Annotated in this window: 214 protein-coding genes, 2 tRNA genes, 3 rRNA genes and 1 pseudogene (2 of these 220 cut by a window edge); 100 read left to right on the top strand and 120 right to left on the bottom strand. The window is 53.2% G+C overall.

Annotated features, from left to right (window positions below; all coding sequences use genetic code 11):
• The 4 genes from carA to ACWAU4_RS05690 form a co-directional block, all read right to left on the bottom strand.
• Nucleotides 1-99, bottom strand: the beginning of a protein-coding gene (gene carA, locus ACWAU4_RS05705; RefSeq protein ID WP_101059006.1) for a glutamine-hydrolyzing carbamoyl-phosphate synthase small subunit. 1050 nt of this gene lie to the left of the window's left edge; the window shows 99 of its 1149 coding nt (coding positions 1-99); its start codon is at nt 97-99; its stop codon lies off the left edge, out of view.
• Nucleotides 100-287: 188 nt separating this feature from the next.
• A complete protein-coding gene (dapB, locus tag ACWAU4_RS05700) occupies nt 288-1106 on the bottom strand; it encodes a 4-hydroxy-tetrahydrodipicolinate reductase (protein ID WP_101059004.1) in 819 nt (272 codons plus the stop codon).
• Between the two features lie 59 nt (nt 1107-1165).
• Entirely contained in the window at nt 1166-1783 is a 618-nt protein-coding gene (locus ACWAU4_RS05695; protein ID WP_107353252.1) for an FKBP-type peptidyl-prolyl cis-trans isomerase, read from the bottom strand.
• A 158-nt stretch (nt 1784-1941) separates the two neighbouring features.
• The gene (locus ACWAU4_RS05690; protein WP_045283645.1) at nt 1942-2736 is read right to left on the bottom strand and encodes a M48 family metallopeptidase; all 795 of its coding nucleotides are present in this window, start codon (nt 2734-2736) and stop codon (nt 1942-1944) included.
• Between the two features lie 248 nt (nt 2737-2984).
• On the opposite strand from ACWAU4_RS05690, the gene ACWAU4_RS05685 reads away from it, so the two are divergent.
• From ACWAU4_RS05685 to ACWAU4_RS05670, 4 genes are all read left to right on the top strand, one after another.
• Nucleotides 2985-3185, top strand: coding sequence for a DUF1656 domain-containing protein (locus tag ACWAU4_RS05685; RefSeq protein ID WP_025009920.1), 201 nt, complete (start codon nt 2985-2987; stop codon nt 3183-3185).
• A gap of 8 nt (nt 3186-3193) precedes the next feature.
• A complete protein-coding gene (locus ACWAU4_RS05680) occupies nt 3194-4057 on the top strand; it encodes an efflux RND transporter periplasmic adaptor subunit (protein ID WP_054744779.1) in 864 nt (287 codons plus the stop codon).
• A 7-nt stretch (nt 4058-4064) separates the two neighbouring features.
• Complete coding sequence (locus ACWAU4_RS05675) at nt 4065-6182, top strand: FUSC family protein (protein WP_420908006.1); 2118 nt, start codon at nt 4065-4067, stop codon at nt 6180-6182.
• 149 nt (nt 6183-6331) lie between these two features.
• A complete protein-coding gene (locus ACWAU4_RS05670; RefSeq protein ID WP_028780668.1) occupies nt 6332-6754 on the top strand; it encodes a MarR family winged helix-turn-helix transcriptional regulator in 423 nt (140 codons plus the stop codon).
• 196 nt (nt 6755-6950) lie between these two features.
• On the opposite strand, the gene dnaJ is transcribed toward ACWAU4_RS05670, so the two are convergent.
• Together dnaJ and dnaK are read right to left on the bottom strand one after the other, a co-directional pair.
• Nucleotides 6951-8081, bottom strand: coding sequence for a molecular chaperone DnaJ (gene dnaJ / locus ACWAU4_RS05665; RefSeq protein WP_025009916.1), 1131 nt, complete (start codon nt 8079-8081; stop codon nt 6951-6953).
• A 90-nt stretch (nt 8082-8171) separates the two neighbouring features.
• Entirely contained in the window at nt 8172-10085 is a 1914-nt protein-coding gene (dnaK, locus tag ACWAU4_RS05660) for a molecular chaperone DnaK (RefSeq protein WP_025009915.1), read from the bottom strand.
• Nucleotides 10086-10385: 300 nt separating this feature from the next.
• Between dnaK and ACWAU4_RS05655 the strand changes: the two genes are divergently transcribed.
• A complete protein-coding gene (locus tag ACWAU4_RS05655; protein WP_045283647.1) occupies nt 10386-11288 on the top strand; it encodes a DMT family transporter in 903 nt (300 codons plus the stop codon).
• A gap of 258 nt (nt 11289-11546) precedes the next feature.
• Here ACWAU4_RS05655 and ACWAU4_RS05650 read toward each other — a convergent pair whose 3' ends face one another.
• Both ACWAU4_RS05650 and ACWAU4_RS05645 read right to left on the bottom strand, forming a co-directional pair.
• Entirely contained in the window at nt 11547-12059 is a 513-nt protein-coding gene (locus tag ACWAU4_RS05650) for a lipocalin family protein (RefSeq protein ID WP_025887891.1), read from the bottom strand.
• Nucleotides 12060-12092: 33 nt separating this feature from the next.
• The gene (locus ACWAU4_RS05645; RefSeq protein WP_054744758.1) at nt 12093-13001 is read right to left on the bottom strand and encodes a hypothetical protein; all 909 of its coding nucleotides are present in this window, start codon (nt 12999-13001) and stop codon (nt 12093-12095) included.
• Nucleotides 13002-13114: 113 nt separating this feature from the next.
• Here ACWAU4_RS05645 and ACWAU4_RS05640 point away from each other — a divergent pair, with 113 nt between their 5' ends.
• On the top strand, nt 13115-14065 hold the full coding sequence (locus tag ACWAU4_RS05640; protein WP_115389073.1) for an IS30 family transposase: 951 nt from the start codon (nt 13115-13117) through the stop codon (nt 14063-14065).
• A 195-nt stretch (nt 14066-14260) separates the two neighbouring features.
• Here the strand turns inward: ACWAU4_RS05640 and ACWAU4_RS05635 are convergent, their stop codons facing one another.
• The 4 genes from ACWAU4_RS05635 to ACWAU4_RS05620 all read right to left on the bottom strand — a co-directional run bounded on the left by ACWAU4_RS05635 (nt 14261) and on the right by ACWAU4_RS05620 (nt 19589).
• Complete coding sequence (locus ACWAU4_RS05635; protein WP_208125617.1) at nt 14261-15292, bottom strand: DUF4272 domain-containing protein; 1032 nt, start codon at nt 15290-15292, stop codon at nt 14261-14263.
• Nucleotides 15293-16504: 1212 nt separating this feature from the next.
• The gene (locus tag ACWAU4_RS05630; RefSeq protein WP_028780673.1) at nt 16505-16879 is read right to left on the bottom strand and encodes a hypothetical protein; all 375 of its coding nucleotides are present in this window, start codon (nt 16877-16879) and stop codon (nt 16505-16507) included.
• Nucleotides 16880-17018: 139 nt separating this feature from the next.
• Nucleotides 17019-17417, bottom strand: a complete 399-nt coding sequence (locus ACWAU4_RS05625; RefSeq protein WP_208125616.1) for an SMI1/KNR4 family protein — start codon at nt 17415-17417, stop codon at nt 17019-17021.
• A gap of 1377 nt (nt 17418-18794) precedes the next feature.
• A complete protein-coding gene (locus tag ACWAU4_RS05620) occupies nt 18795-19589 on the bottom strand; it encodes a hypothetical protein (RefSeq protein ID WP_025009907.1) in 795 nt (264 codons plus the stop codon).
• Nucleotides 19590-20458: 869 nt separating this feature from the next.
• On the opposite strand from ACWAU4_RS05620, the gene ACWAU4_RS05615 reads away from it, so the two are divergent.
• A complete protein-coding gene (locus ACWAU4_RS05615; protein WP_025009906.1) occupies nt 20459-20752 on the top strand; it encodes a DUF3144 domain-containing protein in 294 nt (97 codons plus the stop codon).
• A gap of 397 nt (nt 20753-21149) precedes the next feature.
• Nucleotides 21150-21623 (top strand): Cys-tRNA(Pro) deacylase, encoded by a 474-nt coding sequence (gene ybaK, locus ACWAU4_RS05610; protein ID WP_071238071.1) that lies wholly within the window; start codon nt 21150-21152, stop codon nt 21621-21623.
• Nucleotides 21624-21707: 84 nt separating this feature from the next.
• Here ybaK and ACWAU4_RS05605 read toward each other — a convergent pair whose 3' ends face one another.
• The 4 genes from ACWAU4_RS05605 to ACWAU4_RS05590 form a co-directional block, all read right to left on the bottom strand.
• Nucleotides 21708-22967, bottom strand: a complete 1260-nt coding sequence (locus tag ACWAU4_RS05605) for a glutamate-5-semialdehyde dehydrogenase (protein WP_208125615.1) — start codon at nt 22965-22967, stop codon at nt 21708-21710.
• Nucleotides 22964-24082, bottom strand: coding sequence for a glutamate 5-kinase (gene proB, locus ACWAU4_RS05600; protein WP_208126106.1), 1119 nt, complete (start codon nt 24080-24082; stop codon nt 22964-22966). Before proB ends, ACWAU4_RS05605 begins: the two co-directional genes overlap by 4 nt.
• Before the next feature lie 187 nt (nt 24083-24269).
• On the bottom strand, nt 24270-25562 hold the full coding sequence (locus ACWAU4_RS05595; protein WP_109248177.1) for an NCS2 family permease: 1293 nt from the start codon (nt 25560-25562) through the stop codon (nt 24270-24272).
• Between the two features lie 1198 nt (nt 25563-26760).
• Nucleotides 26761-28287, bottom strand: coding sequence for a M17 family metallopeptidase (locus ACWAU4_RS05590; protein WP_025009903.1), 1527 nt, complete (start codon nt 28285-28287; stop codon nt 26761-26763).
• A 211-nt stretch (nt 28288-28498) separates the two neighbouring features.
• Here ACWAU4_RS05590 and ACWAU4_RS05585 point away from each other — a divergent pair, with 211 nt between their 5' ends.
• Nucleotides 28499-29959 carry an aminoacyl-histidine dipeptidase gene (locus ACWAU4_RS05585; RefSeq protein WP_208125614.1) on the top strand — a complete coding sequence of 487 codons (1461 nt, stop codon included), beginning with the start codon at nt 28499-28501 and terminating at the stop codon, nt 29957-29959.
• A 228-nt stretch (nt 29960-30187) separates the two neighbouring features.
• On the opposite strand, the gene ACWAU4_RS05580 is transcribed toward ACWAU4_RS05585, so the two are convergent.
• A complete protein-coding gene (locus ACWAU4_RS05580) occupies nt 30188-30682 on the bottom strand; it encodes a Dps family protein (protein ID WP_025009901.1) in 495 nt (164 codons plus the stop codon).
• A 594-nt stretch (nt 30683-31276) separates the two neighbouring features.
• Between ACWAU4_RS05580 and ACWAU4_RS05575 the strand changes: the two genes are divergently transcribed.
• The gene (locus ACWAU4_RS05575) at nt 31277-32590 is read left to right on the top strand and encodes a methyl-accepting chemotaxis protein (RefSeq protein WP_096141572.1); all 1314 of its coding nucleotides are present in this window, start codon (nt 31277-31279) and stop codon (nt 32588-32590) included.
• 206 nt (nt 32591-32796) lie between these two features.
• Here ACWAU4_RS05575 and ACWAU4_RS05570 read toward each other — a convergent pair whose 3' ends face one another.
• Nucleotides 32797-34917: a methyl-accepting chemotaxis protein gene (locus tag ACWAU4_RS05570; RefSeq protein WP_208125613.1), complete on the bottom strand. Its 2121-nt coding sequence runs from the start codon at nt 34915-34917 to the stop codon at nt 32797-32799.
• Between the two features lie 370 nt (nt 34918-35287).
• Here ACWAU4_RS05570 and ACWAU4_RS05565 point away from each other — a divergent pair, with 370 nt between their 5' ends.
• Nucleotides 35288-36238 (top strand): IS30 family transposase, encoded by a 951-nt coding sequence (locus tag ACWAU4_RS05565; RefSeq protein ID WP_115389073.1) that lies wholly within the window; start codon nt 35288-35290, stop codon nt 36236-36238.
• A 144-nt stretch (nt 36239-36382) separates the two neighbouring features.
• On the opposite strand, the gene gabT is transcribed toward ACWAU4_RS05565, so the two are convergent.
• The 11 genes from gabT to ACWAU4_RS05510 all read right to left on the bottom strand — a co-directional run bounded on the left by gabT (nt 36383) and on the right by ACWAU4_RS05510 (nt 49276).
• Complete coding sequence (gene gabT, locus ACWAU4_RS05560) at nt 36383-37654, bottom strand: 4-aminobutyrate--2-oxoglutarate transaminase (protein ID WP_025887874.1); 1272 nt, start codon at nt 37652-37654, stop codon at nt 36383-36385.
• 47 nt (nt 37655-37701) lie between these two features.
• Nucleotides 37702-39144: an NADP-dependent succinate-semialdehyde dehydrogenase gene (gabD, locus tag ACWAU4_RS05555; RefSeq protein ID WP_208125612.1), complete on the bottom strand. Its 1443-nt coding sequence runs from the start codon at nt 39142-39144 to the stop codon at nt 37702-37704.
• A gap of 46 nt (nt 39145-39190) precedes the next feature.
• The gene (locus ACWAU4_RS05550) at nt 39191-40477 is read right to left on the bottom strand and encodes an NAD(P)/FAD-dependent oxidoreductase (RefSeq protein WP_025009897.1); all 1287 of its coding nucleotides are present in this window, start codon (nt 40475-40477) and stop codon (nt 39191-39193) included.
• 165 nt (nt 40478-40642) lie between these two features.
• Entirely contained in the window at nt 40643-41458 is an 816-nt protein-coding gene (locus ACWAU4_RS05545; RefSeq protein ID WP_025009896.1) for an ABC transporter permease subunit, read from the bottom strand.
• Complete coding sequence (locus tag ACWAU4_RS05540; protein WP_454290480.1) at nt 41455-42354, bottom strand: ABC transporter permease subunit; 900 nt, start codon at nt 42352-42354, stop codon at nt 41455-41457. Before ACWAU4_RS05540 ends, ACWAU4_RS05545 begins: the two co-directional genes overlap by 4 nt.
• Nucleotides 42351-43487 carry a polyamine ABC transporter ATP-binding protein gene (gene potA / locus ACWAU4_RS05535; protein WP_025009894.1) on the bottom strand — a complete coding sequence of 379 codons (1137 nt, stop codon included), beginning with the start codon at nt 43485-43487 and terminating at the stop codon, nt 42351-42353. Before potA ends, ACWAU4_RS05540 begins: the two co-directional genes overlap by 4 nt.
• 118 nt (nt 43488-43605) lie before the next feature.
• The gene (locus ACWAU4_RS05530; RefSeq protein ID WP_025009893.1) at nt 43606-44703 is read right to left on the bottom strand and encodes a polyamine ABC transporter substrate-binding protein; all 1098 of its coding nucleotides are present in this window, start codon (nt 44701-44703) and stop codon (nt 43606-43608) included.
• A gap of 155 nt (nt 44704-44858) precedes the next feature.
• Nucleotides 44859-46232, bottom strand: a complete 1374-nt coding sequence (locus ACWAU4_RS05525) for an aspartate aminotransferase family protein (RefSeq protein ID WP_208125611.1) — start codon at nt 46230-46232, stop codon at nt 44859-44861.
• Nucleotides 46233-46242: 10 nt separating this feature from the next.
• Nucleotides 46243-47592: a glutamine synthetase family protein gene (locus ACWAU4_RS05520; protein WP_028780689.1), complete on the bottom strand. Its 1350-nt coding sequence runs from the start codon at nt 47590-47592 to the stop codon at nt 46243-46245.
• A 1-nt stretch (nt 47593) separates the two neighbouring features.
• Nucleotides 47594-48358 (bottom strand): gamma-glutamyl-gamma-aminobutyrate hydrolase family protein, encoded by a 765-nt coding sequence (locus tag ACWAU4_RS05515; RefSeq protein WP_028780690.1) that lies wholly within the window; start codon nt 48356-48358, stop codon nt 47594-47596.
• Between the two features lie 369 nt (nt 48359-48727).
• Nucleotides 48728-49276: a cupin domain-containing protein gene (locus tag ACWAU4_RS05510; RefSeq protein ID WP_028780691.1), complete on the bottom strand. Its 549-nt coding sequence runs from the start codon at nt 49274-49276 to the stop codon at nt 48728-48730.
• Nucleotides 49277-49485: 209 nt separating this feature from the next.
• On the opposite strand from ACWAU4_RS05510, the gene ACWAU4_RS05505 reads away from it, so the two are divergent.
• Nucleotides 49486-50793, top strand: coding sequence for an NAD(P)/FAD-dependent oxidoreductase (locus ACWAU4_RS05505; RefSeq protein ID WP_208126104.1), 1308 nt, complete (start codon nt 49486-49488; stop codon nt 50791-50793).
• Between the two features lie 87 nt (nt 50794-50880).
• The gene (locus ACWAU4_RS05500) at nt 50881-51111 is read left to right on the top strand and encodes a hypothetical protein (RefSeq protein ID WP_208125610.1); all 231 of its coding nucleotides are present in this window, start codon (nt 50881-50883) and stop codon (nt 51109-51111) included.
• 47 nt (nt 51112-51158) lie between these two features.
• Here the strand turns inward: ACWAU4_RS05500 and ACWAU4_RS05495 are convergent, their stop codons facing one another.
• Nucleotides 51159-52655 carry an aldehyde dehydrogenase gene (locus ACWAU4_RS05495; protein ID WP_208125609.1) on the bottom strand — a complete coding sequence of 499 codons (1497 nt, stop codon included), beginning with the start codon at nt 52653-52655 and terminating at the stop codon, nt 51159-51161.
• Between the two features lie 255 nt (nt 52656-52910).
• On the opposite strand from ACWAU4_RS05495, the gene aptA reads away from it, so the two are divergent.
• From aptA to ACWAU4_RS05475, 4 genes are all read left to right on the top strand, one after another.
• Nucleotides 52911-54248 carry an omega-aminotransferase AptA gene (aptA, locus tag ACWAU4_RS05490; RefSeq protein WP_096141581.1) on the top strand — a complete coding sequence of 446 codons (1338 nt, stop codon included), beginning with the start codon at nt 52911-52913 and terminating at the stop codon, nt 54246-54248.
• Between the two features lie 16 nt (nt 54249-54264).
• A complete protein-coding gene (locus ACWAU4_RS05485; protein ID WP_025009888.1) occupies nt 54265-55749 on the top strand; it encodes a CoA-acylating methylmalonate-semialdehyde dehydrogenase in 1485 nt (494 codons plus the stop codon).
• Nucleotides 55750-55767: 18 nt separating this feature from the next.
• Nucleotides 55768-56130, top strand: a complete 363-nt coding sequence (locus ACWAU4_RS05480) for a cupin domain-containing protein (RefSeq protein ID WP_025009887.1) — start codon at nt 55768-55770, stop codon at nt 56128-56130.
• 119 nt (nt 56131-56249) lie between these two features.
• Nucleotides 56250-56972: a TorF family putative porin gene (locus ACWAU4_RS05475; protein WP_371873733.1), complete on the top strand. Its 723-nt coding sequence runs from the start codon at nt 56250-56252 to the stop codon at nt 56970-56972.
• Nucleotides 56973-57101: 129 nt separating this feature from the next.
• Here the strand turns inward: ACWAU4_RS05475 and ACWAU4_RS05470 are convergent, their stop codons facing one another.
• Nucleotides 57102-57284, bottom strand: a complete 183-nt coding sequence (locus ACWAU4_RS05470) for a hypothetical protein (RefSeq protein WP_025890124.1) — start codon at nt 57282-57284, stop codon at nt 57102-57104.
• A gap of 208 nt (nt 57285-57492) precedes the next feature.
• Between ACWAU4_RS05470 and ACWAU4_RS05465 the strand changes: the two genes are divergently transcribed.
• Complete coding sequence (locus ACWAU4_RS05465) at nt 57493-57834, top strand: DUF3634 family protein (RefSeq protein ID WP_025009884.1); 342 nt, start codon at nt 57493-57495, stop codon at nt 57832-57834.
• On the opposite strand, the gene ACWAU4_RS05460 is transcribed toward ACWAU4_RS05465, so the two are convergent.
• The 13 genes from ACWAU4_RS05460 to ACWAU4_RS05400 all read right to left on the bottom strand — a co-directional run bounded on the left by ACWAU4_RS05460 (nt 57835) and on the right by ACWAU4_RS05400 (nt 69319).
• Nucleotides 57835-58065, bottom strand: a complete 231-nt coding sequence (locus ACWAU4_RS05460) for a hypothetical protein (RefSeq protein WP_093982478.1) — start codon at nt 58063-58065, stop codon at nt 57835-57837.
• 106 nt (nt 58066-58171) lie between these two features.
• Nucleotides 58172-58732: a DUF3833 domain-containing protein gene (locus ACWAU4_RS05455; RefSeq protein ID WP_208125608.1), complete on the bottom strand. Its 561-nt coding sequence runs from the start codon at nt 58730-58732 to the stop codon at nt 58172-58174.
• Nucleotides 58720-59403 (bottom strand): chalcone isomerase family protein, encoded by a 684-nt coding sequence (locus ACWAU4_RS05450; RefSeq protein ID WP_208125607.1) that lies wholly within the window; start codon nt 59401-59403, stop codon nt 58720-58722. Before ACWAU4_RS05450 ends, ACWAU4_RS05455 begins: the two co-directional genes overlap by 13 nt.
• 12 nt (nt 59404-59415) lie before the next feature.
• Complete coding sequence (locus ACWAU4_RS05445; protein ID WP_107111510.1) at nt 59416-60039, bottom strand: DUF2878 domain-containing protein; 624 nt, start codon at nt 60037-60039, stop codon at nt 59416-59418.
• Nucleotides 60040-60042: 3 nt separating this feature from the next.
• The gene (locus ACWAU4_RS05440) at nt 60043-61302 is read right to left on the bottom strand and encodes an SAM-dependent methyltransferase (protein WP_096141586.1); all 1260 of its coding nucleotides are present in this window, start codon (nt 61300-61302) and stop codon (nt 60043-60045) included.
• Between the two features lie 53 nt (nt 61303-61355).
• Entirely contained in the window at nt 61356-62147 is a 792-nt protein-coding gene (locus tag ACWAU4_RS05435) for a DUF1365 domain-containing protein (protein WP_101060106.1), read from the bottom strand.
• Entirely contained in the window at nt 62144-63415 is a 1272-nt protein-coding gene (locus ACWAU4_RS05430) for an NAD(P)/FAD-dependent oxidoreductase (RefSeq protein WP_144134537.1), read from the bottom strand. The genes ACWAU4_RS05435 and ACWAU4_RS05430 overlap by 4 nt, the downstream gene beginning before the upstream one ends.
• Nucleotides 63412-64161, bottom strand: a complete 750-nt coding sequence (locus ACWAU4_RS05425; RefSeq protein WP_208125606.1) for an SDR family NAD(P)-dependent oxidoreductase — start codon at nt 64159-64161, stop codon at nt 63412-63414. Before ACWAU4_RS05425 ends, ACWAU4_RS05430 begins: the two co-directional genes overlap by 4 nt.
• Complete coding sequence (locus ACWAU4_RS05420) at nt 64158-64652, bottom strand: nuclear transport factor 2 family protein (RefSeq protein ID WP_208125605.1); 495 nt, start codon at nt 64650-64652, stop codon at nt 64158-64160. The genes ACWAU4_RS05425 and ACWAU4_RS05420 overlap by 4 nt, the downstream gene beginning before the upstream one ends.
• A 27-nt stretch (nt 64653-64679) precedes the next feature.
• On the bottom strand, nt 64680-66179 hold the full coding sequence (gene phrB / locus ACWAU4_RS05415) for a deoxyribodipyrimidine photo-lyase (protein WP_208125604.1): 1500 nt from the start codon (nt 66177-66179) through the stop codon (nt 64680-64682).
• A 1-nt stretch (nt 66180) separates the two neighbouring features.
• Nucleotides 66181-67152 (bottom strand): MerR family transcriptional regulator, encoded by a 972-nt coding sequence (locus ACWAU4_RS05410; RefSeq protein ID WP_208125603.1) that lies wholly within the window; start codon nt 67150-67152, stop codon nt 66181-66183.
• Nucleotides 67142-68098, bottom strand: a complete 957-nt coding sequence (locus ACWAU4_RS05405) for a YbgA family protein (protein WP_146508990.1) — start codon at nt 68096-68098, stop codon at nt 67142-67144. The genes ACWAU4_RS05410 and ACWAU4_RS05405 overlap by 11 nt, the downstream gene beginning before the upstream one ends.
• A gap of 300 nt (nt 68099-68398) precedes the next feature.
• Nucleotides 68399-69319 (bottom strand): polyprenyl-phosphate transporter, encoded by a 921-nt coding sequence (locus ACWAU4_RS05400; RefSeq protein ID WP_146508988.1) that lies wholly within the window; start codon nt 69317-69319, stop codon nt 68399-68401.
• Nucleotides 69320-69734: 415 nt separating this feature from the next.
• Between ACWAU4_RS05400 and ACWAU4_RS05395 the strand changes: the two genes are divergently transcribed.
• The 3 genes from ACWAU4_RS05395 (at nt 69735) to ACWAU4_RS05385 (ending at nt 72120) form a co-directional block, all read left to right on the top strand.
• Nucleotides 69735-70229: a hotdog fold domain-containing protein gene (locus tag ACWAU4_RS05395; protein WP_208125602.1), complete on the top strand. Its 495-nt coding sequence runs from the start codon at nt 69735-69737 to the stop codon at nt 70227-70229.
• A gap of 98 nt (nt 70230-70327) precedes the next feature.
• Nucleotides 70328-71494 carry a DUF418 domain-containing protein gene (locus ACWAU4_RS05390; protein WP_243756829.1) on the top strand — a complete coding sequence of 389 codons (1167 nt, stop codon included), beginning with the start codon at nt 70328-70330 and terminating at the stop codon, nt 71492-71494.
• Entirely contained in the window at nt 71491-72120 is a 630-nt protein-coding gene (locus tag ACWAU4_RS05385) for a DUF1294 domain-containing protein (protein ID WP_208125601.1), read from the top strand. Before ACWAU4_RS05390 ends, ACWAU4_RS05385 begins: the two co-directional genes overlap by 4 nt.
• Nucleotides 72121-72164: 44 nt before the next feature.
• On the opposite strand, the gene ACWAU4_RS05380 is transcribed toward ACWAU4_RS05385, so the two are convergent.
• A complete protein-coding gene (locus ACWAU4_RS05380) occupies nt 72165-72725 on the bottom strand; it encodes a TetR/AcrR family transcriptional regulator (RefSeq protein WP_208125600.1) in 561 nt (186 codons plus the stop codon).
• Between the two features lie 117 nt (nt 72726-72842).
• Between ACWAU4_RS05380 and ACWAU4_RS05375 the strand changes: the two genes are divergently transcribed.
• Nucleotides 72843-73388, top strand: coding sequence for an HPP family protein (locus ACWAU4_RS05375; protein WP_208125599.1), 546 nt, complete (start codon nt 72843-72845; stop codon nt 73386-73388).
• Here ACWAU4_RS05375 and ACWAU4_RS05370 read toward each other — a convergent pair.
• Complete coding sequence (locus tag ACWAU4_RS05370; protein ID WP_208125598.1) at nt 73375-74685, bottom strand: short-chain fatty acid transporter; 1311 nt, start codon at nt 74683-74685, stop codon at nt 73375-73377. The two genes, ACWAU4_RS05375 and ACWAU4_RS05370, sit on opposite strands and share 14 nt — an antisense overlap.
• Nucleotides 74686-74872: 187 nt before the next feature.
• On the opposite strand from ACWAU4_RS05370, the gene ACWAU4_RS05365 reads away from it, so the two are divergent.
• Nucleotides 74873-75343 carry an FKBP-type peptidyl-prolyl cis-trans isomerase gene (locus ACWAU4_RS05365; RefSeq protein ID WP_044733888.1) on the top strand — a complete coding sequence of 157 codons (471 nt, stop codon included), beginning with the start codon at nt 74873-74875 and terminating at the stop codon, nt 75341-75343.
• 55 nt (nt 75344-75398) lie between these two features.
• Here the strand turns inward: ACWAU4_RS05365 and ACWAU4_RS05360 are convergent, their stop codons facing one another.
• The gene (locus tag ACWAU4_RS05360) at nt 75399-76616 is read right to left on the bottom strand and encodes a M24 family metallopeptidase (RefSeq protein ID WP_208125597.1); all 1218 of its coding nucleotides are present in this window, start codon (nt 76614-76616) and stop codon (nt 75399-75401) included.
• A gap of 158 nt (nt 76617-76774) precedes the next feature.
• Here ACWAU4_RS05360 and ACWAU4_RS05355 point away from each other — a divergent pair, with 158 nt between their 5' ends.
• On the top strand, nt 76775-77095 hold the full coding sequence (locus ACWAU4_RS05355) for a hypothetical protein (protein WP_025889889.1): 321 nt from the start codon (nt 76775-76777) through the stop codon (nt 77093-77095).
• Between the two features lie 30 nt (nt 77096-77125).
• On the opposite strand, the gene ACWAU4_RS05350 is transcribed toward ACWAU4_RS05355, so the two are convergent.
• Both ACWAU4_RS05350 and ACWAU4_RS05345 read right to left on the bottom strand, forming a co-directional pair.
• Nucleotides 77126-77902, bottom strand: a complete 777-nt coding sequence (locus ACWAU4_RS05350; RefSeq protein ID WP_025009865.1) for an ROK family protein — start codon at nt 77900-77902, stop codon at nt 77126-77128.
• Nucleotides 77903-77986: 84 nt separating this feature from the next.
• The gene (locus tag ACWAU4_RS05345) at nt 77987-79177 is read right to left on the bottom strand and encodes an MFS transporter (protein ID WP_208125596.1); all 1191 of its coding nucleotides are present in this window, start codon (nt 79175-79177) and stop codon (nt 77987-77989) included.
• Between the two features lie 115 nt (nt 79178-79292).
• On the opposite strand from ACWAU4_RS05345, the gene ACWAU4_RS05340 reads away from it, so the two are divergent.
• The 5 genes from ACWAU4_RS05340 (at nt 79293) to lipA (ending at nt 83662) form a co-directional block, all read left to right on the top strand.
• Nucleotides 79293-79556: a hypothetical protein gene (locus tag ACWAU4_RS05340; protein ID WP_071238103.1), complete on the top strand. Its 264-nt coding sequence runs from the start codon at nt 79293-79295 to the stop codon at nt 79554-79556.
• Nucleotides 79557-79696: 140 nt separating this feature from the next.
• Entirely contained in the window at nt 79697-81505 is a 1809-nt protein-coding gene (locus ACWAU4_RS05335; protein ID WP_208125595.1) for an aminopeptidase P family protein, read from the top strand.
• Nucleotides 81506-81640: 135 nt separating this feature from the next.
• Nucleotides 81641-81907 (top strand): DUF493 family protein YbeD, encoded by a 267-nt coding sequence (gene ybeD / locus ACWAU4_RS05330; protein WP_028781166.1) that lies wholly within the window; start codon nt 81641-81643, stop codon nt 81905-81907.
• 137 nt (nt 81908-82044) lie between these two features.
• A complete protein-coding gene (lipB, locus tag ACWAU4_RS05325; protein ID WP_025009862.1) occupies nt 82045-82704 on the top strand; it encodes a lipoyl(octanoyl) transferase LipB in 660 nt (219 codons plus the stop codon).
• Nucleotides 82697-83662 (top strand): lipoyl synthase, encoded by a 966-nt coding sequence (gene lipA, locus ACWAU4_RS05320; protein ID WP_028781164.1) that lies wholly within the window; start codon nt 82697-82699, stop codon nt 83660-83662. Before lipB ends, lipA begins: the two co-directional genes overlap by 8 nt.
• Before the next feature lie 149 nt (nt 83663-83811).
• Here the strand turns inward: lipA and rimI are convergent, their stop codons facing one another.
• On the bottom strand, nt 83812-84270 hold the full coding sequence (rimI, locus tag ACWAU4_RS05315) for a ribosomal protein S18-alanine N-acetyltransferase (protein WP_223828913.1): 459 nt from the start codon (nt 84268-84270) through the stop codon (nt 83812-83814).
• On the bottom strand, nt 84267-84602 hold the full coding sequence (locus ACWAU4_RS05310) for a DNA polymerase III subunit psi (RefSeq protein ID WP_025889892.1): 336 nt from the start codon (nt 84600-84602) through the stop codon (nt 84267-84269). Before ACWAU4_RS05310 ends, rimI begins: the two co-directional genes overlap by 4 nt.
• A 280-nt stretch (nt 84603-84882) precedes the next feature.
• Between ACWAU4_RS05310 and dpsA the strand changes: the two genes are divergently transcribed.
• On the top strand, nt 84883-85353 hold the full coding sequence (gene dpsA / locus ACWAU4_RS05305) for a DNA starvation/stationary phase protection protein DpsA (RefSeq protein WP_025009858.1): 471 nt from the start codon (nt 84883-84885) through the stop codon (nt 85351-85353).
• On the opposite strand, the gene ACWAU4_RS05300 is transcribed toward dpsA, so the two are convergent.
• Both ACWAU4_RS05300 and ACWAU4_RS05295 read right to left on the bottom strand, forming a co-directional pair.
• The gene (locus ACWAU4_RS05300) at nt 85354-85824 is read right to left on the bottom strand and encodes a hypothetical protein (protein WP_107005590.1); all 471 of its coding nucleotides are present in this window, start codon (nt 85822-85824) and stop codon (nt 85354-85356) included. It abuts the gene before it with no gap.
• Nucleotides 85824-86978, bottom strand: a complete 1155-nt coding sequence (locus ACWAU4_RS05295; protein WP_025889895.1) for a PepSY-associated TM helix domain-containing protein — start codon at nt 86976-86978, stop codon at nt 85824-85826. The genes ACWAU4_RS05300 and ACWAU4_RS05295 overlap by 1 nt, the downstream gene beginning before the upstream one ends.
• Before the next feature lie 127 nt (nt 86979-87105).
• Between ACWAU4_RS05295 and ACWAU4_RS05290 the strand changes: the two genes are divergently transcribed.
• Nucleotides 87106-89208 (top strand): TonB-dependent siderophore receptor, encoded by a 2103-nt coding sequence (locus ACWAU4_RS05290; RefSeq protein ID WP_144168232.1) that lies wholly within the window; start codon nt 87106-87108, stop codon nt 89206-89208.
• Nucleotides 89209-89355: 147 nt separating this feature from the next.
• On the opposite strand, the gene ACWAU4_RS05285 is transcribed toward ACWAU4_RS05290, so the two are convergent.
• The 7 genes from ACWAU4_RS05285 to pssA all read right to left on the bottom strand — a co-directional run bounded on the left by ACWAU4_RS05285 (nt 89356) and on the right by pssA (nt 98916).
• A tRNA-Trp gene (locus ACWAU4_RS05285) sits at nt 89356-89432 on the bottom strand.
• 177 nt (nt 89433-89609) lie between these two features.
• Nucleotides 89610-91214 carry a DKNYY domain-containing protein gene (locus tag ACWAU4_RS05280; RefSeq protein ID WP_208125592.1) on the bottom strand — a complete coding sequence of 535 codons (1605 nt, stop codon included), beginning with the start codon at nt 91212-91214 and terminating at the stop codon, nt 89610-89612.
• A gap of 868 nt (nt 91215-92082) precedes the next feature.
• Nucleotides 92083-92198, bottom strand: a 5S ribosomal RNA gene (gene rrf / locus ACWAU4_RS05275).
• A 166-nt stretch (nt 92199-92364) separates the two neighbouring features.
• Nucleotides 92365-92440: transfer RNA gene (locus ACWAU4_RS05270), tRNA-Val, on the bottom strand.
• Nucleotides 92441-92530: 90 nt separating this feature from the next.
• Nucleotides 92531-95423: ribosomal RNA gene (locus tag ACWAU4_RS05265) — 23S ribosomal RNA — on the bottom strand.
• A 288-nt stretch (nt 95424-95711) separates the two neighbouring features.
• Nucleotides 95712-97256 (bottom strand): 16S ribosomal RNA (locus tag ACWAU4_RS05260).
• The 16S, 23S and 5S rRNA genes sit together here with 1 tRNA gene alongside, the layout of an rRNA operon.
• Nucleotides 97257-98013: 757 nt before the next feature.
• Entirely contained in the window at nt 98014-98916 is a 903-nt protein-coding gene (gene pssA / locus ACWAU4_RS05255; protein WP_025012094.1) for a CDP-diacylglycerol--serine O-phosphatidyltransferase, read from the bottom strand.
• Between the two features lie 91 nt (nt 98917-99007).
• Here pssA and ACWAU4_RS05250 point away from each other — a divergent pair, with 91 nt between their 5' ends.
• Entirely contained in the window at nt 99008-99451 is a 444-nt protein-coding gene (locus ACWAU4_RS05250) for a DUF4124 domain-containing protein (protein ID WP_025890175.1), read from the top strand.
• A 78-nt stretch (nt 99452-99529) separates the two neighbouring features.
• Here the strand turns inward: ACWAU4_RS05250 and mdh are convergent, their stop codons facing one another.
• Nucleotides 99530-100465, bottom strand: coding sequence for a malate dehydrogenase (mdh, locus tag ACWAU4_RS05245; RefSeq protein WP_025012092.1), 936 nt, complete (start codon nt 100463-100465; stop codon nt 99530-99532).
• 285 nt (nt 100466-100750) lie between these two features.
• Between mdh and argR the strand changes: the two genes are divergently transcribed.
• Nucleotides 100751-101221, top strand: a complete 471-nt coding sequence (gene argR, locus ACWAU4_RS05240; protein ID WP_025012091.1) for a transcriptional regulator ArgR — start codon at nt 100751-100753, stop codon at nt 101219-101221.
• A 60-nt stretch (nt 101222-101281) separates the two neighbouring features.
• Here argR and ACWAU4_RS05235 read toward each other — a convergent pair whose 3' ends face one another.
• The 5 genes from ACWAU4_RS05235 to ACWAU4_RS05215 all read right to left on the bottom strand — a co-directional run bounded on the left by ACWAU4_RS05235 (nt 101282) and on the right by ACWAU4_RS05215 (nt 107959).
• Entirely contained in the window at nt 101282-102217 is a 936-nt protein-coding gene (locus tag ACWAU4_RS05235; RefSeq protein WP_025886988.1) for a Dyp-type peroxidase, read from the bottom strand.
• Between the two features lie 98 nt (nt 102218-102315).
• Entirely contained in the window at nt 102316-103959 is a 1644-nt protein-coding gene (gene ggt, locus ACWAU4_RS05230; RefSeq protein WP_243756828.1) for a gamma-glutamyltransferase, read from the bottom strand.
• A gap of 272 nt (nt 103960-104231) precedes the next feature.
• A complete protein-coding gene (locus ACWAU4_RS05225; RefSeq protein WP_208126098.1) occupies nt 104232-105275 on the bottom strand; it encodes an ABC transporter ATP-binding protein in 1044 nt (347 codons plus the stop codon).
• A complete protein-coding gene (locus tag ACWAU4_RS05220) occupies nt 105272-106903 on the bottom strand; it encodes an ABC transporter permease (protein ID WP_101059765.1) in 1632 nt (543 codons plus the stop codon). The genes ACWAU4_RS05225 and ACWAU4_RS05220 overlap by 4 nt, the downstream gene beginning before the upstream one ends.
• Nucleotides 106904-106942: 39 nt before the next feature.
• A complete protein-coding gene (locus ACWAU4_RS05215; protein WP_107006043.1) occupies nt 106943-107959 on the bottom strand; it encodes a Fe(3+) ABC transporter substrate-binding protein in 1017 nt (338 codons plus the stop codon).
• Between the two features lie 215 nt (nt 107960-108174).
• On the opposite strand from ACWAU4_RS05215, the gene ACWAU4_RS05210 reads away from it, so the two are divergent.
• Entirely contained in the window at nt 108175-108630 is a 456-nt protein-coding gene (locus tag ACWAU4_RS05210; RefSeq protein ID WP_345856897.1) for a hypothetical protein, read from the top strand.
• Here the strand turns inward: ACWAU4_RS05210 and ACWAU4_RS05205 are convergent.
• The 3 genes from ACWAU4_RS05205 to ACWAU4_RS05195 form a co-directional block, all read right to left on the bottom strand.
• Complete coding sequence (locus tag ACWAU4_RS05205; protein WP_454290479.1) at nt 108592-109182, bottom strand: glutathione S-transferase N-terminal domain-containing protein; 591 nt, start codon at nt 109180-109182, stop codon at nt 108592-108594. The genes ACWAU4_RS05210 and ACWAU4_RS05205 overlap by 39 nt on opposite strands.
• Before the next feature lie 13 nt (nt 109183-109195).
• Complete coding sequence (locus ACWAU4_RS05200) at nt 109196-109945, bottom strand: ferredoxin--NADP reductase (RefSeq protein ID WP_044733870.1); 750 nt, start codon at nt 109943-109945, stop codon at nt 109196-109198.
• 114 nt (nt 109946-110059) lie between these two features.
• Nucleotides 110060-110638 carry a DUF5610 domain-containing protein gene (locus tag ACWAU4_RS05195; RefSeq protein WP_044733869.1) on the bottom strand — a complete coding sequence of 193 codons (579 nt, stop codon included), beginning with the start codon at nt 110636-110638 and terminating at the stop codon, nt 110060-110062.
• Between the two features lie 137 nt (nt 110639-110775).
• Here ACWAU4_RS05195 and ACWAU4_RS05190 point away from each other — a divergent pair, with 137 nt between their 5' ends.
• The 3 genes from ACWAU4_RS05190 to ACWAU4_RS05180 all read left to right on the top strand — a co-directional run bounded on the left by ACWAU4_RS05190 (nt 110776) and on the right by ACWAU4_RS05180 (nt 113112).
• Nucleotides 110776-111282: a phosphoglycerate mutase family protein gene (locus ACWAU4_RS05190; RefSeq protein WP_037466670.1), complete on the top strand. Its 507-nt coding sequence runs from the start codon at nt 110776-110778 to the stop codon at nt 111280-111282.
• Nucleotides 111283-111291: 9 nt separating this feature from the next.
• Nucleotides 111292-112782 (top strand): FMN-binding glutamate synthase family protein, encoded by a 1491-nt coding sequence (locus ACWAU4_RS05185; protein ID WP_144221055.1) that lies wholly within the window; start codon nt 111292-111294, stop codon nt 112780-112782.
• A 117-nt stretch (nt 112783-112899) separates the two neighbouring features.
• A complete protein-coding gene (locus ACWAU4_RS05180) occupies nt 112900-113112 on the top strand; it encodes a hypothetical protein (protein ID WP_243889803.1) in 213 nt (70 codons plus the stop codon).
• Nucleotides 113113-113125: 13 nt separating this feature from the next.
• Here the strand turns inward: ACWAU4_RS05180 and ACWAU4_RS05175 are convergent, their stop codons facing one another.
• Complete coding sequence (locus tag ACWAU4_RS05175; RefSeq protein ID WP_025011513.1) at nt 113126-113395, bottom strand: hypothetical protein; 270 nt, start codon at nt 113393-113395, stop codon at nt 113126-113128.
• A 60-nt stretch (nt 113396-113455) separates the two neighbouring features.
• On the bottom strand, nt 113456-114811 hold the full coding sequence (locus ACWAU4_RS05170; RefSeq protein WP_454290566.1) for an ABCB family ABC transporter ATP-binding protein/permease: 1356 nt from the start codon (nt 114809-114811) through the stop codon (nt 113456-113458).
• Between the two features lie 83 nt (nt 114812-114894).
• On the opposite strand from ACWAU4_RS05170, the gene ACWAU4_RS05165 reads away from it, so the two are divergent.
• A complete protein-coding gene (locus tag ACWAU4_RS05165) occupies nt 114895-116562 on the top strand; it encodes a recombinase family protein (RefSeq protein ID WP_454290478.1) in 1668 nt (555 codons plus the stop codon).
• A 96-nt stretch (nt 116563-116658) separates the two neighbouring features.
• Here the strand turns inward: ACWAU4_RS05165 and ACWAU4_RS05160 are convergent, their stop codons facing one another.
• On the bottom strand, nt 116659-117219 hold the full coding sequence (locus tag ACWAU4_RS05160) for a recombinase family protein (protein ID WP_454290477.1): 561 nt from the start codon (nt 117217-117219) through the stop codon (nt 116659-116661).
• A 240-nt stretch (nt 117220-117459) separates the two neighbouring features.
• Between ACWAU4_RS05160 and ACWAU4_RS05155 the strand changes: the two genes are divergently transcribed.
• The 5 genes from ACWAU4_RS05155 (at nt 117460) to ACWAU4_RS05135 (ending at nt 123862) form a co-directional block, all read left to right on the top strand.
• Nucleotides 117460-118257: a hypothetical protein gene (locus ACWAU4_RS05155; RefSeq protein WP_454290476.1), complete on the top strand. Its 798-nt coding sequence runs from the start codon at nt 117460-117462 to the stop codon at nt 118255-118257.
• 38 nt (nt 118258-118295) lie between these two features.
• Nucleotides 118296-118733 carry a hypothetical protein gene (locus ACWAU4_RS05150; RefSeq protein WP_454290475.1) on the top strand — a complete coding sequence of 146 codons (438 nt, stop codon included), beginning with the start codon at nt 118296-118298 and terminating at the stop codon, nt 118731-118733.
• Nucleotides 118734-119101: 368 nt separating this feature from the next.
• On the top strand, nt 119102-119311 hold the full coding sequence (locus ACWAU4_RS05145; RefSeq protein ID WP_109248472.1) for a hypothetical protein: 210 nt from the start codon (nt 119102-119104) through the stop codon (nt 119309-119311).
• Complete coding sequence (locus ACWAU4_RS05140) at nt 119292-122261, top strand: hypothetical protein (RefSeq protein WP_454290474.1); 2970 nt, start codon at nt 119292-119294, stop codon at nt 122259-122261. The genes ACWAU4_RS05145 and ACWAU4_RS05140 overlap by 20 nt, the downstream gene beginning before the upstream one ends.
• A 365-nt stretch (nt 122262-122626) precedes the next feature.
• On the top strand, nt 122627-123862 hold the full coding sequence (locus ACWAU4_RS05135; RefSeq protein ID WP_454290473.1) for a hypothetical protein: 1236 nt from the start codon (nt 122627-122629) through the stop codon (nt 123860-123862).
• Between the two features lie 119 nt (nt 123863-123981).
• Here ACWAU4_RS05135 and ACWAU4_RS05130 read toward each other — a convergent pair whose 3' ends face one another.
• From ACWAU4_RS05130 to ACWAU4_RS05110, 5 genes are all read right to left on the bottom strand, one after another.
• On the bottom strand, nt 123982-124539 hold the full coding sequence (locus ACWAU4_RS05130) for a hypothetical protein (protein ID WP_454290472.1): 558 nt from the start codon (nt 124537-124539) through the stop codon (nt 123982-123984).
• Nucleotides 124540-124718: 179 nt separating this feature from the next.
• Nucleotides 124719-125255: a hypothetical protein gene (locus ACWAU4_RS05125; RefSeq protein ID WP_454290471.1), complete on the bottom strand. Its 537-nt coding sequence runs from the start codon at nt 125253-125255 to the stop codon at nt 124719-124721.
• Nucleotides 125252-125749, bottom strand: a complete 498-nt coding sequence (locus ACWAU4_RS05120) for a hypothetical protein (RefSeq protein WP_454290470.1) — start codon at nt 125747-125749, stop codon at nt 125252-125254. Before ACWAU4_RS05120 ends, ACWAU4_RS05125 begins: the two co-directional genes overlap by 4 nt.
• A 14-nt stretch (nt 125750-125763) precedes the next feature.
• On the bottom strand, nt 125764-126309 hold the full coding sequence (locus ACWAU4_RS05115; protein ID WP_454290469.1) for a hypothetical protein: 546 nt from the start codon (nt 126307-126309) through the stop codon (nt 125764-125766).
• Entirely contained in the window at nt 126306-126545 is a 240-nt protein-coding gene (locus ACWAU4_RS05110; RefSeq protein WP_044733857.1) for a hypothetical protein, read from the bottom strand. The genes ACWAU4_RS05115 and ACWAU4_RS05110 overlap by 4 nt, the downstream gene beginning before the upstream one ends.
• Nucleotides 126546-126877: 332 nt before the next feature.
• Between ACWAU4_RS05110 and ACWAU4_RS05105 the strand changes: the two genes are divergently transcribed.
• From ACWAU4_RS05105 to ACWAU4_RS05080, 6 genes are all read left to right on the top strand, one after another.
• On the top strand, nt 126878-127243 hold the full coding sequence (locus ACWAU4_RS05105) for a hypothetical protein (protein ID WP_345886186.1): 366 nt from the start codon (nt 126878-126880) through the stop codon (nt 127241-127243).
• 585 nt (nt 127244-127828) lie between these two features.
• The gene (locus ACWAU4_RS05100) at nt 127829-128482 is read left to right on the top strand and encodes a hypothetical protein (protein WP_454290468.1); all 654 of its coding nucleotides are present in this window, start codon (nt 127829-127831) and stop codon (nt 128480-128482) included.
• A gap of 5 nt (nt 128483-128487) precedes the next feature.
• Nucleotides 128488-128886: a hypothetical protein gene (locus tag ACWAU4_RS05095; RefSeq protein WP_454290467.1), complete on the top strand. Its 399-nt coding sequence runs from the start codon at nt 128488-128490 to the stop codon at nt 128884-128886.
• 16 nt (nt 128887-128902) lie between these two features.
• Nucleotides 128903-130105 (top strand): hypothetical protein, encoded by a 1203-nt coding sequence (locus ACWAU4_RS05090; protein WP_432480341.1) that lies wholly within the window; start codon nt 128903-128905, stop codon nt 130103-130105.
• Nucleotides 130106-130639: 534 nt separating this feature from the next.
• The gene (locus ACWAU4_RS05085) at nt 130640-131038 is read left to right on the top strand and encodes a hypothetical protein (protein ID WP_187575680.1); all 399 of its coding nucleotides are present in this window, start codon (nt 130640-130642) and stop codon (nt 131036-131038) included.
• The gene (locus tag ACWAU4_RS05080) at nt 131035-131331 is read left to right on the top strand and encodes a hypothetical protein (protein WP_251101343.1); all 297 of its coding nucleotides are present in this window, start codon (nt 131035-131037) and stop codon (nt 131329-131331) included. Before ACWAU4_RS05085 ends, ACWAU4_RS05080 begins: the two co-directional genes overlap by 4 nt.
• A 207-nt stretch (nt 131332-131538) precedes the next feature.
• Here ACWAU4_RS05080 and ACWAU4_RS05075 read toward each other — a convergent pair.
• Nucleotides 131539-131994, bottom strand: a pseudogene (locus ACWAU4_RS05075) (ABC transporter transmembrane domain-containing protein); the annotation flags it as partial.
• Between the two features lie 319 nt (nt 131995-132313).
• On the opposite strand from ACWAU4_RS05075, the gene ACWAU4_RS05070 reads away from it, so the two are divergent.
• Entirely contained in the window at nt 132314-132487 is a 174-nt protein-coding gene (locus tag ACWAU4_RS05070) for a hypothetical protein (RefSeq protein ID WP_096142315.1), read from the top strand.
• A gap of 38 nt (nt 132488-132525) precedes the next feature.
• Here the strand turns inward: ACWAU4_RS05070 and aroG are convergent, their stop codons facing one another.
• A complete protein-coding gene (aroG, locus tag ACWAU4_RS05065) occupies nt 132526-133581 on the bottom strand; it encodes a 3-deoxy-7-phosphoheptulonate synthase AroG (protein WP_044733847.1) in 1056 nt (351 codons plus the stop codon).
• Nucleotides 133582-133872: 291 nt separating this feature from the next.
• On the opposite strand from aroG, the gene ACWAU4_RS05060 reads away from it, so the two are divergent.
• The 3 genes from ACWAU4_RS05060 (at nt 133873) to ACWAU4_RS05050 (ending at nt 137004) form a co-directional block, all read left to right on the top strand.
• Complete coding sequence (locus tag ACWAU4_RS05060) at nt 133873-134616, top strand: type 2 periplasmic-binding domain-containing protein (protein ID WP_144132784.1); 744 nt, start codon at nt 133873-133875, stop codon at nt 134614-134616.
• Between the two features lie 230 nt (nt 134617-134846).
• Nucleotides 134847-135704: a lipase family protein gene (locus tag ACWAU4_RS05055; protein ID WP_454290466.1), complete on the top strand. Its 858-nt coding sequence runs from the start codon at nt 134847-134849 to the stop codon at nt 135702-135704.
• 10 nt (nt 135705-135714) lie between these two features.
• Nucleotides 135715-137004, top strand: coding sequence for a DUF4785 family protein (locus ACWAU4_RS05050; RefSeq protein ID WP_219002392.1), 1290 nt, complete (start codon nt 135715-135717; stop codon nt 137002-137004).
• Nucleotides 137005-137163: 159 nt separating this feature from the next.
• Here ACWAU4_RS05050 and ACWAU4_RS05045 read toward each other — a convergent pair whose 3' ends face one another.
• The 4 genes from ACWAU4_RS05045 to glnK all read right to left on the bottom strand — a co-directional run bounded on the left by ACWAU4_RS05045 (nt 137164) and on the right by glnK (nt 140704).
• A complete protein-coding gene (locus tag ACWAU4_RS05045) occupies nt 137164-138318 on the bottom strand; it encodes a tetratricopeptide repeat protein (protein ID WP_071238608.1) in 1155 nt (384 codons plus the stop codon).
• Between the two features lie 166 nt (nt 138319-138484).
• Nucleotides 138485-138856, bottom strand: coding sequence for a hypothetical protein (locus tag ACWAU4_RS05040; RefSeq protein WP_236574467.1), 372 nt, complete (start codon nt 138854-138856; stop codon nt 138485-138487).
• A 248-nt stretch (nt 138857-139104) separates the two neighbouring features.
• A complete protein-coding gene (locus ACWAU4_RS05035) occupies nt 139105-140355 on the bottom strand; it encodes an ammonium transporter (protein WP_156020107.1) in 1251 nt (416 codons plus the stop codon).
• Between the two features lie 10 nt (nt 140356-140365).
• Complete coding sequence (gene glnK / locus ACWAU4_RS05030) at nt 140366-140704, bottom strand: P-II family nitrogen regulator (RefSeq protein ID WP_025011521.1); 339 nt, start codon at nt 140702-140704, stop codon at nt 140366-140368.
• A gap of 301 nt (nt 140705-141005) precedes the next feature.
• On the opposite strand from glnK, the gene ACWAU4_RS05025 reads away from it, so the two are divergent.
• Nucleotides 141006-141548, top strand: coding sequence for a hydrolase (locus ACWAU4_RS05025; RefSeq protein WP_144221059.1), 543 nt, complete (start codon nt 141006-141008; stop codon nt 141546-141548).
• A gap of 79 nt (nt 141549-141627) precedes the next feature.
• Here ACWAU4_RS05025 and nrfA read toward each other — a convergent pair whose 3' ends face one another.
• Nucleotides 141628-143031 (bottom strand): ammonia-forming nitrite reductase cytochrome c552 subunit, encoded by a 1404-nt coding sequence (gene nrfA / locus ACWAU4_RS05020; RefSeq protein WP_044733844.1) that lies wholly within the window; start codon nt 143029-143031, stop codon nt 141628-141630.
• Between the two features lie 315 nt (nt 143032-143346).
• On the opposite strand from nrfA, the gene narQ reads away from it, so the two are divergent.
• Nucleotides 143347-145056 (top strand): nitrate/nitrite two-component system sensor histidine kinase NarQ, encoded by a 1710-nt coding sequence (gene narQ, locus ACWAU4_RS05015; RefSeq protein WP_123115811.1) that lies wholly within the window; start codon nt 143347-143349, stop codon nt 145054-145056.
• Nucleotides 145049-145678, top strand: coding sequence for a response regulator (locus ACWAU4_RS05010; protein WP_025011524.1), 630 nt, complete (start codon nt 145049-145051; stop codon nt 145676-145678). Before narQ ends, ACWAU4_RS05010 begins: the two co-directional genes overlap by 8 nt.
• A 55-nt stretch (nt 145679-145733) precedes the next feature.
• Here the strand turns inward: ACWAU4_RS05010 and ACWAU4_RS05005 are convergent, their stop codons facing one another.
• Nucleotides 145734-146108, bottom strand: coding sequence for a YacL family protein (locus ACWAU4_RS05005; protein WP_025011525.1), 375 nt, complete (start codon nt 146106-146108; stop codon nt 145734-145736).
• 425 nt (nt 146109-146533) lie between these two features.
• Here ACWAU4_RS05005 and zntB point away from each other — a divergent pair, with 425 nt between their 5' ends.
• Nucleotides 146534-147502 carry a zinc transporter ZntB gene (gene zntB / locus ACWAU4_RS05000; protein WP_144221060.1) on the top strand — a complete coding sequence of 323 codons (969 nt, stop codon included), beginning with the start codon at nt 146534-146536 and terminating at the stop codon, nt 147500-147502.
• A 90-nt stretch (nt 147503-147592) separates the two neighbouring features.
• Here the strand turns inward: zntB and fkpA are convergent, their stop codons facing one another.
• The gene (gene fkpA, locus ACWAU4_RS04995; RefSeq protein WP_025011527.1) at nt 147593-148369 is read right to left on the bottom strand and encodes an FKBP-type peptidyl-prolyl cis-trans isomerase; all 777 of its coding nucleotides are present in this window, start codon (nt 148367-148369) and stop codon (nt 147593-147595) included.
• Nucleotides 148370-148574: 205 nt separating this feature from the next.
• On the opposite strand from fkpA, the gene ACWAU4_RS04990 reads away from it, so the two are divergent.
• From ACWAU4_RS04990 to ACWAU4_RS04955, 8 genes are all read left to right on the top strand, one after another.
• A complete protein-coding gene (locus tag ACWAU4_RS04990; RefSeq protein WP_144221061.1) occupies nt 148575-149549 on the top strand; it encodes a WD40 repeat domain-containing protein in 975 nt (324 codons plus the stop codon).
• A 3-nt stretch (nt 149550-149552) separates the two neighbouring features.
• The gene (locus ACWAU4_RS04985; protein WP_107006056.1) at nt 149553-149765 is read left to right on the top strand and encodes a SlyX family protein; all 213 of its coding nucleotides are present in this window, start codon (nt 149553-149555) and stop codon (nt 149763-149765) included.
• 21 nt (nt 149766-149786) lie between these two features.
• Nucleotides 149787-150275: a peptide deformylase gene (gene def, locus ACWAU4_RS04980; RefSeq protein WP_107006057.1), complete on the top strand. Its 489-nt coding sequence runs from the start codon at nt 149787-149789 to the stop codon at nt 150273-150275.
• A complete protein-coding gene (locus ACWAU4_RS04975) occupies nt 150272-151627 on the top strand; it encodes a COG3014 family protein (protein ID WP_208162009.1) in 1356 nt (451 codons plus the stop codon). The genes def and ACWAU4_RS04975 overlap by 4 nt, the downstream gene beginning before the upstream one ends.
• Before the next feature lie 22 nt (nt 151628-151649).
• A complete protein-coding gene (gene lpoB, locus ACWAU4_RS04970) occupies nt 151650-152243 on the top strand; it encodes a penicillin-binding protein activator LpoB (protein ID WP_186295249.1) in 594 nt (197 codons plus the stop codon).
• 213 nt (nt 152244-152456) lie between these two features.
• Nucleotides 152457-155102, top strand: coding sequence for an aminopeptidase N (gene pepN, locus ACWAU4_RS04965; RefSeq protein WP_412522403.1), 2646 nt, complete (start codon nt 152457-152459; stop codon nt 155100-155102).
• Between the two features lie 97 nt (nt 155103-155199).
• Entirely contained in the window at nt 155200-155412 is a 213-nt protein-coding gene (locus ACWAU4_RS04960) for a coiled-coil domain-containing protein (RefSeq protein ID WP_025886971.1), read from the top strand.
• Between the two features lie 185 nt (nt 155413-155597).
• The gene (locus ACWAU4_RS04955; RefSeq protein ID WP_454290465.1) at nt 155598-156887 is read left to right on the top strand and encodes a glycerophosphodiester phosphodiesterase family protein; all 1290 of its coding nucleotides are present in this window, start codon (nt 155598-155600) and stop codon (nt 156885-156887) included.
• A 67-nt stretch (nt 156888-156954) separates the two neighbouring features.
• Here the strand turns inward: ACWAU4_RS04955 and ACWAU4_RS04950 are convergent, their stop codons facing one another.
• The gene (locus ACWAU4_RS04950; protein WP_025011535.1) at nt 156955-157521 is read right to left on the bottom strand and encodes a phosphoribosyltransferase; all 567 of its coding nucleotides are present in this window, start codon (nt 157519-157521) and stop codon (nt 156955-156957) included.
• Nucleotides 157522-157932: 411 nt separating this feature from the next.
• Between ACWAU4_RS04950 and ACWAU4_RS04945 the strand changes: the two genes are divergently transcribed.
• From ACWAU4_RS04945 to ACWAU4_RS04930, 4 genes are all read left to right on the top strand, one after another.
• Nucleotides 157933-158658 carry a basic amino acid ABC transporter substrate-binding protein gene (locus tag ACWAU4_RS04945; protein ID WP_208126095.1) on the top strand — a complete coding sequence of 242 codons (726 nt, stop codon included), beginning with the start codon at nt 157933-157935 and terminating at the stop codon, nt 158656-158658.
• A 6-nt stretch (nt 158659-158664) separates the two neighbouring features.
• On the top strand, nt 158665-159342 hold the full coding sequence (locus ACWAU4_RS04940; protein WP_208125589.1) for an amino acid ABC transporter permease: 678 nt from the start codon (nt 158665-158667) through the stop codon (nt 159340-159342).
• Nucleotides 159335-160060 carry an amino acid ABC transporter ATP-binding protein gene (locus tag ACWAU4_RS04935; RefSeq protein ID WP_025886969.1) on the top strand — a complete coding sequence of 242 codons (726 nt, stop codon included), beginning with the start codon at nt 159335-159337 and terminating at the stop codon, nt 160058-160060. The genes ACWAU4_RS04940 and ACWAU4_RS04935 overlap by 8 nt, the downstream gene beginning before the upstream one ends.
• Nucleotides 160061-160158: 98 nt before the next feature.
• Nucleotides 160159-161724 carry a CehA/McbA family metallohydrolase domain-containing protein gene (locus ACWAU4_RS04930; RefSeq protein ID WP_208125588.1) on the top strand — a complete coding sequence of 522 codons (1566 nt, stop codon included), beginning with the start codon at nt 160159-160161 and terminating at the stop codon, nt 161722-161724.
• A 13-nt stretch (nt 161725-161737) separates the two neighbouring features.
• On the opposite strand, the gene ACWAU4_RS04925 is transcribed toward ACWAU4_RS04930, so the two are convergent.
• Together ACWAU4_RS04925 and ACWAU4_RS04920 are read right to left on the bottom strand one after the other, a co-directional pair.
• A complete protein-coding gene (locus tag ACWAU4_RS04925; protein ID WP_045283715.1) occupies nt 161738-162484 on the bottom strand; it encodes an RES family NAD+ phosphorylase in 747 nt (248 codons plus the stop codon).
• Between the two features lie 36 nt (nt 162485-162520).
• Nucleotides 162521-162883 carry an MbcA/ParS/Xre antitoxin family protein gene (locus ACWAU4_RS04920; protein WP_025011540.1) on the bottom strand — a complete coding sequence of 121 codons (363 nt, stop codon included), beginning with the start codon at nt 162881-162883 and terminating at the stop codon, nt 162521-162523.
• A 232-nt stretch (nt 162884-163115) separates the two neighbouring features.
• Between ACWAU4_RS04920 and ACWAU4_RS04915 the strand changes: the two genes are divergently transcribed.
• From ACWAU4_RS04915 to ACWAU4_RS04905, 3 genes are all read left to right on the top strand, one after another.
• Nucleotides 163116-163769, top strand: coding sequence for an oxygen-insensitive NAD(P)H nitroreductase (locus ACWAU4_RS04915; protein ID WP_025886967.1), 654 nt, complete (start codon nt 163116-163118; stop codon nt 163767-163769).
• Nucleotides 163770-163899: 130 nt separating this feature from the next.
• Nucleotides 163900-164541, top strand: coding sequence for a DNA-J related domain-containing protein (locus tag ACWAU4_RS04910; protein ID WP_025886966.1), 642 nt, complete (start codon nt 163900-163902; stop codon nt 164539-164541).
• A gap of 140 nt (nt 164542-164681) precedes the next feature.
• Complete coding sequence (locus ACWAU4_RS04905) at nt 164682-165419, top strand: DsbA family protein (RefSeq protein ID WP_123115805.1); 738 nt, start codon at nt 164682-164684, stop codon at nt 165417-165419.
• Between the two features lie 368 nt (nt 165420-165787).
• On the opposite strand, the gene mrcB is transcribed toward ACWAU4_RS04905, so the two are convergent.
• The 3 genes from mrcB to ACWAU4_RS04890 form a co-directional block, all read right to left on the bottom strand.
• Complete coding sequence (gene mrcB / locus ACWAU4_RS04900; protein WP_109248964.1) at nt 165788-168115, bottom strand: penicillin-binding protein 1B; 2328 nt, start codon at nt 168113-168115, stop codon at nt 165788-165790.
• Between the two features lie 17 nt (nt 168116-168132).
• A complete protein-coding gene (hrpB, locus tag ACWAU4_RS04895) occupies nt 168133-170685 on the bottom strand; it encodes an ATP-dependent helicase HrpB (RefSeq protein ID WP_208193994.1) in 2553 nt (850 codons plus the stop codon).
• A 135-nt stretch (nt 170686-170820) separates the two neighbouring features.
• Nucleotides 170821-173010 carry a putative bifunctional diguanylate cyclase/phosphodiesterase gene (locus ACWAU4_RS04890; RefSeq protein WP_208125586.1) on the bottom strand — a complete coding sequence of 730 codons (2190 nt, stop codon included), beginning with the start codon at nt 173008-173010 and terminating at the stop codon, nt 170821-170823.
• 142 nt (nt 173011-173152) lie between these two features.
• Here ACWAU4_RS04890 and thpR point away from each other — a divergent pair, with 142 nt between their 5' ends.
• Nucleotides 173153-173701, top strand: a complete 549-nt coding sequence (gene thpR, locus ACWAU4_RS04885) for an RNA 2',3'-cyclic phosphodiesterase (RefSeq protein ID WP_208125585.1) — start codon at nt 173153-173155, stop codon at nt 173699-173701.
• 1 nt (nt 173702) lies between these two features.
• Here thpR and ACWAU4_RS04880 read toward each other — a convergent pair whose 3' ends face one another.
• Both ACWAU4_RS04880 and pepB read right to left on the bottom strand, forming a co-directional pair.
• Nucleotides 173703-174161 (bottom strand): GNAT family N-acetyltransferase, encoded by a 459-nt coding sequence (locus ACWAU4_RS04880; RefSeq protein ID WP_208125584.1) that lies wholly within the window; start codon nt 174159-174161, stop codon nt 173703-173705.
• A gap of 92 nt (nt 174162-174253) precedes the next feature.
• Nucleotides 174254-175531, bottom strand: coding sequence for an aminopeptidase PepB (gene pepB / locus ACWAU4_RS04875; RefSeq protein ID WP_208125583.1), 1278 nt, complete (start codon nt 175529-175531; stop codon nt 174254-174256).
• 162 nt (nt 175532-175693) lie between these two features.
• Between pepB and sfsA the strand changes: the two genes are divergently transcribed.
• The 8 genes from sfsA (at nt 175694) to ACWAU4_RS04835 (ending at nt 182344) form a co-directional block, all read left to right on the top strand.
• Complete coding sequence (gene sfsA, locus ACWAU4_RS04870) at nt 175694-176416, top strand: DNA/RNA nuclease SfsA (RefSeq protein WP_025010052.1); 723 nt, start codon at nt 175694-175696, stop codon at nt 176414-176416.
• A gap of 150 nt (nt 176417-176566) precedes the next feature.
• Entirely contained in the window at nt 176567-177010 is a 444-nt protein-coding gene (gene dksA, locus ACWAU4_RS04865) for an RNA polymerase-binding protein DksA (protein ID WP_025010051.1), read from the top strand.
• 67 nt (nt 177011-177077) lie between these two features.
• Nucleotides 177078-177947: a tRNA glutamyl-Q(34) synthetase GluQRS gene (gene gluQRS / locus ACWAU4_RS04860; protein ID WP_208125582.1), complete on the top strand. Its 870-nt coding sequence runs from the start codon at nt 177078-177080 to the stop codon at nt 177945-177947.
• A gap of 113 nt (nt 177948-178060) precedes the next feature.
• Nucleotides 178061-179446 carry a polynucleotide adenylyltransferase PcnB gene (gene pcnB, locus ACWAU4_RS04855; RefSeq protein WP_222943283.1) on the top strand — a complete coding sequence of 462 codons (1386 nt, stop codon included), beginning with the start codon at nt 178061-178063 and terminating at the stop codon, nt 179444-179446.
• Nucleotide 179447: 1 nt separating this feature from the next.
• Entirely contained in the window at nt 179448-179936 is a 489-nt protein-coding gene (gene folK, locus ACWAU4_RS04850) for a 2-amino-4-hydroxy-6-hydroxymethyldihydropteridine diphosphokinase (protein ID WP_144217912.1), read from the top strand.
• A gap of 77 nt (nt 179937-180013) precedes the next feature.
• Nucleotides 180014-180808, top strand: coding sequence for a 3-methyl-2-oxobutanoate hydroxymethyltransferase (gene panB, locus ACWAU4_RS04845; RefSeq protein WP_028780165.1), 795 nt, complete (start codon nt 180014-180016; stop codon nt 180806-180808).
• Between the two features lie 19 nt (nt 180809-180827).
• Nucleotides 180828-181673 (top strand): pantoate--beta-alanine ligase, encoded by an 846-nt coding sequence (gene panC / locus ACWAU4_RS04840; RefSeq protein WP_025010047.1) that lies wholly within the window; start codon nt 180828-180830, stop codon nt 181671-181673.
• Nucleotides 181674-181837: 164 nt separating this feature from the next.
• A complete protein-coding gene (locus ACWAU4_RS04835) occupies nt 181838-182344 on the top strand; it encodes a DUF4124 domain-containing protein (RefSeq protein WP_454290464.1) in 507 nt (168 codons plus the stop codon).
• A gap of 1 nt (nt 182345) precedes the next feature.
• Here the strand turns inward: ACWAU4_RS04835 and ACWAU4_RS04830 are convergent, their stop codons facing one another.
• From ACWAU4_RS04830 to mpl, 5 genes are all read right to left on the bottom strand, one after another.
• Nucleotides 182346-183116: an ABC transporter permease gene (locus ACWAU4_RS04830; RefSeq protein ID WP_025010045.1), complete on the bottom strand. Its 771-nt coding sequence runs from the start codon at nt 183114-183116 to the stop codon at nt 182346-182348.
• Nucleotides 183113-184051, bottom strand: coding sequence for an ABC transporter ATP-binding protein (locus tag ACWAU4_RS04825; RefSeq protein WP_208125581.1), 939 nt, complete (start codon nt 184049-184051; stop codon nt 183113-183115). The genes ACWAU4_RS04830 and ACWAU4_RS04825 overlap by 4 nt, the downstream gene beginning before the upstream one ends.
• 126 nt (nt 184052-184177) lie before the next feature.
• A complete protein-coding gene (gene hpt / locus ACWAU4_RS04820; RefSeq protein ID WP_025010043.1) occupies nt 184178-184708 on the bottom strand; it encodes a hypoxanthine phosphoribosyltransferase in 531 nt (176 codons plus the stop codon).
• 7 nt (nt 184709-184715) lie between these two features.
• Complete coding sequence (locus ACWAU4_RS04815; protein ID WP_025010042.1) at nt 184716-185357, bottom strand: flavin prenyltransferase UbiX; 642 nt, start codon at nt 185355-185357, stop codon at nt 184716-184718.
• Nucleotides 185354-186736 carry a UDP-N-acetylmuramate:L-alanyl-gamma-D-glutamyl-meso-diaminopimelate ligase gene (gene mpl / locus ACWAU4_RS04810; RefSeq protein ID WP_208125580.1) on the bottom strand — a complete coding sequence of 461 codons (1383 nt, stop codon included), beginning with the start codon at nt 186734-186736 and terminating at the stop codon, nt 185354-185356. The genes ACWAU4_RS04815 and mpl overlap by 4 nt, the downstream gene beginning before the upstream one ends.
• A 254-nt stretch (nt 186737-186990) precedes the next feature.
• Here mpl and ACWAU4_RS04805 point away from each other — a divergent pair, with 254 nt between their 5' ends.
• Together ACWAU4_RS04805 and ACWAU4_RS04800 are read left to right on the top strand one after the other, a co-directional pair.
• Complete coding sequence (locus ACWAU4_RS04805) at nt 186991-190134, top strand: DUF2339 domain-containing protein (protein ID WP_208125579.1); 3144 nt, start codon at nt 186991-186993, stop codon at nt 190132-190134.
• Nucleotides 190135-190236: 102 nt separating this feature from the next.
• On the top strand, nt 190237-190698 hold the full coding sequence (locus ACWAU4_RS04800; RefSeq protein WP_025010040.1) for a DUF1090 domain-containing protein: 462 nt from the start codon (nt 190237-190239) through the stop codon (nt 190696-190698).
• A 38-nt stretch (nt 190699-190736) separates the two neighbouring features.
• On the opposite strand, the gene ACWAU4_RS04795 is transcribed toward ACWAU4_RS04800, so the two are convergent.
• Nucleotides 190737-192014, bottom strand: a complete 1278-nt coding sequence (locus ACWAU4_RS04795; protein WP_028780172.1) for an O-acetylhomoserine aminocarboxypropyltransferase/cysteine synthase family protein — start codon at nt 192012-192014, stop codon at nt 190737-190739.
• 289 nt (nt 192015-192303) lie between these two features.
• Between ACWAU4_RS04795 and ACWAU4_RS04790 the strand changes: the two genes are divergently transcribed.
• The 4 genes from ACWAU4_RS04790 (at nt 192304) to ACWAU4_RS04775 (ending at nt 195936) form a co-directional block, all read left to right on the top strand.
• Nucleotides 192304-193641: a Na+/H+ antiporter NhaC family protein gene (locus ACWAU4_RS04790; protein WP_028780176.1), complete on the top strand. Its 1338-nt coding sequence runs from the start codon at nt 192304-192306 to the stop codon at nt 193639-193641.
• Between the two features lie 100 nt (nt 193642-193741).
• A complete protein-coding gene (locus ACWAU4_RS04785) occupies nt 193742-194416 on the top strand; it encodes a hypothetical protein (RefSeq protein ID WP_208125578.1) in 675 nt (224 codons plus the stop codon).
• Nucleotides 194417-194475: 59 nt separating this feature from the next.
• Nucleotides 194476-195189 (top strand): RNA pseudouridine synthase, encoded by a 714-nt coding sequence (locus tag ACWAU4_RS04780; protein WP_454290463.1) that lies wholly within the window; start codon nt 194476-194478, stop codon nt 195187-195189.
• Between the two features lie 126 nt (nt 195190-195315).
• Nucleotides 195316-195936 carry a LysE family translocator gene (locus tag ACWAU4_RS04775; protein ID WP_044733813.1) on the top strand — a complete coding sequence of 207 codons (621 nt, stop codon included), beginning with the start codon at nt 195316-195318 and terminating at the stop codon, nt 195934-195936.
• A gap of 21 nt (nt 195937-195957) precedes the next feature.
• Here the strand turns inward: ACWAU4_RS04775 and ACWAU4_RS04770 are convergent, their stop codons facing one another.
• The 3 genes from ACWAU4_RS04770 to ACWAU4_RS04760 all read right to left on the bottom strand — a co-directional run bounded on the left by ACWAU4_RS04770 (nt 195958) and on the right by ACWAU4_RS04760 (nt 198939).
• Complete coding sequence (locus ACWAU4_RS04770; RefSeq protein ID WP_234503566.1) at nt 195958-197565, bottom strand: hypothetical protein; 1608 nt, start codon at nt 197563-197565, stop codon at nt 195958-195960.
• 125 nt (nt 197566-197690) lie between these two features.
• Nucleotides 197691-198200, bottom strand: a complete 510-nt coding sequence (locus ACWAU4_RS04765) for a hypothetical protein (RefSeq protein ID WP_025010031.1) — start codon at nt 198198-198200, stop codon at nt 197691-197693.
• Nucleotides 198193-198939, bottom strand: a complete 747-nt coding sequence (locus ACWAU4_RS04760) for a winged helix-turn-helix domain-containing protein (protein ID WP_028780179.1) — start codon at nt 198937-198939, stop codon at nt 198193-198195. Before ACWAU4_RS04760 ends, ACWAU4_RS04765 begins: the two co-directional genes overlap by 8 nt.
• A gap of 427 nt (nt 198940-199366) precedes the next feature.
• Between ACWAU4_RS04760 and ACWAU4_RS04755 the strand changes: the two genes are divergently transcribed.
• Nucleotides 199367-200188: a cytochrome c3 family protein gene (locus tag ACWAU4_RS04755; protein ID WP_025886951.1), complete on the top strand. Its 822-nt coding sequence runs from the start codon at nt 199367-199369 to the stop codon at nt 200186-200188.
• Between the two features lie 10 nt (nt 200189-200198).
• The gene (locus ACWAU4_RS04750; protein ID WP_144380053.1) at nt 200199-200744 is read left to right on the top strand and encodes a hypothetical protein; all 546 of its coding nucleotides are present in this window, start codon (nt 200199-200201) and stop codon (nt 200742-200744) included.
• Here the strand turns inward: ACWAU4_RS04750 and ACWAU4_RS04745 are convergent.
• The 7 genes from ACWAU4_RS04745 to ACWAU4_RS04715 all read right to left on the bottom strand — a co-directional run bounded on the left by ACWAU4_RS04745 (nt 200741) and on the right by ACWAU4_RS04715 (nt 207391).
• Complete coding sequence (locus ACWAU4_RS04745) at nt 200741-201361, bottom strand: hypothetical protein (RefSeq protein WP_208125576.1); 621 nt, start codon at nt 201359-201361, stop codon at nt 200741-200743. The genes ACWAU4_RS04750 and ACWAU4_RS04745 overlap by 4 nt on opposite strands.
• Nucleotides 201354-202142, bottom strand: coding sequence for a winged helix-turn-helix domain-containing protein (locus ACWAU4_RS04740; protein WP_144135312.1), 789 nt, complete (start codon nt 202140-202142; stop codon nt 201354-201356). Before ACWAU4_RS04740 ends, ACWAU4_RS04745 begins: the two co-directional genes overlap by 8 nt.
• A gap of 111 nt (nt 202143-202253) precedes the next feature.
• Nucleotides 202254-203708 (bottom strand): sodium:proton antiporter NhaD, encoded by a 1455-nt coding sequence (gene nhaD / locus ACWAU4_RS04735; protein WP_025010025.1) that lies wholly within the window; start codon nt 203706-203708, stop codon nt 202254-202256.
• A gap of 221 nt (nt 203709-203929) precedes the next feature.
• Entirely contained in the window at nt 203930-204667 is a 738-nt protein-coding gene (locus ACWAU4_RS04730; RefSeq protein WP_044733810.1) for a DUF481 domain-containing protein, read from the bottom strand.
• Nucleotides 204668-204817: 150 nt separating this feature from the next.
• Nucleotides 204818-204910 (bottom strand): DUF2474 family protein, encoded by a 93-nt coding sequence (locus ACWAU4_RS04725; protein WP_223828965.1) that lies wholly within the window; start codon nt 204908-204910, stop codon nt 204818-204820.
• Nucleotides 204911-204983: 73 nt separating this feature from the next.
• A complete protein-coding gene (gene cydB / locus ACWAU4_RS04720; RefSeq protein WP_054744598.1) occupies nt 204984-205991 on the bottom strand; it encodes a cytochrome d ubiquinol oxidase subunit II in 1008 nt (335 codons plus the stop codon).
• A gap of 2 nt (nt 205992-205993) precedes the next feature.
• Nucleotides 205994-207391: a cytochrome ubiquinol oxidase subunit I gene (locus ACWAU4_RS04715; protein ID WP_025010022.1), complete on the bottom strand. Its 1398-nt coding sequence runs from the start codon at nt 207389-207391 to the stop codon at nt 205994-205996.
• A gap of 141 nt (nt 207392-207532) precedes the next feature.
• Between ACWAU4_RS04715 and ACWAU4_RS04710 the strand changes: the two genes are divergently transcribed.
• Nucleotides 207533-208948, top strand: a complete 1416-nt coding sequence (locus ACWAU4_RS04710) for an aminotransferase-like domain-containing protein (RefSeq protein ID WP_107353189.1) — start codon at nt 207533-207535, stop codon at nt 208946-208948.
• A gap of 18 nt (nt 208949-208966) precedes the next feature.
• Here the strand turns inward: ACWAU4_RS04710 and ACWAU4_RS04705 are convergent, their stop codons facing one another.
• Entirely contained in the window at nt 208967-209647 is a 681-nt protein-coding gene (locus tag ACWAU4_RS04705; protein WP_208125575.1) for an ArsR/SmtB family transcription factor, read from the bottom strand.
• Nucleotides 209648-209762: 115 nt separating this feature from the next.
• On the opposite strand from ACWAU4_RS04705, the gene ACWAU4_RS04700 reads away from it, so the two are divergent.
• Nucleotides 209763-210254: a DUF2938 domain-containing protein gene (locus tag ACWAU4_RS04700; protein ID WP_025010020.1), complete on the top strand. Its 492-nt coding sequence runs from the start codon at nt 209763-209765 to the stop codon at nt 210252-210254.
• A gap of 60 nt (nt 210255-210314) precedes the next feature.
• Here the strand turns inward: ACWAU4_RS04700 and fba are convergent, their stop codons facing one another.
• The 4 genes from fba to tkt all read right to left on the bottom strand — a co-directional run bounded on the left by fba (nt 210315) and on the right by tkt (nt 215903).
• Nucleotides 210315-211382, bottom strand: coding sequence for a class II fructose-bisphosphate aldolase (gene fba / locus ACWAU4_RS04695; protein ID WP_025886945.1), 1068 nt, complete (start codon nt 211380-211382; stop codon nt 210315-210317).
• A 114-nt stretch (nt 211383-211496) separates the two neighbouring features.
• On the bottom strand, nt 211497-212672 hold the full coding sequence (locus ACWAU4_RS04690) for a phosphoglycerate kinase (RefSeq protein ID WP_025886944.1): 1176 nt from the start codon (nt 212670-212672) through the stop codon (nt 211497-211499).
• 88 nt (nt 212673-212760) lie between these two features.
• Nucleotides 212761-213777 carry an erythrose-4-phosphate dehydrogenase gene (epd, locus tag ACWAU4_RS04685; RefSeq protein WP_025010017.1) on the bottom strand — a complete coding sequence of 339 codons (1017 nt, stop codon included), beginning with the start codon at nt 213775-213777 and terminating at the stop codon, nt 212761-212763.
• Between the two features lie 131 nt (nt 213778-213908).
• Entirely contained in the window at nt 213909-215903 is a 1995-nt protein-coding gene (tkt, locus tag ACWAU4_RS04680; RefSeq protein ID WP_107006085.1) for a transketolase, read from the bottom strand.
• Between the two features lie 445 nt (nt 215904-216348).
• Here tkt and metK point away from each other — a divergent pair, with 445 nt between their 5' ends.
• Nucleotides 216349-217500, top strand: a complete 1152-nt coding sequence (gene metK, locus ACWAU4_RS04675) for a methionine adenosyltransferase (protein WP_025010015.1) — start codon at nt 216349-216351, stop codon at nt 217498-217500.
• A gap of 61 nt (nt 217501-217561) precedes the next feature.
• Here metK and ACWAU4_RS04670 read toward each other — a convergent pair whose 3' ends face one another.
• Nucleotides 217562-217891, bottom strand: a complete 330-nt coding sequence (locus tag ACWAU4_RS04670; protein WP_107110003.1) for a hypothetical protein — start codon at nt 217889-217891, stop codon at nt 217562-217564.
• A 25-nt stretch (nt 217892-217916) separates the two neighbouring features.
• Nucleotides 217917-218453, bottom strand: coding sequence for a GNAT family N-acetyltransferase (locus ACWAU4_RS04665; RefSeq protein ID WP_208125574.1), 537 nt, complete (start codon nt 218451-218453; stop codon nt 217917-217919).
• Nucleotides 218454-218582: 129 nt separating this feature from the next.
• On the opposite strand from ACWAU4_RS04665, the gene ACWAU4_RS04660 reads away from it, so the two are divergent.
• Nucleotides 218583-219530 carry a deoxycytidine triphosphate deaminase gene (locus tag ACWAU4_RS04660; protein WP_028780191.1) on the top strand — a complete coding sequence of 316 codons (948 nt, stop codon included), beginning with the start codon at nt 218583-218585 and terminating at the stop codon, nt 219528-219530.
• A gap of 129 nt (nt 219531-219659) precedes the next feature.
• Nucleotides 219660-220520, top strand: a complete 861-nt coding sequence (locus ACWAU4_RS04655) for a GGDEF domain-containing protein (protein WP_052657944.1) — start codon at nt 219660-219662, stop codon at nt 220518-220520.
• Between the two features lie 56 nt (nt 220521-220576).
• On the opposite strand, the gene ACWAU4_RS04650 is transcribed toward ACWAU4_RS04655, so the two are convergent.
• Complete coding sequence (locus ACWAU4_RS04650) at nt 220577-220786, bottom strand: hypothetical protein (protein ID WP_234520348.1); 210 nt, start codon at nt 220784-220786, stop codon at nt 220577-220579.
• Between the two features lie 94 nt (nt 220787-220880).
• Here ACWAU4_RS04650 and ACWAU4_RS04645 point away from each other — a divergent pair, with 94 nt between their 5' ends.
• A complete protein-coding gene (locus tag ACWAU4_RS04645) occupies nt 220881-221294 on the top strand; it encodes an META domain-containing protein (protein ID WP_025886935.1) in 414 nt (137 codons plus the stop codon).
• Nucleotides 221295-221380: 86 nt separating this feature from the next.
• Here the strand turns inward: ACWAU4_RS04645 and ACWAU4_RS04640 are convergent, their stop codons facing one another.
• Entirely contained in the window at nt 221381-222703 is a 1323-nt protein-coding gene (locus ACWAU4_RS04640; protein ID WP_028780193.1) for a dicarboxylate/amino acid:cation symporter, read from the bottom strand.
• A 302-nt stretch (nt 222704-223005) separates the two neighbouring features.
• Here ACWAU4_RS04640 and ACWAU4_RS04635 point away from each other — a divergent pair, with 302 nt between their 5' ends.
• The gene (locus ACWAU4_RS04635; protein WP_208125573.1) at nt 223006-223455 is read left to right on the top strand and encodes a GNAT family N-acetyltransferase; all 450 of its coding nucleotides are present in this window, start codon (nt 223006-223008) and stop codon (nt 223453-223455) included.
• Between the two features lie 116 nt (nt 223456-223571).
• Here ACWAU4_RS04635 and ACWAU4_RS04630 read toward each other — a convergent pair whose 3' ends face one another.
• The gene (locus ACWAU4_RS04630) at nt 223572-226133 is read right to left on the bottom strand and encodes an acylase (RefSeq protein WP_454290462.1); all 2562 of its coding nucleotides are present in this window, start codon (nt 226131-226133) and stop codon (nt 223572-223574) included.
• A gap of 233 nt (nt 226134-226366) precedes the next feature.
• Here ACWAU4_RS04630 and yjjX point away from each other — a divergent pair, with 233 nt between their 5' ends.
• From yjjX to ACWAU4_RS04610, 4 genes are all read left to right on the top strand, one after another.
• The gene (gene yjjX, locus ACWAU4_RS04625) at nt 226367-226909 is read left to right on the top strand and encodes an inosine/xanthosine triphosphatase (protein WP_208125572.1); all 543 of its coding nucleotides are present in this window, start codon (nt 226367-226369) and stop codon (nt 226907-226909) included.
• 192 nt (nt 226910-227101) lie between these two features.
• Entirely contained in the window at nt 227102-228103 is a 1002-nt protein-coding gene (locus ACWAU4_RS04620; protein WP_208125571.1) for a bifunctional helix-turn-helix transcriptional regulator/GNAT family N-acetyltransferase, read from the top strand.
• 378 nt (nt 228104-228481) lie between these two features.
• Nucleotides 228482-229522 (top strand): NADP(H)-dependent aldo-keto reductase, encoded by a 1041-nt coding sequence (locus tag ACWAU4_RS04615; RefSeq protein WP_117200359.1) that lies wholly within the window; start codon nt 228482-228484, stop codon nt 229520-229522.
• Between the two features lie 78 nt (nt 229523-229600).
• Nucleotides 229601-230686, top strand: the 5' portion of a protein-coding gene (locus ACWAU4_RS04610) for an aminotransferase class V-fold PLP-dependent enzyme (RefSeq protein WP_117200358.1). Its footprint extends 129 nt past the window's final position; the window shows 1086 of its 1215 coding nt (coding positions 1-1086); the start codon lies at nt 229601-229603; its stop codon lies off the right edge, out of view.

The following is a 230686-nucleotide window of genomic DNA, read 5'->3' as shown; positions in this document are numbered from 1 at the left end:
GTTAAAAACAACTTCTCCAACTGCAATACCATCGGCACCTATTGCTGTGCCGGAAAATACGCTTCCATCTTCGAGTACGAGTAAGGCAGACTTTGTCAACGCGACCTCCGAGAAAAGAGCCAAGCCACTGAAATATAATATTTTTATCTTTGTTTAAAGTACCAATTTCCGCTAAAATACGAAATTTTGACAAATTCCGAGCATCCTACACGAGAAATGGCAATCCGTCTATAGCTTGGCGGACGAATTCGAAAAAAAACCGCCGATTGGCGGTTTTTTAAATAATGTCACAGGGATTTCAACCCCAATACCTGTTGCATGTCGTAGAGCCCGGCATCCTGTTCCTGTAGCCAAAGTGCCGCACGCATGGCACCGTTGGCAAAGGTCATTCGGCTGGAAGCCTTGTGAGTGATCTCCAAACGCTCGCCCATATCGGCAAACATGGCGGTATGCTCGCCCACCAAATCGCCCGCCCTGATAGTGGCAAAACCTATGGTGTCGCGCTCACGCTCGCCGGTGATCCCTTCGCGGCCATAAACGGCCACTTTTTCCAGATCCCGCCCCAGCGTGTTGGCAATCACTTCCCCCATCTTCAAGGCGGTACCTGAAGGAGCATCCTTCTTGTGTCTGTGATGACCTTCGATGATCTCTATGTCGGTATAATCACCCATGACTTCCGCCGCCAGTTCCAGCAGCTTCCACATTAGGTTAACCCCAACCGACATATTGGGTGCCAAGACCACAGGCATCTGCTCGGCAAAGGCCTCAATCTGCGCCTTTTGCGCCGAGTTGAAACCTGTAGTGCCTATCACTATCGCCTTATGATGGCGGGCACACCAATCCAGATTGCTGAGGGTGCCTTCCGGGCTGGTGAAATCCACCAACACATCGAAGTCATCGGCAACCTGATCCAGGCTATCGCTGACCCGGACATGGAGACAACCGACTCCGGCCAACTCTCCGGCATCGACTCCCACCAGAGTCGAGCCTGCGCGCTCGATGGCCGCGCCCAGAATGATCCGGCTGGAATGCGCGGCCGCTTCTATCAGGGTACGCCCCATACGGCCGCTGCTTCCGGCAACCGCAACTCTGACATGTCCACTCATAACTTTCTCCACATACAGGCTAAAAAAATCGCCTGAGTCAGACTCAAGCGATTTTGGTATTACAGAATGTCCAGCAATTCCACTTCAAAAACCAGAGTGGAATAAGGCGGGATAGCCGCCCCGGCACCGCGCTCGCCGTAGGCCAGGTGATGCGGTACATACAGCTTGTACTTGGCGCCAACCGGCATCAATTGCAGCGCTTCGGTCCAACCGGCAATCACGCCGGAAACCGGAAATTCGGCAGGCTGACCACGGGTCACTGAACTGTCGAATACTTTACCGTCGATAAAGGTACCGTGATAGTGAGTACGAACATTGGAATCATAGCTTGGCTTCTCGCCTGAGCCTTCGCTGATGATTTCGTACTGCAGACCTGATTCGGTAGTCACCACACCTTCACGCTTGGCGTTTTCAGCCAGGAAAGCATTGCCTTCGGCAGAAGCGGCTTCGGCAGCCTCTTCCTGAGCCTTCTGCAGACGCTGGCTGATTTCAGAGAAAGCAACCTGCAAATCTTCCAGGGAAACAACACTCTCTTTGCCGTCAAATGCATCGGCCAGACCGGCTTGAACGGCTGGAATATCCAGACCTTCAAAAGAGTTGGCGGCCAGTTGCTCACCCAACTGGCGACCTACGCCGTAGCTGGCTTGTTGTTCAACACTGGTGAACTTATCAGACATAATCAGTTTACTCTCAGTTTATCTGTGAATTTTTCGCGGCACAGTGTAACACTTATCCGGGTCCAAGTGTTGCGCTTATTCGTATCCTTACGGTTTGTTCATTCGCCTGGCCTCAGCCGAAATAAACTGAGGGTCAAGCAAGCCGATTTTCATACACCTCATCTTTGGCAAGAGCGAAACTTACCCTTGCTCGCCTGATAGAGCGGCATCATCTGCGCTTGTAAATCACGCAACTGGGCAATGCGGTTCTCATTGGATGGATGAGTCGATAAGAGCTCCGGCCCCTGACTGCCACCCGCCTTGGCCATGTTTTGCCACAAGGTCACCCCGGCTCTGGGATCGAAGCCGGCCCTGGCCATCAGCTCCAGCCCCATCACATCGGCCTCGGATTCCTGCGCCCGGCCATAGGGTAAGATATAACCCACCTGCACCCCGAGCCCCAAGGCCGCCATGTAGAGATCGGCGTTGGCTATCTGGCCCATCCCCAATGCTGCTCCGGCCAACTGCATACCGGTATTGCTGAGTTGGGCCCGCGAGGCCTGCTCATTGCCGTGCTGCGCCAACACATGGGCTATCTCATGACCAATAACAGTCGCCAGTTGATCTTCATTGTTGGCCACCTTGAGCAGCCCGGTATAGACACCTATATGGCCACCGGGCAGGGCAAAGGCGTTGACCTGATCCGAGTCAAACAGCACCCATTGCCAATGTTGCTGCGGCAACAAAGAGGTAATACGCTGCGCCACACAGGCAACATAGGCACTGGCCGCTTTGTCCTGGCTCTGCTTCTCCTTTGCTTTTATCTGCTCGAAAGAGGCGGTGCCCATCTGGTTTATCTGCTCGGGCGAAAACAGTAGCATCTGCGAGCGCCCGGTGGGCGACTGGGTAGTGGAGCAGCCCGAGAGCAAGCCCACAAAGAGTATGGCCAGCAGGCCGAGAATTCGGTTATTCATCTTTTATCTTCCGGTGATAAAGTTTCCCGGGATTTTACCTCAGTGTCACAAGCAAGCACAGCTTGCCGTATCGCCAAAGGATTGACCGACTCAAAAGTCATTTCCGCTCACAGCGAAGACATGAAAAAAGTTGACCTTAAGCCTGTCTGGCACGAAACTGGTTAGCAGACAGGGATACGGAAAAACGCCGTTATCCGCTTATAAGTCACTCATTATCATTGGCCTTTTTATAGGATCCAACTCATACAATGCTTGAAGAATTAGCCTTGGGAGGATTGCTGTTCAGTCCTTTGGTTCTCTTCGCACCTCTTGCGCTCGTACTCTGGTTTCTGACCAGACTGGTCCTTCACTGGACCGGGCTGTATGCAAAAATCTGGCGAGTGGCCTGGTTCGAAGTCGCCCTATTCGTGTGCTATCTGGCACTGATTATCTACCTGTTTGAGAATTGACACTTACCATGGCAAAAGTACTGCGCATCTCCATTACCCTGCTTCTCGTGCTGGCCGCCATAGTGGCCGGATACTGGATTTGGAATCACTACCTCTATTCACCCTGGACCCGTGACGGCCGGGTGCGGGCCGAAGTGATAACCCTCTCGGCCGATGTCTCCGGCTGGGTAACCCAACTGAATGTTAGGGATAACCAGCAAGTCAAAGCCGGCGATCTGCTGTTTCAGGTGGATGATACCCGTTATCAGGCCACCAGTACCGAATTGGCCGCCGAACTGGAAAACAAACTCTATGCCTGGGAACTGGCCAAACACAAATATGAGCGGCGCAAGAATCTCACCGGCCGCGAGGTGATCAGCGAAGAAGATTTGGAAACGGCACGGATCAACACTGAGTTGGCCAAAGCCAGCTACAACTTGGCAAAGGCCAGACTCGACAGCAGCAAAATAGATCTGCAGCGCACCCAGGTCCACTCCCCCGCCGATGGCACCATAATCAACCTCAGCCTGCGTCAGGGCAACTATGTCAACCAGGGCAAGGCGGTATTGTCTCTGGTTAAACAAGGCTCTTTCTATGTCACAGGTTACTTTGAAGAAACCAAGCTGCCGCTGATAAAGATAGGCCAAAAGGCCAAAATCAGCCTGATGAGTGGTGGCGAGCCGCTCAGTGGCGAAGTAGTCAGCATAGGCAAGGCGATTGCCGACACCAATACCAATGCCAATGGCCAACTGCTGCCACAAATTCAACAAAGCTTCAACTGGGTCAGGCTGGCACAGAGGATCCCTGTAGATATCAAGCTGGACCCGGCTTCAGAAGAACGTGAACTCAGCGCCGGAATGACGGTTTCCATCCAACTGCAAGCCGAAGAATAACATGGCCCTGTCTCCCACGCTGGCCGTATTCCTGACCCCGGACAAGCGCACGCTGATCTTCGCCACCAAAGGGGTGATTGCCATGGCGCTGGCGCTGACGGCGGCGCTCTACCTGGACTTGGAGCGCCCCTACTGGGCGCTGGTGTCGGCGGTATTCCTGCAGATGCGCCCCGAAAGTGGCCTGGTGCTTGAAAAAGGCCTTTGTCAGATAATAGGCACATTGGTAGGCGGGGTTGTCGGCATAGCGATTCTCAGCGGCTTTTACAACGCTCCCGAACTGGCCATCCTCACCCTGACGCTGTGGCTGGGTCTGAACTCGGCGCTGTCGGCCATGGTGCGCCATATCAACTTTGTCTACGCCTTCGCTATGGCGGGGATCACCCCCTGTCTTATTGTGCTCTTGGTAATGGTCAACCCTGCCACCGCCAACAGTGAAACCATCTTCGCCGTCGCCCATTCCAGGGTCAGTGAAATCATAGTCGGCGCCATCTGTGCCACTCTGGTGAGCCAGTTGCTGTGGCCTGTCAGAGTCACCGAAGGGCTGCAGAAACAAACCCGAAAAATAGTCAACCAGACGTTGGAATACCTCACGCTGGAGCTGGATCTCAACGGCTCCCATGAAAACCGCCATCAACAGATAGATGCGATTCTCGAATCACTGGCAGAAGCCAGTGACGATGCCAACGCCCTCAGCTACGAGGGGCCGGAAGGCCCTGGACGCAGTCGTGCGGCCAATTTGTTATTCAACAAGGTGTTGTCATTGCTGGCCGTGATCCAGATATTCGGCCGTTTGCAGCGTAACCATGAAGAGTTGATGACAGGCACCCTCTCAGGGCTAATCCGTACCCTGAAAAGCAACTTCAAGGCGATGTCCGAATCGGACGATTTCCATTTCTGTTATGAACTGGCACACAGGCAGAGGCGCGAAATCATTCACTATCGCAACACTCATGCCTGTATCAGCCCACTGGAGTCGCGGCTGCTGAAAACCGCCTCAGAGCTGGCCAGCGATTTGGTGCTGGTGCTGCGGGCTTTCAAGGCGTTGGAGTCACCGGACAAAACGCTGCTCAATGCTCCCGCGATGCAGACCCACAGAGATCCCCTGCTCGGGCTGATCACGGGTGTCAGAACCATGCTGATTTTCCTGATCGGCGCCAGTATCTGGATTGGCACCGCCTCCAGCGCAGCACTGATGATAATGACCATGCCGGTGATATTCTCCATCATGATGGCCAGGCTACCCTTACCCCTTTTGAGTATGATCCTGCGGCGGCTGCTGATAGGGGTGATGATTGCGATTCCGGTCGCGATATTTTACGCCCTCGAACTACTGGCCCAGAGCAGCGGTGATATTGAGATCATGTTGTTGGTATTGGCAGGTCCCTTCTTTATTGGCCTGATGGCACTGGCCAATCGTGCCACCCTGCCCTACGGCCTGGGATTTTGCATCCCATTTGCCATTTTGGTCAGCCCCAGCAAAGACATGACCCAGGCCTTTGCCATAGACAGCACCCTGAGCAAGGCGATGGCCATCTTTGTCGGCGTCAGCATCCTCTATTGGCTGTTTAAGCTGGTGACAGAGCCAGGAGTCAAAATGATGCAGCAACGCCTGCTCAACGCCACTCGCAAAGATCTGATTGATATGGTCAAACAGGACAAGCCAGAGGACTGGTTCAATGCCCGCATGGCAGATCGCCTGCTGCGCTTGGCCAATTATGAACGCAGCAGCCAGAGCAGCAACAGAACCCTGACCGACTTAGGCCTTACCGGCCTTAACCTGGGCCATGTTTCGGTGCGCCTGCGCCGCCTGCTGGCCAGCATCAGCGACAGCCAACTCGACGAACTGCTGCAAGACTGGCAGTTGGCACTCGCCAACGCTTTTATCCTCTGTTCCCGCGGTGAAAACCCACCCGAGTTCCGTGCCAGCTGCGAACGCCTCTTGGCCCGGCTGCAAACCGATGGTTTGGCACAGGAGCAATTGGAGATGGTTCAGGGGATGTTTGAGCGCCTGATAATGACCTTTGAGCGCAGCGCTGCCATGATAAGCAATGCCAATGCACCCGCGACCCAAGCTGAGTCTGCGCCACCGCAAGAGCAAGAGTCTACCTCCGAACAAAAGCCTTAGGTAAAGACCAGAAGCTCAGCGCCAAGAGTCATCAAACCAAATAAAAAACTTGCAAACTACTTGACCACTCAAGCAAACACGCAGATACTTGCGCAATCAAGTATTAGTAAAGCATTGGTCAAGTTAGTTTCGTTCTAAAGAGGTTTCAGATGACACAACCCATTACGGCAAGTATTGCGCTTGCCATAACCGAGATACACAGCCAACTGCAACGCAGTCTGGCAGGCAGGCTGTCGCTGCACGGCATCAGCTTCAGCGAGTTTTTGGTACTGAGGCAATTGGCAAAGGCCGAGGGCAATAAGCTCAGAAGGATTGACCTGGCCCAGGGCGCCGGACTTAGCGCTTCGGGGATCACCCGCCTGCTTAACCCAATGGAAAAAATTGGTCTGGTAGAAAAGGAAGCCGCCAGCCGGGATGCCAGAGTCAGCTTGGTGGCCCTGACACCGGCGGGTACTAAGATTTTTGCAGAGGCCGAGGTATCGTTTCAGCAAGTCGCCGATGAGTTTATGTCACGCTTGAGTGAGCAAGAGCAACAACTGTGGCTAAGCCTGCTCCATAAGCTGGGTGCCTGAATACCAGGGCTCTGATTACAAGACAGGAGCCCCGAGCACTGCAATTCTAAAAGTGCAAAATAAGCCGCCGGAAAGCCCAAACAGAAGAAACTGAAGAAGCGCATAAGTATCGAACCTACCGTTAACGCTTCTCCGGGAATAGCCTAAAAAAAACCGATGCCTTGAGCATCGGTTTTTTGTTTCGGCCGAGAGCAAGTTAGCTATTCAGATCCTGAAAGAACTTTTTCACCCCGTCGAAGAAACCTTCGGCCTTGGGGCTATGCTTCTTGGATTCGCCGGTGACTGAGGCTTCGAATTCCCGCAGCAACTCTTTCTGGCGCTCGGACAAATTCACCGGCGTTTCCATTACCACTTTGCAAAGCAGATCGCCAACCGCGTGACTGCGTACCGACTTAACCCCTTTGCCGCGCATGCGGAACATGCGTCCGGTCTGGGTTTCCGCCGGGATCTTCAGGCTTACCTTGCCATCCAATGTCGGTACTTCCACTTCACCGCCGAGGGCGGCCTTGGCAAAGGAGATAGGCACTTCGCAATAGAGGTTATTGCCGTCACGGACAAATATCGGATGCTCACGCACAGTAACCTGAACATAAAGATCACCCGCCGGAGCGCCAAATTCACCGGCTTCACCTTCACCGGCCAGACGGATACGGTCACCGGTATCGACACCGGCCGGAATTTTCACCGACAGTGTCTTGCTCTTCTCTATGCGGCCATCGCCATGACACTTGCTGCAAGGCTCTTTGATGATCTTGCCGCGGCCATGACAGGTAGGACAAGGCTGCTGCACGGCGAAAAAGCCCTGACGCATCTGTACCTGACCGGCACCATGACAGGTACCACAAGTCGTAGCCGAGGTCCCCTTCTTGGCCCCTGAGCCATCACACACATCACAGCTTGCCAGGGTTGGGATACGCAGCTCTTTGGTCAAGCCACGAACCGCTTCTTCCAGCGACAGTTCCAGGTTGTAACGTAGATCTGAACCTCGGGCAGCTTGACGATGCCCGCCACGACGACCACCACCGAAGATATCCCCGAACACATCGCCAAAGATATCACCGAAATCGGCGCCGCCGCCAAAGCCACCGCCGCCACGGTTGGGGTCAACCCCGGCATGACCAAACTGGTCATAGGCAGCTTTTTTGTCTTCGTCGGTCAGGATCTCATAGGCTTCTTTGACTTCTTTAAAGCTGGCCTCGGCCGCCTTATCGCCCGGGTTGCGGTCAGGGTGATACTTCATCGCCAGGCGCTTATAGGCCTTCTTGATCTCCCGCTCGCTGGCGTCGCGACCGACGCCCAATACTTCGTAATAATCTCGCTTTGACATAATCTCACGCTTTCCAAGCTGGATTCACACAAGCGGGCGTTAGGGTTGCCCCGTAACGCCCGCCGGAATTAATCGAGTGTTACCACCCAATTACTTCTTGTCGTCTTTAACCTCTTCGAACTCGGCATCAACAACGTCATCGGCCTGGGCATTGCTGCTCTGGGCTTCGCCTTGACCTTGGGCTTGTTGTGCCTTGGCCTGAGCGATTTCCATCAGCTTGGCAGAAGCTTCGATCAGCTCTTGAGTCGCCTTGTCGATGGCTTCTTTGTCGTTACCCTTGGCGGCAGTTTCTACAGCGGCCATAGCGGTTTCGATCTTGGCCTTGTCGTCTGCTGCCAGAGCGTCACCGGCTTCTTCCACCTGTTTCTTGGTGGCGTGTACCAGACCATCAGCCTGGTTGCGAGCGCTGACCAGCTCTTCAAACTTCTTGTCTTCCTCGGCGTGAGCCTCGGCGTCGCGAACCATTTTCTCGACTTCATCATCAGACAGACCGGAAGAGGCCTTGATGGTGATGTTCTGCTCTTTGCCTGTCTTCTTGTCTTTGGCAGACACGTGCAGAATACCGTCGGCGTCGATGTCGAAAGTCACTTCAATCTGTGGCATGCCGCGTGGAGCAGGCTCAATACCTTCCAAGTTGAACTGACCCAGTGACTTGTTGGCGCTGGCTTGCTTACGCTCACCCTGCAGCACGTGAATGGTCACTGCGCTCTGGTTGTCGTCTGCTGTAGAGAAGGTCTGCTGTGCCTTGGTAGGAATAGTGGTGTTCTTCTCAATCAGCTTGGTCATTACGCTGCCCATGGTTTCAATACCCAGAGACAGAGGCGTTACGTCCAGCAGCAGTACGTCTTTCACGTCACCGGCCAGTACACCACCTTGAATCGCAGCACCTACGGCTACCGCTTCATCAGGGTTCACGTCTTTACGTGGTTCCTTGCCGAAGAAGTTGGTTACCGCTTCCTGAACCTTAGGCATACGGGTTTGACCGCCCACCAGGATCACTTCATTGATGTCAGACACTGACAGGTCGGCATCGGCCAGAGCCACTTTCAGAGGCTCCAGTGAGCGCTGGATCAGGTCTTCAACCAGAGATTCCAGTTTGGCACGGGTGATCTTAACCACCAAGTGCTTGGGACCTGTCGCATCAGCAGTGATGTAAGGCAGGTTCACCTCGGTCTGAGTGGTGCTGGACAGCTCAATCTTGGCCTTCTCGGCAGCTTCTTTCAGACGCTGCATAGCCAGAGGGTCGTTACGCAGATCCAGACCTTGCTCTTTCTTGAATTCGTCAGCCAGGTAGTTGATCAGACGGTTGTCGAAGTCTTCACCACCCAGGTGAGTATCACCGTTGGTTGCCAGTACTTCGAAAGTCTGGTCGCCGTCGTTGCTGTCGATTTCGATGATGGAGATATCGAAGGTACCACCACCCAGGTCATATACAGCAACAATGTTGTCGCCCTGCTTCTTGTCGATACCATAGGCCAGTGCCGCAGCAGTTGGCTCGTTGATGATACGTTTTACTTCCAGACCCGCGATACGGCCGGCATCTTTGGTGGCCTGACGCTGAGAGTCGTTGAAGTAAGCAGGTACTGTGATTACCGCTTCAGTCACTGGCTCACCCAGGAAATCTTCAGCAGTTTTCTTCATTTTTTTCAGTACTTCGGCAGACACCTGAGGTGGTGCCATCTTCTTGCCATGACTTTCAACCCAAGCGTCGCCGTTGTCGGCCTTGATGATCTTGAAAGGCATGATGCTGACGTCGCGCTGAACTTCATCGTCAGTGAAGCGACGGCCAATCAAACGCTTGATGGCAAAGAAAGTGTTGGCTGGGTTGGTCACGGCCTGACGTTTTGCAGGTGAACCAACCAGTGTCTCGTCTTCAGTGAAGGCGATGATAGAAGGTGTAGTACGATCGCCTTCGGCATTCTCCAATACGCGAGCCTTGTCACCATCGAGGACAGCTACACAAGAGTTTGTTGTGCCTAAGTCGATACCAATAATTTTACCCATGAGGTCCTCCGAAAAATCTTTTCTTTCGAACTGAATATGTTTATCTGATTTCAGATATGGGGGTAAACTCGCTGTTTTCAAGCCCGTTGTAGATGGCCCCCAATCTTGCCTTACCCCCTATATAGGGGCGTAAAATTGCTTTACAAGGGCCAGGAAGAAAAAAATGGATCTTTTGCTCAATCTTTTTACACATCGCCGCACCGGGATCTTTTTTTATTCACCGACGCTGAATAAAATGATGTCTATTCCGGAGGTGGCCAGCCTGGCCGCCAAATAGCTGTACTGGCAGAGAAGTCTAGAGTGAAAAAATCCCAGCTGGCCCTGATCTACGGGATGGCCGCCGTATTCCTATGGTCCACAGTGGCGACCGCCTTTAAAATCGCCCTTGGCTTCTTCTCGCCATTGCAACTAGTGTTTGTTGCCGTCATCACTTCGTCCGTCTGCCTGGGGCTTATTCTTGCCTGGCAGGGAAAACTCAAATTATTAAAGCAACAGTTTTGCGCCCGCCCCTGGTTTTACCTGCAAACAGGGTTGCTGAACCCCTTTCTTTATTATCTGGTGCTGTTCAAGGCCTATGATCTGCTGCCAGCGCAGCAGGCGCTGTCGCTGAACTACACCTGGGCGGTACTGCTGCCGCTGTTGGCAGCCCCCATGTTGCAGCAAAAACTACAGGGCAGTGACATGCTGGCGGCCGTCACAGGTTACTTTGGAGTATTGGTGATAGCCACCGGTGGCAATCTGTTGTCAATGGACTTTGCAAACCCCTTTGGCATACTGCTGGCACTCTCCAGCACCCTGCTATGGTGCCTATATTGGATCATTAATACCAAAGACAAGGGCGATGCCATTGTCAGCCTGATGCTGAGTTTTTTGGTGAGTCTGCCGCTGATAACCATCACCCTGCTGACGACCGAAAGCCTACCCTCTTTGCATTGGCAAGCCCTCGGTGCCGGTGTCTATGTCGGCCTGTTTGAAATGGGAGTCACCTTTGTGCTCTGGCTGATGGCACTGAGAACCACAGAACGAGCCGCCAGCATCACCAATCTGGTGTTTCTGACGCCACTCCTGTCCATGGTGTTTATTGCGCTGATATTGAAAGAAACCATCACACTGGCGACTCTGGTAGGCATGGGGCTTATCCTGTCAGCCCTCTTGATACAAAAAGTACTGAAACCCAAGGCGCCGAAAGTGAACATTGTTTGATGGGGAACGGACTCTGAGAACAAACCGCATTTGATTGAAACTGTTGTTGAAGCAGCGTTTAACAAAAAGGCCAAGGTATCAAAACCTTGGCCTTTTTGCTGGCTGGCGATACGGGAAATTGTGTCGCTTGAATCTATCTCCAGATCATCCTTATCCAGCCAAGCCCGACAAAAAGCCACGGGCAAAAGAGAAAAAGATAGTTCAGTCATCAAGGCTATCTGCCTGAAACTATTTCTATGCTGCCCTAAGCCATGTCTATCACTGCGCGACAAAGATCAATTTACTGGTATCAAAACCGCGTTCGGCCGACATCTGAATAAATTTGTCCATTACCTCAGGCTCAACAACCGCCGTTCGCGACAGTAACCACAGGTAATCGGTATCTGGCCCGGAAACGAAGGCATAACTGTAGTTTTTTCTATCCAATTCAAAGACCACATAAGAGCCGTAAAAGGGACCGAAAAATGAAACTTTCAGATAAGCGTCGGTATCACTGTTAACAAAGTACGCCTTGCCCTCCGCCTCTTTCCACTCGCCGTCAGCCTCTGAGTAGCCCCGGTTGAGCACAGAAACGCCACCATCACTTCTCATCTTGTACTCGGCCGTAACCTGCGTGAGGCCTCTCTCAAATGAATGGTCGAGGCGAGCCACCTCATACCACTTGCCCAAATAGTTGTTCAGTTCAAACCCTGATACAGGTTTGACCGAATCTGGCATACCCAGGCAACCACTGAGCAAAGCCGCAAACACAACCAATAAAATTCTTCTCATGATGCCTCCCATTTACTCATAGTTCTGTCAGCTTTAATCATTCAACTCCTGCGTACTCAGAAAGAAATCAACTTCACAGGGTGCCATAGAATGACCATAGTAAGGTTGAATGATGACCCCATCCGCGGTGAGTCGCCATTTCACCATCGCCCAGTTGTCCCGGGATTCGAAGTACTCACATTCAGCTTGTAGCTCATTGTTATTCGCATATTTCTCTTTCAACAAGGAGTAATAGTCCAACTTGGGGAAGCGTTCCGTTAGGTCATGCAACTGCGCCAGTTTGCTGAGATCAAAATTCAACATCTGCTCACCATACTCAGGATGCGGCCCACCACAAGAAATCTGGTACTGAATAACGACACTAAAATACTCATCAGAGACCAGGCTTATTTGAGGTTCGTATGATGCCTCTTCACATTGCAGAAAATTCGAGACGTAATCCCGGTGCAATTTTGCCAGCAGCGGATTTAAAAATGCTTGCTGGGCTTGAGTAAACCCTTTGCCGAGCCGGTAAAAAGCAAAGTTGCTGTGATCTTCTTTGATTAGCTCAATGGTTTGCTTAGCAAACTGTTTTTCCCCGACCAGGGTAAACTTCATATGCTCAGCCCGATAATCGGCAAGGCTTTGCTCAACCGGCGTCAGATGCACAGGCAAAACCCTTTGTTTATTCTGCCAGGTGCCTTGCAGGTTTCCCCCTACCAAGCGAAGCTCGAACAGTTCCAGCTTCTGCTCTTTCGAACTGTAACGCTGATAAAAGGTATACCCCTCCCGCTCCAGAGGGATCTCCTTCAAGTAACGGGTATACATATAAGTGCTCACGGCATCATCCTGGATGCTAAGCATAATGGAATACTTGCCCAAGGTGCCTTTGTAGGTTTGCGCCTGTATCGGCATGACCAAGCCAAAGCAAACGACAATCCCGATGATGACTCTTTTAAGCATTAATAATTCCCGAATTCAGATAATAAGTGCACCACTCATGGTTAAACGGTGAGGAGAGATCAACTGCCTGTTGGTGATACTCTGTAGTCGCCAAACAAACATGAGTAGTTACCATGAATTACAAGCAGTTGATCGAGGGACAACGATACCAGATTGAGGCCTATTTACGCGAGGGTTTCAGTTATCGGGAGATAGGAAAACGTCTGAAAGTCAGTCACAGCACAATCAGCCGGGAAGTAAATCGCAATCGAATTCGGGATAACCATTACTTGCCGGAAGTCGCTCAGGCGAAGGCACTAAAACGCCGTTGTCAGTCCGCGAAGTCTAGAATATCTGGACTGACCATCACCTTTGTTGAGTTCGGTCTCAATGAGAAGTGGAGTCCGGAACAAATAGCCGGTGTCGGTAAAATCATCGGATATAACGTCAGTCACGAGTGGATTTATGGCTATGTCCAGCGTGATAAATTATGCGGCGGCAAGTTGTACAAACAGCTACGCCAGAGTCACCGAAGATACCGTAAAGGTAACCGTGCGAAGCGTGTGATTATCCCGAATCGCGTAGGCATAGAGCATCGTCCCGCTATCGTGAACAAGAAAAAGCGGTTCGGAGACTGGGAAGCTGACACGGTTCTGGGCAAGCAAGGTACGGGCGCGATTGTTAGCCTGGTTGAGCGAAAAAGTAAGCTGTACCTGATACGCAAAGTGCCAGCGAAAAGCGCAGCCGATGTGGCCCGGGCCATGGTTGGTATGCTGTGGAAATATCGAGGTTATGTTCGAACTATCACTGCGGACAACGGCAGCGAGTTCTGTGACCACGAACAGGTCGCAGAAAAGCTTAAAACGGATGTCTACTTCGCTAACCCTTATTCGTCCTGGGAACGCGGACTGAATGAAAACTTCAACGGTTTGCTGCGGCAATACATACGGAAAGGCACCGATTTGCGGACGGTAACAGATAAGCAAATTAGTGAGATTGAACGGGCATTAAATGCCAGACCGAGAAAGTGCCTCGGCTTCAGGCAACCTATTGCGGTATTCAATGAATTACGCAAGGCAGCCTAATTTAGCGAGTGGTGCACTTCGGAGTTGAATTCGCGTTTACCTAATCCAAAGCTGTTAAATTAAATTCAGGAGAGCCGTTTCCCTCTGTAGTGCAAACGAGGAAACCGGTTGCAAGCTCATGGTAAGCGCATACTAACAGGCACCAAAAACCAATAAGCATCCATGCCGCAGCTTATTAGGCTGTTTGAATATAGATCAAGTTGGAGTGTCCACATCATCCCAATCACTATTCTCAAAGCCGATTAGCCAATTGAGGGCATAATGGCGCTCAAGCACAACTCCTCGGTCGATATCTGGGGAAATATCTGCCCCGTCAATGCCGGCCTGACGGCATAACCAATGAAGCCGATAATGCAGGTCCAAACAGTCCAGCACTTCATCGACCACCCGTAACTCAACCCTGTCTTCCCAGGAGCGGGAATCGAGCATCAGCCTGGCAATTTCAGGCACGTCACAAATGGAATCTGGAAATGGCAGTTCAGGCAAAATACCCAATACCCACAGCAATAGCGCCGCAGCCTCATATCGCCAAACAAACTGCACTACCAGGCTTTCATCAGGACTATCATCAAGGTGTTCAGCCTTTAAAAACGCCTCTTCTGCGGGACTTAGATTAACAAAGCCACTTGGAATACGTTCCTTCAGCGTCTCTATATCGAGCGGGTCTCCCGTTGCGATAGACTCAGCTCGGACGGCGACAACAAATAGTGACATTGCACGAAGGACAATCTCGCTAGCAGGCCTAAGGCTTATTTCATGCTCACAAGGTATAGGAGGAGTTGGAGGAACATTTAAATGCCTTGCTTTAAGCAGAGTTTCTGTTTGATGCTTGCGGCTATAGCTTGCGTCCAGGAATGGAATGAATGCCGAGTCATCGGCCTGACGTCCATCAGGGTAAAATAGGACATGGCCGTTTGGATCTCGGACAGTTCCATCAGGGAGGAATAAGATCGAATTGGACTCCAATGCCCACCTAGACAAATCGTCCAAATGAGCCTCTTCCAGATCGAAGCTAAACTGATGATTTACCCTCTGTATATGACGCAGAAGATGATATTTTATTTTAGTCATCTCACTACCTCCTCTTTCGAGGATATAGCTGTGAAACCCGTTAAGGTGGTTTGTCAATTCTGGGTCACTTAAACCACGCCTGTTATTCAACACATGTGGAAAAGAGATATCTATAGGATTAAGGTGCGTGGAATACGCGTTTACTAAAATACTCATTTAAACTCCATTTCAATCTAAGTCATTACCGGGTGCAACCAGTCACCATATGAAAATATCGCCTAAAGTTTCGGAGAGATTATCACTCCAGGCTTGCTTAATATAACCCTATAAATTTAAAACAATTTTTCAAGTAACAATTATGCCTGAGTCAATCTTGATTCTTGACTGGCGCAATCAAATGCATGACTAAAAAGCCACCGACCATATTGTATAAATCCAAAATAATCTCAGCCTTGATTTAACTCTGATATCATTCGATCCTTATTGGGTTTCCAAGCATCAAATCCACCTCTTCCAATCCATTCGACCTCCATGCAGAAGTTGAAACCCAGAGGAAGTTAAACCCAAATGACGCTGCCGACCTTATAGAAAAGTTATTCGCCAACAGCATTAACTGCATTTCCATACACTCAAAATGGCTGATACATTCACCATGAGCGCAAGGCTGTTTTGTCAACATGTCGTTTTTTAGAAACTAATCCATCTTATTTAATTCATAACTCTTACTAACAACTAACACCAGAAAAGCCAAAACACTCACCCAAAAGCCAATAAACCCAAAAGTTTCATTACTGTTAACCAGTGGATACCAACTTGCTCGATTCTAAGGCTGCCCTACATTAGATAGGACAAACCAGAGTTGAACGCCTCGCCAATTAAGCGCATTCTAATATTGGTGTTTTTTTCGAACTAATCCATATAAGAAGCTACCGCAACCGCGCCAAAATAAAGCTCCAACATAAAGTATAAAAGCATCAATTTTGAGCGCCCTTTCTTTAATAGCATTATGAGCATCAGCAAGGTGACTATGATGTATGCAACGGCAACTAACATTCTATCCCTGTATGTCTGTAAAAATTGATAACAAACTATCTTAACGTCTACTCTCTTTTCCCAATAAACAATTTCAATTCCCTTAAGTTCATAACCTTGTCAATAGTAGCTGCCTAAGTTGTTAATACACATAATATCAGAGCTTACTGTATGGCTTGGTTAAACTCGGTTACTACCCCGAGCAGGAATATGCTAACTTCTAATTAATAATCAAGGATCAGACCACTAAAGCATGCCACTCCATCAACATAACCAGTATATTGCGAGATTAATCGTAAACCTTAACTAGCCAAAAAATGAACATCAGCGTGCCTTTAGTAGTAATTTCTGAGTCTCCAGTTATTTGGCAAAGAAGAGCTCCATCTTGATCGATTTCTATATGTTTTTTGCCTCGATAGTCAGGCTTAGCAAGTTACCACCTTTGGCTTCAACATAACCACCATCCAGGTAGTAGCAGAACAATTCTGATTCGCGCATTAGATCAATAAAAACTGGATTACCATTATCAGTTCCGATAGTAATGCAAGAGCTGCACTGCTCAATGGTTAAAGGAGAGCTGCCGGAAACTTCTAATTGAGTTTTGATGAAAGCATAAAGCTGGTTAAAGGTGTTGACAGTGTTTTTATCTATCGTGACTTCATCAGCAAGCTCACTCTCCGGGAACAAATAGAATTCACTCCCTCTGTAATAGACCACTTCAGCTGTATCAATACTACTGAGCCATTCCGTATAATAACTTGGCAATATCACAAGCACTCCCTATAAAAATAACAGTTACACAATTCTAGCAAACGGTTGTACCGAACAAATACCTTAAAGCAATTAGCGAACAGGGGTATTAGGCAAAGTTAAAACAGTGTTTTTTAAAAAAGAATACCACAATCACTTTTCATGTATTTAACCTGCTTTCTGGCGAAACTTGATCATTTACCAATTCAACAAGAGACTTGGCAACAAATTTGGCCTCATCCCAACCTAAGTCGCCACAATTAGCGATGTAATAGCCAGAAATTCTTTCCTGCACAATTTTTGCCACGCAAATATTACCATTCCCATCCATGCAAACAGGTATTGAGTTAGGCATATACTTCTTTAACTCGTATATATCCTCACCTAGTATTTCTATGATTGAGAAAAATTGCAGCTCTTTAAAACCAAAAAAGATGTCCGCCCCATTACTTTTCTGCCACCAATCATAAAATTCACTTGGTAAGCTAACACCAAAAGCCTCTTCAAGCTCTCTAATCGATTCTCTACTTACTCCAGGTGGTTTGTTTACGTATTCCATACTTTCCTCTATGCATAATACCGACAACAGCCAATCGTAACGAGGTTCAGCCCAGAGTGGGCAATAATAATTAGCCTATTATTTGTATTTTTACATATTTCATCAATTTCTTTAAGAACCAAGCCTAGGGAAGATTTTTGTTCATTTTGTTTGAGTTTTCCTGCCAATTCTTTCTGAAGCTTTAGCAGCTCATTTTTTTACAACGCAAATGCCAGACATCAGCCTTTAATGGTGCCCCTATTATTTTTGACTCTAGCAAGTTTGAAATCTTAAAATTCCGGAGCAGAATCAGCGCGCCTATTTGTGAAATACTGAAATCTATCATTTGGCCTCTTTAACAAAAATCAAGCTCCCTATTATAGAACGACAAATTAGTCTTCTTTCGGTCTGCATCCAAGCACCGCTAGGTAACTTAAGCACACTGAGATAAAAAGAGCCTGGCATTGCAGATGTTTGATTAGACTTAACCTATTTAAGCATAACCGGAGCCTAACTACCACGTTATTAATGCTGAGAACCAACGTTTTTTCTTTTTACTAGTCTATGTATATAGGTTTACTTTGCCTATGTATATCTTGCTCGTAAAAGCTCCCCCCAACAAAACAGGATTCTTGTGACTCAATATAGCTTTTAACATTTTCAATTTTTAAACAACCAAAATCACTAGATTAAGTCTCAGCTCTCCACCACCTACCAGATTTTGTATAGTTTGGTTCTTCAATTAGATAATTGACCCAGACAGAACCACAAATTTTGCACGGCTGAAACCTAGCTTGTCCTTGGTTATTTTTATCCAATTCAATTATCTCATAATCTAAATAGCTAAATGGTGGAGTTTTGCACTTACATTGAAACATTAGGCTTTCCTATAAGCATAGACATAATAATTCCTTATGCAGGTGTCGACCTCAGTGTTTTTTCGTGGATTGGTAAAACCAGAATCACCCTGTTTGTTGCACTTCCTTACAAAAACTGGAAAAGAATTAGAGAAAACCAACATATCTACAGCTAACACAATTTTATCGGCTTGGTCTTAATTACAAAAAGTGACCACAGATTTTGGCTGAGTTTTTGAAAGCACTCCAGTATTGCGTTATCTATGAGACAGTTCCCGATGAAGACTGCATCAACATCCGCGATCCTTACCATTCAAGATAATACTAATTAAACCGCTGATACTTACTCGCCAAAACTCAACTGCCAGAGTAACCATACCGGAGATCTTTGGTTTCAGGTATCGACTCTTTTATCTATTTAACACTGCAATCTGGAGCATTCGGAATAGAACGAAGAAGCGACAATGGCGTGGCATAAGAACCACCTTAAAAAGGTTAACCACGCGAAATTATTTTATATTTTTAAGGACTTTTATTCCAATTAGTCAAAATCAATACTGTTAAAATAAATCCAGGCGGTTTGTTCCTGCTGACTTAACCAATCTTCACGCTCATTCTCATCGGCAATAAAATCCGCATAAAAACGAATCGCTGCAAACCACAACTCACCACCCATGTACTGATCGTATACGGACTTAACCCCGGTTTCCAGAAATAACTTAAGATGTTGCGGATATTCAGCAAAATAATCCAGCAACACATCCTGGTGTGCTTCGACCTGCAGTGACCCCCACTGACCACCTGCGCCACCTGCCCGATGCGCCAGCAGCGTCAGCATAGGCTTACAAATGCCGTGTTTTTCGATCAAGGCTTCGATATGATCATTCTGGTACACCTCATGATCCAGATCGTTCAGCAGTAATAGCTCAACATATAACGGGATGTATTTCAGATCCTGCATACACAAAACATAAGCAGCGTTCTCGGCCAGCGGATTTTCATCATCCTGCCAGATTCTGTCGTCGTCACGGGTTCGACACCAGATATTAACGTTGCTGATAAAGGTAGCCGCTTTCGCTTCCAGGGTTGAGTTACCCACAAACTTAGCGAACACCTCCTCTTCCTCCACCTGGCCTTCCGGGGTCATAACATTAATGGAATAGAACAGCGTGTGGAATTCCACACTGACACCATGTTCCGAGAGCTTCTCATCAATCTGATAACTCAGATCAAGATACACATCGGCCAGCGCATTTAAACATTCAAAAGAGTCGAGGTCATCAACTTCAATATTAAAGATAATTTCAGAGTGCGATGTTTCAATAGTCGTCTTCAATGTTAACCCTTAGTTAAAATACAAAATTCTATGTATTAAAATAGATACGATTACTTATCGTAGCGAAGGATGGTTATTTAATTTCTGAAGCTAGCTACCGTTGCAGCGAAAAAAGTCCCCCCAACAGTAAGCAGGCAAGGAGCAGACGTTAAAAGAACTTCAGAGATTCCTAGTGAAAAATAGACCACAACAGGCGTCTTAATTTTTCGACAGCATGCGCTTGTTAGCTTCTGTTGGTTCCAGTGAACTGAATTATATTGTTCGGAAACTTCATTGACTCAACCTCACCGAAAGGCTCTTTTGCCACTACAGTTTCCAAATCTGCCATCTACCAAAAAACACTATACACTTGGCTTTATTGACATTTTTAATTCCGCCAACAGATTAACGCGCAAACCATCTAAAACAGGCTGCTTTTGCGGAACATTTTGCTGCAGGCATAGCTACCGCACGGACACGAAACTGACTTCGTCCCTGAAGATCCCCCAAAACCGCCGAGAGCGCCCCGGGAACTATGTCAAGCCAATATCCCTATCATGGCCTACTACACTGAGAGTCATATCCGCTGCAGTTAAGAAAAGTCTAACATAAGCAGTTGAATTGTATCTACAATAACCAGGATAGATAAGTGAAAAAATCGCCAATAGGGAGAAATTAGATAAAAGCGATAAAATACTGTTTTAACTGCCGGCGCCGAAATGATTGGCTATTTGGGAAGATAGTTGCTCTCTTTGCAATTCAGCTCATGCTTGTTGAGCTTTAGCAATCAGGAATGTGAGGCGGATTACAGCAGTTTGCAGCAAAACACTCTAGGGTAAGCTAACCCTAATACCGAGAGGCAAGCTCTCGACTTTAAACAGGAATCTCAGATGTCTGATACAGATAAGGCGTTTTTTCAGCGTGCCAGTGAGCTCATCGAATTGGCCAACAAACAGAACCAGAATACTGAAGTCCAAACCGGTGAAGTCAGTGCCTCCTTCATGTATGCCCTGGCTCGCTACAATGCCTGGTTCGGCTCTACCGGTTTTGCCACCAAGGAGCAGATGCAGTCGAAGAAGCAAGAGATGATGGATTACTATATGGAGCGCTACAAGGAGATGCTTGAAGGCTCTATGGACGACTATATCGAGAATTTCGACCACTACCGCGCAACGCAGAAGTAAGGCCGCCATAGTATTTCAAAATGCCCAGCCTGATGCCGGGCGTTTTATTTTGACTTGACTCATGTTTAAAGCCCTTCCCTGGCCTATCGATTTTGCCAGCCTAGATTAGCCCCGAATTCAGATTGAATCGCCACCGATATCTAGGCTATTGTCTGAAGCTATTTTTCTTGGCTATTTTCTAAGCTATTGTCTGAGTTAATACTTAAGCTTTTGTGCCGCTTTGTGGTCTTGCTCTTAAACTGAGTCTTAAAAGAGTGACCCGCTGTCTCGACCCAGAAAGGCTTGAGGCTTATGCTATGACACCTATTTTGATAGTTATACAGGTTTTGGCGCAACAGATATCCGGATTAAAACGCAATACTAAACGCTACTCACGCCATCACCTAAGGAGACACTTGTGACACCCGCAATCGATCTCGCCACCAAGGCGGGGATCTCTTTTACCGTTCACGAATATCACCACGACAAGAATGCCCCTTCCTACGGAGAAGAGGCCGCCAGTGCACTTGGACTGGATCCCAACCGGGTATTCAAGACTCTGCTGGTCAGCAGCGATGAAAAGTCACCGCCACTGGCGGTGGCCCTGGTGCCAGTGAATCATCAACTCAGCTTGAAATGCGTTGCCAAGGCGATTAAGGCCAAGAAGTTGGTGATGGCCAATCCGCAATTGGCGCAGCGTTCATCCGGCTATCTGGTGGGCGGCATCAGCCCTCTGGGGCAGAAAAAGCAGTTACCTACAGTGATAGACGCCAGCGCCCAGGAGTTTGACAGCATCTATGTCAGTGCCGGTCGCCGCGGACTGGAGATCTGTCTTGCCGCAGAAGACTTGGCCAAGCTCTGCCACGGCAGTTTTGCGGCTATCAAGAGCTGAATCGTAAGCGGCCAAAGCAAAAGCCCCGCAACTGCGGGGCTTGGGTTATACGATGCTCTGAAAGCCTTTAAAGAGAAGTAAACACTAACTTCTGGCGATGTAATCACCGACACCCAACCACTTGTAGGTGGTCAGTGCTTCCAGCCCCATGGGGCCTCTGGCATGCAGTTTCTGAGTACTGACAGCCACCTCGGCGCCCAGGCCGAACTGGCCACCATCGGTGAAACGGGTGCTGGCATTGAGGTAAACCGCCGCCGAATTCACCTGGTTCATAAACTCGGTAGCAGCATTGATATCATCCGTGAGGATAGCCTCGGAGTGACCGCTGGAATAGCGGCGAATATGACCTATGGCCTGCTGGATATCATCGACTACCCGGATCCCCAGATTGAGAGATAGCCACTCGGTAGCAAAGCTATCCTCGCTGGCGGCGGCCACTTGCTCGGATCCAAGAATAGCCACAGTCTCGGGGCAACCTACCAGCTTAACTCCGGCATCGACTAAGGCCTTGGCCACCTTGGGCAATGCCTCCTTGGCTATCTGCTTATGCACCAACAGGGTATCCAGGGCGTTACATACGGTTGGGCGCTGCACCTTGGCGTTGAGAATGACAGGAATGGCCTTCTCCAAATCGGCCGCCTTATCCAGATAGAGATGGCAGATGCCGATACCGCCGAGAATAACCGGGATAGTCGCCTGTTCGGCGCAGAGCCGCTGCAGCTTGTCGCCGCCGCGGGGCACTATCATGTCCACATATTGATCCAGCTTGAGCAGGCCGGTAACCAGGGTGCGATCCGGGTTGTCGATAAGCTGCACCGCATCTTCCGGCAAGCCACTGGCTTTAACGCCCTGGCGAATCGCCTTGGCCAGCGCCTGGTTGGATTTCAGGGTTTCCTTGCCACCACGGAGGATCACCGCGTTGCCGGTTTTAAGGGCCAGCACGGCAATATCCACAGTCACATTGGGCCTGGCCTCATAGATAACGCCTATCACCCCCAGTGGCACGGCGCGGCGACACAGGCGCAAGCCGTTATCCAGCATCCGGCTGTCATACTCGCGGCCAATGGGGTCGGCAAGGGCAATCACATTGTCGATATCGGCTATGACTCCAGCCAGGCGCGGCTTATCCAGCAACAGCCTGTCTATCATGGCCGCGTTGAGGCCGGCCTCTTTGGCCGCGGCTACATCCTGCTCATTGGCCGCGAGAATAGCCGCTTCATCGGCCTTGAGAGCGGCAACGATATTGTGCAGCAGTTGCTGCTTGGCGGTGCCGGAAAGATTGGCCAGGGCAAAGCTGGCTTCCTTGGCCCTTTGCCCCAGTTGTTGCAGATATTCAGCTGTCATAAAACCACCATGTCGTTGCGGTGCACTATTGCATCACCATAGTCATAGCCCAGCAAGGATTCAATGTTATCTGAATGCTGGCCCGCGATACGTTTGAGGGCCGCGGCGCTGTAGCGGCAGATCCCCCGCGCCAGTTTACGGCCCTTGGGATCCAAGAGTTGCACTGTGGCGCCGCGTTCAAACTCGCCCTCGACGGCGATGATCCCCTTGGACAGCAGACTGCGGCCCTTTTCGGTTACCGCCCGCACCGCGCCTTCATCCAAGGTCAGTTTCCCCTTGGCCTTGGGCCCGGCAAGGATCCACTGTTTGCGGCTCTCCAGTGGGGTTTCGATGGCACAGAAGTGAGTCCCCACTGACTCGCCAGCAGCGATTTTTTCGATGGCATCCGGATGATGACCCGAGGCGATAACCACTTCGATACCGGCGCGGCGAGCTATGTCGGCCGCCTCCAGCTTGGTTGCCATGCCGCCGGTACCCAATCCGGAAACCGAGCCGCCGGCCAGTTGCCGCAGGCTGTCGTCGATATTGGCCACTTCGCTGATAAGATGAGCATTGGGATTGTAGCGCGGATCGGCATCGAACAAGCCTTTTTGGTCTGTCAGCAGGATCAGCAAGTCGGCATCGCACAAAAGCGCTGCCCGGGCGGACAAGTTGTCGTTGTCCCCTACCTTGATCTCATTGGTGGCAACGGCATCGTTTTCATTGATGATAGGGATAATATTCTGTTTCAGCAGCGCATTCAGGGTATCTCTGGCGTTGAGATAGCGCTCACGATCATGGAGATCCGCCCGGGTAAGCAGCAACTGCCCCACGTGCAGACCATAAATACTAAACAACTGCGCCCAGGCCAGAATCAACTGGCTCTGGCCCACGGCCGCCAGCAACTGTTTGTTGGCCATGGTATCCGGCAACTCCGGATACATCAGATGCTCACGCCCGGCGGCAATGGCGCCGGAGGTACACAAAACCACTTCGATACCGGCGCGCATCAGGATCGCCATCTGCCTGGCCAGTTCGACCATATGGGCCTTGTCCAGGCGCTTGCTGCCGGAGGTAAGTACACTGGTACCCAGTTTTACCACTACCCGGCGGTAGCGTGTGTCACTCAAGTTCATCACTTGTATTTGCTTAAAAAAGTCGGGGATAAATCTTATACCCAATCCGTCGCCTGATTCCTAGCGGCAGTAGGCCTTCAAGTGGATAAAATCGTTATTTATTGCGGTATCTCATACAAAAAGGGCCATACAAAGTATGACCCTCAAAATAAATACGGTTTATAAAGCACTTGCTCGCGTTTTACCTTTAACTACCGTAGGCAAACTTGAGAATAAACAGCAGCGCCAGTGCCACAACCCCGGCGTTGAGATCGCGAAAACGGCCGCAGAGAAGTTTAATCGCCGCATAGGCGATAAAGCCAAAGGCGATCCCCGTGGCAATTGAGAAGGTTAATGGCATCAGCAGGCAGACCACCACCACAGGGGCGGCCTCGGTCAAATCTTCCCACTCTACATGCACCAAACCAGACATCATCAGAATCGCCACATAGAAGAGGGTGCCCGCGGTAGCATAGGCCGGCACCATACCGGCCAGCGGCGAGATAAAGAGCGAGGCCAAAAACAGCAGCCCGACCACGACGGCGGTCAAGCCGGTACGGCCACCGGCACTAACGCCTGAGGTGCTCTCGACATAACTTGTGGTGGTCGAGGTACCCAGCATGGCCCCAGCAATAGTGGCAGCGCTGTCGGCGGTCAGGGCGCGATTGAGTCTTGGCAGGCGGCCCTTATCATCCAGAAAACCACCACGATGGGCCACGGCTACCAAGGTGCCCGAGGTATCGAACAAGTCCACAAACAAAAAGGCAAACACCACGGAAATCATGCTGATCTCCAGCATGCCGGAGAGATCCATCTTCATAAAGGTAGGCGCTATGGAAGGCGGCATGGATACCAGGCCACTATATTGCACATCACCAAAGGCCAGCCCCAACATTGTGATGGCCAGAATGCTGAGGATCACCGCCGCCTTATAACCACGCTGAACAAAAGCAATGATCAGGAAGAACCCCAGTACCGACATCAGCGCCGGAAATGCGGTGATATCGCCCATACCTACAAGTGTTGCCGGGTTGGCAACCACTATGCCGGCACTCTTGAGACCGATGAGCGCCAAAAACAAGCCGATACCTGCGGCTATGCCAAGGCGCAGCGACATGGGAATGGAGTTGACCACCCATTCCCGAATTCGCACCAAGGAGAGGATCATAAAGCAGATCCCGGAGAGGAATACTGCGCCGAGCGCGGTTTCCCAGCTATAACCCATTTCCCCCACAACTGTGTAGGTAAAAAAGGCGTTGAGGCCCATTCCCGGCGCCAGGGCGATGGGATAATTGGCCAGTAGCCCCATGACCAGACAGCCTATCGCCGCCGCGACACAGGTCGCTACAAAGACAGCGCCCTGATCCATACCGGCATCGGCCAGCATAGAGGGGTTAACGAAGATGATGTAAGCCATGGTCAGAAAGGTGGTCAGACCCGCCACGGCTTCCTGCTTCAGAGAGGTTTTGTTTTGCTTTAACTTGAACAGTTTTTCCAACATGGAACCAGGTTCCTTGAGTTTGAGTGTAGGGAGGTTTGTGACACTTCTTTAACGAGGTCATCGGCGGCAGATTATAGGGAGTTTGACCTGATCAGACCAGCACCAGAGCATGGAGGCTACCTGTGGTATCCATTAAATGCCCACCAGCTCACAATTTATTCACATTTTGCTGCGGACAAAAAAAAGCCTGCTCAAAGAGCAGGCCAAGACATGTATCAAGCACCCAAAAGGGAAAGAGTCTACCGCGCTAGCGGGTAACACCTGGCAACAGAAGCAAAACTTCTATTGCGACTTGAGTCTAAATACACCACAGAGTGGTGAACAAAGGTTGATGGATGATGGAACTACTTAAAGGGGTAGTCAGCCCTTGAAACTCATGGCGAACATGCCGCCGCGCAAAACCTGACAATCAAACCAGGTGTTGCTCCAATAAACTACGTTGTTTTTGCCTGTGTAAGACATAGCCGATACTCCTAACAAAGTTGTGAAATAAATACTCTAGTGAAGCTTGGCTCGGTTCCCTGGAACTAGAGGTTCTCATATCCGTGGAGACAACTTGTCACTCATTTCCCTGGAGATAGTTATCCATCCTGGATTGACTAGAGGTGGAAGGCGCTTGCCTAACCAACGAGAGCTATTATAGCCGCCTGTAATTTTATTACAAGTATTGAGGCTGAAAATTTAAAATACACCTAAAACTGTAAGGCAATTACATAAAAGTTACACAGGATTTACCCACCGCACCTAATGATACATCTCGAAACACAGTAAGAGAACACTCATTACCATTTGATTTTAAATAAATAAATCAAAAGCCAATCAGGCCAGCCTCATTCCAATTAAGTAAAATCTAACACTGTAATTAGCTGTCAGTTACAGCCCAAATGTTAGTCTCCCGGCGGGGGTAAAAGCGTGATCTCAAAGAGGTAAGACCAGTTAAGGTGAATTGGATCACCCCATCCAAGGGCTGGGTAAAAATCCGTCTGAAAGTTTTCTGTTGTTTTCAGATATCGTGCCAAATAACAACTTAAAGCAGGGGCGAGATCCAATCACTCGCAGTGGATAGCTGGGTGAGATGACGTCCAGCAAATATCGGGGCCATGGAATACCAACATAGCGGTCGCCAAGTGAAGAAAAGCCAACGGACAGGGTGCAGGGATAACCCGGCCGACGACATCGGCCGGGAGGCGTTGAGGGCTTACTCAGTCATATAGGCAAACAACCCAAGCAGCGGCGCCGCCGTAGGTTTGCCATAGAGGGGATCACCTTCTGTGGCACTGCCGGCGATATCCAGATGACTATAGGCCATGGGCTGAGCGTCTTTTACCCCGTGTTGCGCCAATCCGGAAGCCTTTAGCAGGAAGGCCGCCGGATACTGGTGCCCTCTGGCGGTAACCGATGAGGGCGCATTATTGGAAGAAAGTAGCTCAGAGGCGCCGGAAACATCACGCACCTTGGCAAAATCTTCCTTACGCAAACGGGACAGCTCCAGCCCTTCACCGTAACGTTCGGCGCTGGCTTGCAACCGCTTGGGTAATGCCTGTTGCTCGGCAACGGCGTTGGCCACTACCGCACTGTAAGAGCCATAGGCTCGCACCACATGGCCGGTCAGGGTTGCCACAGAGAATAGCTCGGGCGCCGCACTGCCCTGCGCCTTTAAACGCAGATGGGACAGCAAGTCGGCCAGCACTAAACGTCCTTCGGCATCGGTATTGCCAATCCTGACCCTGACACCCGAATGGGCTGTGATGATTTCGTCCGTGACAAAGGCTTCGCTGCCTATACTGTTGCGTACCAGCCCCAGTTCGGCCACCACACGAATGCCTTTGGGCTTGAGTAATGACAAGGTCTTCATCAAACCGGCCACGGCAGCCGCGCCGCCCTTGTCGCGGCTCATACCGGCCATGGCACCGCCCACTTTCAGATCGGCGCCGCCTGTGTCATACACCACGCCCTTGCCGGCAAAGAAATAGTTGTGCTGGATGTCACCTTCGCCGCGGTACTCCAATTTAACGACTCTGGGCTGATGTCTGGCCACGGCAAAAGAGGCCCGCGCCACAGCGCTCAGCAAGGGATAGTCCCGCTCGAGAATGTCTCTGTCTTCCACGACCTGCAGCGACAGCCCTGAATCTTTGAAGGCGTTGAGGCAGTAATCGGCAAAGGCAGGGGCGCCCATGCGCTCGGGCTCAGTGCCGCAAAGATCTCTGGCAAGGGTGCGGCCGGCTTCAATGGCATTGAGCATGCCGGCATCTGCGCCGTTCATCACCCCTATGGCTTCTATGCTGTCAAGGGCGGCGCCCGCCTCACGGGCTTCCAATGGCTGCCATAGCTCCTGCGCCGTTGCCAGCGCCGCAACCATATCTGCCTTGGCGTATTCATCACCTAAGGATGCAGGCTTATCAACCCACAATAGCGGCCTTTTGGCTCCGGCGTCACGGGCGATGGCGATACCGGCACGGGCGGCATTGGCAAAGGCGCGCACATCGTCATAATCGCCAAGCGGCGCGACCGGGGCGATAATCAAGCGGCCACCGGCAAGCCCAGGAGCAAACAACAGGGTTGGGCTCTTGCCCACCCGTTTGTCAACTTGAGCCCCATGGGAGGCCAGTATCGCCACCTCTTCGATTGGACACGCCGTCACATCGGCGCTGACCACCAGCAATGCATCCCAGTCTGCCTCACTGAAAATTGCATCCTGGTCAGTAACATCAATAAATTCAACCATGACCCATCCTAATTATTTTTTATTGGCGCCCAGCATTATTCCCTTTCCGGCGCCGGATTACCAATATCTGGCTGGCAAGTTTCGTTGCCACAAATAAACAATTGTCCCAACTGGGTTCTGCGCCCTTACGTCGCTCTGTGGTAGACTGATGACAACTCGCGCTTGGCCCGGTCCAAGCCCGCCAACCAGACGAAAAGATCAGGAGTTTGCTGTGTCCAGTCTCAGCCAATTGCAACCTCAGCCTCTATGGCAGTGGTTTGAACAAATCTGTGCCATTCCTCACCCATCCAAACATGAAGCCGCGCTCAGCCAGTATATTCAGAACTGGGCCAAAGACCGTCAGCTTGAGGTTATCGAAGATAAAGTCGGTAACCTGATTATTCGCAAAGATGCCACTCCCGGGATGGAAAACCGCAAACCCGTGGTGATCCAGGCCCATATCGATATGGTGCCGCAGAAAAATGCCGATAAAGAGCATGACTTCGTCAAAGATCCGATCCAGCCCTGGATTGATGGCGACTGGGTCAAGGCTCAGGGCACGACTCTGGGTGCCGATAACGGCATAGGCATAGCATCGGCGCTGGCAATTCTCGGCAGTGACGATATTCCCCACGGGCCACTGGAAGTGCTGCTGACCATAGATGAAGAAGCGGGTATGACAGGAGCCTTTGGCCTGGAAGCCGGTATGCTTCGCGGTGAAATCCTGATCAACACAGATTCCGAGCAGGAAGGCGAGATCTACATGGGCTGCGCCGGTGGCGTGGATGCCGAGATCACCCTGCCTATGGTCTGGGAAGCCACAGGCGATGGTTTCCAGGCATTCAACCTGACGCTCTCCGGGCTAAAGGGTGGCCACTCAGGGGTGAACATTCACCTGGGACGAGGTAATGCCAACAAGCTGCTGGCCCGTTTTCTGTTTGAATACAGCGAAAGCCTGCAGCTGGAACTGGCCGAATTCAACGGCGGCTCGCTGCGTAACGCCATTCCCCGTGAAGCCAGTGCCACTATTCTGGTGCCGGCCGAACAAGCCACAGCTTTGAGCGAAGCCACCGCGGCTTTCCAGGCGCTGCTTAGAGAAGAGCTGGCGGTTGCCGATCCGGCCGCTTGCCTGACACTCACCGAAGTGCCGCTGCCTGCCAAGGTGATGAGCGAGCAGAGTCAGAACACCCTTATCGATCTGCTGCATGCTTGCCCCAATGGTGTCATGCGGATGAGTGACGAGATTGAAGGCGTGACCGAGACCTCACTCAACCTCGGGGTGATCAATACCAGCGAGCAGGATGTCAAACTCCTGTGCCTGATCCGCTCCTTGATTGACTCAGGCCGCAGCCAGATTGAGGGCATGCTGATCGCCCTGGCTAACCTGGCCGGTGCCGAAATCGATCTCTCCGGTGCCTACCCAGGCTGGAAACCAGACAGCCAGTCTCCTGTGATGGCGATTGTGCGCGACACCTATCAGGACATCTACCATAAAGAGCCGGTGATCATGGTGATCCATGCAGGTTTGGAATGTGGCCTGTTCAAGGAGCCCTATCCGGCCATGGATATGGTGTCTATCGGCCCCACCATACGTTTCCCTCACAGCCCGGATGAAATGGTGAATATCACCACAGTGGGCCAATATTGGCAGCTACTGTTGGCTGTACTGGAGCGTATTCCCGAAAAGGCCTGATACCTTAATAAAGGTACTTAAGCCTTGAATAAATAGCACCAAACGACTTGGCGTGGCGGCAAGGAGGCAAAGGCTGCAAGAGTGGCTCCCCATCAACATGAGCAAACTATGTGATTGGGGTGAGCGAAGATTGCCAACGCAGCTGCCACTTCAAGTTAGCAAGAGTAAAAAAGCCGCCCCTGGAGCACTCCGGGGCGGCTTTTTGATGCGTAGCGCCTAGCGTTTAGGCTATTCCTCCAGCAAGCTACGCAGCATCCAAGCTGTCTTTTCGTGGACTTCCAGCCTGCGGGTGAGCAGATCGGCACTCGGCTGGTCATTGGCCTTGTCGATAACGGGGAACAGGGCTCTGGCGGTGCGGGCCGTGGCCTCCTGGGCTTCGACCAGGTGCAATATCATCTCATTGGCAGAGGGCACACCTTCCACTTCCTTGATGGATGCCAGGCGAACAAACTCCTTATAAGTCCCCGGCGCCGGATACCCCAGGGCGCGGATCCGCTCGGCAATTTCATCCAGCGCATTCCACTGCTCTGTGTATTGCTCCATAAACATCAGATGCAGGCTGTTGAACTGCGGCCCTTTGACGTTCCAATGGAAATTATGGGTCATCAGATACAGGGTATAACTGTCGGCCAGCAGCGCAGAAAGCCCCGCGACAATTTTTTTACGATCCGCATCAGAGATACCTATATCTATGGTGGGTGCCTTGACTTTCTTGGTTGCCATATACACTCCTTTTGCTTGTTGGCGATAGCCGCGCTCAATGGCGACTAAAGATAAAATAGCCATAACAGAGTGGGATCTTATGCCCGAGCAAACCGTGATGAATATCACAACTTACTAAACTGTAGCGGCCCAAACCCCAAACGAGTTCTCTTTATCAAGCATGAAAACAGTTTTCTAACTGATTGATTTTCATAATCAAACATACATACCCCCTGCGATAACCCCTTGTAACCGATTTGCCAAGTTCCCAATAGAAGCCAGACAAGGCAATCCGGGAATCTCTTTGCCGGCCAGAGCTTATATTCAGAGAAACTCGCGATCACTTTTCTGCAGCTTGACATCTTATGTTCATTAAAAGCTGATAGCCTGCCGACAAGCCTTATACCTTAAGCGCCGCGGCACAGGAATGGTATCTTGACTTTGGCTTCATCCACACCTTTTACTCTGCCACGCTTATGTTACCTTTCACTGAAGCTATAATAAGTTAAAGCTGCAGCCCTGCATCAGGAATGACAACTGCGAAATGGATTCTCGCCTCAGAATACGAGCCGACAGCAAGCTGCCGACTAAACCTAACAAGTGGGGATCTGTTTTATGTTTTTTAATAAATCGTCCAAACAAGCGCTGGCACAATGTCAATTGCAGCTGTCCAAGCAACTGGCAACAGTGCAAGCCATAGAGCAGTCGCTTGCCTGTGTGGTATTCACGCCCGACGGCACAGTGATAGAAGCCAATCGCCTGTTTGCCGAGTTGTTTGGCCTGGAGCATGAGAAGCTCAAAGGCATGCCACACAAAACCTTGTGTCAGGCCGATTATGCCGCCTCAACCCAATACCGCAGTTTTTGGGAACAGCTCAGGCAAGGAAAAGCCGCTGCCGGGGTGTTTGAACGTCGCCATGCAGATGGCAGCAGCATTTATTTGCAGGCCACCTATTTCCCCGTGTTTGAGCAGGGTAAAGTCACCCGTGTCATGAAGATTGCCGCCGATGTCACCAACAGCCAAATGGAAACCGACACTCAAAAAGCCGTGGCCAACGCCCTGGATAACTCCCAGGCGATTATCGAGTTTGATCCCAAGGGGAATATCATTGAAGCCAACGCCAATTTTCTCGACGTCATGGGCTATACCCGGGCCGAACTGAAGGGGCAACACCACAAGCTGTTTTGTGACGAGGCCTTCTACCGGGAACACCCCCATTTTTGGGAAGAGCTCAACAAGGGCCAGTTCAAGTCAGGGCTGTTTAAACGCTTCAATAAACTGGGGCAAACCGTCTGGCTTGAGGCCAGCTATAATCCCATACGCAATCCCGCCGGTAAGGTGATCAAGGTGATTAAGTTTGCCAGTGATATCACCGCCAGGATAGAAAAGTCCCAGGCGATTAAAGAAGCGGCCGAAATAGCCCACAGCACGGCGCTGAATACCGGTGCCACAGTCGAGCAGGCGATAGACAGGCTGGACAGGGTAACCGCCACCTCCAACAGCATAGCGTCTCAGGTACAGCAGGCCTCAGAGGCGATAGCTCAGCTCAATGAACAGTCACGCAATATCCAGGCGATAGTCTCGACCATCAGCGCCATCGCCGAACAGACCAACCTGTTGGCGCTCAATGCCGCGATTGAAGCGGCCCGCGCCGGTGAGCAAGGACGGGGGTTTGCCGTCGTCGCTGATGAAGTCAGACAACTGGCGGCCCGCACCAGTGAGTCCACCAAGGAGATAGGCTCTGTCGTCAGTCAAAATGGTCAGCTCACAGACAAGGCCACCCGGGAAATGGCGGCGGTGGCCGAGGCGGCCAACCAGGGTAAGACCCAGTTACAGGAAGTCGCAGACGTAATGGGCGCGATTCTCGACGGAGCCCGCAATGTGGTCGATACTGTCGCGTCCCTGTCTGATGAACATCACAGGCATTGATCCGAAGGCGTCTCTCGCTCCTCTAAAAAAGAACCCAGCCGAGGCTGGGTTCTTTTTTAGAGGAGCGAACAAGCCCCATGTGTGCCATGCGTCGGCTTACATGCCTGGATGCAAGGCGTGGTTCGCAACAAATGGCCCAAGTCCTTTGCAAGAAGCACAATGCAGTAGACGGGTATGTAAGCCTCGAGGACTTATTAGCATCTTCCTTAGGTCTTGAGTCTATCCAATTGATCGTTTTGGCTGTCCACCAACTGTGCCAGCGTCTGACTGCTCTGCTCCGCCTCACCGGCCAGACGCGCCAGTTCGGCCGCCGAGTCTGAGATACCTGTGATATTCTTGTTCACCTCTTCGGTGACAGCGCTTTGCTCCTCGGCCGCCGTGGCTATATGGGTGATCTGCGCCGAGATCTGATCCAGCTGGCTGACCATAAGATTCAGAGCACTGAGTGCCTGCTCTGTTTGCGACACGGCGTTTTTGGCCTGCTCCACTCCGCGCTCAATAATATTGGAGGCGCTGCCCACTTCCTGCTGCAGTGACTCGATTAGACGACCAATATCCAGAGTCGAGCTCTGGGTCTTGGAAGCCAGCGCCCTCACCTCATCTGCTACCACGGCGAAACCTCGGCCCTGATCGCCGGCGCGGGCCGCTTCAATCGCCGCATTGAGCGCCAACAGATTGGTTTGTTCGGCGATGGCGCTGATCACTTCCAGAATGCTGCTGATGTTATTGCTGCTCTCCGCCACCTTGGCGACGGCGGCCTTAGCCTGCATCGACTCACTGGACATGGTATTGACGTAATCCATCGCCTTGTTGAGGCTGGTTTCACTGTCGCGGACATTGACCGCCATGGACTCAGTTTCGGATGCCGTCTGCTCCGAAGCCTTGGCCACTTCATGGGCCGTGGCGCTCATCTGGTTGACCGCGGCCACCACGCTCTCTATCTCACTGTATTGGCGATTGACACTGTCCAGTGTCTGGCGGGCAATCTCTGCCGTGGTTTGGCCCTCATCACGGGAGCGTCCGGCAAGCATTTTCAGCTCACGGATAAGCTCCCTGAGTTTGAGAATAAAGGCGTTTACCCCGGCGCCGAGGGCGATAAGCTCGGCGTGGGAAGTCACCTGAATGCTTTGGGTCAGGTCGCCTTCGGCACTGGCCAGATTCTCAACCCGGGATTGAATACTCTTGAGCGGTGCCAATATGCTGCGGATCACCAAAGCTATGGCCAGTACCGCCAGCACAGATACCAAGACGCCAACACCGAGCAGCAAGCTGCCCAATTCAGTGGCCATCACTGTCATCTCTTCACTGAGCTTGGCCACTGGCGCGAAGGCGTCCACCTTGGGCACTTCAATCAACAGCGACCAGCGACTACCGGAAAGAGGAATGTCGATGCGGTGTGCAACCACTATGTCATTGTCCGTCAACATAAAGCCCTCGCCGCCGGCCAGGGCCACCATTTTGGCGGCCAGCTCAGGGGCGACAGACTCGGCCAGTGGCCGCGCCTTCTTGCTGTAATGACTGGCAGCCACCACCAGCCCCTTGCTGCTGAGCAGAGTGACCTTGGCCTTGCCCTGATAGAGCGACTGCGACAGCTGATCGATCAGTTTCTGAAATACCGGCAGGTTGACATCCACCCCGACGATACCGGCAAACTTGCCATCGCGCAGCGCCGGTACAGTCAAGGAGGTCATCAACTCATTGTTGCCCGGAGCTATCTCATACAGGTAGGGCTCCATCAGGCAAGGCTTGAGGGTGTCTTTACCGCACAGATACCACTCGGCCTCGCGAATGCCAAACTCGTTGAGCGTGGCGACATACTTCTCCTCGGCATCGTCCACCTGGTGTTGCTCAATACTGCCGTCGTTGTTGCGGGTAAAGTAGATCTCCAGCGACCCGGCACCAGGCACACTGTGTTTGCTCGCTTGCTGTTGATACTGCCAATCCTGGCCGTCGTATCCATCGGGCTCAAACTGGGCATAGATGGAGGAAACCTGGCTGTTCTTTCTGAGCACCGCCTCGACGGTTGTCTGCACTTCTTCCCGGGTCATGGGATCCCGCTCAGAGGTCAGCTCCAGAATCCCCGTCAGTGACCAGGGAATGCGGTAGGCCTCATCAATAAAACCGGCGACTTTCTCACCGTATTGGGCGGCACTGGCCTCGAGCTTATCGCGGATCTCCAGCTCCAGCGTCTGCTGCACCTCTGCCGACAGACGTTGGTTTTGATCCGACAGAGACCACCAGAGACTGATGGAGAGAATGGCCACTGTTATGAGAAACAGGGTCGAAGTTATCCAGAGAAGTTTGGTTCCGATGGAGAGTTGCTTCATCCAAGGCTCCTGATAGCGGCGGGCGCAATGCGCTTGTAAATGAAAGGTTAACAGCTACAAAGATAGCACCATGGACTCTCCCTGTCTCAATCTACTAGCACTTATGGATTATTTTTACCAAGGAAAGTGCCAATAAGCCTTCGCGGCACTCTGGCTTGCACTGCCATTGGCGCTGCTGAGCTTGCCGATAAGTCATTTCGTCTTTTCCACTTGCGCGGCAACGGCCGATTAAAGGCAAGGGAACAACCCCACTGAGTTCGCTTGGCCCGAATTCAGATAATAAGTGCACCACTCATGGTTAAACGGTGAGGAGAGATCAACTGCCTGTTGGTGATACTCTGTAGTCGCCAAACAAACATGAGTAGTTACCATGAATTACAAGCAGTTGATCGAGGGACAACGATACCAGATTGAGGCCTATTTACGCGAGGGTTTCAGTTATCGGGAGATAGGAAAACGTCTGAAAGTCAGTCACAGCACAATCAGCCGGGAAGTAAATCGCAATCGAATTCGGGATAACCATTACTTGCCGGAAGTCGCTCAGGCGAAGGCACTAAAACGCCGTTGTCAGTCCGCGAAGTCTAGAATATCTGGACTGACCATCACCTTTGTTGAGTTCGGTCTCAATGAGAAGTGGAGTCCGGAACAAATAGCCGGTGTCGGTAAAATCATCGGATATAACGTCAGTCACGAGTGGATTTATGGCTATGTCCAGCGTGATAAATTATGCGGCGGCAAGTTGTACAAACAGCTACGCCAGAGTCACCGAAGATACCGTAAAGGTAACCGTGCGAAGCGTGTGATTATCCCGAATCGCGTAGGCATAGAGCATCGTCCCGCTATCGTGAACAAGAAAAAGCGGTTCGGAGACTGGGAAGCTGACACGGTTCTGGGCAAGCAAGGTACGGGCGCGATTGTTAGCCTGGTTGAGCGAAAAAGTAAGCTGTACCTGATACGCAAAGTGCCAGCGAAAAGCGCAGCCGATGTGGCCCGGGCCATGGTTGGTATGCTGTGGAAATATCGAGGTTATGTTCGAACTATCACTGCGGACAACGGCAGCGAGTTCTGTGACCACGAACAGGTCGCAGAAAAGCTTAAAACGGATGTCTACTTCGCTAACCCTTATTCGTCCTGGGAACGCGGACTGAATGAAAACTTCAACGGTTTGCTGCGGCAATACATACGGAAAGGCACCGATTTGCGGACGGTAACAGATAAGCAAATTAGTGAGATTGAACGGGCATTAAATGCCAGACCGAGAAAGTGCCTCGGCTTCAGGCAACCTATTGCGGTATTCAATGAATTACGCAAGGCAGCCTAATTTAGCGAGTGGTGCACTTCGGAGTTGAATTCGCGGGTACTTGTTACTCTCTTCCCAAATAAGTCTGGAAAGTGTCAACTGTATTCCGGATGGGTCACAGACATAAAAAAGGGAAGCGCTGGGCTTCCCTATCATCCTTCTGGCTCAACTACGCAGTTGCCGGAAACACTCGGCAATAATCTCCAGCCCCTGCTGCAGATCCCTGTCACTGACGGTCAAAGGCACCAAGAGACGCAGTACATTGCCATAAGTGCCACAGGAAAGCAGGATAAGACCGCGCTCCCTCGCCAAGGTAAGGACTCGGGCGCAATACTCGGGCTTGGGCACACCGTCTTCAACCAGCTCCATGGCCACCATGGCGCCGAGGCCGCGAACATCGGCAATAAAGTCGTATTCCTGTTGCAGCTTGCCAAGCGCCTCTTTAATGACAGTGCCCACCTGGTTGGCCCGCGCCAGCAGCTGTTCCTTCTCGAAGGTTTCTATCACCGCCAGGGCGGCAGCGCAGGCAAGCGGATTGCCGCCATAGGTGCCTCCCAAACCGCCGGGGCCTATGGCATCCATCATCTCGGCCCGGCCGGTAATGCCGGAGAGCGGGAAACCACCGGCAATGGACTTGGCAAAAGTCGTGATATCGGCGGCAACACCCATCTGTTCCATGGCAAAGAAGGTGCCGGTACGGCCGGCGCCCGTCTGCACCTCATCGGCAATCAGCACTATCCCTTCCTTGTCACACAGCTTGCGCAGCCGCGCCATAAACTCGGGGGATGCGGCATAGAAGCCGCCCTCGCCCTGCACCGGCTCAAGAATAATGGCGGCAATATCCGCCGGCTCGGCATCATTCTTGAAAATCTGCTCGATGGACTTCATCGCATCGTCGTCACTCACACCATGCAGCGCGCAGGGATATTGGGCACGAAACACGTTGGCCTGCATCAACCCCATGCCCTTACTGTAGGGCGCCACTTTGCCGGTGAGCGCCAGCGTTGCCATGGTGCGGCCATGATAGCCTGAGGTAAAGGCGATGACGCCGCTGCGTTTGGTGTAGGCCCTGGCGACCTTGAGGGCATTTTCCACCGCCTCCGAGCCACTGGTAAACAGCGCCGACTTCTTGGCGAAATCCCCGGGGACCAGGGCGTTGAGCTTCTCGCAGACGGCCACATAACTCTCATAGCCCAGCACCATAAAACAGGTATGGGAGAAGTCTTCCAACTGGCGGGCAACTGCCTGCTTGACTCTGGGATGCAGGTGCCCGGTATTGAGCACGGCTATGCCACCGGCAAAGTCCAGATATTCGCGGCCCTCAACGTCCCATACCCGGGCATTTTCCGCCCGTTCCACAAACACAGGGTGTATCTGTCCCACACCCGGAGCCACTGCGGCCTGGCGCCGCACCATCAGAGAGTCATTGCTTATCATCCTGCTATCCTCTGTTGTTGTCCCGGCATCGCCGGGACATGGGTTAATCAGACCGAGAGGCAGAGATACTTGATCTCCAGATATTCCTCTATGCCGTATTTAGAGCCTTCCCGTCCCAGCCCAGAGGCCTTGATGCCGCCAAAAGGCGCCACTTCGTTGGAGATAAGCCCGGTATTGATCCCCACCATGCCGTATTCCAGCGCCTCGGCGACTTTCCAGACTCTGGAGATATCCCTGGCGTAGAAATAGGCCGCCAAGCCAAACTCGGTATCGTTGGCCATGGCGATCACTTCATCGACACTGTCGAAGCGAAACAGCGGCGCCAGCGGGCCAAAGGTTTCCTCTTTGGCGACCCGCATGCTGCCGTTCACCTCGGTCAAAATAGTGGGCTCGAAGAAGTTACCGCCCAGCGCCCGGCCGCCGGTCTTGACCCTGGCGCCTTTGGAGACGGCATCCTCGAGATGAGCCTGCACCTTTTTCACCGCATTCTTGTCGATAAGCGGCCCTGTGGTAATGCCGGACTCTGTGCCGACACCTACCTTGAGCTCGGCCACTTTGGCGGCCAGCTTTTCGCTAAAGGCATCGTAAACGGACGACTGTACATAGATGCGGTTGGCGCAGACGCAGGTCTGGCCGGCATTGCGATACTTGGAGATCATCACCCCTTCCACCGCAGCATCCAGATCGGCATCGTCAAACACGATAAAGGGCGCGTTGCCGCCGAGCTCCAAAGACAGTTTCTTCAGGGTGGCGGCGCATTGCTGCATCAGATGAATGCCCACGCCGGTCGAGCCGGTGAAAGACAGCTTACGCACCACGGCGCTGTCGCAAAGGGTATTGCCTATCGCCTTGGCATCGCCGGTAATCACGCTGAAGACGCCGGGAGGAATGCCGGCTTCAATCGCCAGGTAGGCCAGCGCCAGAGCGGTAAAAGGGGTCTGCGGCGCCGGTTTGACTATCATGGTGCAACCGGCCGCCAGTGCTGGCCCCGCCTTACGGGTGATCATAGCCGCCGGGAAGTTCCAGGGCGTAATGGCCGCGGTCACGCCCACGGGCTGCTTGATCACCAACAGGCGCTTGTCCTGTTGATGACCGGGGATCGTATCGCCGTAAACCCGCTTGCCCTCTTCAGCAAACCACTCGATAAAGGAGGCAGCATAGGTGACCTCACCGCGGGCTTCTGCCAGAGGCTTACCCTGCTCTGTGGTCATCAGCAGCGCCAAGTCATCGGCGTGTTGGTTGATAAGCTCGAACCAGCGTTTGAGAATGCTGCTGCGCTCTTTGGCGGTCAGCGCCCGCCAGGCCGGCAGTGCCCGCTCGGCGGCATCTATGGCTCTGTGGGTTTCAAATGCGCCCATCTCTGGCACACTGCCGATACGCTCGCCGGTGGCCGGGTTGAAAATATTGACCTTCTTGCCTGAGTCTGCGTCCAGCCACTGGCCATCGATATAGGCTTGTTCACGCAGCAGCGCACTCTGGTTAAGTTTCATTGCGACTCCTTTAAATGGGCGCCGGGCGCCCTTGTACGGATAGGCATCAAATACCCAGTTTGTCCCTCAGGCTGTAATACCAGGCGCCGAGCGCAGAAAAGGGGACTCGCAGGGCATGTCCGCCGGGAAATGGATAATGGGGCAGGCTGGCAAAGGCATCGAAACGCTCCGCCTGTCCGGTCAGCACCTCGGCAATCAACTTGCCCGCCAGGTGGGTATAAGTCACCCCATGACCACTGCAGCCCTGGGAGTAATAGATGTTGCTGCCAATCCTGCCGACCTGAGGCAAACGGGAGAGTGTCAGCAGAAAGTTGCCTGTCCAGGTGTAGTCGATACGGACCCCTTTCAATTGGGGGAAGGTCTTGAGCAGCTTGGGCAGGATAATCGCTTTGATATTCTCCGGATCTCGGGCGCCGTAGACTACACCGCCACCATAGATCAGGCGTTTGTCGGCCGACAGGCGGAAATAATCCAGCAGATAGTTACAGTCCTCGACGCAGTAGTCCTGCGGCAACAGACTGTGGGCCAACTCCTCACCCAAGGGTTCTGTCGTGATTACCTGGGTACCGCAAGGCATGGATTTGGCAGCAAGTTGGGGCAGCAGTTTGCCAAGATAGGCATTTCCTGCCACCACCACAAACCTGGCCTTAACCTGGCCATTGGCGGTATGTACTATAGGGTACTCCCCTTCGTCGATACGTACTACGGCCGAATCCTCAAAAATTTTTCCACCGAGAGATTCCACCGCCCTCGCCTCACCCAGCGCCAGGTTCAGCGGATGGATATGTCCGCCACTCTTGTCCAGCAAGCCGCCGATATAACGGTCTGTATTGACCACCTGGCGAATTCCGGCATCATCCAACAGCTGCAGCTGTTCTGTGTGGCCATATCGCTCCCAGAGGGCTTTTTGCTGCTGCAGATGCCCCATCTGTTTGCGGTTGATGGCGGCAAATACCCCGCCGTTTTTGAGATCACAATCTATCTGGTATTTTTCGATGCGTTCGCGGATGATGCGGCCGCCCTCGAAGGCCATTTCGCCAAAGAGCTTGGCCTGCGCCTTACCGACAGTGCTTTCTATCACATCGAGGTCGCGGCTGTAGCTGTTGACTATCTGGCCACCGTTGCGGCCCGAGGCGCCCCAGCCCACTCTGGCCGCTTCCAATACCACCACCTTGAAACCGGCCTCCAACAGGTGCAGCGCCGAGCTGAGCCCGGTATAACCGGCCCCAATCACACAGACATCGGTTTCCAGCACCTCGCTTAAGCTGTTGCGTTCACGGGTGTCATTGGCCGAATCGGCATAATAAGAGGAGGTGTGGGCAGTGGCAGTCATGGTTAATCCAGCCTTTTATGTTTGTTATTTTTAACACTTGCATCATCCTACACAGTTAAATCGACTAAAACCAGTAGAAAACGCATTATAAAACACACTTTGTTCAAAATTTAAAACACATAAGAAAAATAGCGGCGGTGGCTGTCACAGCCAACCGCCTAATTGTTATTCCTCTGTTTGTCTGCTGCGGCGTTCGGCGCGGCGCGCCAGATACCAGGACAGGAAAGCGATCAGGGATACCACCAGAATGATCAGTGTCGCCAGGGCGTTGATCTTGGGGGACACCCCGAGCCGCACCGAGGAGAACACCACCATAGGCAGTGTAGTGGCGCCAGGCCCCGAGGCGAAGCTGGCAATCACCAGATCGTCCAGCGACAGGCTGAACGACAACAGCCAGCCCGCCATCAGCGCCGGGGCTATCATGGGCACAGTTATCAGGAAGAAGGTCTTCAGCGGTGTCGCCCCCAGATCCATCGCCGCTTCTTCAATAGAGAGATCCAGCTCCCTGAGGCGCGATGACACCACCACGGCTACATAGGCGGCGCAGAAGGTAGAATGGGCAATCCAGACCGTCATCCTGCCCCGCTCAGCCGGCCAGCCGAGCAGATCCGACATATGCACAAACAGCAGCATCAGCGACAGACCCGTGATCACCTCGGGCATAACCAAGGGCGCCGTAATCATGTTCGACAGCGTCAGCTTGGCCCAGGAGCGACGAAAACGTGTCATCACAAAGGCCGCCATAGTGCCTATGATCACCGCCATGGTCGAGCTGTAGAAGGCGATTTGCAGACTGGTCCAGACCGCATCCAGTATCTGCTGATCGGCAAACAGCTCGGCGTACCACTTGGCGGAAAAGCCGCCCCAGACAGTTACCAGTTTGGAGGCGTTGAAAGAGTAGAAAATCAGAATAAACATGGGGGCATACAGAAACACCAGCCCAATCCATAACATCAGGGTCGAGAAACTCAGCTTCTTCATATCTCTTTCTCCAGACTGCGGCTCTGATAGCGATGGAACAGGGTGATGGGCACAATCAGCAGCACCAGCATCACTATCGCCAGCGATGAAGCCACCGGCCAGTCACGGTTGTTGAAGAACTCCTGCCACAGCACCTTACCTATCATCAGCGAGTCCGGCCCGCCAAGCAGCTCGGGGATCACAAACTCCCCCACGGCCGGAATAAACACCAGCATGGAACCGGCAATGACGCCGCTCTTGGACAGGGGCAGCGTCACTTTCCAGAAGGTATTGATACTGCGGGAGCCGAGATCCGCCGCGGCTTCCAAGAGGCTGACATCCAGCTTCACCAAGGTGGTGTACAGCGGCAGTATCATAAAGGGCAGATACGCATAGATGATGCCGATATACACCGCCAGATTGGTATTGAGCATCTGCAGCGGCTCATCAACAATCCCAAGCCCCAGCAGCAGGTTATTGATAAGCCCTGTGTTACTCAAAATCCCCATCCAGGCGTAGACCCGAATAAGAAATGAGGTCCAGGAGGGTAACATCACCAACAATAGCAGCACTGTCTGCAACCTGGCCGGCGCCCGGGCAATGGCATAGGCCATGGGATACCCCAGCAGCAGACAGCCTAGGGTGGAAACCAGCGCCATCTTGAGCGAGTTGAGATAGGCCGAGTAGTACATGGAGTCGCTGAGCAGCAACAGATAGTTACTCAGGTTGATAAATACCTGCAGCACTTCGTCGGCATACTGAAAACTTGGCTCATAGGGCGGAATGGCAATCGCCGCGGTGGAAAAGCTTATCTTCAATACTATGGCGAACGGCAGCGCGAAAAACAGCAGCAACCACAGATAGGGAAAGCCTATGGTCAGGTGGCGGCCTTTGAATCCTAACTTGAGCTTCTTCATGATCTTAACACCACGCCACTGGTGTCCTCCCAGCTGATATAGACTTCATCATCCCAGGTGGGGTGATCGGCGCGGCGTTCACGGTTGGTCATGCTGCACTGGACTATCTGACCATTGCCAAGGCGAATGTAATACACGGAGAAACCACCGAGATAGGCGATATCGTGAACTATGCCCTTGGCCCAGTTATATTGCTCTTCGGGCTGCTCACGGCTTATCAGGGTTTTTTCTGGCCTGACCGCCAACCAGACATGCTTGTCCTCGACACTGGTAGACACCCCATAACCCACGTAAAACGCCTGGTTCAGGCTCTCTGATTGAATGATCACATGGTCCACCTCATCGGCGGTGATCTCCCCCTCAAACAGATTCACTGTGCCGATAAACTCGGCAATCATCCGGCTGTTGGGGCTTTCATAGATATCCATAGGCGAGCCGGTCTGGGCTATCCAGCCATCGCTCATGATGGCAATCCGCTCGGCCATGGTCATGGCTTCTTCCTGATCATGGGTAACCATGACGCAGGTCACCCCCACCCGCTCGAGAATTTCCACCACTTCAAGCTGCATCTGGGTCCGCAGTTTTTTATCCAGCGCTCCCATGGGCTCGTCCAGCAACAGGAGTTTCGGCCGCTTGGCCAAAGAACGGGCCAACGCCACCCGCTGGCGCTGACCGCCGGAAAGTTGATGCGGCTTGCGGCGGGCATATTTTTCCATATGCACCAGCTTGAGCATCTCCTGCACCCGCTGCTCGATTTCAGCCTTGGGTAACTTGTCCTGCTTGAGGCCGAAGGCGATATTCTGCGCCACCGTCATATGGGGAAACAAGGCGTAGGATTGGAACATCATATTGATGGGGCGTTCATAGGGCGGCAGGTGGGTAATGTCCTGACCATCGAGAAAAATGCGTCCTTCGGTAGGCTTTTCAAAACCGGCCAACATTCTCAAAAGAGTCGACTTGCCTGAGCCTGAGCCGCCGAGCAAGGCAAAGATCTCGCCCTTATTGATGGTCAGCGACACATCATCCACGGCGCGAACATCGTCAAAGAGCTTGCTGACCCGCTCGATTTTGAGCAGCACTTCATCCTGGGTTTTATTATTGGGTTTGACAGGAATGCCCGAGGTGATTGCCATAATACTTCTCCGCAAAATACCAAATGGGCGGCTCAGCGGCCGCCGCTGGTGGAACGAGTAAAGTTTGCCTGTACTACGCAATCAGACAATGAAGGGGCACCTGGCCCCTGAGTTATTGTTATTGGCCGGATTTAACCTTGGTCCAAACCCGGGTCAGGGCCCGCTGGGCCTTGAGTGGACGAATTTCCCCCACATACAGGTTGTCCAGAGTTGCCTGTGGTGGATAAATGCCGGGATCATTGCGGATAGACTCATCCACCAGTTTCTGCGCCGGTACATTGGGGTTGGCGTAGGAAACATAGTTGGAGATGGGGGCTATCACTTCCGGCCTGAGCAGGTAGTTGATAAAGGTCAGCGCATTGTCGACATTGCCGGCGTCGGCAGGAATGGCCAACATATCGAACCACAGGTTGGCGCCTTCCTTGGGAATGGCATAGGCAATCTTGTTGCCGTTACCTGCCTCATCGGCGCGAGTAGCCGCCTGGAGGATATCGCCGGAGAAACCGAAGGCGACACAGATATCACCATTGGCCAGATCCGAGATATAACGCGATGAGTGGAAATAGGTGATATAAGGCCGTATCTTGGCCAGCACTTCACCGGCCTTGTCAAAGTCGGACGCCTTGGTACTGTTGGGATCCAATCCCAGATAGATCAGCGCTTGCGGCACCATATCATCGGCCGAGTCCAGCATGGACATGCCGCAGGATGACAGCTTCTCGGCATACTTGGGGTTGAACATCAGTTCGAGCGAATCAGTGGGAGCATCCTCTCCCAGCAGCTCTTTTACCTTGGCGACGTTATAGCCTATACCGTTGGTGCCCCAGAGGTAAGGCACGGCATACTGATTGCCCGGATCGGCCTTCTCCAGCTGTTTCATCAACTGGGGATCCAGATTCTGATAGTTGCTCAGCTTGCTTTTATCCAGAGGCTTAAAGGCCCCGGCCTTGATCTGCTTGGCAAGAAAGTTGTTCGAAGGCACGACAATGTCATAACCGGAGCGGCCGGAAAGCAGTTTGGCTTCAACTACTTCGTTGCTGTCAAATACGTCATAGATCACCCGGATCCCGGTTTCCTTCTGGAAGTTGGCCAGGGTATCTTCGGCGATATAGTCACTCCAGTTATACACCCGGACGACTTCTTCGGCCTGGGCCGTGGCAGCGGCCGCAAGACCTCCCAACAGTGCCACAGACGTTACTTTGGTCAATAGCTTCATGCTCTCTCCTTTTACGGGTAGCAGCGGTTGTAACCCGCCTTCAATTGTTAACTTATTGTCATTGTTATTAGTGTCACCAATGCTACTCCCTAAAACCCGCATCGGCGCCTTGGCAGCAAGGTATATCATGCCCTTACCGCCAATGGCAGGCAATCTTAGTCGTTCGATTTTTGTACGCTTGCGTAGGTCATATCGAGCGCTTGTTTCGCCTTTGTTACCAATTCATCGATTTGAGCCTGGGTTATCACCAGGGGTGGCGCGATGATCATAGTGTCTCCCACCGCCCGCATCACCAAGCCACTGGCGATGGAATGCTCCCGGCACTGAGTGCCTACCCCTAGCTCGGCAGCAAAGCGCTGATGACTCGCCTTATCTGCGACCAGTTCCAGCGCGGCCACCATGCCAACGCCGCGCACCTCACCCACCAGCGGATGCTGGGCCAAGACTTGCCGCAGCCGCTGCTGCAGATAAGGCGCGGTTTCCTCGGCCACTTTGGCGACTATGTTTTCCTGCTTCATCAGGCGTAAGTTTTCCAGTGCCACCGCGGCACTGAGTGGATGGCCCGAATAAGTGTAGCCGTGGGCAAATTCACCGCCCTTATCCAGCGTATCGGCGACTTTATCCGACACTATCACTCCGCCCATGGGGGCGTAGCCAGAAGTCATCCCCTTGGCTATGGTGATAAGATCCGGCGCAAGATCGTAATACTCGGCGGCAAAGTAACAGCCGGTGCGGCCAAAGCCGGTGATCACTTCATCGAGGATGAACAATATGTCGTACTTGGCGAGGATCTTTTTGATCTCCGGCCAATAGCTGTCCGGCGGGACTATCACGCCGCCGGCGCCCTGAATAGGCTCGGCAATAAAGGCCGCTACCTTGTCTTCACCCAGCTCGAGGATCTTACTTTCAAGCTCGCGGGCGCAGCGAATGCCAAACTCTTCGGCAGACTGTCCCTGGCCCTCGCCATACCAGTAAGGTTGGGCAATGTGGACTATGCCTGGAATGGGCAGATCGCCCTGGGCATGCATACCACTCATGCCGCCAAGACTGGCACCGGCAACTGTGGAACCGTGATAGGCATTGTGGCGCGAGATAATGGTTTTCTTCTCCGGCTTGCCCTGGATGTCCCAGTAATGACGCACCAGGCGCAAGTTGGTGTCATTGGCCTCTGAGCCAGAGCCGGTGAAGAACACCTTGTTCATATGAGGTAGCGCCAGCGCGGCTATCTCTGCGGCCAGTTCAATCGCCGGCGGGTGGCTGCACTGAAAGAAGCTGTTGTAGTAAGGCAGTTCCAGCAACTGATGTGCCGCCACATCGGCGATGGAGCGCAGGCCATAGCCCATGTTGACGCACCAGAGTCCGGCCATGCCATCGAGAATTTGATTGCCCTGTGAATCCCAGATATAGACGCCATCGGCGCGGGTAATCACCCGCCCGCCGGCCTGTTTCAACGCCTTGGGATCGGTAAAGGGATGCAAGTGGTGGGCATGGTCCTTGGCCTGCCAGCCTTGGGTCTGTTGTGATTTCATCTCTCCCTCCTTAGACAGTCAGCAGCAGGAATTCCCGCTCCCAGGAACTCACCACCCGGCGAAAATTTTCAAGCTCGGCGCGCTTGACCGCGACAAAACCTGTGGTGAAGTCTTCCCCCAGATATTTACGGCAATATTGGCTCTCTTCCATCATGGCCATCGCCTCTTCCAGCGTCTGCGGCAAAGAGATCCCAGAGCGGTCTTCGTTGGCCCGGCCCTGCACCGGCGTCGAAGGTTTCACGTCTTCAACGATTCCCAAATAGCCGCACAACAAGCTGGCGGCAATGGCCAGATAGGCGTTGGCATCGGCCCCCGGGATGCGGTTTTCAATGCGGCGGTTTTGCGGTGAAGACTCGGGGATCCTCAGGCCACAAGTGCGATTCTCCTCGCCCCACTCCAGATTGACTGGCGCCGAGGTGCCCGGCAGAAAGCGGCGGAATGAGTTGACGTTGGGCGCCATCAGCGGCAGAAATTCCGGCATAAAGCGCTGCAGCCCGCCGATATAACTGAGAAAGTTCTGGCTCATGGTACCGTCTTCGCGGGTGAAGATATTCTTGCCGGTTTCCTTGTCGATTACGCTCTGATGCAGGTGCATGGCGCTGCCAGGCTCATTGGTCACAGGCTTGGCCATAAAGGTGGCGCAGACGCCGTGCTTGAGGGCGGCCTCTCTCAGGGTGCGTTTGAACACAAACACCTGATCCGCCAGCGCCAGTGGATTGCCGTGGCTGAAGTTGATCTCCATCTGCGCCGTGCCTTCCTCGTGGATCAGGGTATCGATATCCAGCTCCTGCGCCTCACACCAGTCGTACATATCCTCAAACAGGGGGTCATACTCATTGGCGGCATCGATGGAGAAGGACTGACGTCCGGATTCGGCACGGCCGGAACGACCAACCGGGGGCTTGAGTGGCAGATCGGGATCGTCACTGCGACTGGTGAGATAAAACTCCATCTCGGGGGCAATCACCGGTTCCCAGCCCTTATCTTCATAGAGCTTGAGCACTTTTTTCAATACGTTGCGCGGCGACAGCTCCAGCGGATTGCCCATCTTGTCATAAGTATCGTGGATCACCTGAGCCGTGGCCTCCAGGGTCCAGGGCAACATAAAGACCGCGTTTTCATCGGGCACGCAGACAAAGTCGATATCGGCGCTGTTGAGCAGACCATAGTAGGCCTCATCATCGACATAATCGCCGGTCACGGTTTGCAGCAGCACACTCTCGGGCAGCCGCATGCCCTTTTCATCGATAAACTTGTCTACCGGGGCAATTTTGCCGCGGGCGATACCTGTCATATCGCAGATAACACATTCAACTTCGGTTATTTTTTGTTCTTTTAAGAAGGCTTCAAGCTTATTCATATTATTTATTCCGCTGTTGCGCCCTAAGACTGCAAGCCTCCCCAAAGGCCTTAAAAATTGCGCTGTAGAAGGGGTTATTTCTGACCTGCCATTCCGGATGCCACTGCACTCCCAAGGCGAATGCCTTGGCGTCGGTGACAGAGAAGGCTTCAATCAGACCATCTGGAGCATGCGCTTCAGGCCGCAACCCCTGACCCAGGCGCTCCACGCCCTGAGTATGGACGGAATTAACCATCGCATGGCTACGGCCCCAGGCGTCGAAAAGCATCCCTCCAGGTTCTATGCTGACCTCGTGGGACAAGCCATACTGCACCTCCAGCGGCGCACTCTTGTCTTCTCTGTGTTCAATAAAACCACCCACTTCATAGAGCTTCTGGTGCAAACTGCCGCCGTAAGCCACATTCATTTCCTGAAAGCCGCGGCAGATCCCGAGTACCGGCACTCCGGCCTCTATGGCAGCGCGAATTAAAGGCAAAGTAGTGTCATCCCGCTTGGGATCATGGTGGGTGCCCGGTTCGCTGGCCGGGCCTTGGTAATGATGAGGTTCAACATTGGAGGGGGAGCCGGTAAACAATATGCCGTCCAGGCGTTCGAGCAGTTGTGCTATCGGGGTATCGGCCCCCAATGCCGGGATCACCAGGGGCCAGGCTCCGGCACCTTCGACCACGCCCAAGAGGTATTTCTCGCCAACAATATTGAAAGGATGCAGCCCCAACTGCTCATTGCATGCGGTTACACCCACCAACGCCATTGCTGCCTGTGCCATATCTCACCCCAAAACACTCAAATCCAGGTCTCAGTTTTGAACATTCACTAAAGCAAATGTTCATTTTTTCACACACTACACGGATTTTTTCGCACAGGCAAGAGGTTAATATCCTGTTAAACGCAGCCTCAAGCTAAAACTATTTAAGCTTTTATTTTTAAATGAATATTTAAAAATACCTTGTGTTTGAGATAGGTGTAAACAAGCTTGAACAAGGCAAAAAATTGGCTTTGCATCACACTGGTTCAGCGGGCACCAATTCGGTGCACACGGGGTTATACGGTCGATATTATTTACACTTTCAGGCAAATATGCTGCCCGAAGTGAATTTACGGGCAGCAAATCGCAATCAGCAGAGGAAATGGAAGATCAAAAGTTGGCAGGAGTGGTGGCACTGACCAGATGACAGGGTTCATCGAAAGGATTGCGGAACCTGTGTGGTTGTTCGCTATTGAAATAGTAGCTGTCACCGGCCTCCAGAATAAACACCTCTTCACCGACCGTCAGTTCAAAGCGACCGGTGATCACCAGCGCCGCTTCTTCCCCTTCGTGGCGCAGCATCTCTTCCCCCGTATCGGCTCCCGGGGGATAAGTCTCCGACATCACAGACATGGCACGGTTGGGGTAATCCCGACCAATAAGCTTGAACTCCAGTGGCCCAGTGCCTATGTCCAAAAGCTCATTGGAGCGATACACCACTTTTTGCTCGGTAGTGCCGTTTTCACCTATGGAGAAAAACTCCACCAGCGACATGGGGATCCCCGAAAGCACTTTCTTGAGTGAACTGACTGAAGGGCTGACACTGTTTTTCTCTATCATAGAGATGGTGCTGTTGGTCACCCCGGCGCGTTTAGCCAGCTCACGCTGGGACAGGCCTTTCATCTTTCTAACAGCCTTGAGGCTGGCACCTATATCCAAATCGCAAATCCCCCAAAAATCTCTTATCAGGCGGTTACAGGACACGGTCGGCAGCGGCTTTTGCACAAGGGCAACCAGGGTCCCGGTGAAATTGTTTTGTATTATATGACAAAAGCATGTTAAATAAAACGAACACTTTGAAGGCAAGAGTGCGACGACCGTCGGATGTAACCAGCCGAGTCCAAACTTATAACAAGAACGGAGCCATGATGCCAATCCAGTCCCCCATTCACAGTGACAACTATCCCGCCTCTTTTTACCATGCGACCGCCAAAGAATTGTTTCAGCATCCCAGGCTGGAAGAGTCCTTGGAAACAGATGTCTGCGTAATAGGCGCAGGCTTCAGCGGCCTCAACAGTGCCATAGAACTGGCTGAACGAGGCTTTGCGGTCACCATACTGGAAGCCAAAAAAGTGGGCTGGGGCGCCTCAGGGCGTAATGGCGGGGAGTTGATCCGCGGTATTGGCCATAATATTGAACAGTTTGAGCCCAGTATAGGTAAAGAAGGTGTACTGGCTATCAAGCAGATGGGTTTTAAAGCCGTCGATATCGTCCGGCAACGGATAGCGCAATATCAAATCGATTGCGATCTGCGCTGGGGCTACTGCGATCTGGCGCTGAAACCAAGACATATGCAGGAGCTTGAACAGGAGCTTACCGAGCTTGAGCAACTTGGCTACCCACATAAGCTCAAGCTGTTGTCCAAGGAGCAGTTGCCGGAAGTCATAGGCTCTGAGCGTTATCTCGGCGCGCTCAGCGACATGGGCAGCGGCCATCTGCACCCTTTGAATCTGGCCCTCGGCGAGGCCCGTGCGGCCCGAAGCCTGGGGGTTAACATCTATGAAGACAGCGCCGCCACCGAAATCATCAAGGGCGAGCAGATACGGGTCAGGACTGGGGGCGGCGAAGTCCGTTGCCGCTATCTGATTTTGGCCGGCAATGCCTATATAGGTGCCAAACTCGAACCTCATATCGGCGGCAAGGTGCTACCGGCCGGCAGTTATCTGCTGGCGACCGAGCCCCTGTCGCAAGCTCTCTGCGCTGACATTATTCCGCAGAATATGGCCTTCGCCGATATGAGCATAGCACTGGACTATTTTCATCTGTCGGCCGACAACCGTCTGTTATTTGGCGGGCTGTGCAACTACTCGGGCAGAGATCCCAAGGACATTTGCGCCGCGCTCAGGCCCAATATGGAAAGAGTCTTCCCGGCGCTCAAGGGCGTGAAAATAGATTATCAGTGGGGTGGCATGATAGGAATAGGCGCCAACCGTATGCCGCAGATAGGCAGGTTGCCGGATAGCCCCAACATCTATTTCGCCCAGGCCTATGCCGGGCATGGCGTCAATGCCACCCATATGGCGGGTCGTCTGCTGGCAGAAGCTATCAGTCAGCAGGCTGAGCGCTTCGATATATTTGCCTCAATAGAGCATATGACCTTCCCGGGTGGCCCGGCGCTGCGCTCGCCCATTCTGGCGGCAGGCATGCTGTACCATAGATTCAAGGATCTATTCTGAACAAGGCTTGTCTTGAAAAGGCCTGTTTTGAAGACAAGTGTATGTTGAATAGGGAGCCATTTTGAAAGTAAGTACAGCAAAGGCGTTGTGGCAGTCGTGAATACTCCCTTCGATATCAGCCGCATTCATACGCCGCAGGGGATTTTTCGCCTCAAGGGGGAACTGCAAGCCTCACCGCCGAAACTCGTGTGCAGGCAGCTTGAAATTCTCGGCAGTGACGGTTGGCTGGAGCTGCGAGTCGAAGATAACCGCACTCAAGTGCTACTCGATGCGCTGTTTGAACCTGTGCGTGAACACCTCAAGCCTAGCCTTCTATAAACACAATCCCCCGCAAGGCAGGGGGATTGTCTATGACAGCAAACCGATTAAATGGCTATCCAGGTTGCCTTAATTTCTGTGTATTTATCAAAAGCATGCAGCGACTTATCTCGGCCGTTACCCGACTGCTTATAACCACCGAAAGGCGCCGTCATATCGCCGCCGTCATAATGATTGATCCACACCATGCCGCTTCTCAGCGCCTTGGCGGTTCTGTGGGCCTTGCTGAGATCCGCTGTCCACACACCGGCCGCCAGGCCATAGATGCTATCGTTGCCTATGGCTATCGCCTGCTCCATTCCCTCAAATTCAATCACACTCAGTACAGGGCCGAAGATCTCCTCGCGGGCGATACTCATCTGGTTATTCACTTCACGAAACAGAGTCGGTGCCACATAAACGCCACCGGTTTCAGCCATGAGTTGCTCGCCGCCACAGGCCAGCACAGCACCTTGCTGCTTACCCGCCTCGATATAACCGAGAATAGTCTGCAGCTGCTGCTGATCCACCACGGCGCCACTGACGGTATCCGGATCCAGCGGATGCCCTGGCTGCCAGGATTTGAGTTCGTCGATAATGAGCGCTATCAGTTGCTCCTTGACCCCGGACTCCACCAGCAGGCGCGAACCTGCAGTGCAAACTTCACCCTGGTTGAAGGCGATGGCCGAAGCTGCCGCCTGCGCCGCCGCCTTGAGCTCCGGGCAATCGTTAAAGACTATGTGGGGGCTCTTGCCACCGGCCTCCAACCACACACGTTTCATATTGGACTGACCGGCGTAGACCATCAGTTGCTTGGCTATCTTGGTGGAGCCGGTAAACACCAGGGTATCGACATCCATATGCAGCGCCAGCGCCTTGCCAACTGTATGACCAAAACCGGGCAATACATTGAGCACTCCGGGCGGGATCCCGGCTTCCAAGGCAATGGCAGCCATACGAATCGCCGTCAAAGGGGATTTTTCCGAGGGTTTGAGGATGACAGAGTTACCGCTGGCCAGCGCCGGCCCCAGTTTCCAGCAGGCCATCAGCAAGGGGAAGTTCCACGGTACAATCGCAGCCACCACCCCGACAGGCTCACGGGTGATCATGCCTATTTCATTGTCAGCGGTGGGCGCTATCTCGTCGTAAATCTTGTCAACCGCTTCGCCGGACCAACGCAAGGCCCTGGCGGCATTGGTCACATCCACCGACTTGGAAAAACGGATTGGCTTGCCCATATCCAGGGTTTCCAGCAAGGCCAGTTCATCGCTATGCGCCTCCAGCAAATCGGCAAAGCGTATCATCACCTTTTTGCGCTCTACCGGCGCCATTCGCGACCAGACTCCGGATTCAAAACTGGCTCTGGCACTGGCCACCGCTGCCTCGGCATCGGCCAGATCGCAACTGGCTACGGCGGCGAGCTTGTTGCCATCCACAGGGCTGATGCAATCGAAGGTCTCGCCGGATACGGCTGCACAATACTCTCCATGAATAAAGGCCTGGCCACAGATCTGCAATTGCGCAGCCAACTGCTGCCATTGCTGACGGGTTTGCGGTGTACTCATAAATCCTCTCATCTGCTTGCAAGCGGGCATTCCACTACCTCAGTAGGCCTATCGCGGCCAACTCGTGCAGCCATCGCGAGTTATTCGGGTCGCTCCAGATTAGCCTCGAGCACGGCATAAATTCAATATATTTTACAAAAATAGATTTTTTGGCATAAATAATTGCACACAGGCCTTCCATGTTCATTATTTCTGACATAGCATAGCGAAATATCAATCACCATTAACAAGCCCGCAACACTAAGGTTAATGCTTATGGCAGAGCTAAAACAACAGGCGAAAACACAGGGCAATCTCGAGCATTACTGGATGCCTTTCAGTGCCAACCGTCAATTCAAGCAGACTCCCAGGCTACTGGCTTCGGCCGAAGGCATGTATTACCTGGATGTCGATGGCCGTCAGGTGCTGGACGGCACCGCAGGTCTTTGGTGCTGTAATGCCGGCCATGGCCGGGCGGAGATTAGTGAGGCGGTCAGCCGTCAGATCCGCGAAATGGACTATGCCCCCAGTTTTCAGATGGGTCATCCGTTGGCATTCGAGTTGGCCGAGCGCCTCAGTGAAATCGCCCCGCCCGGCATGAACCGTATCTTCTTTACCAACTCGGGCTCAGAGTCAGTCGACACCGCACTCAAGCTGGCGCTGTGTTACCACAGAGCCAATGGCGAGCCGAGCCGCAGCCGTTTTATCGGCCGTGAGCTGGGCTATCACGGTGTGGGGTTTGGCGGTATTTCGGTGGGCGGAATTGGTAATAACCGCAAAGGTTTCAGCCCGCAGCTCCTCGGCGGCGTCGATCATCTACCCCACACTCTGGATATGGAAGCCAACGCCTTCAGCCGCGGCTTGCCCGAGCATGGCGCCGACAAGGCCGAGGCGCTCGAGGGACTAATTGCCCTGCATGGCGCAGAGAATATCGCCGCCGTTATCGTCGAGCCCATGTCAGGCTCGGCCGGGGTAATATTGCCACCCAAGGGCTATCTCAAGCGCCTTCGGGAGATCACTCAAAAATACGGCATATTGCTGATATTCGATGAGGTAATCACAGGTTTTGGTCGGGTGGGCGGCGCTTTTGCCAGCAACCACTGGGATGTGACCCCGGACATAATGACCACGGCCAAGGCGCTCAACAATGGCGCCATCCCCATGGGCGCGGTGTTTGTGCAGCAAGCGATTCACGATGCCTGTATGCAGGGCCCTGAGACGATGATCGAGTTCTTTCACGGCTATACCTATTCAGGGCATCCGGTTGCGGCCGCGGCGGCACTGGCCACCCTGGATATCTACCGTGACGAAAAGCTGTTTGAGCGCACTACAACGCTGGCGCCCTATTTTGAGCAGGCGCTGCACAGTCTCAAGGGGCTGCCCAATGTCATCGATATTCGCAATACCGGCCTGGTGGGTGGCATTCAACTGGCCCCCAGCCCGCAAGGTGTAGGCAAACGTGGCTATCAGATTTTCGAGCGCTGTTTCTGGCAAGGTGCGCTGGTACGGGCCACCGCCGACATCATCGCCCTCTCACCACCACTGATAGTGGAAGAGTCCCAAATAGATCAACTGATTTCCACCCTGGCCGACGCCATCCAAACCGTCGACTGAAGCACACAGGATAGTTATGCGTATTTACAGCCACTATATAGATGGACATGAGACAGATGGCAGCCAGGCTCAGGCTTCACTGCCCATTTTCAACCCAGCCAACGGCGAAGAGCAAGCCAGAGTCGCCCTCGCCTCCAAGGCAGATACAGAACGGGCGATAGACTCGGCCAAGCAGGCTTTTGACGCTTGGTCAAAGGTATCGCCCCTTAACCGGGCACGGGTACTGTTTCGCTTCAAAGCCCTGGTAGAAGCCCACATGGATGAACTGGCCGAGCTTATCTGCCTGCAACACGGCAAAGTGCTTGAGGATGCCAGGGGCGAGCTGGTTCGAGGGCTGGAAGTGGTGGAGTTTGCCTGCGGCATTCCCCATCTTCTCAAGGGGGAACACACGGAGCAGGTTGGCACTGGCGTCGATGCCTGGAGCATCAATCAACCGCTCGGGGTGGTTGCCGGCATTTCGCCGTTCAATTTCCCTGTGATGGTTCCCATGTGGATGTTCCCGATTGCCATCGCCTGCGGCAATACCTTTGTGATGAAGCCATCGGAAAAGAATCCGGCGCCGGTACTCAGAATTGCCGAGCTGTTGACCCAGGCCGGGCTGCCGGATGGGGTTTTCAATGTTATCAACGGCGACAAGCTGGCGGTAGATACCCTGCTCTGCCATCAGGATGTTCAGGCCATCTCCTTTGTCGGTTCAACGCCTGTCGCCGAGTATATCTACAGTAAGGCATCGGCCCACGGCAAGCGGGTGCAGGCACTCGGCGGCGCCAAGAACCACATGCTGCTGATGCCGGATGCCGATCTGGAACTGGCCAGCAACGCCCTGATGGGTGCGGCCTATGGCTCTGCCGGCGAGCGCTGTATGGCTATTTCCGTGGTACTGGCGGTTGCTGATGTGGCCGATGCCCTGATAGAAAAACTGCAACCCAAGATAGCCGCGCTCAAGGTAGGTAACGGCCTGGAGCCGGGTATGGAAATGGGGCCGCTTATCTCCCGCGCGCATCTGGACAAGGTCTGCAGCTATATAGACAGCGGTATACAGCAGGGCGCAGTTTGCCTGGTAGATGGCCGCAATACCTTGGCAGACAGCGAAGGTTTCTTTCTCGGTGCGACCCTGTTCGATGGCGTAACCCCCGAGATGCAGATTTACCGGGAAGAGATCTTCGGCCCTGTGCTTTGCATAGTCAGGGTGGCCGACTATGACTCGGCGCTGGCTCTTATCAATCAACATGAGTTCGGCAACGGCACCGCCATCTTTACCCAGAGCGGCGAGCTGGCGCGCGACTTTTGCCACTCGGTGCAAGTCGGCATGGTAGGGGTCAATGTGCCTATCCCTGTGCCCATGGCATTTCACAGTTTCGGCGGTTGGAAACGCTCGCTGTTTGGCCCACTGCATATGCACGGCCCGGATGGAGTTCGCTTCTACACCCGGCGCAAAGCCGTTACCGCCCGCTGGCCCAAACAGCTGAGTGCCGATTTCATCATGCCGACCATGAAATAGGGAGAGAGGGAGAGCCTGATGCACATCAACAATATCAGAGTACTGGCGCGTAATACTCCCGAGATAAGTGAATACTCCATCGCCGAGGAAAAGCGTCTGCAGGACGCGCCGCGCCAACGGCTGGAGAACCATTACTCCAGCCCCTGTGAGCAGTTTCATACCGGAATTTGGCAAAGCGAAACAGGTGCTTGGAAAGTTGACTACACTGAGCACGAGTATTGCGAAATCCTCGAGGGTAACAGTGTCATCAGCGATGAGCAGGGAAATCGTCTCGAAGTTGGCCCGGGCGACAGGTTTGTTATCCCGGCCGGGTTTCGCGGCAGCTGGCAGGTAACGGTTCCCTGCCGCAAGCTCTATGTGGTGTTTGAATCCAACAGATAAAAACAAAACCGCCATGAGGTCTCAGCATAGCTGCTGTTGTTTGGCATAAACCAGGCCGCGCCGGAATCTTCCCGGACGGGGCCGGCAAACCAAAGAAGGGAGAAATGCTTGTGAACCAAGTGATAAGAAGATCCAACCCTCTGCTATGGGCACTGCTGCTTGGCGGCGCCATAACCTCAACCTCTGCCATGGCCGAAGTCAGCGGCGAGATAGCCGTGACCAATGACTACCGCTTTAGGGCCGTGTCACAAACCGCCGGTGATTTTGCCGTTCAGGGCGGGCTGGACTGGAGTCACGACTCGGGTTTCTTCGTCGGGGCCTGGGCCAGTAATGTGGAATTCGATGAAGATGGTACTCCCAAAGAGGATCAGGTGGGTGCCGATTTCGAACTGGATGTCTACCTGGGTTACGCCGGTGAAATCAACGACAACCTGGCCTATGACATTACCCTGCTGCGCTATATGTACCCGGGCGACAATGTCTCTCAGGACTACAACGAAATCTCTTTCGGCCTGGAGTTCAGTGATTTTAGGGCTGCCTACTGGTACACCAATGACTATGCGGGTTCAGATCTGGACTATCACTATGCCGAGCTGAACTATAGTTATGAGTTTGCCGAAAACTGGAGCCTGGATCTGCACCTGGGTTACAACTTCGGCGATGCGCCCGATGACGATATGGGCAAATATCTGGATTACTCCATAGGTGTCTCTACTGAGATTGCCGGTTTTGGTCTGTCTGTGGCCTGGTTGGACACAGATATAGATTCGGATGCCGAGATCAGCAGTGGCACCTTCCAGAATGACGGCACTGTGCTGGCGAGTGTCAGTTACGCTTTCTAAGCAGCAAAATTGCGCTGCCCAGGCAAGCCATAGGACAGACCTGCACGGGCAAGCCCCATCTTCCTCCCACCAACCAAAAGTAAAAGAGCCGCTCCCTGAGCGGCTCTTTTTTATAAATTGATTCAGTTCTCAACGCAGTGGCGGTATGTGAGGGGTATCGCCCTGACGCACCTGTTGTTTGACGTCTTGCCAGCTATGGGTGAGGTGTTGCAGTTGTTCTCGCCGCTCGGGAAACTGCTCACTGAGCTTTCCCATCAGTTCCACTTGTTTGTCACAGATTTGCGCCCAGCGCTCGGCATTGGAAAGGTACATGGCTTCATCCTTGATCTTGGCTTGTGGTAAAACAGATATTCCTGAACAAATAATAACCAAGGATAGCCAATTTGCCAGTCCTTTTAGCCTTATCACAAAAATCCGCCTTGGATGCACTGTCAAACGCTACCGCTTGCAGGTATAACTGAGGATATAAGATAACACCCGGATAACAGTATTCACTCTTGGTGAAACAAGGAGTCCCACTATGGCCACTATGTTAAAAATATTCTTTATCGCCCTGGCGTTAGTGCTTATCTACAAACTGGTTTTCACTAACAAAAAAGGGGTGACAATATTTGAAATGCATTTCAAGGACGGTCGTATGACCTCCCACAAGGGTAAGATCCCGGAGAGGTTTGAACGCGAATGCCGCGCCCTGGTCAAGAAAGAGAAACTCACCTGTACAGTACGCGCCGAACGCAGTGGTGAAGTGCGGCTGCACATCAGCGCCAATGCCGGAGATGCCAATATTCAGCGCCTGCGCAACCTATTTCCCTTCGAATACTATGACCGCAAGCAGAGCGACAACAGCAAACAACTAGGCTGATCAGCGTTTAGCGGGAAACACTTGAGGGTCGATTTTACCTTCCCGGCGCGCATCATCTATGATCCTCTGGTTATCCTGTGCCATGGGATCTTCGGCGGGTAGATTGGGGTCCACCCGCTCCTCCTCGGGCGCTTTAAAACTGAAATCGATACCACTAGAGCAACCGCCAAGGGATACCAGTGCCAATAAGCCCATTGAAGCCCATGGCAGTACAGCGGATTTTTTGTTCATCGTTATTTAAACCTGTGTTGATAGACTGTTACCATTTAAACAGATCTAAGCTTAACCCAGGCTGAGACTCAGCGTTAGTCATGCCGTACGATTAATCGTCGCTCTGCTACTTGTGTTCCAACCTACGGATCACCAGAGTCACCTCCCCCACCGTCAGGCCCCATTTACGGATCTCGCTACGGTTGATTATGGTGTCCGGCGCCGTTTGATACATCCAGTCGTCGAAATGCACCTGATACTCGCCGCTATCGAGCTTCAGCAGCATGTCGTAGCGCCAGCGCAGGGCAAAGCCCTCAGCTTGCCCTTCTGCCCCCCCCAGAATATCCTCGGCTCTGCCCTGGTAGCGGCCATCGGCAAGCTTGGTAATGTGCCAGGTTCGCTCGGCAAGCTCACCATCGTCATACTCAAACCACTCCTGCAACACACCTTGATTCCCCTGCCAACTGCCCGTCATCCGTACATTGAAACGGCGCACCACCTGGCCACTGTAATCTTCCACCATACCTGAAGCCTGCAGCTCCCCGTTAAAGAACTGCTGCAGATCCAACTTAGGTTCGCTGGCGCTATAGTCATGAATATCGACACTGCCACAACCGCTCAGTCCGAGTATCAGAAGTAACAACCAAACCTTGGCGAAACCGATAAACCTGCTCATTAACATTTGCATGCCTGCTCTCCTATCAACTGAGCTCTCAGCTGCGGCTGACTGCTGCGCTCTGACAACCAAATCGCCAAAAAGGCGCCGGCAAAACGCTTATGCTCGCTCGAAGCGCTCTCATCTATGGCAATCGCGGCTAACGGCTTGTCGTTGAACAGAAAGTATCCCTGCTGCGGCCCGTTTGCCACAAAGCTCAATCTGTCCCCCTGCTCCACATCCGGCCAGAGCCCTTCAAGCAGCGCCAACCAGGCGGATATCTGCTCTCTGTCATATCCCAAGTGCAGCCACTGGTGTTTGGTGGCCTCCAGGAGTCGCGAGGCGGGGATATCCCGGTAATACTGAATTTCCAGCTGCTGCGGGAAGCTATTGGGCTGGTAACTACCATCCGGCGTCAGCAACCTGGCCCGATAAAGGGTCATAAACCACCAGTCCATTTCACCGCGACCCACTTCCCGAAAGCTGGCAAGCTCCGCCTTTGATGGCTCGACCTGGGCAGCTTTGGGCTCAGATGTCTGCACTTGGCTCTGCGCTTGAGCCTGCTGCGCTTGAATCTGTAAATTGTCTGCCCATCCCTGAGTGGGTAGGCCAAGCAGTATCATCAGCAGCCCGGCAAAGCTTGGGTTATGCAGCTTACCGACTTGCTTTGCTCCCTTGTTTACACCCTTGATGAATCGTTTCATTGCCGGTCTCCGTCAGAGAAATCCTTTGGTTGGGCGATTTGCGCCCCATTCAAGCCTGAGATTGCAATAACTTAACAGTGGCAGCAGCAGCGACCAGATGAGTATCAACAAGCTAAAGGTAGCCGATTGTCCCAGGGGCCAAGCCACGGCCTCCAACCTGAATGCCGCCAGGTAACTGCCGGCGCCACCCACTGCGCCAAAGAGCGCCTGCTGCCATTTAGGCAAGTCCCTGAGCCAGGCCAGACTCACCCCCAACGTCGCGGCAAAATGCCCCCAAAGGCAACAGAGCCACAAGGGTAAAAGCCGCGAGGGACTGTCAAACTCAAATACTCCGCCAAGGTGCAGCATGGCGTCCAAGGCTATGCCGATAACAGCCGGTATCAGCACGGCGTTGAATGTTTTCATGCTGTATCCGGTACGCTTTACGCTTTGCTCTGCCAGTTGGCTGTGCTCATCCCCGGCATTATCTGCCATGAGGGCTGAGCGGTAGCCCGGATTGACAAGCAGCAACTGGACACAAAGCAGCAAGAGAGCAAACACCAGCGCCTGATTGGCAAACAGGATCAAAGACCACCAGCCCAACTGGAAAATGGCTGCATTGAGCAGCAGAAAAAACCAAGGCGATAAGAGTCTCATGGCCTAACCTGCGATTTGTCTTGAGCTAAGCGGACGATAGCCGTCCTTGACCGCAGTCAGTTGCACTGTGCTTATGGTGCGCTCAAGAAAACCACCCTCGCAGTAACTCAGATAAAACTTCCACATACGCACAAAGTCCTCACCATAGCCGAGTTCGCGCACCCGCTCTCTGGCGTCATCGAAGTTGGCATGCCAGTCATTCAGGGTGCGTGCATAGTCGAGACCTATATCATCCAACGACCAGAGGGTCATGGAGGTTTGCCGCTGCAAGTGGCGCGTCATCTCGGTGACAGATGGCAGGCAGCCGCCGGGGAAAATATAGCGCTGAATAAAATCCACCCCTTTGCGATAGCTGTCATAGCGTTGATCTTTAATGGTGATCGCCTGCAGTAACAGCTTGCCGCTCGGCTTGAGCAGGGCATCCAGGCCGGCAAAAAAGCCCGGCAGATAATCGTGGCCCACTGCCTCTATCATCTCTATCGAAACCAAACGGTCATACTGGCCGCTGAGCTGGCGATAATCCTGCCGCAACAGGGTAATGCGCTCACTCAGTCCTTCGGCGGCAACCCTTTCACTGGCATATTGGTACTGGGCATCGGAAATAGTGGTAGTGGTTACCTTGACGCCATAGTGTTTGGCGGCATAGATAGCCAGGGCGCCCCAACCGGTACCTATTTCCAGCAGAGTCATGCCGGGCTGCAGATCCAGCCGCTCGCAAATCAGTTGCAGCTTATACTGCTGCGCCTCATCCAACTGCGCCTCTTCATGGGGATAGACGGCGCTTGAATAGAGCAGCTCAGGGTCGAGAAATGCCTGATACAAGGGGTTGCCCAGATCATAGTGCGCCAGAATATTGCGCTTTGAACCTGCCTTTGAGTTTCGGCGCAGCAGGTGTTTCACCCGGCTAACTGTGTTGGAAAACCAGGAGAACCGTTTCTCTATCTTATCCAGCAGCGGCAGATTACGGGCAAACAGGCGTACCACGGCGGTAACATCCGGACTGGACCAGTGCCCCTGAATATAGGCTTCACCGGCGCCGATAGAGCCGCCCAGAATCACCTGGCGAAAAAAGCGTTCATCGTGAATACGAATTATGGCGACCAGGTCTGCATCGAGCGGGCCGAAGGTCCACTGCTCACTCCCCAACTGCAGCTTAAGACAACCGCCCTCCAAGGCATTCAAGGCCTGTTGCATGACTCTGGCCCATAGACTCTTGCCGCTGGCGGCCAACTGCTGTCTGTTTTTGGCTACTGTGTTTTCCATCTCATTCTCCAATGTTTGCTGTCACACTCGGGGAAATTTCCAAACCTTTAGCATCAATCAGTGCCGCCCTGAGGCTTGCGCTCGTATGGCACAAAGGGCACCCGCTTAAGCCACAAACGCAGCGCTTGCCAATAGATGAGCCAAAGAATTTTCAGGCTCATCAAGGGAAAGCCCCACAGATAACGCCTGAGCTCACGGCCATTGAAGGGGCGGCGTTTGAGGCTTAATACTGCATCGAAGCTGGCCTTTTGCGACTCGTGGGCCGGCCCTGCCACGTCCCCCTTGCCGGGCAGATTGCTGATCCGCAAATCGAGCCGCTCTGCCGGCGCCGGAATATGCCAGCGATAGCGATAATCCAGCGACATAAAAGGCGATACATGGAAGCACTTGTCGCCAAGTGCCGGCGCCTCGGCCGACACCAGATAACAGTGACGCTCATTCCAAGGGGTATTGCTCACCTCAGCCAACAGGTATTTATACTCATCACCTTGAAAGCAGTAGAAAAAGTTGACCGGGCTGAAATAGAGTCCAAAGTGGCGCAGTTGCCCGGCGAACAGCACGCTGTCGCAGCCGGCCTCACCGCCGAGCGCAATCACCTTATCCAGTACCCGCTGTTTCAGCGAGGTGGCAGTATTCGATTCTGAAGCCGCCTTGAGATAATCCTGCTGCCGAAAACGCAGCGCAGACCAAGGGGATTCACCAAACAAGCCGCTCAGGGACGAAAGCCTTGGCAAGTCATCCAAGTCCAGCAACATCAGGGCAAAGGGATAGCGAAAACAGTGCCTTACCGGCGTTAGCCTAAAGTGGCTGACGCTGCCGAGGTAGAGACCCGTTTCAGGTTTCATAGGCTTACCCCGAACCTTTCACAAACATCCAGGGCGCTGCGTACCCCGTCTTCATGAAAGCCGTTGTACCAGTAGGCGCCGACAAAATGGATACGGTTTTGGCCGCAGATCTCGCTGCGGCGTTGCTGCGCCGCCTGGCTCTGTTCATTGAATACCGGGTGAGCATAGACAAAGCGTTTGAGCACCTTGTCCTTGGCTATCGCCTCATCCTGATTCAGGGTCACCAAAAAATTCGGCGCAGACTTTGGCAGGCGCTGCAAAATATTCATATTGTAGGTCACGCAGGCGGGACGGCTGGCATCGCCATCGAGACGATAATTCCAACTGGCCCAGGCGGCGCGGTGCTTCGGCAGCAACGAGGTGTCTGTATGCAAGGTCACCTGGTTATCCTGGTATTTAAGCCTGGAGAGTATCTCCCGCTCCAGCTCACTGGCGTCACCTAGCATGGCCAGAGCCTGATCGCTGTGGCAGCCGAGGATCACCTGATCGAACTCATGCCAGCTATCCTTGACTCTGAGCTGCACGCTCCCCGCTTGGCGGCGGATTTGTGCTACAGGCGAGTTGAGATGCACCCGCTCGGCAAAGGGCGCGCTGAGCGCCGGAATGTAACTGCGGGAGCCGCCTTCGAGCACATACCACTGCGGCCGATTGCTGACGGCCAACAGTCCATGATGTTCAAAGAAACGGATAAAGAAAGGCAGCGAGAAGGCGCGCATATCCTGAATACTGGACGACCAGATAGCGGCGCCCATCGGCAGGATATAGTGTTGACAGAAGAAGTCGGAGAACCCCTGCTGTTCGAGAAATTCCCCCAGTGTCACCGCCGGGTAACGACCGCTTTGATACAAGGCTTTGCAGCGGCTGTTGAAGGCCAAAATCTCCCTGAGGAACCCCCAGAAAGTCGGACTCAGCAGGTTGCGCTTTTGCGCAAACAGGGTCGCCAGGCTATGGCCGTTGTATTCAAGACCGCTGACAAGGTTTTGCACCGAGAAGCTCATCTCGGTCGCCAGCGCCTTGATACCGACCCGGGCCATCAAGGCCTGAAACCTGGGATAGGTGCGATCGTTGAACACAATAAACCCTGTGTCTATGGCGTAGGGTTTGCCGCCAAGCTCAACATCCACAGTGGCCGTATGCCCGCCCAGATAATCGGCGGCTTCAAACAAAGTCACCTCATACTGCTGTGACAACAGATAACCACAAGTGAGCGAGGAGATCCCCGAGCCAACTATGGCGATGCGCGGCTTATTGCCGGTTGAAACTGTCATACTGGGCTCCCGTTTTTTGCAGAGGGTTTACCAAGGGCGGCTGCCAACCAACTGCGGGGCAGCCAGCTCAGCAGAGTCAGCAGCCAGATAAAACGCCCGGGAAAGGCAATCAGGCGCCGTCTGGCGGCCAGGGCTTGGATGATGGTGTTGGCGGCTTTATCGGCGGAGATCCGCATCGGCATGGCGAAGTCATTTTTGTCGGTGAGCGGCGTTTTAACAAAGCCAGGGCGAATTTCGCTGACGTCTATTCCCTTGTGGGCCAGATCGAGCCGCAAGCTCTGCGCCAGGTAACTAATCCCGGCCTTGGAGGCGCCATAGGCCTCCGCCCGCGGAAAAGGCAGCATCACAACGCTTGAGCTCATTAGCGCCAGTTGGCTGCCACGGGCAAGCAAAGGCATAAAGGCTTCCAGGCAATAGCCCACAGCCAACAGATTGGTGCGGATAACCCGCTCAAACAGGGCGCTGTCAAAGGCCATGGCCTCGTCTATGTACTCACAGGTACCGGCGTTGAGCAGCAGCAGATCCACACAGTTGGCTTGGCCCAACTCCAATTTGAGCTTGCTGCCAAGCTTAAGCACCGAGTCTCTGTTGGTGACATCGAACCTCAAAGGCTCGCAGCCTTCGAGGTCGGCCAGAGCTTGTTCATTGCGGCCACAGGCCAAGACCCGCCAACCGGCGGCGGCATATTGTCTGGCGAGCTCGGCACCTATGCCTGAGCTGGCACCCGTGATCAATACTGTCTTCATCGGCTTGCCCTGCCCTTGACCATGCGCACCACTGAGCCCAGCAGTGGCAACTGTTCATAGAGCATCTGCCCCAGATCCAGATAATCCCTGTGGTAATGGATTTTGTCGCCAAACTTGATGAGGCTGATACCATCGACGCTGATACTCTGCCCCCGGTTCAACTTGGGGTGGCAATACTTCATCTGCCAACTGATGGCGGCCTGGTCACCGGTGGGCAAGACGTCAGTGATCTCAAAGGCGATTTCGGTCAGGTTGCGATACAAACCGGCAAAATACTGTTCCAGTTGCTCAAGCCCCTCCAGTCGGTGCATGGGATCGCAAAAACAGATCTCAGGCGCATAGACGGCCTGCAGCCTTTGGCGCAATGTGGGCAATTGCTCAGGGCCCAAGGATTGATACAAGGCAATAAATGCCTGAATAATCTCCTGAGACTGCGGCGATGCCGGCTGTGAAGCGGGCGCTATGTCCGCGGCAACTGAGTGGCTGGTCATGATAATCCCTCGGCTAATGAACTGAGTTCAGGCAGACTTTTTCAGCACGGCCAGGGCGGTCAACGCCCTTTGCCGCGCCGCGCTGTGCTCGACTATAGGTGGCGGATAAGCCACAGTGGCAAACAGACTCGGCTCGGTGAAGCGGGACGATGCAGCTGTGCCCGGATGGTGTATCTGTTTAAGCGGCCAGTGCGCCAGTTCAGGCAGATAACGACGGATAAAACTGGCGTCAGGGTCGAACTTTTCGCTCTGGCTCATGGGGTTGAAGATCCTGAAATAGGGCTGGGCATCACAGCCGGTGCCGGCAGACCACTGCCAGCCGCCGTTATTGGCCGCCAGGTCGCCATCTATCAGGGCGCGGCGAAAATACTGCTCGCCCCAGCGCCAGTCCACCAACAGGTGTTTGGTGAGGAAGCTGGCGGTCACCATTCGCAGCCGATTGTGCATCCAGCCGGTTTGGTTTAGCTGACGCATGGCGGCATCCACCAGCGGATAACCGGTGCAGCCCTCGCACCAGGCGGCAAACTCTTGCGGGTCATTACGCCAGACTATGTCATCGCCGAGTGAGTTGAAGTTGCGGCCCATACACAGCTGGGGCCAGGCATGCAGCAGATGGCGGTAAAACTCGCGCCAGGCCAGCTCAGCCAGCCAGCTGCGACCCGGACTATTGTCCTCTGCCATAGCCTCGGGGCAGCGATTGAGCAGCGCCGCCACACATTGCCGCGGGCTGAGAATACCAAACGCCAGATAGGGCGACAGGCAACTGGTGCCATCGAGCGCCGGGAAATCCCGCTCCTGGCCGTAATCGGCAAGCTGGTTGGCAATAAAACTATCGAGTCGCTGCCTGGCCGCCCCTTCACCCACTGGCCAGTGGTGGCTGTCTTGTTTACTGCCTTGATTGCTGACCTTAAAACTCATCTCTGCGGGTTCGGGTAAAGCCGGGGCCAGAGGCGCAGGTACCGGCAGCGGCATTATCGCCTCACTTCCCAGCAGTTCACGCCAGCGGCGAAAGAAAGGGGTAAATACCCGATACATTTCGCCGCCTTGGGTACGGACGCTGCCGGGCGGCAGCAGACAGTGCTCATCGGTAAACTGCAGGCCCACCCCTATAGTCTTGGTAAGCTGCGCCAGCGCCTGATCCCGGCGCTGCTCGTTAATCTCCACCTCGCGCCCGGCAAAAATCTGCTTAACGCCGTGGCGTTGGCAATACGCCTCGACAGTGGCATTCACCAAAGAGAAATCGTCACAGTGCAGCAAATCAAAAGCTATCCCCAAAGATGCCAACGCCCGTTGCAGTTGATTGACGCTGCGCTCGATGAAATCCAGCTGCATGGGACCAACAGAGTGCTGCTGCCACTGGGCCGGAGTCGCAATATAAAAACCCCGCAGCGGCAGACCTTGGGCCCTTGCCGCTTCGCACGCCAGCCACAGGGCCTGGTTATCTGAAGTGCGCAGATCGCTGCGAAACCAGATGGCAACACAGGCCTTTTCACTGGAAGGCACATGATTGGGCAAGGACTGGGACATGTTACTTGTCCTCCGGTTGTTTTGAGGCGGACTCGGCCTGACCCAGCAGTGCCAATATGGCGGCATTGCTACTGCAAAGCACAGGATTCTTGACGGGCTCCCGGTTCTTGTTGGCGCCTTTTTCAGTCACAGCCAGTTCCTTGGCATAGTGCTCAAAGGCACTGGTGTGAACCGCCACATAATCCCCGCTCAAGATCAATGGATAATCCAAAGCGCTCGCCAACTGGAACAGGGCTTTGACACTGCTGCCGGGCAACTGGGAAGGTGGCAGCAACAAGAGTCCCTGCAGCGGCAGTCTGTGTGCCAAGAGTTGCAGCCCCTGACCTTCCAAAGGCTCCTCTATATTGAGCGGCAACAGGCTGCTCCCCCGGGTAATAAGCTCCAGTTGCAGCAAGAGCTCACTCCATGCCGGCTGCTTGCCAAGCGGCAGATAAAGAAGTTGCCAGCGGGGTTTCTGGCGCAGCAACTGCTCGCTGCGGGCGCCGACATAGTGAGCCAGACGGCTTTCGAGCCAACTGCGGACAAGTGCGCCGTCGAGGCGTTCATCGAGCTGGGTGTCCAATACTTGCAACCAATGGCGCAGGCGCCGACAACACAGGGCGATGGGATAGAGGGCACTGAATTCATCCAGCAAACGGCCAAAGCGGGCACTACTGAGAGAAAGTGCCGCCTCGGTGAGACTGCTGCTGAACTTCAGCCAGTCGTCGTCTTCATTTTCTTGCTGCAGCTGTTTTTCTGTCTGGCCACTGAGCAGTGGCTTGACCTTGCTGATGGCCACGCCCTGCTCAAGCCAGGAGAGGATTTCACGGATCTGCTGAACCTGCTCCTGACTGTAGAGTCTATGGCCCTTGGGGGTGCGCTGCGGGATAACCAGTCCAAACCGTCGCTGCCAGGCGCGCAAGGTGACAGGATTCACCCCCGTCAGTCTGGCGACTTCGCCGATGGAAAGGTTGGCAATGTTATCAGTAGGCATAACGCAGTTTTAACTCCTGTGGATGAGGGTTGAGATAAACCTGGGCCGCAATATACGGCTGCGGATGCTCCCTCAAGTAATGTTTAATCAATGTCAGCGGCACCAACAGAGGTTGCAGCCCCTGACGATATTCATCTATCGCCTGGCTAAGCTCAGACTTCTGCGCCTTGGTCAGGTGTTGTTTGAAATAGCCCTGAATATGCTGCAGCGCACTGGTGTGATTGCGGCGACTGGCCTTGTTTTTCAGCGCCTCCATAAAGCCTTCAAAGTAACGCCGGGCAGTTTCCTGCAAGTCTTCGCCGCCGTCAGCCAGCAAGGGGCCAAGTTGGCGATATTGAGCCGGACTGTGAGCCAGCAAGAGGTATTTGTATCTGGCATGAAATTGGGTCAATTTATGCAGGCTCAAGCCGGAGTGCAGCAGACACTGCCAGTCGTGAAAGGCATACACTCGGGTGAAAAAGTTTTCCCTGATCACCAAATCGTTCAAGCGCCCCTCTTCTTCAACCGGCAGTTGTGGCCAGCGTTGCATCAGGGCCTTGGCGAACACACCTATGCCGCTGCGATTCCCCTGGTCGCCGCCTTCCTTGTAGACAGTGACCCGTTCCATGCCGCAGGTAGGTGATTTGGCACAAAGTAGATAGCCACTTAAAAATCCCAATTCAGCGACTTTTTCCTCACTGAAACTTTGCAGGCTCTCGGTTACATCCAAGCTGGCATCACGGCTCTGGATCCGGATCTCATCACCGCGGCGCACCTGACGTATGCTCTTGCGTGGCGCGCCCATGCCTATCGCCATCTCAGGACAGACTGGCACAAAGTCAAAATGCTGCCTAAGCTCCTGCTGGCAATAGACAGAATTCTTATGACCACCGTCAAAACGCACCTGCTGCCCCAACAGGCAGGCACTGATACCCAGTTGAATTCGCTGCGGCTCAAACTTGTACATATTGAGAATCCTTGTATAACCTTGTAGTAGATTAAGGCATACACCTGTACAAGGATCAAGTTTTTGTACAATATTTTTTTAGTAAAGAAGGATCGACTTGCCGGGCAAGTCATACAAGACCTTAAAAGGAGTCGAGCTCAGAAAACCTGAGCTATCTGCTGGCGAAGTAGCACCCATCTTGGATGAAACCTGTAACGCAAAGGCATTTAAGAGAGATTCGAAGGGAGATAAAAAACGGGAGCCTTGAGCTCCCGTTTTCTGTCATTGATACCTTTCACTGCAGGGCACTAACGCTTGAAATTATTGCTTGTCGGCCCCCAGGCGCTCAATCAGGAGTACCAGGCCAATTCCGGCGGCGGCACACAAGAGCGCCAACCCCAACTGATGCGGCTGCTGTGTCAGTTGCTCAAAGCCAAAGGGTGACAGGTTTTGCTGCACCAGGGGCACCTGCTCACCATGGGAGTTGGTGCGCCAGCTCAGCGTCTGTTTCCAGGGCCAGATCTTGCCCAGCGTCCCCAACATAAGCCCGGTAAGGAAGATAAGGGTGGCATCGTGAAAGCGCCGCAGCAGCGCTGACAGCAAATGGCTGAAACTCAGGATACCTATCACGGCGCCAACAGCAAAACAGCCAAGAATATCCAGCTGGATATTCTTGGCCGCCGCCAGCACGGCCGGATACAGTCCCAATAGCAAGAGGATAAAGCTGCCGGATATCCCTGGCAGTATCATGGCGCATATGGCAATGGCACCGCCAACAAAAATATTAAAGTAGCTGGCCTCCAACTCAACCGGACTCAGCACGGTAATGCCCCAGGCAAAGGCCACTCCCAGCGCGAATATCAATAGCCGTGGCAGTGAAAAACCGCCCTTGACCTGGCGCAGCATATGCACCACAGAGATAAGGATCAGCCCGAAAAAGAATGACCATACAGGAATAGGATGATGTGCCAGCAGGTAAGAGATAAGCTTGGCCAGACTCAGAATACTGCTGAGGATACCCGCCAACAGACTCAACAAAAAGGCGCCATTGATATGTGCAAACGCCGCCTTGATCCCGTCGCGGCGTATAATGCCCCAAAGGCTGGGATTGATACGGCGAATACTTTCCAGCAGGGTGTCATAGATGCCGGTAATAAAGGCTATGGTTCCCCCGGAAACGCCGGGCACCACATCGGCAGCCCCCATGGCCAGCCCCTTGAGGTAGGTCAACAGAAATTTCACTAGGTTTCCTTACTACTGTTTTGATAATTCTCGCGGATTATACCAATCCTGATTGAAGTTGGATTGTCCAAGGAAGTGATTCTTGCACTTGCAAAGGGTCTACCCATTCGCACCTTCCAGAATAAACCGTCATTTTAAGCACAGCCCCCAGTTGCTGCCACGCCATTTTATTCTATCTGTTCAGCCCCAGATCAGATTGGCGTGACCCTCGCTCATCTTAACCAATGCTCTTGGCTCTTGGCTCTTTCCTTTTAGCTCTTGCCTCTTGGCTCTTGCCTCTTGCCTCTTGCCTCTTGCCTCTTGGCTCTTGCCAAAGCGCTCGTCAGCATACACACTCATCCGACCAGAGTAATAACAAAAACATTACCCTATACCAACAAAGAACATCAACAAGGAATACCCACAAGGAATCACTATGAGTAAAACCGCCAATTCGACCCTGAACTTGTATCACAAATGCAAGCGCCTGCCCTTTGGCAATAAGATATTCTCCTTGCTGGTCAGCCGGATGGCGCCTTACTTTGGCAGTATCAAGCCGATAATCCGTCAGTTGGAGCCCAACTACTGTGAATGCCTGCTGCGTAAACGCCGCGCAGTGGAGAATCACATAGGTACAGTACATGTCATTGCCATCTGCAACGGCCTGGAAATGGCGATGGGAGTCATGGCCGAGGCTTCAATACCACCTCATCTACGCTGGATCCCCAAGGGCATGACGCTGGATTACACCGCCAAGGCCGGCAGCGATATCCGCTGTGTGGCCAAGGTTGATGCCAATGCCTGGCAGCCGGGGGATCTCGATGTCGAGGTGCTCGCCTATGACAGCAATGATATCCTGGTGGTCAAGGGCAGTATCAGGCTCTGGATCTCGGCCAAGCCGGCCAAAAACGCGTCCGAGAAGGGATCATAATTTGAAACAAGCCAGCACTTCCCTGATTCGGGTTTGATTGCTAACTTGGCTCAGCTAATCGAAGCCTTAGACGGTACTCAAGAGTAAGCAGGAAAAAGATGCAGGGACAGCCGCTCAAAATCAGTCACAACCCCAATATCGATGCCGTCAGAGGGCTGGCAGTATTGGGGATATTCTTTCTCAATGTCAGTTTTATGGGCGTCACCTTATATGGTTATGCGCCTTTTCCCGAGTTTCATTTAACCGATGCCATTACCGAAACCCTGAGTAATTTTCTGCTGGAGGGGCGCTTCCTCAGCCTGTTTTCCATGCTCTTCGGTGTCGGCCTCTATATTCAACAACAGAATTTCCTCGCCAGAGGATTGGAGCCCTTCCCCTTAATCCGCTCACGCTTACTCTGGCTGATGCTCTTTGGGGCGCTGCACAGCCTGTTTATCTGGCCGGGGGATATCCTGCTCACCTATAGCATTTGTGGCTTCCTCGCCTGGCATTATCGTAACCTGGAGATTGAAGCACAGCAAAGGCGGGCACTGCTCTTTATCGCCATCGGCACCCTGGCCTATGGTTTGATGATCTTGCTGCCGGGTGATGAAACCTGGATCCGCGGCAACGCCTTTTTCAATGAACAATACAGCGCCTGGACCGGCAGCTATGGCGAGCAGTTGCTGATGCACCTGTTTATGACCTTGTTGATGCTGATTTCCCTGCCATTTACTCTGCTGTGGTTTGTCAGCGGTGTGATGCTGCTGGGGATTAGCCTGTATCGTCGCGGGCTGTTTGACCAAGGTTTACCCCAGGGAAAATTGGGGAAATTGCTGGCACTGAGCTTGCAGCTGTCGCTGGCGGACACGATTCTCAGCCTGCAATCCCGCCCCAAACTGGTGATGCTTTCCGATATTCTGGTCATGCTGAGCGCCATTCCCATGGCTATCGTCTATGCGCATCTGTTGGTTAAGTTCGGCCGGCGACAGCCATGGCTGCCAAGACGCCTGCAGGCGGTTGGCCGGATCCCCTTGAGCCTGTATATTTTGCAGTCCTGTTTTGGGATCTGGCTGTTTCGCCATCAGGCGCCCGAGTTACTGCTGACACTTGAACGCATAGACTACCTGGCCATAGCCCTGGGTTATGCCTTGGTGCAGATAATACTGGCCGGCTGCTACCTTAGGTTCTTCAACCAAGGGCCGCTGGAATGGCTCTGGCGCCGTCTGGCCTTTGGCAATAAGCCAATCAATAACGCCACGAATACTCACGAGTCAAACACATGAAGCACAAAGGAAAAGTCAGCCATTGGCAGGACGATAAAGGCTTTGGATTTATCAGCCCCAATGACGGCAGTGAACGGGTATTTCTGCACATTAAGTCACTGAGCCTGAGCGGTCGCAGGCCACAAGTGGGCGACGTACTGACCTTTGACATCACACTGGATGACCAGGGCCGGCGCCAGGCAAAACAGGCCTTCTTTCCCGAGGACAGGGGCAGACTCAAACAAAAACAGCGTCAGCAGAATAAGCGCAGCAGTCACAAGTCTTTCGTCGGTAAGCTCACAGTCCTGTTTGCCCTGCTGCTACTGGCTTTAGTGGCACTGGGTAAGCTGCCGCTCTTGGTGCCCGTCTGGTATCTGCTGCTGAGCCTTCTCTGTTATTGGCTCTATGCCAGTGATAAAAAGGCCGCCGAAACTGGCCGCTGGCGCACCAAGGAGTCGACCCTGCAACTGACCGGTTTGCTCGGTGGCTGGCCTGGCGCTTTGCTGGCACGCCATCAGTTTCGCCACAAGACCAGTAAAACAAGTTTCAGACTCCTATTCTGGTGCTGTGTCGGCCTCAACCTGTTGGCGCTTGGCGCCGCTCTTAAGCTGGGATGGCTGGCACGGCTGCCCGAGATAGCCTTTTAACGGTTGGCTCTAAACTCAAGGGCAAGCTCGCCTATCAAGCAGGCTTAATCAAATAAGCCAAGTGCCAGCTTGCGGCCGCGCTCGGCAGCATACTGCCGACTAACGAGCTGGGCCGAGACTATCGTCCCCTCTTTAATCAAACACAGCTGCCCGGCCAACTCACGAGCGTGCTCGCGGCCAAGCCAAGACGACAATTTCTGCTCAAGCTCATTTTGAACCCTGGCCTTATGCTCTCGGCAGAGACGATTTACCGGATGCTCGGGTGAGGGATACTCGGCGGCGGTATTGATAAAGAAACAGCCGCGAAACTGGCTCAGGGACTCAACCCGGCTGTTGAACCAATCATCCAGGGCGTTAAACAGCTCATGGACCAGCTCTGTTGGCGTTTGCGCCACCTCCAGCCTTTGATTCAACCAGTCAAAAAACAGCTGATCGCGATAACGCACCACGGCCAGCACCAGGGCCTCCTTCCCTTCGAAATGATGATAAAGGGTCTTCTTGGCGATGCCGGCCTCGGCCAGAATTTGATTGATGCCCACCCCATGCACACTCTCTCGATAAAAGAGTTCAAAGGCGCCGGCAAGCAGTTGGGAAACCTTGTCCATCTCACACTCCTTAACGATTCAATCTGAGTTTGACAAAAGTAGAACGGTCTGTCTACCATAAAAAGTAGACCGATTGTTCTACCAAGCAAAAATGCTGACAACCAAAGGAAAACAGATATGGACAACACGCCTCCCCTGACTGCAACACCTGCAAAAACCACAGCCCAAACTGCGACAAACCGTTGGCAGGCTGCCGCCTGGGCCACACTGGGCGCCGGAAGCTGTATTGGATTACTGGCGGGATTACAGGAGATGCTGACACAGAATCTGAGCTGGAGTCTGCTGCTGATGGCACCATTCGGTGCCACTATGGTGTTGCTCTACGCCCTGCCCCAAAGCCCGCTGGCGCAGCCGAAAAACATATTCTTCGGCCACCTGCTCACCTGTGCTCTGGGACTCTTGTTATTGCACACCTTGGGAGTGTCGCCGCTGACACTGGGGCTGGGAACCGGCCTCGGGGTCGGCCTGATGATGTTGACCAATACCACTCATCCACCGGCCGGCGCCAACCCCTTGCTGGTGATGCTGGCCGGGGCCGACTGGCAGTTTTTGCTAACGCCTGTGGTTTCGGGGTTGCTGCTGATCCTCGCTTTCGGTTGGGCCTATCACAAGAGCCTGTATATCAAGGGGATCAGCAAGCATAGCTGGCCTAAAACCAACTGAGGGCAACACTTATCACCACGCCGGTGATCAGCAACTGCATCAGGCAAAAACCCATGATATCCCGGGCCTTGAGCCCGGCAATAGCCAGCACAGGCAGCGCCCAAAAAGGCTGGATCAGGTTGGTCCAGGCATCCCCCCAGGCCACCGCCATGGCAACTCTGGCGACATCGGCGCCAAGTGCCTCGGCGGCCGGCAACATGATAGGTGCCTGTACCGCCCACTGGCCGCCACCGGACGGCACGAAGATATTCACCACACCGGCGCTGATAAAGCTCCAGAATGGCAGTGACTCGGCGCTGGCAATGGCAACAAAACCCGAAGAGATACTCTGTGCCAGCCCGGACTGCACCATCACCGCCATGATGCCGGCGTAAAAGGGAAACTGGATCACTATCCCGGCGCCGCCCTTGATCGCCTCATTGAGACTTACCAGCAGACTGCGTGGCGTCTGGTGCAGGGTTATCGCCAGAAACAGAAACAGGAAGTTGACTATGTTGAGGTTGAGACTGCCCCGCTGAATAAAGAACCAATACCCCAGATACCCGAGACCACACAGGCCCACCAGGATCCCGAGTATCCGGCTGTTCTCCAGATAGTCGGCCGGGCGTTTGTTCTCACTCTGAGTCGGCGCAGCATCCTCGAGCAGCGCAGGATCGACTATCACAGACTCTTTGTCATCCGGCAGCATAAAGCGATTGACCAACGGCATTATGATAAACAGCAAGGCAAGTAGCAGCAGATTAAAGTCGGCAAAAATGGTCTCCGAGGTAGGGATAATACCTATCTGCGCCTCGGCAAAGTGTCCTGGTGTGGCCACAGTCAAGGGCACAGAGCCCGCCAAGCCGCCGTGCCAAACCACAAAGCCCGAATAGGCACTGGCCACCAGCAAACGGTAATCCACCTTGACCCGGCGCGCCAACGCCTTGGCAAACAGGGCACCAACCACCAAACCGAACCCCCAGTTAAGCCAACTGGCCGCCAAGGAGACCAAGGTCACCAGTATGATAGCCTGCGGCGCACTGCGGGCCAGAGATGCTATGGCGTCCAGCAACTTCTTCACCGGCGGAGAGCTGGCCAGCATAAAACCGGCGACCAGCACCAGCAACATCTGCATCGAGAAACTGAGCAGGTTCCAAAAACCACTGCCCCAATAACCCAGCACTTCTACCGGTGTCTTTTGCTGGCCGAGCATGGCGGCAGCAAACACCAACAGAGTAAGCAGGAGCACAAAGATATAGGGATCGGGCAGATACTTATCCACCAGCTTGACCAGTGGCCGGGAGGCGCGATTGAGCATAGGGGTTTCCTTGAGTCTTATTATGATTATTCTGCGGAGAGCTGATTTAGCTTTCACTTTTTTATCAATAGCCTACACAAGTCTGCCTGTGGGATAAAGCCCGACAAAAGTACACTATAACCCTAAGCTGTAAATGCCGCAGTCCAACTGCTAAGATAGCGCCACCTTCAGGACAGAGGATCCCCAAATGAGAATGTTGCTTGCCGTGGTGGTTATCGCCGCAGTTATTTTTTACTTTTTCACCACCATGAATGGCCAAAAACTGGCAAAAGAGAATATTGCCAAGGGCGAGGTATTTCTTGAGGCCAATAAGCATAAAGAGGGTGTGGTCACCACAGACTCAGGGCTGCAGTATCAGTTGCTGCACAAGGGGCAAGGCCAGGTTCATCCGGGTCCCAAGGATAAGGTGACAGTGCACTACCATGGCACCCTGATTGACGGTACTGTGTTTGACAGCTCGGTCGATCGCGGCGAGCCCATCGCCTTTCCACTCAATCAGGTAATCAAGGGCTGGACCGAAGGGGTTCAGTTGATGACAGAAGGCGACAAGATGCGCTTCTTTATACCCAGCAGCCTGGGCTACGGCAATCGCTCTGCCGGCTCCATCCCGCCGGGTTCGGTACTGATTTTTGATGTGGAATTGCTCAAGATCAACTAACAATCCCCAACAACAAACCCGACCAAAGCCGGGTTTGTTGTTTCAGTAACGGCTGTTAACCCTGCGCGAAGGGATCGTCAATCGACTTGGCCGGCTGGGTAAACCAGCGTGGCCCCTCTGCCGTCATATAGAAGTGGTCTTCATGGCGAACACCGAACTCGCCGGGCACACAAAGCATGGGCTCATTGGAAAAACACATACCAACGGCCAGTGGGGTGTTGTCGCCATCAACCAGGTAGGGCCACTCATGAATATCCAAGCCTATGCCGTGGCCCGTTCTATGGGGCAGTCCCGGCAGTTGATATCCGGGCCCGAAACCGGCCGCTTCCAACACGGCTCTGGCCGCCTTGTCGACACCACTGCAGGGCGCACCTAAAGCCGCCGCTTCAAAACCGGCCCGCTGCGCTGCCTGCTCCAGCGCCCACAATTGCCGCTGCCGCTCGCTTGACGTACCAAATACGTAGGTGCGGGTAATATCCGAGTTGTAACCATGCAGCTGACAGCCTGTGTCTATCAACACAGTGTCGCCCGGCTCCAGCGTCTTGGGCGACTTGACCCCATGGGGATAGGCACTGTCCTCACCAAAGAGCACTATGCAGAAATAGGAGCCACTGGCCCCCACGGCTCTATGGGCCTTGTCGATAAAATCTTCCACCTCGGCGGTACTGATCCCCGAGCGTAATATTCTGGCGGCGGCCTTGTGCACTTCGAGCGTCATATCCATCGCCCGCTGAATCAGCCTCAGCTCGGCGGCCGATTTATGCATTCGCAATTGGGCGCTAATCTTGGCGCCGTTGATAAAGGCAAGCTCGGGGCAAGCCTCACGCAGGCCGTCAAACAAAAAGAAAGGGGCAGATTCATCTATAGCCAGAACGGCGCCCGGGCGCAGACAGCCCATGCGCTCAAGCATATTGCGGCACAGCGCATAGGGACTCTGGTGCTCATGCCAGGTGTTAACCCGTCCAGGCTGCAACATAAAGCCCTTGAGGGTGTCGAGCTCAAATGCCGGCGCCAGGTATTCCAGCTCACCACGACAGGGCAAAATCGCTCCTACCATACGCTCACTGGCATACCAACGCAGGCCGGAGAAATAGTAGAGATTGGTGCCGGCGTTGAGATAGAGGGCATCTATCCCCAACTCTTGCATCAGCACCTGGGCATTTTGTTGCCTGGTTTTGAATTCGGCGGCTTCCACCGCTGTGACATCCCGGGTCATATCCACCAGCTTTGCCAACTCCTGCTCCGGGGTTGAGCCGCCAACGCCTGTGCTCATAGAATTCTCCTGCTTGATTACTTTTAGTCGTTATTTGCTTGGGTATTAATGTGCTCGAGAGCTTTAGCATATTGTATGCAAATTTTAAAGCGGCAAACGAAATTGCCAATTTCCGGCGACCGCTGGTATGCTGCTTGCGCCAAACGCGGGAGTACAATATGCAGGATCTTGCCAACTATATTCTGGCCATAGAAGGACGGACAAGCAGCACCGAGCTGTTGGAGTCGGTGCAAATTCACACCACGGACGATGAAGGTTTATGGCAATATCACTTTGCCGATGGCGCCATTATAGAAAAACAGCAGGAGCTGGAACAGGAGCCAAGCCAGTCCAATATCGGCGAACTTTGTGAAGATAACTGGACCCGTTATCGGGTGCTGAAAGGAAACGATATCAGCCCAAAACAAAAAGCCTTCAGCAACCTGTGCCAAAGGGCCTTCTGGTTGAAGATGCGTCAGGCCTGCCAGGAACCGGCTTGAAGGGGGATGTCTCCCCCTTGAATCAGAGTATCAGGCCTGTTGCATCAGCATTACTTGCAGGCCGCGACAGACCAAGGTCTCCATATCGTCGACCCGACTTATCTGACACTGACTGACAGTGGCAGGAACCGCCAAGTCTTTAACACCGCTGACACAGCCCTTGTAGTAGTCAGCATTGGCCAACATGTTACCGGCGAGCCAGAGTTTTTGCGGATTGAGCAGGTTAACCGCCCAGGCAATGCCCATCCCCAGATAGGCCCCGGCGCGGTAGAGTTCTACCGGGTTGCGCAAGCGTCGACGCCGCACCGACTCGCCGCTGGCCAACTGTTCGAGGCTGAATTCCCCCGACTCCGTCATCACCCGGCAAGCCCCAAGCTCACCGGCCAGACCATTGGCACCGCTGAACACCCGGCCGTTGAGCGCCAGTGACATGCCGATCCCTGTGCCACACATCACCAAGAGTTCGCACTGGTGTTTTACGCTGGCAATGGCGTGCAGACCGGCGTGGATATCATTGCTGATAGCCACCAGTTCACCACGGCTGCTGAGTTTTTCCGGGTTGAGCCCCACCAGCGCCGGCAAGGCACGACAGGATATTAGTTGGTTGTCTCGCACCATGCCGGGGAAGGCCAGAGCCAGACGGTAGTTTGCAAGCCCATAATCAGATTCAAGTTCAGCCAATTGCCGATTGAGATCTGCTATGGTGAAACTCTCTCCGGTGGGGATTTTATATTGTTCTGTTGTTTCCCCTTGCCGCAGCTGAAACAGCGCGGTTTCAGTCCCCACTTCGATCGTTAATGTCGACATCAATAAACCCCTTTTTACCGTACCGCCAGAGGCGGTAGACGGCCTAAGATGTTAGCACAGTGCTGCCGGCACCGCACCTAATCATCAAGGTTCTGTTATTTGTAACGCTTTGCTTTTACTTAACTTCCACCATGCTATCAGGATAAGTTGGGTCGCAATGGCGGGAATACAGATCACCAGCAGCAGTTGCCAGCCGAGCTGATAAATGACCCAGCCGGCCCCCAGAGACGCCAATGCTTGAGAGCCAAATACCAGAGAATCGTTGAAAGACTGCACAGTGAATCTCTCTTCGGGGCGATAACAGCCAGGCAGCAGCGAAGTGCCGGCAACAAACAGGAAGTTCCAACCCACACCCAACATCACCAGCGCACTCCAATAGTTGAGCAGGTCACGCCCCGCCAGCGCCAGAGCCAAGGTCAGGCAGTAAAGCGCCAGCCCGGCCAACATGATGCGGGTGTGACCCAAGCGGGCTATCAGGTAGCCACTTATCAGCGAGGGCAGATACATGGCAATCACATGACTCTGGATCACCCACTTGGTATCCTCCAGGCTGTGATGCTCTATGTGATGCATATGTACCGGGGTCGCCGTCATGATAAAACTCATCAAGGCGTAGCCTATAACTGCGGCGCCGCAGGCAACCCAGAGTCGGCTTTGACGCAAAATAATTGGCAATGGCCGAATATCCATACTCTCAACCTTGGAGGCTTTGAGCTCTGGGCCTTCATCTTGATAAAACAGCAGGCAGGCCAGCGCCAGCACACCGACCAGAGTCACCATCAAAAAGGCCCCAGTGTAGGTTACCGGCAAAATATCCTTGGCCAGCAAGGCCAGTTCTGGCCCGAGGAAGGCGGCGAGCAAACCACCAAGCAACACCCGGCTGGCTGCCTTGGCAGACAGAGTCGGCGCCACTGACTCCATGGCGGCAAAACGGTATTGTTGAATAATGGCGCCGCCACATCCGAGCAGTAGACCGCTGGCACAAAATCCCCAGAACTGGGCATACCAAACACTAAGCGCCGCCATAGCACCGGCCACACTGGTCAGCAGGGCGCCACCGATAAATACCCGCCGCCGCCCCAAACGCTGCATCAAGATATTGATGGGCACAATCGCTACAGCGACTCCGACTACCATCATGGCGATAGGCAGTGTCGACAGCGAGGGAACCGGGCTCAGCTCTGCCCCTATGATGCCTCCGAGCAATACCATGATAGGTGTGGCACTCATGGCAAAGGCCTGCGCCAACATCAACACCCAAACATTTAGCGGCATAAGGGCATCCTTGAATAAAAGTCGAGACAGATAAAAACCTTGAACAGGTCAATAAACATACATAGAGTTAACCTAAGCTAATCAGTTTTAACATTTTCATTCAAGGAAGAACACTGTGGGAAAGCGAAACTGTATCAGAGTGCTACTGTTGACCTTGCTTCTGGGCATGGGAGCAGGCTGCAGCAACCAGCCATACTCTCCTTCTCAGGATCTCTATGACAACGTGGCCGACAATGTCGAGCAGCGCAATGAAAAGCTGGCACGGGATCAACAACCAAGCGATGACAGAGTACGCAGTGAAGATGTCAGCAAGGGAGTGATGGCAACTCTGGTTAGCTCCTTTTTGGTCGGCATAGCGACTCTGTTTGGCAGCAATTAACTTGGCCCCCTTTACAGCAGTTAAAGTTTTTTCAACATGCCCACCCTTGCGAAGCGACTTCAGGGCTTGCCATAATCCGCTATCACTCATAAAGACAAGGTCGGCCAAGGGTACCCAAGCCGACCACCAGCGGAGCCCCTATGTTGCAATCACAATCGCCCAAGAGCCCCCATATCGCATCACGGCTTAATGCCGTGCGCAGCGAAATGGCCAAACACCAACTCAATGCCTTTATCCAGCCCCGTGCCGACGAGTATCTCGGCGAGTATGTGCCGGCGCACAACGAGCGTTTGCATTGGCTGACCGACTTTACCGGCTCGGCGGGGATGGCGATTGTGATGAAGGACAGCGCCGCCATTTTTACTGATGGTCGCTACACAGTGCAGGTGAGGCAACAGGTGGACTCGACCCTGTTCAGTTATGAGAGCCTGACAGATATGCCCCAGGCACAATGGTTGGCGGAAAAGCTGCCGGCCGGTTCCCGTATTGGCTACGATCCCAGGTTGCATACCCTGGCCTGGCAGCAAGATGCCGAAGCCACGCTGAGTAAGGCGGGTATGACATTGGTGGCGCTTGACAACAACCCGGTGGATTTGCACTGGCAAGACAGACCCGTGCCGGAAAACAAGCCCATTATCCTCTTCAATGCCGAGTCTGCCGGCAAGTGCAGCGAACAGAAGCGCAGTGAAATCGGCGCCCTGGTGAAAAAGGCCGGGGCCGATGTAGCGCTGATAGCGGCGCTGGACTCCTTCTGCTGGTTACTCAATATCCGCGGTCAGGACGTGCCCAGGTTGCCCGTGGCACTGGGCTGTGCCCTGCTGGAAGCCAATGGTGAGATGACACTGTTTACCGAGCTTGCCAAATTACCCCAGGGGATTGAAGCCCACGTAGGGGCCGGTGTCAGCTTCCGCGCCGAGTCGGAGCTCGCCGAAGCGTTGCAAGCGCTTGAAGGCAGAAAGCTTTTAGCCGATCCCAATAATGCCAACGCCTTCAGCCAATTACAGGCCAAAGCCGCCGGCGCCAAACTGATCGCCGGACTCGATCCTGTGGCACTGCCCAAGGCCTGTAAAAACAGTGCCGAACTGCAGGGAATGCGCGCCAGCCATATCCGTGACGGCGTTGCCGTGAGCCGTTTCCTGGCTTGGTTGGATGCCGAAGTGGCCGCAGGCCGCCTCTACGATGAGGGCACACTGGCAGATAAGCTTGAGAGCTATCGCCTTGAGGATCCTCTCTACCGCGAGCCAAGCTTTGACACTATTTCCGCCACCGGCGGCAATGCGGCCATGTGCCACTATAACCATCTCAACGGCACTCCTGCCATGATGGAGATGAACAGCATCTATCTGGTGGACTCTGGCGCCCAGTATTTGGACGGCACCACGGACGTTACCCGCACCATAGCCATAGGTGAAGTCAGCGCCGAACAGAAAAAGATGGTGACCTTGGTGCTCAAGGGGCATATCGCCCTGGATCAGGCCCGCTTCCCGCGGGGCACTACGGGGCAACAACTGGATGCCTTCGCCCGTCAATACTTGTGGCAGCACGGTTTTGACTACGACCACGGCACGGGCCATGGTGTTGGCCACTTCCTCAGCGTTCATGAAGGCCCACAAAGAATAGGCAAGAACCTCAATGCCATTCCTTTGCTGCCCGGAATGGTGCTTTCCAACGAGCCCGGCTATTACCGTACAGATGCCTTCGGTATCCGTCTGGAAAACCTAGTGGAAGTACGCCCCTGTGAAGCGCTCAAAGGGGCCGAGCGGGAGATATTCGAGTTCGACGCTCTGACTCTGATCCCTATGGATAAACGCTTGATAGACAAGAGTCTGCTTACTGAAGCTGAGCTCAATTGGTTCAATGACTATCACAGCCGCGTTTATCAGACCCTGTCACCGCTGATGAGTGGCGAATCACTGGCCTGGCTCGAACAGGCCACCTCGCCGCTGTAACGCCCAAGGGCGCCGTCAATGCCCGGCGCCCTTTGTCAAACTCTCTGTGCTATTCGCGAGAAGATCCGCCCCTTGAATTGGGATATAATAGCCGCCATATAGCCGTTATTATTTTGCCATGAGAATCTCAATCCCATGATAAGTACCACCTTTGATCAGTATCTGGAGTTTCCAACCTCCTTCCCATTTAAAGTGGTTGGCGATGCCAGCGATACCCTGGCCGACCGCGTAGTCGAAGTCGTCCAGAAGCACGCCCCCGGCGATTACAGCCCCACCACCAAGGCCTCCAGCAAAGGTACCTATATCTCGGTGACTATAAATGTGAGAGTGACCAGCAAGGAACATATCGAAACCTTGTACACTGAACTTGCCGCTATTGAAGGCGTTCGCCGAGTACTCTGATACCTGGCACTCGGCAGAGAAAGTGTGATCTGGATTACATTTTACCTGCCGAAGCGTATAATACCTGCCGGTATCAAAGAGTGAGCACAGCTTGATACTGATTGGTATCATCTCAAACAGAGGGGGAGACGTTGCCCTTGCCAGACAATACATTGCATATCCGCCACTTGGGTAACATGGATTATGAGACTGTATGGCATGCCATGCAGCACTATACCGACACCCGTGACGAACACAGCCCAGATGAACTCTGGCTGGTGGAGCATCCACCGGTTTTCACCCAAGGCCAGGCCGGTAAGAGTGAGCATCTACTCAACACCGGCGATATCCCGGTGATCCAGGTGGATCGCGGTGGCCAGGTAACTTACCATGGCCCGGGGCAGTTGGTCGCCTACCCTCTTATCAACATCAAACGGCGCAAGCTTGGGGTAAGACAGCTGGTTACCGACATAGAACAAAGCCTGGTGGAGCTGCTCAAGCGCTTCGATATTCCAGCCTACGCCAAGGCCGATGCGCCGGGTGTCTATGTCGAGGAGCGTAAAATCGCCTCTTTGGGGCTGAGGATCCGTAAGGGATGCTCATTCCACGGCTTGGCGCTGAATGTCGACATGGATCTCGCCCCTTTTCGTCGTATCAACCCCTGTGGTTATGCCGGACTCGAAATGGCCCAGTGCAAAGCACTCGGTGGCCCCCAGAGTGTCGAGGAGGCAGGCCAACACCTGATTGAAACTTTTAGCCAACGTTTGGGCTATGAGCAAACAGTGCATCACCAAGGATTAGCAGAGTCATATGAATAGGCCAGAAAGATTACAGCCCGGTGTGAAATTGCGGGACGCCGAAAAGGTCGCCCGAATCCCGGTCAAAGTTGTGCCATCAGAGCGCGACACCATGCTGCGCAAGCCCGATTGGTTGCGGGTTAAGCTGCCATCTTCCAATCAGCGGATCCTGGATATCAAACAGGCACTGCGTAAAAATGGTTTGCACTCAGTGTGTGAAGAAGCCTCCTGCCCGAACCTGGCCGAGTGCTTCAACCATGGTACTGCCACCTTTATGATCCTCGGCGCCATTTGTACCCGGCGTTGTCCCTTCTGTGACGTAGCCCATGGCCGTCCACTCAAGCCTGACGCCGAAGAGCCACTCAAGCTGGCACAGACCATCAGGGATATGAAGCTCAAGTATGTGGTGATCACCTCTGTGGATCGTGACGATCTGCGTGACGGCGGCGCCCAGCACTTCGCCGACTGTATCCGTGAGATCCGCAAACTCAACCCTGAGATCAAGATAGAGATATTGGTGCCTGACTTCCGCGGCCGTATCGATCAGGCACTGGATATTCTGGCGACCGAGCCACCGGATGTATTCAACCACAACCTGGAAACGGCTCCGGCTCACTATCGTAAGGCCCGTCCCGGTGCCAACTATCAGTGGTCATTGGATCTGCTCAAACGCTTTAAAGAACGCCATCCGGATATCCCGACCAAGTCGGGGATCATGCTCGGACTGGGTGAAAGCAATGAAGAGATTGAACAGGTGCTCAGAGATCTGCGCGCTCACAATGTCAACATGCTGACTCTGGGCCAGTATCTGCAGCCATCCAAGTTCCACTTGCCGGTGGAGCGTTACGTGACTCCCAAGGAGTTTGACGACTTCCACAACCTGGCAACCGAACTTGGCTTTACCCACGCCGCCTGTGGTCCGCTGGTTCGCTCAAGCTACCATGCCGACCTTCAGGCCCAGGGGAAAGAGGTCAAATAGACCAAGCCCAAGCACCTAAAGAAACAGCGCCCAAAGGCGCTGTTTTTCTATTCATAGGTACAATGATGGGCCTAAAGATTAGCGGCAAAGGCTCTGACATAGCAGCCTCTGTCCATATTAGCCGGGATGAGCGAAGAAGAACCAAGAGACTAAGAGGAGTGAAGAGACAACTCCATCAACAGAGCATCTTCCCGGCCCTCTTTGGCCTGATAGTAATCGGCCCTGGAGCCGGTCTCAATAAAGCCCAGGCGCCGGTACAAGGCGATAGCCGCGGCATTACCCACCCTGACTTCCAGCAATAATCTCTCCACACCAGTCTCTTTAAGCAGCTCGATTGCCGCCTGTAATAATTGCCGCCCCAACCCCTGACCTTGTGCGGCAGGAGCGATACAGATATTCATCAGGGTCGCTTCCTCGAACAAGACCTGCAGCAAGCAAAAGCCTTGAAGCTCCGGTCCTAGATATAACCCCAGAGCCCGGTAAAAACGGCCAAAGCAACTGCCCAGAGTCGCCTCACTCCAGGGAAACTCATGGGCCAGTTGTTCAATTTTCATCATCTCGTCGAGGTCATCGGCCTCCAAGGCTCTGATTGCAATAACCTCTGTCACTTCGCCTCCAACCTGTGCCAAATCTGTTGCCATAGGGCGCGCTTGCCCTCACTGCCTGACATCAATTGCGCCGGCTGCGATGAATTCAGCCAGGCCCCTTCAACAGGTTCAGGGAACATATTCCATATCACCTCTTGCCCAGCCACAGGCCGATTACCGACGCTGCACTGCCCGGCCTCCAGTCCCAATAACGTCAACACCTTGAGCACCAGAGGATGTTGCAATACGCTCTCGTCAGCATCAGGCACCAACAGCATGAAAGGCACCTGGGAGGGAGAGTCTTGTCTACTGCGCCACAGCTCTATTCCCATGGCGTGCAGATATTTATTCATGGTGATTGCGCTCCGCTTTAACGCAGTTTGAAAATGTCGCCCAAAACCCATAGCCGAGGGACGAACAAGAAGGGCAAAAAATGACTGAAAGAAACCCGCAACAGAGCTTCCAAGTTAAGCGCTTTAGAATACCAGCTTGCTCAGCAACTGTCTGTGACCTGAGAGCAAATCCCCCGGCAATTCACTTAAACAAAATCGATTGCAGACATCTACTTTATCCACTTTAACTAATTAGCCTCCGGAGTAATATAGAAAACAGATCATTTACGGAGGTTATATTATGAATATCAATATCGGGATCAACCAAGCCGATCGCCTGGAAATAGCCAACGGTTTGAATCGCTTACTTGCTGACACCTACAGCCTTTATCTTAAGACTCACAGCTTCCACTGGAACGTGACAGGTCCCATGTTCACCAGCCTACACCAACTGTTTGAAGAGCAGTACACCGAATTGGCTGCCGCGGTGGATGTCATAGCAGAGCGGGTCAGAGCCCTGGGTGAAAGAGCCTTGGGATCCTACAGCGCCTACGCCGCTCAGACCGAAATAAAAGAAGACTCAGGCATCACAGATGCCAAACAGATGCTTGAGGAACTGCTGGAAGGCCAGGAGATCATTATTCGAAACGCCCGGGCACTCTACCCTCTGGTGAACCAGGCCAATGACGAAGCAACGGCAGATCTGCTGACCCAGCGTATTCAGTTACATGAAAAGACCGCCTGGATGCTTCGCAGCTTGTTAGTGCAGTAATTACTGCACTAACACCCAAGCCGACGGCAAAGGCCAATGAGCGACATAACGCCTTCCGTGCCAGTCTTCGAGAGTTAGCCATAACTTATCGGCCGCGCCGAATGCGGCCGGAGCTATGGCGTGTACATGTTGGCCGTGGCGACTTCCGTGCAAGATGCCACTCTCACCTTGCTGCAACACCTCCAGCGCCAGTGGCTCAGGACCAATATTCAGGTATCCCTGGCGAATATCACTCACTTCTCCTGCAATAAACCTCAGGGCAAAGTCCTTCACATATTCACCATGGTGCAGATAGGCCGGCGCCTTATCAGCCGGAGTGGCCTCTACCTCAAACGGCCCGGCACTTACTGATGACCAGCTCACTGGTAATTCTGGCGTCAAGGAGCGATAGAGAAACCAGATGGGCAGCAATAACAACACTCCGTTGAGCTTGAATTTATTGCGCTGCCAAAAAGAAAACCGTTTCTTCATCAATAACTCTCCTGTTGCTCTGCCACTAGTGGCACCTCTTGCTGACGCCTGCTCGCCTTGAATATGCGACTGCTCCAGATCATAAATCCGGTGATAGACATACCACTGAGCAATAAGCCAAACAGGAACCATATTATCTTGGTCCAAACGCCAGCCAAAGTGCCGTAATGCAAGGGATCGGCAATATGCATCATAGTTTGCAATGTGGTCATGGTTTGTGGTGACTTGCTACTGACGATTACGCCGCTCCAGGGATCCAGTTCCAATCCGTAGGCATACTGGTCATAAAACAGGAAATCGCCACTGCCCTGCAAACGATAGAGGTCCCGGTTGTGCTCCGGCAAACTGATATAACTGGGATGAAAGTCGGGAAACTGCTCTTTGGCCTGTAACAGAGCCTGTTTAAGACTCAAAGAGGGCTGAGGTCTGGCTTCGCCCATTGGCACATCGGCGATATCAACCAGAGGCGTGTGGGGCTCGATATCGACATCGGCATGCCACATTATTCCTTGTGCCAGATACCAAAGACCGGTAAGACTCATCAGGACAATAAACCAGATAGACCAGACACCCAGCAGGCGATGCAAATCTGTCACCAGGGTTCTCTTACCTTGGTTGAATCTTAATTTGGGGCTGAAGAAACTACGCCAGAAACGCTTGTATATAACCATCCCGGATATCACAGACCCCAACATCAACAGTGATAAACCACTGACCAGGTAATACCCGACACTAAAACCGTTTTGCCAGGGAAACAGCAACCAACCATGCAATGAGCGCATAAATCCTATGAAGGTAATACCACTGTTCACCTCCTGGATCTCTCCGCTGTACTGGTTCACATAAGCGATAGCAAAGGGCTTGTCGACATCGGAGAACACCACGGCATTCACCAGATAAGGCTCAAACAGCATCACATTGCTGACATCGGCATCAGGGTAAGCACGCTGCACATTCTCCACCAACTCGGCAACGCTCTTTTCCGGTAAAGCATCCGGATTCAATGCCCTGGCCGCGGGATTCGTCAGCCAGGTAATCTCATGGCTCAAAACAGCCACTGTCCCGGTCAAACATACGAAGCAGAACAACAACCAGATAGGCAATGAACACCATCCGTGAAACAGGAACCACATGCGATTACTTATCTTCGGCATAGTTTCTCTATGGCTAAAAAAATAAAGCTGAATTGTAAATACAATAGAAATCATTATCAATATCGCAATAATGACTACAGAAAAACCAAGTTCAGCTAACACAAGCCATCATATTGAGAGGGGAAATATGCACAGAGTCGTCACTGCCAGCCTGTTGGCGGGCATCAGTCTGGTACCGCAGGCATACGCAAAGGACCAGGAAACCACAACAGACTCAAGCGATATTGAAGTAATACAGATCAAGGGCAGTCGCCTGGACAAGGCTGCCACGGCAACTGGACTGCCACTGACACTCAGGGAAACGCCGCAATCTGTGTCCATCATAGATCAGGAGTTTATTCAGAGTTTCTCTTTGAATAATATTGCCGAGATCATGACCCTTAGCCCAGGGATCTATGCCCAGCAGGCTGAAACCAATCGTTACTTTTTCAATGCCAGAGGCAATCCTATCACCAACTTTCAGTTTGATGGGGTGCCGGTCAACTACAGCAGCTTCTTCAACGATGCGGTTACAGATACCATCATCTTTGACCGAGTGGAGATAGTCCGTGGTGCCACAGGGCTCCTGACAGGTGCAGGTGAACCCTCGGCCGCCATCAACCTGATCCGCAAACGCCCCAAGGCCTATCCATCAGGTTATCTGAGTGCCAAGCTAGGCTCCTGGAATAGTTATCGAGTCGAGGGTGACGGCTCATTTGATCTGGACCAGGATGGTAAGTACCAGGCGCGGGTTGCTGCAGCCTACGAGGATAAAGAAAGCTACGTTAATCTCTCGGAAGAGCAAAATCTACAACTCTATGCTGTGTTCAGCGCCGCTCTCAGTGACCAAACCAAACTGTTGATCGGAGCCGATCATAGTAAACGCGATCCCAAAGGCTCAACTTGGGGTGGGTTACCACTGTTTTATGCCGATGGGAGCCTGGCAGACGATCTGTCCACCTCCAGTACCACTGCCGCATCCTGGTCCCGTTGGGAACGGGAAGGCACCAATGTTTTCGCTTCAGTTGAGCACAGCTTCGATAGCGACTGGGATCTGAGAATCGACTTGGAGCACAGAGAAGATGAAATGGATGGCCATCTGCTGTACTTGTCCGGTTATCCCGATAAAACAACCGGCCTGGGAATGGGGGCTCTTCCCATGATTTACCAATCCTGGCGGGATCAAGATGCAGCCAGGCTGTTTGTTTCGGGTCCCTTCGAACTCTTTGGTCGTAGCCACAGGTTGACTGCAGGTCTGCTCTATTCCAAACAGGAAGTGGACGCCGATTCATATTACAGCAGCGACACTCTGCAAGTGGGTAATTTCTTTGAGTGGGATGGCAGCATCAATGAACCCACCTACACACAAACTCCCCAGCGCAGCGAATCGACCGAAACCCAGCAGGGTGCCTATCTGGCCAGCCAATTATCTCTGCATGACGATGTCACTCTTATCTTGGGTGCCAGGTTGAGTAAATATGAAATGGAGGTAAACCAGGACAACAAGGATTATAAACATGATGATGTTTTCACGCCTTACGCCGGACTGGTATACAAGCTCAACGATACCCTGTCGCTTTACGCCAGCTATACCGAAATCTTTCAACCCCAGAATGCCAAAGACGTTAATAACCAGTACCTGGATCCCGTCACAGGCAATAACATAGAGTTGGGGGCCAAGGGGGACTTCTTCAACGAAGCGCTGACGGCAAGCCTGGCGGTATTCAAGGTGCAAAAAGATAATGTCGCCGAAGCCGATCCCGGGCAACCACCGCTACCGGATGGCAGCTTCCCTCAACGAGCGGTGAAAGGCACCAACAATAAAGGTTTTGAATTGGAGCTTAGCGGCCACCCCAGCGACGACTTGGACGTGTTCTTCAGCTATACCTATAGCGAATCAGAAAAGGCCGATGGCAGCCCCTTCGGGACTCATTTGCCCAAGCATCTGCTGCGTATTTCCAGCCTGTATCACTTCGACGGGGCGCTGAGCGATCTGACTCTGGGAGGCAACATCAGCTGGCAAAGTAAAACCTACAAAGACCAGGTAGGCCCTAACAAAGCTTCTTCTAGGCAGGATAGCTATTTCCTGGCTAATCTGATGGCCAGCTATCAAATACAGGACAATCTAGTTGCCAGGTTAAATGTCCGGAACCTGTTCGACAAGAAGTATTATTCCAGCATCGACTTTTACAACCAGGGTTTCTTTGGTGAACCGAGAAGCCTGGAGCTGAGTATCAACTACACCTGGTAATCCCTGCTTGCTCATGGTTCAGTAAGCAAAGTGGTAGCTCAAACAGCAGCCTGTAGGGCTGCTGTTTTTATATCGAGAACAGAGAAACTTTGAATGCCGTCATAAAGGAAAACGGCCCGCATATTGCTATGCGGGCCGTCTGGAATGTGGCAGGGGTGGCAGGACTCGAACCCGCAACCGTCGGTTTTGGAGACCGCTGTTCTACCAATTGGAACTACACCCCTGTGGAACGAGGGGCATTATGCAAAAAGCCTTCCTAAAGGTAAAGGACTTTTTGGCACAAACACCTCTGATTGCAGCTTTTTCAGGCAAAGCCAAGCCGTGGTGGGCATCCAGGGTTTTCTCTAGACAAAACCAAGCAGCCGTAAACAGCGAACCAGCCCAGAACATAAGCCAAAGGCTCAGGAATATTCGGGCTCAGGTAACAACTGCCGCCAATCAAAAGTCCGTTGCTTATCATGCCCTTTTTGCTGCAGCTTAACATCTTGTCTGAAATCTGGAGCGTGAAAGGTTTTCGGATCAGCCTCAGCTATTACATGAAACCTGTCATTCCAGTCGATGCAATATACATGCTTACCATCCTTGGCAAAGTAGTGATTGAAAACTACCAAACTTGCACCATCCAATTGTTTGTTTTGCAAAAGATTACGATAAATCACTCTGCCATTATTCAGGGCAAAACACTCAGCGGAGATAAAGCGGCAATTGCTTTGGTAAACCGATTGAGACTTGGCGTTTTTCAACTCGCGGTCATGACGATAAAGCTGTCCTGCAATACTGAAATAATGGTGTCCGAGGTATTCAAAGTTCTCCAGCATCACACGACTCAATTTCTTGCCCCGATAATAGAGCGACAGGCCGTCACTCAATAGGTATTCAGAGTAAAGCTGTACAACATCTGGCTGAACACCTTTCAATATCTTGCCACGACAGATGACTTTGCTCCCATCAGTGAAATACTCACCACCAATACAAGTAAACGTCGCGGCATTGACCTTACTGAGCTTTAACGCACAAAAATGGTACCTGTCTTCAAGGTCTCGCCAGTAGAGTTGGCAGTCATACAGATAATAGCCCTGCTGTAAATATTGGAACTTGCCCGGCGCCAGTTCAGTCAAGCATTGATACTTGTCCTTATCCTGCAGTCGTCCTGCATGGTTTCCTTGCAGACTTTCTCCCGCCAAGGCAAAAGGCGGTAGCGTGAAATAAACCGCCTGCTCAGTAACGGCAAAACCATCACCCAAAAACTGCCAGCTGAGTTCCGTTTCGTCGGTACTGCTTTTGCTGTTTAACAGCCAGGAGTATGTCTGTTCACTTCCCGGATAGAGACTGAAGAAAAGTTGAAGATCTTTTATCTCCGCACTATTCGAGTCGGCCTTCCCCAGATTGTAGCCCCTGTATTTGTCGATGGCATCGAAGCCTAATCCCGTGCGTTCGTTGAAGTTAAAGCTCAGAAAACTATCAGGGTCAGCGCCTTCAATGGCCTTGCCACGAAAATACACCTGACTCGCATCTCGGGCATAATCGCACTCCAGGCCGATGAAACTGGCAGCGCAGCTATTGTTTATTCTGGTCGAATTTATGTAGGCATGTTTACTATCGACAGCATAGTATCCCTTTCCCGGAGGTATCCTGAGTTCCCCCTCAATACGCCTACGAGCGCCAAACATCCCGGAGTAAAGATAGCGCTCATCAAATGCATACCATTCATTCAATATTCTCAAGTGACCGTGGACCAGAGGAAAGACACCCCAGCGACCGCTGCGCTCAGGACGTATATAGAGATGAGTCTTATCGCCGTAGAAGTGGCCGCCAAGATGGGCAAAAGCCTTAGTATCTATGCCATAGATAGTGGCTCCTTCCTTATCTTTAATCGGCAACAGGCAACCCTTATCATCCGCTAAGAAAAAGATGTTCTCTTCCCCCCGGTATAGATTAGCCTCAGTGCCATCGACTCTCAGCAAGCGTTCAACCGTGAGTTTCTTTTGGGAATTGGTCTGCTTCATGCCTGACTCCTTTTTCTGGCAATCCCAAGATCATAAACAACCCCAAAAGAAGCACAAGCTGTGATCGATTCATTTCCTGGGAGTCCGGTAACTGTCATCCAAGCGGCATCAAATAGTAATTGAGGGAATAATGGAAAGGTGAACGATGATAGGTTAGCAAGATAGGTGAGTCATCACCATACAGCGCCAGACATCTAGAGCTGGATTAATGCAAAATTCACAGGTTCCAAACGCAAAAAAGCCACCTTGTTCAGGTGGCTTCTTTACTTAAGCCTCGAGTACCTTTATTGAGGATACCGGTTGGGTGAAGTCTTTGTGCTCCAGAGACTGGATAAATCTGCCCAGACAAGCGGGTCAATCTATTCTCAATATCTCCACAGCACCATCTCACATGGGGGCGAAAGACATCTGCTCATCAAGCACAGCTTGATAGATGGCTGTAGCGCGAAGCAGCTTGGCTGCGAGCTGAGGGGCACACACTGCGCCAGCAGCTTTGGGCTGCATGTTAAGTCGTGCTCGCTGGAAGCGAGACAAACAAAAAAGCCCTAGCTAAATGCTAGGGCTTTTTTGTTACTGTTTTGTCTCCACTTTTTAAGAAAGTGAAGATAAAATTGGGCGTCTGGCGATGGCCAGCTTCGAGCAAGCTCTCCGCGTTCGTCTGTCGCATCAAACTGAGTTTGATAAACGCGATAACCTCACCCTACTCCACATGGAATTGTGCCTCACTGCGTTCGGACTCTTTATCTTCCCCATGTGAGAGTGGACATTTCAAAATGCAATTAAAACGAAAAATCCCCAACACAAGGTGCTGGGGATCCATCGTTACTGTTTTGTCTTCACTTTTCTAAAAAGTGAAAACCAAAGTGGCGTCTGGCGATGACCTACTCTCACATGGGGAGACCCCACACTACCATCGGCGCGATTGCGTTTCACTTCTGAGTTCGGGATGGGATCAGGTGGGACCACAATGCTATTGTCACCAGACATATTCTTACTGATTAATTGTCCGTCTGACGGTATTGTTTCCTCGCTACGCTGCTCATGTACTTCAGTACACTGCGCGGCTCGCTCGTCACGGCTTTGTCAGCCAAACAATTACCTGCGTCATTAACCTTTGTTCTTCAATTCAGAAAGCTGTTGCTTTGAAATATGGTGGTCGCTACTGGGATCGAACCAGTGACCCCCTCCTTGTAAGGGAGGTGCTCTCCCGGCTGAGCTAAGCGACCGGTATTCTTGGCTGTGCTCTTTTCAGAGCCTGAGTTCAAACTTCAATCAAGTATCGACTTCTTCAAGTCCGTAAAACCCATCTGGGTTGTATGGTTAAGCCTCTCGAGTCATTAGTACAGGTTAGCTCAACGCCTCGCAACGCTTACACACCCTGCCTATCAACGTCCTGGTCTCGAACGGCTCTTCAGAGGGCTCCAGGCCCTAGGGATGACTCATCTTGGGGCTCGCTTCCCGCTTAGATGCTTTCAGCGGTTATCGATTCCGAACGTAGCTACCGGGCAATGCCATTGGCATGACAACCCGAACACCAGCGGTTCGTCCACTCCGGTCCTCTCGTACTAGGAGCAGCTCCCCTCAATCATCCAACGCCCACGGCAGATAGGGACCGAACTGTCTCACGACGTTCTGAACCCAGCTCGCGTACCACTTTAAATGGCGAACAGCCATACCCTTGGGACCGACTTCAGCCCCAGGATGTGATGAGCCGACATCGAGGTGCCAAACACCGCCGTCGATATGAACTCTTGGGCGGTATCAGCCTGTTATCCCCGGAGTACCTTTTATCCGTTGAGCGATGGCCCTTCCATTCAGAACCACCGGATCACTATGACCTGCTTTCGCACCTGCTCGACGTGTCTGTCTCGCAGTTAAGCTGGCTTATGCCATTACACTAACCGTACGATGTCCGACCGTACTTAGCCAACCTTCGTGCTCCTCCGTTACTCTTTGGGAGGAGACCGCCCCAGTCAAACTACCCACCAGGCACTGTCCCTAACCCCGATTAGGGGCCCAGGTTAGAACATCAACACTACAAGGGTGGTATTTCAAGGTTGACTCCAACAAGACTGGCGTCTCATCTTCATAGTCTCCCACCTATCCTACACATGTAGGGTCAATGTTCAGTGCCAAGCTATAGTAAAGGTTCACGGGGTCTTTCCGTCTAGCCGCGGGTATACGGCATCTTCACCGCAATTTCAACTTCACTGAGTCTCGGCTGGAGACAGCGTGGCCATCATTACGCCATTCGTGCAGGTCGGAACTTACCCGACAAGGAATTTCGCTACCTTAGGACCGTTATAGTTACGGCCGCCGTTTACCGGGGCTTCGATCATGAGCTTCTCCGAAGATAACCCAATCAATTAACCTTCCGGCACCGGGCAGGCGTCACACCGTATACGTCATCTTGCGATTTTGCACAGTGCTGTGTTTTTGATAAACAGTTGCAGCCACCTGGTATCTGCGACTCCCGTCAGCTCAGAGAGCAAGTCTCATCACCAACAGGAGCGTACCTTCTCCCGAAGTTACGGTACCATTTTGCCTAGTTCCTTCAGCCGAGTTCTCTCAAGCGCCTTGGTATTCTCTACCCGACCACCTGTGTCGGTTTGGGGTACGATTCCTGCTAACCTGAAGCTTAGAAGATTTTCCTGGAAGCATGGCATCAACCACTTCATCCCCGTAGGGACTCGTCGTCAGCTCTCAGTGTATGTGTGCCCGGATTTGCCTAAGCACACCACCTACTACCTTAAACGCGGACAACCAACGCCGCGCCGGCCTAGCCTTCTCCGTCTCTCCATCGCAGTTAGCAGAAGTACGGGAATATTAACCCGTTTCCCATCGACTACGCCTTTCAGCCTCGCCTTAGGGGTCGACTCACCCTGCCCCGATTAACGTTGGACAGGAACCCTTGGTCTTTCGGCGAGGGGGTTTTTCACCCCCTTTATCGTTACTCATGTCAGCATTCGCACTTCTGATACCTCCAGCGTGGGTTACCCCTTCGCCTTCAACGGCTTACAGAACGCTCCTCTACCGCACTGATGCAAGCATCAGTACCCGTAGCTTCGGTGAATTGCTTAGCCCCGTTACATCTTCCGCGCAGGCCGACTCGACTAGTGAGCTATTACGCTTTCTTTAAATGATGGCTGCTTCTAAGCCAACATCCTAGCTGTCTAAGCCTTCCCACATCGTTTCCCACTTAGCAATTACTTTGGGACCTTAGCTGACGGTCTGGGTTGTTTCCCTTTTGACGACGGACGTTAGCACCCGCCGTCTGTCTCCCGGATAGCACTCTTTGGTATTCGGAGTTTGCAAAGGGTTGGTAAGTCGGGATGACCCCCTAGCCTTAACAGTGCTCTACCCCCAAAGGTGTTCGTCCGAGGCGCTACCTAAATAGCTTTCGAGGAGAACCAGATATCTCCCGGTTTGATTGGCCTTTCACCCCCAGCCACAAGTCATCCGCTAATTTTTCAACATTAGTCGGTTCGGTCCTCCAGTTGATGTTACTCAACCTTCAACCTGCCCATGGCTAGATCACCGGGTTTCGGGTCTACACCTAGCAACTATACGCGCAGTTAACACTCGGTTTCCCTACGGCTCCGCTATTCGCTTAACCTCGCTACTAAATGTAAGTCGCTGACCCATTATACAAAAGGTACGCAGTCACGGTCTCAAGAACCGCTTCCACTGCTTGTACGTATACGGTTTCAGGTTCTATTTCACTCCCCTCACAGGGGTTCTTTTCGCCTTTCCCTCACGGTACTGGTTCACTATCGGTCAGTCAGGAGTATTTAGCCTTGGAGGATGGTCCCCCCATATTCAGACAACATATCACGTGTGCCGCCTTACTCGATTTCATCTCTGGTTAGTTTACATGTACGGGGCTATCACCCTGTGCCGCTGTGCTTTCCAACACATTCCACTAACACCCCAAAGACTTAAGGGCTAATCCCCGTTCGCTCGCCGCTACTTGGGGAATCTCGGTTGATTTCTTTTCCTAAGGGTACTTAGATGTTTCAGTTCCCCTCGTTCGCCTCACTAAGCTATGTATTCACTTAGTGATGACAGCTTATGCTGCCGGGTTTCCCCATTCGGACATCGCTGGCTCAAATGCTTGTTACTAGCTCACCAACGCTTTTCGCAAGTTACTACGTCCTTCATCGCCTCTGACTGCCAAGGCATCCACCGTATACGCTTGGTCGCTTAACCATACAACCCGGATGAGTTTTTATCGGACTGTATTGCAACCAGCTTAGGTTTACTTGTCTCACCTCCGGGTTAAGGAAGTGGACTCGCCTTGAAGAATTTCCAAAACACTTGATTGAAGTGTTTGAGAACTCAATTTGTATGCATCAATTCCTACTCCTAAGAGTGGTCTTGATGTCTACTATCAGCTTTCCAAATTGTTAAAGAACTCATTGACCTACCAGGGTCAACGGCCTGCTCTATGAACAAGCAATCTGTGTGAACACTCAAAAGCACCAATTATCGCTTAGGTAAGGAGGTGATCCAGCCCCAGGTTCCCCTAGGGCTACCTTGTTACGACTTCACCCCAGTCATGAACCACACCGTGGTAAACGCCCTCCCGAAGGTTAAGCTATCTACTTCTGGTGCAGCCCACTCCCATGGTGTGACGGGCGGTGTGTACAAGGCCCGGGAACGTATTCACCGTGGCATTCTGATCCACGATTACTAGCGATTCCGACTTCATGGAGTCGAGTTGCAGACTCCAATCCGGACTACGACCAGCTTTATGGGATTAGCTCCACCTCGCGGCTTCGCAACCCTCTGTACTGACCATTGTAGCACGTGTGTAGCCCTACTCGTAAGGGCCATGATGACTTGACGTCGTCCCCACCTTCCTCCGGTTTATCACCGGCAGTCTCCCTAAAGTTCCCGGCATGACCCGCTGGCAAGTAAGGATAGGGGTTGCGCTCGTTGCGGGACTTAACCCAACATTTCACAACACGAGCTGACGACAGCCATGCAGCACCTGTCTCACAGTTCCCGAAGGCACTGAGGTATCTCTACCAGATTCTGTGGATGTCAAGAGTAGGTAAGGTTCTTCGCGTTGCATCGAATTAAACCACATGCTCCACCGCTTGTGCGGGCCCCCGTCAATTCATTTGAGTTTTAACCTTGCGGCCGTACTCCCCAGGCGGTCTACTTAATGCGTTAGCTTGAGAGCCCAGTGTTCAAGACACCAAACTCCGAGTAGACATCGTTTACGGCGTGGACTACCAGGGTATCTAATCCTGTTTGCTCCCCACGCTTTCGTGCCTGAGCGTCAGTCTTTGTCCAGGGGGCCGCCTTCGCCACCGGTATTCCTCCAGATCTCTACGCATTTCACCGCTACACCTGGAATTCTACCCCCCTCTACAAGACTCTAGTTTGCCAGTTCGAAATGCGGTTCCCAGGTTGAGCCCGGGGCTTTCACATCTCGCTTAACAAACCGCCTGCGCACGCTTTACGCCCAGTAATTCCGATTAACGCTCGCACCCTCCGTATTACCGCGGCTGCTGGCACGGAGTTAGCCGGTGCTTCTTCTGCGAGTAACGTCACAGATGTAAGGTATTAACTTACACCCTTTCCTCCTCGCTGAAAGTGCTTTACAACCCGAAGGCCTTCTTCACACACGCGGCATGGCTGCATCAGGGTTTCCCCCATTGTGCAATATTCCCCACTGCTGCCTCCCGTAGGAGTCTGGGCCGTGTCTCAGTCCCAGTGTGGCTGATCATCCTCTCAGACCAGCTAGGGATCGTCGCCTAGGTGAGCCTTTACCTCACCTACTAGCTAATCCCACCTGGGCTTATCCATCAGCGCAAGGCCCGAAGGTCCCCTGCTTTCCCCCGTAGGGCGTATGCGGTATTAGCAGTCGTTTCCAACTGTTATCCCCCACAAATGGGCAAATTCCCAGGCATTACTCACCCGTCCGCCGCTCGTCATCTTCAAAAGCAAGCTTTTGAAATGTTACCGCTCGACTTGCATGTGTTAGGCCTGCCGCCAGCGTTCAATCTGAGCCATGATCAAACTCTTCAATTAAAGTTTTGGTTGATTCCGAAGAATCGACTCAATGAATTCTGTTCGTATGAACACTCTTCATCGAGTTAAATCGTTTTGTCGATTTCTCAATGCCTGTGAGTGTCCACACAGATTTGCTTGTTTATCTTGTTAAAGAGCAATCCCTTAGGCGCTGTGGCAATCGGGTCAGGGCTGCGTATTCTACGCTTTCCTGCTGCGGCGTCAAGAGGTATTTACCATCTTTTTTTTCGCCTGTCGTTGAAAGGACTCGAGAGCCGTTTTCTTCGACCCTGTCACGTCTTTCGCGTTGCCGCTGTGCCGTGTCAGTGGGAGCGCATTATAGGGAGCCAAAACTTTTGTGCAAGGGGGATTTTTGCAAAACCACACCAAGCGAACACTATTTAGGCATCAACAGGACAAAACCAACCTTTGAGCAACATAGATATTACCCTAAAGTCCCTTTTTATCTTGATGAGTAACTTGAACCGACTGAGATGGCTATGCAAGCTGACTTGCTCACTAACCAGAGTTGCTCGTCAAAGTGATATCAGTCCTCTGCATCTCTGCTCGAAGCTATGCCAAACCTATGCCGAACCTATGCCCGAACTTACGTCCTTGAGTCGAACAGTTAGCAAGTTGGGTTCCGTTGCCCGAGTGAAACGAGTCTTCATAAGGCTATTTCACTCGAGGTGGGATCTAGGTTTAGCACATATTTTGCCGCTTTGCAGAGTAAAAGCCTTTTGAGTGGCAGCCCAAAGTTTTCACTTTCAAGAGAGATTCATGACTTGAGCTTGTCTTGGCTCGCTTTATCTCCCGTATCTTCTTTTTCTTCGGCGCTCTCTTTGTTATCGCTATCTTTGTTATCTCGAGCATGGGAAATGGGAGAGTTCTCTGCACTTGATGCTTTGTCATCACAGTCATCTGCCTCATCGTCATCACCAACGACATGAGACACCTTGAGTTTTCTAACGCTGCGAATGGTAACCACAGGCCCCGAGAGAGCATAGAGATAAAATAGCAGACAGAGAATTAATGCAGGCTCGACCGAGATCACCACAAATACGGCCACTACCAGCAAGATCACCAGGAAGTTCACCTTGCCACGCCAATCGACTTCTTTAAAGGAGTGATAGCGGAAATTACTCACCATCAACAGACCGGCAACGGCCGTGACCAGGGCCACCAATATGCCTATATCATGCCCTGAGACGCCGTAGCCCTGCCCCAGCCAGACACTGCCAGCAATAAGAGCCGCTGCGGCCGGACTGGCAAGCCCTTGGAAGAAACGTTTATCGGCCACTCCTACTTGGGTATTGAAGCGCGCCAGACGCAAGGCAGCCCCGGCGCAATAGATAAAGGCCGCCAGCCAACCTATTTTGCCCAATTCAGAAAGCCCCCAGTTATAGGCTATCAAGGCCGGAGCCATACCGAAGGATACCATATCTGCCATCGAGTCGTACTCGGCACCAAAGGCACTCTGAGTGTTGGTCAAACGCGCCAGACGACCATCCAGTCCATCGAATAACATGGCAACAAATACAGCAATAGCCGATGCCTCAAAGTGCCCATTCATGGAAGCGATAACAGCATAGAAGCCCGAGAACAATCCTGCCGTTGTCATCAGATTGGGTAACAGATAGATGCCACGGGTTTTTATTGTTGGCTTGGATAAATTTTGCATACACTTAACCTGATGGTGTAATAAAGGTCTATAGCGGCAAAGATAACACACTTGCTCAGACAAGCTCACCCTGCAGAAACGGAAACAGACAATGATAAGGATCAGCCTATTTATGGCTCTGCTGGCATTACTCGGAGCCAACGCTGCCTCGGCAACGCCCATCTATACTTGGGTCGATGAAAATGGCGTTACCCACTACAGCCAGGAGCCGCCGCCACAACAACAAGCCACCGAACTGGACAGCCAAAATCTGCAACCCGCCAGAATTGGCACGGTCGCGCCGCAGCGAAAAGATGACGTTGTGCAGGAAACGGAATCTGAGAAACAGGCCAAATTGATCAAGGAGAAAGATGCGGCCCAGGCTCAGGCTATTTGTGATAAGGCCAAATTCCAATTGGATGTACTCAATACCCACACCAGACTACAACGTAAAGATGAGGCCTCCGGTGAAATGATTAAGATGACAGAAGAAGAACGGCAGGCGCAGATAAAGGAGCAGCAGGAGAGAATTCGGCTGTTTTGCCAAAGAAACTAGCCAGCAAGGCCAGAGTCGAATAAGTTCAAGTAGCAAAAAGGAGCGCCGCGGCGCTCCTTTTTATTCACTGAAGTTGACTTACTTAACGAAGTCTACACCCAGTTTGATATCCGCCTTCAAGGTATCCAGCATGGCGTCACGGGCATTGGTTTCAAACGCACTCAGCTCTCCATACGGCAGAACCTTTTCGATACCATTCTTGCCGAGTACCACTGGCTGGGCAAAAAATTCAGCGTGCTCACTGCCACCATCAACATAGGCGCACTCGATCACATTGGCTTCACCCTGCAGACCGCGGATCAGCGACAGACCGAAACGGAAAGCGGCCTGGCCCATGGACAGAGTCGCGCTGCCGCCACCGGCTTTGGCTTCAACCACTTCAGTACCAGCGTTTTGAATACGCTTGGTCAGGGCAGCAACTTCTTCATCAGAGAAGCTGACACCTTCAACCTGAGACAACAGAGGCAGAATGGTCACACCGCTGTGGCCGCCAATCACATTGACTTTAACATCGGCAACGTTCAGCCCTTTGGCTTCGGCGATAAAGGTTTCAGAGCGGATGACATCGAGAGTCGTCACACCGAACAGACGGTTCTTGTCGTAAACACCGGCTTTTTTCAGTACTTCAGCAGCAATGGCCACAGTGGTGTTCACTGGGTTAGTGATGATACCGATCAGCGCCTTGGGACAAGTCGCGGCCACTTTTTCAATCAGGTTACGGACGATACCGGCATTGATATTGAACAGATCAGAACGATCCATGCCCGGCTTACGGGCAACACCGGCAGAAATCAGCACCACATCGGCACCTTCCAGTGCAGGCGTTGGGTCTTCACCGGCAAAACCTTTAACTTCAACTGCTGTCGGGATATGACTCAGATCCACGGCAACCCCAGGCGTTACGGGGGCGATATCATAGAGTGACAGCTGAGAGCCGGCAGGCAATTGGGTTTTCAACAGAAGGGCAAGAGCCTGGCCGATACCACCAGCAGCACCAAGTACAGCAACTTTCATAGTTATCTCCGTCAATTCTCGGAATTATGTGTGACATAGATCTAATTCTGTGATGGCGCAACATTAAAGGATCGTCACAAAAATAGCAATTATCCCTTAGTCATATGACTCTGTTTCATCAAAAGCTGAATTAACTTCAGCATTTTCTACTGCCCACTGAGGCTTCTTTTACCCACCAAATGACCTACATTGCATTTTTATGCAGACATCTTGGGTATTTGTTGACACTTATCCGTTTGATATGCAGAATGACCGGGATTTTCTGAATAACGACAGAAGAAGATAATGCAAGCAAGCAAAAATCAGGATGAGCTAATCAGAACCTTCAAGGCTCTGCTTAAAGAGGAGCGCTTCGGCTCCCAGAGTGAAATAGTCAATGCACTGCAAGCCGAAGGCTTTGCCAATATCAACCAGTCCAAAGTCTCGCGCATGCTGAGCAAGTTCGGTGCCGTGCGCACTCGTAACGCCAAGCAGGAGATGGTCTACTGCTTACCGGCTGAACTAGGGGTACCTACCGCCGGCAGCCCGCTGAAGAATCTGGTATTGGATGTGGATCATAACCAAGCCATGATAGTGGTGCGTACCAGCCCGGGGGCGGCGCAGTTAATTGCCAGGCTGTTGGACTCCATCGGCAAGCCAGAAGGTATTCTGGGCACTATCGCCGGTGATGATACTATTTTCATCTGCCCTTCCAGCATCAAGACCATTGATGAAACTCTGGAAACAGTGAAGTCGCTGTTCAATTACACAGACTGAGTTGAAAATGCCATAAAAAAACGCCCTTCAATGAGGGGCGTTTTTGTTTTTATCGCGCTATTAATCATCAAACTGGATCATGAAATCCAGAGATGGGGCAAAGAAAGAGGAACCAGTTACCGCCTGAGTAAAGTGCATCAGGTGATCATGGTGTCCTTCTCCGTCACCGAAAACCATACTGTGAAGCATCTTTTCAAAATGGTTAGGTGTCTTACAGGTGGAAATAAACATCAAACCCTGCTGTTTTACAGAACCATAGGGCATGCTCTGACGCAGGATCTCCATCGACTCACCATTGTCATACTTGAGATTTACCCGCTTGATATGTGCCGTCAGCGGTTTGTCTTCCGAGGCGTACTCTATGTTGTCCTGCTTGGTGCGGCCTATGATGTCTTCCTGCTTTTTCTGCGGCAGTCTGTGCCACTTACTCAGATTATGGACATATTTCTGTACATGAATGTAGCTACCGCCGCGAAATGCATCGTCTTCATCACCTACCAGGGCTACAGCTTGACGGCCTCTGCCCTTGGGGTTTTCTGTGCCATCGACAAAACCGGTCAGATCGCGGCTGTCCATAAAGCGGAACCCGCGCTCCTCCTCTTCCAGTTCAGCCAACCCTTCCAGCATTTCGTTGACCTCATTGGCTACCAGATGAAGAATATCCAGGCGATCACAACGCAGGTGAATAAAAATATCGAACTCTATCGCCGGCGCATCCCGGTTACCCGACTCCATAGCAGGGAACGGCCTGAGTTCAGCCGGTCTGCTTCCCGGATAGAGGTGATCCCAAAAGTTGGCACCAATCGCCACAAAGGCGTTAAAGGCACTGTCGGCATACTGATCTGCCAGCTCATACAAATACTGGGCGACATTGGCCAGGCAAGGACGCAGTTGTGACTCTCCGCCTTCGTTGGCATTGAACATCAGATAAACGCTGTGCAGATTTCCCTCAGCGCAGATTCCCAGTTGTTCCCGTGGCATAACCTGTGTATCCATTTGCAATCTACCCTTTCAGATTAATTCATCTTCGGCCTTATTATCCGCAACTTGAGCATTAATTTGAATTAGCTCACGCACGTTTTTGCCGATTGCTTTCAATAACCTGATGCCTGCCCGTCTTTTCGGGACTCGGACGCTCCCCGATAAACGCCGCTTTCAACATTGACGCCTATGGCCTGATAACCACCAAAAGCTCCGAGAGAATCACTCAAAGTATGCCCCTTTTTCATCAGCTCACGGCGGGTTTCCATGGAAAAGCCCGACTCGAGACTGATATAACCGCCATCTGTCATCTGCTCGCCGGTCGGTTGGCTAGAACCTGTATGCAGTATTCTTGGAGCATCGCCCGCCTCCTGCAGGTTGAGGCCAAAATCAATCAGATTAATCATGATCTGAGCGTGCATCTGGGGTTGGGTGGCTCCCCCCATGACGCCAAAGCTGAGCCAAGGCTTGCCATCTTTGGTGACAAAGGCCGGAATTATGGTATGAAACGGTCTCTTACCCGGTGCATAGGAATTAGCACGCCCGGGAGTGAGATCAAACAGCTGGCCCCTGTCCTGTAACACAAATCCCAAATCCGGAGGCGTCATGCCTGAGCCCATGCCACGATAATTGCTCTGGATGAGAGACACCATATTGCCTTCTTTATCGGCGGTAGTGAGATAGATGGTATCACCGTGTAAAAGATTGGGATTACCCGCCTCAACACTGGCGGCGGCTTTGTCAGCATCGATAAGCTTGGCTCTGGCGTAGTTGTATTCTTTGGAGATAAGTGAGGCTACCGGCACTTTGGCAAAGTCCATGTCGGCGTAGAACTTGGCTCGGTCGGCAAACGCCAGCTTTTTTGCTTCCACGAAATGATGCACATATTCGGCGCTGTCCAGCCCCATGGCCTTGAGATTAAATGGCTCCAGGGTTTTAAGGATCTGCAGTGCAGCTATTCCCTGGCCGTTGGGTGGCAGCTCCCAGATATCATAGCCCCGATAATTAACCGATACAGGCTCGACCCACTCACTCTTGTGAGAAGCGAGATCTTCATAGGAAAGATAACCGCCCTGTTGTTGCATATAAGCGGCAATACTGCGGGCTATCTCTCCTTTGTAAAAGACATCCCGGCCCCCCTTGGCAATTTTTTCATAGCTGTTTGCCAAAGCCGGGTTTCGAAACAATTCACCGACGGCCGGCATGCGGCCGCCTGGCATATAGGTTTCTTTAAACCCCGGGTATTTGGCCAGCTTGTCACCGCTGCGAGCCAGATAGAAGGCGATGAGCTCGGAAACCGGAAATCCTTCACGGGCATAATGAATAGCCGGCGCCAGGTTATCCTTCATGGGCAATTTGCCGAACTTGTCATGCAGTTCATACCAGCCATCCACGGCACCGGGCACGGATACGGGCAAAGGCCCATAAGGCGGCAGATGCTCAAGCCCTTTGGCCTTGAGCATCTCCAGCGTCAAAGAAGCCGGACTGCGGCCAGACGCATTGAGCCCATAGAGCCGCTGCTCTTTGGCGCTCCAGACAATGGCAAAAAGATCGCCGCCTATGCCTGAACCCGTAGGCTCAACCAACCCCAGCATGGCATTGGCAGCAATCGCGGCATCTACGGCACTGCCTCCTTGCTTAAGAATATCGACCGCCACCTGAGTCGCCAGTGGTTGGCTGGTTGCCGCCATGCCATTGACCGCATAGACTTCAGAGCGGCTCGCAAAGGCCGCACCCGTGATTCTGTCCATCGCCATGCTTCCCGTGCTGCAGAAAACAGCCAAACTCCCGATGACGCCGAGTAACAGCTGACGACATGAGTTGTTGCTGATATTCCGTATCCCTTGTGCGTCCTGCATTTTATTATTGCTGTAGTTATGCATCTCGCCTCCGCTCTCATCCCGGAGCGGCGCATGGGCGAGTCCGGGGTTCAGTGAATACCTGTGATGAGTTCAATCAAACCGATTGCTTGCTATAACACAGAGACAAACAAATTATCACCCACAGCAAACTTATGAAACAATTGTTGTTAACAGCCATTACCGAACAACACCAACGGATGTTCCAGTGCCGACAGCCTGACTCTCTGCCCTGGAGAAAACTGTACCTGATGACTACGAACCTCGAGTATGACGCCCTCTTGCTGCACATCATAATGGCAAACATTGCCCAGAAAACGCCGCTCGGTAACCACGGCCAGGCCCTGTTCGTCGGGTCGTAACTCCAACTGCTGTGGCCGCAGCAACAACTCGCCCTGCCAGTTCAGTGGCAAACCATGGGGCAAAGAGCTTTTAAGTCGACCGATTTGAGTATCGACACAGTGTTCGCAGCTGACCAGGGCCTTAAGATAATTACCCCTGCCGAGAAAGTCCGCCACATAGCGATTGACCGGGTTGGCATAGAGAGTTTCAGCACTGCCTTGCTGCACTATTTTTCCATCTTCAAACAGCGCCAGGGTATCGGCAAAAACAAAGGCTTCATCCTTACTGTGGGTCACAAATACGGCGCTGACGTTACGGCTCTTGAGGATCGCACGAATCTCCAGCATCAGCTCGCCGCGTACCTGGGCATCTATGTTGGAGAAGGGTTCATCCAACAACAGCAGTTCAGGCTCATAGGCAAGCGCCCTGGCAATCGACACCCTTTGCTGTTGACCGCCGGACAACTCGTGGGGATAACGTTCAGCAAGCCCCGGGAGCTTGACCAGATCCAACATCTCCTCAAGTCTGCTCAGACGCTGCGCCTTATTCAATCCCTTGACACCAAAGAGGATATTCTGCGCGACCGTCAAGTGGGGAAACAGGGCATAGTCCTGAAAGATCATCCCCACGCCACGCTCCTCTCCCGGAACCTGCAGCTTATCCGTGGTTACTGCACTGCCGCTGATATGAATTTCACCGGCGGAGACCGGCTGCAGTCCGGCAATGGCTCTGAGCAAGGTCGTTTTGCCACAACCACTGGGTCCGAGCAGGGCGGCAATTTCACCGGCTTGCAAGGTAATGCTCAGCCCTTTGAGCACCTGTTGGGCGCCATAATGGCTGTGGAGTTGCTTGACACTCAGGGTCGACATCAGTTGTTTTGCTCCAGCGAACGGTTGAGATAAATCAAGGGCACCAGCCCCACCAACACAATGACAATAGCCGCCAGCGCCCCCTGCTCCAACTGCTCATCGGAGACGTATTGGAACACTTGGGTAGCCAGGTTGTGAAACCCGACAGGGCTTAGCAGCAAGGCAGCCGGCAACTCTTTCATCGCCTCGATAAATACCAGTAGCAGAGCCGCAAAAATACCGCTGCGCAGCAATGGCAGATGGATTAATGCCAGTACTTTACCCGGTGTCTTGCCCAGGCTGATGGCCGCCATGTCGAGAGAAGGCGACAGCCGTTTGTAACTGCTCTCTATGCTGCCGATGGCGATGGCGGCAAAGCGAATACAAAACGCCAGCACCAGGGCGGCGATACTGCCGGTGAACAAGAGCCCCGGGCCTTGGCGCTCGAACAGGGCATAGAGATCATCGATTCTGAAATCGAGCCAGGTCAGCGGAATAAGCACGGCAATCGCCAGCACAGTGCCCGGCAGAGCGTAGCCGGTACTGACCAGACGGGATGGCAGTATGTCCCACTTTCGCGGACTCAGGCGGCGAATGAACATCAAGAGGATAGCCAAGAGCAAACACAATACACTGCTGATGGCGGCGACCGTTAGGCTGTTGAGACTGTACTGCCAAAAGTCACTGTTCCAGCTCTGCTGCCAGTAATCCAAGGCGTAACTGCCGAGAATGACAAATGGCAAAACAAACGCCAGCAGCAGCAACAGCGAGCAGTAGCCGAGCGCCAACCACTCACGCCAACCTTTGAGCCGGTAAGGCTCTGGCGCCTCCAGCAACAGCTGCTTTTGAAACAATTGCTGTTTGCGCCTCGCCATACGCTCCAGCGCAAACAGAGTAAAGACACCAAGCAACATCAATAGCGAAATTTTAGCCGCGGCCGCCAAGTCACCATAGGCTCGCCAGGTGTCGTAAACAGCCGTGGTCAGGGTGGATACCGCAAAATAATTGACCGTCGCCAAGTCAGCCATGGTTTCCATGGCCACCAGGGCGACACCGGCCGCCAGCGCCGGGCGCGCCATTGGCAGCGACAAACGCCAGAAACTCTGCCATGGCGAGCAGCCCATCACCTTGGCTGCATGCTGCAAACTTAAGGATTGCTCCAGAAACGCAGTGCGCCCCAAGAGGTAAACGTAGGGGAAGAGTACCAGCGACAACATCACTGTGGCGCCGCCCAGAGTTCGAATATCGGGAAACCAGTAGTCGGTTACCGATTGCCAACCAAAACTTGCGCGTAAAAACCGCTGCACAGGCCCGGCATAATCCAGTAAATCGGTATACACATAAGCGACGATATAGGCCGGCATGGCCAGCGGCAACAACAGAGCCCACTGGAACAGGCGCCGGCCCCGAAACTCACAGCGCGCCACCAGCCAGGCAGCCGGCACCGCCAAAAGCAGACTGCCGACACTCACCCCCAACATCAGCCAGAAGGTATTGGCTATGTATGACGGCAACACAGTGGCAAACATCTGCCCAAAGCGGGTTTCACCCGGTTCGAACGCCTGCATGACCAGCGCCAGCAAAGGCGCCACCATAAGGCCACAGACGGTAAACCCCGCCCACGACCAGCCCTTGGAGAAGGTCAGGATCACCGCTATTCCCCTACAACCTTTGCAAAAACGCCTTCAAGCTCAGAGATCAAACTTAACCTCATCGAGCAGTCTCAGCGCCGCCTGATGGTGCTCTGCCAATTTGTAGACAGGCAAGTCATCGGCTTTGAAGTCACCCCAGGATGCCACCAGTTCTGAGACAGGCACATCGACCTTGACCGGATATTCCATATTGACCTCGGCATAACTCTGTTGGGCGGCATCCGAAGACAGATACTCCATCAACTTGAGGGCATCGGCCGAGTTAGGTGCATGCTTGGCCAGCGCCATACCCGAGACATTGATATGGGCACCGCGATTTTCCTGGTTCGGGAAGTTGATCACCGCCGCTTCGGCCCATGGCCGCTGTTTGGGGTCTTGCAGCATCTTGCCATAGTAATAGCTGTTACCGATGGCGATATCACACAAGCCTTCTTTTACCGCCTGCACCTGCGCCCTATCGTTACCCTGAGGCTTACGGGCCAAGTTACTCTTCAGCCCCTGAAGCCAACTCTTGGCATCGGCTTCACCGTGGTGGGCTATCATGGAGGCCACCAGCGCTATGTTGTAGGGATGCTTGCCACTACGCATACAAACCTTGCCCTTGTAGCGGGCATCGGCCAGGTCTTCATAGTTGATCGCCAGCGGCCCGAGGCGCTCCTTGCTGGAATAGAGATTACGCACTCTCATGGTTAGGGCGTACCAGTTTCCTTCTGGATCCCGGTATTGGGCCGGAATATTCTGCTTGAGCGTGTCGCTTTCCACCTGTTTGACCAACTGCTTGTCCACCAATTCCTGCAAACGGGAAAAGTCAGACGTCAGCACCAGATCCGCCGGTGACAAACGTCCTTCACGGGCCAATCTATCGGCGATGCCATCTTTGGCAAACACAAAATTAACCTTCACCCCGGTAGCCTGACTGAAGTCATCCAGAATGGGCTTGACCAAAAACTCCTGACGATAGGAATAAACCGTCACCTCTCCGGCGGCGGCCACCGGCAGCGTCAGGCTGGATGCGGCCAACGCACTGCAAAGTATCAGACGTGTTTTGTAGCTCATATTCTTCGGCACTCCATGTTGGGATGAGTAATTTAATGAGAACTATTTCTAATCCACTTTGTTTTCAGCCTAGTGCAAAAATTCTGGCAAGGGGAATACAAATGAAATAGACAGAATGGCAGCGGCTGGGAGCAAAGCGATTGGAATCGGCCGAATTGTCGCAAACTAAACTAAACTGAACCTTAAAACCCATGCATGGCGAGGGGGAAAACGCCTTGGATATGTTGGAAATCTTGCTGGCTGTGGTGTCTTTGCTGCTGATCTTGTTTCTGTTCCGCCACAGATTAAGGCCAGAAAAGCGACGGCTGGCCAAGCCTGTTACGCCGCAGGAAAAGCAGTATCACTGTGTCTCCATAATGTTGACACCAACTGCCTGCCAGGCGATAAGAGCGCTTGAAGGCAAGCGTTTTTTGTCGAAGGAGGCGCCCAGGCTTCCCTTGCCTGAGTGCGATTGCAGCCAATGCGACTGCAAGTATCAACATCATGAAGATAGAAGGGTTCCCTTCAGCGACCGACGGCTGGATTATGGCATGAGCCATGATCTCTACGGTGCCTTCGGTGAAACCAACCGCAGGGACAACCCCAAAGGTAGGCGTTACTCCGACTTGGCCAAACCGCAAATTACCGAGAAATCATCTAGGACGAGTATCTCGGAAACTCTGCCTGAGTGACGCCGATTCCTGCCAGTGTGCCAAGGCTGGCACTACTTTACGCCAATCGAGATCCGGATGACGAAAATCAAGGTATTCGAGTAGCACCAATAGCAGCACCTGCCTGGCATCGAGTGGACCGCTTGCGATGATTCCCTGACGCTCCACCTCCATCAAGGCTCTGAGCAGGGCCTGCTCGAAACGGCCGCTCCAGAAAGGAGAACGACCCCCCTCCTCTTCACGCATCTGTTCCTGCCTTAGGCCTACGGCGCTATCCAGCGCGCCTTTAAGCAGTGAGAACTGGCACTCATAAGCCCAGTTTCTGGATGACCCAAAGAAACGATCCTGGCCGAATCTGTCGTCCAGAAAGCGGGCTATGACTTCGCTGTCGAACAGTGCGGCGCCATCTTCCAAAAGCAGACAGGGAATTTTCCCCAAGGGGTTAACTGACAGTAACTCGTCATTGTTATCGAAGGGATTGACCAGCTTTTCATCCAGCGCCAAACCCAGCTCGCGGGCAATGATCCTGACCACGCGGGCATAAGGCGAAGCTGTAGAGTAATAGAGCTGCATCCAGACTCTCCTGTTACCAGTATTTTTCGACTGTTATCTGTCCGGGGGCCCGGCGCAGGTTTTTGGCCAAGCCTTTATCGATAAGTGCCGCCGTAGCCCCCTGGATCATTCCGGGATTACCACAAAGCATCAATTGCGAGTCCTTTGCACTTATGCTCAGCCCGGCCTTGGCCTCTATCTCACCGCTTTGCAACCCATCCGGGATGCGACAACGCAGCGCACCGTCAAAGTCTTCACGAGTGACACTGGGCACAAACACAAATTGCTCGTGATAGGTCTGTTGATAGCCGCGGATCTTATCGAGATAGGCGAGATCCTGCACTTCTCTTACCCCGTAAACCAGAACCACTTTATCAAACCGTTGCCAAGGCTCCTGAGTATCCAGCATGGAAAGAAACGGCCCCACAGCAGTACCTGTTGCCAAAAACCACAGGTGGCGCCCCTGTAATTCCCCTTTAGGGATCTCATCCAGGGTCATAAAGCCGGTGGCTTTGTCTGTCACACTAATACTGTCACCCGGCTGCAAAGATTGCAGGTCTGGCGACAACTGGCCTTGATCTACCGCCACCGCCAGTATTTCAAGATAGTCAGTCCCGGGGGCATTCACCAGAGAATAGGCCCGGGCGATACGTTTATCATCCCGCACCTGACTGAGCTTGATAAACTGGCCGGCAATAAACGGCGCTATCTCGGCGGCTATCCTCAGGCTGAATAACTTGCTGTTCCAATCGATACGCTCAATGACCCGGCCTTCAGTCCACATAGCTTCTCCTTAGGTAACACAAGACGATTATTGCAGCATAACTCCATATTCAGCCAACAAAAACCCCTCATAGTGAGGGGTGTTATCTGCAGGTAAGGTTTCGCGTGAGCTCAATTATTCCTGCTCTGTGCTAAAGCTGTCTCTGAATGCCTGCAACCCTTGCTGTACCAGGGAGTAAGTTTCATCTACCCCGGCCTTGATATCGCCTTCCAGCACCTTGAGCCCGGAGAGAATATCCGTCGCCTCTTTAAAGCCCTGATCTATAGCGCCGCCTATAACGTCCATAAAACCGGACAGCTGACTGTCAAAGTCCATGCTGGAATTTTGCTGCTGGTAGACACTGAAGAACTGAGTGGCAAAACTGACAATTCTGTCGGCCGTGGCCTCGGGAGAAGTATCTATCTGCTGATCCTGCACCTGCTGCAGGGCATTTTCCCCCATGTAAGGTGCCAGTTCTTCATTGATGGCCTCAATCGCGGCGCGATATAAGAGACTCATGGGTTCGTTGCCGCTATTGAGGCTTACCTCCTCCTGCGCCGCCAGAATAGCGTTATTCATCAACTGCTGGCTGACATGGCGGGCGCTCTTGCTGCTGGCGACTTCAGATACCGCCTTGCCATGATTCCCGTCCAGTTGTTGGGTCTTGTCCTTGGCCACCTCAGATACCTGAGCGCCATGATTGCGGATTTCCATCTTGGTTTCCTCGTATGAAAAGCGTATCTCAGGTTAATTATCGACCAGTTCAGTAATTAGTTTAGCGATTGTTTACCCAGACCGATAGTCTGAGCTATGATCCCGCATGCTATTTAAGTATTTGATAGGAAATAAAAATGGTAAGAATTTTCCTACTGCTTTGTCTTTCTGTGTTTTTTAGCTTGCCATCCCTTGCCGCTGACACCAATCAAACCATATTTCTGGTTAGGCACGCGGAAAAAGCCCAGGGAACCGATCCCGGGCTGACAGCCGCCGGTAAAGCGCGAGCCGAGGCTCTAGCCGAGGCATTACGGGACACCCAACTGCAAAGGCTAATGTCGAGTGAGTTTCGCCGTACTCAGGAAACCCTGGCGCCGATTGCAACAGCCAAACAACTCAGGATAGAAGTGTTTCCAGCCAAAGCCGGCTTGGAGGCTCACATCAATGCCATAGCTGATGCGGTTAAAGCCAGCCAAGGCAATGTGCTGATCGCCGGCCACAGCAATACAGTTCCGGCCATCATTAAGGCTCTGGGTGGCCCCCTGGTTAGCCTGAATGAGCAGCAATACGACCAACTGTTTATTCTCACCTTGGGAGAACAGGGGCCCACAGGCCTGGTAACCACCCACTTTGGCAGTCAATAAGGATAGAAGATGCGCGAGCAAAACTGGTTTATGTGGGGGCTGGAACTGTTTTCCGGCCTGTTTCTGATAGTCGTCGGCTTAGGGCTTTTGGTGATCACTTACATGTATATCGCCGATGTGATGCAAACCAAGCAGGCGGTGCGGCATAACTACCCTGTTGTAGGCCGATTCAGATATTTCTTCGAGAAAATGGGCGAATTCTTCCGCCAGTACTTTTTTGCCCTCGATCGGGAAGAACTTCCCTTTAATCGCGCCGAGCGTAGTTGGGTATATCGGGCGGCGAAAAATGTTGATCGCACCATAGCCTTCGGCTCCACCAGGCCACTGGAAGCCAACGGCAGTATCATGTTTATGAATACGGCCTTCCCAACGCTGGATCAAGACGTTGTGCCACCAGCGCCTGTGGTTATTGGCCCGGACTGTGAACATCCCTTTGCCACCAGCGCCATTTGCCATATTTCCGCCATGAGCTTTGGCGCCCTCTCCCGCCCGGCTGTTACCGCCCTTTCCCATGGTGCGGCTCAGGCAGGATGCTGGCTCAACACAGGGGAAGGCGGCCTCAGCGCCCACCATCTCAAGGGAAATTGCGATCTGGTGTTTCAGATAGGTACCGCCAAATACGGTGTTCGCAATGCCGAAGGCCACCTGGATGATGACAAGCTCAGGGAAGTGGCCGCTCACTCTCAGGTGAAGATGTTCGAAATCAAACTCAGTCAGGGAGCCAAGCCGGGCAAAGGCGGAATTCTTCCCGGGGTGAAAGTAACCGAAGAGATAGCCACCATTCGCGGCATCCCTGTCGGACAGGACTCCATCAGTCCCAATGGTCATATTGAATTTCACCATGTCGGCGACATTCTCGACATGATAGCCAGAGTCAGGCAAGTGACAGGCAAACCCACAGGGATCAAGGCAGTCTTGGGTGATATCCACTGGTTGGAAGATTTTCTGGAAGAGATTAACCAACGCGGCCATGAATCGGCTCCCGACTTCTTCACCCTCGACAGCGCCGATGGCGGCACAGGCGCGGCGCCGCAAACTCTGATGGATTACGTTGGCCTGCCGCTGAAAGAGAGTCTGCCATTGCTGGTGGATCATCTTCGCCGCCATGGATTGAAGCAGAGGATTAAAGTGATTGCCTCGGGCAAGCTGATCACCCCTTCCAGAGTCGCCTGGGCACTGGCTCTTGGCGCAGACTTCATCGCCTCTGCCAGAGGTAACATGTTTGCGCTGGGATGTATTCAGGCATTGCAGTGCAACAAGGATACCTGTCCTACCGGGATAACCACCCACAACAAGAAGCTGCAACAGGGTTTGGATCCCAGAGACAAATCCACCCGAGTCGCCAACTACAACAAGGCATTACACCATGACCTGGGGATGCTGGCCCATTCCTGTGGAGTCAGTGACCCAAGACAGCTCAAGCCACATCATGTCAGAGTCGTCACTCAAAATGGTCTGTCTGTGTCCTTGGATAAATATTACGCTCACTTCGATCAATAAAGATAATTTAGCTGTCACTAAAGTATAATAGTGGGTAGATTGTGCGTTATGTCACAAAAGTGGTAAGATCTTACTCCTAGTCAAGACTTGCCACTTCCAGAGGATTTTGAAGTGAAAATGACATTTGTCAGTCAGGTCCCCAAGCCGGAAACGAGCAAAACTGCATCGCTCAGCTGCAAGAATTGCAGCCGTTTGATTGAGATTGAGGGAGAGATGCTCTGTTATCGCGGCGGTAAAATAACTGAACTGACGCCGGTAAACGAAGCGAAAAATGGTTTCAACCTACTGTGCGACGGCTGGCAAGCCAACCGCAACCAAACCAAGAAATAGGATCCACTCAGGCTCAGCTGCGCAAAACCCCTTGCGACTGAGCCTGCTTTCTTGACTCACTGATAATCCCTTCCAACGCCGCATTAAAGGTTTCCGCAGATACCATAGACAGAGTCAGGCCACGGGTGGAAACTCTCAGTCCGGCACGTAACTCGGTATGCAGTTGATTGAGGGCAACTTCGTCCATACCCCGCTTTTTCAGATTATCTGCCAAACTGTTCCAGTCTGTACGGACTTTGTCCTGCATTCCTTCGATATTGACCTGCAATACAATGTTTTCCATCTGTGCTGCCCCCAGGCTGACGCTACTTCGGAGTATCAAGTATGCGGCAGCCAGCCTGAATCAATGCTGAACTTGCACCGACTCATCTGCCTGTTTTGTGTGCTGGATCCGCCACAAACGAGCATAATATCCATCGGCGGCCAACAGGTGGTCGTGGGTGCCGGACTCAACCAACCGACCTTGATGCAACACTAAGATTTTATCGGCATCCACCACAGTCGACAGCCTGTGGGCAATCACCAGACTGGTATGGCCCTTGGCAACTTCATCGAGCGCCTTGAGAATAGCCCTCTCGGAGCGGCTGTCCAGTGACGAGGTGGCTTCATCGAAGATCAGTATCGGCGAGCGCTTCAATATCGCCCTGGCAATAGCCACTCGCTGCTTTTCACCGCCGGAGAGTTTCATGCCTCTCTCTCCCACCTTGGTCTGAGCCTGCTGTGGTAATGTCTCAACAAACTGCTTCAGATGGGCCAACTCTATCGCCTGCCAAATCTCGGCGTCAGAAGCATCGGGGCGGCCATAGCGAATGTTTTCAAACAGAGTATCGTTAAACAGCACTGTATCCTGAGGAACTATGGCGATGGCCCGGCGCAGTGCATCTTGGGTCATGTCGCGAATATCTATACCATCGACCCGAATTGCCCCTTGGCTGACATCGTAAAAACGGAACAGCAAGCGTACCAACGTCGATTTACCGGCGCCGCTTTCACCCACTACAGCCACCTTCTGCCCGGGTTCTATCTCAAAACTCACGCCCTTGAGTATCTCCCTGTCACCATAGCCAAAGCCAACCGACTCAAAACTGACTCGGCCCTCTGTCGGCACGATATCCTTGGCCGCTGGGTTGTCTTTTACCAGCGGAGTCTTATCCAGCAGCGAGAACATCCTTTCAATATTGGCCAAGGCTCCACGAATCTCACGATACACAAAACCCAGGAAGTTGAGCGGCATAAAGAGTTGCATCATAAAGGCGTTGATCAACACAAAATCACCCACTGTCATCTGTCCCCGGGTCACTTCAAAAGCCGCGAGCCCCAGCATCAAGGTCATGGCAACAGCAATAATGGTGGCCTGACCGGCATTGAGAGCAAACAGCGACAAGCGATTCTTGCGTTTGGCCACCTCCCAATCCGCCAAAGCCTTGTCATACTCATTCGCCTCATAGGCTTCATTATTGAAGTACTTGACGGTTTCATAGTTAAGCAAACTGTCGATAGCACGGGTATTGGATACAGAGTCGGCCTTTGCCGCCTCACGTACATAGGCGGTGCGCCACTCGGTGGCTATCACAGAGAACATGCCATAGGCCAACACGGAGCAGAAGGTAATCAGCGCAAACCAGATGCCGTAATTCCACAGCAAAATGGCCACTACCATCAGGATTTCCAGCAAGGTAGGCACTATGTTGAACACCATAAACTTTGACTTGAGTGAAACATTCGACGTCAAACAATGTTATCCTGTGTCCAGTCACTTCTAGAAGGATAGGACACGCGACGATGACCAGCCCTACCAATCCCAACCCCACCAAACCAAACAAAGTATTCAGTTACGTCAGGTTTTCATCAGCCAGCCAAGAACTTGGATCCAGTCTAGCCCGTCAATATGAACTAACCCGCCAATGGGCTTCCCAAAATGGCTATGAAGTTGACGACAACCTTAAATTCGAGGATCTAGGCGTCTCTGGCTTCAAGCAAGATGCCCGGCGGGAAGGTCTGGAACGATTACTGGCAGCAATTGACGCTGGCTATATTCGCTCGGGCGACGTCGTCGCAATTGAACGACTTGATAGATTGAGTCGTGCCGGACTTGCTCGATCACAGCAATTGTTAAACTCAATCCTTTCTAGGGGCGTTAATGTGGTGGCAGTGGAGGAAAACCTATTTCTGACTAAGGATTCCCCGAATGTCTTCAATGATGTGTTGAGGGTCTTACTCGCGGCAGAGTTGGCAAATAGACAGAGCGTCGAAAAGTCTCGACGTGTACGCGACGCCAAACGTCGTCAAAGGGCAGCGGCGGCAGAAGGTAAGGTTATTCGCAAACGACTGCCAATCTGGTTGACCATGAACGAAGACGGAACCGGCTACACCTTTGAACCGGAACACGTTGAAACGGTAAAGCAGATAATATCCCTTCGACGTGCCGGTCGGGGCTGGTCGGGCATTGCTGCTGATCTCAATGCTGATGGTCGCCGGGTTCGCTGGGGTCGCAATGGCTGGAGCGATACCAGTGTTCGGGCGGTGATCCAAAATCCCGCATTATATGGTGCCTACCAATCAGGCGAAATGCGACCGGTGGACGGCGACGAATCAGCGGAGAATGGGCGGCTTGAATGGGTGCCCGGTGAACTGGTTCTTGACTTCTATCCCGCCCTGATAAGTTATGCCGAGTGGCGCGACCTCCAACCCGGCAAACAGGGCAAAGCTGTGGGACAGGCTGGTGGCAATTCCCGAACTAATGCACTGGCTGGGGTCGCCCGTTGTGCCGAGTGCGGTGGAACACTGACCCGCAAATGCCGTCAAAGGAAAAACAAAGAAGGGAATCTTGTTCATTATGCTTTCTGGACGTGTCGCCAAGGTGAACAGGGCAGATGCTCGGTTGGCGCGAGTGGGTTCAAGGACTTGGGGGCGGAAGTTGTAGCAGCTTGTAATCATCTGGAGTGGGTTCGACCTTCTGACTTAGGCGACGTCAACCGCGCCCGAGATAAACTTGAACAAGAGCTGGATCGAGTTGCGGGAGTGCTTGAACGGCTTCAGAAACAGTTGGTTGAGGGTGACGCTGACGACGTTGATATTGTCTTGCCGTTAATCAAGAAAGCCAAACAGGACAAGAGCGCACTGGAAAATGAACTGGACTTGTTGAACCGGTCGACGTCAACCGAGACAGCCAAGGCAGACATTGAACGACTGGGCACCATTTCTGGTGACGTTGTGGCATTCAATAACCTTCTACGGAAAGTGGTTGATCGAATCGTTGTTCGACGTCGCGGGAAACTGAGTTATTCCTTTACGGTGGAACAGGCAAACGGGCACCGGTTCCGGGTTGACGTGATTAGGACTAAACAGGGTCAGGATCCGGTCAGATTTTATAATCGTGGCGTGGAAGGATTGCCGGAAGGCGACGTCGAAGACTTGTATCCGTGGGAAACCGACGTCGATCAAGACTGATTTATTATATCCGGGTATAAAAAAGGGATCCTCAGAGTGCGGGATCCCTTTCTTTTTGTGCGGTGAGAACAGGTTGACGTCGCGCCCGGTCGAGCCTCAAGCAGACATTCCCAACGCCCGTTGAACGGTGGACAGCGAACAACCACATTCATTCGCAATCTTGCGCAGTGAAACACCTTCAGCCCTCAGTGCCCGAATCCGTTCATGTTTGGCGACGTCAGGTGCCCGTCCTTTGTACTTCCCGGCTGCTTTTGCCTTGGCTACGCCAGCCGCAACGCGCTCAGCACGGATTCCGTGCTCAAATTCTGCGAAAACCGCTAACATAGATAAGAACGCCCGACCGGTTGAAGTGGACGTGTCTATGTTCTGATTAAGAATCTCCAACGTCGCGCCCTTGGACTTCAAGGCGTCCACAATATCCAATAAATCCTTGGTGGAACGCGCCAGACGATCAAGACGGTGGATCACCAACTTATCCCCTACTGAAATCATATCGAGCAACAGCTCCAGAACAGGTCTAGTCGCCTCGCCTCTTTTTGTCCCGGTCGCCTTTTCTGCCCTGATCACCGCATCAGGATAACGATTCTTAATTGCATCTACCTGCAAATCATAATCCTGAGCGCCCGTACTAACCCGAGCGTATCCAAATATAGCCATTGCCGTACCCCTTCTGTGTTTTGTACCGATTTAATCTCTAGAGGTCTACGAGTATAGCGTACCCAAAATACAGAAAACAAGTTTAACGGGTACAAACCCGGTTGTACCTGTTCAGCATTACCCAAAAGAGTATGGATATTTCGTGTTTTGTGCAGGATTACGACTTCTGTTAACAACTCTGGAACGGAGACGGCTAAATAACAGCAGAAGACAAGGACACCGACACACAGAGACGCCCCAATGAATCACACCACTGACCCAACACTTGAAACACTGATAGTTGAGACGGCTACCGCGCTAGGGATGGATAACCCGTCCGAGCAAATGCTATTAGAGTTCACCACGATCAACACCGGCACCAGCTCAAACAACGTGATCCCCTTCCAGCAGTCGAGCCACAACAGCCGCAAAGCTGACGGGCTAACCCGTATATCCGGCGTCTTTATCCATAACGACCCGGCAAGGTTTGAACCCGGTGCCCTTGCGGATGCCGTCGAGGCTTTCCAGAACCAGATTCGCAGTAAACAAGCCTTGGGCACTTTACGTGGTTCTGAGTTTAAAGCGTCGCCGGTCGTCGATCCGGCTACGGCGGCAATCGTTATTGAAAAGCTGGAACTGAATAAAGAAGGTCATGCAATAGGGGTCGCGGCAGTCTGTTCTAAAAAGCTTGAGGCTCTTTTGAACGTGGGATGGATCCCGGCTGTAATGGTTAGGGGTCTGGGCAGGACTAACGAAAAGCGACAGACGCGTAAAGGATTCCGTCTAACCGCGCTCGACATAGGCTGGACGGGGATCGGGTCAGCGGTGAAAGCGACGATAGGCTCCGGGTTTTCAATCAATGAACAGGTTGACGAGACTCTAACCGAGCAGCAAGAACCACCAGCAGCAGCGGAACCAGTGACACCGGCAACACCTTCAAACACTAAGCCAAGGTCGATCAGCGTCGAGCTACTAGGCGAAGCAATTCAGGAACGAATCGATCGCCGACGTCGCATCGCTCAATGGATAGAGTCAGTCAAATCAGGCACCGACTTCTAACCAAATACATATAAAATCAAGGGAAACACAACACCACCATGAAAACAGAATCACAACTTAATCAGATGCGACTGAATCCAAACGGCGTAGCCGTCGATTTGCCAACCCGTTTGAGCGTCGATAGCGACGTGCCAAAGATTATCCCCCTTCATACCCGTGATGGTGCACGTCGTCTGTGTGACATTGTACGACATGCAACAGAGGGTCAACGAGCGACGGCTTATATTGTCGTCATACCAGAACCGGCAGAGAAACCAGCAGCAAAAAAGCCCGAAATTCGCGACCGCATAATTGCCATTGAACGTCTGGCATATATGGGATGGACGTCTGAACGAATCGGCGCGGTGTTTGGGTTATCAAAACCAGCAATCACTAAAATCATGCGCGAATATGGACGACCCCTGTCTGAGATCAAACCGGAAGGAATTATCGTCGACCCGCCAAAGGACGGCGGCGACCAGTTGATTTTGGGCTAATACCCGATAGATATACACAAAGCGACCTCAGAGCGATCCGGGGTCGCTTTTTTATTGCCTAAAAATGCGGCAGGGGTAACGCCGTTACCCCGCTTCGCTTTTTTGTGTCGGGGTTTGTTAACCGGGGCAGATCTCCGGGTTAGGATCAGATTGTCCGTCGACACGACCGACGCCCGGATCAAACCTTTCGATAAAATAGAGCTATTTGCAGCTAACCTTTCGATATTTTAGAGCAATAAAATCGTTAGCTGTAGTCTCTTTATAAACTCCGAATACCTAAATAACTGTATGGAACACAAGAAAACCATGCAGGAATTATGAACAAACAGAAACCCACATTGCTAAAAACGGCACAAGGATAAACGAACATGAACAAGCATCAATCATCTAGCTCAAACTGGCAGAACGATAAGCGAACCAATGATGAAGGCGACTTTGCCCGGCTCAGAATGTGGATCGAAATGGATCTACACGACGAAATCAAACGGCTCGCTAATAAAAACGGTCGAGCATTCTCTATTGAAGTAAAGCATTTGCTCAGAGTAGCCCTAAGGAACCATGAACAATCAAGAAAATAATCCTCACCAACTAAGCCTGACAATTCAGTCAGCAATTCAAGGAAAAGCCCCGAAATATTGCGGGCTTATACTCGAAAACCCTCATAGAAATACCTTCCAAATCAACGGCAATTCCTTTGCGAATGTCGTCGAACAGGTGATCCCTGAATTTATCGTCGCTGCTGGTACGCCCAAAGCACAAACACCGGTATTCCTTCCGTATAGCCTCAAGGCGGTCGATAAGTTACTGGCGGCACCAAAGCCAACAGTACCGGGCGTGAAGGAGTTTAAGCGCAGTCGCGCCCATGACAAATATCATTTTGTTGTGCTGGACTTTGATGGCACGGGCGATCTCGACAAGGAAATCACCCCGGCAGCGTTTCACCAGTTATTGAAGGCAAAAGGCTGGAGCCATTGGCTCTATACAACCACCAGCCATGATCCGGTGCAAGGGATTAATCGGTTCCGGGTTTTGCTGCCCATGAAGGAAGGTCTGAATTTCACGTCCATTCGCGACAGGAAAAAGACCCTGAAACGGTACTTTGATCAAATGGTCAAACAGGCTGGATATGTGTCCACCCTCGACCGGTCGAGTTTTTCAGAGAATCAGGGGTTCCACCTACCGCAACAGGGATCCCAAAATCTACTGTTCGAGGGTTCACCGCTTGATTTAATGCGCTTTGGAAAGGATCCGGTCACTCCAAATGCACCAATCACTGATTGGAATGAACAAGCGGAGGCATTCTTTGCCGGGCAACGAGTACAGACAGCTCTAAAATGGAAACTGGACGCCGGTCGCCGGGATGAACAACTGTTCAACTTGGCGCTGGAATTGACCCGCTTACATGGTCGCCCCAGTGAGGTTAAAGCCAGTCTTGAAAGCGTAATCCGCTCCAGAATATCCGACGACCACAAACAGGCGGAACATCTGGGCAAGGTTGAGGGCAAAGTACAATATGCCCGTACCTATATCACCAAGAAATCAGGATTCGCCCCTATTCCTTCAGCATTTGTCCGGGCTGACTTTGTACCATTGGAACAGGCACAACAGGCGATCGTCGATCACTTGACCGACAACGACGATTCAATGCTATTGAACGTGACACCGGGAGCCGGTAAGACCCGAAATGCTATTGAATGGGCATCAAACGAGGCAACCCAAAAAGGGAAGGTGATTGGTTATGCGGTCAAGTCGTGTTCTGACGCTGACGAGGCAGCCGAAAAGTTTAAAGCAAACGGAGTTATTGACGTTCGCGTGATTCAACCCCGTATGCCGTCGAATTGCCCCAACTTCGCGACCTATGAGGCAAAGCGCAAGGGAGACGATGCCGATCGTCGAGGTGCGGGAACGATGGATCAAGAAAGGGGAGCGACGATCTACTGTAAAAGTCATTGTGCCGTTTCCCAAGCCGGTCGCTGTGAATACAGTAATCAGACTGCCAATCTGGAAAATGGATCTGTTGTGTTGATCTATAAACACGCCCACCTTTTTGACGGCAAGAACGGGGTCAAGGATCAAGGCTTTGCCCGGTTGGATACGCTACTGATTGACGAGGAAATTCTTTCAACCTATTCGAACGATTTGAAGGATTCAATGTCGCTTGAAATGCTGGTTGATCAAGTGCCTCAAGGGTCAACACTCTGGCGCGAACTGTTCGATAGTGAGATACAGACCCCGGCGGCACTGAATCACCTTCTGAACAAGTCAAAGCATAGGGCGACGTCGAAATTGATAAAGGATCAATTGAAACGGTCAGGTTTTGACATGCTGCGTCACCTTGCAGACTGTATCGAACAAGGCAAAGGCTCGAATGGGCTATTTGTCTATGGTGATCGCCTTCATTATGTCCGGAAACCGAGCTTTGCACCGGGCTTAAACCAGTCGGCGCGGGTTATCTTTCTGGACGGCACGGGCGACGTCGAAATTCTTAGAGCAATCACCGGTCGCAATAACCTTGTTGAAAAACGGGTTGACGTCGATGTCCCTGAAAGTGTTGAGATCATACAGGCGCTCAAAGATGGCTACAGCTTTTCAAAAAGTTGGTATGCCGGGCGCCCCGGAATGGCAGAAGTGGTTAGTCGCTGGTGTAGCGATAATGACATCTTTGAAATGACCAACAAGGATAACGCTGATGGTGAATCGGTCTACCTGTATAACCAGCGCGGGAAAAACGATCTGGAACAGGTTAAGGCATTAGCTGTCACCCTGACCCCAAATATCCCTGAGATTGAGCTGGAGACGATCGCCCGGTCAATATGGCGTGATTCACCAGAAGCTATTTCAATGGAACGCGAAACTGTTTTAGAAATTGGTCGAGGTCGCGGTTTGGCGGTCAATGTCTTCTCAAAGAAACAGGTTTTCGTCGACCAGCGTGTAAGGCGTCTACGGGATCAAATGACCAAGGCGGAGATACTACAATCGGCGCATCGCTCAAGGGCTATTAGAAGGGATTCGGGGTCGCCACTGCAATTGTATATCTTCTCGAATGAGATCTTGCCTTTGACCGTCACAAAGGTTGTCGGGATTGACGATCTGGGGCTGGTGATTCCTTCAGGGAAAACGAAGCTGGTGGATCGTGTGGTTAGTAAAGCTGACCTTGCAAGATTACAGGCAGTTGATGCAGTTGATGCAGTTGACGCTGACGAGCCTGAACAGGTTGCCGAGGTTAAGCCGGTTGAAAAGGTTAGTGGTAGCAACTATCACGACCAGAAATCTACCGAAGCAATCAATCGCTTTGTCGAGGCTATCCGGGCGGCTCTTGAACAGTCGGCGGATGGATTCTTGAAATGGAAACGGTCGATTATATCGAATGCAACCAGTGGGGAAGTAACCGAACGAACGTGGAAATGTCATTCTGACAAGGTTGACGAACTGGTTAAATCTGGTCTAGAAATCGTCGAGCAACGGATCAAAGTTGGCGACCGATATAAGATGGTTAAGGTCGTTAGACTGATTGACGTCGCGGCATAGTGGTTAAAAGGCTCTGGGCTTCGGCTTGGAGCTTTTTTGTATCTACTTGAACAGGTTCAGGCGCTTGCCCGTTGATGTTAGCTTGATATGGATCGTTCATTTTGGGACATAACTGCCTATAGTAAGCCCACGAACATTAACAAGCAGTTTATATAGATCTAGATCATTTTTGCCCTTATTAAAGGCATTAGGTTATGTCCCAAAATGAACGTAAACTTGCTTTTGCTGTTCTTCCGAATACGGTTAGACAGTATTGGGCAAATTATAGCGACCCCAACCAGCTCTAACCCCTTCAAACACCCCAGAACACCCATCCCGTAAATAACCCGCACCCTGACCAAATCAAGACCAAAGAGATCCAGAACATGACCACCACTTCAATAACCCCTTTCACGTCGCCAACTTCTTTCCTAACCGATGAAGAAGTCCGCCTTCTGAAGCAATACGCGCACCGTGACAGCCTCAAACAGCGCCCAAGCCACGATCTACCCGTTCGCCTTGGCATTAGTGGCACTGACACCTTCGAGTCATTACAGGTGGATATAGCGGCTCTGATCACCTATTACACAGCAAGACGTTTGCCATTTTCCATCGAACAGGATCTAGTAAACTACTCAATCACAATTGCCCGTCGTGTAGTTCTACCCGGCATCATTGCGGTTTGGTTGGATATTTTAAAGGCTGAGGTCTGTGCCACCACCGGCGCAGAGTATGAAGCACTTTGCAGCCAAGCCAGGCGACGATTTAATCAAGTCACCACGGCAAACACCTTCAGCGACTATGCCCGTTCCAGATACCAGCTCAAGGGCGACGACAACCTTGCCAGCTTTGATGACTGGTTCACACGTTTTGAAGACTTTGACAATTTCAACCCGGATGAAGGCGGCAAACAACCACAGTATCCCAAGCCCTTGCACACCTTCCGCCACCGGAAACGGATCCGAATCGAGCAACAAAAAGCCGCCCGAGCGAACCAGAAACCCGGTCGTAAAGGTCGCAAGCCCGATCCGAGTGCCTATTGGGGCTGGATGGAACCCTATGAAACATATCAAGAATTTGCCCGCGCCGATCGCCCCAGATTTGTCATGGTCGTTAACAACGGACTGGACATCTTGGAACAGAAATTTGGCATTAAATTCACCCGCGAGTTTATCCTTGAGCGTGCCAAATATTGCCGTAACAAGCGCGAGTTCAGCCTTAACAACACCGGTCTGATGGTCATTGCCAAGAAACTGGGCTTACAAAATGAACTTATTCAGATGCTGGAGTGCGTACCGGGGCGGAGATTCCTTCTAGACAAGGAACAAGTCACAGAGCCAGATCCGGAACTGGATAATCTGCTCAGCCAAGTATCAACCGCTCCCCTACCACCAGCAGAGGCAGCGACGTCAACCACGGCGACTCCGGTGAAACCAGTTCAACCAAAGCAACAAGGTCGACGTCGAATTAACTGCCATACCGTCGAATCTATCACGGTGGCAATAAAGCAATATTCAAGCCGGAAAGAATTACGTCGACGTGACCGATCACTTTATGAATCAGCCAGAAGGATGCACCAGAAAGGATTGATTGATATGGATGAATTGCTTCAGAAGGGATAGAAAAGACTAAGGAAATAGGGCTGTGAGGGCGCAGACGCGCCCAGACGGGTTTAACTGGTAAAAGGTGAGCGACGATAGCCTGATTAGACTAGGGTCGCTCTAAATGGATTACAGAGCGTTTAAGGGGCTTTTACAACGTCAACCCCGGCAAGATAACCCCATTCGGTAGCCTGTGCCTCAACTTCTAGCCATTGTGAATCGAGTAATATTAGGAAACGTTCAACCGTGGCAAAGTCACAAACATATCCAGCCGCTTGATATTGTTCCAGAACACCGACAAGCAGGTCACATTCAGCCCCACCCGCCGCACGTTCAACGGCTGTAACCACTTCCGCAAAGGTTGGAACAACCCGCCGGATCACCGGACGACCTGCAACAGTCTGACTAATGACAGTCTGGATCCCGCCTGTGCCGCTGCCAGTTTGCAATTCCTGTTGTTCAATCCATTGGTCGAATGTTAGACGCCTTTGGACGTCGGTCATAGTGTCTGAATCGGCATCATACGCCCGGAACTCATGCACACGGCGAACAGTCAGCCCCAGCAGTTCGGCTTCCAGTGAACGATTGACGCCTTGGGGCAAAATCCATTTTAGGTAAAGGGCTGCAAGTCTCTGGCGGTTGTTGCGCAACTTGAGCGCCAGACGCCGGATTGTGTTGTTCTGTGAAGAAGTGGTCATTGGTGATTGGTTCCCTGTGTGTGGTTCTGTGTATGACCTTATTTACCGGGAATCAGGCACAAAAAAGGGGCTTAGACCGCATCCATGATCTAAACCCCAACGTTGCCAGCCCGTCCCAGCGTTCACAAGGGAATAAACGCCACACCGAACAACCGACTGGCGAACCCCTTGCCAAGTCTTTAGTCGGCAGTAGCGTATCTCCAATCTGTTCTAGAACGATTGACCTGATTGACGTCGCCCCCGGCAAACAGTACGCCGTCGCCCAGAAAGTGATTTACACAATCTTCGCCGTCTTTGAACGGGCAATGTCTACCAGCTTCTGCAATTTCAATTAGAACCAGGATCAGCTTCCCACCAGCCGGGGCAGCACCAGTGCCAACCCAAGTTACAACCTCAGTTTCGACCGCAGACCATGCCGGAAGGGACACGCCACCAGCCGAATAAGCCCGGATTGCTGCGTCTGCCAGCCCGTCGCGTTCTACACAAGCCAATGCTGTTTCTGCCCGGCTCGCGTGTTGAATAGCGTCGATCATAACCAAGGCGTTAGAAGGTAATGAATCCATGCACAAGCTGGTATTAATTCGGGCTATATGGCGGATATAAAACGCTGCCAGTGCTGGACGATAACCCACCACTGTTGACCCCTTCCCAGTATTGACGATAGCCATACACAGACCCAGACATAGCCTATCCAGTCTTTCAATCTCGGTGTTCATTTGCGCCCCTTTTCGTCGAGTTCCTTTACTGCCCGTTCGACGTCGCGCCACAGTGGGAACAGACAGCAAGTCATTGCTTCAATGTCGTCTAGTTCAACGTCGAGCTGTGCAGCCTCAAACCGCCTAATCGCGTTTGGTACGATCTCACCTACCCATTCACCCGGCTCGCTGATAGCCCACTGCCCTAACTCCAGCTCAAAGGCATCAAATGAAGCTGGTTCGTAGTCAAATGAGCACACTCGACACCAGACTGTGATCGCGCTAGATAGTGATTGCCGCTTGTCCTTGTTTCTTGGATCAAGCGCGACGTCAACCAAGCAGTGGATCAGTTCAGAAGTAGCTTTGTTGCCTTCACTGACCGCTCTGGGGGATATGTATAAGACATGGCGAATATAGAAAGCGACCATCAGCCGACAATCCCCCCGGATCACCTGTAATTGCTGGCAAAGTGGCTGAAGGCGAACCCTTTCCGCGATGTCATCAGTGTGTCTCATTTTGTATAAAGTCCTTATTGGTTCAAAGGTTGTTCATTTTTACGACGAAGACGACGAGCAGCATCGGTGATCCGGGATATGACAAACATATGCCCCGGAAACATAGGCGCCGGGAATCCATTACCGTCAACGTGCTCCAGCAGTGCCTCAGCCCTACGATAGAACCAATCACCTTCTACCCCACCGCCGGGCACACTCCAGCCATGCCAAGCCAGCCAGAAGTCGATTAGCGGCACTGCCGGGACGGCAACCGGGCGAGCCTCGGGCTTTGTGCTCCAGCGCCAACGTGAAAGGGTTGATTCAATCTCAGAACAGATTGCCGTCGCCTGAGTGATTATGTCGTCTGTGGGTTGTTCACCCCGCTTGTAGAGCTTGCCTAGTGCCCTGCCGCCTTCTGCCAGTGCCAGTACCAGCGACTGATCTATCTCTGAGGCGGATTCAATGTCACCGGTACGGATAGACAACCCAAGCGACCAACGGAACCAGAAACACGGTACAAGCGATTTATGAAGCGACCGGGCACCGTCTCGGGCTACTTGTTCAGGAGTCAGGCTGGTCATTTGCGCAAGTCCTCCACACAAAGCCCGTGAGCACCCAATTGCAGAAGGATATTTTCGATTGCCGCCTGTTTCGCCTCAGACGTCGCCAACTCGACGTTAGCCGCCGCAGTGAGCGACCTCAAAAAGTCCACATATTCGCCGTTGTTGGTGAAAGCCGACCGGAGATCCCGGATAGCCTGACGTCCACCCCGTAAATGCTGGATCGTCGCCTCAATTCTTTCTGTTTTCGTAGTCATTTGTTTTCCCGTCAAATAAATCAAACAGCAATAATTCTTGTCAGTTTCAAGCATACCATCGGCTTGGCTAATAATTAACAAGCCAAAGATAAAAAATTGATCATTTTTAATAACTTACACCTTCTTTATAGCCAATTGGTTGCGTTGCGCAACTGATCAATATATTGAACAATTAAAAGCAATCACTGCCACCCTGCCCGGCTCCAGCATTGGTCAAAAAACCAGCAATCAATCACGATATTTGCAATTATTTTTAAAATCCCGATTCGGTGAACACTAAATAATTACATAGAGAGAAAAGAACACGACGCGACGAGCGAGAGAACCAGATTATGACAACACCAACCACAGACCACCAAAAAGACCTTAGCCGATTCCAGATGCGTGATTTGGTGATTCGCCAGCTTGCATTAGAAGGTGTCCCGCATATTCGCCTTGCGGCTATGTTCGACCTCGAACCGAGCACAATTGCCCGTATCGTCGCCTATAAGCGCGACGCCACAATCCGCGAACTGTTTGGACTGCCACCAGCCGACAGCCGGGATATGAAAGACGTGACCCGCGAACAGTCTATCAAAAAGGCAAGGCATCTGTGGCGAACCACTCGCAAGAGTAAAGCTGCCATTGCCCGTGAGGCTGGTATTTCTCAGCAAATCCTGAATCAGCACGGGGTTTTTGACGAGACGACTTTTGATTAACCCTTTCCAATAGTTTTTCAGTGGTGCCGGTTGGCGTGTCCTCAAATTGGCATTTGCGCAGTCAACCACAACACCACTGAAGAAGGTGCCGCAGCACAGCGCGACGATTGATCTACCGCTATCTGTAATCTGTTTTTGCCTTCCTCGGGCACGTTCAATTGTTGGCAGAGCACAGATAGACACAGTCCAAACGTCCAGCGTAGCAGCACCACACAACGGCACCCCGGATGCCGTGACAATAACGATCCTCGCGCTTTTTTTGTTTTGATTTGGGCGCGGGTTTAGGTCGATCCGGGACATTTTCAGGCGCATCAATAGGCACATTGGCTGACTCAAGGCAGATCCACAAAGAACATTACAAAGATCTGTCGTCGCCAATGCCTTGTCTTGCCCTTATACACCTTCAAACCCAAGTAGGTGAACCCATGAACAACCGACCCAAGCCAAACTTAGTTATATGGCTGTTGCTTTTGCTGCTTGTCACCTTCCCGGCAATTGCACCGGCAACCGCAGGAACAGCGACGTTAACCCAGTTAAACGACCAGCCACCGATCCAGTTCCACCAGATAGAGACACCACACGACCATGAACCAGAATCTAGACAACCAAAAAGCCAAACCGCATCAGCTCGACAGCCGGGAATCGGTACTGGTATCGCCTGACGGCAGCCTGTACGAATGGCAAACACCTTCCAGAAAACGGATAGGCGTAAATCTGTCCCACGTTCAGCAGAATCTTGACGGCGACCTGTTCAGATCTGACGTCGGGACGGCTATACGTCTTCAAATGCCCGAACTGGACGATAAGCACTTCAATGCTCGCTTTGAATCCCATTTCAATGGCGACGGTGCATTTATCGAACCGGTTGCAATTGGCAAGTTCCTAACCCGCGAGTTTAAACGGGTATTCGGTGAAGGTGAACGTCGCGCCAAGGTTGCCGAGGTGAAACACCTTCACGAACAAGAAGCAGCAGACTCCGCGATCTATTGCTGGTTAACCCCTGACCGCATCGGCGCTGGGTTGGAAACTGGCATGGCTTCGACGTCACCCATTTTGGAAACCATGAAACCAAAGGAATTAATCGAATGGATGGATGACGAGCTGAACAAGATACGCACGACAGCATCCCGATCCTCGATTGAGTCTTCCCGGTTCATTCTGTCGCAATATATATCAGGTCGTCAGCAGGTTTACGTCGCCAATGCCCACGGGCTACGGGGCAAACAAGACGAGGATTGAAGCAAATGGACGAATACGAATACACCTTCACCGATGAAGAACTTGCCGAACTGGAAAATGAAAACGAATTTGCCCACGGCATTACCCGCGAAATGGTTCGCGGCATAGTGGATCCAGAACAGTGGAACGCCCTTGTAAAGCGATACGTCGCGAGTCTGGACAATAGCCCGGAAATGCGACGTGAACACGCCCAGTTAACTATCTGCGACCCCATAGCCGACGAACTGCGCGCCGCTTTCCTACGCATTGACCCGTCGCTTGACGAGAATCCAATATTTGAAGAAAACATCAAGGTCATCAAAGGCTTGATTTATCGAGGATGGGATAATTTACAGCTTCCAGAAGGCGAACGCGAGCCGATGAACACGGTCGATTTCGACGACGAATTTATCGAAAACGAATAAACACAGGTACAAACGAATGAATAACAAAACCAACCATACCCCAACAGCCGCATCTAACGTCGCCTTTGGTCGCCTGCATGAACTACTTCATAATCAAGGGCTTGAATACGTTCAGGGCGGAATGCCGGAGCGCGAATATGGCGTAAGCCATTATGATCACGCCCAGAAGGAAACAACCAAGGCTTTTGAGCGTGCATCCCTTCGAGCACACCGCAACATGATAGCGATTGATCGCCTGAGCCGTATGAAGCCAGATGCTGCCGAGGCTGCCCGATTAGTGTTCACCAACTTGCCCAAGTCCGGTCGAGAATTGATTGAAAAACTGTGCACCATTGATTTCAGTTCGAGCCGTCGATTCCTTGCCTCACTGGGTCGTGCTGGTAGCCCCGGAGATTTTAACCTGTGGGATTTTCCAGACCTTCGAACAAGCGAGAAGCCGGATTCGATGGGCAGTGGCTTTGCCAACTATTGCGCGAGCCTGTATCCAAAGAACAAGTCCGAGACAGCCCTGACAGAATCCATAATGGATAGTCGCGTTCAGGCGACGTTGGACGGCACCGTCGACGCCCTAAAACGTCTGGGCGCACCTTCAGGACTGGAAGCCACCGAAAAGTTTCAACAAGTCAAGGAACGCGAAGGCAAAAACATTCGATTAATTAAAGTTATGGACGACTTCCGCGAAGCCAGCAAGAACAAAACCTTTTCTAACTGGTTGAACAAGTCCGATACAGCCCTGCGTGAGGGTTTTGATGCTGCCGCTGACCAGCTCTGGAAGGAGTTTAGTCGCAATGATCAGAGTCAGATTTTCGGCGTATTGCCCCGCCTTGTCTTGGTCGTTCGAGCGCTCCAGACGGTTGCAGTTGCAAGTACGAATGAGTTCAGTCGCGCCAGTCTGCTTGATCGCGCTCCAGCATTGATGCGTAGTTTGTCGTCGCCTCAACTTGCTCGAAATTTGATAAAAATGGTTACTGCCCTCGACAATGAATCCATTACCGTGGATGCCCAGACCAAACTCGACAAGTTGGAGATGGCACTTGCCACGACTCCCTCTGGTGGCGCGTTCGCCGAGGCACTACAGATTGCGCTGCCGGTGCTTATGGTTGGTGAAGTCCAATCCCTTCAGGAGAACGGGGATCAGCCACCGGCAACAGTTCAAAGCGAGATTTTAGAAGGGATTCGCGACGATATAGGCACGCTAATCACTTTGACCCTCGACTAACACAACAACCGAATGCGTTGACACCAAGGAACAAGGGGCAGCATCTGACCGGACACACCAGATTGCCGCCCCTGTCCTTTTTCTACTGAGAGTGTAAATATCATTAATATGAAAGAAAACAACAAGATAATTGAACGACTGATAATGTCGATAATCCTTTCTGACCTCGACGTCGAACGGATTGACAATCTGACCGGGGCGTTAGGGTTACTGTTTAGGATTGTCACGTCGCCCGAGCACGAAGGAGTTGCCAGCCGTCACTTTCCGCTACTGGTTCAGGCTATTCTAACCGACCCTGAAGCAGTTGCCCGGCGTCTAATTTGCCATCAGGGACAGTATTGGATCGATCCAGAACAAGACCGCCGTCGGCTTGTTTGAATGATAAAACGCTGCGTCTTTTTATCGAAACAATTAGCTCAATTACAGGGTCGAGCATTTCAAATAAAATGGTTCAAAATCAAGGGCTTACAATTGTTCGTAAAACAGAATAATTGTTTGTATAGAAAAATAATAGGTTTAAAATAGGTGACAACAATGGCTCACACATTTACAGATGAACAAAGGCGCAAAGGAGGTGCCAACTCCAAACGGGGTAAGGGTAAGAAAACCATTGCCCGAGAGATCTTGGCTGCTGTTATTGGCGACGACGAACAAGCCCGAAAAAGTTCATTAGAGTTACTTGATAATGCGCTGTCGGGTAAACAAGGCGGAATGCTTCAACTGGAGCTGGTCAAATTACTCTTTGAAAGTAGTTTGCAAACAGCCGGGGCGGTTCACGTCGCGGAACACAAACAACAGCTTCGTAATAAAGAGCTTGTGCTTGCCGCGATCCTTCGTCAATCGAACCAGAAACAGGCACTGGAATTGTATAAGGCACTCGACAGCCAAACCGACGACGACGAACAAGACGACGACGAGGAACAAGGATCATGAGCGGCGACGACAAACTATTTCAATCACTGGAAAAGGTTATCGACGGTAGTGGCTTGGACGCCTTCAAGTCCGGTGTTCCTCTAACCACGGTAGAACTGCTAGCCGTCGCGGGGTCGGCTATGGATACCAAGAACCGCCGGGACAGGTTGGCAGCTCAGGGCTTGAGTGAGGCGGAGATAGAGCAACATCTTGCCGCCGAGGTCACCCAAGCCTTGGGAAAAATCCGATCCGGTGAGTTGATCGTAGCGTCGCGAAACTATGGCAACCGCGATGCTTTGCCGAAAGGCGACTAGAGACGGCTCTAAATATCTATGTGACACGCGACGACAGACCGACCAACGTGTAATTAGTCCTGCATGGGTTATAACGGTTCGTCGTCGCACGCTCTTTTCTGGTGAGTGTGGTGAAGGGGTTGCCCCGGTATATCGGTTTTGTTCAGGCTGATGTACCGGGGTTTTTTTATGTCCGCACATTACCTTTTCCCACCTTCCAAACTTAATCACCATAAAGCGCATCAGAAAACTGATGCCGCTGGTGCCGCGCTCTATGTCCCTCGATAATCCGCCAGTGCGTCTGTCGAGATGGAACCCAAGATCCAGCCGGTGCAGATGTTCAAATACCTGCAACCCAAGGCGCCGTATCGCTCTCTCTGTTACCCTGCCAAAGAGGGTATCCCTGATCTCCCCTGTGAGTGCATTAACCAATCTCAAGCCGCCATAAGCCAAAACCAGCGCCAAGGGCACGGCCAACAGCTGCGCAGTTTGTTCGCCGCCAAGGCCATCTACCAAATGCTTCAACAGGAAAGGCAAGCCGACACTGGCGAGCTTTCCCACAACAAGACACAACAGCGCCAGGATAATCCGGCCCTTGTATTCCAGCAGATAGGGCCAGAGAAGTTTGAGCACTTGCCAGTTGAGCTTATCGACGGGACCTTCAAAGTAGAGAGTTGGACGCATACATCTTGCCAGGGGAAAAGAGTGACTCGAGTGTAACAGTGACCAGGACTCAAGTCTGCGATCTGTTTGGCTGCCCACTCGGAAATAATCACAGCAACTAGCACTTTAGAATTACAAAAATAACATTAGACCTAGACTAAATAACTAGTAACGGAATTTTTATCGCCAAAATCACCTCAAAGAAGCGAAAGATGGTTATGCATGAAAAAAGAATTTGGTACTCTTTCCAGCTATTGAGTACGGGCAGCAACAAGTGTTCAAAAAATGTCAAACAAACCGGCCCGCACCGATTTTTACCGTATATTTTGAAGGAAATCTTATGTTGGATTCAAAAGTTCAATACCCGCCCCTGCCGCTGATCCAAACCTGGGTATGGATGATGATCGAATCAGGCAACCCCGAGATCCAGGAAAAAGGCCGTAACAACCTGATAGCTTCCTTTGGCAGTCTGGCCAAAGCCAACGAATACTTGGCACAGCAAGCCCAAAAATAAAGGCGCCGATGGCGCCTTTATCTATGTAGTAGAAACATTCAACCCTGACGGCGTTTAAGCACGCTGTCGTTGAGCATTGACAGCAGCCTCTCTGTATCATCCCAACCAATGCAGGCATCGGTAATGCTCTGGCCATAACAAAGAGGCTGTCCGGGTTTGAGATCCTGACGTCCTTCCACCAGATGACTCTCCACCATCACCCCAAAAATTGCCTGCTGTTTGGCGGCAATCTGGCCGCAGACATCTTCAGCTACCAACATCTGACGCCGGAAGTCCTTACTGGAGTTGGCATGGCTGAAATCAATCATCACCTTGGGTTTCAGACCGGCACTCTCAAGCTGAGAACATATCTGGGCCACATGGGCCGAGCTGTAGTTGGGCTCGCGTCCACCGCGCAGAATGATATGGCAGTCATCATTCCCCTTGGTTGACACAATCGCCGAATGGCCAAACTTGGTCACAGACAGGAAATGGTGTGGCGCACTGGCGGCCCCAATGGCATCTATCGCCACCTTGATGGTGCCATCTGTACCGTTTTTGAATCCCACAGGGCAAGAGAGGCCCGATGCCAACTCCCGATGAACCTGGGACTCTGTGGTACGGGCTCCAATAGCGCCCCAACACATGAGGTCGGCCATATACTGCGGGGTAATCATATCGAGAAACTCACCCGCGGTTGGCACCTGGTTGTCATTCAATTCGAGCAGCAATTTGCGGGCAGTTCTCAGGCCGTCGTTGAGCTTGAAGCTGTTATCCATGTATGGATCGTTAATCAGCCCCTTCCAGCCCACTGTCGTTCTGGGTTTTTCAAAATAAACCCGCATCACCACTTCCAGTTGATCCTGATAGGCCGTTCTGAGCTTGGCCAGACGCGCACCATACTCCAACGCAGCTTCAGGGTCGTGAATAGAGCATGGCCCTATCACCACCAGCAGGCGATCATCCTGTCCCTGAAGAATTCTGTGAATATTTTCCCTGGCCTTAAAGACAGTTGAGGAAGCGCGCTCGGTTGCCGGAAATCGTTCCAGAATGGCTATCGGTGGCAGTAACTCTTTAACTTCATTAATCCGTACATCATCATTCTGGTAATACATAAATGTCACACTACTCCGGCTATTGATAAGAATCTCTTGTTTTGGATAACAGTTTCAATCTATCCGTTATATTCAACCAATGCAATTGACTTATATGGGTTTACAGGCAAATCTGCCCTTTTATTGTTTTTTGTATGGCAATCTTATGATTTAATAAAAAATTCTTTAAGTGTGATATTGCAAACGAAAGAGATGTTCAGCAACCAATGGGCAGTAAAACAGGCAAACAGCCTATAGGCCCCAGGAACCGAATTATAATTACACCTGATACCCAGTAACCCAAGGCCAACTGTGATCCGACTCTGTCTGCTATCTGTACTCATGCTGATGCCTCTTGCCCAAGCCAAGTCGCAGGCCAATCGGTCGGTGACCTTTTCCACCAGTTTCTCCATCGCGCCTTTCTTTACTGAAGACCGCCACAACGGCATCCAATACCAGTTACTGAAACAAGCCTTGCAACACAGGCAACTCACCTTGGGAGATATCGCTTTTACGCCCCCCAAACGCGCCTTGCGGCTGCTGTTGGCCGGCCAGGTCGATTGTCTTATCAATGCTCCGCCCGGACTCAAAGGGATGCACTACACCCCGAGCCTGCTCAGTTACCAAAACAGCATCTTTCTGCTCGCCGATAACCAGAGAATCATTGAGCAAGTCGCCGATCTCGCCCATATACGCCTGGCGGCCTTTCAAAATGCCAGCCATTACCTGGGAGCGGAATTTGCCAAGATGGCCCGCCTGAATCCGGATTACAGTGAAATTGCCAATCAGAGTAATCAGGTGGCTATGTTGCTGGGGAATAGAGTTGAGGCAATAGTGTTGGAAAGGCGAATTTTTGCCTATAACTATCAAAAACTTGCTGAGAAAAAGGACTCACTTCCTCCTGTAAGGGAAGTATCGCTGTTCGAAGAGGCCCCACGCTTTCTGGCTTGCCGGGATCCTGAGATAGCCGCCGAAATAACCGCCGGTATCGAGTGGCTTTATGAGCAGGGAGTTGCCGAGCGTATTCTGGCCGAACCACCACAGTTTGATGACTGACAATATTCAAACCCGAGTAGTTTTCCATCAGGCTTTATTTATCTGAAAAAACAGCAGATAAATAAAGTCAAAGCTGAAATTCAAACACAATCCCACATTAAACCCTCTTCAGACAATCAAATATTCCGCATAAAGTCTTGCCGCCTTAACATATCGAAGTTAGCTTAATTAGTGGATGAGCATACTTATCCGTTCAACAAAATAATGACAATCAACAAGAGAAATGCGACATGAAAATATCCACCACCCTAATGATGTTGGGTCTTTGTAGTGTCTGCTCCCTGAGTCATGGCGCCACCGGCGTCGCCTTTGTCCATGGAACAGGAAAACAAACCGATGCCCTGAACGATTACTGGACCCGCGAGTTTGTCGATTCAGTTCGTCAAGGTATCAGCACCCCGAGTAACTATCAGGTCATCAACTGTGACTTCGAACAATATATGTGGGATGAGGCCGCTGCCGGCTGTCTGGTCGATCAGCTGCAGAGCTTTATCAACGCCCGCAATCTGGATCAACTGCTCCTCATCACCCACTCCAATGGCGGCAACATAGTGCGCTGGGTCTTGTCCAATCCCACCTGGGATGGACGTTATCCAGCTGTGATCAACAGCATCAGCAGAGTGATAGCGCTGGCTCCTTCCAGTGCCGGTACACCACTGGCCGATGCCGTCACTCAAGGCAATGTGTTTGAAACCAGTCTCGGCTGGCTGCTCGGTTACGACAGCGATGCCGTCAAACAGCAGCAAGTGGGTTGGATGGCGCAATACAACAGTCAATGGCTGTACGGCACAGCCGGGCGCCCTTCTCTGGGTAAGCCTTTTGAAGCTGTTGTCGGCTCGGACGTGGAGTCGGCAGTTTGGGACAGCGACAGCTATTGCGGCGGCTATCAGTACCAGGTCGGGTTGGAGACTACCCAAAACTGGCTGGATAACTGCTCCGACGGTTTTCTTGAGTGCAGCTCCCAGAGTGCCGCCGGCAGTGTCTGGTTTACCGATAAGCAGAAAACCCGTGACAGAGAACCTTTGAGTCACCATCAAAGCCGCCGGGCCTGTTTTAATCTCGACGCCCTTCTGCGCAATCATATCTGAGGACGTAAGTATGAAGATGCATATCAGCAAGACACCGCTGCTGGCAGCGATACTCCTGAGCCTCACGGGTTGCCAGGATGATGCCAAGGTAGAACAAAACCAGCAGCCCAAAAGCCTGACCTTGGCCATGGTGCCGCCCCAGGCAAACGATATCAAGGCTTCAGAAGAGCTAGATACAGGGCAATTGCCGCCCTTGAATACCTCCAGGGAAGATGTCAGCTTTGTCAGGGCGCTGTCAGGGGAATATCAAGCCCAGCTGCCGGACAAAACCGCCAGTGCCAGCAGTGATGAATACTGGTTGATGGTTACAGGCGCCGAGCTTAACCAAGGCATAGAGCTGCCATTAACCCAAGGCAGCAGCGTTATCCGTCTGGCTCCTCGCTGGGATAAAAGCAGCGGCGCCCCGACTGCCCCCAAGAGCATCGCTCCGGACGCAGTTCAACTCAGCTCGACCGCAGGCAAAACTGAGAACAAACGTCTTATCCGCCACGCCGTAGACTCAGAGTCTCTGGCCAGCGCCGGGATGGATGATGACTCCAGTGCCCTGTTGCTGAACTCAGATATCAAGCCCGGTCTCTATCGCCTGCAGGTCGCCGCAGCGCTAACCGCCACTGACAACTATCTGGTTAATGTCAAAGAGAAAGGCTCTGCCTATCGTCTCAAGTTAAGCACCCCATCATCACTCGAGGCCAACACCCATCTCGAGTTGGAGCTGGCGCTTGAGAACGATAAGGCCATGGGTTCACCTCGTTTGGCCAGTGCCCGGCTGCAGCAAGCAAGCGGCGAGCAAACCCCACTGCAACTCAGCCAAAGTGGCGACAGCTGGCGACTGCAAAATGAGCAGCTGCCCATGCCCTCAAGCAATGCGGGTTTCAGTGAACTGGTGGTCGATATTGAGACCCAGGTGGATAACACCTTGGTACGACGTACCGTCAAGACCGCCTTCAAGCAGTTCTATCCATCGGCGCGGCTGGCACCCGAAATCAAAGTTGGTTGGCAAAATGGTCTGCCAAGTGCCCTCAACTTTACGCTGGAGCTGGCCCAAAGTGGTCGTTTTGGGGTGTCGGCAATACTCACAGGGATGGACTCCCAGGGGCGGGAAATCGCCATACTGCAGAGTGAAAGCGCAGCCTGGCTGACACAAGAGCAAAACAGTCTGCAGTTGCCTCTAAACCTTGAGCTAATCCAAAATTCGGGCTTAAAGCCGCCCTATGGTGTCAGGGCAGTTGAGCTCAAGGATATGGGGCAGATGGCGCGCTTGAGTTACCGCGACAAGGCGCTGAGTTTAGATGCCCTTTAAGGCCAGCTTTCAGGCAGAGAGAAACTTATAGCCAGAAAGCAACTTATAGCCCAAAAGCAACAAAGCCCGATGCAGATGTCAGCATCGGGCTTTTTACTCTGCTGCTTGGCTTAACCGATTGCGCCTTTATAACCCCACTCTTTCAGCCAAGCTTTTGAATCAATGCCCTTCCATCGCATGCAACTTGGCCTGATAGCGTTTTTTCTGCTCGCCGTCACCGGCCAGCGCCAACGCCTTTTGCAGATTGCTCTTCGCTCGGTCGGAGTCCCCTTTTGCCCAATAGGTTCTGGACAAACCAAAGTAAAACTCGTGGCGATAATCCGCCTTCTCAATCGCTCTTCGATACCAACTCAGCGCCTCATCATATTGGCGATCCATGTAGGCTTGCTGCGCCATATCATAGTAGTAATAAGGATTCCGGATCCGGGCAAGCTCCAGTACCTTGTGCACTTCGGCCCATTCATCCAGTCTATCCTGGCTACTCAGCATGACCGCCAGGTTATAGAGGGTAGTCATGTTTTCCGGCTCAAGCGTCAACGCATAGCGGTAGACCCGCTCGGCCATCTGTTCCATGCCCCTGGCGCGATAGAGCACCGCCAGGCTGTTGAGCGCCGGAATAAACAGACTCTGCTGTTGCAAGCTCTTTTTCAGCAAGCCGTATGCGAGATCCCAATTCTCATTGATCAATGCCTCGGCCGCCGCATTGTTGTAATACATGGCGACCACAGTACCTTGGCTGATCTTATTGACCTTATAGCTGCGCACAGCACGCTCGGGCAGGAAATCCACCAGAATGGAACGCTCGGTGACATGGAAGACATGATTATTCTTGGGCGGGTATAGCTTGAGATTGATATGACCATTGACCAGATAAAAGGCGCCTTGGCGATCCCAGACCGGGGGCACTTCCACATCACGAAATTCAACCTCTATCCCCAGTTGTTGCGCCATGGCCGCCGTCAGGATCACCAGTGACATGCAGTTTCCGGCCCTGTCGTGAAAGGTTTCGGCGGCGGTGCGGGTGTAGTTGTCCTGATAGCGAAAGCCGCCCTTGTCGGCATGGATATAGTCAGCCAACCACTCGTGGGCCAACTCCTGATTGGACATGAGTGCGCTGCGGCTATAGGCACCTCTGAGCAACTGCACCGCCTCGGGAGGCAAGGCGAATAACTCGGCGGGCTCGGGGATATTCCCAACCTCTTTGAATTGGTTATCCTGAAACAGGCTGCCAAGGGCCATCTTGCTTGGCACCGGGGTACTGCTGCAACCGCAAAATAGCAGCAGCAAAACCGCACCAATTAAGCGACTCAACATGGTAGCGGATAGAGCGCCAGAGAGAGCACGAATGAGAGGGCCGGAGAAAGCGCTTGAGAAAGTGCCTGAGAACATAGGGCCTCCTGAGTTAAGGCTTCTTTACTGAAAGCTTAAGTCAGACTGGCCACTCCTGCCGCGCCAAAGGGTGACAAAATGTGAATATCCCCTAGTTCAAGCCTTCATTTCCGGGAGCGATAACTTCGGAACCCGGCTTGGGGATCCCTATATAGAGCTGCTGTTGCCGGTAAAGATAGGGGCGATAAAAATGGCCATCGCAGGAAAAGTAGCGATAGGGGCGCATGTAAGGAACACATATAGCAGGCAGGCTGCGGAGGATCTCCAGTTGCTGCTGCGAGCGCAGTAGTTCCTGCCACTCATGCTGACGCAGTAATTCATCCCTGACGGCAAAGGCATCGAAGGGCTCACTGGCATCACGAACCACCACTTGTCCTGCCTCGGCATTTCCAAGCCACAGCAAAGTACTGAACAAAGTGCAGAGAAAAGTACCGGTCAGCTTCATTACACTGAGAGTCTTCATCGCCATCCCCTTAGGCTCCAGGCTGTTTCTGCTTTCAGTCTGCCCCCAAGAGCGTCTGTCATCAAGCGCCATAGCCCCAAAATGCGCTTTTCCTGGCCGACTCCCGCCAAGCCAGGTAACAACAAGGCCGGTAACCCCAAAGCCAGCTCTAACGAAAAGCCACCTCACAAGAGATGGCTTAAAGATAAAGGAAGCTTGCCTGGTCTCTCAAGAACACTCATGGCTTATCAGCTGGCGTTCCTGGCCTTTCAACTGGCGTTCTTGACAGTCACAAACTCAGGATAGGCATCGATACCGCAATCCGACGCGTCCATACCGTTGTATTCTTCCTCTTCGGTCACCCGGATCCCCATGGTCACTTTCAAGGCGCCCCACACCAGCAATGACGCCAGGAACACCCAGGCAGAGATCACCGCAGCGCCAAACAGTTGCCCTGTCACACTGGCATCGGCATTGGACAGAGGCACCATCATCAAACCGAAGAAACCGGCGACCCCGTGCACCGAGATAGCCCCGACAGGATCATCTACCTTGATGCGGTCAAAGCCCACGATGGAGAACACCACCAAACCGCCGGCTACCAGGCCTATCACACCCGCCATAGGCAGAGAGGGCGACAATGGATCGGCCGTGATAGCCACCAAACCAGCCAAAGTACCATTGAGTATCATGGTCAAGTCGGCCTTGCCCCACACCATCTTACAGACGATCAGTGCAGATACCGCGCCGAAGGCCGCCGCCGAATTGGTGTTGACGAAGACTTTGGCCACGGCGCTGGCATTCTCGGCATCAGAGACCAGTAACTGAGAACCACCGTTGAAACCGAACCAACCCATCCAGAGGATAAAAGTCCCCAGGGTTGCCAGCGGCAGGTTGGATCCCGGGATAGGGTTAACCTGGCCATTGGCGCCATATTTACCTTTACGGGCCCCCAGCAGCAAGACGCCGGCCAAGGCCGCGGCCGCACCGGCCATATGCACTATGCCGCTACCGGCAAAGTCGACAAAGCCGGCTTCGGAAAGGAAACCACCGCCCCAGGTCCAGTAACCTTCCACCGGATAGATGACTGCCGTCATTACCAGGCTGAATGCCAGGAAAGCCCACAGGCGCATGCGCTCGGCCACGGCGCCGGAAACAATCGACATGGCTGTAGCCACAAATACCACCTGGAAGAAGAAATCAGACTCCAGCGCATGGTCGGCGTCAGCAGCTTGAGATCCTATCAAGGTGCTGATGCTCGGCAGCCAGCCGCCCTCGCCATTGTCCACATACATGATGTTGTAACCCACTATCAGGTAGGTGATACAGGCGATTGAATAGAGACAGATGTTTTTGGTGAGTATCTCTGTGGTATTTTTGGAACGCACTAACCCGGCCTCCAGCATGGCGAAACCTGCCGCCATCCACATCACCAGCGCGCCGGAGATCAGAAAGTAAAAGGTGTCCAGCGCAAAACGCAGCTCTGTGACCGTAGTACCCAATTTGCTCAGTTCTTCCATCTTCTCCCCCTTACAGCGCTTCTGTATCTGTTTCGCCCGTACGAATACGGATAACCTGTTCCAGATCTGTCACAAAGATCTTGCCGTCACCTATCTTGCCGGTATGGGCGGCGTTGGTGATGACCTCCAGCAGGTGCTCAAGATTCTCCGCCTTGGTGGCTATCTCGAGCTTAACCTTGGGCAGAAAGTCCACCTGATACTCGGCTCCCCGATAGAGCTCTGTATGCCCCTTTTGTCGGCCAAAACCTTTGACTTCGGTGACCGTCATCCCCTCAATGCCTATGCCCGCAATCGCTTCGCGGACATCATCAAGCTTGAACGGCTTAATGATTGCGCTGACTAATTTCATCCAGACCTCCAGAATCGCCTTGCTGTATTGGTGTTATGCCAAAAGCAATTCAAGCATCAGGCCAAAATGTTAATTTTTTGTTTTATAAAGAGTTAGTTTTTACGGACCAGGTTGAGAGCTGCAGATATGCACCAATTAGGTGCAAGTAAGGCTTGGGCGCACAAAAAAAGCGCAATCATCTACGACCTAAGGCCTATTGGCTTAAGCCCTGTACTGACGTTAACTGAATGTCCTGTCGTTGACTGAAGCGAAAGAAGGACTCGTTTGCACCTGTCCTAAGACCAACCTGAAGGAGAACAAGATGTTAAAAGCGGAAGAATGTGTGCTGGTCATAGTGGATGTTCAGGGCAAACTGGCGCAGATAATGGACAAGAGTGAACAGCTGCATCAGCAAATGGCCATGCTGATAGAAGGCACGGCCTTGTTTGATATCCCAGTGCTCTGGCTGGAACAGTTGCCACAGAAGCTCGGCCCCACTACAGAGTCGCTGGCTGCCCTGCTATCCAAGACCACTTCGCCGATTGCCAAGCATCACTTCAGTGGCTGGCACTGCCCGGCGTTCCGTGAGGCACTGTTGAGCACGGGCCGCAAACAGGTACTGCTGGCCGGGATAGAGGCACATGTCTGTGTCTATCAAACCTGTGGTGATCTTATCGAGCAGGGTTTCTATGTGCACTTGATAGCCGATGCCGTCAGCTCCCGCAGTGAAAGCAACAAACGCTTGGGAATAGAGATGATGAAGCAGCAGGGAGCCAGGCTCAACAACAGCGAATCTTTACTGTTTGAACTGCAACATCAGGCAGAAGGTGAACGCTTTAAGGCTCTGCTTAAGCTGATCAAATAAGCCTGTAATCACTGCTGGCTTGTAAGATAAAAAAATCCCCGCGGTGCGGGGATTTTTCATTTTGTTATGTTAACGACTGTTACTTGTAGGTCGCTTCACGCTTCTTGGCTTCAGCATCCCACTTAGGCAGAACATTTTTCTTGAAGTCTTCCTTGTCGGAAACCATCTTCTTCATGTCCATACCCAGAGCAGCCTGAGCCTTGGCCTTGGTGGAGATATCAGGCAGAGCGACAGGCTCAACGATACCTTTCTTGGCCAGCAGCTGCGCCAGTTTCACCCGGGCGTTGGCAGCCTTGTCAACCGCAGTACCCAGTACCCGCAGCGCTTCATCAGGAGCGTGAGCCGCGACACCGTGAGAGGCGATAGCATAATCCCAGCGCCATTGAGCATGACGGATATCAGTCAGGATTGGCTTCATCTCGGCTTCGGTCGCACCGGCTTTCCATGCTGCAGCAGCTTCGAAGTGTGCCTTGACGATTTGATCTTCGGCCTTCAGCTTCAGCTCTTTAACTTTGGCTTTACGCTCGGCAGTCAGGTTCTCCATAAACTCTTTGCTCTGTGTGTGGCACTGAGCACAGGTTTCTTCAAAGCGGTCGAAAGGATTACCCACTTTGTGATCGGTGAACTTACGACCCTTGTCGTTGGTTACTTTAGGCATGTGACAGTCAACACAGGTCACGTTGTTCTTACCATGAACCCCCAGCTGCCAGGTTTCATAACCTGGGTGCTGTGCCTTCAGCATAGGAGTCTTGGACAGAGCGTGAGTCCAGTCGGCAAACTCGATGGCATCGTAGTAAGCTTCCATGGACTCCACTGTAGTGCCTTGATCCCATGGGAACTTAACAAAGCCCTTACGGCCTTCCACTTTCTCAAAGTAGTATTCTACGTGACACTGGCCACAAACCATGGATTGCTTGTCTTTGCGGGAAGCCTTATCAAATGGCGTACCCAGGGTCTCCATGGCGCGCTCGGCAAAAGGACGGCCCAAACGCAGCTTAGGCGAACCTTTCTCGTGACAATCGCCACAACCTATGGCGTTAACCACTTCAGGGCCACCTTTGGCCCACTTGCCGGTGAAGTAACCATCTTCACCTTGCTCTTCAATCAGGCGAGGTACATCCGGGCTCTTACAGCTCCAGCAAGCCATTGGCATTGGGCCATCTTCGGCACTCTTTGGCGCACCGGTACGCAGGGTGTTGCGCACATCGGTCACGGCATAAATGTGGCCACGAGGGGCATTGTAGTCCTTGGCGAAACCATAACCGGCCCACAGGATCACCAGGTTGGGATCTTCTGCCAATACGTCAACAATTTCAGCACTCTTTGCAGTGTCATGCCAACTGGCATATTGATTTTTGAACTTGTCTTTGTAGACTTCGTTGCGAGGCTCGGTCTTGTCACTCGCAAACGCACCGGCAGCCATTACGCTTGCCGCGACCAATGCACTGAGTGCAAAGGATTTTTGGCTTAATTTTTTCACCATCTCATCTCCGTGTTACTTTATCGTTATTTGCAATAACCACGACATCTCCAAGGTCAAAAGTAGCCGCTTGAATACGCCAAAAATATACCTCTTAGGGGGTATCCGGGGCGAAGTTTGCGCCAGATCAAAATGTGAAGGCGATGTTGTTCACATTTTTGTACTCTTGTTAATGTATTCAAGCGCTGGCTAATGTAGAACTCTGAGACCCAAGTCCTTTTTTATTCTCGACAATCTTATCGGCGCGTTTCCTTTCCGATAATCGAGAGTAACGCTGCAGGGACTGAGGAAACCTTAGCAAAAGTGAGTGAATATTTCATGAAACGAGGCAGTTTGACCTCTACCATTTTAGGCTTAATGCTGACCCTTATCCTGCTCTCAAGCGGTCTGGCCACTTTTGCCATTATCAATCTGTCTTACAGCCTGGGAGATGCCAGGGCGATCAACGCTTCCGGCTCACTGCGAATGCAGAGCTACCGGCTGATGTTTTATGCCAACTCCGGCAGTGAAGAAGCGCTGCAAAAAATTCGCGAATTTGAAAACACCCTCTACTCAGATGCCTTGGTACGCTCAATGGACTGGTCATCGCCGGCCAGGCTCGGGCAGCAATACCAACTGGTGATCAGCAAGTGGAAAGTCATGAAGTACTACATAGAGCAGGAAGACTCGCGCAACTATGCCTCCTCGCTGAAGGACTTTGTCGATACCATAGATTTGCTGGTATTGGAGATGGAGCACCACGCCGCCTTCAAACTAAGATTGCTGGCCGTCAGCCAGATAGTGGGCTTGGGGTTGATGCTGCTGATTGCCTTTATCGCCGTGCGCTTTACCAAACGCAAGGTGGTGGTGCCGCTGCAACAGATGATGGAATCAGCCAACACTATTTCCAAGGGTAACTTTGCCGTCGAAATGCCGAAGACGGAATATATTGAGCTCAGCGCTCTTTCCGATGCCCTCGACAGTACGGCTCAGGAGCTGGCAACTCTCTACGGCAACCTAGAAACTCAGGTGAAGGAGAAGACCCTGGCGTTGACCCGTGCCAACCGTGAGCTCAAATTTCTTTATGACAATCTGGTGTTGCTGCATTCGGGCAAACTCAATTTCGAGGTGATGCGGCAGTCGCTGCTGCAACTCAAGGAGTATGAGCACCTGCAACATCTGCGGCTGATTATTCAGCAGGATGAAGATGCCATGGAGGTAATCGCCACCGACGAGGATATCTGGCCGCAAGCCGGGCAAACCATGCAGTTTCCGCTCAAGTTTGAACAACAGGAACTCGGCTTTCTGGAAGTGATAGGCGAGCACGATATCAATGTGCCTCTGTTTGAAAACTTCGCCATCATGCTGGCTCGCTCGATTGTGATTCACAACGCCTCCGAACAACGCCAACAGCTGGCCCTGCTGGAAGAGCGGGCGGTTATCGCCAGGGAGCTGCACGATTCTCTCGGGCAACTGCTGTCCTTCCTGAAAATCCAGATAAGTTTGCTGCGTAAAGGCCTCGACCAGAGCTGCAAAAGCCCGGCGGTGACCCAACAGCTCGAAGAACTCAATGAGGGGGTGACCACAGCCTACGCCCAGCTCAGAGAACTGCTGTCTACCTTCCGCCTGACCGTTAAAGAACCCAATCTGCGCAACGCCCTCGAGGCCATGCTGGAGCAACTGCGCAGCCAAACAGACACGGAGCTGGAACTCAGCTATCGCCTGCCGCCACAGTTACTGGCGGCGCACCAACATATTCACATTCTGCAACTCACCCGAGAAGCCACCCTCAATGCCATTAAACATGCAAATGCGAGTCGTATTTGTATCAGCTGCGAAAAGAACTCTGATAACATGGTGGTTATCAGTGTCGAAGACAACGGCATAGGCCTGGCGCATATCAAGGAAAGGGATCAACATTTCGGCATAGGGATAATGCACGAGCGAGCCAGCCGCCTCTCGGGTATGGTTGAATTTTCCAGTAATGCGTCGGGAGGCACCAGTGTTGTCCTGACTTTCCCACCTCAGCAGGAGCCACATCATGGGTAAACCTTATTCAGTTCTGGTAGTCGATGACCATCCCTTACTGCGTCGCGGTATCTGTCAGTTACTGGCATCCGATCCTGACTTTAGTCTCTTCGGTGAAGCCGGTACCGGACTCGACGCCTTGGCGGCTACCGCCGAAAACGAGCCGGACATTATCCTGCTGGATCTGAATATGAAAGGCATGACGGGTCTCGATACCCTGAACGCCCTGCGTCAGGAGGGAGTCACCTCCAGAATCGTTATCCTGACGGTTTCCGATGCCAAACAGGATGTTATCCGTTTGCTGCGAGCCGGCGCCGATGGTTACCTGCTCAAGGATACCGAACCCGATCTGCTGCTTGGGCAGCTGAAAGAAGCCATGTCCGGCCACCGAGTGATCAGCGCCGAAGTGGAAGACTATCTGTTTGAATTGAAAAATGCCGCCGACGAAGAAGCCTGGCTCGACAGCCTGACACCAAGAGAGTTACAGATACTGCAGCATCTGGCTGAAGGCCAGAGCAACAGAGTGATCTCCGAAGAACTGCATATCAGCGAAGGCACGGTCAAGGTGCATGTCAAAAACCTGCTTCGCAAGGCCAATGCCAAGTCCCGCACCGAAATGGCTGTGCGTTATCTCAACCGTTAAGCCACGAAAAAGGGACGCCACTGCGTCCCTTCTCATTGCTGCCAATGCCGCTTGTTCAGCGACTCTGGTGCAGAAAGTCACACCAACTCTCAAGCACATCCTGAAAGTCTTCCAGGCCGCACCAGGCTTCTGACTCGGCATCATAAAGGGAGAGGGACTCATCCAACTCCTGACTCTCACCGAATTCGAGCACATTGGCGTAAACCCGCACCTGCTCCTGATCCAGTTGCAGCGTCAGATCCCGGCCAATCAACTGCCATTCGCGAATGCGCCCTGACTGTAAATCCGCCAATGCCTGTTTGACCTGAGTGCAGATCTCGGCGTTATCCGCCAACTCTTCAGAGAACCATTGCCCCAGTACATGATGCTCCATACTGAAGCGGGCCATTGCGGTTCCCGTCAGTGAATTGCGCCGAAATTCGTATTCCATGGTGCCACTTCTTTTGCTGTAACCAAACCTATCCTAATTTTAACCCAGAGCCCTGGGGATTGCCCATAGTTGTGCCCGGGCTTTGCTTTCTATCGTAATACCATTCCTATAGAAATTTGATCGGCTCAGAACTGTGCCAGCCATTGGGGTTCAAGCCAGATTGGCGATGGCATAGTGATGCTACGGCGAGACAAGTTGGTGTAGTCATCGGGTGGCTGACAAGCTCTCCAAGGGCGAGTTGAAAAAGCGCGTATGCGGCGCAAGCCAATGTCGCTTTATCCCGATAGTCGCTTTATCCCGATATCCTTCCATTACTTTACTTGCCTGCCTGCCCAGCTTTTCATTGTCCCTGAGAGAGTAAATTCCTATGCCCAGTGGTATAACTAGGTTAGCTTGAACTAAAGCAAACCTATGAGAGTGAATCTATGGCCGAAAAACAGTTTTGTGCCTTGCTGCTCAACGGGGAGATGGCAGGCAAGGAGTTGACGCAGCAACAGGTCAGCGACTGGCGCCCGGAGCAGGGCATACTCTGGCTGCATCTGGACTATAAGAAGAAATCCAACCGTCAGTGGTTGCAACAACACAGCGGCCTGGAAGCGCTGGAAGTGGCAGCACTGTTGGCGCAGGACACTCGCCCCAGGGTGGTACAATCCGGCCAGGGATTCCTGCTGGCGCTCAGAGGGGTCAATCACAACCCCGGGGCCGACCCTGAAGACATGGTGTCGATACGCCTCTACCTGGACAATCACAGAATTATCAGCACCAGCAGTCGCGAGCTGTTATCGGTCAAAGACATCATCCAGAGCGTCAGCCAGGGAGCTGGCCCCGGCAATACCGGGGAGTTTTTGCTGGCGCTGACGCAGCGCCTCACCCAACGTAAGACGGAGTTTATCGACCGGCTGGAAGAAACTGTCGACGATCTGGAAGACAAGGTCATGGCCGGTAACGACAGAGATCTACGCAGCGATATCGCCGAGCTCAGGCGCCAGATAGTGGTAGTCCGGCGCTACCTGGCGCCGCAGCGGGAAGCCTTTACCCGCCTGCTGGCAGACTCAGCCAAGGTATTTGATGAACAGCAGCGGCTTAAATTCAACGAAATCAATGATCAACTCATTCGCTGCATCGAAGATCTGGACGCAATCAGAGACAGGGCCAGCGTCACCCAGGAAGAGTTACAAAACCGTCAGGCCGAGGCAGTCAATCGCCGCCTCTATTTCCTGTCGCTGATCAGCGCCGTCTTTCTGCCGCTGGGTTTTCTTACCGGTCTGCTCGGGGTCAATATCGCCGGGATCCCGGGCGCCGATGTCGGCTGGGCCTTCGGAGCCTTTTGCCTGTTCCTGTTGCTATTGGTAGGGGGACAGTTGTGGCTGTTCTATCGCTATAAGTGGCTTTAGAATTACTGACGCAATAAGTGACTGTAAACAGAAAGGACGCCAGCGGCGTCCTTTTCAATATCGGGTATCCACTTTCCGTAAAAGAAGGGATTACTTGGCAGAAGCCTCGGCTTCGGTCGGCTCTACGGGGGCTTCGGCCTTTTTGACCTTGAGCAACTCGACTTCAAAGATGAGTGTGGAGTTGGCAGGAATAGTACCCATATCACGCTCGCCATAGGCCAGCTCAGATGGGATAACGAAGCGATACTTGGCGCCTACCGGCATCAGCTGAACCCCTTCGGTCCAGCCCGGGATCACCCGGTTCAGGGCAAACTCTGCCGGTTCACCGCGGGAGTAGGAGCTGTCAAACTCAGTGCCGTCGATCAGAGTACCACGGTAGTGAACTGTCACTACGTCTTCGGCGGCCGGCTTCTCACCCTCGCCTGGAGTCAATACTTCGTATTGCAGACCTGACTCAGTGGTGATCACACCCTCTTTGGCCTTGTTCTGTTCCAGATAAGCCTTGCTTTCCTGCATCGACTTGGCCGCCATCTCCTGGACCTTGGCCATACGTTTTTCATTCAGCTTCTGGTCCAGACCTTCAAGCACTTTCTGCATCTCATCTTCAGTCAGTTGCAGCTCGTCTTTCAGCCCCTGTTGGAAACCTGTCACAATCAAAGCACGATCGACTGAGAAACCCAGCTCTTCCTGCTCCTTGATATGGCCGGCCATGTAGCGGCCAATAGAGGCGCCCACGCTATAGGCTTCTTTCTGCTCGACAGAGCTCAGTTCCACTTTGTCGGCACTCGCTGTTTTTTGTTCTTGGTTACAGGCGGAAAGGCCGATCAGGGCCAGTGCGACCAGTGAAATTTTGTAAATCGGTTTCATTAAAGGCATCCTCAGGATCTTCAAATGGTTACAATTAACCCAAAATATGTAAGACGACTCACTTTATACCAGTTAACTTTGAGATACAAAGCAGATTATCCATACTGGTTAACAAGGGAAAGCGGCCGACAAACCGATAACCCTTGCATGGAAGCGACAGCGTTTTACCCTTACTCAAAATGACAAGTCGAGGCGGTATAAGTTCATGGCAATAAACAGATTGCTACTTATTTGCACGCTCAGTTTTACTTTGCTTGGCCTTGGTGCCTGCCATCCAGGCCCCAATAGCAGCCAATCCTTGGCGGCCGATCCCAGCTACAGCGCCAGCCTCTCTGCCGATGGCCGCTACGCTTTGATAAGCAGCCAGGAGGGGATCAGGCTTTGGGATCTCAGACAAGGCGCGGTCAAGTATCAGTGGGCTCAAGGCAGTGAAGCCAATGATGTCATCGCCACGGATATCTCGGCCAATGGAGAATATGCGGTGACGTTAAGCCGCGATTCAGTTGCACTGTGGAAAATCGCCGACGGCCGGGCGGCGGGTTGGTGGTCACTGCCGGCAGTAGCCCAGGCTGTGGCCGTGGCCGACAACGGCCAGTTGCTGGTGGGGCTGGCCGATGGCGCGGTGATGTCGCTGACCCCGACCACAGGTGTGCTGGTGAAATTTCTTGGCCACAGCGAAAAGGTCAACAGCGTTGCCCTCTCTGCCGATGGCCGCCTGGCATTGACCGGCGCCAACGATGCCACCGCCCTGCTGTGGCGCACCCAGAATGCTCAGGTACTGAGGCGCTGGCAGATGGACTCCAGGGTACTGAAGGTTGCCCTCAGCCGCAGCGGTAACCTCAGTTTAGTGTCCGACAGTACCGGCAATGCCGACATTTGGCACAATGACTCAGGGAAACTGGCCAGCTCGCTGGCGATAGTCCGGCGGCAAATGAACTTTTCGGCAGCGCGCTTTATCCAACAGGAGCAGGCCTTGTTGACCGGTACGCCGGCCAGAGAATTGAGTCTGTGGCAGGTCGATTCGGGGAAAAAAGTCGCCAACTGGCAAGTTTCACTGCCAAAAAAGCCTTTGCCCCAAAGCGCCGTAGTATACTCAGTGTCTGAATCCGACAACGGCCAACTTCAGAGTATCAGCAGTGCCAGCTTGCTGGAACGCTGGTCGGCGCCAACACAGAGGTAAGTAATGCAAGCAATCCCGGACAGGATCGAAGAGCTCGAAACCAAGCTGTCATTTCAGGAAGCCACACTGGAAGAATTGAGTCAGGAGATTTTCGAACTCAATAAAGTCGTGGCCGAGCAGCAGTTTCAGATCCAGTTGTTAATCGGTAAACTCAAAGCGGTAGAACCGAGCAATATCGCGTCTCAATCGGAAGAAACGCCGCCGCCTCACTACTGAGTCGAATAAAGGGGGATAAGGATGTTAGCCATAGCAACCTACGGAGAACGTATTCTGGGACAGGCTGCCCAGCCGGTTCAACTGTTCGATGAACCTTTGTCAGCCCTGGCCGAGAAAATGCTCGAGACCATGAAACTGGCACAGGGCGTAGGCATAGCCGCGCCTCAGGTAGGCCAAGGTATCCGCTTGTTTATTATGGCATCCCATCCCAACGACAGATATCCGGATGCGCCTTTGATGGCGCCCCAGGTGGTGATCAACCCGCAGATACTCAAACGCTCAGGCAAGATGCTGGCCGGAGAAGAAGGTTGCCTGTCTCTGCCCGGTGAAAGAGTACAGATTCTGCGCCATGAAAGCATAGAGGTACGTTATCAGGACCTCAGCGGCGAGTGGCAACAAGAATGGTTACAAGGCTTTGTCGCGCGCATTTTTCAGCATGAATATGATCATCTGGAAGGACTCACCTTGAGAGAACGACTGGAGATCCAAAACCAAGGAGCCGACTCTTGAAGTCAGGCAAGTTACTGCTGCCACTGTTGTTGTCTCTGAGCCTCACTGGCTGCGCCTTCAACAGTGTATTGGTCAACTATCCATCCCAACTGGCCGGCGTTCGCGCCGAACTCAACTCATCAATGCCGGGCAATGCCGCCAAGGAATTGGCAGGCGGGATCAACAGCCGAGATGGCCTGCTCTATGCCCAGGAAGCGGGGCGCGCCGCCCAGATAAGCGGCGATTTCACCGCCAGCAAAGACTATTACCAAAGCGCCATAGCCGCCTATCAGGCATTCGACGACAAGGCCAAGCTCAGTTTGTCCGAGCTGGGTTCACAGGGCGGCAGCCTGCTGCTGAACGACAATATCATTCCCTATCGTGGTCCCGGGTATGAGCGCATCATGCTGCACCAATATCAGGCTCTCAATTATCTGTTTGCCGGCGATGCCGAAGGTGCGTTGGTGGAGGTGCGTCGCAGTAATGAACTGCAATCGCTGGAACAGCAAAGGTATGAGAAATCCAGCAGCGCGGTGCAACAGATGGCCAACGGCACTATCAGCGCCGAAATGGATAAACTGGGCAAGGCGGCCGGCAGTGTCACCAGCTCGTTTTTGAACGCCTACAGTTACTACACCACAGGGGTACTGCACGAAATCCTTGGTGAGCGCAACGATGCCTTTATCGACTATCGCAAGGCGGCGCAGATTATGCCGGATAATCCTTATTTGCAGCAGGATCTGGTGCGCTTGGCCAAAGAGCTTGCCATGCCTCAGTATGATGAGTTCAAACGCCGTTGGGGAGAAGCGCCCACGCCCGCCAAGGGGCAAGGCCAGGTCATCTTGCTGCTGGAGCGTGGCTTTGTGCCCGCCAAGGAGAGCCTAACAGTTCCCTTCACCATTCACGGCAACTGGCAAACTGTCTCTCTGCCCACCTATATGCCATCCAGAGTGCCGGTAAGCAGTGCCCATATCCGCGGCTTGTCAAAACCTATGACCGCAGCCCCGATAGCCAACATAGATGCCTTGGCCATCACGGCGCTCAAGGAGGAACTACCCTATCTGCTGGTGCGCCAGGCCGCCAGGGTCTATGCCAAGTCGGAAATGGCCCGCAAGGCCGAACGCAAAGACGGTTCGGACCTTGGGGTAATCGCCATGCAGATATTCAACGTGGTCACAGAGCAAGCCGATCGCCGCAGTTGGCTCACGTTACCTAGGCAGGCACAGATAGCGAGGCAGTTTGTCGATGCCGGCAGCTATCAACTAACCCTGGACAATCAGGGCACGGAAATTCAGGTTCAGAGTGGCAAGACCACTCTGGTCTGGGCAATAGACACTGGCAATGTCACACGTTTTTATACAAAATTGATTTGATAACCTTGAAATGGAACTGACTATGAAACACTTGAAGCTGATACTGATACTGGCAATGGCTCTGGGCATGGCAGCCTGTCAATCCAAAGTGGAATACGGTGATGCCACTGAGGTAGAGACAGTGAATGAAAACTTCGGTTCGACAGATCTGCAAGCCATTGCCGCCAAAATGGTCGACAGCATGCTGACTTTCCCGCCTGTGGTGGCCATGACAGCCAACGACAGACCTATCATCTTTGTCGACAAGATCAAGAACAAGACCTCTGAGCATATAGATACTGAGTCAGTGACCGACTCCATCAGCAACAAGCTGCTGCGCTCAGGCAAGTTCCGTTTTATCGATATGACCAAGGTGGATTCAGTGCGTAAGCAACTGGACTACCAGAACAACGCCGGCATGGTTGACCCATCCACCGCCATCAAGTTCGGTCGTCAGATAGGCGCTCAATACATGCTCTACGGCAACCTTTCCAGCATAGTCAAACAAGATGGCAGCACCCGTGATGTCTACTACAAGATGACCATGCGCCTGATGGATCTGGAAACCGGCTTGATCGAATGGTCCGATGAAAAAGAGATCCGCAAAGTGAAGTCCAAGTCCTTCCTCGGGCTCTAACCAAATCTAACGCTCCTTCCCAAAAGCCGCTGTCACAGCGGCTTTTTTGTAACATTTCTCCTTTGTTCTTTGTCGGCAAATAGCGTAATTTATGCCGCGGGCGCCAAGCCTGACAGGGTATTAACCCTAGGTGTATCCCTCCCCTTTCATTCCAGTTGTGAGGGAAAACACCGACACCCAATGGTAAAACAATAAAAAGCAAGGAATCTGTTTGTGAAATCTCTTCCCCGGTTGTTTGGTCTTAGCCTGTTGGCTGCCGGACTGCTATCACTCAGCGGCTGCAGCAGCACTCAATCCTCTACCGGTGTGCGGGATGGCAGCGGCTATATCAGTGAGCAACAGGCGATGGCTCGCTCTGCCAGAGTCAGCAATGTCAGCTATGAACTGGACTTTACCTTGGATGGCAGCGAGCGATTTGCCAACCGCACCCTGGTACGTTTCAGTCTCAGCGATAACCAACAGCCCCTGACACTGGACTTGAGCGAGGCGCAGATCATCAGCCTTAAGATCAACGGCCACAGGCTCTATCCCAAATACAATGGCGCCTATCTGGAGATCAATGCCAAGTTGCTGCTCATAGGCGACAATGAGATAGAAGTCAGCTTCACACGCCAGCATTCCAGCAATGGTGAAGGACTGCATCGCTTTGTGGATCCCGTCGATGGCAAGGTCTATCTCTACTCCCACTTTGAGCCCGCCGCCGCGCAGCAGATGTTTGCCGTATTCGACCAACCGGATCTCAAGGCCAGCTACAAGTTAACTGTCAGAGCCCCCAAAGACTGGCAGGTGATCAGCGCCACCCAAGAATTGAGTGTGACCCCGGAGGGTGACAGCCAGCTATGGCAGTTTCCGGCAACACCCAAGTTGAGCCCCTACAACTTTTCCATGCATGCAGGCCCTTACCATGTCTGGCAAGACAACAGCGGCAAATACCCCATGCGCCTGTTTGCCCGCCAATCAGTGGCGGCCCAGGTCAATGCCGCCGACTGGTTCAGATACACAGACGCCGGGCTTAAGTTTTTTGACGACTATTTCGGTATCAACTACCCCTTTAAAAAATACGATCAACTACTGGTGCCTGACTTCCTCTATGGTGCCATGGAAAATGCCGCCGCCATCACCTTTGCCGAAGGGCGTTTTCTTGGCAGTGGTGAGATGACAGCCAATCAGCGCCAGCGCTTGGCGTCTGTGATCATGCATGAAATGGCGCACCAGTGGTTTGGCGATCTGGTGACCATGAAATGGTGGAACGGTCTGTGGCTCAATGAAAGCTTCGCCTCCTTCATGGGCATGCTGGCGAGCGCCGAAGCCACTGAGTTTGACAATACCTGGCGCAGTTTTTACGCCAAGGGCAAACAGAGTGCCTATCAACAGGACTCTGGCGTTACCACCCACCCCATAGAAGTGCCAGTGGCCAGCAGTGCCAACGCCTTCGATAATATCGACGCCATCACTTACCAGAAAGGGGCCGCGGTTCTCATTCAACTGCGCCACCTGCTTGGGGAGCAAACCTTCCGCCGTGGCGTCAGTGAATACCTCAAACGCTACTCCTGGCAAAACGCCACACTGGAAGACTTCATTACCAGTCTCGGCCAGGCCGCCAAGCGGGATCTGAGCCAATGGACCCGGGATTGGCTCTACAGCGCCGGTGTCAACAGCCTCAAGGCCGAGTTCCAGTGCCAAGATGGCCGCATCAGCGAATTTGCTCTGTTGCAGTCGGCAAGCGATCCGGCCTATCCGACTCTCAGAGAGCAAAAAGTTCAGTTGGCCTTACTGAGCAAGGGCCGCCATGAGATGCACCTGCTGCAAACTCTGGCCGTTACCTACCAAGGTGAAAAGACCTTGGTGCCGCAACTTAAAGGCGCGTCCTGTCCTGATTTGGTTTATCCCAACTATCAGGACTGGGGCTATGTCAAAGTCGAGCTCGACCCACGCTCGTTCGATACCGCCTTCAATCACCTGGCCAAGGTAGAAGATCCCCTGCTGCGCGCGATGCTCTGGCAAAGCCTGTGGGACAGTGTCCAGAGCGGTAACTTGCCCTTGAACAAGTATCTGGAAACAGTGCTTATCAATGCTCCCAAAGAGAGCGATTACACCCTGCTGGGGCAAATTCTCGGCAATATGCGCTACAGCAAGGCCTTGCTCGAGTCGATGGCTCCCATTCACTCGGCCTATGCCGAGCGCGCCATCAGAGCGCTGGCGCAGATGAGCCTGCGTCTGACCATGCAAAACGCGGATAATAAAGATCTGCAGCGGCGCTGGTTCGATGCCTATGTGGACTTTGCCCGCGACGGGGACTCGCTGGATCACCTGCTGTCACTGCTGCAAGGCCACAGCAAGATAAGGGGAGTGGAGCTGGATCAAGATACCCGCTGGCAGCTTATCTATCAGTTGAACCGTTACGATTACCCCACCAGCAAACTTCTGTTGCAGCAAGAAGCCAAGCTTGATAACAGCGACTCGGGGCAAAAGGCGGCCATCGCCGCCGAAGTGGTGCGCCCGGAAACTGCCGGTAAACGCCGCTGGCTGGAGAAAATCAACCATTCGGCGCTGCCGTTTGCCAAGCTGAGGGTGGCAATGGAAAACCTCTATCCCAGCAGCCAAGGGCAACTCCAGGCCAGCACCGCAGAGCAGCGCTTGAGTCAGCTGGCCACCCTGGACGCCGAAAAAGGCCCGGTATTTATGCGCAGTTACGCACCGGCATTATTACCGCGTCAATGCAGTCATGCCTCAGTACTGCAGCTCGAAAAAGCCTTACAGGCCAACCCTGAGCTATCGGCCATGACCCAGCGTAATCTCAAGCAAGCCATAGAGAGAGAGCAGCGCTGCGTACTGATAAAAGATACCCTGAAACCTTAGCAGAAAGACAGAACAAGGGCCTCAATGAGGCCCTTGATTTTCCTGTCCCCCTATACTGTGCCAGAATGTTCAACATGCTTAACATCAAGGAGTCGTTATGGGATTAATCAGTCTGATGCTTGTGATAGTCATAGGCATTTTTGCGGTGATACTCATCAAGGATTACAACCGCAAGCAGCAATACCACCAAAATGGCGAAGTTGAAAAACTGCAACGGGAAGTGGATGAATTGAGGCAGCGAATTGCCAATCTGGAAACCATAGTCACGGACAAAAGCTACGATCTGAAGGACAAGATCAATCGGCTCTAAGACTAACGCAATAGGTTTCTCTTCAGTATATCCGGAACAAGATACTGTATTAATTAAGTTAATTGTCATGATTTTGCTATCCGACTGTCATCAACCGTCTTTAGCTTAAGCGGCCTGTTTATGACTAAATACTATTCTCGCCAAGTGAGTAAACTCCTGTGCGAAATAGTATAAGGATCTGCTTAATGAAGGCTTTTCACTCCAAAACAACGTCGGTATTACTTGGCTCTGTACTGTTTGGCCTGTTGCTCGGTGGCTGCAACAGCAATGACAACAACGCCAATACTTCAACCCCGACACAGGATCAGCAGGAGAAAGTTGGCGCCAATCTGGGCCCCCGCCCCCTGTTTCTGGTAAATGACATGGATGAAGGGCCGCTCAAAGATAAACTGGCACAATGCAGCCAGGGGCCCTTTTATCGCACCGACTTCAGCATAGGCCACCGCGGCGCCTCCATGCAGTTCCCTGAGCACACCAAAGAAGCCTATTTGGCAGCTATAGATGCCGGTGCCGGAATAGTGGAATGCGATGTCACCTTCACCGCCGATAAACAGTTGGTTTGTCGGCACTCCCAATGCGATCTGGCCACAACCACCAATATCCTGGGTATCCCTGAGTTGACAGCCAAATGCCGTCAGCCTTTCTCTCCCGCCGATGCTGCCAATGGTGTTAACGCCAGCGCCGAGTGCTGTACCAGTGATATAACCCTGGACGAATTCAAACAGCTTTGCGGCAAGATGGATGGCTTTAATCCCAAGGCCACCACGGCGCATGAATTTATGGAGGGCACTCCTGCCTGGCGCACTGATCTCTACGCCAGTTGTGGCACATTGATGACCCACGCCGAGAGCATAGCTCTGTTTAAAGAAGCCAAGGTCAAGATGACGCCTGAACTCAAGTCCGCCAGTGTGCCCATGCCCTTCGATGGCTTTAGCCAACAGGACTATGCTCAGAAGATGATCGACGAATATCAGGCCGCCGGGGTACCGGCAAAAGATGTCTATCCCCAGTCATTTAATCTGGAGGATGTGCAATACTGGTTGGCCAATAACGCCGATTTTGGCAAGCAGGCCGTCTATCTGGATGACAGGTATGACTCAGACAGCAGCTTTAACCCCAATGATTTGGCCCATTGGCAGGCCGATATGCAAAGGCTCAAGGCGCTGGGAGTCGAAATCATTGCGCCGCCCTTGTGGGTATTGGTGGCTCTGGATGACAGCGGCAAGATAGTTCCCTCGGCCTATGCTCTGGCGGCCAAGGAAGCCGGGCTTAAAATAATCACTTGGTCACTGGAACGCTCTGGCCCCCTGGCGCAAGGCGGTGGTTGGTACTATCAGAGCATCAGCGATGGCATCAACAACGATGGCGATGTCTATCAACTGTTGGATGTACTGGCCAAAGAGGTAGAGGTCTTGGGAGTCTTCTCCGATTGGCCGGCAACTGTGACTTATTACGCCAACTGCATGGACATATAACGAGTGTGAGCAACAAAGAGGGCGCCCATTGGCGCCCTCTTCAGTATTTGATGATAGAAACCCTTTATCAGAGGAACAACTCTTTGATATTTCTCAAATCGCCCTTACCTTCAGCCAGCTCTTGCGGGCTCAAACCGGAAACTTCATGGGGGAATACCAACCATTCATCCGAGGCATGGATATAGTAGTCAGGCTTCAGTGGCACCGCAGTGTTTTGTGGCTTGTAGTAAGGACAAGCGATACGGATATCCTTGGGCATGTTCAGTCGCATCAGCTGACCGAGTTTCTCCTTCAGTGCAAAGATACTGCGGCCGGAGTCAAAAACATCATCAACAATCAGCAAACCATCATCGGCATTGGCATTTTCAACAATGTAGTGCAGACCATGAACCTTGATCTCCTTGCTCTGCTTGTCTGTGCCTATGCCGTAGTAGGATGAAGTACGCACCGCAATATGGTCGGTCTCCACTTTTTTGAAGTCGAAAAACTCCTGTACCGCAATCCCTATTGGGGCGCCGCCACGCCAGATCCCAACAATAAACTGTGGCCGAAAGCCACTGTCATAGACCTGTGCTGCCAGACGAAATGAGTCCTCCAGCAATTCCTGTGCGGTAATAAAGCGTTTTTCTGTCATAGGTATGCGACCCCATCTTGTTCTATTTTGTGTGCTTCGCTGTCTGCTTTTGGCAGGTACTGAATTGGAGGCCGGTTCCAAAATCCGGAGTGGCTTCCACCATTGTAGGCAGGCAGAGGATTTTGGGCGCGCATTTTATAACAAATTTTTCTTTGGCGCTGTGCCAAATGCACATTCTTGTGTCTCAGGCGACAAAAAATCTTCTCCAGTCGCTCAGCTCTAGTTGAGCAATATCTACTTTATTCACTTAAGCATGTTCAATTAATAAATAACAAACTAATTAACAAAGATTTTCTAACAAGACAAAACCAGCAAGTGAATAATTAGTCATTTTTTATGATTAGTTATTGATTGATGCGTTAGAACTGGCTATAGTGCCAGCCATACGGTTCTTCAAGAGTATCTTCAATGATGAAAAAATCCCTGCTTCTGGCCACTGTCACGGCTTTGCTGTTGACCGGCTGCGGTAAAGATCAAGATGTACTGGTCGTCGGTACCAATGCTGCCTTCCCTCCATTTGAATATATGGGGGGCGCCAATGGTGATGAGGTAAAAGGGCTGGATATCGATATTGCCAAGGCGATTGCCGCCGACGCCGGTAAAACTCTCAAGGTAGAAAACCTCAAGTTCGACTCTCTGATAGTGGCGCTGAACTCAGGCAAAATCGATTTTATCGCCTCCGGCATGACAATCACGGATGAGCGGCAAAAGAGCGTCAACTTCTCCACGCCTTACTACGAAGCCACCCAAGTGGTGATAGTCAATCAGGACAGCCAGATATTCAACACTCCGGCGGATCTTGCCGGCAAGAAGATTGCGGTGCAGCTGGGCTCTACCGGCGACATCATGGCCAAGGAACTCAAGGCCGAAGTCGTGGCCTTCAATACGGGTTTTGAAGCCTTTATGGAGCTGAAAAACCACAAGGTAGACCTGGTACTGTTCGACAGCCAACCGGCGGCCACTTATCTGGCCAAGAACCCCACTCTCAAACAACTGGATATCGACTTCTCACCCGAGTTTTACGGTATTGCAGTCTCCAAGAATAAACCCGAACTGCTCGGCCAGATCAATGCCACCCTGTCACGGCTGCAAAGCTCAGGTGAATACCAACAACTCCTTGAAAAGTATCAGAAGTAATCTTAGATGGATGCAATAATCTCTTCGCTGTTTACCCCCATAGGGGAAGACGGCATGATCGGTATTTTGCTGATCCTAAACGGCCTCAAGGTCACCTTGACTGTGACCTTCTTCGCCATGATCCTCGGCGCCATTCTCGGGGTGCTCACCACCTTGATGGGCATGTCCGAGCGCTGGTATCTGCGCTGGCCGGCCAAGCTGTATGTCGGGGTGATCCGCGGTACCCCTGTGGTGGTTCAACTGGTAATCCTCTACTTTATCGTGTTGGCCGCCATGGATGTCGACAAGGTGACCGCCGCCATCATCGCCTTTGGCCTCAACAGTGGCGCCTATATCAGTGAGATCATCCGTGCCGGCATCCAGGCGGTCGACAAGGGCCAGGCCGAGGCCGCCCGCTCTCTGGGGATGAGCCATTCACTGACCATGCGTGAGGTGGTGTTGCCGCAGGCAATCAAGAATATTCTGCCGGCGCTCGGCAATGAATTTATCGTGCTTTTGAAAGAAACGGCCGTCATCGGCTTTATCGGTGGTGTGGATCTGATGCGTGCCGGTGAAATCATCCGCAGCCGAACCTTTGAAGATGTGGTGCCGCTGCTGACTTGTGCCCTTATCTATCTGTTGTTGACCTACAGCTTCACCTGGCTGTTGGGTAAGTTTGAAACGAGGCTGAAACAAAGTGATTGAGATAACCAACCTGCATAAGTACTACGGCAAACTGGAAGTACTCAAGGGCATAGATCAGCATATCGCCAAGGGAGAAGTGGTCAGTATCATAGGCCCAAGTGGTAGTGGCAAGAGTACTTTTCTTCGCTGTATCAACCTTTTGGAGCAACCGACTGAAGGCGAAATACGGATAGCCGGTGAATCGATAACGGCTCCGGGGGCCTGTGTCGACAAGCTCAGACAGAAAGTGGGCATGGTATTCCAGCACTTTAACCTGTTTCCCCACAAGACAGTGTTGGCCAACCTGACGCTGGCACCGGTCAAGCTGGGGTTGATGAGTTCGGCCGAGGCCGAAGCCAAGGCTTTGGGACTGCTGGGTAAGGTTGGCCTGGCAGATAAGAAAGATGCCTATCCATCCAGTCTGTCCGGCGGCCAGAAACAGAGGGTGGCCATTGCCAGAGCCCTGACCATGTCTCCCGAACTGATGCTGTTTGACGAACCCACTTCGGCGCTGGATCCGGAAATGGTCGGCGATGTGCTGGACGTGATGCAATCTTTGGCTCGCGACGGCATGACCATGGTGATAGTCACTCACGAAATGGGATTCGCCCGCGAGGTGTCTGACAGGGTGATCTTCATGGATGAAGGAGTGATCCAGGAAGCGGGCACGCCGGAGCAGATCTTCAATGCGCCGCAAAATCCCCGTACTCAAGGCTTCCTTGCCAAGGTGCTGCGCTGATCACAGGGTAACTTTTTAGTACAAAAGTGCCATAAATCTGCCATCTTTGTTCTCTATGTTGGGTGCTTTCCCAAACGCCCAATATAGAGAGGTTATTCGTGCGTCAATCCCATCAAGTCGCAGCATTGTCACTGCTGTCTCTGGCCCTGCTGGCCGGCTGTAACTCAGATAACGACACTCAAACTCCCGAGCCGGTAACGGGTCGCTGGCTCAAAGGCGATCTTCATGTTCACACTGCGGTTTCCCAGGATGCCAGAGAGACCCAGGCCGATATTCTCAAGTGGGGCTTCGAGGACTTTGGTCTGGATTATATGAGCCTGACCAACCATATGCGCAACAACAGCCAGGACAATGAAGATAACGATCTAGGCGGCATTCTCTTCTATGATGCCCTCACCCGCTACGAAAAACCCGGACTCGCCAGCCTGATGCCCAACTACCCGGGCAAGTTGGTTTACTCCGGCTTTGAGTGGGATATGCCGACTCATGAACACTTCAATATCGCCATCTTGGCCGATGAACAGCAGACTCTGGATGCGATTAAAACCTTTGAGTACAGCTTCAGCGCCAAGAATGAGCCGGAGGATTTCGCAGCCGAAGATCTCGCCGCCTGGGAGGCCGCCGGCGTCAAGCGTCAGAATCAAACCCATGCAGATGCCGTAGCGGCGCTCGCCTGGCTGCAGCAACACTTCCCCAAACAGAGCTACGGCATGCTCAATCACCCCAGACGCTATCTCGACAGCTACACCATAGCCGAAGTCAGGGAGCTTCACGATGCCGCGCCTGAGGTCTTCTTCCTGGTGGAAGGCATGGTTGGCGGCCAGTTCAGTGGCAACCGCGGTGACTACGGTGACAGATCGAGCGGTGTTTACGGCGGTGTCGATCCCGTCGTGGCCGAAGTCGGCGGTTGGTGGGATGCGCTGCTGGGCGAAGGGCGCAGGATTTGGAACATGGGCAACTCGGATATTCACTTCAAGACCAGGCCACCTTACGCCAGCAGTTATTATCCCGGCGAATACGCCAAGAATTACACCTGGGTTGAGGGTGAAGGCACCCAGGCCCTGCTGGAAGGGCTACGCTCGGGGAACAGCTTTGCGGTATTTGGCGATCTCATCGATGGGCTGGATTTCCAGATGAATACAGGTGATCAAACCATCACTATGGGACAAACCTTGAGCGCCAAGGCCGGTGACAAGGTCACTATCAAAATCAGGTTCCGCAGCCCTGAGCTGAATAACAAGGAAAGCGATATCGGCAATGAACACTACGCCGGCATTAATCCGGGAGTACATCATATCGATTTGATTGCCGGCGATATCGGTGAGCGGGCCAAGCCGGGAACGGCTGCCTGGCAAAAGGAAACCAACGACAGCACCCGGGTGATCAAGTCATTCACCCAGGCCGACTGGCAAAAAGACAGCGATGGCTTCTACAACATGAGCTTCAGCTTTATCGCCGATGGCAAGCAGTATTTCCGCCTGCGTGGTACTAACCTGGATTACAACGTCAGCGGCTTGACCAACAAGGGCACACCTCTGCGTTCAGAGGTGTTGCCACAGGCCGAAGGGGAGCAGGTGCAGCAATGGTACAACGACATCAATGAGCGTAACTACGGCGATCTCTGGTTCTATTCCAACCCGCTGTTTATCACCACGCAATCCTGACTAAGTTCTGCACTCAGGCAGGACGCGGCAACTGCCCGTCCTGCAAAAAGTCTTTTAAAAACCAGGTCAATGGCATGCTACGGCTATTACGACGACTGAAAGCCACCTTGGCGGCCGAGCTTTGGCAGATCCAGTATTCACACTCCTGCGGCTCGGTTGATTGCAATACCAAAGGATCGTGCAGCGCCAGATTAACGCCCTCTTCGGCTCTGGCCGAAGTGTAGCGGATCATCTGCGCCTGCTGTTGCAGCAGCCAGGCCCCCATAGCCTGGGTATAGGTATAGTTCGACTTGTGAGTCAGTTGCTGCTGCACTTCCTGCCCCTGCAATAGCGTCAGGTCGGCACAATCGCGGGCATTGATATCCACAGAGTACAGCATATGCTCAGAGCGCAGCGGCTCCAGATAAGGCTCCAGCATGTCTGCCATAAAGACAAAACGATAGTAAGCAACTTCGGCCAAACAGGTCTGCCAGGATTCACTGGCATAAAAGAAGCTTTCCATTGTGATACTGCCAAAGCGCGAGCCATGGCGCAGCGGCGGATAACGAAACGGGGTCTTGAGCAGATAATGCAAGTGCTCTGTTCCACTTCGGTAAGGCGGTTTAACCTCATCGAGCAGAGACTCAAGCAGCATCTGTTCGTCAAAATCATCCACCAGGCTCAGGGTGGCGGCTTCTTCCTGGGACTCGACCAGGCGATAACCGCGGCCAAGGTAGGGGCGAGGGAAAAAGTCCTGCGGCTCTAACGCGCTAAAATCCATTTTCAGTTATTTGTCTCCTGTCACCGGCTATGGCTGTCAGACCTTGCCTCGCATCGCATCCAGATATTGGTTAACACTCACCAGGCCAACCACGGTTTGCAATAAAGTCTTGGGGGTCCCATTCAGCGCCTTGTTGGGGCTGTTGAGCCAGTGACGCATAAAGGCTTTTTCACCACCCGCTATGGCATACAACGAGCGATACAGGCGGATAAGCTGCAACTGCAGCTCCCCCTGCTTGGAATCGGGTTTAAACCCCTTGCCGCTGTTACGGCTCAAGGTGCTGGGATTAACACCTATGATACGGCTGGCCTCGGCCTGGGTAAGTTGTAACTCGCTGCAAGCATTGGAAAACGCCTTGAATAATACCTCGGCTGCATTGGCTTTCTCTAGGGTATTCATCTTTGCTGCTCCGCCATAAACCTGTCCATATATTAACCAAGATATACAGCAAACGCAATTTAATAGCCAACAAACATGCAAACGCAATCTTGTTGGCACCGAGAGGTGGTTCCCCACCAGCGTACTTTCAATTTATTTTTGATATAGCTTGCAGCAGAAACACTGTTGTAAAGCGCAACAGAGATCGTAGAATGCCAAAACAATTTCAGCCTCATTTGTCCGGAGCAGTGACATGACAGATCTGACATACCTTGCCAAAAAGCGCTATACCACCAAGGCTTTTGATCCCAACAAGAAGATCCCCCAGGATAAAATTGAAGATCTGCAGAGTCTGCTGCAGTTCAGCCCCTCCTCGGTGAACTCCCAGCCATGGCACTTTGTACTGGCCGCGACAGATGAAGGCAAAGCCAAAATTGCCGAGTCTACTGCAGACTATGGCTTCAACACGCCAAAGATCCTCAACGCTTCCCACGTGGTAGTACTCTGTACCCGCAACAACATGGACGAAGCCCATCTGCTGCGTCTGCTTGAGCAAGAAGATGCCGATGGCCGCTTCGCCGACGAAAACGCCAAGCAAGGCCAACACAACGGCCGCTCTTTCTTCACCAATATGCACAAGTTCGAACTTAAGGATCTGCAGCACTGGATGGAGAAACAAACCTATCTGGCGCTGGGTACTCTACTGCTGGGCGCCAGCGTATTGGACATAGATGCAACCCCTATTGAAGGCTTCGATGCCAGCAAACTCAATCAGGTTTTGGGTCTGAGAGAACAGGGCCTGACCGCCAGCGTGGTTGTGGCTCTTGGCTACCATGACGAGTCTGACTTCAACGCCAAGTTGCCCAAATCTCGCCTGCCTCAGGAAGAGCTGTTTACCAAGATCTAACGAGGAACGAGTTTGCATCATCCCTTTCAGAACCCGGCTCCACGCCGGGTTCCATTATTTTCACCTTGCACCCACGGACACCTGTGGCATAGTAGATTTTATCGTCAGTTCAGGATGAATGATTGCTACCATGCTGCTTGCCAAACCCGCGCTGGCCCAGCCAGAGACCACTGAGGTCAAGCCGACCCGACTCAAGGGCGATAACCCGCTTATCTGGCCGCTGCTCAGCTTGCTCAAACGCAGCAACCGCTCCTGGAAGGTGCATCACCTCGCCACCGAATTACAACAGCAGGGACTGATGCACGACTTGGATCCTCTGCCCGAGAAAGATCTGTTCAAACGCAACTTCCTGTTGATGAATGCCCTCTATGAACTGCAACACATGCTGTTGCCGGGCCAATGGCTGCAGGTACAGGCCATGGATATCATATTGCTGCGGATCCCACCGGCCAATGTGCTGCAACTGCAACAGGGTGACTCAGCGCTTAGAGACTACTACCTCGACTGGAACAACTACGACACCTGCGTCAATGTTGTTCGTGAGATGCTGGAGTCCTTCTGGAACAGTTATCAGGATTATATTGGCGTGCGTCCCGGCCGTTTTGCCCAACGAGAGGCACTGCGGGTATTGGAGCTGGAAGCCGACGCCAGCGACAAGGAGATCCGTCGCCAGTGGCGTAAACTGGCGCTGAAGTGGCACCCGGACAGGCAAGGTGGTGATGCCGCCAAATTCAGACAGATCTGCGAAGCCTGGCAAGCCCTGCGAGGTTGAATAACCAGGCAAACCGTCAAAGCTTAGCCTCGCTCACAGAAATGGCCGCCAAAGGTGCCGACGCTTAAGTCATAATTAAGCCAGTCACATTAACCTGACAGCAAAGGGCGCTGCGCCCGGTCAATTCTGAGGAGATTATTTTGCTCAAGCCACTGGTTGCCGCAATGGCACTTACCCTGATCCCGCTGGCCGCCAACGCCGCCGACTTTATCGAAGGTAAACACTATACCCAGATAGCCAAGAAAGGCAGTGAAGAACCCAAACTCACCGAGTTCTACTCTTTCTATTGTCATAACTGCTTCAGCATGGAAACCCAGTATCTGCCGGACATCAAGGCTGGTCTCAATAAAGAAGTCAGCTTTGACAGCAAGCATGTCGACTTTATGAACAGCGATCTGGGCACTGAGGTGATGAAGTCTCTGGCCATCATGCAGGAGCTGGGCGCGACTGATAAGCTGGTTCATCCTATGTTTGCCGCCATTCAGGGCGAGGAAGGGGCCCATGGCCATGACCATTCCGCCCCTGGACACAAGCACACCTCTGCCATCAATAGCCGCGACGATATCAAGCAATTGTTTGCCGCCAACGGCGTCGATGTCAGCCAGTACGATGCCTTGGCCGACAGCAAGAAAATCAATGATGTCATCGCCCTGTGGCGTAAGCAGCAGAATGAATTTGCCATCCAGAGCGTGCCAAGCTTCGTGGTAAACGACAAATATCTGGTTAACCTGGGAGAAATTCGCACCTTGGGCGAACTGACCGATCTGATCAATTTCCTGGCTACCGAAAAAGATGCCAAGCAAGATGAAGGCGGCAGTCTGGGTTGGTTGTTCCTGGCCTTTGCCGGTGTCGCCGCCGTCACCAGACGTCGCCGCTGAAATCAGACGGTATAGCGATAAAGCGCGATATTCTCAAACAAGTCAAAGGCCACCCGGAGGTGGCCTTTTTGCTATCTAGTGTCTATTAGGGAAGGTGCGAATAAGTCCTCGTGGCACTCTGGCTTGCACAACAATTGGCGTTCAAGGCATCTGACTGAAGGCATGCCGGGGCCTGTCGAAGTCGGATAACGCAGAGAGCCGGTTGCTGTGAAAGCCCCGAAGGGCGTGGCTTACAGGCCTGCCTGCTGTGTTGTGCCTCTTGCAAAGGGCTAAGGCCATTTGCTGCGAACCACGCCTTGCATCCAGGCCCGTAAGCCGACGCAGAGCACACATGGGACTTGTTCACACCTTCCTTAGCCTCTACACGGTTAACCACCGAGGATCCGCTTCCACCAAGGCAGAGGTTCACCGCAGTTGGGCGCCGGGTGATAACTGTCGGCCAGCGCAGGTACCGCCACCACATTACGGCAATCGGCTTGTTTCGCCGCGCCTGTATCCCGGTCGAAATAGCCCTGCACCACGCCGTTGACCGGCGGCAACCTCAGCCCCAGTGGCGGCCGCTCGGCGAGGAAGCGTTGATAAACCGTCATGGCACCACTGCTGCCATAGAACTGGGTCTTGCCGTTGTCATCGCGGCCAACCCAAACGGCGGCAACGTTACGCTCGTCAAACCCGGCAAACCAGGAGTCGCGGCGGTCGTTGCTGGTGCCCGTCTTGCCCGCCAGCATCACGCCGGGGAAGGCCGCTCCTAGACGCGAAGCCGTGCCGGACTCCACCACCTTGGTCATGGCGTACTGCACCAGATAGTTGGCCGCAGGCGTTATCGCCTCATGGCGTGGCATACTGGCCACAGGCAGGGGCTGGTTGTCGCTGTCCAGCACGGCAGTCACCGCATTGAGCTGACGATAACGGCCACCGTCCGCCAGGGTCTGATATACCTGCGCCACCATCAAGGGGGAACCGTTCACGGCGCCGAGCAACATGGAAGGATAAGCCGATACAGCTTCATTCCAGCCGGCCTCTTTTAGCGTCGCGGCCACGGCATCGACACCGACATTCATCCCCAAATTAACGGTCGGCACATTCATCGATTTCTTGAACGCCGTCAACAGTGGCACCTGGCCACGGAACTTACGATCCACATTCTGTGGCGACCAGGTCTTGCCCTGCTCATTCTTGAGGGTAATGGCCTCATCTTTGAGGGGGCTGGCGAGATTGAACTTGCTGCCCTGAGCCAGCGCCGTGGCATAAACAAACGGCTTGACCAGTGAACCTATGGGACGGCGAATTTCCACCGCCCGGTTGAAACCCTCGTAGCCCGGCACCTTGTCGCCCACCATGGCGGCGATCCCGGCGCTGTACTTGTCGGTCACCACCATGCCTACCTGCAACTCTTTATCTTTCTTGCCAAGCTCCTTCAGGGTTCGCTCAACGGCGTTTTCGGCGGCTTCCTGTGCCATGGGGTCCAAGGTGGTATAGACCTTGACACCGGACTGCTTCAGCAGCGCCGCACCGTAGCGATCCTTGAGTTCCTGTTTGACCACGGCAAAGAAGGCCGGCAGTTTCTGGTGCACAGGTTTGTCCGAGCGCCTTAATCCCAGCGGCGACTCCGCTGCCGCCTTGTATTGGTCGACAGAAATTTTGCTGCCTTCCATCAACAGCCGGAGCACCAGATCGCGCCGCTCCTGAGCCCTGTCAGGATAGCGCCAGGGGTTGTAGTAAGATGGCCCCTTGATAGCGGCGACCAGGAAGGCTTGCTGCGCCAGGGTCAGCTCTCCTACGGGGCGGCCAAAATAGAATTGCGATGCCAGCCCCATGCCATGCACGGCTCTGGATTTGTCCTGTCCCATGTAGACCTCATTGAGATAGGCCTCGAGGATTTCATCCTTGCTGTAACGAAAATCGATAATCAGCGCCATCAAGGCCTCTCTGGCCTTACGGATCAAGGAGCGCTCGCTGGAGAGGAAGAAGTTCTTCGCCAGCTGCTGGGTCAGGGTAGAGCCGCCCTGTACCGTGCGACCGGCGCTGATATTGACCAGCAGGGCACGGGCGATGGCAAAGGGGTTCACCCCGTGGTGCTCATAGAAGCTGCGGTCTTCCACCAGAATAAGCGCTTCGACTATGTTTTCGGGGATCTGTTCGGTTGGTACAAAAAGCCTGTCCTCACCATCGCCGGCGATGATCCTGTCCAGCAGTACAGGTTCGAGATGAAACACCGCCAGTTGGCGTTTGTCGCTCATGCGCGCCACTGAAGTGACGCCGTTGGAGTCGAAACTTATCATCACCCGCTGCTCTGCCTGGCTACCCTCAGGATGCAGGAAGGGGCGACGCCACAGCTCGATTCGGGTACTGGAGGCAGAAAACTCCCCCACCTGGCGCGGATTGGCCACCTTGCGATAGCCCAGCAGCTTAAGTTCGGCCATCAGCTGGGCATGGCTCACCGCCGCCCCGGGATAGAGTGCCATGGAGCGACTGAACACCTGCGCCGGCAGGTGCCACTTCTGCCCTTCAAACTTACGGGCGATGATCTGATCCAGGTAGATACAATAGATAGTCAACGCCGCTACCAGAATAAGGGCCAGCTTCCAGGTTATCGACCATAACCTGCGACATAGCCCGGGGTTTTGCTGCGCCGGCTTGCTCTTGCTGCTGGTTTTTCTGGTACTTTTTTTCGTGGTACTTTTCTTGGTGGTCATGCTTATCCCAAAATTTACTACTGGATATTCAAGGTCTTTTTCTTGGTGAATTTAGTCGGCAAAGTATTGGCCGGGTCGTCGGGCCACAGGTGTTTAGGGTAGCGCCCACGCATCTCTTTTTTCACTTCGACATAGGGTCCTTGCCAAAAACTGGCCAGATCGGCCGTCAGCGCCAAAGGGCGCTGCGCCGGAGACAAGAGTTCCATGATTACGGTCAACTCCCCTTGCAGTAGCCGCGGGCTTTCGGCCATGCCCAGCGCTTCCTGCAGACGCACACTCAGCAGCGCCCGACCGCCGGCATCATAGCGGATCGGTGCCCGGGTGCCCGTGGCCATTTTCCAATGACTCGGCAGCCATTCATTCAGTGTCTGCTGCGCCTGCCACTCGAGGCGATTGAGCAACAGCTGCTTGATATCCAATGCCATTAATCCCTTTAGCTGCTTGATATCGCTCAAAAATGGTTCCAACCACTCCTCGAGAGAATCCAGCAGCGCCGGATCGCTGTTGTCCGGAAATAGGTTCGGATCTTTGGATCTTGCCAGTGCCAGCCTGAACTGGAGCTGCCTGACATCCTCATCCATATTGAGCAGTGCCAAGCCTTTACTGCGCAGCAGCACCATAATCGCCTGAGCCCTCAGCTTGGGATCCGCCTCTTTCTCGGCCTCCCGCTTGAGTACTATCTCCCCCAGACGCAGTTGGCGCTCGGCAAAGAAACGTCCCTTGGACTCATCCCAGCCCGCCTGCTGTTGCCAGGTACAGAGAAAGGCCAGCTCATTTTCCAGCAACCCCGCCGGTAATTCGGCCGCCAGATAGATGCGGCCGGCGCTGCGGCCCTCGGTCTCCAGGTAATCGGCCACCACCAGAAACTCGCAGCCGCTGAGGCTGTCACTGGCATCGAGCACCACGCCACTGCCATTGGCCAGCTGATAGCCCTCGACGCCTCTTGCCTTGGCTATCCTGTCAGGAAATGCCAGCGCCAACAACAGGGCGCAATCGGCACGATTCGCCAATTTCAGAAAATCCGCCGCCTTGCCGTTAAGCCCTAAGCGTCTGAGCCAGTTGCCGACTTGTCTGGCTTCAAGGCCTTGAGTGGCCTGAGAAAGTTTATCCATGATATCGGCGTTGTTACCCGCAAGGCTTCTGGCCTCCAATAAGGCAGCCAGCAGACAAGCCAGACCGGCTAGTTCGGGTTCGCCGCGCGCCTGCCCCAAACTCTGCGCCCGGAGCAGCATGTGCGCCAACCGTGGCTGCGCCCCCAGTGCATAGGCCGCGCGGCCATGGGCGGTAAGCTTACGTTGCGGGTCTACCAATTGCAGCGACTGCAACAGCTGCCAGGCCACCGCCTCATTGGCTCTGGCCGGTGGCGTCAGTAAAGGCAAGTCACTGAGGCTGCGCACACCCCAGCAGGCCGCATCCAGGGCCATGGAGAGCAAGTCGGCATGCAAGAGTTCCGGTTCATCCGTCTGCGGCAAGCGGCCGTGCTCCTCCTGGCCCCAAAGCCTTAAGCAGAAACCCGCACTGGTGCGCCCAGCCCGCCCGGCTCTTTGAGTGGCCGATGCCTGGCTGATACGCTTGAGTCCCAAACGGGTAACGCCGCTGCGGGGGTTGAAACTGGCTTGGCGCTTGTAACCACTGTCCACCACCAGAGTAATCCCCTCTATGGTCAGACTGGATTCCGCCAGGTTGGTGGACAGCACCAGCTTACGCTCACCGGCATTGGCCGGGGCAATCGCCGCATCCTGCTCTTTGGCACTCAGTGAGCCGTAGAGAGGACAAATGCGCACATTGGCCGCAACTCTGGATTGCAGATAGTGCTTGAGGCGCTGAATTTCCCCCTGTCCCGGCAGGAAGGCGAGTATCGAGCCCTGTTGCTGCGCTTCGCTAACCCCCAAAGCACTGGCCTGTTGAGGGTCCAGCAGCGCCAGCAACTGCCGCCCCATATGTTCAAGCCAAGGTGCCATGCCAGAGCCGGAACCCGAACCGCTGCGCCTCTGCGCCGAAGCGGCGCTGTAGGCGATAGTCACAGGGTAGCTGCGGCCCTCACTGGCAAGCAGCTTGGCATCCGGCATCAAGGTTTGTAACGGCAGGCCTTCGAGCGTTGCCGACATGGCCAGCAAGTGTAAATCGTCCCGCAATGAGGCCTGCACTTCCAGTGCCAGCGCTAGACCGAGATCTGTGCTCAGATGGCGCTCATGGATCTCATCGAAAATGATCATGGCAACGCCCTTGAGCTCAGGGTCCTGCTGGATCATGCGGGTCAGTACCCCCTCGGTGATGATCTCGAGTCGGGTGTTGCCGCTGACCTGACTCTCACCGCGAACCCTGAACCCCACCTCTTGCCCCAGTGCCTGCCCTCTTTGGCGCGCCAAAAAGCCGGCGATGGCCCGCGCCGCAACCCGTCTGGGCTCCAACATGAGGATCTTGCCGTCGATTTCCGGCCAGTCGAGCAGTGCCAAGGGCAGCGCGGTGGATTTACCGGCTCCGGTAGGCGCCTCGAGGATAACTTGCCGACAAGTGGCCAAGGTTTGGCGCAGTTGAGGCAACAGGGATTGAATGGGTAAGTCGTTCAAGATTCAGGGCATGGCTTACAAAAACAGGCGCTCAGTGTAACCAGTTTCAGCCGCCGTGGCTAACAGGAAGGCCCTGAGCATGTCCTGCAAACTACACCAGGTATCCTGATGCCAGTCTGTGCCGGCCTGTATGAATCAATAAGCATTGGCACAACTGCGGTTGGACTCACTCAGCTCAAGTAAGGGCCTGGGCTTGCCTATGGCGTAGCCCTGAGCATAATCCACCCCCAGCTCCTGCAGTTTCGCCACTATGGCCTCGGTTTCCACAAACTCGGCAATAGTTTGAAACGCCATCTGCCTCCCCAACTGGCACATGGCGGCAATAATCGCCTGATCCGCTTTGTCTTCACAGAGATTGAGCACAAACTGGCCGTCAATCTTCACATAATCCACCGCCAACTGTTTAAGGTAAGCAAAAGAGGAAAAGCCGGCGCCAAAGTCATCCATCGCCAGCTTACAACCCAGGGGTTTAAGCAGCTCAATCAACCTGTGGGCCTGCTCTAGCTGGCTGAGAACCGAAGTTTCGGTGATTTCGATACACAGCTTATCGACCAATTCGGGTTCGGCCAGCAGGCGCATCTCAAGCCAGTCCATAAACTCGTCATCCTCGAGCGAGGATGCCGAAAGGTTCAGCGACACCAAAGACAGGGATTGCCACAACTCAAGATGCCTATTGCCCCAGAGCAGCAGATGATCTATCACCCAGCGATCCACTCTGGACGCCAAGTTATAACGCTCGGCCGCTGGCAGAAATATCGCCGGAGACAGCATCTCCCCCTTCTCCTGATACATACGCAGCAAGATCTCCAGATGCATGCCGCTATCTGTAGCTTCCAGCGGGCGGATCTCCTGGAAATAGAGCTCAAATCTGTCATTGGCAAGGGCACCGAGGACATCGACCGAGGCGGTCATTTCGCTGTAGAGCCGCTTGAGGCGGGGATCGCTGCTGTCGTAGAGTAACCAGCCGTTGCGCCCCTGCTCCTTGGCCAGTCGGCAGGCGGCATCGGCCTGGCCCATGACGGTATAGATGTCCTGGGCTGCCGGATCCAACTGGGCTATGCCTATGCTGGCCGAGACCCCGTGTTTGCGGTTTTCCCAGTTGAATTCGTGATTGAACAGCTGCTGACAGATACGCTCGGCAATATGTTTGGCCGACTCTGGGTTGCAAAAATGCATCAGGATCCCGAACTCATCGCCGCCGAGCCTGGCCACCACATCCCCCTTGCGCACCAGTTGCTTGAGCCGCTGCGCCACCTGACACAAGAGCCTGTCACCCGCGATATGACCGCTGACATTGTTGATCACCCGAAACTGATCCAGATCCACAAAGGCAATACACACAGGCGGCGCCTGTTCCTCGCCGAGCACTTTGGCCAGCAGGGCTTCAAAATGCACCCGGTTGGGCAGGCCGGTCAGCGCATCATAATTGGCGTGAAATGACAGCTCGCTGGCCAATCTGTGGCGTTCACTGACATCCTCGGCCATCAGCACCAAAGTACGCTTATCAGCCTTACTGCGGCTGAAACTGAGTTTTTGCCAGCAGAGCTCCTGTCCATGCAGAAAACCAACCTCACACCAAGCCTGATTCAATACCCCATCGCGTACCACGGCCAGGGTATCGAGCAAAATCCCCTTGTCATCCTCACGCACCAACGCCAGCAGATCCTTGCTGTCACCGGCCACCAGCGTCTGCTTGGCTATCCGGTTCATCATGGTCAGTTGGTTACTGCTGTCCAACTGCCCGCAAGCCAGGGGTAACTGTTGGAACAGCTCCTGATACTTGCGCTCACTGGCCAGCAGCGCCAAGGCGATGCGGGTCAGCTCCATCGCCGAACCTATCATGGCGGCAGCATGGCTGAGTTCATTGATAAAATCTTCCTGCCAGCGCTTTTCGCCGCCGCATTGCAGGGCGCCAACGGCGATATGGGTATCTCCCAGATGCAGTGGCGGCAGCACCAACAGGCTGCGTACCTGCCACTGGCGTAAGAAGCGTTTCTCTTCCTGAGCTTCCTTGGGAAGCTCTTCAATACTGTCCAAGGTCAGGAGTTTGGGGTGGCGTAACAGATTGCGAAAAAAAGGCATGTTCCCCAGCCCCCATTCCCGGGAAGCTTGCTGAGTCTTGAATTGGGGTTTGAGGTAGAGATTGCGGGTCTTGAGTCGCCCCGGTGTCTTACCGGCCGCCAGCACAAACACCCCGTCACAATCCAATTGTCGGGTGATGATCTCCAGGGCGCGATCAACATTCTGCTCCAGGGTGATCAGCGGAGAATCGCTGAAGACATCCACCAGAGCATGTTGTAATTGATTGGCAAGACTCGCGGGCATAATGGGGTCATTTCCTTACGACTGTTTTTGATCCGAAGAATCCATCCGATACCATTGCTTTTCATTCTCACCGAGTGAATCGACTCCTGTGTACAATGGTACAAGTCACAGTATAGGCCAAGGTCTTAACCGGGAACGAAAAATGAGCTCAATTACGCCTAAAAGGCTATTTCTGGGATTCGCGCCAACCACGGCAGAAAGAGTGAGCTTGCTGACGTTGCAGCAAGCTTGTGAACAAGCTGATGAACCGTCAGCCCCCGGTCTCAAGAAAATGACTGAGGCCAATCTGCACCTTACCCTGGCGTTTCTCGGCCAGGTGACGGCAGAACAGCATGGGGATTTACTCGCTGCCATTCCCGGCTTGCCCTTGAAACGCTTTCGGGTGCGGCTCGAGCATCTCTGTTTCTGGCCCGGGCCGAAAATACTCTGCCTGGCCGGCACAGCCGAGGATCCGGCACTGATGGCGCTTGCCGGGGCGGCGCAACAACTGGCGACAAACCTTGGGCTGCATAGCAGCGAATATGATTACCGCCCCCATATCACCTTGATGCGAAGGGCCGGCAACCTACCGAAACTCGAACATATTCCGATTATCGATTTAACGCCAAGCGAGCTGCAACTCTACGAGTCTTTGAGTACTCCAACCGGCGTCGAGTACCGGATATTGGCCAGTTGGCCGTTAAGCGACTGAATCACTTAAGCGCCTTGTGCATCACCACGCAGTCGAGCACTATACCTCTTGGGGAGTGGTATTGGCTTATCCCCTCACCGCAAAAGCCACAGCTACGATAGAAGTCGGCGGCATTGAGGGTAGACTCCAGCGTCAGCGCAGTCACGCCTCTTTCACGCGCCAAAGACTCGAGATGAGCGAGCAAGTCACGCCCGAGCCCTTGGCCCATGGCTTGTGGATGCACGAACAGGGCTTCAATTCGGTTGTTATCCAGCATGCCGGTCGCCAGTATTTTTCCCTGATGTTCGATTAGATAAAAGTCTCTCTCCACCATGGTGATAAAGACAGAGGGCATCTCGCCTTGGGTCCAAATTCTGAGCTCTGCCTTTGTGTAAAACCCCTGGCAACCGGCCTGAATAGCCAGATTACGGATATCCCAGGCAGTTTGTGCGTCTTCCTTTCTTGCCTTGCGTAACTTCATCCTGCACTTCCCTTTGTTGAAAAAATAGCGATACACCGGCATTAAAAAGCCGCCCAGTGGGCGGCTTGGTTTGGGCTTTAATTCCCTATGACTCAGTCCGCCAACAGTTCGGCTATGGTCAACATACCATGAGTCGTGGCGCCTGCAGCCCAAAGGGCTGAAGCATTGTCTTCAAATGCGGCGGCCAGATCGATATGCAGCCAATCCACACCTTCATTGACAAAACGCCACAGGAAACCGGCGGCATTGGAAGCGCCACCGGCGCCGCCACCTTTTACCGGGCGGCTGTTGGCGGTATCGGCATAGGCAGAAGGGCACATCTCTTTATGCCAAGGCTCCAGCGGCAAAGGCCAAACATTTTCAGCCACTAGAGCCGCCTTTTGCTGCGTCAACGCCAGCAGTGACTGGCTGGGGGAGAAAATGGCGTTATAGTTGCGGCCAACGGCCATCACAGCGGCGCCGGTCAGGGTGGCGGCATCGATAACCCGAGTCGCACCGCTGGCGCAGGCGGCCTGCAGACCATCGGCCAGCACCAAGCGTCCCTCGGCATCGGTATTGACCACTTCAACCGTGGTGCCGTTCTTGTAGGTCAGTATGTCTCCCAGCTTATAGGCACGACCACTTATGAGGTTCTCGGCGCAGCAGAGGTAGAGTTTGACCCGCTTGTCGAGACCGTTCTGAATCGCCAGCCCCAGCGCCGCAGTAACAGTTGCCGCGCCGCCCATATCCGCCTTCATGCCCAGCATGCCTTCGGAAGCCTTGATGCTGTAACCGCCTGAGTCAAAGGTGATCCCCTTACCTACCAGCGCGACGGACACGGGAGCATCTTCACCCAGAGGGTTGAAGTCCAGTTCCAGCAATGCAGGTGGCCTTTCGCTGCCGCGGCCAACCGCATGAATGCCTATCCACTGCTCCTGCAACAAGGCCTCCCCTTCAACTATCCGGTAGCTGACCTTGTCACCGCCGAGTTCGGCCAGCCAATTGGCAGCCTGCTGCGCCAGTTTCAGTGGTGGCAGGTTTTCCGGGGTTTCATTGATAAGACTGCGGGCAAACGATGCGCTGTAAGCCCTGCTGGTCAGCGCGCCCTTGAGTGCCTCATCACCGGCCCACTGGATCTCATGTCCGCCTTTGGCAGTGACAAAGCCCTGGGCAAAGGCCCACTGACTGTTGAGGTCCCACCCCTCTCCCACCAAAGACACTTGATTGATCCCCTGGTTACGCAGCTTGCGGGCGGCCATCTGGATTTGCCGCAGAACATCGTTTCCCTGCAGGTGGATCTGAGCCTGCTCAGCATTGTAGGTTACATCGGCTTTGCCCCAATGGGCCGCAGGGGCCTCATGGGTCAGCACTATCTTCATGGATTGACTCATTTCGATTCCTTCTTCTTTATGCAGTGAGCGCCTTCGCGCCACAATTGGTCCCAGTGTACTGCATTCCTGCCCGGCACTTGAAGCCCCGCGCCGAATGAGAATTGTTGCCAACTGTAAAGCCTGCTAGGCTTTGGGGTTTTCAACAACTTCAGGGAGATGGGGATGGAGTTTATCCCGCCACTGCAATCCGGCATTTTGATCCAAAGGTATAAACGCTTTCTGGCCGATGTCAGGCTGGATGATGGCACTGAGATTACCCTGCACTGCCCCAATACGGGTTCAATGAAGAACTGCCAGTTCCCCGGCGAGCGGGTTTGGTTCTCCTGTTCGGACAATCCCAAGCGTAAATACGCCCACACCTGGGAGCTGATGCAAACCCCTGAAGGCGACCTGATCGGTGTCAACACAGGGCGGGCCAACGCTCTGGTAGAGGAAGGGATCCAAACGGGTGTCATCAAGGAACTGCAGGGGTACCAAAACCTCAAGCGGGAAGTGAAGTACGGTGATGAAAACAGCCGTATCGATATCTTTCTCAGCGAAGGGGCAGAGGCTGATTGCTATATCGAAGTGAAGAACACCACACTCTTGGAAGAGGGTCATGGTTACTTTCCCGATGCTGTCACCAGCCGTGGTCAAAAACACTTGCGGGAACTGATGTCAGTGGTCAAAAGTGGCCAACGTGGGGTATTGGTGTTTTTAGTGCAACATACAGGGATAAAAACCGTATCAGCGGCCCGCCATATAGATTCAAAATATGCCGACTTATTGAACGAAGCCATAGATGCCGGGGTCGAAGTACTGGCCTATGCCACAAGCCTTTCACCTGAAGGCTTCTGGGTGGAATCAAGGCTCGAATTTGTTCGTCAGACAAGCCCCAAAAAGTGATAAAAAGTTGATTTAATCGGGTTTAGCAGACATATTCAAATAATTAGCAATAAGTAAATCGAAATATTTGCCTAGGTAGAGAGATTCTGATATAGATAGCGGCCGTTCATAAGAATGCCCTACGACGCAAATGGAAACAGGAGATGCGTTATGCCTGAAGGCACTAAAAAACTTGGTGTACTCGCTATCGCTGGTGTAGACCCTTACCAGGAAAAACCCGGTGAGGAGTACATGAACTCACAACAACTGAGCCACTTCAAGACCATTCTTGAAGCATGGAGGAATCAGTTGCGTCAAGAGGTGGATCGCACTCTTACCCATATGCAGGATGAAGCTGCAAACTTCCCGGATCCGGTTGACCGTGCCGCCCAGGAAGAAGAGTTCAGCCTCGAACTGCGCGCCCGCGACCGCGAACGTAAGCTGATCAAGAAGATCGAAAAGACACTGCAGAAAATTGAAGAAGATGACTTCGGTTTCTGCGAATCCTGCGGCGTCGAAATCGGCATCCGTCGTCTGGAAGCCAGACCGACAGCCGATCTGTGTATCGACTGCAAAACGCTGGCAGAGATCAAAGAAAAACAGATGGCAGGTTAATCTAATCTGCCGCAGCGCGGGGCCAAGTGTTACACTGGCCCCGCGTTTTTTTGTCACTCAGCCCTTGATGAACAACACTTCCTACATAGGCCGTTTCGCCCCCTCGCCTTCAGGCTCTTTGCATTTCGGCTCTCTTGTTGCCGCCCTCGGCAGTTATCTACGCGCCCGCTCAAAGCAAGGGCAGTGGTTGCTGCGAATAGAAGATATCGACCCCCCGAGAGAAGTCAGCGGCGCAGCCGATGACATAATGCGCACCCTGGAAGCCTTCGGCTTGCACTGGGATGGCGAAGTGCTGTACCAGAGCCGGCGTCTGCAAGACTATCAGCAACATATTGATGCCTTACTGGAATCCAATCAGGCCTACTATTGTCAGTGCACCCGCAAACAGATCCAGCAAAGAGGTGGTGTTTACGACGGCCGCTGCCGGGAGTTGCAACTCAAGCAAGGTGCCATTCGCATTCACAACCAACTGGCGGTTGCCCGGTTTATCGATGGCCATCTGGGTAAAGTCTGTGTCGACCCAGCCTTCGCCGCAGAAGACTTTATTATCAAGCGCAGCGATGGCCTGTACGCCTATCAACTGGCGGTGGTACTGGACGACGCCTTTCAAGGCATCACTGAGATAGTCCGCGGCGCCGACCTCTTGGAGGCCAGTTGCCGACAGATAAGCCTGTTTCGCCAATTCGGATTTCAGGAACCGAGCTTTTTTCATCTGCCACTGGCCAGCACCCAGGCAGGGCTCAAGCTTTCCAAGCAAAACCATGCCACACCGGTGGATAAACGCCATCCACAACCGGCGATGCTGGCGGCACTCGAGTTTCTCGGCCAGACGGCTGTCACGCCCCAAGCCGATGTGACTCAGATGTTGGCCCAGGCGGTGGCTCAGTTTGATCCAGACAGCATTCCCAAGCAGACAGAGATCCTCATCGGCCGCTGATATACTCATCGCCTGCTATTTGGTATATCATAGCCGCCAGTTTTTAACCCTTATTTTGCGTTAACGTTCCGAGGTGTCCCATTTTTCGCCGTATCAGTCAGTTTTGTAAGCAGTTGTTTGACGATGGTCAGACAACCAAGGCTCAACAAGAAGACAACACAGACACAGGTTTGAGCCTGGAGGTTATCCCGCGCGATGGCCACAGCATTTCCCGCAGACAGATTAGCGAGAATGCGCTCAAGGTTTTGTACCGCCTGCATAAGTCTGGCTTTAACGCCTATCTGGTTGGTGGCGGCGTACGCGATCTGCTGCTGGGACTGGAGCCGAAAGACTTTGACGTGGTCACCAATGCCACTCCGGAAGAGATCAAGAAGCTGTTTCGCAACTGCCGCCTGGTTGGCCGTCGTTTCCGCCTGGCCCATATCGTCTTTGGCCGGGATGTTATTGAAGTGGCTACCTTCCGCGGCCACCACGGCAACAGCGAAGAGAAGATTTCCAAGGTCAATTCAGCCGGACGACTGCTGCGCGACAATGTTTATGGTGACATAGATGAAGACGCCGAGCGCCGCGACTTTACCGTCAACGCCCTCTATTACAATATTGCCGACTACTCCATTCGCAGCTATGGCGGCGGTATTCATGATCTTAAGGCAAGAACCCTGCGACTGATTGGCGATCCCGAGACCCGTTATCGGGAAGACCCGGTGCGTATGCTGCGGGCCGTGCGCTTTGCCACCAAGCTTGGGATGTCCATCGAAAAACGCACCGCTGCCCCGATCAAGAGTTTGGCTCCGCTGCTGAAAGATATTCCGGCTGCGCGTATGTATGAAGAAGTGCTCAAGCTGTTCTTCGCCGGTAAGGCGCTGAACAACTATCAGATGATGCGCGAATATCAACTGTTTGCGCCCATTTTCCCTCTGGTGGAAAGCCTGCTGCGGGACGACCCCAAGGGCCCGGCCGCCAGACTGCTGAGCGAAATGATGCACAACACAGATGTGCGCGTCGGTGAAGACAAGCCTGTGACTCCGGCCTTCTTCTATGCCGCACTCCTTTGGTATCCGCTGCAAAACCGCGCCCAGGATATCGCCTTGGAGAGCGGTCTCAGCCCCTATGATGCCTTCTTTGCCGCCATGGGCGATGTGCTCGAGCAACAGTGCCGCTCGGTAAGCATTCCCCGCCGCTTCAGCACTCCGGCACGGGATATCTGGCAGTTACAGATGCGCTTTGAACGCTCTCAAGGGGGCCGCGCCTTTAAACTGATGGAACATCCCAAGTTCCGCGCCGCCTACGATCTCTTGCTGCTCAGAGCCAATGCCGAAGGCGGCAATCTGGCCAAGCAGGCCAGTTGGTGGCAACAGTTTGTCGAGTCTGATGACGAGCAGAAGCAACAGCTGGTGCGCAGCGGCAGTAAGTCCAACGGCAGCCGCAACCGTAACGCCAATCAACGCCGGCGCCGCAAGCCTCGTCGCCCAAGCGAAAAACCACAGGCGGCCGAGTAAGATGACCGGAGTCTATGTGGCGCTGGGCGCCAACCTGGACTCTCCCGAGCGCCAGCTTGACAGTGCTTGCCTGGCGCTGCAGCAGCTGGCGCGGCAAGACAGCTTTCGCGTTTCATCCTACTATCGTTCGGTTCCCATGGGCGATGTTCCTCAGCCGGACTATATCAACGCGGTGGCCTATTTCGAGACCGAGCTGGCGCCGCTGGAACTCCTTGACGCCTTGCAGGAAATCGAGTTGCAGCAAGGGCGACAACGCCTGGTGCGCTGGGGCCCTAGAACTCTGGATCTGGACCTGTTGCTCTACGGCAATAAGCAGATACAGACCCCAAGGCTCACTGTGCCCCACTACGGCATCAAGAGCCGCGAGTTTGTCCTCATTCCACTGGAAGAGCTCAATCCTTCGCTGGTGTTGCCCTGCGGCACCGGCATAGCCACGCTGATCACCAATGCCATGCGCCAATCGCTGCAACTGATCCACCCCTCAGGCTGAGAACCTGAGCCGGATCGTTGCAGTCCAAAGCCGCATGGCATATAACACCACTTCACTCGGTTAATAAGAAGAGCATTATGTCTAAAATCACCACAGCGACCCTGCGTAAATTCAAGCAGGAAGGTAGAAAATTTACCGCTCTGACCGCTTATGACGCCAGTTTTGCCGCCGCTTTTGACAGCGAAGGTGTAGACGTCCTGCTGGTAGGAGACTCATTGGGAATGGTTCTGCAAGGTCACGATGATACCTTGCCGGTCAGTGTCGAGGAGATGGCCTATCACACCCGTTGTGTTCGCCGCGGCATCAGCCGCAGTTTGTTGATGGCCGACCTGCCTTTCATGAGTTATGCCACTCCCGAGCAGGCGATGACCAATGCTACCAAGCTGATGCAGGCCGGTGCCAACATGGTCAAGATTGAAGGTGGCCAATGGTTGCTGGAAACGGTTTCCATGTTGACCGAGCGTGGCATTCCTGTCTGCGCCCACCTAGGACTGACGCCACAATCGGTGCACGTGTTCGGTGGTTTCAAGGTACAGGGCCGCGATGCCGACAACGCCCAGCGGATCCTGGATGAGGCCAAGGCGCTGGAAGGTGCCGGGGCCCAGTTGTTGGTACTCGAGTGCGTACCGGCTTCGCTGGCAAAACAGATAACCGAAGCGCTGCAAATTCCGGTGATCGGCATAGGGGCCGGCAAGGATACTGATGGCCAAATTCTGGTGATGCACGATGTACTCGGGATCTCCAGCGGCTATATCCCGCGCTTTTCCAAGAACTACCTTAAGCAGACAGGTGAAATCCGTGAGGCCGTGAAGGCCTATATCGACGAAGTTCAGCAGGGACAATTCCCCGCAGAAGAGCACACCTTTAACTGAGCCGGGGATTCGCCAGATTATGCTGACCACAGCCAAGATAGATGAGATCCGTGCCCGGGTACGGGAATGGCGCCAAAAAGGGGAAACCGTAGCCTTTGTCCCTACCATGGGCAATCTGCACCAGGGACATGTGAGTTTAATCCTCGAAGCCGCGCGCCGCGCCGATCACGTGGTGGCCTCGATTTTTGTCAATCCACTGCAGTTTGGCAAGAATGAGGATCTCGATGCTTATCCCCGCACCCTGGGCGCCGATCAACAGAAACTGACTGAAGCCGGCTGCGAGCTGCTGTTTACCCCAACACCCGAGCTTATCTACCCCAAAGGGCTGGATGCCCAGACCTTTGTGGAAGTCCCAGGGATCTCCGATGAGCTTTGCGGCGCCAGCCGTCCAGGGCACTTTCGCGGGGTCGCGACCATAGTCTGCAAGCTGTTCAATATAGTGCAGCCTGACATCGCCCTGTTTGGCCGTAAGGACTACCAGCAGCTTCTGGTGATCAAGACCATGGTGACCGACCTGTCGCTGCCCATCGAGGTCATAGGGGTAGAAACCGTTCGCGAGGATTCCGGCCTGGCACTGAGTTCGCGCAATGGTTATCTCACCGAGGCCGAAAAGGCGCTGGCGCCCAAGCTCAAGGCAAGCATGGATAAACTGGCCGAGGCGATTGTACTGGGGCAGGATATCGACCAGGCCATCAGCAATGCCAAGGAGCTCCTGCGCGCCGCCGGGCTTGAGCCTGACTATCTGGAAGTGCGTGAGGCTTCAAGCCTCAAACCTGTGAGCAGCGATGACAAGTCGCTGGTGATCCTGGCCGCCGCTTATCTTGGCAAGGCTCGCCTCATAGACAATATGACGCTGTCACGCTGATATCCTTTCTTTAGGGAGGGGGAAATATTCCCCCCTCTTTCTTCCGAAGACCTTTTTCCAGGTCGCCAAAAAAATTTCCTTAGTCAAAAACTGGTCTTCAATAAAGGTTTGAGTCATATTGGTTACACTTGTTTTAGATATGTAACGAAAGGATTCCCGCCCTAATGTTGCCCGGACAGCCCAGACTCTGGCTCTTTGCTGCACTGCTGCTCGCTTCGCAAGTTCAGGCAGGTACCGTCTATAAATGCATCAAAGAGGACAAGGTAGTATTCAGCCAGCTTCCCTGCCCGCAAGCCTTCAAACAGCACAAGATTGAATATCAGTATGGCGTGACCACGGAAACGACCGAGGGAGAAAGAGTTGATCCGCTGCAATCCCTTTTGGAGAACGACAGCCTGCCAGAAGACAAGCTATTGCAGCGACTGGAAGCCGAAGTCTATCGGCTGCAGCAGGAAAACAGCTATCTGGAAATATTGCGGGCCAGCGAGCTACAAAAGCAGGAGCGGCAACGCTATTGGCAGAAACTGGAGCGGGAAGACCCCGCTTTTGTTAAGCAACGCGGCAAGATAAACGCCCATTTTGATGAGCTCAAACGCGTCAATGATGACAAGATAGCCAAGCTGCAGCAACACAGACAGTTGCTGCAGCAAAAAACCGAGGCTCAGCCCTGAATCAGCTGCGCAGCCCTATCCCACGGGAGATCAGGTAATAGGCCAGCAACCAGAGACCCGCACAGAACCCCAGCATCACGCCAATGGACAGCGGCACGCTCATATCGGCAAATCCCAGGAAACCGTAGCGGAACACGTTGATCATATATACCACAGGGTTCAGCGCCGATACGCCACGCCAAAAGTCAGGCAGCAGCGACAGCGAGTAAAACACCCCGCCAAGATAAGTCAGCGGCGTCAACACAAAGGTGGGGATGATGCTGATGTCGTCGAAGCTCTTGGCAAACACGGCATTGATAAGGCCGCCAAGGGCAAACAGCACTGAGGTCAGAAACACTGTGACTATCACCAATCCCAAGTGCTGCACACTGAGATCGACAAAGAACATGGCCACCAGGGTCACTATCAGGCCCACCAGCAATCCACGGGCGACACCGCCACCGACATAGCCGGCTATCATCACATAGTGGGGCACGGGCGCCACTATCAGCTCTTCCAGGTTACGTTGGAACTTGGCGCTGAAAAAGGAAGATGCCACATTGGAATAGGAGTTGGTAATCACCGACATCATGATAAGGCCCGGGGCAATAAACTCCATATAGGACACCCCGCCCATCTCACCGATGCGACTGCCCACCAGATTACCGAAGATCAGGAAATACAGTGTCATGGTGATCGCCGGCGGTACCAGTGTCTGTACCCAAATGCGGGTAAAACGGGTAATTTCCTTGATTAAAATACTCTTGAAGGCAACCAGATACAGACCTCTCATGCCTTGCCTCCTTGGGCATTTTCAACCAGTTTCACAAACAACTCCTCCAATCGATTGGCCTTGTTACGCATGGATAACACCTCAACCCCCTGCTCGCTCAGTAAACCGAAGACGGCGTTCAGGCTGTGGGACTTCACCAAGTCCACTTCCAGGGTCGCAGGATCGGTAAGCCTGACTGTAATATCGCCAAGCTTGGGTACCTCAACAAGCGGCTGCTTGATATCCAACACAAAGGTTTCCATATCCAGTTTCGACAGCAGGGATTTCATACTGGTGCACTCCACCAGCACGCCCTTATCGATAATGCCTATGTTACGGCAGAGCATTTCCGCTTCTTCCAGATAGTGGGTTGTCAGTATAATGGTGACGCCTTCAGCGTTGATTTTTTTGAGAAACTCCCACATGGAGCGCCGCAGTTCTATATCCACCCCGGCGGTGGGCTCATCGAGGATCAAAAGTTTGGGCTCGTGCATCAGTGCCCTGGCTATCATCAAACGCCGCTTCATGCCGCCGGAAAGCTGCCGGGATTGGCTGTTGCGCTTGTCCCAGAGATCCAGTTGCCTGAGGTATTTCTCGGCCCGCTTGTGGGCTTCGGCTCTGGGCACACCGTAATAACCGGCCTGGTTAACCACGATTTGCAGCACTGTCTCGAACTGGTTGAAGTTGAATTCCTGCGGCACCAGGCCGATACACAATTTGGCCTGCTCCAGTTCTTTATCCAGATCATGGCCAAAGACCCGCACACTGCCGCCACTCTTGTGCACCAGCGAGCTTATGATACCGATAGTGGTGGACTTACCGGCACCGTTGGGGCCGAGCAAGGCAAAAAAGTCGCCCTGAGCCACCTTCAGGCTAATCCCTTTGACGGCTTCGACACCGCCCTTATAGGTCTTCTTAAGATTGTCCAGCTCCAACGCCAGAGCTTTGGTCGTCATAGATGTTTCTCCTAAAGAGCCTCCAATACCTGGGGTATCGGCAGCGGCCCGGGACGCAAAAAGCAAGACTCCCGCCGTGGCGGGAGTCCGTCTTACTATACAAACAAAGCCGAAATCACAGCTTGCTTACTCCTGCGGGATCACCTTGGCGATATAAGGCAGGTTGCGGTACTGCTCGGCGTAGTCGATACCATAACCGACCACGAATTCATCAGGAATAGTAAAACCGACAAAGTCTACCGGTACGTCGACTTCGCGGCGGTCCGGCTTGTCCAGCAGAGTACAGAGAGTCAGGCTCTTTGGCTCACGCAGCAGCAGCATTTCGCGTACCTTGTTGAGCGTGTTGCCCGAGTCAATCAGATCTTCGACGATCAACACATCACGATCGGCGATTTCCGACTGAACATCTTTGAGTATCTTCACGTCTCTGGAGCTGGTCATGGCATTGCCATAGCTGGAAACAGACATAAAGTCGATCTCTACATGGCCCTTAATCCGACGGCAGAGATCGGCCATAAAGACCACTGAGCCCTTGAGCAGGCCGACCATCAGCAACTTGTCGGCATTGGCATAATGCGCATTGATGCGCTCGGCTAATTCATCCAGTTTCTGGTTGATCTCTTCTGCCGAGATCATCACTTCGGTGGTGTGTTTCATATCACTCTCAATTGTCGATCTCACTGTCTTTGGGTTTGTCATAACCCCAGCGATCCGTTAATGCATGTTCGACACCCAGATGATCCAGGATCCGGGCGACCATGAAGTCTATCAGATCTTCAATGGATTTGGGATGATGATAAAAGCCGGGGGCGGCCGGCATTATGATGGCGCCCAGTTGGCTGAGTTTCAACATATGTTCGAGATGAATGGCGTTGAAAGGCGTCTCTCTGGGCACCAACAACAACTGACCGCGCTCCTTGAGCACCACATCGGCGGCCCGCTCCAGCAGGCTGTTACTCATGCCGGTGGCCACCGCGGCCAAAGTGCCGGTTGAGCAGGGACAGATCACCATCTGCTTAGGCGCCGCCGAGCCGGACGCCGGCGGAGAGAACCACTCATCCTTACCGAGCACCCTCAGCTCACCGCCTTCGGGAAACAGTTTTCTGAGCTGCTCTGTGGCCTTGTCCGGTGCGCTGCTGAGTTTGAGCCCATGTTCCGTTGCCAGCACCACCCGAGCGGCGCTGGACACCATCAGAAAAACCCGAAACTCGGCCTTGAGCAAGCACTCTAGCAGCCTCAGCCCATAGGGCGCCCCGGAGGCGCCGGTCCAAGCGAGGCTGATACTCTTAATCTGCTGATATTTCACGCTTTGACCTCGCCACTTCTGGCTTTAAGGGCCTGGAGCAACTTTTGATGCAGGCCGCCAAAGCCGCCATTGCTCATGATCAGCACGGTATCGCCGGGCTTGGCTTCACCACTGACCTTGGCCACTATCTCATCTATGTCGTGCAAAACCTGCACCGGCAGCGGCGCCGCCTCCATGGTCGCGGCAATATCCCAATCGATATTATCCGCCTGATACAACACGGCCTCATCGGCCAGGGCCATGGAGTTGGCCAGTGTGTCTTTATGCACCCCTTGCTTCATGGTGTTGGAGCGGGGCTCGAGCACGACAGTGATTTTGCCCTGGCCCACCTTGGCGCGCATCCCCTGAAGAGTAGTGGCGATTGCCGTTGGGTGATGGGCAAAGTCGTCATAAACGCTGACCCCGTCTACGCTGCCCAGCAACTCGAGACGGCGCTTGGGCGGGGTAAAGTCTGCCAGCGCCTTGAGCGCATCTACCGGCAAGACCCCGACATGACGCGCCGCGGCTATCGCCATAGTGGCGTTGTCTATGTTGTGACGCCCAATCAGGCCCCAGCTCAAAACGCCCTGGGATTCACCGCGGAAAAATAGCTCAAATTCGTGACCATCGTCTGCCAACATCCTGGCGCTCCAGTCCCCCTGGCCCGCTTCATGGCTCAAGGTTTCCTGCTCACTCCAGCAGCCCTTGGCTATCACGCCGGCAACCGCCTGGCTGTCTTGCGGCCAGATCACCCGGCCATCCCCCGGCACGATTCTGAGCAGATGGTGAAACTGCTTCTGTATCGCCTTGAGATCGTCGAAGATGTCGGCATGGTCGAACTCCAGGTTGTTGATCACCAAGGTTCTTGGCTGGTAATGCACAAACTTGGAGCGCTTGTCGAAGAAAGCGCTGTCATATTCGTCGGCCTCGACCACAAAGAAGGGCGACTCGCCCAACCTGGCCGAAATGCCAAAATTCTGCGGCACCCCACCAATCAAAAAGCCAGGTTGATAGCCGCAGGCTTCGAGGATCCAGGCCAACATGCTGGCGGTAGAGGTTTTGCCATGGGTACCGGAAACGGCCAATACCCAACGTTCAGGCAATATATGGTCATGCAGAAACTGCGGACCCGAGGTGTATTTCAGGCCGCGGTTGAGTACGGCTTCCACACAGGGGTTGCCGCGGCTCATGGCATTGCCTATCACCACGAGATCCGGCTCGGGAGCCAGCTGTGACGGGTCAAACCCCTGAATAAGGTCTATCCCCTGCTGCTCAAGCTGGGTACTCATGGGTGGGTAAACATTGGCATCGGAGCCGGTGACCTTATGTCCCATGGCGCGAGCCAGCAGCGCCAAGCCCCCCATAAAAGTGCCACAGATCCCCAGAATATGTACGTGCATTAAGGCCATCCTTCTGCAGTGAGTCCGCTCACCCCACGTTGGGCGAGTTTGCATGCCGCTCATTGTACCTATGCCACCGGCAAGACGCGAGAGGCCTCTGCCTGCTGTTCAGTTTTCTCTCATCTTCCCATGACAAATACGATAAATGGGTAGCGGAAATTTCCCAAAACCTGAGCCGATCGCTGGTCAGGACAGAGCCGCGCGTTTAAAATGCCCGCAGCCTACGCAAATGCGATTAGCATCAGGAAAGCAGCATGCAGTTAACGGAAGAACTCCAACATCTCAGGCGCGAGCTTGAAGATCTCAAACTCAAAGAGACTAACCTGGAAATCAGGACAGATATCCGCCTCGACGCGATAGAACAAAGAATCGAGGCGCTGTTTGCGGCCGTCAATCAGCTTGCCGAAGAGCAAGCTAAGCCTTTGGCGCCCAAGGTTGCCGAGCCGTCAGCGATGCCTGGCCCCAATGAGCCTCAGGCCGAGCCAGTAGCCGACTTATCCTCGGAGTCACAGACCCAGCGCCAGGACGCCTGGCAGCGTAGGGCAGATATTCAGCCTATCGAGCACACCAAGCCGGCAAGGGCAGAGATGGCAGCAACGCCAGTTACAGCCAAAGCGCAAACTGCGTCGAAGCCCTCCGCAGCGAAACCCTTCGCTTCGAAATCTTCCGCTTCGAGACCCACTGATTCGAAATCCTCCGCCGCCCAAAGAGTATCGCCCCAAACACAAGAGGGTCGAGGGCAGCAGACTCCCAACTGGGGGCGTAAGTTTGATCAGGCTGTGGCCGCTTTTTTTGCCGCTATGCTGAGCCCCCTGCTGGGACTCTTCGCACAAGCCAAAGATTTTTATCAGCACTATCAAGCCAAAGGTCAGGGCCCGGTATTTATGATGACCCTGGCAGGGATCATCGCCATGACTCTGGGCTTTGGTTATCTGCTGCAGTATTCCATGAACCACTGGCTGTCGGACACAGGAAAGGCCTTGACTGGCTTTGTCTGCGCCAATGGCATTCTGGCTTTGGGGGCCTTTATCCGCAAACGGCAACGAGCGATGGCTGATTTCGGCTCGGGTCTGGTGGGCCTTGGGCTGATTATCAACTATCTGTGTGCCTATTTTGTCGGTCCCTACTTCGAGCTGGTACCGGATGGCGTCAGCTATCTGCTGCTGTTACTTATCACTGTGGCCGGTTACAGTCTGGCGCTGAAACTGGAAGCCAGAGTCATCAGCATAGTCGCCTTGCTGGGTGGCTCCCTGGCACCACTGATGCTGCTTTCCGGCAGTCAGGCGCCTTTGATGTATCTACCCTTCCTGCTGCTGATTGGTGGCTGCTCTTTACTCTTGAGTCACAAGATACGTTGGCCTGTGCTGCTGGAAACGACAGCCATACTGCACATCGCCTGTATCGAGAGCCTGAGTTTCTTTGTCGAGCTGCCGCTGCAAGGGCAAGGGATAGTGGGAGTTCTGGCGCTCATCTCCCTGCATGGCCTCTTCTATGGTTATGGCCTTGGCAGCCTTTGGCTGTTTGGCCGGGAAGGCCTCAGCCACAGACTGCTGGCTCTGCCGGCGGCATTGCTGGCCTTTTTGGTCTATAGCCTGAGTCAGTTCAGCCCCCATGCCGGCGAGCTGCTACTGGCCAACGCCGCCGTGCTTATCGGCCTGTCGCTCTGGCTTAAACAAGACAAACAGCTGCAGACGCTATTGTGGCTGGCGACCGGTGCCTGTCTCGGTTTTGCCGCGCTCAGCCTGCTCAGTGGTGAGCTGCTGGGGCTGGTGTTACTGCTCGAAGCCTTGCTGTTGATGTGGCTAGGTTGCCGTGAGCAGCAAGCCTCGCTGCGAATCGAGGCCATCACCCTGCTGGCTCTTGGACTGGTCATCAACCTGTTGGCCCTTGGCGATATGATCAATGAAGCGCCGGCGCTCTTGTCACTGCCGCTGCTGGCTTGGGGGCTAAGCACGCTTACGCTGTTTGGCTTTAACCAACTGCTGGGCAAACAGCCCGAGCTCAGCCGCTGGGAGCAACAACTGCTGCAGCTGGGACGCGAGCTTGCCAACGTGCTGCTGGTGTCTTTAGCCCTGGTTAGCGCCTGGCTGATAAGTGAAAGCTACTTCCTGGTGATAATTCCCGGATTGAGTCTGACCTTGCTGCTACTCGCACGCAGGCAACAACTCAGGGTCAGCGAGGCCTTGGCCTGGACCTTGTTGTTACCGCTGGCGGCTCAGGTCATCTTCGCCGCCGTGGATGCGCATAGCCTGAGTTTCCGCGCTCAGCCGCTGTATGCGCAAATCGCCAGGGTAGAGCTGTTCCTCTGTCTGTTACTGGCCTGGTATGCATACCGGCGCTTCCATCCCAAGGGCGAACTTAGGCGTTTGGCCTGGTACACTCGCCTGGCCTGCCTGGTGCTCTTGCCACTGCTGTGGCTGCCCAAAATCGTCCTTCGCTTTGAAGATTGGCTGGCCCCGGCCTTGTGGTTATCCTGCTTTGTCAGCTTAGTATTGGCCCGCAAGTTCAGGCAGCCGATACTGAAACGCGAAGCGGATGTACTACTGGTGCTGGCTATAGCCCAAACCGCTTTTGCTTGCCTTGCAGGACAATGGCCTGGACTTATCGCACTGCTGCTGGGCAGTATCTATTCCGGTCTGCTGCTGTGGCGCTATCCATCCTTGCCAAGGCTCTGGCAAGGCCCCTGCCGACTCGGCTGGCAGTTGTCACCCTTCTATGGCGCCCTGCTGCTGGCGGTGGTCAGCCACAGCCTGGAGGTCTTGTTCAGCCACACTCTGGCACTTAGCAGTGTGGTGCTAAGCGGCTACTTTTTTATCCTGCTCAGCCGCAAACCGCTCAAGGCCCTGCGCCCGGGTTACCCCTTTGCCTTTGCCAGCTTCTTTATCGCCTTGCTGCTGCCCTGGATTACCTGGCTCGACAGCCTGCAATATTTGCAGCTCGATGTCCTGACCCGACCCTCTGAACCTTGGCTGATGGCGCTGGCACAAGCTTGCAACCTGGCCTTGCTGGCGCTGTTTATCCGTAAACGGCCATTGGCCATGAGACGCTATCGTCAGCAGTTGCCGACCAATATGGTGTTTATCGCCTGGCATGCCCTGTTGCTGCTGGCCTATCTGCCACTGGCCTACCAGATGCCAACCGGATTCGATGCCACCTTAAGCACTGTGCTCATGGTGTCCCACGGCTGCTGGCTGATGTTCCTCAGCCTGCGTCCCGGCTGCCAGATTATGCTCAAACTGGCCGCAGGCCTGTTTGCCATCAGTTGCCTCAAGGTATTGCTGCTGGATATGGCCGCCGCCGATCTGCTGCAAAAGATCATCGTCTTTATGCTGATTGGTGCCTTGCTGCTCGGGGTGGCTTACTTCTACCAGAAGTCCAGAGCCCGGCTGTCACAATAAACCAACTCAAAGGCGCCTGCGGGCGCCTTTGGGATAGGTCTGACAGCTATAGATTGAAGGTTTTGCTAGAATGGCGGCCTCTTACTCCATCCTTGGTGATTTATGAAACTGACCCACATAGCCCTATTTTCCCTGGCTCTGTTTTCGCTCCCCGCCCTGGCCGGTGGTCATTGCGCCAAAAAAGAAGCCGAAATCGAAAAGCAGATCTCTTATGCCAAAGAGCATAACAACAGCCACAGAGTACGGGGGCTGGAAACGGCGCTGGCCGAAGTCCGTGCCCACTGCACTGAGGCCGGTGAAATCAAAAAACAGCAAGATTCACGCGATGAATTGGCAAACAAGATCCGTGACAAGCAGGATGATATTCGCGAGTTACGTGAAGAGCTGGCCGAAGAGCGCGCCGAACTGAAGGCAGATATCGCCGAGGCCGAGCGCAAGGGCAAAGTCGATAAGGTCGCCAAATATCAGCGAGAACTGGCCGAAGAAGAGGCTAAAACAGCCGCCAAGATCAGCGCCAAAGAGGCTGAAATACGTGCATTGAAGTCCGAGCTGGACGCCAGATAAGTATTAGCCCCGCTTGAGGGGGCTTTTTGATGATGTCATCAAGCCTGGGAGGCTTCCAGCGCCTGGGCCACATCGCTGATGATGTCGTCTATATGCTCAATTCCCACAGAGATCCGGAGCAGATCTTCACTCACCCCGGCGCGAGCCAACTCCTCGGCGTTGAGCTGCCTGTGGGTCGTGGTGGCAGGGTGACAGGCCAGTGACTTGGCATCGCCTATATTCACCAGACGCAAGATCATCTGCAGCGCATCGATAAAGCGCCCGCCGGCCTCTTTGCCCCCCTTGATACCAAAGCTGATAATGCCGGACGCCTTACCCGAGGTGATTTTGTCGCAATTGGCCTTATAAGGGCTGTCTGCCAGGGCGCCATAATTGACCCAGTTAACCAGCGGGTGGGACTGCAGGTAACTTGCCAGCGCCTCGGCATTACTGCAGTGGCGCTCCATCCTCAGGCTCAAGGTCTCCAGCCCCTGCAGCAGTAAAAAGGCGCTGTGTGGTGATAGAGCCGCGCCGGTATTACGCAGAGGCACCACCCGGCAACGGCCGATATAAGCCGCCGCGCCGAAGGCTTCGGTATACACCACCCCATGGTAGGAGGGGTCCGGCTGATTGAGCACCGCAAATCTGTGTTTATTGGCGACCCAGTCAAACTTGCCCGAATCGATGATCACCCCGCCCACTGTAGTACCGTGGCCACCGACATACTTGGTGAGCGAGTGGACAACAATATCGGCGCCATGTTCGAAGGGACGGCACAGCACAGGGGTCGCCACTGTGTTATCCACCACCAAGGGCACACCATGTTTATGGGCAATTTCTGCCAGACGCGCGATATCGACAATATTGCCGGCGGGGTTACCTATGGATTCACAAAACACCGCCTTGGTGCGTTCATCAATAAGCGACTCCAAGGTATCGAAGTCATCGAACGACGCCATGCGCACCTCAACCCCCTGGCGCGGCAGAGTATGGGCGAACAGGTTATAGGTGCCGCCGTAGAGCTGGCTGCTGCTGACTATGTTGTCGCCCACTTCCGTCAGCGCCTGCAGCGCATAGGTGATGGCCGCCATTCCAGAGGCCAGCGCCAGCGCGCCAATGCCGCCTTCGATGGCCGCCATTCTGGCTTCGAGCACGGCGTTGGTGGGGTTCATGATGCGACTGTAAATATTGCCGGGCACCTTGAGGTCAAACAGATCGGCGCCGTGTTGAGTATCGTCGAAGGTATAGGACGTCGTCTGATAGATGGGCACCGCCGCCGACTTGGTGGTGGCTTCCGATTCATAACCATGGTGCAACGCCAGGGATTCCAGTTTCATCTCGCGCTCCTTGATGACGAGTAATGCAGTTTTAAGTTTGATATCAAGCTAGCAAACAGACATCCAGATGTCTAAATTTTTTTCAAGCAGTTTTCCCTGAGTCGTGCTTAGTGCACAAAATCGACGTAGAAGTAAAAACATCCAGACGTCCAAATTGACAGACGACTGGCTATCCCCTATTCTTTCGCCTAATTTGTCAGGAGATGATGCCGTTAAGACAATGCAATTCAGCGAGTTTGGCTGCTGCGGAGGGAATCCCCGGCCGAACGTGATTCACAGAGAGTAGATTTTGACCCAGAACAACACTTCTCCGGCCGTTAAAGCTCCGGCCTCATTTGTGGCACTACTGCCATTGTTTCTGTTTCTGGCGCTGTTTATCGGTGCCGGGGTCTATTTCCAAAGCCAAGGGGTAGACTTTGCCTTCTATCAGTTGCCGAGCCCGATAGCGATATTACCGGCGATTGTACTGGCCATTTTGCTGTCCAAGCAAAAGCTCAACCAGACCATGAACACCTTTATGGCGGGGATAGGCCACAACAACATCATCGCCATGTGCCTAATCTATCTACTGGCCGGTGCTTTTGCCGCCGTGGCCAGTGCCACTGGTGGGGTTGATGCCACAGTTGCCTTGGGGCTTAAGCTGATCCCGGCCAATCTGCTGCTGCCCGGCTTTTTCATTATCGCCGCCTTTATCGCCACCGCCATGGGCACCTCCATGGGCACGATTGCCGCCGTGGCTCCTATCGCCCTCGGGGTTGCCGATCAGGCAGGGATTGAACTGCCACTGATGGCGGGCTCTGTGATGTCAGGCGCCCTGTTTGGTGACAACCTGTCTATTATCTCGGATACCACTATTGCCGCGACCCGCACCCAGGGCTGCGAAATGAGAGACAAGTTCCGTGAAAACCTGATCTTTGCCATTCCGGCGGCGATTGTGACCCTGTTGCTGTTCGGTTTCCTCTCTTCCGGTCAAGCCGAACTGCCACCACAGGAGGTCGACTTTGTTAAGGTATTACCTTACTTGAGTATTCTGGTGCTGGCCGTCGCCGGGCTGAACGTGTTTGTGGTACTGGCCATCGGCATTTTGCTGGCCGGGATAACAGGGTTTGTCACTCAAGATTACTCGCTGCTGACCTTCGGTAAGGATATCTACAAAGGCTTTGGCAATATGCAGGAGATCTTTATCCTCTCCATGCTGGTTGGTGGCCTGGCGGCCCTGATGCAGCAGCAAGGTGGCCTGAGCTTTGTCAGCCAGCAGATAGAGAAGCTGATAGCCCGTTTCTCCCGCGCCAAGGGTGAAGCCTCCTGTCGCGCCGCCGAGCTGGGGATGGCGGGGATAGTGGCTTTGACCAACTCCTGTGTGGCCAACAATACCGTCTCTATTGTGGTCAGCGGCGATATCGCCAAAGATCTGGCAGCCAAACATGGGGTTGCCCCGAAACGCGCCGCCAGTATTCTGGATATTTTCGCCTGTATCATTCAGGGGCTTATTCCCTACGGTGCCCAGGCATTGCTGATAGCTTCCCACTTCAAGATCTCTCCCCTGGAAGCCGTTGCCAACACCTGGTACTGCATGATCCTGGCCTTGGTTGCCGTGGTGATTGTGATACTGCGTCCCCGCAGTTAAACTAGCGGGCGCAATAACCAAACCGGTCCCTGCGACCGGTTTTTTTGTCGCCGTCATTTGGCGACTATTATTGAATGCAGGTATTCAAACGAGCCATTCCATGCCCCTGTACGAGCAATACCATAAGCAAGATCCGCAGCGCCTGGCATTTATGATGTCTCTGGTGGGCGTCAGCATAGCGGCACTGGGCATGGCCTCCTCCTTCTGGGCCGCCTATGACAACTTGGGCAGCGCCATTTTCAGCATGCGCATGGACAGACTGGGCGACTACTTGAGCTCGCCGCTGGCCTATGTCTACAATATCTCGCTGCTACTCGGCGGCGCCTGCTTCATCTTGGCCATGGGTGGCCTCTGGTGGCAAAAGCACAGCGCGGCAGCCGGCTTGTTGTCAAGATCAGGCATAGCGGTTGGCTTGGGGATAGTGGCGCTGGGGGTCTTCCCCTATAATGAACTCTTTGCCCACCAGCTGGCTGCTATCTTCTTTATTGCCAGTACCTTGGTAATGTTCACCCTTTGCTGCTATTGCTTTGTCTCCCACAGAGCGCTCTGTAACCTGCCGCTGTGCCTGTTCAGCCTTCTGGGGATAATGTCTGCCATCGGCCTGTTATCCCAGTTGCAATGGCCATCGATGAACTATGCCTCTTGTTCGGTGCAAACCCTCTGCCCTTCGGTATGGTTTATGTGGTTGCATTCCATTGCCACTGTGTTTGCCGGTCTCAGCCTGTCGGCCACCGTATATCGACTGTGGCACTGGTCGCAGCCGCTCAACGACTGATGACTGAAAAACCGTATAGGGCTGACGCGACAGCGCCAAAAACAACCCGACAAGCCACAATGCGCCTTGCCCACTATCTGGCGCAATCCGGTCTGTGCTCAAGACGCGAAGCCGCCAGACGCATCGAAGCCGGAGAGATTTTTCTGGGTGACAGGCCAGCCAAACACACAGACAGAGTCACCCTCGCCGCCGGGCAGCGCCATTGTCTTGAGAAGTTGTTTTATCTGGGCGAGCCCGTCGCCGCCCCGGCACCTTACGCTTATCTGCTATTCAATAAACCCGTCGGGATAGATTGCCGCCTGCTCAAGGATGACCCGAGCAGCCTATCGCATTTATTGCCCCAGGATAAACGCCTGTATCCGGCCGGAAGGCTGGATAAAGACTCCCGCGGCCTATTACTGCTCAGCAACGACGGCGAGCTGACCCAGCAACTGATGCATCCGGATTTTTGCCACAGCAAACACTACCGGGTCACTCTGGAGCGGGCATTTACTGACGCGTTTATCCATGCCTTGAGAAACCCAATGGATTACGGGTATGGTCAGGTGCGGGCATCACAAGTCACGCCAATTTCGGCAAACAGTTTTGAAATCATTCTGACTCAGGGCAAGAAGCGGCAAATTCGCCGTATGTGTCGGCATTTGGGCTACAGAGTCACAGATCTCTGCCGTACCCGGATAATGGAGTTAACACTTGATAGGCTTGCTGAAGGGGAGTTTAGAGAGCTCAGCCGTGCACAAATCGCCGCGCTCAAAGCGTCACTTCAACGCTGAACAAGCCACATAATCTTTAGTGCGATTCCTGATTGGTTTATTGCTAAACTAAGCGGCTTGTTGGCCCTGCCCCCAATCCCCCCGGGAAATAGGCAACCATACTCATCACTCGTTTCAGGAGACATCATGCTAGAACTCTTCGCCGTCGCCAGTATCACTATGTTGGCCGTTATCAGCCCTGGGGCTGATTTTGCCATGGTATCCCGCAATAGTATGGTACTCGGACGCCGGGCCGGTCTGATGACGGGTGCCGGTATATCACTGGGCGTATGGGTACATGTGCTCTACTCCATTGCCGGTATCGGACTGCTGATCTCCCAGTCACTGTGGCTGTTCAGCCTGATCAAGTTTGCCGGTGCGGCTTATCTGATCTATCTCGGCATCACCATGCTCAGAAGCAAGGCGGTTGAAGCATCTGAATTGCAGACCCAGGAAGTGATTTCCGATTGGGCGGCACTCAAGAGTGGGTTTCTGACCAATGCCCTCAATCCCAAGACGACATTGTTTGTGGTAGCACTCTTTACCCAGGTTATCGATCCCCAGACCAGCACTCTGACCCAAATAGGTTATGGCGCCTTTATGTCAGCCGCCCACCTGGTGTGGTTTTCATTGGTGGCTTTATTGTTTTCCTCGCAAGCTGCCCGTCGCTCCGTGGCCCGTTGTCGCCACTGGGTTGAACGCGCCATAGGCGGCGTTTTGGTCAGCCTGGGGCTGGGATTGGCCTTTTCCTCTGTGGGACGTTCCTGAGCAGTTTCACGGTGAAGGCCGTCAGGGTTGACTGCCTTCACCGTTTTTAGGCTCGCTTGCCCGGGAGGAGATGGTTTTATCTTCCTTCCCGCCGGGTTGCAGCTCAGACAGAAGATCGGCGGCCTGAGTCACGGCCGCCAGATTAGCCTGATGTTCCTCTTCCGCCATAGTCTTGGATTCGGCGCGCTCTTCCTTGCTGCGTCTGGACTCTCCACTGGCCTTGACCTCTGAATCATAGGGCAGGTCCTCAATTCCCGGCAGTGAATCCGGAATATCACTGGGGCTGACATCCACTATCTGTGAACGGTTCATGGTGATCTTGTATCTGGCATAGCGCGGCGCCTGCTTGCCCTCTTTGAGCACAGCCACCAGGTTTATCTGATAACGCCGCTCCACCGACTCATTGCTGATCCTGCCATCGGTTTCGGTGTAAATTTTGGCCTTGCCGCGCTCCAGATAGCGGGCAAAGGGTACTAAGCTGAACACCACCTGTTCCTGCAACGTGTTGTAACCGGAAAGAAACTCGGTATCTGCCACCTTGGTCTGAATGCCATAGTGAAGAATTTCGGCATCGACCTTATTTTGGCTGTGGCGCCGCCTGAGGATCTCTTTGACATCTTTGGGAAGATCCTGGCTGCGCATAAATTCAAGCCAAACCAGCTGCTTGGCAATGAACTTTTGGTTGGTGGTGTCTCTCAATATCCGGCTCCAGCGCGGTCGTCCCCGCTGGATATAACGCCAAAGGGCATTGCGTACATCGTCTTTAAAGATCTCCCGCGCACCGTAAATCAGCGCCAGTACCAGCACCAATACCAGGGTCACACCGCTGAATACCCCCTGGGCCTTGATGATCAGCGCCGACACCACCAACATTACCAGGGCCGTAGCCAATCCTGTGGTCAGCTTCTTGAGCCCTGTGCCCAGAGGTTTGATTTCCTCTTTGAGTACCACCCCTTGCTGAATAAGCCTTCTGAGCAGCAACATCTTGTTGGCAATGCGGTTGGGATCCTGCAGGGTCTGCGCCGAATTGTAGTGCCGCTCCGCCCGATAGTTATTCTCCACCCGGCAGAGGGTGATCACCTTGTCCGAGATATGGCTGAAGTCGCTGTTTCTGGGGCCATGGGCCAGCAGCTTCAGCAGTTGCTGCTCACAAAACCAGGATAGATAGTTATCGGCATTCTCGAAATAGTGCTTCCATTTGGCATCGGCCGGTTCGTTGCGGCGAAACTTCTTCAGCAAAATAGCTGTCTGCTCGGTTAACTCCTCCAGCAAGGGATAGAAGTTTTCCGGCTCGGATTGCCGCGAAATCTCTTTGGCATCGTTCTCCATCGCCACCACAAACTGGTAGGCAAACAGATTCAGATAGAGGCGAAACTCCTCGACGGTACGCTTCTTCTGACTCACAAACCTGGATTGCACCAAGGGCAGATGCAGGCCATCCGAGTAGTAGGAACGCCGACCGAGAATGGCGCTGAAGTAGTATTCCTCTTCATTCAGGCTCTGCGGCCCTATGCCCATCTCCTTGGGCAGGGAAAAGTAGAGATCCAGCTTACGCTGCTCCCCGACATCCATCAGATGGCTGAACTTGATGGATAGATTTTCTTCCTGCTTGATACGTAGCTTGGACACAATAATGGAACACTATCAATGAATTGATGAAAGATCCTGACTATAGCCCAAGCAACACGGGAATGGGATAGCGCACCGGCGTTAACTGAGTGGAAATGGTGAAATCGTCAGCAAAAATTCAGCCGTCAATGGATCAGGCGACAACCACATACTGTGTTGCTCGGTTGGAATAACACAATAGCATAGTCTTTGGCTTCATCGGCATCGAGGATCTCCAGTGCCAAATGATGCAGGCCTTCGTTGCTGAGGTTGAAACTGGAAATATAGGAGAGGTATTGCATGTGGGCGGGCCTTGCACCCTTGCCGGAGAGTTCCTGTTTGTCCGTGACCAGAATTTGATAACGGCCGGCCTCTTCCGAAGCCAGTTGCCCCTGCATCAAGATACTGCCGGCGGGGGTGCCATCCATGTTGAAGTAGCGATAGTTGACCAGGGCTCGCTTGCCTTTGGTCTGCAGATCCAGCAGCAGGTAGTGCTGCGCATCTTCGCCCTCGTTCAACTGCCGGTCGTAGAGCTCGGAGCTGCAGTTAAGCGCCAAAGCGGGCGCTGTCTGGCTGAAACGATAGATCACCAGCAAACAGCCGAGCAGAAAGATCAGGATCAGCAGATTTATCATCCAAAGCCAACGTCTAGCCACAGAGATCAACCTCCTTGAGCCAAGGTACGCTCACAAATGCCTTCACCTGACGGCCATCGCTGATCTTGAGATTACGCACCACGGATTGTCCCAGATACTCGCCTCTCAAGGTGAGGTTAAGTACCTGCTTATCATGGGACAGCGACACATATAACTTGCGCCAGGGGCTGCTCTTGCACTGGGCCAATGCCGAGGCCAACACCTTCCCCTGCTCGGTCAACAACTGGTTGTTGGTGCGGGAGTTGGAATAGAAAAACAGCTCCATTCTCTGACCCGAAAGCAAGGTCAATTCCTGCTTGTTCAGCGGAATGGTGGGCGCCACTCTGGGCAAGCGATACAGATAAAAGAGACTGAGGCCGAGCATGAATATCAGCACCAGGCCCACCAGCAGTTGTTTGGGACCGGCATTCAACCTGGACTCCAGCACTCCTGCAGGTTTACGGGCCACAGATGAGCGCAGTAGATACCCCTGCCCCTTGACCGTTTCAATCAAAGACTCATATTCGGGCCCCAGAAAGGCACGCAACATACAGACAGCACGGGCTACGGACGAATCGCTCAAAGGGGGATGATTGTCATCACCGGCGCGCAACTCGATACGGGAAACCAAACGCCCCTGATTGGCGAGCAGGAGTTTCAGTACCTGTAACTCCGCCCGGGGAAGATGCCAGCTATCCCCCCGGCCCCTGTGTTGTAACTCACCACTGGCCTCATCAAACCAGCAGTCGCCTATCTGCATTATATTCCTCCTGTTTTATATGGTTATGAGTCTATGCAAGAAATCTAATCACTACTGTGATCCTCTTAACCCTGACACAGGAAAAAGTTTAAAAAGTGATCCAACTCAGGCGAGGCGCCGACCAAGAGGGAAGCAAGTGGCATTTTGTGAACCAGTACCCAGGATTGAAGCCACTGAAGACTGAGGGAAAAAGCCATGAAGACGCCATTAATCAACATGAATGCAACAAATAAAGTGACCCACATCAAATGCTAATCCTCAATGGGTATCAAGACGCAAGCCGTCAATCGTCTTTGCATGTCAAAAATCCGTTTTCGGCCAACTCAGGATTCATGCGCGCTGAATCACAACCTTCATCAGGCATCCCCCTAAAGCTGAAGACAACCGACCAGGTCGGGAAAAACAAAGACAACAAAGGGTGATAAATATGAGCATTAACAGACGTCAGGCCCTCGGCCAGATCATTGGAATTAGCGCCGCAGCAGCCGGAGCCGGCCTCACGGCCACTTGTGCCTTTGCAGCCACGGATGAGTCAGGAAACTACCGCCTGGAACTGGGGGAAAAACTCAAATATGCCCCATTGGATCCCATGGCGACCGCCAAACTCGCTTATGAAACCGGCGGTGGCTGTATGCATCAGGTATTTCACGCTACTGTGACCATGCTGGCGCAGTCCGCCAGTGTCGATGCCGATAAGTTTGCCACTATTCCAACGGCGCTGGCCGGTTATGGTTTTGCCGGGGTCACCGGCCAGGGCACGCTTTGCGGTAACCTCAATGCGGTAGGTATGCTGGTCAATATTCTCGATGACATCAATGGCCAAAATGCCGCCGTCATCGGCGCCCTGTTCCGCTACTACGAGAATACCGAACTGCCTTTGTCCAGCGATGAGTTCGTTGCCGGTATTGGCTCCACCGCCGAAAAGACCGCCCTGGTGGTCAAGTCCTCGGTTGCCAACAGCGTGCTGTGCCACTCCTCCATCAGTAACTGGTCCAAGGCCTCAGGCAAGACCTTCTCCGAAAAAGGCGAACGCTGCTATCGTTTATCGGCCTCCATTGCCTATCATCTGGTGGAACTCCTGAACCGAGCCCACAAGGGCGAAGACTTGGCCGCCCTGCCGGAGAGCAAACCCAGCACCGAAGCCCAGAGTTGCCAAAGCTGTCATGGCTCCAGCAGCACCATGGGGCCAGCCGCCAGCGTCAAGACAGATATGGAATGTACCACCTGTCATACCGGGCACTTTAACTGAGGATTATCCGATGAAAATCAGCTATCTGAGCCTGCTGCTCGGCTCGGCCCTGCTCTTGGGAGGCTGTGGCAGCGATGATGACAACAGTAATGGCGGTGGCGAGATCACCCCTCCGCCGCCGGTCGAGAAACCCAGCCAGGATATTGCCGAGGCAAGCAGTATTGAGTTGACCCTCAATAGCTTCGATCCCGACTCAGGCCAGGTCACCTTTGCCCTGCAAAACGCCGAAGGCAAGGCGCTCACCAATGCCGCCAAGTACCAGATCACCTACTTTGGTTATCCGGCAGAAGAGCAGGCTTCCACCAAGCCCAAGGCCTGGAAACGCTGGCATGTGACCTATGGTTACAGCTGCGATCCGGCGACCGAGTGCGCTGAACCGCTGCAGGCTCTGGACAGTGCCGGCAGCTACAGCTTCAGTCCATCTGGACTGGATTGGGATGCCAATGCCACCAGCGGTGCCGTCAGCCGTTATAAGGTGGCCATAGAGGTGTTTGGCACAGAGATCAGCAATGAGCTGACACTCTACTCTCCCACCACAGGGGAAGGTGCGAACTAACCCCCGAAAACTGCCCCATCAAATAAGCCGCTGATCAGGGAGAGCAGCGGCTCTTGGGCCTTATCCTCCTCAAACTCACTCATACGACAGGCCCAGAGGTGATCTCCAGGCGTCACCTGGATAAGTGCATAGTCGGCCAGAATATCCATCTCAAGTACATGCAGTCTGAGATCCAGTTTGCCTGACTGAGCCAACACCTTATTGATACTGTCCCGCATCGTCAGTAGATATGGGGGTAACTCTGCTTCATCCACTTGCAGCTTTTCCTGTCGCTGCTCTAGGCTTATCAAATAGCTCAGGGAGCCAGGCTCAATCCCTTTGATGAGCCCTGTCAGTTCGATGCTGGCCCAAGGCTCAGAGTCGTGACGATAGCTCACCCGCAGTCTGACATGACCATTTTCTGTGGCTATCCTGAGCCTGAGCTTTTCAGTGTTGGCCTGATCCACTGCCATGCCGGGACGGATCAAACTCGCTTCACAGTTGAAATTAGGGCTAAGACGTTTGGAAATCAGGGTATCGCCCCAGAGAATGCCGGCAGCAAACAACAGCAGTAATAACAGCAGCAGTATCCAGATCCGGTTTTGGCGTAACCACCGCCGCAGAGTCGATTCAGTCACAGCGCAGTGCCTCCCTCAGCCAGGTATATTCGGGGGCGCAGGCGTTCATCTGGGCCATGGTCAACTTATAAGCCTTGAGGTACTCGCCTTGGTCGCCTTCTCCCTTGACCACCATACTCAACACCTTGTTGTCATCGCTGAGGGAGATGGAAATGGTGCGCCAACTATCGGGGCAGCGTGCCAGCCAGTCTTCAATGCCTTGAGTCAAATCTTTCAATGCGGCCAATGCTTTGGGTTCGCCGTAGAGACGCAAAAAGGTAGTACTGCCCGAAGGGTGTACGAGTTTAATCACCTCATCCGGCGTTTCCAGATAGCGCAGTGGCCCAACCCTGGATGACAAAAAAACCAATGCCAGTGCGCTCAGCAGTAACATCCAACAATAGTGACGCCAGGGCGTTTGTCCCTTGGGGGACAAAGAGATGGGCCTGCGGCCTCGAGTCTTGCTATGCAGCAAAAAACCTTGCCTGTCTACGGATTCCAAGAGGTCGCTGTGCTCGGGTCCCAGGTATTGGCGGATCCTGGCCACCGCCTGCTCCAATAAATGCCCTTGATTGGCGGGAATGGCGGCCTCCTGCAGCAGTTGCATTCTGGATACCACCTGCCCCCTGTGAGCCAACAAAATATTCAGCACACACTGCTCTGTTTCAGACAGTGTCCAGCTCATCCCGGATCCAGTATGTTTGAGCGTGCCGGTATCGGCATCAAACCAATAGCAACCTATCTGCATGGCGTGGCTCAGCAGCAAATGAATGGCGGCAGTATAAGGGAAAAAAACACCCATCCAGAGTGATCTGTATGGGTGTTTTTAAGCTTTTGACAAGAAGCGTGAACCGTCTCTCAGACTTTTCCCACAATTGAAATTTTGTTAATTAACAATATGATACATTCTTATCTAGAATGTAGAACTGTTAATCCAGAGGTGCACCAGAATGCTGGCTACGTAACCCAGGGCGATCACGGGTGTCCACCTGAGGTGAGCCCCAAAGGTGTATACCCCTCTCGCCTGCCCCATCAGCGCCACCCCGGCGGCACTGCCGATGGACAACAAACTCCCCCCAACCCCGGCGGTCAGGGTTACCAACAGCCATTGTCCCAACGCCATATCCGGGTTCATTGTCAGTACGGCAAACATCACTGGAATGTTGTCTATGATAGAGGACAGCACCCCAATGGCGACGTTGGCATAGGTGGGATCCCACTGGGTGTACATGGCATGGGATACCATGCTCAAATAGCCCATAAAGCCCAAACCGCCGACACACAGCACCACACCATAGAAGAACAGCAAAGTGTCCCATTCGGCTCTGGCAATACGGCTGAATACATCGAAAGGCACCACGTTACCCAGTTGCTCCAGACGCTTTTCATCCTGCATCAGGCGCGCCTTCTCCTGCGCTCTTGCCAGCGCTTTGGGGAAATTCTTCCTCAGGTAGAAGCCAAAACACTGCAGCAGTCCAAGGCCTGTCATCATGCCAAGCACAGGCGGCAGACCCAGCAGTGAATGGGTACACACAGCCATGGCTATGGTGAACAGGAACAGCAGCACTATCCGCTTGGCGCCTGTCTTGGTGTAAACCTTTTCAACCAGGGCATCAGATTTTTCCCTGGAAATAAACAGGCTCATGATCACCGCCGGCACCAGGAAATTCACCAGTGATGGCAGGAACAGCTTGAAGAACTCGGAAAAGTGCACCATACCCTTTTGCCACACCATCAGAGTGGTGATGTCCCCAAAGGGGCTGAAGGCGCCACCGGCGTTGGCCGCCACCACTATGTTGATGCACGACAGGGTGATAAAACGGCGATTATCGGCGCCCATTTTCATCACCACGGCGCACATCAGCAGCGCAGTGGTCAGGTTGTCGGCGATGGGCGAAATAAAGAAGGCCAGTAAACCGGTAAGCCAAAATATCTGGTATAAACTGAAGCCCTTGCTGACCATCCAACAACGCAAGGCGTCGAACAACTTACGTTCTTCCATGGCGTTGATATAGGTCATGGCCACCAGCAAAAACAGCAACAACTCGGCATATTCGAGCAGGTTATGTTTGAAGGCGGCTTCGGCCACTTCCGACATACCATTCTGGGTATAGACATAACCTATCATGCCCCAGATGAGACCGGCAGCGACCAACACAGGCTTGGACTTTCTCAGGTGCAGCTTCTCCTCCCCCATCACCAGTAAATAGGCGATGGCAAACAGAGTCAGAGCCAGATACCCCACGGTTGAGTCTGTCAGACTCAGGTTATTTGTGGCTTCCGTGCTAGCCAGGACCACAGGCGAAAACAGTCCTGACAAAATTCCCCCTAAGGCTGCGCAGCCCCCATGCAAACGCATTAACTTCATCTCTTTCTTCTCTTGGTAGGAAATTAACTAAAACCTAGCACAGAGAATGGAAAGCGAATCTTGATAAAACGCAAATTTCTGCAATTTAAGTGAGCAAGACCCGGCTCTAAGTGGCAGACCGCAGCAGAAGAATTGAAAAAGACTGGTAAAAAAACACCATAGATCACAAAAGCGCCCGCAGGCGCTTTTATCTGGTTCACACTTTTTATGTCACGGCTTTTTTAGAAAGAATACAGCAGTGTCATATTGGTTTCAGTGTCAGTGCTCTTTTTGTCGTCCAGCGGATCGCTGTTATAACGCACAATCACGGCAAACTTCATTGCCAGGGCGCCGATGATGTTGGCGGTCAGCGAAGTCTCGGAGCGGGCGTCGAGCTTGTCGCCATAATCGGCAATAAACATCTGGCGGAACTTGGAGGTCTTGCTGATCTCAAGCTCATAGTTGATCACTCCGTGAGCGACCCAGCTGGCGTCAGAGTTATAGCCCAGAATGGCGCTTTGCTCACTGTCCAGACGCTGATACTGGTAACCAGGACCTATCTCGGCATCCAGGAAGCTTTTGCTGCCCTGGAATACACGGTAGCCGTAACCGGCCGCACTGTTGAACTTGTAATCGTAACCAGTGAAGGGATCGGCTTCGTAGCTGGTGTTGGCAAACAGATAGCTGCGCTCATCCAGACGGTAGTTGCCCTGAACACCACCAAAATAACGCTTGGCAGTAACTTCTTCAGAATCTTCCTTGTACAGACCTTCGAGCAGGTACTGGTTTTCCCAGTTGCCCAGTTCGTGTTTCATCGCCAGGCGAGCCTTCACCGAAGAGGTTTCAGTGTTACCTGTGGTCAGGGTTGCCCCCAACTCCGCCTCACCGGCAAATGTTTTATCACCTTCGACAAAGTCAGCCCCAGCGTGAGCAAATGGTGCGACCAGCAGAATGGCTGCAGCGCTAAGCAGTTTTTTCATTCTTGTGCATCTCCGTTCAAAGCAATCCCCTAAAAAAACGGGCGCCATCTTAACATCTATGGCGAAAAATACGAAACAGCTCGCATTTTGCAGCTGAAAAAACCTGATTTCCGACACCGGTAACCGTTTTGTCTGACAGAGACAAGGCTATCAGGCCTTCAACCCGGCCGCAGACATCAGCAGTCGCAACAGCGAAGAGACACTCAGCAAAGAAAGAACACTCAAGCACCAAAGCAGCAGCATCCAACAGCCTGGACGGCTATCGAGCCAATTCTTAGCCGGGGCCAGCAGCCGGATGGCCCGGCCCCTCAAAGCGTCAATGATAGGCTTCATCGGCGCTCACCTTGCCGCGGAACACATAATAGGTCCAGCAGGTATAAACCAGAATAATGGGGATAATAAACAGAGCCCCCACCAACATGAAGCCTTGGCTCTGGGGTGGCGCCGAAGCCTGCCAGATGCTGATGCCCGGTGGAATAATATAGGGCCAGATGCTGATCCCAAGACCGCAGAACCCCAGTAACACCAAGAGCAGCGTCATCACAAAGGGTTGGTAAGTATCTTGCCTTTGCAGGCCCAGGTGCAGATTCCATCCCAGTAGCGCCGTCAATAAAGGCACGGGTGAGAGGAAAATCAGGTTCGGCAGCGAAAACCAACGCTCGGCGATTTGGGGATGTGCCAAAGGCGTCCAGATACTGACCAGCACTATGGCCACCAACAAGCCTATGAGCAAAGAGCGGCTCAGCAGAAACATCTGTTGCTGCAGATGCCCCTGGGTCTTCATGATCAGCCAACTGCTGCCAAGGAGTCCGTAAGCGACCACCAACCCGACACCGCATAAAAGCGGGAAAGGCGCCAACCAGTCGAGCTGCGAGCCGGCAAAGCTGCGATCTATGACAGGGAAACCGGATATCACGGCCCCCAGCACCACCCCCTGGAAGAAGGTCGCTGCCACAGAGCCGATGGCAAATGCCCTGTCCCAGGCTTTTCTGTGGCCTTCAAACGCCTTGAAGCGAAACTCAAACGCCAAGCCTCGAAAGATAAGCGCCACCAGCATAAAGGTCAGCGGAATCGCCAAGGCATCGATAATTACCGCATAAGCCAGCGGAAAGGCGCCGAACAGCGCGGCCCCCCCCAGCACCAGCCAGGTTTCATTGCCGTCCCACACAGGCGCCACTGAGTTCACCATGATGTCTTTGTCATGCCTGTCTCCAACCAAGGGCAGCAGTATCCCCACTCCCAGGTCGAAACCATCCATGACTATGTACATCAAGGTGGCGAAAATAATAATCACAAACCAGATAACAGCCAGATCAATGCCCATACTCAGCTCTCCTTATGCAGCTCGTCGCTGTGAAACTGTGAAATACGCCCGACCAACGCAGGGCTTTCGGATAAGACTTCCTCGACCTTGGGCCCCTGACGGATAAGATTGAGCAGATAGAGATACCCCAAACCAAACACCAGGCTGTAGACCACAAAGAACCCCAGCAGGCTCAGGCTCATATGCAGCTCGCCATGGGCGGAGACCGCATCCCGGGTGCGCATTACCCCATGAATGATCCAGGGTTGCCGCCCCACTTCCGTGGTTATCCACCCGGCCAACAGAGCTATGAGTCCCGATGGTCCCATGAACAGACTGAAGCGCAGAAACCAGCGGCTCTGGTACAGGCCACCACTGCGTCTGAGCCAAAGACTGACGACACCGAGCAGCAGCATCAGCATGCCCAGTCCGACCATGACCCGAAATGACCAGAAGACGATAGGGACATTGGGCCTGTCTTCCACGGCAAACTCCTTCAGCGCCGGCACCTGGGCCTGGCTGTCGTGCATCAGGATCAAACTGGCCAGCGCCGGGATCTTGAGGGCATAGTCAGTGGTTTCTGTCTCCATATTGGGCCAGCCAAACAGGATCAGCGGTGTCGGCTCCCCCGAGCTGTTGTCCCAGTGCCCTTCCATGGCGGCGACTTTGGCCGGCTGATGCTCCAGGGTATTGAGCCCGTGAATATCCCCAAGCAAGGCCTGCAAAGGTGCACAGGCGAGGATCATCCACAGCGCCATGGAGAACATCTTGCGCACCGCCGGGTTGTCGTTGCCTTTAAGCAAATGCCAGGCGCCCGATGCCGCCACCATCAAGGCGCAGCAAATAAAGGCAGCCACCGCCATATGCGAAAGACGCGGTATAAAGGAAGGGTTGAAGATGACAGCCAACCAGTCTGTCGGTACTACTTGACCGGCTTCAATGACAAAGCCCTGGGGCGTGTGCATCCAACTGTTGGAGGCCAAGATCCAGAACATGGACATTATGGTGCCGAGGGCGACCATACAGGTGGAGAAGAAGTGCAGCTGATCGCCGACTTTTTTCCAGCCAAACAACATCACTCCCAGAAATCCGGCTTCGAGGAAGAAGGCGGTCAACACTTCATAGGTCAGCAGGGGGCCGGTAATACTGCCGGCAAACTCGGAAAAGCCGCTCCAGTTGGTGCCGAACTGGTAAGCCATCACCAAGCCGGAAACCACCCCCATACCAAAGTTGACCGCAAATACCTTGGACCAAAAATGATACAGCTGCTTGTATACCGGATTACGCTTTTTGAGCCAAAGCCCTTCCAGTACCGCGAGATAACTTGCCAGGCCAATGGTGATGGCCGGGAAGATAATGTGAAAAGAAACCGTGAAGGCAAACTGTATGCGTGCCATTTCGAGTGCATCCAGTCCAAACATGAACCACCTCAAAGGGTCAATAAACCTGGCTGGCATCTTAAGGACTGAGACAAAACTATAATAGATACAGAAAATACGATTTTATATATAACAGATTGAATAATTGTTATGCTGGGCACGGGCAATAAAGCAGAGTAAACCATGGCCAAATATGAAACCCTGATCCAGCAATTGAGGCAGCAGATACAGAGCGGTGTCTGGCAGGTGGGTGACCGCTTACCTTCACTCAGGGAGCAGACTCAGCAGAGCCAGATGAGTTTGATGACAGTGATGCATGCCTATCAGGTGTTGGAAAGCCAGGGCTGGATAGTTTCCCGCCCCCGTTCAGGTTACTTTGTCGCCCCGAAAGTGGCTGCCCCCAAGCCCCAAGGTCTGCATCAGTCCAGTGCTGTGACCCGCGCCGAGTCGGTGGATATCAACGCCTTTATCTTTGAGGTGTTGCAGGCCAGTCGCGATCCGGGGATCACGGGGTTTGGCTCCGCCTATCCGGATCCCGGGCTGTCGCCCCACAAACAGTTGAACCGGGCCTTGATTTCAAGCGCCAAGACCCTGGATTCCGCCAGCGCTCTGGACAATCTGCCTCCCGGGAACCCGGCGCTCAGGCATATCTTAGCCCAACGCTACGCGGCGCAGGGAATGAGCATCTCGCCGGATGAAATAGTGATCACCGCGGGGGCACTGGAGGCATTGAACCTGAGCCTGCAGGCGGTTACCCGTCCCGGGGATTGGGTGGTGATAGAAAACCCCGCCTTTTACGGCGCCCTGCAGTCGCTGGAGCGCCTCGGTCTCAAGGCGCTCGCCATCCGCACCCATCCCCAGGAAGGGATAGATCTACAGTCTCTGGCCCAGGCGCTGCAAACTCACAGGGTCAAGGCCTGCTGGTTGATGACCAACTTTCAAAATCCCTTGGGCTGCAGTATGAGCGATGACAAGAAGCGTCGTTTGCTGAAACTCTTGCAGGAACACGACTGCTTTTTGATTGAAGACGATGTCTACAGTGAACTCTATTTCGGCAAGGAGAAGCCCCTGCCGGCCAAGGCCTTCGACCCGGACAACAGAACCCTGCACTGCGGCTCTTTCTCCAAGTCTCTGGTGGGCGGTTTTCGCGTCGGTTGGGTGGCCGCCGGCAAGATGGCGCTCAGTATTCAAAAACTGCAACTGATGAGCACCCTGGCCACCAGCACCCCGGTGCAATTGGCGCTGGCTCATTACCTGTCGACCCGCAGTTATGAGACCCACCTGCGACAATTGAGGCGTACCCTGGAACAGCGAAAGTTTGCCACCTGGCAAGCATTGAAGAACCGCTTACCCGACAGTGTCAGAGTGCATTATGGCGATGGCGGCTATTTTCTCTGGGTAGAGTTACCCGAGGGGCGTGACACCACAGAGCTTTATCGCCAGGCACTCTCGCAAGGAATAAGCCTGGCGCCGGGACAGATGTTCTCGGCGCACCGGGAGTTCAGCCACTGTTTTCGCATCAATGCCTCACTGCCTGGTGGGCCAAAGTTGGAGCAATCGATAGCCAGCCTGGCCAAGCTGATAAAAGGCGTTTTGTAATAAGTTCAGCTGTCCAAGTCAGACTTCCACCGCCAAGCCGGCCGCCTTCCAATCGGGGAAACCGGCATTGAGTCGCTTGGCATTAAAGCCCTGTGCCTGCAGCAAGGCCACCGCCTCATCCGACAGGGCACAATAAGGGCCACGGCAATAGGCCACTATCTCTGTGTGCTTGGGCAGACGTGCCAGTTCCGCTTCCAACAGAGGCAATGGCAGGTTGAGAGCCCCCGGCAGATGGCCGAGTAAAAACTCCTCTTCGGGACGCACATCCAGCAGCAATACATCACCACTTTCAAGCCGCGCCAACAACGCCTCCCGGGAAACCCCTTCACCGCTACCCGGCTCCGGCTTATGGCGTGCCACCAATTGATTAACCCGGGAACGCTGAAAATCGGCCAGCTGCGCCAGGCTCTGCAGCAGCACCAACAAGGGACCATCGGCCAGAGAATAGAGTACCTGTTTGCCTTCACGGCGACTGTCCACCATGCCGGCGCGTTTCAGTTGCTGCAGGTGTTGGGAGCAGTTAGCCAGAGTCAGACCGCACTGCAGGGCCAAACGCTCGACCGGCCATTCCCCCTGCGCTATCTGCTCCAGCAGCCTTAACCTGTGGCCATGAGAGAGCACCTTGGCAATATCTGCCAGTTCCCGGTAGTGACTATCGAGCTGCGGCACCTGTGTCTCGGTCAGATTGTCGCTTGACATTTTTTCTTCACCAAACAATCATTCAATTAATTTATTGAATGATAGAATATCATCATCCATCAGGGGCGACAACCGCCCAGCCCGGATGGACAAAATACGACAAGGAGTAAGATAGATGCAGGAATTTCCCTTTTGGCTCAATGCGCTACTTTTAGGTGTCGGTGCAACTCTGGTAATGGATATTTGGGCCTTAGCGCAAAAAATGCTGTTGGGGATCCCCTCACTGAGCTATCCCATGGTCGGTCGCTGGATAGGCCATTTACCCAAGGGAAAACTGATCCACAGCCCTATCGGCGCCTCGGCTGCCATCAAGGGCGAAGCCTGGCTTGGCTGGGGAGCGCATTATCTGATAGGCATCATCTTTGCCGCCATCTTGCTGGCGATCTGCGGTTCGCAATGGCTGCAAGCACCGAAGATCATGCCGGCGCTGCTGCTTGGAATTATCAGTGTATTGGCGCCCTTTCTTATTCTGCAGCCGGGATTGGGTGCCGGCCTTGCGGCCAGACGTACCCCGGCCCCCTGGACAGCCAGATGCAGAAGTCTGTTGGCCCATACGGTTTTTGGCCTTGGACTCTACCTGACGGCCCTGCTGCTATCTCTGCTTTAAACGCCGGAAACGGGACGTAAAAAAGCCCGCGAATGCGGGCTTTCAATACAGAGAACGGGATTACAGGTTGATCTGTGGGTCCAGTTCGCCGGTTTGATAACGCTTGTACATGGCCTGCAATGACAGCGGCTTGATCTTGGAGCCCATACCGGCACAACCGAAGGCTTCGTAGCGAACGGTACAGATGTCGGCCATGGCTTCCATGGAGGCCTTGAGGAATTTGCGTGGGTCAAACTCAGCTGGGTTTTCAGCCAGGAACTTACGTACCGCACCGGTAGATGCCAGGCGCAAATCTGTGTCGATGTTAACCTTACGCACACCGTGCTTGATGCCTTCAACAATCTCTTCCAGCGGCACGCCGTAAGTTTCAGGGATGGCGCCACCATACTGGTTGATGATCTGCAGCCACTCCTGAGGTACAGAAGAAGAACCGTGCATGACCAGATGAGTGTTGGGAATACGGGCGTGGATCTCTTTGATGCGGTCGATACGGAGCACATCGCCGGTAGGCTTGCGGCTGAACTTGTAAGCACCGTGGCTGGTACCTATGGCGATGGCCAGGGCATCCACATGAGTGTCGGCCACGAAGCGGGCGGCTTCTTCCGGGCTGGTCAGCATCTGTTCGTGGCTCAGGGTACCTTCGGCGCCGATACCGTCTTCTTCGCCGGCCATGCCGGTTTCCAGACTACCCAGACAACCGATTTCACCTTCAACAGAAACACCACAGGCGTGGGCGAAGGCCACTGTCTTGCGGGTAACATCGACGTTGTACTCATAAGAGGCAGGAGTCTTGCCGTCAGACATCAAGGAACCGTCCATCATCACAGAGCTCATGCCGAGCTGGATGGAACGCTGACACACGTCAGGGTGAGTACCGTGGTCCTGGTGAATACACACAGGGATATCCGGATACTGCTCGAGGGCAGCCGCCATCAGATACTTGAGGAACTGAGGACGGGCATACTTACGGGCACCGGCTGAAGCCTGCACAATCACAGGGCTGTCAGTGGCTTCGGCGGCCTGCATGATGGCTCGCATCTGCTCCAGGTTGTTAACGTTGAACGCCGGGACGCCGTATCCATGTTCGGCGGCGTGGTCCAGCAGTTGGCGTAGGGAAATAAGGGCCATTTTTTTACTCCAATAATAGGGTGAATTGCTTCACCGAGGTCGCTATCGCTTGGATTTAACTTGATGCTCCCGGCAAAGCCGGGAGCGGTTTCTTTATAATTCTTTTGATTTTGCTCAGTTACCGCGGGCCTTGAGCATGGCCACAGCCGGCAACTCTTTACCTTCGAGGAACTCGAGGAAGGCGCCGCCACCGGTAGAGATGTATGACACCTTGTCGGCAATGCCGTATTTGTCCACGGCGGCCAGAGTATCACCGCCACCTGCGATGGAGAAGGCCGGTGACTCGGCGATCGCCTGGGCGATACGCTTGGTACCTTCGCCGAACTGGTCGAACTCGAACACCCCAACCGGGCCGTTCCAGACTATGGTACCGGCTTGTTGCAGGATAGCTGCCAGGGCTTCGGCGCTGTCCGGGCCTATGTCGAAGATCATCTCATCGTCGGCAACCTCGGCCACTGGCTTCAAGGTAGCCACGGCTGCAGGGCTGAACTCCTTGCCAACCACCACATCGGTAGGCACAGGGATATCGCCGCCACGGCTCTGGGCATTGGCCACCAGGCGCTTGGCTTCATCGATAAGGTCGGCTTCATAGAGCGACTTGCCCACAGGATGGCCGGCGGCGGCAATAAAGGTGTTGGCGATACCACCACCCACTACCAGTTGATCCACTATGCCGGACAGAGATTCAAGCACTGTCAGCTTGGTCGACACCTTGGAGCCACCGACAATCGCCACCAAGGGACGCGCCGGGTTATCCATCGCCTTACCCAAGGCATCCAGCTCAGCCGCCAGCAATGGGCCGGCGCAGGCTATCGGGGCAAACATGCCGACACCATGAGTCGAGGCCTGGGCGCGGTGAGCGGTACCAAAGGCATCCATCACATAGACATCACACAGGGCTGCCAGTTGCTTGGAAAGCGCCTCGTCGTTTTTCTTCTCACCCTTGTTGAAGCGGACGTTTTCAAACACCACCACTTCACCTTGGGCAACTTCGACGCCATCCAGATAGTCTTTTTCCAGACGTACCGGGCAGTTCAGCGCCTTGGCCAGATAGTCCACCACAGGCTTGAGAGAAAACTCCTCATTGTATTCGCCTTCGGTTGGTCGTCCCAGGTGGGACATCACCATCACGGCAGCCCCTTTTTCCAGTGCCAACTTGATAGTGGGCAGCGAAGCCCGCAGACGCGCGTCGCTGGTGACCACGCCATCGGCCACAGGCACGTTGAGATCTTCACGGATAAGCACACGCTTGCCCTGAAGATCCAGCTCTGACATCTTGATAATTGCCATTTTTACGCTTCCTTCTTAATCAAAAACAAATCTGTTTCACTAAGGGCGGCGCCTTCCCTGCCACCCTGGAATAATCTGTTGCAGCCTCTCAGGCGCTGCGGGCCTTGATCATCGCCAGCGCCGTATCCAACATACGGTTGGCAAAGCCCCATTCGTTGTCGCACCAAAGCAACAGCTTCACCAGTTGGCCATCACTGACCCGGGTCTGGGTGCCGTCGACCACGCTGGAACGCGGATCATGATTAAAATCGCATGATACCAGAGGCTCATCAGTATAGCCCAGAATGCCCTCAAGCCGGCCATGGGTCGCCTGTTCCAGCACCTGGTTTACCTTGGCAATATCCACTCTGTCATTGAGAGTCACAGACACATCTATGGCGGTGACATTAATAGTGGGCACCCGCACTGAAATGGCCTCGAACTTATCCTTCATCTGCGGCAGGATACGCTCTATGCCGCGGGCCAGCTTAGTATCGACCGGAATGATCGATTGCCCGGCGGCGCGGGTTCGGCGCAGATCGTCGTGATAGGCATCTATCACCTGTTGATCATTCATCGCCGAGTGGATAGTGGTAATAGCGCCGCTCTTGACCCCAAAGTGCCGATCCAGCACATCGATAACAGGGACAATACAGTTGGTGGTACAGGATGCGTTGGACACCACAGTGTGTTCGGCGGCCAACAGTTCCTGGTTGACACCATAGACTATGGTGGCGTCAACATCCGCCGAAGAGGGATGACTTATCAATACCTGGCGGGCACCGGCCTGGATATGAGCCTCGCAGCTCTGTCTATCAGACAGGGCGCCTGTGGCTTCGAACACCAAGTCGATATCCAGCTCGCCCCAGGGCAGTTTGTCTGCCTCCGGCTCTGCCAACAGTCTGATGCTATCGTCCCCCAGTTGCATCATGCCGTCTGCAAGACTCGCGCGGCTATGGAAGCGACCATGGGTGGTGTCATAGTTGGTGAGGTGGACTATGGCCTCGGGCTTGGCCAGTTCATTGATGGCAACGATCTGAATTTGCTGCCTTTTACCCGATTCGTATAAGGCACGGAGAATTGAGCGGCCGATGCGGCCATAACCATTGATTGCGACTCTGATCATGGAGATCCTGTTCCTCTAATGAGGGATGCTGATTGGGTAACGGCCTGTCTTCCTGACAGGCCGTTGCACTTCCTGTGCGGCATTCCATTGCCTGGTTGCCGCACAGTCATTTCCAATCAGGCAGGCGCGGCTCAGGCGAGCAGAGCCTTACCGGCTTCAACCACTTTATCTACAGTGAAACCGAACATCTCAAACAACTGATTGGCAGGCGCTGACTCACCGAAGCTGGTCATGCCAATAATGCGACCGTTCAGGCCCACATATTTATACCAGTAATCGGCTATGCCCGCTTCCACTGCCAGTCGTTTTGTGACATTGGCTGGCAGTACGGCTTCTTTATAAGCCGCGTCCTGTTGGTCAAATACGTCGGTAGATGGCATAGAAACCACACGCACCTTGGCGCCAGTAGCAGCCAGCTCAGCCTGTGCCTTAACCGCCAACTCAACTTCGCTGCCGGTGGCAATGATGATCAGCTCAGGCGCGCCTTCGCAATCCACCAGCACATAACCGCCCTTGGCCACATCGCTCAGTTGCTCGGCGCTGCGTGGCATCTGGGTCAGGTTCTGACGCGAGAAGATCAGTGAAGTTGGGCCGTCTTTGCGCTCTATGGCGTACTTCCAGGCGATGGCAGATTCTACCTGGTCACATGGGCGCCAGGTGCTCATGTTGGGAGTCATACGCAAAGAGGCAATCTGCTCAACCGGTTGGTGAGTCGGGCCGTCTTCACCCAAGCCAATGGAGTCGTGGGTATAGACCTGAATGTTCTGCACCTTCATCAGCGCAGCCATCCGCATGGCGTTACGGGCGTATTCCATAAACATCAGGAAGGTGGCGCCGTAAGGTACAAACCCGCCGTGCAGGGCAATACCGTTGATGATGGCGGTCATACCAAACTCACGCACACCATAGTGCAGGTAGTTGCCGCTGGCATCTTCGGCCGAAATAGGCTTGGAACCTGAGTACATGGTCAGGTTGGAAGGCGCCAGGTCGGCACTGCCCCCTAAGAATTCCGGCAGCATTTTACCGAAGGCTTCCAGGGCATTTTGCGAGGCCTTACGGGAAGCGATATTGGCAGGATTGGCCTGTAACTGCTCTATATAGGCTTTGGCATCGGCGTCAAAGTTGGCTGGCAGTTCACCGTTGAGGCGACGCTTGAGCTCGGCGGCCAGCGCGGGGTGAGCGGCTTCATAGGCGGCGAACTTGTCGTTCCAACTGCTTTCGGCGGCCTTACCGGCTTCCTTGGCATCCCAGGCGGCATAGATTTCAGATGGGATCACGAATGGGTCGTGCTTCCAGCCCAGGAATTCACGGGCGGCGGCGATTTCAGCATCACCCAGCGGCGCACCGTGGCAGTCGTGAGAACCGGACTTGTTGGGAGAACCGTAACCTATGATGGTCTTGCAGCAGATCAGCGATGGACGCGGATCGGCCTTGGCGGCTTCGATGGCAGCGTTGATAGCTTGCGGATCGTGACCGTCGACACCGGCGACCACATGCCAGCCGTAGGCTTCAAAGCGCTTGGGGGTATCATCACTGAACCAGCCTTCAACATGACCGTCGATGGAGATACCGTTGTCATCCCAGAAGGCGATCAGTTTGCCAAGACCCAGAGTGCCGGCCAGAGAGCAGGCTTCGTGGGAGATACCTTCCATCAGACAGCCGTCACCCATGAAGACATAAGTATGGTGATCGACAATATCGTGACCGTCACGGTTAAACTGAGCCGCCAGAGTCTTTTCCGCAATAGCCATACCTACGGCATTGGTGATGCCTTGGCCCAGAGGCCCTGTGGTGGTTTCGATGCCGGGAGCATAACCATATTCAGGGTGGCCCGGAGTACGTGAGTGCAGTTGACGGAACTGCTTGAGATCTTCAATGCCCAGATCATAACCCGCCAGATGCAGCAGTGAGTAATGCAGCATGGAACCATGGCCGTTTGACAGCACAAAGCGGTCGCGGTCAGCCCATTGAGGGTTCACAGGGTTGTGCTTGAGGTGATCCCGCCACAGGACTTCGGCGATATCTGCCATCCCCATGGGAGCACCGGGGTGGCCGGAATTGGCCTTTTGGACAGCGTCCATACTTAAAACACGGATAGCGTTAGCGAGTTCTTTACGGGAAGACATGCTCTCTCCTGCTTGATCTTAGAGGTCTTGGGCAAAATGGAGCCATATTTTCCCCTACCGGGCAGAAGGACGCAAATAAAATTCGCCCACCCACGGCGCCAAAAGCAGCCCAGGCTTTGCTTTGTGTTTACATTTGCGCCTCATTTGCGAAACCTGCCGCTCACAAAGCTGTCAACTTGCCTGTCCGCTGATCGCTTTCAACGCAAATGCCAAGGCTGAATTGCCAGAGGAAAAGTCTAGATTCAGATACAGATGAATCTGATAAATTTCAGCAAAATAGCTGAAAATAGTAAAAAAAGATTTGAGTCATTTGAGCCGATTCCTGCGCCATGGCGCACAAATATTTGCGACAAGGGGTGTCATCCAAGTCGAATTCTACTAAAATGGCCGTCTAGATGTAGATGCTTCTACACGTTTGAATTCCACAGACGAGATTTTCCGAATTATGGCAAAACACTTGTTTACCTCTGAGTCGGTCTCAGAAGGACATCCAGATAAAATCGCCGATCAGATTTCTGATGCGGTACTCGACGCGATTCTGGCTCAGGATCCCAAGGCCCGTGTAGCCTGTGAAACCCTGGTCAAGACAGGTATGGTACTGGTAGCCGGTGAAGTCACCACCTCTGCCTGGGTCGATATTGAAGAACTGACCCGTAAAACCGTTCGCGAAATAGGTTATACCCACTCAGATATGGGCTTCGATGCCGACAGCTGTGCGGTACTGAACGCCATCGGTAAGCAGTCCCCCGATATCAACCAGGGTGTAGACCGTGCCGATCCCAAAGAACAGGGTGCCGGTGACCAGGGTCTGATGTTCGGTTACGCCAGCAATGAGACTGACGTGCTGATGCCAGCTCCTATCACTTATGCTCACCAGTTGGTTAAGCGCCAGTCAGAAGTACGCAAGAGCGGCGCTCTGCCTTGGCTGCGTCCCGACGCCAAGTCTCAGGTGACTTTCGCCTACGAAGACAACAAGATTGTCGGTATCGATGCCGTGGTACTTTCTACCCAGCATTGCGACAGCGTCAGTCAGGCGGATCTGGTGGAAGGCGTGATGGAAACCATCATCAAGCCGGTATTGCCTGCCCAGTGGCTGAACAAGGACACCAAGTACTTCATCAACCCAACCGGCCGTTTCGTTATCGGTGGTCCTATGGGTGACTGTGGTTTGACCGGTCGCAAGATCATCGTTGATACCTACGGCGGCATGGCCCGTCACGGTGGTGGCGCCTTCTCAGGTAAAGACCCATCCAAGGTTGACCGTAGCGCCGCTTACGCTGCCCGTTACGTTGCCAAGAACATAGTGGCTGCCGGTCTGGCGGATCGCTGTGAAATCCAGGTGTCTTACGCCATTGGTGTGGCCGAACCGACTTCCATCAGTGTGGAAACCTTCGGTACCGGCAAAGTCTCGCAAGAGCTGCTGATCCAATTGGTTCGTCAGCACTTCGATCTGCGCCCATACGGCCTGACCGAGATGCTGGATCTGGCGCGTCCCATCTATCAAGGCACCGCCGCTTACGGTCACTTCGGCCGTGATGAGTTCCCATGGGAGCAAACCAACAAGGCTGAAGCCCTGCGCGCCGACGCAGGTCTGTAATAGACTCAGCTTGCAAAAAAACCGCCTCAGGGCGGTTTTTTTATATCTGTCGAACTGACACTCAGTAGCAGTGATCGAAATGGGCCGTTTCCATACAGAGGTAACCCAACTGCTCGGCCGATAGCGGCGTGATATCCAACACTTTCATTGGAGTGAATTCGGTATCGGTCAACAGACGGATCTGCACCTGATAACTGTTGCTGCGCCCACAGTCGAAACAGACGCCCAAGGCTTGCAGCAGATAATGCGGCTTGCCATCGATTTGGGCTTCAAAGGCCTTTACCTGTTCGCCCTGCAGTGCCAAAACAGACACCAGGTATCTGACATTATCCCAGGCAGATAGCCTTAGCGACTCACAGGCTTGCAGTAGGGTTTCTGGCGTGTTTTGCATCTTGCTCTCCCCGTCAAAGCGGCTGTTAGCCCAGCAGCAGATAAAAATCCCTGCCGCAAAGGGTGACAAAGTCCAGGGTGCGCATGCGGCCATCCCTGCTATGGGCACGTATAGACGCCTCGTTGTCCTCGGCGATCAGTGCCAGCCAAGGCGCACTCATGTTGGCTCTGGCGGCGCCGTAAAGCTTATCAAACACGCCCTTGCCACGATAATCAGGATGCACCCAAACCGGACCGTAATGCAGAGTCTGTTGCCAGTTCAGCCCCAGGTCAAAGCGATTCTGGGCCAGTTGCCGACAGAGGGCCTGACACAAAGGCGAATGCTTGAGTTTATCCCAACTGCCGGTTATCAGATAACCGGCTACCTTAGTCGCGTCCAACGCCAGCCACACATGACCGGCCGCCACCAGAGGTTCAAGCTCCTTGGCCGAAAAGCCCTGCCCTTGCATGCCCTGTGTACGCTCTCTGGCACTCAATTCATCCTGGCCGAAGCGCTGCTCCAGGCTGGCTATCGTCTCAACATCGGCCGCCTCGGCCTGGCGGTATTGCATGGTTTCCGGCATCAAAAAAGCTCAGCAATAAAAGAAGCCGCATTATAGCCAAAGCCTGTTGCAGCCGCACTCGATTTGCGAAATTCCCATACTGCTTCCACACTTAAAGTTGAACTTAAGCCACTCGACTCAGGAAGAGATATGCTCCCGGATACCATAGACCCAGGCAAGAGCCTATTGGAAAATGAAAGCCACAGACTCAACCTTATTCGCTGGATGCATCAATGTGAGCTAATGAAACGTTACTACCAGGCCGACAAAGTCTTTGTGCTGCAAAAGACAGATCAGGGATTCGAAGTCATTGTCAGCGCCGCCGATGCCAGCCACAGGTTCCCGCCCGGCAAGGTATTCTCTGCCGATGAAAGTGTATTCCAGCGTATGGTCGATAGCCCACCCGAGGGCGTTAATCTGGATCTCACCCGTTCCACCAATGATGACAACCCAAAAGAGTTCAGCAATGTCCTGGGGATTCTATCCCGGCCAGTGCTCTGGCCCGACGGCTCGGTATTCGGTTGCCTGTGTGTCATCAATGCCCATGCCAACGAACAGCAACACATAAGCCCTTATATGCTGGAGCCGTTCCAAATTCTGCTGCAGCAAGACTTGGCGCTCTTATGCCAGAGTCACAGAATTGAGTCGCTGTCCATGCGCGACCGGGAAACCGGCATGCTCAACCACTACGGCTTTATCATGATGGCACCCAGGCAACTCAATCTCGGCCGCCGCTTCGGTGCTCATTCAGGCATTATTTTTTTCGAGTTGATACCCGGGATGAATATGGATGCCGAAACGCTGGCACGTCACCATAGAGAACTCGGCAACCTGATCCTCAATACCATAAGAACCGCAGATATCGCTGCCCACTATAACGACAGCCAATATGTCCTGCTGGTGTTTGTCGATCTGGAGCGGGATCTAGAGCATATCATCAAACGCCTTGAGCGGCAGATGAGCCAGTTTTCGGCCCCATTACAACTGGACTCCAGCAGTTGCTTTTTCAGCCCTGACTCTGCCGCCAAGCTGGCGCCTATGCTGGAAAGTGCCAGGGCGGGACTCAAGTCATCCAAACAGCAAAAGAAAGAAGCATGAGCCCCTTGATTCAAAGCACAGAAGAGACGTTAAAAAGACCCAGATCCAATAACCGAATTTTTTCATTTTATTAACGCACGCAGTTGGGTATTCTGAGGCAATCCTTGCCATCACAAATACTATAACTATATGCATGCGCAACTGACGGAAAGAACCAGCAGCTTAAGAGACCATCCCAACGACCCTTTGCAGCTCGACCATTGGCAGAGTCGCTTGGTTACTGTCAGAGAGATGTTTCACGCCCAAACTGTGCTGTTACTGCAACATATGCCAGATACCAAGCTGCAGGTCCTGAGCCACAGCCCGGCGGCTGAAATCCCAACTGAATTTGAAGGTATCGCCTCCCTGCTGCAACACTTTGCAGCTAACCCGGCGGAGACCATCAAGTACCCACTTCATTGGTCCGATGGCAAGCTGTTTGGCGAATTACTGATCCTCAATGGCAAACCCAAGGTGGCATTAGAGCAGTTGCAGTCTTTGCTCGAGCCTATGCTGGCGCTGCTCAAGGCCGAGCTTGGACAGTTGCAACTGATGGAGCAGCTGGAGTCTCTATCTCTGCAGGATGAACTCACCTGTATGCTCAACCCCAGAGGCTTTAATCTGTTGGCGCCGAGGCAACTGAGCCTCAGTCGCCGTTTGGGCTCCCATGCCGGGCTTATGCTGCTGGAAGGCAAGGAGCTGGATTCAAACCGTATTGCCGGACTGCAGCAGGAACAATCCCTGAAAATGCTGGCACGGGTGATACTGGAGAACATGCGCGAAGCCGACATATGTGCCCGATTGAATCACAACCAGTTCATTATTCTGGCATTTGTGGACAGCCAGGCGCACTTGGATATCCTCGCCAATCGCCTGAAAAAGCAGGTCAGCCGCAGTGATTGCGGTCTGCAGTTATTGGTGGGGCAAAGCTTCTTCGCACCGGACTCCCACTTCGAGCTCTCACCCATGTTGGAACAAGCAGAGCAAGATCTGCTGCAATATAAAACTTAACGCCAATCCGGGATAAGCCGCTTATGTTGAGTAAACCAAGCTGCGAACTTGGGCGATTATTGCGGTTTTTGATCCTGAGCCTTGGCCCATTGGATAAAAATAACCACAGGATAAGGGGACATGAATACCAACCCCAAGCCTATCAGTGAGGCAATGGTCAACATTCCGCTGACCTCAAGTGCCATATCGGTCAACATGTAAAGCCCAATGCCGCCAAGCAGCATTAACACACCTATCCAATGTAACAATTTCAGAAGGCCTATCACTGAGTTAGCCCTGGATATCACCCTTCTCCCCCTTTTTAATCCGCGCTATTCTTGTCACACTATAGAGGCTTAATAGACTAATGGAAAAATGACCATGATTAAGAAAACCTTCGTAGCCGCTGCGCTGCTATTTGGTCTGGCTGCATGCCAAACCACCCCGGATACCCAAGGTCAGTATCTGCCACTGGAAGGCAGCTGGCATGTAGAAAGCATTATGGGGCAACCCACTATAGATTACAGCCCTGCCCAGTTGGTTTTTACCAATGACGGCAAACTGTCCGGCAACAACAGCTGCAATAACTTCTTCGGAACCTATTCCCAGGAAGGTCAGAAGCTGAAACTCTCACCTGCCGGCAGCACAATGAAAGCCTGTGTCGATGCCCTGATGGCCCAGGAGCAATTGGTGATGCAAGCTTTGCCTCAGGTAACCCAAGGTGAAGTCAGCAATGGCAAACTCTTGCTCAAAAGCGATGACGGCAAGGTGTTACTGCAACTCAGCAGCCTCTGAGTTCTGCCTCAAGTCATAAAAAAACCGCCCTCCGGCGGTTTTTTTATGACTGCAACACACTCTCAGTCGCGCTCATATTGCAAAATTCAGCTGCGCCCTTCCTCTGCAGCGCTGACGGCATTCTGCTCGGCTATCAGAGCACTCTGCTGCATATCGGCGTTATAGTGCTCTATATCCAGCTCATTTTCCGACTTGGCAATCACAGTGGTTGCCACCAAGTCGCCGGACACATTAACGACAGTTCGGGCCATATCCAGAATACGGTCGATACCGGCAATAATCGCCACCCCTTCCAGCGGCAAGCCTACAGTGGTCAGCACCAGCGTCAGCATCACCAAGCCGGCACCGGGCACACCCGCAGTACCTATGGAAGCCAAGGTCGCGGTCAGAATAATGGTGATGTAATCCACCCAGGTAAGGTCTATGCCAAAGGCTTGTGCCACAAACAGCGCAGTCACCCCTTGATAGAGGGCGGTACCATCCATGTTGATTGTGGTGCCCAGCGGTAGCACAAAGCTGGAAATCTTCTTGTTCACTCCCAGGTATTCGCTGGCACACTTCATACTGGCAGGCAGACTGCCCGCCGAGCTGGATGTGGTGAAGGCGACCGCCATGGCATTGCTGATCCCCTTGAAGAACTGCAGTGGATTGAGGCGGGCAAACACACTCAATACCAGGCTGTAGAAGCCGACAATATGCAGGAAACAACCGATATAAACGGCAACAATCACCTTAATGAGCGGCAGCAGCATCTCCATGCCGTATTCACCGGCCACCCAGGCCATCAAGCCAAACACCCCATAGGGCGCCAGACTCATTACCATATCGGTCAGCTTGTACATGGCTTCCGCCAGGCTCTCGAATACACGAATCGCTGGCCTGCCATGCTCACCAATCAACACCAGGGCTATCCCCAGTGCCACGGCGAATACTATCACCTGCAGTATCTGCCCTTCGGCCAGAGCCGATACCGGGTTGGTGGGCACTATGTTGATCAGGGTTTCCATTACAGAAGGCGCCTGGGTAGCCTTTTCGGTACCGACCTCAGGGGTCATATTCAGCCCTGAGCCCGGACGTATGACTGAACCGACTATCAACCCCAGGCTGATGGCAATGGAAGTGGTCCCCAGATAGAAGGCAAAAGATTTGAAACCTATCCGCCCCATCTTGGCGGTATCCTGCATTGAGGTCACACCCACTATCAGCGAGCAGAACACCAATGGCACTATCAGCATCTTGATGGTGTTGACGAACAGAGTCCCTATCGGCTTGAGATAGATGGCATCTTTACCCAGTATCAGTCCGGTACTCATCCCCAGAACCATACCTATCAGTATTTTCAGCCACAGCGGCAGCCCCGACCAGCGTGACCATAGACGGCCGACAAGTGAAGGTTGGTGTTTTGACATGTGTAAACCTTGATATTTGAAAAAGAGAGGGGCCATATCCTTGGCGGATGGCCGAGATCAGACATCAAGGCCGGTGCGCGAGTTTAGCACAGCTCGCCTGCAGCAAGGATGATCTGTATCACGCTGCCCGGTTACAGGTTTGAGTTACCTTGAGCCGTTATCTTGAGCCGAGCCAGGGTAATCCAGGTAAAACCGGAAATAACGACTTTTAATCCAGTCCCCCTTTGCACCAACACAGGACTGCTGATAAATTGTGCCCGCCCCTACGAGCATGCAAGCAAACAGAACTCAAAGGAATAACTATGCTAATAAGAAAAGGTACCCCAAAAGACACCGAGGCCCTGGTGGCTTTCAACCAGGCGATGGCTCAGGAAACCGAAGGATTGGCACTGGACAGTGACACCCTGAGACGGGGCGTCAGCACCCTGCTGGAAAATCCCGCCAAAGGTTTTTATCTGGTAGCAGAAATCGAAGGTGAAATCGCAGGTTCCTTGATGGTTACCTTCGAGTGGAGTGACTGGCGCGCCGCAGACTACTACTGGATCCAGAGCGTCTATATCAAGCCGGAGCACAGACAAAAAGGCATCTATCGCGCCCTGTATCAGGAGGTCAAGACGCTGGCCGAAAAGCAAGGTGGGGCTGCCAGCTTCAGGCTCTATGTGGAGCAGGAAAACACCCGAGCCCAACAAGCTTACCAATCACTGGGCATGAGTCAGAGCCACTACCTCATGTACGAGGAAAAGCCTGCCTAAGTTCAGCGCAAATATAGGTTGTCACGTTAACCAGGCCACTTTGACTGAGTTGGCAACCACAAGTAAAAAAATGCCGCTCATCGAGATGAGCGGCATTGAAGCTGAAAGAATAGCGCTTAACGCTCGAGCGTCAGTTCCATCTTGGATACGGTTGCTGCATCAATATCCGCTTCTTTGAACAGCAAGGGACGGAAACGTTTCTCACTGGAGTAGAGCGCGGTCTGATCGGCAAACTCGGGACGCAGAATATTGCTGGTCTCTGAGTAGGTCAGTATCCCTCTCGCCTCCGGGCCCTCATCGGTAAAGCTCACCGCCATCATCCAGCTGGAGCCATAACGAACCTGATAGCCCTTGGCGCTCAGACCGGAATCCAGCGCTTTGCCGCTCAGAATATCGGTTGCCGGAGCGTAAGAGTGCTGCGGGATAAGCGTGTCGTCACCACTGGTCTTGGTGGAAAATACGTTGAAACCACCCTCGGCATGATGACTGCCGGGCCAGGGCAAACGCACACCACTGGCGCTGCCATCCGGCAATGAACGCTCGACAAACTGCACACTGCCAAGGGGTGCATCGACGGCAAAACCGGCCGCTTCCAGGTTGAGTGCGGCATGTGCCAGCGCAGTGAGCGCCGAACCGTCAGTACTCAGCCCTGTGGGAGTGGTCGCCGGCTGCAAATAATCAAAGCCTTGGGTCAACATGGTTTTGTCATTGAACAGGTGGGCGAATTCCCGAAGCAAGGCGCCGCCTTTACTGTCGTTGTCCTGATGACCATTCCAGGCCTTGAGCGCCGCGCAGGCAGCGCTGATATCCTTGGCAAGGGTACCGACCATTACAGGTTCACTGCCCTTGGCCTCACACTGGGCAATCAGATCATCCAAAACCATTTCGGCCAGATAGCTGCGGTTGTTGAGCACTGCCGCCTCCAGTTCATCCAGGTTGAACTTGCCATCACTACCGGCGGCATCACCAAGCAGCTTGAGCCCCATGCGGGTTCTCATGCTCAGTTGGCCACGCTCCGGGCCGTACATGGGGGAGAAATACTCCAGCGGCTCGGCCGGGTTGGTAGACCAGAAGGAGTTATTGGAGTTTTGCACAAAGTCTGTGCGTTCCAACTTGGGCGCCCGCTCGAAAGGCGTGGGGCCATCGAAAGCGAACAGTGAGGTATTGCCCGGCAATATGGTAAAGCCTGCCTGCGCCTTGGCCGCCTTGATCTCAGGGGAAGTCTTCAGCAATACCACAGCCGCCTCTGATAATCCCGGCACGGTAGAGTCATCGATATAGAAGGCGTTGCCTTCCCTGTCGGCATACATGGTGTTATTGAAGATCATGCCGTCATAGTCTTTAAATGCCTGCACAAACTCCTGCTTGTTGGCGGCCATGTTCATCGCCAGCCAGTGATCCACGGGATCCATGGTCGCCATGTTGGCATCCTGCAACATAAAGGCCTGGCCATCATCCCAACCAAAAGGTGCCTGGGTAGCAGGCGCTTCGACTATAGGTCCCTTGGGAGTGGTATAGATATCTTTCTCGGCTACCAGCATACCCGCCGGACCGGCATTGACCAGCACCTGCACGGTTTCCTTGCTGATAGGCATAGGCTCACCATCAAACAGATACTGCATTCGGTCGCCGGAAACCAGCTCCAGGTTATAGACCACAAAATGTTCGGCGGTGGAGAAAGTATGGGTCCAGGCGAGATCTTTGTTGAAACCAATATTGATTGGGCCCGGCATGCCGACCAGAGAGCCGCCCATCACATCCAGGTGTCCGGGAATGGTGGCATGGGACTGCCAGAACCTCAGGTTACCTGTATGCGGAAAGTGCGGGTTCCCAAGCACCATGCCCTTGCCGTTTTCCGTCTTGTCTTTGCCAAGGCCCCAGCCGTTGGAGCCCAGTTCACCCGGGTTGGTCTCCGGGGTGGCAATATTGGCGGCTCTGGCAATCAGCTTGCTGTTGATGTCATTGACAAAAGCGGTCTGGGCGGCAGAGGCCGGAGCCGGGCCGACTATTCGCGGCAAATATTCATCACCATCACCCGGATTGGCGTAAAAGATCAGATCCAGGAAGTTGGCCGTCCCCGGTAACAGGGCAATTGAAAACAGGTAGGTCACCACATCTTCAGGTTCAATAGGCTTGACCCAGGGCTGCCCGGCACAGAAGGGCTCGGCCTGTTGCTTGCCTTCGGCCACATCGCTCAAATACCGGTTGTAACCGGCGACAAACCCACTGATCAGTGCCCGGGAGTTTTCACTGAATTCAGGCCATTTGGCCTCGGCCTGAGCTCTGACCTTGAGCGCCTTGTAGGCAAAGTCGGAGATCAGGTTGCCATTGTCTTCCCGGGCCGGGATCCCTGTGGTGAAGTCCAGGCTGGCATGGGGGCCGAAATACATGGAACGCTCTGAGTTGGCCTTAACAAAACCATCGGCCAGGATGCACAGATTGTCCTGCGCCTGCACATAGCCGTTACCGAATCCCAGGCTTTCCAAATTGTCGGCTTGAATGTGAGGTACACCGAAACTGGTGCGCCGAACGCTGACCGAGAGCTTGCCGTCCGGTGCAAATGCCTGCAGTGTGTTGTCGACCGGAGGCGGGTTCTGATCATTGTCGTCATCCGAACAGCCAACGAGTGCCAGGGTGCCTGCCAGCCCCATAGCGTACATGAGTTTGTTGAATTTCATTATAATTATCTCTTTTTTAATGCCATTTATCCGACAAGGCCCAGCCCCTTGAACAATACAACTCCCCAAAAGCCATACGGGTCTGTCGTGGCGCTTATGTCGTGTCCCTCGGTGCATCTTGCGTTGTGATTTATGGCACGTCACAATGACGCCCAACTCAAGGTCGCACCTCCGACCATTTAAACAATGATTTAAACGGTCGTCCACATTAAAGATCCATCAAATAAACAAACATGAAACAAAAACAGTTACAGATAGTGGTGGGTTCTACCAACCCGGTAAAACTCAAAGCCGCAGAGAATGCGGTTCGCGCCCTGCATCCCGACGCCGAAATCCACTGCCAAGCCATGAAGGCGCCATCCGGTGTGGCGGAGCAACCCATGACAGATGCCGATACCCGCCAGGGAGCCATCAACAGGGTGGAATGGTGCAAGGCGAATGCAGATGCAGATGCAGATTACTATCTGGCAATGGAAGGTGGGGTGGATGATTTTCCCCAGGGGCCAGCCACCTTTGCCTATGTCGTCATAGCCACCAAAGAACGCCTCTGCGTCGGCCGCAGTGCTCACCTGCCCCTGCCGCCCAAAGTTTATGCCGCGCTTAAGGCCGGTGAAGAACTGGGGGATGTGATGGATTCGCTGTTCAATACTGTCAATGTCAAACAGGCAGGTGGCGCCATAGGGCTCTTGACCCAAGGGCATGCTACTCGCGAGAGTATTTATCACTCCGCCTTGCTGCTCGCATCGGCGCCACTGCGTTACCCGGAGCTTTACTGATACCAATCACCGCTGTTATTAATAACGGCCGTGTTGTTGACCGCCCCACCTCAATCTTTCCCAAGCGACCTGTGTAAATACGGGACAATTACCAAACCCAGCTGTTGCAAATAGATACAGACTGAGCTAACTTGAATTCAGCATTAGTTGCTTATCGCAACCATTTTATCTTTTTGCGAGGTAATCCCTTAGATGTCCCTCAGTACAAAACCGCTAAGTTCGGGCTCATCCAAGCCTGATGTTAAAGAACCGGGTAATCGCCAGGAAGCATCTCAGGATGAACTGGCCCAGGTTAGCCCTGTGCTCAGACATCTGTCTCGTCATCTGGTACGGCAGCTGGGTATGTTGTCCGGTGCCTGCGGGCAATTGCCGCTGACACCTGTGCAGGCACACACACTGCTGGAGCTGGGACAGCAAGATCTCAGCATTAAAGAACTGAGTAGCCTGCTCAATATAGATAAATCCAATGCCAGTCGTGCCGTCAGTCATCTGGTCAAGAAACAACTGGCCCAAACCAAGGCCAATCCCAGAGACAATCGTTGTCTGCAGGTCAGTCTGACTCCGGCCGGGCATAAGATGTTGAAACAGCTAGATAACCAGCAGGATAATCAATTTGCTGACATTCTTGCCCAGTTGGCACCGAGCGAAGTGACCCAGCTGGAAGCCAGCCTGCGCTGCTACAACAAGGCGATTACCAAAGCCAAGAGCCAACAGGGGGTGGTAATCAGGCCACTACAGGCGGCAGACGATGCCGGGCTGGCCGCCGTGATACGTGCTGTATCGGCCGAATATGGCCTGACTCCCGATAAGGGTTACAGTGTGGCCGATCCGACCCTGGATCACCTGAGTCGCCAATATGGCCAGCCAGGCAGCCGGTATTGGGTAATTGAAAAACAGCAGCAACTGCTCGGCGGTGCCGGCATAGCACCCTTGCCCGGCGAAAATGGTGTGTGTGAGCTACAGAAGATGTACTTTATGCCCGCACTGCGAGGCCTGGGGCTCTCCCGCCGTTTGGCACTGCAATGCCTCAGCTTTGCCCGCGAGCAGGGATATAAGGCCTGCTATCTGGAAACCACCAAACTGTTGCCGGAAGCGCTCGGCCTCTACGCCAGTCTGGGCTTTACTGTCCTGCCCAAGCCCCTTGGCAATACCGGCCACAGCGCCTGTGAAATTCCCATGTTGCTGACACTCTAGCCGAGCAAGCCTCTAACCAAGCAAGCCGCTGCCACCGGAGGCTCTGGTGGCAGCTAAGGCCCACGCCTAAAAAGCGCACCAACACAATAGATGCAATGCCGCTGTGATTGCTGTAGCTATTCCCGGAGTGTGACTTTGGCAATCTGTTAACTCGGCTGTTCGCCTGCTCAAAGTCCTCAATTACCACCTATCCCTTGATTGATTCATCAGCGATGGTGTTATGCAACAGATTGAAATCCTAACCATACTTCCCATTCCTGCACCTCCCGCTCAACAAACTGAAAAACAACAAAAGTGACACGAAAACAGTTTTATTTATTGACAATCAACCTCTGTCACTTGTTAGCTTGCAGATAAGGAAATTAGCGGGAGCTTTCAATGGAATACAGACGTATCCCCCACTCCACTCTGGAAGTGAGCAAACTGTGCCTCGGCACCATGACCTGGGGCGAGCAAAACAGCCAGGCCGACGCCTTCGCCCAGTTGGATATGGCCCTAGCCGAAGGGATTAACTTTATCGACACTGCCGAGATGTATCCGGTGCCGCCAAAACCCGAGACTCAGGGTGAAACCGAACGCATCCTTGGCGCCTACCTCAAGGCCCGCGGCAACAGAGACAACCTGGTGATTGCCACCAAGGTGGCGGCTCCCGGCGGCAAGAGTGACTATATCCGCAGCAAGATGGCACTGGACTGGCGCAATATCCAGCTGGCGGTGGATGCATCATTGCAGCGCCTGGGCGTAGACTGTATCGATCTCTACCAAATCCACTGGCCCCACAGAAACTGTAACTTCTTCGGCGAACTCTTCTATGAGCAGCAGGAGCAGGAGTCGATGACCCCCATCCTGGATACCCTAGAAGCCTTGAGCGAAGTGATCCGCGCAGGCAAGGTGCGCTATATCGGGGTTTCCAACGAAACCCCATGGGGCCTGATGAAATACCTGCAACTGGCAGAGAAACACGGCCTGCCGCGAATTGTCAGCGTGCAGAACCCCTATAACCTGCTGAATCGCAGCTTTGAAGTGGGCATGAGTGAAATAAGCCACCGCGAAGAGTTACCGCTGCTGGCCTACTCGCCATTGGCCTTCGGTACCCTCACAGGCAAGTACTTAAATGGCCAATGGCCAGCAGGCGCCAGGTTGACCCTGTTCAAGCGCTTCGCCCGCTATACCGGCACCGAGTTGGCGCTTGAGGCCACCGAGGCCTACGTCAAGCTGGCCCAAAAATTCCACCTGGGCCCGGCACAGATGGCACTGGCATTCGTCAACTCCCGTCCCTTTGTGGGCAGCAATATCATAGGCGCCACCAATCAGGAGCAGTTAAAGGAGAACATTGCCGCCTCGCAGCTTAAGCTGAGCGATGAACTGCTCGGTGAGCTCAACTCGCTATCGAGCCGCTTTCGCCTGCCCTGTCCTTAAGGGCTAGATATTTCGCCTTGCATTGGGCGCACAAATCCATAAAGATCTGTGCGCCCTTTTGATTGAAGATCCACAGCAATGAGCACTCCACAGTTGCGCGCCCAGTTTCCCGCGCTCACCCAGATGTTGGGGGATTATCCCCTGGTCTATCTCGACACGGCCGCCACCAGCCAAAAACCCCGGCAGGTGCTGGAAGCTATGGCGCGTTTTTACCGTGAAGATTGCGCCAATGTGCACAGAGCGGCCCATCAGCTTTCCGCCCGGGCGACCCAGGCCTACGAAGCTGTGCGTGATGCCTTGCAACATTTTATCCATGCCGCCCGGCGGGAAGAGATCATCTTCACCCACGGCACCACCGAAGCCATCAACCTGCTGGCCTGGGGCCTTGGCAAGCGCTTTGGCAAGGATGACCTCATTCTGGTCGACAGCTGCGCTCATCACGCCAATCTGCTGCCCTGGCAACAACTGGTCAAACGCAGTGGTGCCAGGCTGGAACCCATTCCGCTGGATAAAGAGCTGCGCCTCGATAAGGCGGCCTTTAGTCTGCTGCTCCAGCAAAAGCCCAAATTGGTGGCCCTCAGCCATGTTTCCAATGTATTGGGTACGGTCAATGACATACAAGCCTTGTGTCAGGATATTCGCGCCGCCGGCGCCATCAGTGTGGTGGATGGTGCCCAGGCCGTCGCCCATCTGCAGTTGGATATGCAGCAGCTGGGGTGCGACTTTTATGCTTTTTCCGGCCACAAGATGTATGGCCCCAGCGGCATAGGCGTACTCTGGGGCCGCTATGAATTGCTCGACACCTTGGAGCCACTGCTGACCGGCGGTGAGATGATAAAAACCGTCAGTTTCCAAGACAGTACATTTGGCGACTTGCCCAACCGCCTCGAGGCCGGCACCCCGCCGATAGTCGGGGTCATAGGTCTGGGAGAGGCCGTTGCCTTTCTCGAACAGCAGGACAGACAAGCCCTGGCACTTGCCGAACAAAAACTGCTGAACAAGCTGCAACAGGGGTTATCCGCCATTGCCGGGGTCGAACTTTACGCCGCCCACGGGGATAATCTGGGCGCCGTGGCCTTTAACCTCAAGGGTGAGCATCACCAGGATGTAGGCATACTGCTGGATCAACAAGGCATAGCGGTACGCTGCGGCCATCATTGTGCC

It is taken from the genome of Shewanella sp. FeAMO (assembly GCF_053653955.1).
This window is presented reverse-complemented; position numbering and strand designations above follow the sequence as displayed.

Coding starts and splice junctions, on each gene's coding strand:
- dapB (WP_101059004.1), bottom strand. CDS start 1,106: ATGAGTGGACATGTCAGAGTTGCGGTTGCCGGAAGCAGCGGCCGTATG.
- ACWAU4_RS05695 (WP_107353252.1), bottom strand. CDS start 1,783: ATGTCTGATAAGTTCACCAGTGTTGAACAACAAGCCAGCTACGGCGTA.
- ACWAU4_RS05690 (WP_045283645.1), bottom strand. CDS start 2,736: ATGAATAACCGAATTCTCGGCCTGCTGGCCATACTCTTTGTGGGCTTG.
- ACWAU4_RS05685 (WP_025009920.1), top strand. CDS start 2,985: ATGCTTGAAGAATTAGCCTTGGGAGGATTGCTGTTCAGTCCTTTGGTT.
- ACWAU4_RS05680 (WP_054744779.1), top strand. CDS start 3,194: ATGGCAAAAGTACTGCGCATCTCCATTACCCTGCTTCTCGTGCTGGCC.
- ACWAU4_RS05670 (WP_028780668.1), top strand. CDS start 6,332: ATGACACAACCCATTACGGCAAGTATTGCGCTTGCCATAACCGAGATA.
- dnaJ (WP_025009916.1), bottom strand. CDS start 8,081: ATGTCAAAGCGAGATTATTACGAAGTATTGGGCGTCGGTCGCGACGCC.
- dnaK (WP_025009915.1), bottom strand. CDS start 10,085: ATGGGTAAAATTATTGGTATCGACTTAGGCACAACAAACTCTTGTGTA.
- ACWAU4_RS05650 (WP_025887891.1), bottom strand. CDS start 12,059: ATGAGAAGAATTTTATTGGTTGTGTTTGCGGCTTTGCTCAGTGGTTGC.
- ACWAU4_RS05645 (WP_054744758.1), bottom strand. CDS start 13,001: ATGCTTAAAAGAGTCATCATCGGGATTGTCGTTTGCTTTGGCTTGGTC.
- ACWAU4_RS05640 (WP_115389073.1), top strand. CDS start 13,115: ATGAATTACAAGCAGTTGATCGAGGGACAACGATACCAGATTGAGGCC.
- ACWAU4_RS05635 (WP_208125617.1), bottom strand. CDS start 15,292: ATGAGTATTTTAGTAAACGCGTATTCCACGCACCTTAATCCTATAGAT.
- ACWAU4_RS05625 (WP_208125616.1), bottom strand. CDS start 17,417: ATGGAATACGTAAACAAACCACCTGGAGTAAGTAGAGAATCGATTAGA.
- ACWAU4_RS05615 (WP_025009906.1), top strand. CDS start 20,459: ATGTCTGATACAGATAAGGCGTTTTTTCAGCGTGCCAGTGAGCTCATC.
- ACWAU4_RS05605 (WP_208125615.1), bottom strand. CDS start 22,967: ATGACAGCTGAATATCTGCAACAACTGGGGCAAAGGGCCAAGGAAGCC.
- proB (WP_208126106.1), bottom strand. CDS start 24,082: ATGAACTTGAGTGACACACGCTACCGCCGGGTAGTGGTAAAACTGGGT.
- ACWAU4_RS05595 (WP_109248177.1), bottom strand. CDS start 25,562: ATGTTGGAAAAACTGTTCAAGTTAAAGCAAAACAAAACCTCTCTGAAG.
- ACWAU4_RS05590 (WP_025009903.1), bottom strand. CDS start 28,287: ATGGTTGAATTTATTGATGTTACTGACCAGGATGCAATTTTCAGTGAG.
- ACWAU4_RS05580 (WP_025009901.1), bottom strand. CDS start 30,682: ATGGCAACCAAGAAAGTCAAGGCACCCACCATAGATATAGGTATCTCT.
- ACWAU4_RS05575 (WP_096141572.1), top strand. CDS start 31,277: ATGTTTTTTAATAAATCGTCCAAACAAGCGCTGGCACAATGTCAATTG.
- ACWAU4_RS05570 (WP_208125613.1), bottom strand. CDS start 34,917: ATGAAGCAACTCTCCATCGGAACCAAACTTCTCTGGATAACTTCGACC.
- ACWAU4_RS05565 (WP_115389073.1), top strand. CDS start 35,288: ATGAATTACAAGCAGTTGATCGAGGGACAACGATACCAGATTGAGGCC.
- gabT (WP_025887874.1), bottom strand. CDS start 37,654: ATGATAAGCAATGACTCTCTGATGGTGCGGCGCCAGGCCGCAGTGGCT.
- gabD (WP_208125612.1), bottom strand. CDS start 39,144: ATGAAACTTAACCAGAGTGCGCTGCTGCGTGAACAAGCCTATATCGAT.
- ACWAU4_RS05550 (WP_025009897.1), bottom strand. CDS start 40,477: ATGACTGCCACTGCCCACACCTCCTCTTATTATGCCGATTCGGCCAAT.
- ACWAU4_RS05545 (WP_025009896.1), bottom strand. CDS start 41,458: ATGAAGAAGCTGAGTTTCTCGACCCTGATGTTATGGATTGGGCTGGTG.
- ACWAU4_RS05540 (WP_454290480.1), bottom strand. CDS start 42,354: ATGAAGAAGCTCAAGTTAGGATTCAAAGGCCGCCACCTGACCATAGGC.
- potA (WP_025009894.1), bottom strand. CDS start 43,487: ATGGCAATCACCTCGGGCATTCCTGTCAAACCCAATAATAAAACCCAG.
- ACWAU4_RS05530 (WP_025009893.1), bottom strand. CDS start 44,703: ATGAAGCTATTGACCAAAGTAACGTCTGTGGCACTGTTGGGAGGTCTT.
- ACWAU4_RS05525 (WP_208125611.1), bottom strand. CDS start 46,232: ATGAAATCACAACAGACCCAAGGCTGGCAGGCCAAGGACCATGCCCAC.
- ACWAU4_RS05520 (WP_028780689.1), bottom strand. CDS start 47,592: ATGAATAAGCTTGAAGCCTTCTTAAAAGAACAAAAAATAACCGAAGTT.
- ACWAU4_RS05515 (WP_028780690.1), bottom strand. CDS start 48,358: ATGGCACAGGCAGCAATGGCGTTGGTGGGTGTAACCGCATGCAATGAG.
- ACWAU4_RS05505 (WP_208126104.1), top strand. CDS start 49,486: ATGCCAATCCAGTCCCCCATTCACAGTGACAACTATCCCGCCTCTTTT.
- ACWAU4_RS05495 (WP_208125609.1), bottom strand. CDS start 52,655: ATGAGTACACCGCAAACCCGTCAGCAATGGCAGCAGTTGGCTGCGCAA.
- aptA (WP_096141581.1), top strand. CDS start 52,911: ATGGCAGAGCTAAAACAACAGGCGAAAACACAGGGCAATCTCGAGCAT.
- ACWAU4_RS05485 (WP_025009888.1), top strand. CDS start 54,265: ATGCGTATTTACAGCCACTATATAGATGGACATGAGACAGATGGCAGC.
- ACWAU4_RS05480 (WP_025009887.1), top strand. CDS start 55,768: ATGCACATCAACAATATCAGAGTACTGGCGCGTAATACTCCCGAGATA.
- ACWAU4_RS05470 (WP_025890124.1), bottom strand. CDS start 57,284: ATGTACCTTTCCAATGCCGAGCGCTGGGCGCAAATCTGTGACAAACAA.
- ACWAU4_RS05465 (WP_025009884.1), top strand. CDS start 57,493: ATGGCCACTATGTTAAAAATATTCTTTATCGCCCTGGCGTTAGTGCTT.
- ACWAU4_RS05460 (WP_093982478.1), bottom strand. CDS start 58,065: ATGAACAAAAAATCCGCTGTACTGCCATGGGCTTCAATGGGCTTATTG.
- ACWAU4_RS05455 (WP_208125608.1), bottom strand. CDS start 58,732: ATGCAAATGTTAATGAGCAGGTTTATCGGTTTCGCCAAGGTTTGGTTG.
- ACWAU4_RS05450 (WP_208125607.1), bottom strand. CDS start 59,403: ATGAAACGATTCATCAAGGGTGTAAACAAGGGAGCAAAGCAAGTCGGT.
- ACWAU4_RS05445 (WP_107111510.1), bottom strand. CDS start 60,039: ATGAGACTCTTATCGCCTTGGTTTTTTCTGCTGCTCAATGCAGCCATT.
- ACWAU4_RS05440 (WP_096141586.1), bottom strand. CDS start 61,302: ATGGAAAACACAGTAGCCAAAAACAGACAGCAGTTGGCCGCCAGCGGC.
- ACWAU4_RS05435 (WP_101060106.1), bottom strand. CDS start 62,147: ATGAAACCTGAAACGGGTCTCTACCTCGGCAGCGTCAGCCACTTTAGG.
- ACWAU4_RS05430 (WP_144134537.1), bottom strand. CDS start 63,415: ATGACAGTTTCAACCGGCAATAAGCCGCGCATCGCCATAGTTGGCTCG.
- ACWAU4_RS05425 (WP_208125606.1), bottom strand. CDS start 64,161: ATGAAGACAGTATTGATCACGGGTGCCAGCTCAGGCATAGGTGCCGAG.
- ACWAU4_RS05420 (WP_208125605.1), bottom strand. CDS start 64,652: ATGACCAGCCACTCAGTTGCCGCGGACATAGCGCCCGCTTCACAGCCG.
- phrB (WP_208125604.1), bottom strand. CDS start 66,179: ATGTCCCAGTCCTTGCCCAATCATGTGCCTTCCAGTGAAAAGGCCTGT.
- ACWAU4_RS05410 (WP_208125603.1), bottom strand. CDS start 67,152: ATGCCTACTGATAACATTGCCAACCTTTCCATCGGCGAAGTCGCCAGA.
- ACWAU4_RS05405 (WP_146508990.1), bottom strand. CDS start 68,098: ATGTACAAGTTTGAGCCGCAGCGAATTCAACTGGGTATCAGTGCCTGC.
- ACWAU4_RS05395 (WP_208125602.1), top strand. CDS start 69,735: ATGAGTAAAACCGCCAATTCGACCCTGAACTTGTATCACAAATGCAAG.
- ACWAU4_RS05390 (WP_243756829.1), top strand. CDS start 70,328: ATGCAGGGACAGCCGCTCAAAATCAGTCACAACCCCAATATCGATGCC.
- ACWAU4_RS05385 (WP_208125601.1), top strand. CDS start 71,491: ATGAAGCACAAAGGAAAAGTCAGCCATTGGCAGGACGATAAAGGCTTT.
- ACWAU4_RS05380 (WP_208125600.1), bottom strand. CDS start 72,725: ATGGACAAGGTTTCCCAACTGCTTGCCGGCGCCTTTGAACTCTTTTAT.
- ACWAU4_RS05375 (WP_208125599.1), top strand. CDS start 72,843: ATGGACAACACGCCTCCCCTGACTGCAACACCTGCAAAAACCACAGCC.
- ACWAU4_RS05370 (WP_208125598.1), bottom strand. CDS start 74,685: ATGCTCAATCGCGCCTCCCGGCCACTGGTCAAGCTGGTGGATAAGTAT.
- ACWAU4_RS05365 (WP_044733888.1), top strand. CDS start 74,873: ATGAGAATGTTGCTTGCCGTGGTGGTTATCGCCGCAGTTATTTTTTAC.
- ACWAU4_RS05360 (WP_208125597.1), bottom strand. CDS start 76,616: ATGAGCACAGGCGTTGGCGGCTCAACCCCGGAGCAGGAGTTGGCAAAG.
- ACWAU4_RS05355 (WP_025889889.1), top strand. CDS start 76,775: ATGCAGGATCTTGCCAACTATATTCTGGCCATAGAAGGACGGACAAGC.
- ACWAU4_RS05350 (WP_025009865.1), bottom strand. CDS start 77,902: ATGTCGACATTAACGATCGAAGTGGGGACTGAAACCGCGCTGTTTCAG.
- ACWAU4_RS05345 (WP_208125596.1), bottom strand. CDS start 79,177: ATGCCGCTAAATGTTTGGGTGTTGATGTTGGCGCAGGCCTTTGCCATG.
- ACWAU4_RS05335 (WP_208125595.1), top strand. CDS start 79,697: ATGTTGCAATCACAATCGCCCAAGAGCCCCCATATCGCATCACGGCTT.
- ybeD (WP_028781166.1), top strand. CDS start 81,641: ATGATAAGTACCACCTTTGATCAGTATCTGGAGTTTCCAACCTCCTTC.
- lipA (WP_028781164.1), top strand. CDS start 82,697: ATGAATAGGCCAGAAAGATTACAGCCCGGTGTGAAATTGCGGGACGCC.
- ACWAU4_RS05310 (WP_025889892.1), bottom strand. CDS start 84,602: ATGAATAAATATCTGCACGCCATGGGAATAGAGCTGTGGCGCAGTAGA.
- dpsA (WP_025009858.1), top strand. CDS start 84,883: ATGAATATCAATATCGGGATCAACCAAGCCGATCGCCTGGAAATAGCC.
- ACWAU4_RS05300 (WP_107005590.1), bottom strand. CDS start 85,824: ATGAAGAAACGGTTTTCTTTTTGGCAGCGCAATAAATTCAAGCTCAAC.
- ACWAU4_RS05295 (WP_025889895.1), bottom strand. CDS start 86,978: ATGCCGAAGATAAGTAATCGCATGTGGTTCCTGTTTCACGGATGGTGT.
- ACWAU4_RS05290 (WP_144168232.1), top strand. CDS start 87,106: ATGCACAGAGTCGTCACTGCCAGCCTGTTGGCGGGCATCAGTCTGGTA.
- ACWAU4_RS05280 (WP_208125592.1), bottom strand. CDS start 91,214: ATGAAGCAGACCAATTCCCAAAAGAAACTCACGGTTGAACGCTTGCTG.
- pssA (WP_025012094.1), bottom strand. CDS start 98,916: ATGCAAAATTTATCCAAGCCAACAATAAAAACCCGTGGCATCTATCTG.
- ACWAU4_RS05250 (WP_025890175.1), top strand. CDS start 99,008: ATGATAAGGATCAGCCTATTTATGGCTCTGCTGGCATTACTCGGAGCC.
- mdh (WP_025012092.1), bottom strand. CDS start 100,465: ATGAAAGTTGCTGTACTTGGTGCTGCTGGTGGTATCGGCCAGGCTCTT.
- argR (WP_025012091.1), top strand. CDS start 100,751: ATGCAAGCAAGCAAAAATCAGGATGAGCTAATCAGAACCTTCAAGGCT.
- ACWAU4_RS05235 (WP_025886988.1), bottom strand. CDS start 102,217: ATGGATACACAGGTTATGCCACGGGAACAACTGGGAATCTGCGCTGAG.
- ggt (WP_243756828.1), bottom strand. CDS start 103,959: ATGGCGATGGACAGAATCACGGGTGCGGCCTTTGCGAGCCGCTCTGAA.
- ACWAU4_RS05215 (WP_107006043.1), bottom strand. CDS start 107,959: ATGAGCTACAAAACACGTCTGATACTTTGCAGTGCGTTGGCCGCATCC.
- ACWAU4_RS05205 (WP_454290479.1), bottom strand. CDS start 109,182: ATGCAGCTCTATTACTCTACAGCTTCGCCTTATGCCCGCGTGGTCAGG.
- ACWAU4_RS05200 (WP_044733870.1), bottom strand. CDS start 109,945: ATGTGGACTGAAGGCCGGGTCATTGAGCGTATCGATTGGAACAGCAAG.
- ACWAU4_RS05195 (WP_044733869.1), bottom strand. CDS start 110,638: ATGGAAATCCGCAATCATGGCGCTCAGGTATCTGAGGTGGCCAAGGAC.
- ACWAU4_RS05190 (WP_037466670.1), top strand. CDS start 110,776: ATGGTAAGAATTTTCCTACTGCTTTGTCTTTCTGTGTTTTTTAGCTTG.
- ACWAU4_RS05185 (WP_144221055.1), top strand. CDS start 111,292: ATGCGCGAGCAAAACTGGTTTATGTGGGGGCTGGAACTGTTTTCCGGC.
- ACWAU4_RS05180 (WP_243889803.1), top strand. CDS start 112,900: ATGACATTTGTCAGTCAGGTCCCCAAGCCGGAAACGAGCAAAACTGCA.
- ACWAU4_RS05175 (WP_025011513.1), bottom strand. CDS start 113,395: ATGGAAAACATTGTATTGCAGGTCAATATCGAAGGAATGCAGGACAAA.
- ACWAU4_RS05170 (WP_454290566.1), bottom strand. CDS start 114,811: ATGGTGTTCAACATAGTGCCTACCTTGCTGGAAATCCTGATGGTAGTG.
- ACWAU4_RS05165 (WP_454290478.1), top strand. CDS start 114,895: ATGACCAGCCCTACCAATCCCAACCCCACCAAACCAAACAAAGTATTC.
- ACWAU4_RS05160 (WP_454290477.1), bottom strand. CDS start 117,219: ATGGCTATATTTGGATACGCTCGGGTTAGTACGGGCGCTCAGGATTAT.
- ACWAU4_RS05155 (WP_454290476.1), top strand. CDS start 117,460: ATGAATCACACCACTGACCCAACACTTGAAACACTGATAGTTGAGACG.
- ACWAU4_RS05150 (WP_454290475.1), top strand. CDS start 118,296: ATGAAAACAGAATCACAACTTAATCAGATGCGACTGAATCCAAACGGC.
- ACWAU4_RS05145 (WP_109248472.1), top strand. CDS start 119,102: ATGAACAAGCATCAATCATCTAGCTCAAACTGGCAGAACGATAAGCGA.
- ACWAU4_RS05140 (WP_454290474.1), top strand. CDS start 119,292: ATGAACAATCAAGAAAATAATCCTCACCAACTAAGCCTGACAATTCAG.
- ACWAU4_RS05135 (WP_454290473.1), top strand. CDS start 122,627: ATGACCACCACTTCAATAACCCCTTTCACGTCGCCAACTTCTTTCCTA.
- ACWAU4_RS05130 (WP_454290472.1), bottom strand. CDS start 124,539: ATGACCACTTCTTCACAGAACAACACAATCCGGCGTCTGGCGCTCAAG.
- ACWAU4_RS05125 (WP_454290471.1), bottom strand. CDS start 125,255: ATGAACACCGAGATTGAAAGACTGGATAGGCTATGTCTGGGTCTGTGT.
- ACWAU4_RS05120 (WP_454290470.1), bottom strand. CDS start 125,749: ATGAGACACACTGATGACATCGCGGAAAGGGTTCGCCTTCAGCCACTT.
- ACWAU4_RS05115 (WP_454290469.1), bottom strand. CDS start 126,309: ATGACCAGCCTGACTCCTGAACAAGTAGCCCGAGACGGTGCCCGGTCG.
- ACWAU4_RS05110 (WP_044733857.1), bottom strand. CDS start 126,545: ATGACTACGAAAACAGAAAGAATTGAGGCGACGATCCAGCATTTACGG.
- ACWAU4_RS05105 (WP_345886186.1), top strand. CDS start 126,878: ATGACAACACCAACCACAGACCACCAAAAAGACCTTAGCCGATTCCAG.
- ACWAU4_RS05100 (WP_454290468.1), top strand. CDS start 127,829: ATGAACCAGAATCTAGACAACCAAAAAGCCAAACCGCATCAGCTCGAC.
- ACWAU4_RS05095 (WP_454290467.1), top strand. CDS start 128,488: ATGGACGAATACGAATACACCTTCACCGATGAAGAACTTGCCGAACTG.
- ACWAU4_RS05090 (WP_432480341.1), top strand. CDS start 128,903: ATGAATAACAAAACCAACCATACCCCAACAGCCGCATCTAACGTCGCC.
- ACWAU4_RS05085 (WP_187575680.1), top strand. CDS start 130,640: ATGGCTCACACATTTACAGATGAACAAAGGCGCAAAGGAGGTGCCAAC.
- ACWAU4_RS05080 (WP_251101343.1), top strand. CDS start 131,035: ATGAGCGGCGACGACAAACTATTTCAATCACTGGAAAAGGTTATCGAC.
- ACWAU4_RS05070 (WP_096142315.1), top strand. CDS start 132,314: ATGTTGGATTCAAAAGTTCAATACCCGCCCCTGCCGCTGATCCAAACC.
- aroG (WP_044733847.1), bottom strand. CDS start 133,581: ATGTATTACCAGAATGATGATGTACGGATTAATGAAGTTAAAGAGTTA.
- ACWAU4_RS05055 (WP_454290466.1), top strand. CDS start 134,847: ATGAAAATATCCACCACCCTAATGATGTTGGGTCTTTGTAGTGTCTGC.
- ACWAU4_RS05050 (WP_219002392.1), top strand. CDS start 135,715: ATGAAGATGCATATCAGCAAGACACCGCTGCTGGCAGCGATACTCCTG.
- ACWAU4_RS05045 (WP_071238608.1), bottom strand. CDS start 138,318: ATGTTGAGTCGCTTAATTGGTGCGGTTTTGCTGCTGCTATTTTGCGGT.
- ACWAU4_RS05040 (WP_236574467.1), bottom strand. CDS start 138,856: ATGAAGACTCTCAGTGTAATGAAGCTGACCGGTACTTTTCTCTGCACT.
- ACWAU4_RS05035 (WP_156020107.1), bottom strand. CDS start 140,355: ATGGAAGAACTGAGCAAATTGGGTACTACGGTCACAGAGCTGCGTTTT.
- glnK (WP_025011521.1), bottom strand. CDS start 140,704: ATGAAATTAGTCAGCGCAATCATTAAGCCGTTCAAGCTTGATGATGTC.
- ACWAU4_RS05025 (WP_144221059.1), top strand. CDS start 141,006: ATGTTAAAAGCGGAAGAATGTGTGCTGGTCATAGTGGATGTTCAGGGC.
- nrfA (WP_044733844.1), bottom strand. CDS start 143,031: ATGGTGAAAAAATTAAGCCAAAAATCCTTTGCACTCAGTGCATTGGTC.
- narQ (WP_123115811.1), top strand. CDS start 143,347: ATGAAACGAGGCAGTTTGACCTCTACCATTTTAGGCTTAATGCTGACC.
- ACWAU4_RS05010 (WP_025011524.1), top strand. CDS start 145,049: ATGGGTAAACCTTATTCAGTTCTGGTAGTCGATGACCATCCCTTACTG.
- ACWAU4_RS05005 (WP_025011525.1), bottom strand. CDS start 146,108: ATGGAATACGAATTTCGGCGCAATTCACTGACGGGAACCGCAATGGCC.
- zntB (WP_144221060.1), top strand. CDS start 146,534: ATGGCCGAAAAACAGTTTTGTGCCTTGCTGCTCAACGGGGAGATGGCA.
- fkpA (WP_025011527.1), bottom strand. CDS start 148,369: ATGAAACCGATTTACAAAATTTCACTGGTCGCACTGGCCCTGATCGGC.
- ACWAU4_RS04990 (WP_144221061.1), top strand. CDS start 148,575: ATGGCAATAAACAGATTGCTACTTATTTGCACGCTCAGTTTTACTTTG.
- ACWAU4_RS04985 (WP_107006056.1), top strand. CDS start 149,553: ATGCAAGCAATCCCGGACAGGATCGAAGAGCTCGAAACCAAGCTGTCA.
- def (WP_107006057.1), top strand. CDS start 149,787: ATGTTAGCCATAGCAACCTACGGAGAACGTATTCTGGGACAGGCTGCC.
- lpoB (WP_186295249.1), top strand. CDS start 151,650: ATGAAACACTTGAAGCTGATACTGATACTGGCAATGGCTCTGGGCATG.
- ACWAU4_RS04960 (WP_025886971.1), top strand. CDS start 155,200: ATGGGATTAATCAGTCTGATGCTTGTGATAGTCATAGGCATTTTTGCG.
- ACWAU4_RS04955 (WP_454290465.1), top strand. CDS start 155,598: ATGAAGGCTTTTCACTCCAAAACAACGTCGGTATTACTTGGCTCTGTA.
- ACWAU4_RS04950 (WP_025011535.1), bottom strand. CDS start 157,521: ATGACAGAAAAACGCTTTATTACCGCACAGGAATTGCTGGAGGACTCA.
- ACWAU4_RS04945 (WP_208126095.1), top strand. CDS start 157,933: ATGAAAAAATCCCTGCTTCTGGCCACTGTCACGGCTTTGCTGTTGACC.
- ACWAU4_RS04940 (WP_208125589.1), top strand. CDS start 158,665: ATGGATGCAATAATCTCTTCGCTGTTTACCCCCATAGGGGAAGACGGC.
- ACWAU4_RS04925 (WP_045283715.1), bottom strand. CDS start 162,484: ATGGATTTTAGCGCGTTAGAGCCGCAGGACTTTTTCCCTCGCCCCTAC.
- ACWAU4_RS04920 (WP_025011540.1), bottom strand. CDS start 162,883: ATGAATACCCTAGAGAAAGCCAATGCAGCCGAGGTATTATTCAAGGCG.
- ACWAU4_RS04915 (WP_025886967.1), top strand. CDS start 163,116: ATGACAGATCTGACATACCTTGCCAAAAAGCGCTATACCACCAAGGCT.
- ACWAU4_RS04910 (WP_025886966.1), top strand. CDS start 163,900: ATGCTGCTTGCCAAACCCGCGCTGGCCCAGCCAGAGACCACTGAGGTC.
- mrcB (WP_109248964.1), bottom strand. CDS start 168,115: ATGACCACCAAGAAAAGTACCACGAAAAAAAGTACCAGAAAAACCAGC.
- ACWAU4_RS04890 (WP_208125586.1), bottom strand. CDS start 173,010: ATGCCCGCGAGTCTTGCCAATCAATTACAACATGCTCTGGTGGATGTC.
- thpR (WP_208125585.1), top strand. CDS start 173,153: ATGAGCTCAATTACGCCTAAAAGGCTATTTCTGGGATTCGCGCCAACC.
- ACWAU4_RS04880 (WP_208125584.1), bottom strand. CDS start 174,161: ATGAAGTTACGCAAGGCAAGAAAGGAAGACGCACAAACTGCCTGGGAT.
- pepB (WP_208125583.1), bottom strand. CDS start 175,531: ATGAGTCAATCCATGAAGATAGTGCTGACCCATGAGGCCCCTGCGGCC.
- sfsA (WP_025010052.1), top strand. CDS start 175,694: ATGGAGTTTATCCCGCCACTGCAATCCGGCATTTTGATCCAAAGGTAT.
- dksA (WP_025010051.1), top strand. CDS start 176,567: ATGCCTGAAGGCACTAAAAAACTTGGTGTACTCGCTATCGCTGGTGTA.
- gluQRS (WP_208125582.1), top strand. CDS start 177,078: ATGAACAACACTTCCTACATAGGCCGTTTCGCCCCCTCGCCTTCAGGC.
- folK (WP_144217912.1), top strand. CDS start 179,448: ATGACCGGAGTCTATGTGGCGCTGGGCGCCAACCTGGACTCTCCCGAG.
- panB (WP_028780165.1), top strand. CDS start 180,014: ATGTCTAAAATCACCACAGCGACCCTGCGTAAATTCAAGCAGGAAGGT.
- panC (WP_025010047.1), top strand. CDS start 180,828: ATGCTGACCACAGCCAAGATAGATGAGATCCGTGCCCGGGTACGGGAA.
- ACWAU4_RS04835 (WP_454290464.1), top strand. CDS start 181,838: ATGTTGCCCGGACAGCCCAGACTCTGGCTCTTTGCTGCACTGCTGCTC.
- ACWAU4_RS04830 (WP_025010045.1), bottom strand. CDS start 183,116: ATGAGAGGTCTGTATCTGGTTGCCTTCAAGAGTATTTTAATCAAGGAA.
- ACWAU4_RS04825 (WP_208125581.1), bottom strand. CDS start 184,051: ATGACGACCAAAGCTCTGGCGTTGGAGCTGGACAATCTTAAGAAGACC.
- hpt (WP_025010043.1), bottom strand. CDS start 184,708: ATGAAACACACCACCGAAGTGATGATCTCGGCAGAAGAGATCAACCAG.
- mpl (WP_208125580.1), bottom strand. CDS start 186,736: ATGCACGTACATATTCTGGGGATCTGTGGCACTTTTATGGGGGGCTTG.
- ACWAU4_RS04805 (WP_208125579.1), top strand. CDS start 186,991: ATGCAGTTAACGGAAGAACTCCAACATCTCAGGCGCGAGCTTGAAGAT.
- ACWAU4_RS04800 (WP_025010040.1), top strand. CDS start 190,237: ATGAAACTGACCCACATAGCCCTATTTTCCCTGGCTCTGTTTTCGCTC.
- ACWAU4_RS04795 (WP_028780172.1), bottom strand. CDS start 192,014: ATGAAACTGGAATCCCTGGCGTTGCACCATGGTTATGAATCGGAAGCC.
- ACWAU4_RS04785 (WP_208125578.1), top strand. CDS start 193,742: ATGCCCCTGTACGAGCAATACCATAAGCAAGATCCGCAGCGCCTGGCA.
- ACWAU4_RS04780 (WP_454290463.1), top strand. CDS start 194,476: ATGCGCCTTGCCCACTATCTGGCGCAATCCGGTCTGTGCTCAAGACGC.
- ACWAU4_RS04775 (WP_044733813.1), top strand. CDS start 195,316: ATGCTAGAACTCTTCGCCGTCGCCAGTATCACTATGTTGGCCGTTATC.
- ACWAU4_RS04760 (WP_028780179.1), bottom strand. CDS start 198,939: ATGCAGATAGGCGACTGCTGGTTTGATGAGGCCAGTGGTGAGTTACAA.
- ACWAU4_RS04755 (WP_025886951.1), top strand. CDS start 199,367: ATGAGCATTAACAGACGTCAGGCCCTCGGCCAGATCATTGGAATTAGC.
- ACWAU4_RS04750 (WP_144380053.1), top strand. CDS start 200,199: ATGAAAATCAGCTATCTGAGCCTGCTGCTCGGCTCGGCCCTGCTCTTG.
- ACWAU4_RS04740 (WP_144135312.1), bottom strand. CDS start 202,142: ATGGGTGTTTTTTTCCCTTATACTGCCGCCATTCATTTGCTGCTGAGC.
- nhaD (WP_025010025.1), bottom strand. CDS start 203,708: ATGAAGTTAATGCGTTTGCATGGGGGCTGCGCAGCCTTAGGGGGAATT.
- ACWAU4_RS04730 (WP_044733810.1), bottom strand. CDS start 204,667: ATGAAAAAACTGCTTAGCGCTGCAGCCATTCTGCTGGTCGCACCATTT.
- ACWAU4_RS04725 (WP_223828965.1), bottom strand. CDS start 204,910: ATGCTGCTGCTTTGGTGCTTGAGTGTTCTTTCTTTGCTGAGTGTCTCT.
- cydB (WP_054744598.1), bottom strand. CDS start 205,991: ATGGGCATTGATCTGGCTGTTATCTGGTTTGTGATTATTATTTTCGCC.
- ACWAU4_RS04715 (WP_025010022.1), bottom strand. CDS start 207,391: ATGTTTGGACTGGATGCACTCGAAATGGCACGCATACAGTTTGCCTTC.
- ACWAU4_RS04710 (WP_107353189.1), top strand. CDS start 207,533: ATGGCCAAATATGAAACCCTGATCCAGCAATTGAGGCAGCAGATACAG.
- ACWAU4_RS04705 (WP_208125575.1), bottom strand. CDS start 209,647: ATGTCAAGCGACAATCTGACCGAGACACAGGTGCCGCAGCTCGATAGT.
- ACWAU4_RS04700 (WP_025010020.1), top strand. CDS start 209,763: ATGCAGGAATTTCCCTTTTGGCTCAATGCGCTACTTTTAGGTGTCGGT.
- fba (WP_025886945.1), bottom strand. CDS start 211,382: ATGGCCCTTATTTCCCTACGCCAACTGCTGGACCACGCCGCCGAACAT.
- ACWAU4_RS04690 (WP_025886944.1), bottom strand. CDS start 212,672: ATGGCAATTATCAAGATGTCAGAGCTGGATCTTCAGGGCAAGCGTGTG.
- epd (WP_025010017.1), bottom strand. CDS start 213,777: ATGATCAGAGTCGCAATCAATGGTTATGGCCGCATCGGCCGCTCAATT.
- tkt (WP_107006085.1), bottom strand. CDS start 215,903: ATGTCTTCCCGTAAAGAACTCGCTAACGCTATCCGTGTTTTAAGTATG.
- metK (WP_025010015.1), top strand. CDS start 216,349: ATGGCAAAACACTTGTTTACCTCTGAGTCGGTCTCAGAAGGACATCCA.
- ACWAU4_RS04670 (WP_107110003.1), bottom strand. CDS start 217,891: ATGCAAAACACGCCAGAAACCCTACTGCAAGCCTGTGAGTCGCTAAGG.
- ACWAU4_RS04665 (WP_208125574.1), bottom strand. CDS start 218,453: ATGCCGGAAACCATGCAATACCGCCAGGCCGAGGCGGCCGATGTTGAG.
- ACWAU4_RS04660 (WP_028780191.1), top strand. CDS start 218,583: ATGCTCCCGGATACCATAGACCCAGGCAAGAGCCTATTGGAAAATGAA.
- ACWAU4_RS04655 (WP_052657944.1), top strand. CDS start 219,660: ATGCATGCGCAACTGACGGAAAGAACCAGCAGCTTAAGAGACCATCCC.
- ACWAU4_RS04645 (WP_025886935.1), top strand. CDS start 220,881: ATGATTAAGAAAACCTTCGTAGCCGCTGCGCTGCTATTTGGTCTGGCT.
- ACWAU4_RS04640 (WP_028780193.1), bottom strand. CDS start 222,703: ATGTCAAAACACCAACCTTCACTTGTCGGCCGTCTATGGTCACGCTGG.
- ACWAU4_RS04635 (WP_208125573.1), top strand. CDS start 223,006: ATGCTAATAAGAAAAGGTACCCCAAAAGACACCGAGGCCCTGGTGGCT.
- ACWAU4_RS04630 (WP_454290462.1), bottom strand. CDS start 226,133: ATGAAATTCAACAAACTCATGTACGCTATGGGGCTGGCAGGCACCCTG.
- yjjX (WP_208125572.1), top strand. CDS start 226,367: ATGAAACAAAAACAGTTACAGATAGTGGTGGGTTCTACCAACCCGGTA.
- ACWAU4_RS04620 (WP_208125571.1), top strand. CDS start 227,102: ATGTCCCTCAGTACAAAACCGCTAAGTTCGGGCTCATCCAAGCCTGAT.
- ACWAU4_RS04615 (WP_117200359.1), top strand. CDS start 228,482: ATGGAATACAGACGTATCCCCCACTCCACTCTGGAAGTGAGCAAACTG.